The following is a 185,847-nucleotide window of genomic DNA, read 5'->3' as shown; positions in this document are numbered from 1 at the left end:
GTTAGTGGAGTCGATATAAACTTAAACTAACAAAGCAATTGCTAATATATCGAACAGCACGAGAGTTGTAATAAAATTTCTAGATCGAAATCCTTTTATGCTTACCTTATTTGAGATAAAAGCGGCGGATCCATCCAGATAAATATTATCACCGTCAAAATGAAGGAGTACACCTTCATGAACCCGTCCATCTACAGTAGAAACACGAACGAGGCGATTTATGCAACTATGGCAAAAATAATGCAGTTCATCCAAATCATTTGCCCTCCTCTCTTCACTTAATGGATATTGTATGGATTTTTTTCATAAACGTAAGGGGGATATGTCCAACTTTTGCAGTGATTGCCAATACATCAGCAATGGCGGAGTTTCGGTTGCCGAACCACAGTTTCCGTATGGAAATTGGTTTCTCATAAACCCAGAGATCCAGCACAGCCATCATGGACAACCGGGAGTGATTGTACTGATGCGGGTTTTGTATGATTTGTACTAATGAACTGACCGTATGATCATGGACAACCGGGAGTGATTGTACTGATGCGGGTTTTGTATGATTTGTACTAATGAACTGACCGTATGCTTATCCGTACCATACATTGACAGGGTGATAAATAAACACGATTACAAAAAGAGGAGGAGATTTAAATGGCTTACGGAGTTGGTGGTTTTGGCGGCTCTTGCGCAGGTTATGGTGGTATTGGCGGCTCTTGCGCAGGTTATGGTGGTGGGAGAACAGCTGCATTTGCGCTTGTGCTTTTCATCTTGTTGGTGATTATCCTTCGTAGTGGTATTGGAGGCTATTAATAAGTCGCTTTATTTCTGCATTACATGCCAAACTAGCGGTCAGTAATCGGTCCAAGCATGAAAAGAGCAGCAAGGTTATCCTTCCTGCTCTTTTTCGTGTTCCAGCAGTTGCCCTCCTCTTTTGAAAACTACTTAGATGATCAGATGCTCAAATAAATAAATGATCAAATGACGCGCAGGAAATTTTCCTGGCCTAAAAATAAAAAAGCCCACCACGTCCGAAGACGTGAGGAGCCAAAGATGCTGCTGCTTCATTATGTTGTTCCGATTAATTCGGAATTCCTATGAAATATGGAATTTCTTATCACATTGCTCACAAATGGATTCATGTTTCGGAAAGTGGTCACGGCTTTGAAATCCGTAAATCCCATATCATTAATCAGTTTTCCGAAAAATTCATCTGCGAACGAACTCGATATTGAAGTAACGCCAGCGAAATCAAATATGATCGGATTAGAAGCTGAGGCAGCTCGGATGACAGGGATGAAGTTTCTTTTTGCTTCCCGACCGCCTTCTCTGGTTGTTGTGAGTTCATTAAGCTCCACAAACCTGATCAGCATACTAACACCTCCTCACCATAGATCCCTATCGCCATTCATTATTGCATCAAATGATTCCGGTGTGTTTCCCCAAATGATCTCTGGATCAACAATTATATTGGTTCGGATCCTAAGATGAACAATGGTGCCAGTCCATTTGGGTGCGTCATCCACACGCTTTACTTTGCCAGTGACACGCAATTGTGCTTTGTCACTATTTATTCTAAGTGTACCACGATTTTCTTGGATAATACGTTTTGTATAAAATAATCCCGCACCTTTGTTTATTTCAGGATCTACCGTTACATCCTTCTCCACTGCGATGTCCAGAGCTTCTGTTGCTGATAGATCTTTATAGATTGCTCGACTTTTCAGTCGCTTCGGTATGCCCATGCCCCCATCAACAACTGTTACATCAATGCGATTTCGGCTAGGGAAATGTTGTGCCACCACAAAGCCATCAATTTTGGTTTCCGAGTGATTAAATACATTATCAATGATCTCTGCGATGCTCCAATCCAGAGCGGCAACGATACTCCCATCAATACCACCCCATTGTTGTTGGATGATCTTCGTCAGATCGGAAGTAATGGACATGTAGTTACTTTCCGTAATTCGCGTGATTGGTATGAAGCGACCGGATTCTTTACGCCTTGTGAAATGCTCTTGATAATGGAACCCTACTTCATCAAAGAAATTCATCCTTGATATATAATCGGCGTTTACTGACGAAAGATTAACGCAGAGAACGTCAACATCATGTCTAAGCCGAAGTTTCTCCACAAAAGCTGAGACTACCGCTAAAAGCAAAGGAGAAATAAAGATTTGATTTTGGAAGTCGAGCTGCACTGCCAACTTGGATTGGTCCGGATCCCTGTGCACTAATATGCCCTGCATTTGCCGCAATACTGAAGTTAATTCGTCTTCCTCAAGCTTTATTACGTACACGCCAGCCCCCCCAGTATTACCCAATTATATCATTCATGTAACATTTGTGAATGGTTAATTTTGTCAATAGGGAGTGGCGCATTTATATTATCATTCAATTATCAACGGCGTGGAGCTTTCCAGATATCGCCAAATAAAGAGTTTCAGTGTAAAATAATGGCGATCATGTGAGAGCAAATACCTCATCCGATGAGGATTTTCCAAGGGCGTGTTTTACTTGAAATGGAAAATTTTTATTTTGTCCATTGCCACTGTCTTCATCATCGGTTGTAGCAACAACCAATCTAAAGAGGACTCTGAGTTGGTATCAAAGCTGGATCAGGTAAACAAAGAAGTTGAGTCTCTAAAGGCTGAAAATGAAAAACTGAAAACAGAATTAGAAACACCTGGAACATCAGAAGATCTTTCTGTAGAACAGGAGCCAGGGACTGTTTATTATGCTAACTGTACCGAAGTGCGAGAGGCCGGCGCAGATCCTATTCACGAAGGTGAGCCCGGTTACAGTACAAAGTTAGACCGCGATCGAGATGGGGTTGCTTGTGAATAAGGATATAGTCGAGTGAACTCAGGAGGCGTTTAGTTTGAAGCGAATCATGGTTACTGCAATTATTTTAATACTATTCACAACAAACAGTGCGCTTGCGCACCCCGGCCGAACTGATGGCAGTGGTGGTCATACCTGCCGCACGAATTGTGAAAAATGGGGATTAGATCAAGGCGAATATCATTATCACAATGGAGGATCTACGAAAGCTCCAGCACCGGCTCCGAGTAAACCAAGCAGTAAATCTAGCGCTGTTCTAAAGGCTGATAAACTTAAACCGCCGGCAAAAGGAAAACTTTCAGTCTATTTCCTTAACGTTGGCCAAGGTGACGCTACATTTATCAAGACAGCTGCCGGCGATGACATCCTAATTGACGGTGGTAAGAATGAGGCCGGCAACATTGTGGTTAATTACTTGAAGCAACTAGGCGTGGATGATATCGAAGTTATGATTTCCACTCATCCGGATGCTGATCATGTTGGCGGATTAGACACCGTATTGAAAAGCTATAAAGTGGAATCTGTATACGCACCTAAGGTATCTCACACCACGGACACTTTTAAGGACTTCCTTCTCGCCGTAAAGAATGAGGGCCGTACAATTAAAGAAGCTAAAGCGAATGTTTCACTACAGTTGAAAGGCGTAACAGCCACGTTTGTCGCACCTGTTAAAACATACGGTGATGATCTTAACGAGTGGAGCGCCGTGCTGCACTTGACCTACGGCAAAAACTCATTTCTTTTTACTGGAGACGCTGAATACAAATCGGAAGGCGACATGATCGGGTCCAGCCAGATACTAAAGGCGGACGTTTTGAAGGTTGGCCATCACGGATCCAAATCTTCAACCAGCACGAAATTCCTTGAAGTTGTCGGTCCTAAGTACGCGGTAATCAGCGTCGGAAAGAATAGCTATGGGCATCCGACAAAAGAAATCTTAAATCTTCTCAAAAGCAAAAAAGTAACGACGTATCGAACTGATCTAAACGCCACTGTGACGGCTGTCAGTGATGGTAAAACAATTTCGTTTATAAAGGTGAAATGAATGGAACGTGGTGTGATTGATCGGTTTGAGGAAGAAATAGTAGTAATTGAAATCGGAGGAGTTACGAGGGACTATCCGCGGTCCTCGTTGCCCAAGGGTGCTAAAAGCGGCGACGCAGTTATTATTGAACAGGACCGGATCCGTATCGATAATAAGGAAACGAGCAAGCGGAAGAAAGAAATACAGGATTTAATGGATGAACTTTTTGAATAATTAAGTGCGAAAATCCCCACCTAGCCACAATGGCCAAGTGGGGATTTTTCGTGTATGTGCGGATTATTGATTGATCTGTGCTAATGGACTGACCGTATGCTTAACCATACATAAGATAACAAGGTGATGAAGGGACTGTCACAATAAAAAACCGGAGGTGATCTCTACGGGTTTTCTTCCTGGTGGTGTACCCTATGGAGTTGGCGGATATGGTGGTATCGGTGGCTCTTGCGCAGGTTATGGCGCTGGGAGAACAGCTGCATTCGCACTAGTGCTTTTCATTCTGTTGGTTATTATCCTACGAGCCGGATTTTAGTAAAAGTTGCTTTGTCCTCACACCATGGCTAATTGAGCATGGTTTTTTTTTACTTTCAATAAACTCTCATATCAATCTGTGTGGCTGCGCGGGGGTCCGCCTTATTTTTCAACCGTTACACTTCTCTCTGCTGTACACCAAATAACATTAGCCCCTAACCCTTCAGACACCGACCGGATGGGAACAAATGCACTTCCATTTATGATTGCAGTTTCCATGACCAGTTCTCCGTTTATAGTAGGCTTTTTGGCTGCATTGTCCCATCCGATAGCACCGCCGAGCTCTTCCCCTATGCAACGAATCGGAACAAATACAGCGCCATTGATCAACGTACCGTCAATTACCGACTTGCCATTTACTTTGATGCTAATGGCTATCGGCTTCGGCTTCATTACCGGTTGTTCAGTCGGCGGACGCAACCCGCTGCATAATTCTTCGATAGTGAGCCCAAAGCTCATCTGAATGTGAGGCATGTCCACGAAGCGATCCCAATCGCCTCCCCACTCAAAGCCAAGTGACTTGGCGATCTCAGCCACCTCGAACCAATCCTTATGGCCGTTATGATTTCCATCTCGCACCGTACTCCACGATACCGATTTACCGTCAGGCATAAGCAATACATAATCTGCAGCTAAGCCGTAATTGTGCATGGAACGTCCGGGGCGAGCATTGGAGACAACATCCTTCGGACGCACGACCTTGCCGTAGTTGTCCCTTCCCTTAGCAAATATGGCGGCCTGTTCGGAAAATGAACGAAAGCCGGACGTTATCAGAATCAAGATGCTTGCGGCATAGCACCGTATGATAAGTTCCCTAACTTTTTCTTTTACCACGGGGTGCATGCCTATAAGGCTAGCTTGAGACTTATTAAGTACCTGATCGACAGACAGCATGTTATTTGCCCTCCCGGTTTTTGCTGTATTGATATTGGCCGCTGGCGGTCAGTCCGAGGACCAGAATAGCAGTTATCGCATTCTGAACAGGAGCTGGCGACAACACAAAAATAGCCGCCATAGCGATGGCGACCAAAGGCAAGTATTTCGGCTCAAACAATTTGAAGGTCTTAACCACACCCACGCATGCGGCGATCACGCCGGCACATGCCATTATGTCTTGAGAGTCCATGTCTGTCATCCTCCCATGAATTAGTTCTTACCGGTAACGTTTTGCATTGAAAAAGCTCTTTCTGCTTTTGCTTTGATCTCAGAGGCAACGAAATTCAAGACTTTCTTAGGAATCCATCTACCCCAACCGGCACGGTAACTATTAGCAGTCATACTCACCCAGCTATGAAAAGCGAGAGCGAATGTAATTCCGTAATAAGCGATTCCTGGCTCATGGATACCGAAGACTTCCGCCGAGACTTTATCAAGCAGCCAACCAATGAACGGAATCCATAACATCAGGATCGTTCTTAGTACACCTGAATGGCCGTACTCGCTTTTGTACGTCCCGGTCTTTCTGGCCGCCTCGGTTCCGGAGATCCAGTCCGCTACAACGATCGAAAAGAATAGAGCGTATGCCCAAAAGTGACCGCTTCCAGATAGGCGCTCAGCTAACGGAGCAATAAATGCTCCGATTGTAGCTGCTTTACCGTTTGAGGGTTTTATCAGCGAATCAAGACTTACAATGGCCTTTAAATATCTTTGCACGTTCGCACCCCTCCATAGATCTATTCGGCAGGATCCCCGATCGACTGTTTGTTCGCTTCCTTCTGTTTGTTCTCGGCATCACTGATCGTCTTGCCCAGCCACAGTTCTACTTCTCTGAGAATGTCTAGTTGCTGCGGTCCATGAAAGATAGAGATGGCGATAATACATTCTTTAATCTCTTCTATCGGTTGATCAATGTTGACCGAAATGTCGAGCCTCTTCTTTATTTCTGCCATAGGCGATAACTCCTTCAAAATAAAATAAGCCCTCGAACGTATCGAGAGCTTTGCATGTTTATATTATGACATTATATGGCTTCGCATTTACTGCGGAATAAGGTAAGGAAAGTTTGCCTGACCTTAGCCCTATTCGTTTGAATCGATCACTCTATCGACGTACCCTTTTTTGCCGTCCATCTCAAAGAAGTCTCTTTCCATTTGTTTGGTACGCTCCCACGCCCTCCGTGAATCATCCTGGGGATTAGATTCTTTTGGTTCATACATGGAGAGCAGCATGACGATAGCTAAAGACAAAACGATAAACAGCGCTGCCACAATATGATAGCCATATAGAACGAAACCTTGTTTTTTCGTGGAAGACTTCGCTTGTAGTTGTTCTCTTTCCTTCTTCTCGCGCTCAAGCGCCGCTTTAATTTCTTCTTTGCTTAATGTCATGGTGTTTGTGCTTGAAGTTTTGCTTTTTGTGCTTCTAACTCCTTGATCCTGGCCTCGAGCTCGGCGATTGTATTTTGCGTTTCTCTCTTAGATTCATCCGAGATTGCGAAGCCGCCGTCAAGGAATCCTTTTAAGTTTTTTAACTGTATCTCGAGTCCTCTTATATCGAAGTCTATGCCTTCAACACTAACTCCAGTAGTAGCTGGATCGTTCAAATTAACACCTTCTTTTTTGGTGTAGATGACCGTCTGGTTTTCGAACTTCACATCATAGCCGATAGCATCGGCGATGGCTCGATTGGGAGTATACGTCGTGCCACTAGATGCGATAGCCTTTGAGTCTAACTCTTTACCGTCCACAATGACCACGTATTCCGCTTCAATCTTTTTCCCGATATTCGAAATTGGCCCTGCTAGAGCCTGCCCGGAGAACATCAATAAAGCACCTGATAAAAAGGAGATGACAATTTTCTTCATTATTCATTCCCCATTCCCTAATTTTGCCACTATTATAACACCTGCTCTTTAATTAGGGAATTGTTCAGGGAATGTTGACAGTGGCTAGTAGACTTCCGCTCATAGAATACAACTTAAGGTTGCGAGTCGACTGGTCGAAAGCCATATTGGTAGCGAAATTAGAATCTACGTAAGATGCGCTTACTTTGTTATCCAATGCTTGCTGCAGACTTTGTATGTTCCCCGCTCCATAAACCCTACTCCAATTTGGCACAACAACATTCCCGTTTGCGTTTAGTTCTATATCTGAGGAAGCTGATATAAATGCGGTGCCAAGACTGAACAGTGTAACTCCATTCCCGGAGGCTGAAAGGGAACCTTTCTGTCCGCCTCCAACAACTAACACATAGGCTGGTGATCCGTTGTAGTTAGGCACGATAATATTGTAATTACTGTTGTCCAGGTAAGCGCCGACCAGATTACCTGAACTCGACAACTCAACCCGTGTGCCACCATTTGCGGTTTTAATGGTGGCTCCAATCAATGTGCCACCGGTAATTGTTCCATAGGCCGTAATGTCGCCAGAGAACGATCCGCCAGTAGCGTGAATCATGCCTGTGATATCAGCTTCAGTGGCCACCAGTTCGCCGGCCATATTCACTCTAAACGGAGCACTCCCGAAGCTTTGATTGCCCAGGTAGATACCTTGCTGATCGGATTTGAACACATTACTTCCGGAGCCTATTTCGATGGTGATGAAGTTACCCAGTACGCCAACAACTTTCTCGGCAACAAGTCCTGCAGCTGTCAATGCTGCTTCTGCCGTTTGTCCGCCATCCAATGTAATATAGAGTCCGGCAGAAGATAAGACGACCTGATCATTTGGGTCTACCTTGCTCTGTAGTACAATTCCTCGCGGATCGTAGATAACTTCAGATTTAGAGTTATTGATATCGTGAACAGCTTGAGCTGCAAAGTTTTCAAACGCGGAGGTTCTGACTTTTCCGCCGCTTATGATGTCCGTGACGATCTGTTTAGCCTTGTCCAAGTCAGCAATGATGTCATCATAGTCCCGCAAAAAGTAGTTAGCTAGCGTGATGTCAGGCTGCTTCCCTGGATCGTAGGGGTATTCTTTGATTTCCATAACCCGAGCCGAGATGTCGTTGATCTGCATTTCGCTGTCAAACATACGGATGGTGTCGCCAAGGAATATCTCTGGTTCCTCGCGATCAATCTTATGAAGGTCGGCCACATTTAACGGCACCTCGATCGCCGGCACCTCTTGTTCACGCAATGCTTTTCTCGTTGATTTAAGCAGCTCCAGTGGATCTTCGATCTCTTGGTTAATGATCTCACCGTCGTAGTAGGAATTCGTCGTATTAGACCAATATCCCGCATATGGCGAAATAAGATAGTTGACCTTGATGATTCCGCCGACGATTGCTCCCGGAACAGCATTCAGCAGGTCGTATTCTTCCTGTGTTAAATTGGAAGCGTTCAACCCGATGAATGTAAGCCCATCTTTCATTTGGCTAAACATGCGAGTAACCAGCGCACGGGAGCTGTCTTTGAAATTTACATTAATAATGTTCTTCCGGATCCTCGCCTGGAATCCCCGATCCATTCCGATTTGCTTCTTCAGATGGATTACAAAGTTGTCAGGCTCTACTTCACAGCCATACTTCTCAACTACATAATTGAGAGCTTGGAGGCAATTGCCGCGTCCAAAATCTTTGATATCCTGCAGGTCGAATTTGTCATCGACGGAGAATGAGAACTTCCCATTCGTGGCAGCTGAGATCGAATTAAGTAGTGTAGCGATGTTTACTCCGAAAGCCTCTTCAATGTATGAAGCGTAGGGAAATTTGAAATCTGCCAGTTTGAACATGACGTGCATGCAGTCGAACTGGACCATTCGCTTTACGCCTTCACGTTTGCGAGATCGGTCATTGATGACGTAATACTGGCTACGGTCATCCTTTACATGGCCCTTGATCTGCGCGATGTTATAGTCATCGCTAGACATCGGCACAACGAACGATAGAGTATAGTCCGAATTCACTCGGCGTTGCCTCTCTATGTCCGTTGCGTCAGCAGCTGCGCCTAGCTGGTTCATGTTTTTGTCATATAACAGAAGGCGTTTCATGTCGACCACCCTCAATACAGGTATTTGTCACGATGTGTTACTCGAATTTGAATTGTCCTCCCGGATGATTGGTCCGTTATGGTTAGCTCATTCTGGCCAGGGTGTATGTCGAAGAAATCTCCGGTGTATCCGACAGGCTCACCATTCTTTGAAGCGCGAAGTTTCTTAGCATCGATCACCACTTTATCACCCGGCACAATGGGTGAACTAATTTGTATTTCCTCAACATGAAACCTGCTCATATTAGCTAATAACGTGCCACCCGCATCAAGAGCTGCGGACAGGATTCGCTCGCGTAGCAGCTCTCCACTGACAGAGCCGATGCCGTCAACTTGGGCCGCGAACAGGACACCTTGTATCAGGTCCCCTATTACTTCAGCTATTCCAGTCAGTTCTGAGGCCATAACTGTGTCACGGTTAAGAGATGCCGCCGCAGTTCCTTGTCCATCTAATGTTACGGATAGCAAAATTTCAACAGAAAACGGTCTATTGAACGGCGCACGATTAAATGCAGAACTTTGGTTAAACATTTATTTCACCGCCTCTGCGGGAGAGTGTTATACATAGCTCCGCGTTTGCGGAGTGCTTTTAGGCGCACTTGCATACAGCTTCTCTTCCAAGAAGTGCATTGGCGAGATCCGCTGGCGTACAATCACCATCTAACCGGTCCGGCAACAAATCGCGGCCTATCGACCCGTAACCCCGGTCGATAAGCTCCGAACAGATGACAGAATTGACCGAGTCCCATAGATTCTGTTTTTTGCTAAGGCCAATTAGGCGAAGAAAAAGCCCCGCGATTTGCTTGTAATCGTAGGGCTTGCCGATTTGGTTTATAAGATATTCCACCAGCCTTACCTTCTCATTGTCGTTCAAGCACAAATCCACACTGGGGCAATCATGATAGCGATTCTTGCTGATCTTCACTCGCTTCAGCGCGTCCGCTTCGATGATTTTTTTCTCGGTTAGATAGATAGCGCAATGACTGTATTCGGATCGAGTGAGCCACCTGATTAACCAGCTAAACGGCGACGACGACCGAACGAAAATGATATCCCCGATTTTCATAGCAATCACCAAGCTAAGGCGGCAACTTCTTCGATGGTAGTGCAATTCATAACTTGAGCTTCAAGATACATGAGCTGCCTTACCAGTCCTTCTTTATGTGTTCCGCCGTCTTTGATGACTTGAAGGAACTGGCTGCGTGTCAGTGTCACAAAACCCTGGCTGGTCTTCCAATCTATTGCATCCACAGTGGGGTCAATAACCAATAGTAATGCCTTTTCTTGAAGGTACGCTTGGTCGATGGGATCAAAACCAAAGTATAAGGTTATTCCAGTAGCATTCGATGAGAACCCAGCATATAGATGCTTGTCTCTTTCAGCAGCAAGCTCTTTAACTTTATCTTGCTTGGCCTCATCTAAACTCATCCCCATATACGGAGGATCGCCTTCGTAAACGATTTCCGTGCCCGCTGCTATGCAATCGGCGAAATATTGAGCTTCCTCTTTCGTCATAGACACAAACCCGCGTCTATATGGGTTGAACTCTTGGACAATATGAACATTGTCCGTTTCCGAATGTATAGAATACCCCCAACCGTCACCAACCGAATAAACATCAACGTTCATTTATTATCCCTCCTTTAGCTTAGAATCAATGATTTTGGCGTCGGCTTAAATGCTTTATTATTCTTAAAGAAACCGGTACCGGCCGCCAACTTTGTATAAACTGACCCGTCTTGCATACAGAGCACCCTTGTGACGTAATTGTTTGCCATTCCAATTGTTACGTTATACGCAGTATTTACGGTTCCGGTATATCTATCTATTACAAGTACGTCTGACGCGCCCGGTGTGGATAATCTATAAATGTACCTGCCGCCCGGAAAATACACTGAGCCTACTCCGCTAGTGCTACCGGGCATAGCGCTGTGAACGTTACGGGAAATGGAGTACGCATATACCGGGTTAGATGCCGAACCTCCGGATTGGTAATAAATTGTGTCGTCTCCGTCATATACCATATTTGCACCGCCGCTGACGCTCGGCGTCGGACCTTGTAAAGCGGTCCAAACGTTACCGGAAATGCTGTACTTAGTAAAAGATGTCCCTGTCAACCATGCGTAAATAGTATCCGACCCATCCCACAATAAATTACAACCGTTGTTTTGTGCCACTAGTAAATTAGCAAGCGCTGCGCTCCACGTATTCGCGGCAATTTCGTAACGATAAAACCCTTGATTGCTCGCTCCAACGTAATATATAAATCCGTCAGCATACTTTAGAGCAAGGCCATATGCGCCAACCGCCGGCAACGGTGCCAACGTAACCCAACCCGCATTTGGGTTTGTTACGTCATATCTGCGGAAAGAATTGACGCCTTCGTTCTTATCTGCATAATAGATAAACCGTGTTCCGTCTGTTGTCCAACCAAACTCCGCGTTTGCTCCCGGTGCGACGGGCATATAACCCGCTACTTTACTCGGGAAAGAAATATAATCATCCCCGACCCCGAGCCTTAAAATATCTCCACTAGCCATATATTAAACCTCCTTCAAATACAGTCCTTGATCATCAACATGTAGCGTATACTTTATTCCCGTTGATTCATTTGTTGCAAATCCCGATATTTCTTCAACATGTTTCCCATCAATAGAATCGGCATCTACACCGCTACCACTACCATCTACCGTTATAGCTTTGCTAGTACATCGGAAGCTGTGTACGTGTTCTGTACAAATTCTGTTGTAGCTATTTGTGTTGAGTTAGTTCCAACTGCGGCTGTCGGTGCTGTAGGCGTACCTGTAAACTCTGGAGATTCATTCGGCGATTTATCATTTTCTGCATCAGAAATTCTATTTTCGTGGTCAGCAATGTTCTGTCGAAGAGATTCATAATCCTTAGCTGTAAAGTTACGTGCCACTTTAGAGCCTACTCCCCATGCTATAGCCGCGCCTTCAACCCCCCTCATCACACCGGTGAGAGTATTCCCGGCCTTTCCGGTATAAAGTATAGTCTCCGCTGTTTCATCCGTTCCGATGGTGACCAGGTTCGGAGCATCCGGAACCCGGGAGGAGACCAGAAGTGGGACTGTATTCTGAACGGCGTCAATACCGGCAGATATCTCCGTCTGAGGGCTGTTTGCCAGCCCTGCATACATTGTTTGTTGCATTTATTAGCCTCCTTAGCTCAAGGTCAGGGTAAGTGAGTCCAGAAGTACGCGAGGTCGGTCGCCGGAAAGAATAGTTCTTGCAGCTGTCCATGGTCCGAAGTAGAGTAGATTCCCACCATTGGCAGCATCTCTAATGCCTAAGTGTGTTACAGTTCCCCAGTCTGCGCTGGCAATAGGAAACACAATTTCGGCGTTGTTTCGAATTGTCTCTTTGCCGTTTGCTACGGATGGCGCACTAAAGGTAATGGGCTGTCGGGCATAAGCACCACCCTCGACTTCAGCGCCTGTATCCACAACTGTGGGATCGGATGTGTATAGTGCAAGAAATACGGTGTTTGGTCTTGCATAGTCGATATTCCGGAAGACTTGGTTTAACAATGCAGTGGCCAAAAAATTACTGATATTCATTGTTTGTCACACTCCTATTCAAGTTGGTATTCGTTTTGAATTTTGAATCCATTGACCGCTTGATCGCCTTTATTCGTTAAAACAAAAGTCGGACTGGCGTTTAAGTCGCCGTCCGACTGGATAACTATCTTTTCAGGTGAATCAGTGATGGTTGTTTCAATTAATTGTTCATCCGCAGCTTCCGGAAACGGGTCGTACATTTTCATAGGCAGTGTGAACATCCCATCGAAAATGATCTTTTCAATCGGGAGGCTTCCCGCATAACGCATGCGATATCGTTTGCCGGGAATGTCGCTATAGGTGATGATCCTCTCACCCTTTTTGGCATCGAACACCCGAGACAATTGCCTAGCCTTAGCTTGGTAATCCATTGTCGGATCATCCGCCATCAAGATGCATTCGTGATTAATCACTCGCGAACCGTACTCCGAACCAAAGTCCATCTCTCCGTCCTGGCCGGCGATCTGCGCCGTGTAATCTCGTGTTTCTGGCAAGAGGTCGATATCTCGCTTCTTAATTCCGATCCCAAGCGACGAGAACGAAACGCCGTCAATCCATGCTTCGATCATCTTTGCTTCGCCCCCGTTCGGGATTGAATTCTGCGCACCATACTATCTCGCTCATTCCAGTAGGTTCGAACGTCTGCATTATCTGTGAGAATGGTGTCTCCGGAAGATATCTCCCAGTAGTGCTTGTTCACAATGGTTTGATTAGATCCGGAAGCCATGGCGAAATCAGGCTTGGAAACTCTCAGTTGCGGCATTCTGAAATTAAGCAGTTTGAATAGATTCGACTGCTGTGAAGGATTTAGATACATCTCCCCTACTTCAGCCATAACCGGAACCGTTTGCCCTAAGCTCGGGCCTTTTACCACTCCACCATCAGCGAAATGTTGCAGCTTACCGGTGTCTTGCTTAATGCCGTATTGATCGCGAATCTCTTTATTCCGAGCCTCTATCCTGGCCATTTCCTGCTTGTCGCCTTTGGCCTTTGCCGCATTCCACAGATCCTTATTGCCATTGTATTCTTCGAGATCTTTTTGCTCCGGAGTCAAAGACAAGTCGCTTATTTTACTCATTTTTGACTGATACTCTGTAATAAAGGCGTCAAGCAGCCTAAGTATCTCTGCATTTTTCTCCGATTCCTTAAGGATTTGGAGATTTTTTAACAGTTCAGCTTCCCCTTCGATATCACCTTTGTAATCTTTAAAGGCTTCCAGCAGATCATCAAAATGATTTTCCGCATCCGTAATATCTTGTTCAAAGGCTTTTAGCTTTTCAGTTTTCTCGTCCTCCAACCCTTTCTTGTCGGATTCGAGAGACCGCTTACGGAGAACGCGTTGATGCTCGAGCTCCATCTTCTCGATTTCTTCTTTTAGATGACGTCGTTCCTTGATACCCTCTGGACCAACAGCGGATTCGAGTAGTTGGAGGCGAGCACGTTTCTTGGCTAGCTGTGCCTCGTAATCGTCGTCTTCATTCGCCTCTTGCTCTTTTTGAATGAGCTCGTCGATCGCACGAATTTTAGCGTCCTGAGCTTCAACGTAGGCATCGCGTTCGTTCTCGATCTTTTTGATAGCGTCTTTTCGAAGCTTCTCAATGGCATCGGTTTGAACTGAAATGAGGTCCTCTATGCCGCTTTTCTCTTCCTCAATGAGTGCCATTTTAGCGGTGTGTACTTGTTCGTCGGCGCGCATTCTTTCCTCTGTCCCGACTCGGTAACGAGCCTGGACGCGCTCCCAAGCTGCCAGTTCTTCAGCGGCAGACAATTCGCCCATGGCTTTCTTGTGGGAGATCCACTTTTCCGATTGCGAGAAAGCTTCTTGATCTTTCCTCTGCTTGTCCTCAAGCAGTTTGTTTTGCAAGTCGTAGATTTTCTCTTCAACCTGCCACCTTAACTCCAGGCTTTTAGAGAATTTACCTTGAACGCTTTGCCATTCCTTTAGCTCTTGCTCTGTGGTCAGTTTGCCTATAGCCTTCAGGTGTTCAATACGCTTATGGAATGCTTCAAACGCCTTTTGCTGAGGATCATCCTTTGAACTTGATCCGCCTGATTTGGAACCATTTGGCACATTAGCTCCGTAAGTATCATCTTTGTAGAGACCCTCGAGCGCTTTTTTTTGTTTTCTCTCTAGCTTCACCTGCAGCTATGATGGCTGCGCGTAGTGCGTCATCCTCTGCCAGCCTACCCCCTAATGCATCAGGTGCATCACCCATGTTTCGGAGATAAGGAGGAACGACGGTTGGAACCTTCTCAGCCTCTATCATTGCTGATTTCAAATCCATGATTTTCTGGATCTCGATATCATAAGCGCCGATCCGATCTTCCATGCCTTTGAAAGCATCGCTGGTCATAGAGGACTGAGCCTGAGCGGACTTTACAGCCAACTCAATCTTTGCATTCTTGATGTCGTTGACCGCGCCTTTTTCAACGACCCAACCGTCCTTGGTTTTATGAATCTGACTAGCTAACTGCGGATAGTCATGGATCAGTTGAGCGACCTTCTGAGCATTAAGAGAATGGCCGGCTGCCATGTCTAAAGAGACTTGGTTAAGATCGGCTATAGCAGACTCAGCATCTTTAAGTTGAGTCTGTAGATCCTTTAGTTGATCAGCAGCATCTTGCGCCGCTTCTGCCGATTTTTTTGACGACCCCGCTAACTGATCTACCTTCTCGACTTCCATCTCTCCGAGTTGCACATTAACGCCGGCAAGTGCATCGGTTAATTTGTTGTTATCCGTAGTGAGGTCTTGGACCTTCTGCTGCGCCTTCTCCAGTTGGGCAGTCATTTGTACGCCGACTTCACCTGCAGTTATTCCGGATGTTATTTGCGCACCTAACAGTTCATCCTTAGCAGCCTCCAATTCTTTCAGTTTCTGTTTCTGCTGATCCTCTATTTCTTTTCTCTGGTCCAGGAGCACATTTTTTCTTGCTTCATTCTGTTTAGCGATTAACTCATCAAGAACGGCGATTTGTTTCTTTACTGCCTCGTCGGTGTAGTTAGCCGCCTGCAGGTGTGCTGCTCCTTCTTCACCGAGGGTAATAGTTAGCGCTTTTGAGATATCGTCTAGTTGCTTTTTGACCTTCGCTTCTTTGTCCGCCGATAGAGTGCCTTTTTCGAGCATACCCTGCAATGAGTTATGCGCATTAGCCAGTTTAGGTATAAGCTCTTGCTGCCTTTGATACTGGCTGATCATCTGCTGTGCAGCAGAATCCTCATCCTTTAGAGCTTGAATGTGGTCACGGTGAGCTTTTTCGGATGATCCCATATAAAGAAGTGAGGCTGCAATCGCCCCAGTTAGAAGGGTAATTCCTCCTGTCGCTAGAGCCGTCATCATCGCCGCATTTCTTGCGGCCGCTGCCTGAGCAGTCATGGCAATGGTCTCGGCATTCGTGACAACAGTGTTAATCCGCATCGCGACTGTGAGTGCTTCCTGTGCCGTCTTCCACATAACGAGCGGCTGTACAACGTTTTTATAAAGAACAATCAATCCTGCGATGCTCGCTGAAAGTGTGAAAATCTCTTTTGGAACTTTTGTGAAGCCGATGAGCAGTTGGTCCAAAATGTCCAGAGCATCTTTAATTGCCGAACGAAGTCCGTCATCTCCTGCTTGATTGAATATTTCGAGTAGAGATGCCTTGGTTTGTGCCGCCTTGCGCTGGATCGTGTCCATTTGGACTTTGAGATATTCCATGGTGCTGCCGGTAGAACCGATAGACGCCGCCGTGCCGAGCAGGATGTCTCCGGCATTCAGTGAAGCTGCAAGTTTCGCATATTGATAGACACCGCGTGAGATGTCGGCATATGACTGTGTCAGGTCGTAGTTTTTATCGGTCACTTTAACGGACAGGTCAAGCAAAATATCCTCTGCTTTTCTCCACTGCTCCGTGCCGTTTACAACCTCTTTTGTAGCGACGCCCAACCTCTCGATCTCACTGACTGCTTTGTCCGTCCGGATCGTACCGAAAACCGTCTTCCACATGTTCCCAAGGTTCGCGCCGCCGAGCGCGGTATTCCGAACGCCGGCAGAAATCAAACCGTTCATGAAGTCGAAAGATACGCCTGTCTCGTCGGCGATTTTACCTGTCCGTTCGAATGCAGCCGCAAGATCCTTGGCAGGCGCCATGGTGTCGTGCGCGACTTTCGACCAGCTATCCAGGACGCGATTACCCATTACCATCGCATCGTTAACATTATGAATCTGCACGCCATATTGAGCGAAAACAGATTCCATCCCCTTTGTTGCATCTTCCAACTCTACCAGATCAACCGTTGAAAGCTTTGTTGAAGCGCGTACCATTTCTTGTACGATGCCAACGTCTTTATACATCCGGCCCCATAAACGAGCGGATTCAGTTACGTCGGTGATCTCGGCTCCAAGATCATGGGCTGTGTGAATGAATTTCGTTGTCTCCGCATGTAAGCGCTCAGTGTTCATAACCATTTCAGTATGGCCTTTATTCCACGAAACGAAATAGTTCTCATTGGTCTGAACATAGCCGGCCATGTTAGCCTCGATGTCTACAAGACCAACCTTTAAAGCTTCCTGCGCCTCGTTAATGGCAGTGTATACGCCATGAAACACTGTAGCGTGAAGTGCGGCGCTCTTTACTTTATCCAGGAACGAATGGCTTTGAGATCCATCGAAATCCAGGGGCATGGCGCTTTGTCTCGACATGCGCTCCATCTGCGCTGCGTGCCGTTGTTGTTCCATCTCCAGCTTAATGTTACCGTTTCGCATCAACTGGAACTGGCGATCGATCTTAGCTTGCGCAAGGTTTTCCTGCGAGCTGGCAGCGGCGGTCTTTTGTGTCAGAGTCGCCATCCGTTGTTGATGTTCTTTTTCCTGCTGCTGGATTGCATCCTGCCGTTTCTTTTGAATCGCTTGCTGTGATTTAAGTTTGGAATCCACAACCTGATTCGTCAGATCCAACTGCTGTGTCTTCGCCTTATACAACTCAGCCTGCGCGGTCCGGGATGCGACAAGTGCTTTCGACTCTTCAAGTATCTTCTTCCGACGTTCATCCGCAGTTAATGTCAGCTTGTCAGCGGCTTTGCCCATCGTCTCATAACTTTTTGCAGTTACTGCGAGCTCAGCGTTAAGTCCTTTGAAAGATTCAGCGTTCTGTTTGGCTCCCTCATCGATAACACGGAATGCCGGCAGGATCTTCGATGTATCGAGGTTAATTCTCGCGCCAACTACGTCTTTGTTTTGCTCGTCTGCCAAAATAATTCACCCCTTTGATCAGGTCAGGAAAATTTTCCTCACCTCGTTTTCAGGCAAAATAAAAAGAGGCCGCGTGAGCCCCTGTAATTTCCGATATTTATCTAGCTTTATTGTAAATCTATTTATCTGCGTGTTTACTTCGGATTTTCTAGCCAATACAACAACTTTAAAATTATCCCAATCGGTTCCATTTATGGCGCAAGATGGAATAAAAAACCGCGTGACCAATACAATTTTAAAGTGTGCAAAAAGCTTAATGGAGGCTGTGGAACATGAGGATTAATGATTTTGCTCTGGCTGTAGGTAACGTAGTTCAAAAACAATACGATAAGGTGGTGAACCTAGCTACAAACATCAACGGCGGATGGGAAGTATGGATGCAGTGCGAAATATTCCTGAAACTGCATGAGAATAATAATAATATTGTTTTTGATCGTGAGGTGACTTACGATCAATCAACATTACGCGCGGATTTCACCTTTGTTCCGTTGAACGCTCCAGATACGAAAACATGGGTTGAATTAAAGGTTTTAAAGATGAGTAAAACTGATGTCGCTGTTGTTGAATTCATGAGGGATATTACCAAGGGGACTGAAGTGAAACGCTCTCTTAAGTCGACCCATTCAGCTACCGCCATGTTGGTAGTACCTGTAAAGGCTTGGGATGCGTTAAAACAAGTAAAGGAAACAATTGCTGACATTTCAAAGATAGGATTTATCTACGCTGATAAATCTTCACGCTCAGCAGCTAGATCTTTATCATCTAAATTTCCTCAGGAGTCCGAAGTCGACGGTAAAGCACTAGTATTATATTACACTATTCAGGATTCGCATTGATCTTTTGACAATTGTCATGATCAATTTTATAAGTTAAGGGGATGGACAATCATGCCAGGTCAAGAGTTGCAGTTATCAGGAGCAATTGTTGCATTTGCAGGAGCCGCTAAGGTTGCACAGAAACTGATGAGTGACGGTGAAGATCCAATGACCATTCGCGAATATACTTTTACAGCCAATTTGGCAACGGATATTACCATAAACAACCAATTAGATGTTGGTCTCAACATTTCGAGATTGACCCTCAAAGATAAACTAACCATTGATTATAAGGAGCATTGGGGACTAGAAGTGAAATGCACGATTGTGCCTAGCGCCTCGCTTGCTCAAACAGCACAAGGCGGTTAATAATTTACAATTAGACGTATTATTAGGAGTGGCCCTTATGACATCCTATGGATCTCGTAAAGACATGTTTTCATTGGAGAATGGTTGGATGACTTTGGATGATTTACTACAAGGGCTTGCCCGCTCGATTCAAACTGCCCAAGATAAACTTCATGAAGCCGGGGATTCGAAAACTCACTTGCAGATAAAGGATATTCGAATGGATATGCCGATGGAAGTTCATCATGAAGCAGAAACTAGCGAGACTCGGGTAAGACTGCCGAGTGTATCCTTGCAGATGAACGGCGATGTGAAGGAAGCGCATATATCAAGATTTCAGTTTACTCTTGGTCACGTGATTAAACATGAAGAATAAGTAAACAACAAAACCCTAAATCTTTTTAGAAGGAGAAGTCAGGGGCGGCTATAACCAAAAAAAGACGCGCCCAACACATAGTTGTGGCGCGTCTATTGTTTTGGAAAGAAACCTAGATCTGACAGATAAACGGCCTTTTTGGGCTTTTTCTTGATCTCTCCGCCATGCATAATAATATCCAGCTCCTCCCGTTCTCTCCGAGCTCTGTTTAAAGCCCGGATCTTCGGGATGGTCATGTTGTGCCATTCGCTATCAGAGATGCCACAAAGAACTGCAGTCGCCCACAGCTTCATAAAATCGGCACCTTGGTTTGTAGCTCCGCCATCCGAGTCTACTTCGTCTTCGTCTGGATCTTCGTCGTCCGGCGGGATTGATTCAATATAGAAATCGATCGAGGAGCGTATCCAACTCCTGGACGTTCGCGTTTTCGTATTCTTCGTCAGTAAGCCCTTCAACGAGTACCATACCAAAAGCTTCTCGGTAACTCGCTTCGATGGCCGGGAAGTCCACTTCTTCATCGCCAAGCTTTCGTTTTTCGCGGCCAACACAGAAGGCGAACCGGTAAGGGATATCTTTCATTTTTTGCCGTACTTCACGGATCACTTTAACGCTGCCAATTTTCACATGCTTTGTAAGCCCTTCGGCCAACGTTACTTCCGGGCCGATGTTCAGCGATTGATCAAGTGTTAGATCCACGTTCATTTCCTCCTTGGAATAAAAATCCCCCACCAATTAAGGCAGGGGATTTAGACGTGATTTTTAGATACCGAAAATCAGTTCAGCTGCGTATCCATTCGGATTGTCAGCGGTAATGCCAGGCTCCATGATTTCAACGCTCATGTTGTTCACGTTCGGTTTTTTACGCTCTTGCGAGATATCCAATGTACCACCGCCGAGAGCCTTCCAGATTGTAAGTTGGCAAGGAACCTCTTGGCCCGACTTATCGTCCAGCAATTTGAACCGGTGAACCAGCTTAAATGGCTTCGGACGGCGGGTACCGGAAAGGCCGGTTCTCGTGCCGTTCGTCTTGCTCCACTTGAAGATCACGATGATGTTCTTGTTGTTGTTTGAAGCTTCGGATGTGATCTTGCCGGCGACAGTAATTGCATATTGTGCGGCTGTCGGTGCGGCTGCTGCCCGTTCCAGTTTCGTCAGTTTGCCGTTTGCATCCTTCAGGTAAACCTCATCGCTGGTTTCAACGAATGTGCCGCCAAAGGTTGTCGGAGCTTTTACGGTGTAGCCATTCACCGGATCAAGAATGCCTTCTTCCGATTCGTCGAATTTCACTGCACCTTCGACCGTCTCAGCACCTTGCGACAGTTCTGCAAGCGCTGGAGAGAACCGAGGTACTTCGATGCTCACTTTGTCGGCCAGATCCTGAGCAGTGTAGTGGAACGCGTAACCGGAGTCACCGCCCATAACTTTCTGCCAGTCGAGCTGCGCTTGGAACGTTACTTTGTTAATTTTTTCGTCAATGAACTTCAGGTTCCCTTGCAAGTCGTGCGCCCAGAGCGTACCTACGCCATCAAAAACCAATGGATTCATAGATGTGTTTACCTCCTTTGAAATGAAAAAGAACTGGCCTTATGATTTGACCAGTTCCCATAGACGCGTATCAATTTCTTCAATTCTCCGGTATTGCTCGGTTTCGCGGAAATCCGGCTTATCCTTCACCTTTGCCCAGAGTTGCTTCTTCTCGACGACTAGCTTTTCGAACTCTTCCGATTGCTCGGGCGCATCAGATTTATCATTTGGCTTCATGTTCTCACCTCAATTCGTTCTCAGGTAATCGACATCGTAGATGGATTCATACCCTTTAACACCGGTAATGCCAGTGGCGAAGTCATCTTCGTAGGCTAAGACACAGAGGAATGAGCCAAAGTTCGTATCTCTGATCCGCTTGTCGTGGAAGAGTTTAAACGCTCTCTCGGCCATCTGCTTTGCTTGGTACGATGACTTGCCATAGAAGTCTAAACAGAACTTCCCCTCGAACACGAGCGGATTGCTGCCGAATCGTCCTGGCTTAACGTACATCAGCAGCATGGGTACTGTGTTGCCGCTAATTGCTTGCTCAGGCTCCATACCCTTAACCATTTTGACTGTAATACTCGCAGAAGGAGATGTAGGCGTGAGTCCCAATAGCGCCATAAACTCAGCATCAGCTTTCAACGTGTTGTAGATAGCGTCAATTAGTTTTAAGCTCAATCCTCATCACCTCGCCGTGAAGTATTTGTGGTATGGAAACTCCTCGATCACACTCGCAATGCCCTGCAGGATCCGGTTTCGATTCGACTGTAAAGCTACCCGTAGGAAGAACGTCGGCGGCGTAGGCCCGAACTTCGGATCAATGTCGCCACGCTCGGCCAGCTCCTCCAGATCCACGCCGGCATATCCGCCTCCAGAACGCCGAATCTTTCCATCAATGCTGCGGTAGTTTCCCTTTGGTCGACCGAGCACGACACGGCTGCTACGAGAGCGCAGGCGGTTCCAAGAATCCGAGTTGAAATACTTCACAAGCCCCGGATTCTCGTTTGTACCGGCCATTAGCGATCCCTTACCGAACTGCTCGAGCCACGCTTGCCAGTAATCCGCCATAACCTCGCCGCAGATCATCTTATTTGCAACAACGAACAGCTGCGCATTTAAATGATTCCTGACCTCAGGGTAATAACGGATATTCGACTTAGCCGTTTGCAACACAAGCGCCGTCAATCCTCGGATTTCCGTTTCCAACGCCCTCTCGAGCGCAGCAGTCGCTTTCGCTGTGTCATATCCGGACAGCACTTCGGTAATCATCGGGTATCCTCTGACAACTGAACCTGCAGCAGGCCGGGGTACTTCACATCATCGACAACATCGACCTGGTACGATCGTCCGTTGAGAATGATGCGGTCCGGTTTCAGCAGTAACTGGTCTTGTGGACGTTTAACGTCCGTGTTTGATTGCAGGATGAGGATATAGGCGGTGCTTGGGAGCAATCCGATATCCTCCTGCCGAAGCCTCGCTGTCACGTACTGAGCGTACGCCTTCACATTCGACTGAACAGCTGTAAACGATTCTCCGGTTGGGTTATCGTTCTCGTCGTACGTTTGGGCATAGCGCTGCACTTCGACTGATGCATTCGTCTTGATCAATGTGCAGGATTTATCAGATTCCGTCGTCGGCCGCACCGTTTGAACAAAGAATGTCTCAGAGGTTATAACGCGAGATCCAGGACGCACATTCGAATTCGGTGCAAAGACACCATTGAACAGGAACTCTCTGGAGGTAATGGATGTTGCCCGACTATCACGAGAGAGGATGACCTTGTCAGCTGCACCATCCACTAAGCAATCGGTATGTCGGTGAGAGAACTCGTTAAACATATCCTCACCTCATTGGTCGATTGACGTATTCGGACAACAGATCCGCGATCTCCGGCGTCACGAGGTTGTTACCGAAGTATTCAATGGAGAAATCGAAGTCCTTCTTAGACTTCACGTTGGAATTGTGATTACTGGCCAGAGCAGCTACCAGTAAACCACATGCTACCTTCACTTTGTCTGGAATTGGATTCCATCCACTCGTATAGGTGACTTCAAGCGCGTCGTACGGAGCTCCGAATGGAGAATACCCGCAAGTTAACGCTCCGATCTCCTTGTCCACGTCTACCGTGTTAAGGTCAGAAATCGCTGTAAATGTTGGCGGCCCGAAGAAGTTATCTCCAGTTATTCCGTATTTCGGACGACCTTTCAAAGCTGTGACTTCTACTACCGGGTAATAAGACAAATGCCCTCGCTGCATCTCTGTCAGCGGTACACGCTCGGTATAGGATTTCACAGTGATGTCTCGCTTACAGTGACCTTCGATGATCGCTGAAGCTCGGAGAATCAGGTTGTCGCTCGCTATTACGCCTGATGGGAAATAAGGTTTATCTCCATCATCAAGCGTTAAATACCGGGTCATTCAATATAACCGGCATTCTCCAGCTCATCGGCCAGATCGGGCGGCAGTTCCGCCTCGCCGTTCTTGAAGTTAACAATGCGGCCGCTTTTTAGATGGATTGAGTGGTTTCTCTCAACACCATCTTCCCAGCCTTTGAGTTTGACGCCTTTCAACGAAACGTTGACGACTGAATCGGCTGCTTTCACGACCGAAGCTTCGAACATTTTGACTGCGGCATTCACTGATTTAAGCGCCGCCTCATGTTGCTCGGGACCTGAGGATTCCGAGTCAACTACGACCTGCGCTGCTTCGATGGAGGACGATAGAGAATCAACATTTGCTTGCGGATACTGTCCTTCTTCATCACCGATAACCGCACCGTCCCTTAAGGCCACTGCCGCAGCAATCGCCACAATTAACTTTTCAAGCACTGACTTTGCCAATGGTTTTACCTCCTTTGGTTAACAGACGTTAAAAGGCGACCGTTATGGCCGCCTCAACATCTCAATTATTGATTAACCGATTTTCGCAAGCGTTGGACGAGTGATCTTGCCGTATGCATGCGCATAGGAAGCGCCTTTCGCCACTGGCGCACCATACTTAGCACCGATGAATTTCATTTGCAGATCGCTTGTGGTACCAAGTTCGAACACGAATGCATCTTTACGACCGACATAGTGATATTCGATCATTGGCTCGGTCACGATTGCAATGCCATAATCCGTTTTCGTTGCATCTGCGCCGTTAACCGTCGATTCCATGAAAGGCTCAGGAATAATCGGAATGAGACCGGCAGCCGTCATGATCGCCCTGACTTCGATACCTGCAATGGTCGTTTTCGAGAGGCTTGAGATTTGCGTGTTGTTGTTCGCAGCTACACGCTCTTCTTCCTCCATGTAGTAATGACCGATCGGATCGATATAGATTGCGGTCGGCAACAGTTCGAACTTCTCACTGGCAACCATAGCAGCCACTTGGGCACGGATTGCTGCGACGATGGACGAAGCATCAGCTACGGTAAACGTGTTTGTGATCTGCTTGCACAAACCGCGATACTGAAGCGTCGTAGGAGCAGAAAGGTTCGTATCGTTTCCTCTCCACAATGCCTTACCATGAGTCAACGTGATGCCGTTGATCATGTCGTTCAGGTCCTTCGCTTTCAGCTCAGGGAAGTTGTTTTGCTGCTTTGCCAACTCCAAATCATAGTGACCGAAGTTCACCTGATTGGTCAGCGCCTTCATTTTGAATGTACGGGGCACACGAGCATTCTGTGATGCAGCCGCAGAAGGGGCACGCGGATCTACGAACTCTCCGCCGTTCAATTCTGTTTGTTCGTAGTACGTGGAGAAGTCACCCGTTGCCGGCACGTAACTGATACGTGCATCCAGCACAGAATTCCGGCGCAAGGCGTCGGTGATTTCCTTTTGAAAGTCATCGGTGATGAGTGCGCCCGGGGCAATAATTTGCGAAGCGCCCGCGATATCGATCCATTGCGTTTGTCCAACTCGGCTCATTGATTGGAACACCGTCCTTTATTGTTTTAAGTGAGTTTTGTTGCATATAAGAAGCAGTAACCCATGTTGGATTACTGCTTCTGGCTAGATGTCACCAGTTCTTTGTGCTTCAATTTCAGAACCATCGACTGTTGAGCATCGAGGTTCATTTGGTCGACAGCGGCGCAGAAGGAAGAGTGATCATTCACATCTTTCTCTTCATACGTTTTACCGAACTTCGCCAGCAACTGAGCGCCGGTTACAGTCTTGCGCTCCGGTTCCGGAGGAGTGACGGCAGCGGCGGCTTTCAGATCGGCCACTTCTTTCTCCAAGGCAGTTGCCTTGTCTTGTGCAGCTTTCAGATCGGCTACAGCTTTGTCGTCCTCGGTCTTTTTCGTTTCGTCAGCTTTCGCAGCCTTGATCGACTCGACCTCTGTTTTGATGGTGCCCACCTCAGTCACAACGGTTTGTACGCTTGTAGACAGGGCGGTTACTCCATCCGTCAGTGCCTTCATGGAATCTTCCATGGCCTTAATTTGTTCTGGTGTCATCGTATCGACGACCTCCTCTTTAGGTTTTTTGTCTCTTGCCGCGAAACTCGTTGTCTTATAGGCAGCGGCTTCGGCGAAAAGAATCGCCGCACCGGTTCCGCAAAATTCGATCACGTCCAGGATGTTTTCATCATCCGAGGCGTTTTGTACCGAGCTTCCATTTCAAGCGAAGCGCCGAATTGATAATCCGACCAGTTGTATTCGGCGGCCAGTCCGTTATAGTAACGGATCGTCGCCACCACATCCGGGAAGTCTTTGCCGTAGATGTAGCCATCCACCCATGCAAAGCCATCCATCGATCGATATGCCTTCTCGATCACAGCGACCTTGAAGCGCGGATCGTGGTCAGCCATCCCATTGACGTAATCAATGTTCAGCGCCATGCCGACAAACGTTTGAAGGTTGGCGTCGCATACGGCAGACGAAATCCGAATCTTCTTTCCTCCAGCTCCTTGCGGAGAACCATCAGAAGGAACGTCGACCGCAAACAGGGCGCACTTGAACGGTACCTTGTTCGGATGACCTCCGGCGTCCGACAGTTTGAAATGTTGCACCCGGATCGTTTGATTGCTCATTTTCAAAGTCCTGAGCATGTTTGTTTCTCACCTCCTTAAAGGCGATGAATTTTGCCAACAGATGATGACTGATGGATTACTGTTTGTCTGGGCAACTGTCTGCCGGTTCAGCAGGCTTAACCACTGGGTTCAGATGGAACCCGAACTGCATCTTCGCTTCGTGCATGAAACCAAACGGTTCAGGAAACGGCTCCGAATTGATGAGACCGTCTTGTGTCATCATGCGGGAATTTGCCGACGTTTTTACCTCGAAACGGTTTGACTTGACCTGATAACCAAGTCCGGGTAGCTGGTTAACCGTCTGCTCGGCTGCGTCCATGATCTTCTTGATCGCCGCCTGGTGCTCCGGCGTGGCAACATCGCCAATAAATTTCAATTCAACCGAAATACTCATTGTTCTCACCACCCTCCGATATTGGAATGTTAAACGAGCATGTAACCAACGATCTGCACGCTCGGGTTTGCCTTCAGTCGAAAGTCATCATCGTAAGATTTGCTGATATATTCGATCTTTTCGGGCAGCTGCTGAGTGTTTGTGATTGTCTCGATCGCACCCGTTGGCAGCCTCACAGCGGTAACCAAAACTTCCGGAACTCGACCGCTACTTGCGAAATCATGAGCATCTAAGATAAACCGACTTTTTAACCGCTCGATCTTCATCACCACCCCTCCGGACAAAATAAAAACACCGTCATCTAACTGCCGGCGTTCGTTGTTGATCAATTATTATTTTCATCAATAGGAGCATTGGGATCTTTCGGAGCTGCGCTTTGAGCCTTCGCCTTTTCTTCATCGATCTCTTCCCTTGTTTTGTTGATGTCAATTACCGTGGCTTTACTTGGCATGAGGATTACTTCACCGTGCTTGTTCTTATGAGCCTTTTTGCCTTTGCTCTCCCGAACTTCATCGATTGTATCAACGCCGCGATCCAGGTAGATAGCATCAATGTCCGCTTTAATCTTCTGGTCCTTCAGCGAGGTGGCATACTTGAACTTAAATTGAATCGCGCTAACTAGTTTTAAATGGCCATCGATTATCTCGTTATTGATGTGTTCTGCGATGGTGTCGGCGATGGACTGGATGGTTGCGCTGGTATCATCATCTTCGCTATCGGCTGTGCTGCGGTTTACATCTTTCGTTTGCCCCAGCTTTTTAGGAGAGATACCGAACGCTACTGCGATCACTTCGATGAGGAACCTTTGCCACTCGATGAACAAAGCTTTGTCGTCGGTTGCACCGAGATCCAGTACACTCGGGTTTTCTCCGCCAATGATCGGCATCTGACCGAGCCCTTGCACCTCATTGTTCCAGTATGCTCGGTATGCTTTTACATGCGAATCTTGAGCACCTTTGCCGAGGTTTAGGATTTTGCGAATAAAGCTATTTCCCGCTTGTTTGCCTGCCGACTTATGCGCCGCTATGAAGCTATTCACCGATTCCCACACTGTTTCAAGTGGAGATAGCCCGAACGGCGTATTTGTTCGCGGATTCATCCGGATATACATCAGTTCGGAGTCTTTCAGGTCAATATACTGTCCGTTTATCCTCTGAGCATATCGGTTTGAATCTCGTTTACCGTCCCAGTTTGCATATAGCTCGATCGAGAAAGCATCTACCGGGAACAAGCGAAGCGGCCTCTGCGGATCGCCAGCTCTGACCAACTCACTCGCGCCGGCGCTGGCGACTAACATATCCTCTACAATCTGCTCCAGCCATAGCCGGAATGAGTCTGTTTGATTCGGCTTCCGTAGCACATTCTCAGCGGTTTTGCATGCCTCTTGCAGGCTTTCTTGCTGTGTCTCGTCGATCGCGGTAACCGACCATTCCAATTTTGCGATCTCTTCTTTAATGACGTTGATCGCCCGGCGTGGTATCGGCGATTCACTCAATGTTCGCAGGTTGGTTGGCGTTCGCTTCATAACCGGCGTATTATTGTTGCGTCCATACCAGAGGTAAGGATACATGTCTGTCTGCCGATCCGGTTCATTCTTCGTTCGCCCAGCTTCAAGCCAGCTGATTACCCATTGTCTTACACCCAAATGTATTCACCTCCTCGCCTTTGCTTGATAATCTTCGAACGCCCTCTGCGCTCGTGCTGCCTTGCTGATCGGCGCTCCGACTCTCAGGCACTCTCGGATGAATTCATGACTCACGTCTCGATGAGGAATGCCGCAAGTGTACAACCGCCAATGAACCAACTCATGCAGCAATGTACCCTTAACCGCTTCCTCTGTTCGTTCCGCATTTCTTTTGCGGCTCATTCCGATGATGGGTTCATGAGTGGACGGACTTCGAGCAATGAAGTGACCATTCCTGTTTGTCCACTTTCGGTTCGTCAATTCGATTTTCCCTGTGTAATCAACGCCCCAATGCTTATTTGCCAGTTCATTCGCACAGCGATATAGATCCTGTATTGTCGCGTCCATAGGAACACCCCAAACAAAAAAGCGCCGACAACTGTCAGCGCTCATTCTTATCCATGTATAGAATAACATTCGATAATTACGGAGTTACTGCGGATTTTTAACGATCATGTTCTTCTTGAGTAGGTGCTTTGTTACTCGTCCTTTGTGATCCTTTGATTCAAAATAGATAGAGGCACATTTACTCATTTCTTTAACCAGTTCTTCCCTTACATATGTTTCTACCCCAATTTGCAACATTGTTTTTGAAGGTAGGTTAATTATCTTCAATTCGTCAGAGGTTGAACCATATGATGTGTTTCTTGTTGTGCGCATATCATGAGGAGTTTTCTTGAATATCACATTTCGATACGAATCATAAAACACAACCTTTATATCTTGGAATCCTCTAGGTTCATCTGAGCTATTAAAAAAAGAAATCTCGAAAGAAATGTCGACATATTCCGCCTCGGCATAGTCAACCGTACCTTTAGGATACCCAGAGTCGAAACGGTAATTCTTAATATCAAAATCATCTACAGTTATATAAACCTTGCCTATCTTCTTCAAGATAAACGTTACAATCATAGTGACTGCAACGCCAAGGACTGCGCCAATAATTCCTTCATAATCTTTTAGTATTTTCGCTAACATTTTCGCCCACCTCGCTAATATTTTACATTAGAAAGGTAATTTTAGCCAAATGCAAATCCAGAGTCGGATTCTACATTCGCAAACGCCAAAACAAAAGCGTCGGCTCGGTCTGGCGAGGACAACCCGCGCTTCTTCATGTCTTCTTTACGCTCTAATTTTATTTTTCCATTGCTTCCCATTCTCCATTTGCGTGTTGTGAGTTGTGTAATGAGTTTATCATCGTCCGGAATTTGCAAGTCACCAGGCAAGCCAAGAATATAATTGCTCATGTTCTCGTCAAGCCTTTCTTTGATTTGGCCCCATAGTTCTGAGCCTTTGTTTCCATAGTATTCGTCATCACTTGCAGATCCGTTGTGAACGGGGATGATCTCATATCCAAGTCCCTTCTCTTCGTTCACTTCATCAAGCCTATCCGTTACACCGCCACCGAGCCCATCATCATCAATTCTAATTTGGACATGAGTAATTTCAGGGTATGCTGCTTTGCATCTCGCGGCCATGTTAAGGATCCAGCCGGCAGTCACCATCAGCCCTTCTTTGTGATGAAAATGCGAATCAATCGGCACCCCGTTTAACCGGGCATAGATCGCCGTTTCATCATCTCCGAACCTTGCTATGTCGGCGCCAAGATAAAGCGTTTCTCCCTTTGGAGTAACTGTCACATTCTCTTTTGCAAATAGCGCCATCTCCAGAGAGATGAAAGTATCCGATTCCCCGCGTGGAAACTCACCTTCTACCCGTACCCGCCATACATCGCTGCCTTCCCCGAACTTTCGTTTCAACATGGCAATGTTCTCTTTGCTCGTCCTCGGGCTGTTCAAACAGGAAACCTTGTGCGTCCGATAGTCTTCACGATCTTTATTGTGAGAATCAAAAAAGACCCCACTTGTTTTAGTAGGGTTCCCGCACATTAATAGCTTATTGTATTCACCAGATAACGTACCAAGGATGGCTTCCATAATGCGATCCTCAACACCAGATGCTTCATCGACAATGAACAGCATGTAGTCTTCGTGGAAGCCTTGCATGTTTTCAGGCTTTGTTGCTGTGCGAGCTGTGGCGAACCACCGCTCCTCGTACTTCCGCATGTATATCTTGGTTTTCGTCCATTTGAGGATGCGCTTAAGTATCGGGCTCTTCGATTGCCACTTACTAATCTCAGCCCAGAGTACATCAATCAGCTGCTGTCGAGTAGGAGCTGTACAAACCACGCGAGGAAACGGAAAACAGCAGAGGAACCATAATGCGATGGCCGCTTCTAACGCAGTTTTGCCGACTCCCTGCCCGGATCTGACCGATACGCGGTGATAGTTTGCCAGGTCATCCGAAACTTCTGCCTGCCATTCATCCGGATTGAACTGCAGTATTTCCTTAAAGAATGTCTTAGGACTCTTACGATATACCGGTATCCTCTTCTTGAATGCCGCTAATCGTTTCTTCATCCCCTCCGTCTTCTCCATCGTCCATCACCGCCTCGACCCAATCATCTATAATTTCTTCGTCCAGGTCGCCTTCGCCGGCAGCCTTGACCTTCTCGAATTCGAAACGCTCTTTATCCAGCTTCAGCTTCTCTTCCTCGATCATGCGTTTGTGCTTATCCGGCAGGAGATCAATGTATTTGGTCAGGGCATCCAAGGCTTTCATCTTATCGTGGAGCTTGATGCTAACTCCGTCTTTCCCTTGTTTGACCTCACTGATCACGGTTCCATCTACCTCGTCGCTGTTCTTAAAAGCGACAAAGTTGCGCTTATATGTCATCTGTTCACCCGTCATCGGATCCATCGCCGGACCTTCATCGGTGAACAGCGGCTCGTCCTTCTGCCCAAAGTCTAGCAGATCGGTAATGTCGGTGAAGGCGATCTTCATGTACTCCAGCAATACGCGCTGAACGTTCATCCCGATCTCTCCCAAAGCTGTCTCGCTATGCCTCTTGATCACATTTTGAATATCAACATTTTTCAATAGAGCGAATCCGATCTGATATGCAGTCTTCTTGCTGTATCCTGCTGCTATCGCCGCTCGCGTTGCATTGAAATCTCGGAGATATTCCATTACGAATATCCGCTGTTTCGGCGTTAATCCTTCGTCATCAGGTATTTCCGGTTCCGGCTCTTCCTCAACAACTGGTGGGCTCTCTTTCCTTTTGGAGCGTTCCATATTATTGGAGCGTTCCGTTTCTTTTTTCGGAGCGTTCCGTTCCGTTCTATTCGGTTTGGTGGACGCAGGTTTCCCCGGATTAAACTCTTTTATAAGCACCTTTCTCGGTTCAGACCCTACAGAGGGACTGACAAAACCACGCAGCTCCATGGCATGAATCAACCGCGCCGCACTGGTATAACCGATTCTCATTCTCCGTTGCAATAGAGATGTAGACGCTTGTTGCGCTTCAACGACAATAAGAACGGCATTCAGGAATAACTCATCCTGTTCGCCATCGTCTTCATCTTTTTGTTCTGGTTTTGGAGCGTTCCGGTCCTTTTTCTTGGAGCGTTCCTGCTCCACCGCTTCACCGGTCAGTAGGTTCTCCCACTTATCCTTTGCCTTCCAACCTCTTACCGTTCCATCCCCGACACCGAGCTGCGTGGCGATGTCAATGAGATTGATTTCGCCTTTAGAGGCTATGTAGATATCTTTTGCTTTGTCTCTATTCGGATCTCTCTGGCGTCCCATCTCTATTGATCACCCCCGACAGCTAAGGAAAATTTTCCTGACCTTGTTTTATTTCCAACATTCGCAATCCAAGAACGCCCAGCATGATGAAACACATGCCGATGCAAGCCACGAATATCTTGAAGGCTGCTCCTTCGGTATCGTCATTCATGGCCGTGTGTCTCCTTGGACATAAAAATAGGGAGATACGATGTTAGTCGCACTCCCTATTTTTCACCAATATATGTTAATAATTTTTTCTGTGTTATAGTAGTTTAGATATTTTTTTGTTTAGGGTGGTTATGAAATCGATACTATCAAAAGCTTATTGTCCGAAGAGATAGAATTACTTAGGCAAGCACTCGAGAAGAAAGTAAAAATACATAACTACAATTTTCAGCATCCGGAAGTGTTCGAGCTAGTAAAGCTCTTGATGTTATTATTGAACGTTATTCGAAATTAACCGCTTATTGTAATCAAAAGAAAAAGCACCCGTAGGTGCTTCAAAAAGTTAAGAGAAAAATGCACTAGCCGTTCTCTGATTCTCATCTTTTTCTTTTACAATAATATTCAACCGCGGTTTATTGTCATACACATCAAATTGTTTTGCAATAATCTGTACGATTGCAGAAGTTTGACTACTGCTTCCATTCTTTTTTGCATACATTATTTCTTCAGTATTAAGTAAAGCGTATACTTCGCCATCGCTCAATTCTCTGGTTAGATCGAAAGAGTTGTTCTTCTTACCATCTGTTCCAGTATAAATGAAGTTAACCTGCATTATAGCACCTCCCTTCGCCTATGTGTTTTCGACATAAGGAAGGAATTTCCTGTTTTACCGTCGAATTCTGATGGTGAGAGGAGGTGATATCATGGCTACCTATATCGTGAACACAAACACCAAGGAAGTTCACAAAACTGCAAAAGTTGAACCCCGGTGCAAAATCAATGAAATGAGCCCTTCTCATCGTATAAACACCGACAACGCAGCGCCTTATTTCGCCCAAGGTTACAACGGTTGTAAATGGTGTTATCCTGAACGTCACACAGGTTAAACGGGTAGAGGGGTTTCGGCCCCTCTATTTCCAATAATATTAAGTCCTTTCTCGAAAGGTAACCCATTTTCTTTATGCCAGTTTCGGCAGTCGTCTTCCGTAATGCAGCCTGATTTTAAAATCATTTGCCATGTATCGTTGTGCTCTCCATCTGCGTAATAATACGGATATGCTGTGTACCCGAGTTCTTTACCCTTAGCAACGCTGGACTGACTGATCAATGCGATTGGCGGAGATTCATGGCCCTTCCATTTGCCAAACCCATTTTCCCACTCCACTATTTGGCCGGACTTCCCATGCCCGCAGCAACATCCAAGTGTGACTACTCCTTGATCATTGAGATACTGTATTTCATCCGCAATACACGCATCAACCTTAACTCTCTTGTTGATTTGATTATGGTTAATCACATCCACCCATTTATAGACGCCATGTAAGCACATAACTAACACCTCATATCAAAGTATTCTCGCTCCAGGACTCATATATTACCCATTTTTATTTTCATTCCATATATGCTATGAAGAAGTAGGAGGTGTTACATGCCAGAGAAGTATACGTTGCGCGACGAGCCGGATAAAACGATGTTTGTCTTCCAAAGGTTAGGAAAGGTTTACGGCCACATAATCAAAAATCGAACAGACAAAGCACCGGCTAAGTTTATTTTCGAAACAGAGAAGTATAATTCCATCGATGAGCTCAAGGCTCAATACCCGGAGGAGGGAAATTAATGTTCAAGTCTGGTTATGTCCTCGATACACCGGAGAAGATAGCCGCTGCTATTCATAACCAAACACCAGTTGATGTCTGGCACCTCGGAGAGATCGTCGACTATGGCGGGAAGCTCCTGTCACAGTCGGATGCTGCAGTTAAATTCCAAGACGGTTCGTATTATCTTAAAGAGAACCACGAATTTAGGATCCGTTAATCCAGTAATGAACCAACTGCCCAGCAAGCAAACCCAGCTGCACGACAATACATAGAATTGCTATTCGTATCGGTTTAGGGATTGCCAACCATGTGCGCTTCATTATCAATCACCTTCGTTATCAACCTGAGATTCAGCCTCGGACTCAGTCATCTTGCAATCGGGACAGAATGATTCCCTGCAACATGGACATTGTTCCCAATAGGTTCCGCAAGTCGGACACTGATCCATTATTTATTCTCTCCTTTAACGCAATTTACTAGACTGCAAAATTGTTTTGTTTCCCTCCAGCTCCCCCAAATGCACCCTCTACATTTCTGCGGTTGTAGCACCGGCGGATCGCGCGGGATACTAACCTTAATCTTGTTCATATAATCAACTCCTGGGAGCCGCTCCGCACCGTCCCAAGTCACGGCAGGAGAGGTTGGTTAAACCTTGCGAAGCAGCTGAATAATGAGGAATAGCGATAGATGTTAAAAAACAAAATGGCCCGCACAATGGCGGACCGAGTTAGGAGTATATTAAAAGGTTAGGAATACCGTAAGGAGTCAATACATCGAAACCATCAACCGGCACTCGGAAAGGATGCTTCTCAGGCATCCCCAAAGCGCGAGGTCGTCCGGACAACCCGGTTGAAAGCTTCGATCTATTAGCGGGCCTTGCGTATTCGCTTGACACCCGCTCTCGATCTCCCTTGTAAACATACAGTTTGTACACAATAAGTTGTACAAGGGAATGGGTTATGTGAGGCCGACCATTTGCCCCACGTTGTTACATTTAAAGCATAAACCTTCTTTAGTCCGGTGTTACTGCGGATTTTGATATCAGGTATAATCCCATGTTGTTTAGCTTTTCTTCAGTGAGTGTGATTTCCTTGTCTGGTGACAATGCATGAACATTTAAGCCGAGCTCCCTTGCCATTGGTACGAACCATCCACGTTCAATCGCCTCTTTTGCGGTAACAACTATATTCATGCCCGGTTACCCTCCATTCGGAAGCCTCAGACCGATTTCTCCGTCCTTATTCCTTCCTCTTCCATAATCTATCACAACAAAATCCAACGTTCCATTAATCTTTAAGCTGCTTGCGATGCTGGCAATGGCGCGCCGGCGCTTCTCCGCAAAAGTTGTAGGCGAGATCGCGTGAATGTCCTTGCGATATCCTTTTTCTAAGTAGGATTGCGCCTTCAGATATTTCATTCCATCCAGGAACAACAGCTTGGCCGTCAATCCCTCGTGCGGATCCCGAATATTTGAGATGACCCCTCTTATGATATTCGTCAACGCCACATAGAATTTGTAATTCATCTGACGCTTTTCTTTGAAGATGACGGACACTGCTGTCACGTCAGAGGTTAACTCCTGCCCAGTTTCTCTCTTTCCGGCTGACCCTTCAGCGGTAAGCAGCTCGTAAGCGGATAATCCGTTCTCCAGTTCCCTCATGGCCATCTCATAGTTCTTGATGATGTCGATCATTTCTGTATACATATTAAGCAGCCACTTGGTTTTTCGGATGTCTTCTTCTGTTATGTCGTCGAAGAATGTGATCTGGATGATCTTCTGCGTATCGTCCCGGTCCTGCATCAAGTCGTCTTTCACTATGATTGCGCTCATTTACCCCACGCCCTCTGCTTATTTGCTTTTATCTTAGGGCAGTATCGTTACTGATTTACTACGGATTAAATGGAACAGTGATAGAAAATTCTGTAGCAAGCATACCGTCCATTATAACGCTAGATATCTGATCTCCAGCGAAGCTCTGCAATGATCGGATAATGATCTGATGCGTTGGAACGCTGTACCCAGGCTGAATCCTTTTCTGTCGGAAAATTGACAAAGATATGGTCGACCTCTTCGGTGGGGGGCTCGTTCTTTAACATGATTTTGTGCAATTGAGAGTTCAATGGTTCCATCAAAGGATCATCAATCCCCATATTAAAGTCCCCGGCTATGATTGCAGGCCGTTCAAGCTTATTTATCTCATCTAAAAGAACCGGGAACTGCTTAATCCGTTCCTCCGCATTTACCCCCAAATGGGTATTTAGTACGGTAACTGTTCCCGCGTCTATTTGCAATCTCGCCGTCTGGATGCTCCTTCGTTCTATGGACCCGCCAATATACTTTATTTCTTTGGAAATAATCGGATATCGGCTTAGAATTGCATTACCATATTGGACGATAAGGAGATTTACACTGGGGGAGAAGCAGGAATACATCCCAAGATGTTTAGCCAGCCTGTTCAATTGATGTTTAAAGCCGCTGCGAGGCAAAAAACGGTCAACCCCCTGTAAGACAACAACATCTGCATGTGCTCTCGCTATCTCTTCTGCTATGGGGTACAAGCTAGTTTTCCCATCCATGCCTTCTCCGTGATGTATATTGTAGGTCATCACTTTCATATAGATACTGGCGGCCATCGAGTTCACCACTTTCTGCTGATACGACGGCTCATACCGTCTAAAATAGCAAGTAACATAGTATAGACCAATCAATTTACATTTTATACAAAATGGTGTGTTTTTAGTCTTGGTTGTCCTTCCCGAATTTGTTTCCTAGAACGGTTTCGGATCAAGAAATTCATACAGCTATCACTTCAAACGATAAATTGGTTTGTTTTCAATCACCCGGATATTCGGCGTCCACGGCTCGCTTTCTGGAGTCGTATCAAGAGCATCCGACTGCCTGCATCCTTCATCCCTCCCAATTCCACAAACTGAGCTGCCCCTTCGCCGGGATCGGCTTCGACAATCGTGTTACAGCAGAAAGTTCCCACGCAAAGCGGCCGGGGCTATAGTCACCGAAGTGGTACTCGTTGCCCCGAACCGCAGAGACGGATACCGCTTGCTCGTCTCGCTCGACTCGTTCGAATCCGATCCAAGCCGGATCAGATAGGTCATACATAACGGGCCAGCACTCATGTAGACAACCAAGCGCCAATATCACCCCAGTCGGAAGGTTGGTCTCGTCGTATCCATGATTGGCGAGAACCGAACGGATTGGCTCACGCCGGCATGCCGCTTTGTCGATCTTCTTCCCTGCATGGATGGCGAGTACACCGCGATACTTTGTTGCCCATGACCGAGTTTCAAATTTCTTCTCACCAATGGCAATCAAAGTCGCCCATGGTTGAATGACTGTTATAACCTTCATCTATTTGCCCCCTTTACGCTGACTCCGTGTTTTCTGCTTCGACATCCAATCCCAACTGTTTTCTGCGTTCTCTCCACCACGGCCGGCTGTAATCGAAGCCAACGATCCGAGTGGCCAGATCATTACAAAACTTCTCTTCCGGAAGATTCTCATGGATCTCGTCCTGCAGGCTGATCGTTTCATCCGCAAAGTAGAAGTCCGATGCAGCTTGAGGGTTTCGAAAATTGAACCGTTCCATGATGAAATCGTCACGCTTATGACTGAAGTAATAGATCAGCAATTTCTCATCGTGTAAAGCCGTATGTGTCAGTTCATGAAAAGTGATCCAAAGCAAGCTTTCCAAAGTCTCGGATTCATCTACAAAAATATAGATTTGGTGCTCTTTCATCATGTTGAACGCTCTGAATGATCCATCTCCACGGTATGTCCAGCCCTCGTGTGTTTGTTCATGGATTTTGCGCTTCAGATGCGCGCCGGCATACACGATGGAAACTCTCTTATGGTCATATTCATAACTCTTCAACCATTTGAGGATCTGTGCCGTACCGACTTGGCACTCTCGGCATTCCAATGAGATCCCTTGCTCTAGCTCTTCAATCTTCAAAATGTCCATATCCATATGATCCTTTCGGTTTTACTGGATCGATGCCAGCAGAGACTACATCGGCCATCAATTTAGCGAATACACCAACCTCCCGATCATCCATGCCGTCTATGACGCGGATCTCTCCCACTTTCAATTTCCTGCCGGCAGCTGTGGAAAGAAGTTCGACGATCGGTCTAATGCGGTCCATACGTTGCTTATGCTCTTCTTCCGCTGTTAGCTCGGCGGATTGCTTGCGACCATGCTCTTCCCAATCTTGTTGATCGAACCAAAAATAACTGCCGTGTTTCTCCAGGTAAACTTGAATCCAGTGGTTCAGCTCGTCCATGTTCGTTTGAATGCGATCATGACATGGCCAGCACAAACGCAGTCCATTCGTCTTAACGCCTCTTCCGCCGCGAGCTGGAGCCCGAGGCACAACATGGTGTGTCGTAGTGTCAGGGTTCTTAAGACAGCTTTGGCATTTGCCGCCTGCTTCTGTAATCAACTCCTCGATAACTTTACGTGGGAATTCTCCGCGATCTTTAGTAGATGGCGTGGATTGGTGAGAAGCTAGGATGTTCTGCCGCCATGGCGCGATTTCTTTTTTTAGCTTTGTTACTGCGAGCTCTCAGACCTTGATACGGCTGTTTCTCTTGCTTTTGCGGTTTAGGGAACATCATACCTTCTCACCAACCTTTCTAATTTAGAAATCGAATAACTCCAATTGGACAACCTTCTGTATCCGTTTCTTTTCGTACTTCTTCCTACATATTGGTCCTAATCCGGTACGTTTTGACTCCGGATCTTTCAACCTGCGCCGGCATGCGAAGCACTTGTTGTAAAGAGGTTGTTTAGTTTGTTCCATTGAGCGCACCAACTTTTTCGATCAGACCCGCCTCTTCCAGGACCGTGTAATGCTTCGCTCTTTCAGCTACGGTGCAGTTAGTAGGTAGAATACTGAATGCGGTATAGAAGGCGACTGCCTCCCGGATCTCTGGCGGCTGGTTATCCAACTCTCCAAGGTTGATCGTTGCTTCTTTCATCTGAATCTCTCCCTTCTATTAGGTAAGGAAAATTTTCCTGCGCTTCATTTCATCATTTGATCATTTCTTCATTTGCTCATTTACGTATTTAGTTTTCAAAGAGTATCTATGTAAAGGTCAGCCATGCACGGCTAACTCGTGGCGGATTTCCGCGACCACTCCATCATCTCGACGGTGTGATTTCGTTCGCTTCCGCAGCGAACTCATCAGGCGGAGTGTTTAGTTTCTGAGCAACTTCATGCGCTTGCTGACTTGTATCACTCAACTCAGATCGCGTTTGCTCGACAAGTTTGAACTTCTCCGTATCCCAGACCCCCCAGTAACGGATGCCATCTAACCTGACTTGGGTTGCAGCGTATCTCATTATCCATATCCTCCTTAGCCCCCACTGTAGAGGTCGTGTGCTATTCTTCTCCGTTCCTTATGGCCAACACTCTTCTTGTCAATATTTCGACCATGTCCGTGTCGCCCTTTTCTTCGTTTACAGCAATCCTCTCTGCAAGCCACTCTAATTTGCGTTGTTGAGCTTCTAACACATCCATTCCCTCCCCCATAGAAGGGACCAGTTGGCCCCATGTGTTATTGCAGATAGTAGCGATCCTCATTTCCGTAATTCTTTACTTCGCGGTATTCCTTGCCGTTTATTTCATGGCTGTAATTAAAACCCTTCCACCTTATGAAGCATTTTTGACCATCTGTGTATACCGTGCGCTTCAGATCCTTCCTCCAGGGATTCATACCCGGCTGTTTGATCTCGGCTTTTTCGATTACAACCTTCAACTCGACTTTCACCACTGTCATTACCTCCAATACTTTATTTCGTTATTTCGCTATTTCATATCCTTATTATAATTCCGTTATTTCGTAACGTCAACATAAAATTACGTAATTGCGGAATATTTTTTCTTATGTTACAATTCGGGTAATTGGAGGTGACTGTATGATGGCAACCTTATATATTAAGGTTCAGGATTTGCTCGATGAACGCGGCTGGACACAGAAACATCTTGCGATTATGACTGGACTGCGAACAGCTGCAGTCAGTGAGATATGTAATAACATGCGAACGTCCATAAACAAGGAACACCTTGAAAAGATAGCTGAAGCTTTCGGTTTAAAGGATATTAATGAGTTGATGGAGTTAAGGTAGGAGCAAGAGGGATAAACCCTCTATGCTCCTTTTGTTTTGGTCTACGCCGATTTGATATCCACGTTCACGTTCAGCTCGATCGGTTCCAAGGTATAGGCATCGACTATGGGCATCTTTAAAGCCGCAGCTATAGAGATTTCAACGCCAGCTCCCGAAGATGTTTCCCAACCTTTCAGCAGCGCCAGCGTGTCCGCCTTCATCAATTCCGCAATGTCGTTTCGCATGCATGCCGACCACTCTTTTACCGGCTGATCAACCTCAGCCGGATTGATGACCTTGTGTCCGAGACCTCGCAGCTGCTGAGCAATCCGGTTGAATTCCGGGAAGTTCAGATTCTCGATTCCACTCATGGGGCCAGAGAGATAAATTACTTGGATATTTTTCACTTTTGCACGCTCCTACTCTTCAGCTTTTCAATAACCTTGTCCAAGTGCTTGCCGACCTCCACCTGGGCAATAGCCTTATCCTCTTCGCTTTCCGTTTTCTCACCCATGATGCCGGCGAACTGCGCTGTTTTGAAACCGAGGGCTTCCATCATCTGTTCGTCGCTACCATTACCGCACACGAGGTAGTAGCTAATAACTGAATCCTGCTGACCCATCCGGTGCGTACGGTCTTCGCATTGACTATGTATGCCCGGCGACCAATCCAACTCACCAAAGACATTGATATTCGCCCGGTGTTGTAATCCATCGATACCAGCTGCAGCTCTTAAAGAGATGATGATTAGGTTTGTTTCTCCGTTAATAAACTTCTGCTTGGCCTCTTCCTTTTGTTTTTGCGACTCGATACCGCTTACTCGAACAGGATTAAAACTGCTCAGTTCTTCCATCCAGATCTCATAGACCTCATGATGGTATCCATATAGGACGACTGCCTCGCCGGCTTCAAGAAGCATTTTCACGAAGGCTGCGACATAGGGAGCTTTTGAGATACCCGTCGCCTGCCTCATCCTTTCCCCGATCTCCTGTTTGGCGCGTCCCTTTTCGAAGCCTTCGATCTTGTCGTACCGATAAACCAACTCCATAACAGAGCGCATTTCTTTAATGAAGACTTTGTCGTCTGAGTCGATGTCTTGCACAATACGGCGCTTTGGAGGAAGTTCCGTAAGAACCTGCTCTTTGGTTCTCCGCAGCATAAGTCCCTCCCGCCTTAGATGATCGCCGAGCATTTCAGGATCCGCGACAACATCCTCGTTATATCCATAGCACCATTCCCGCGTAAAACTGCCCCAGTCTCCGAGACATTGATGCTGCAGGATGTTCATGATGTAATAAATTTCTCCGCCCTTGTTGTAGATCGGTGTTCCGGATAGTCCGATCGCATTGCCGGAGCTTTCGGCCAGTAGTGAAGCGGAACTGTATTTCTCTGTCCCTGGATGCCTGAGTTCTTGAATCTCATCGAACACAACGAATTCAAACTTGTACTCAGGAAGTGCCTGTTTCCATCCACGCAGCAACCCGTAATGGATGATATAAAATTGCGCTTCCGGCAATTCATATGGCGTTAACCCTTTTATGGTATGGACCATCTTGTTCTGATCCGGGAATAACGCGAACTCGCCGGGCAAAGGCTGCGGATGTATGAAATTCATAATCTGACTTCGCCATTGCGTTTGTACGCTGGTTGGAACCACGATGATGCCGGGGAACTTCGCCTGCGCCGCAATCCACGCCAATGCCTCAACGGTCTTTCCGAGCCCCATGTCATCGGCCAAGAGGGCAGGAGCGTTATTGTTTAGGAAGGCAACACCTTCCTTTTGAAATTCCGTCAGTTGGCCTTTGAAGATCAACTGCGATGGTTCTGCCTTTTGTGGGCCCCGTCGAATTTCTTCACGCCGGCGAATATATTCCACAGTCTCCCCGAACGCTGATTCCCATTGATGCCGATCGATGATCTGTAACGGATACCGCATCATCAGCCAATTCAGATCGCCGTTCGTCCGTTTATTGCTCTTAAATCTTGCAACCCCTCGGGTTCTTCCCTCAGCTCCGGGAAACAGTCGCTTCGCCACCTGACACACTGCAGGCTCTCCCTCGACCACCCAGAAACCTTCTTCATACCGAAGTGTTCCGTAATAATAATCACTTTCTCCGACTTCCCTTAGGAACTCCGGGAGCTCAGCCGCGCCCATTCACCACACCTCATTTACTGACAATGCCCCATAGTTTTCTTAATCCGATCGATAGAACTGGCTTACCGTTTATTTCTTCCGGAAGATCCATGTAACGCTCGATCACCAGAATTAAGCCGTTCACTGACTCGAATTGTGCATAGCGTTCGAGTTGCTTCAACACCTGCAGCTCGTTCGGCTTCCCTTTCTTCGCCTCTATGCCAATTCCGTTATCTGTAAGAAAGTCGATTCGATTCCTCGGGCCGAGGGGAACTTCGCTTTTAAACGAAATCCCCTCTTTCGCGAGTTCCCGAGCAATAATCTCATGCAGTTTGTATTCGCTGATGATGACATGACTTCGAATTCTTTTAAGAGCTGTAACCACTCTATCCATAATCAATGAACCAGTTGCCGGTCTGTAATTTCTTCTTCTGGACGTACCCACACATCCATATGAGAGAACATGAACGACACACCAACATTGGACAGAACAAGAGCCATTAGAATTACATTCGCCATTCCCTGAGCAGCATCTGGCGGAACCGCATTCCCTACATATTCCCGTGCTTTTGCGTCACTGCATCCTTCTATTTGAAATGGCCGTCCATCAGGCAAGTGACTTGGAAAACCTTGCAGAGCTCCGAGCTCATAAGTTGTAAGTGGTCGATGCCATGTTCCGTCCTCGGCAATAATGACCATGACACAGCGCTCGTTCTGCTCGGGTATTCTTGGATCCGCGATAGCTGCGCTTCCGGAATGAACGTCTCCGGAGCCGGTTACGGTTGTTGCAGGCTCGTCCCACTTTTGGACACCGTATGATCCGGATCGAGGTTTGCAACCTAGTCGCGGATCGGATACGGATTGCGCGCCGCTGCCAAGAGTGTCTTCACCAGTTATAGTGTGGGCCTGACCGTCCCAAGGACGAACCGAGTATCCGTTACTGCGTCTTTCACCGTTACGGTCATTTGCTCTTGGATCTGCGATAGCAATTGCCCCACTTCCGAATCTAGTGCCGGTTACACATGGCGCAGTTTCATCGATCTGGACGATTCGGTATACTCCTGGATGTCTGTTCTCTCTATCATTCAATCGCGGATCTCCGACACAGAGGGAGCCGTTATTCGGGCGCATCGCACCTGTGACGGTAGGAGCGCACTCATTGTATTTAGAGACACGATAGATCGAGACATGGGTGCCTCGCTTGAAATTAGTCCTTGGATCAGCTACCGCAGCGCAGCCACTGCTACCGTTCACCTTAGCTTGTCCGGTGACGGTATTTCCCGGCTCGTCCCAATCTTGCACTCCGTAAGAACCGCCGCCGCGAGGTTGGTATTCTAATCTGTATTTCTCAAACTCTACTTTTTCGAGATCTCGCCAGTCTCCTCCGGCAGGAATAAACGCAAGACGCTCCCACGTCTTTCTTTGCAACAATGGCACGCGGTGCATTGGACCTCCGCGCTCTTCATCTCCAGGTAACGGAAGATGGCCGATGACTTCACCGATCGTTTTAAGCGGCTTGATTTCCGGTTTATAGACGAATGACGGCATTTTCGTTTCTTGCCTTGCTATCAACAAATACCGTTTCCGATGCTGTCCGAGTCCGCCGATCTCTCCGCAATCATGACTTTCATCGTTGACCGCATAGCCGTACTTCTTTAGGACCGTTTTGATCTGGTTGAGAATCTTCTTCCCCCGTGTCATGATGCGCGGCACGTTTTCAAGCAGTAACAATGATGGGAGCTCCCCGCCATAATCGCGGCATGCTGCCAGTGAAATATCAATGCCCCGAATGGTTAGGAGATTCAAAGCCTGATACTTTTTGCTGCCTGCCGATTTCTCCGGGAGCAGTCCCGAGAAGCCTTTACATGGCGGTGAAGTAAATATCACATCAGGTACTTCCTCACCGAATGCCTGCCAAATGTCCCACGGCTCCGCTTCGTGCCAATCAGCTGCAGGTTCTTTATCGAAGAAGTCGGTGTATTGCTTTCGATCAAAGAGATCCATGCATACAGCCTTCTGGCCAGTGATCATTTCGTAATTCCGGCAAACGACCGGATCGGCATCAATGCTGCACAAGGATCTGAATTGCGCCAGCTTTCCCATGTGCTCGGCACGAGCCCCCTTAAATCCGAGGCTCCGCCGCCAATTCCACCAAACAAATATGCGACCGTATACTCAGTTTTCATCCGTTAGTCTCCGATCTCATGTGTTGGTAGGTACATTACGTCTTGATCGATATAGGCAGTGACTTGGTTCTCATCTTCTTCTGGAGATTGGTGTTCAGCGTTTTGGTTGTCGCTCATGCAGTATTCGCCCTTTCCCTTGCGATTGTTTAATCAGTTTGTTCATTGCTCGTTTGCGGTCAACCTTTTCCTTTTTAACGTCCTCGATCGGAACCCACTGGCCGCGATACTTGGTAATTACAAGTAACTGCAGGTCCGGGAACCTGGCTTTGAACAGCCGGCGCTTTACGCTGAAGGTGGATGTTTCCTTGCCCTTCACATCAACGATGATCTGCTGGCCGTCAGCGAAGGAGATCAAGAAGTCTGCAATATACGTGATCTTAGGCTTGTCCTGCAGCACGTAGCTTGGGTGGCATTTGATTTCCGTTATCGCGCCATCCTTTTGCATCCAGAGGAGCTCTTGGTAATAAGAGCCCTCCATGACGCTATCAAACTTTTCTCCTTCGACTTCGATTCCAAACCGTTTAATAGTTTCAACTTCGAATAGCGTGCCGTCCGCCGTAACAATTACTTTCTTGGCACCGTATTTGCTCATCCCTCACTCTCCGGTTCGATAAGGAAGAACCAGATGCAAGGCCAGTTCGTCCTTGCCCCGTACAATGATGGGGCTTGTCTTACCATTGAGGCTCATGGTCATTTGATTTGCATCTATGGCCTTTACTGCATCCGATAGGTATTTCTGATTAATTCCAAAACTGAACGACTCACCTGTAAAACCCTTGATGTCAACGAATTCTTGCACCCGTTTGGTCTCTTGCTCTGACACCATCATGAGTTCATTCTCATTGACAGTAACTTTCATAAGGTTTTGCTTACTCTCTTTTGCCACTATATTTATCCGGTCGAGTGCAGCGGCAAGTTCATGTCTATTTACTTCCAGTTGCGTTGCAAAAGTGGTAGGGATGATCTTGTCGGTATCAGGATAGCTTCCAACTAGTATTCTGGAGTAGAAAGTGAAATCAGCAGATTTAACCAACATTGCATCGTCAAAACTGATTTCGATATCTCCGTCTCCTAAGATTTTGGAAAGTTCCAAGAGTGTCTTTCCGGCCACAACACTGTGAAAATCTTCGCCGCTTATCTCAGACTGGATACGACCGAGACGATGACGGTCAGTCGCCGTTAGCGTTAACACGCCATCTTTTTGAGTAAACGAGATCCCCGTAAACATTGGCGTTTCTTCCTTAGTGCTGATGGCATACGCCGTTGTGGAGATCAGTTCTTTCAGGTCCTTTCCTTTCATGGAGACGCGTGTCCCGTTAACCATGGGGAATGTCGGGTATTCTTCCGGATCCAGAGTAGACAGAGCGAATTCTGACTTGCCAGCTTTAATCACCACTTTTCCGACTTCCGTCTGGATCGTTATGAAATCAGACAATTTATTTACAATCTCCGTTAACTTCTGCCCTGGAATGGCAGTGGCGCCGGATTGTTCAACAGTAAGGTCATCGCTTGGGATTAGCGATTGTATGAACGTTTCTGTGTTCCCAGCCGTGATTCGAAGTCCTTCAGGTACAGCTGCGAGAACTATGTGAGATAAAATTGGAATGCCGTCTTTACTTGGTAAAAATTTCGATGCGCTCTCCAGATGCCTCTTTAACGTGGATTGTTGAATGACTATTTTCACAAAATGACCTCCAAAAGATTCGGATAATTGCAGTTAATTACTTGCCGCATCTGCTTGCTTTGCCATAGCTGTGAGCTCAGCGATTACGAGGTTCTTTAGCCTTTTCTCGTAGCCTGCGGGGATGCGATATTTCAGCACATATCTCCTGACAAATCGATCAACACCCTCAAGCTTAGGTTTATAGATCCGGGTGAGATCTTTGATGCTTTGTTCCACTTCACCGATTTTTATCACTGCCATTTGCTAGATCCCCTTCCCGGATAATTTCAGCCACTAACTCTTTCACTTTCTGCTGGATAAAGAACGTATAGTTTGCGTGAGAGAAGCCTGCCGTCCCCATGTCGGCGCACATCTTTCTAGCCAGGTGATCTAGCTGTTCCAGTTTGTCTCGGATTAACCACTCATAGCTTTGATAGATATCCTCCATCTCGGAGTGATAATGCTTGTTACTCATGGCCGTTGACCTTTCTCAGCAGCTCGGCAATCTCGGTAGCATAAGGAGCCAGATACTTGCGCTTCATTTCATCGAACTCAACGTCATAATCAAATGCGCCGGTGGGTCCGATTATCGGCACAAACCTCAGTCCGCCAGAGTAAGCTTTCAGAAACGTTCCGACACTTCGTAGAGTCCATAACCGCCGCTGTAGTAGTTCAGCAGTTTCTTTGTTCTTAAGAGTGGGAATCGTCCTTAAGAGTTTTTTCCATAACGGCGAGTCAGGTAGTTCGGGCCGAGGATCTTCAAAGATGTACATCAATTCCTCTACTGGATCACTCACCCGGCTTCACGCCCCTGCCGTTTACTCCATTTGGCTTTTGTGTCGTTCAATTCTGTTTCGCCGAAGTCTTTTCCAGCTAAGTCGTAAGCTCTTTTCACTGCAACAATGTACTCTTCCTCTGTCATTTGCGGATCTTGATCGTTGTCTTTAACGACAGGCATTGAAGGTTTCCCTGACCTGGACCTCTGGTTCCCATTGCCATTCCGGATCTCCGGAGGAGCGCCCGGTGGAGGGATAGGATTTAGGGAGGCGACAGTTGTCTTACCTTCCTCGATCATGCCGTTAATGATTGTTACAAAATATGGGACATGCTTTTTCTCAGCCTTTTTGATGGCTTTTTCGATTACTCCCGTTTCAACTTGTCCGATGTAGGTGTAAATAGTTTCAAGTCCATCAATGCCTACTCCCTTAAGTCCGCATTCGATGGTAAGAAGCCTTAACCTATTTTTAATTTCATTCAAGTTTGCGGGCAGTTCCGTTAAGTTAGCTTCCTTTCCCTTCTCTTCATTTCTTTTCTCTTCTTTTAACTTCTCTTCTTTTAGGCGAGAATCAAAATCTGAATCAGCATCATCATGCTCAGAACCTTTCTCATAATCATTCCGAGAATGACTATTGGAATCTCTCTTGTCTATTATTGGATTAGGTATAACACTCTTTTGAGGCTTATCTACACGTTGAAACTTAAACCAATTAACAAGCCGGATGTACCTACTCTCGTCAACAATGTACTGTTCGATAGAACCAATTTTTTCGATATAATTCAGGTCGTCAGTAATGTCCTGAATGGTGAAATCCTCATATGAAAAGATAATTGACCGTATAAAGGCTGGATTCCCTCTCAGCTTCCCTTCATCATCAGCATTTGAAAATAGCCCAATGAGCAGCAGCCGCTGGCGGACTGTGAGTTTAGACACATCCTCGCTCTGCCAGAAGTTGGGGTCGATCATACGCCTACGTGCCATAAACCCACCCCAACTTATTGTTTTTTCTTCTGTTGCAATTTCTACAGGTAATCACAAGGTTGGGCAATTCATCGGTGCCGCCGCGACTCAATGGGATAACATGGTCGATCTCATGTTCGATCCATAACCATGCGCCCTTGCCTTTCGATCCCGTGAAGAGTCTCGATGCCCCGAATCTTCTACAATAAGTACAGTTTGCCGAACCGTCCCGCTCAACTATCGACTTTACAGTTTTGTTTGATATGGACTTTCGAGCCATACCACCTCACCCCGGATCATAAACATATCTTCTTCCTTGCCAGCCAATAACTGTCGGGATGTCATTTTTGAGCTTCATCACTTTCACTGAATTATCGATTAATGGTGACTCAAGTACGCGGATCGTTCGCGGTGTGTGCGGCTCCCAGTCAATTAGCCCATTCTCCTTCAATCGATCCAGATGGCCCATTACCGTGGAAGAGGAAGCCAACCCGACAGCGTTAGCGATTTCTCTTACAGTTGGAGAGTAGCCATTACCTTCAATATGAGAGGAAATGAATTCTAAGATCCGTTGCTGCCGACTCATTTGGTCACCTGTAGGAACGCGATTTTGATATTCCCTGCATAACGGTGGACACATTCCAAGTGATCACTAAAGATCCGCTGTATCAGCCAATCACGATAATCCATATTGTTGTTTCCCAAGATAACAGCCTGCTTCAAGGTTGGTTTTGTTCCTCGGACTCTGCTCAAGTCGGTTCCCCCTCGTAACCTTTTAAAATCCAAACCTTTCTCTTCTCCCGACCGAATTTCATAGCATCGGATACCTTGTCCAGAAACACGTCTACGTGATAACCATCGACCTTCCCGCCAGTGTCCTCAGCCCGGCAATATCCATAACCCTCTACAAACAAAGAGCTGCCAAGTGGGATGTACTCGGGATCGACCGCACAGACGCCTACCTTCGCTCTGGTACCGGTGTAAGTAATTCCATATCCTTTCATGCCCGGACGCTTACCTGTCGATTCTGGCCCAGCCGTATAAGCTGTGACGACCATCTCTATTGGCTCAGTCTGATTCACCTTTACATAAGCCGTTTTGGTGATAATCTCCGTTTCAACAATGGTTCTTATCTCCGGCTTTGGCTGCGGCTTCGACGGGTAGAATACATTGACGACAAGGGAAATTAGTATTGCTGCAATAATTAAATCCAGAGAATATTGATTTATCCATTTGAGAGCTTTCATGTCATACCTCCGTTTAAAAGAGTGTGATTTGTTTTTCTGCTGTATCCACCGACGCCGCCGCGGGGTTGATCCAGAGTACTTCGGTTCGTGTGCGACCAGCCTCGGCTTGCACTTTCCTTTCTTCCCGCATCCAATGCTTCAGCCGATTATCATACATCGGATGAGCATAACCCGAGAGCAAAACAGGACCGGGATGAGCGTCAAGCACCTCGAGCAATTGCTCGTGGTCGGTATCTTTCATTTCGTTTCGATACATCCTGTTATTCCGAGTTGAGAGTATATAGGGTGGGTCTGCATAGACCAGAACTTCTGGTCTCTTATATCGCTCTAATAATTTGATAGCCGGTTGCCATTCGATTTGGACATTGCGCAGCCGATCAGTCACCGTGAGGATCTTTCCCGGAAGCGCCTGCCAATCCTTTGCCGGGTGAGGGGCATTAAGGTTGATGATATGCCTCCACCCGGTTCTATCACTCGTCTTCCCACCTCGAGCCATCCAACAGCGAACAAGGAACCGCCGAGCTCGTTCTATGTCGCTGCCCTCAGAATCATATCCCTTGTAATATTCAGCTCGAGCATATGGAGTCCAGTGGATTAATCGCGCCAATTCTTCCGGTCTATCTCGGATGATTTGAAAGAGATTGGATACCTCTCCATCCAGGTCGTTTATGGTTTCCAAGATTGCCCGCGCCTTGTTAAACAGTACAGCCCCGCTACCGAAATAGGGTTCTAAGTATGTTGTGTGCGGCGGCATGTGACTGATAATCCACTCAGCCATGCTCCACTTGCTTCCTGGGTAATGCAATATACGTGGAGTTCTTTTCATGTTGTCTCCACCCGCGTAGCTCGGCTTTCAAGGAATGTTTGAAAATCCAATCGATGACCTCCTAGCCTGCCTTCTCAGCTTCCTTTGTTTTCGTGAAATAACCGTATCCAGCATCTTCAATGTGTTCAACTGAGTGACAGATCGGGCATACCGTTTGTGAATGATCTACTTCCTCGTAATCCTCAACGGCAAAGGTCACCACGCAATAGGTGCATTCATATAGGTGCATAAAATGCTCGGAATCCGATGCGGCCTTGTCCCTTTTGCTTTTTCTAAGTGGCCAATGTTCAGGATTCTTCTTTCGTTCTTTGCTGATGATGGACTGGCAAGAAGCGTTCGGAATCCCCAACTCTTTGGCTATCCCAGCCATCAGCATGCCGGACATGAACAACTGATGAAGCCGGTTCTTATCGACTGCCATAGCTACTCCTCCTCATCTGGTGTAATTGATTGACCCCTCTGCGAAATTTACTTTCATCTTTAGCCTTAAGCCGTGCAGTGTCTCGGTCATGGAGTCAAACTCGTTCCGCCACTTCTGCATCCGGCCATAAGATTCAGCTTCCATCTGACGGATCTTCGTGATTGCAAGCTCGGCGTTTTCCTTCTTAGGGCGATCCGCTTTAATGTAGGCTTTTGCGTACTCGGTATCACGATGAACGTGCATCCTCTTGTACAGCCGATCACACTCTGAGGACAAATCTCCGATCAACACGAGACACTTTGTCAATATTTCGATCTTTCTTAAAAGTGCTGCCGGATTATCCTCCTGAAGCTCGACGGCCAGTTCCTTGTATCGATCGATTTCCGATATGTACTGGTCAAGGTTCAATAGATTCACTCCCGGCATTCAGCTCCGCTATAAAACGGCTTGGCTCCATGATCTCCGTCTTTCCCCAGCTGACGGATTCCCTTGTGGAAGAGATAATGAGGTTTTGCTTTGCCCTCGTAACTGCCACATAAGCAAGCCGGCGTTCCTCTTCCATATCCCGAGTGTTTTTACTAGGGAAGATTCCCTCATTCATTCCGATCAGGAAAACAGTTGGAAATTCCAATCCTTTGCTGCCATGGATCGTCATGATCTTGACGGCATCCTTTGTATCCATCAGCTTTTCTTGGATATCCCGGATGCGCACCCACTTTAGGAATGTTGGAGCATCGCAATCTTCACCTATGGCCTGCTGCCGTTCCATCCAGTAGTAGATATATTGCTGGGCATCATCTAAATCCTGAATCCGGTTATGCAGATTCCGTTCCGAGTATCTCCCTCGCAGATCCAAGCACTCCGCCAACTCCGTGAATGAATGTAGGGCCGTGTCGGCGGATAGGACTCGATCGGACACTTCTGTAAAGAAACTCCGCGACATTGAGAAGTTCTCATGCTGTATCATCGCGTCCCTTAGCGTCAGAGAGTGATCAGTTGCGTATTTCTGCAACTCTTTCATTTGCATCTCCGCGATGATCGGCTCAGGGAAATTGATAGCCCGTTTAAAGTTCCTTTCATCTTTTGGATTAAAGATGCTAATGAGATAAGAGATTATAGAGCGAACGTCATTCTTCTTAAGTGGGTCATCCGATCCACTAAGAACAAGGCAAGGAATTCCCGCCGCCCTCAGTTTGTAATACATGAAGTCGATCTGAGCATTCGTCCGGGCCAGTATTGCGTAATCCGAGTAGCTCTCACCTAGCGCTTTTTGCTTTATCAATCCCGCAATAATTTCTGCCTCAGAATCCTGGCTGGATAGTTCAAACCGGTCGTATGGAAGGCCGTCTTTGTTTGCGATTAGCGTTTTTGCCGTTTGGTTCTCGTTGTGTTTGATAAGGTTGTTGGCCGCTTCGATGATCGGCTTTGTCGATCGATAGTTTTGTTCAAGCTTGATGACCTCGGTTCCGGCGAACTCGTTCGGGAATTGCAGGATGTTCTCAACCCTCGCTCCGCGCCAGCCGTAGATAGCCTGAAAGTCGTCTCCTATTACAAACAAGTTTTCAGGAGATAGGAGCTTAACGAACTGAAGTTGCTCCTTGTCCGTGTCCTGGAACTCGTCCACGAATACGTATTTCCATTGCCGGCGGTAATACTCAGCAACATCAGAATGCTTCACGAACAATTCGTTGACCTTGCGAATCAGGTGATCAAGGTCGACAGCGTTGTAACGCCTAAGCTGCCAACCGTATTCCCTGAGCACCGAGGCTTCTGGCTCCCTCGGATTTGTCCGGCCCATCTGTTCGATGACTTTATTAACAGATGTTTGGGAAGCGAGTCCGAGCGTTGCGAGAATGGATTTAATGATTTCTTCCCGATCCTCTTGAGAGTAGATGGTGAACTGTTTATCCAATCCGAGCCGATGACCCCACTCTTTCAGGATGCGAACGGCCAGTGCGTGGAAGGTGGAGCAGTTCAGTTTCTTTGCTTCCTTATCCCCGATCAGCGGGCCGAGACGATCTTTCATTTCCTTCGCCGCGGCGCGTGTGAATGTGATTGCGATCACGCTTGATGTTCCGACGCGGCAGTTAAGGTTCAGATGAGCCAGACGGTGGGTGAGGGTCCGGGTCTTGCCCGTCCCCGCCCCGGCCAACATAAGAATTCGTTTGGATTCGGATAAGACGGCCGCCGCTTGCTCGTTATTCAATCCGTCAGTCAGACTCGGCAATCTTTTCACCGTCCCTCAACGAATCCAGTTGTTCGTAGATATGACCGATGACCTTTGATTCCGGAAGCCACCAAAGTGAATCATCGTTCTCAATCAGGTCGTTGATCCAGAGATAGCCATCATCGAACTCATTTGCGGCCAGCAGAATACGACCGCCTTCGTACTGAACCGAACACACGATGATTTGTCCTTCATGATGGTATTCAATAACCGCCCCATCGTATATTTCACCGAATCCTTCCTCCGTTTCATGATCGTCGTGGATTTCGGTGAATTGTTTGAGTTCGACGTCAATAAATCCGAAAGTGTGAGTGTTTCCGTCCGATCCCTCGCAGAATACGAGTCCATGCTTCCAATCGACGGAATAGACGGCAAACATCTTTTTCAAACGAAGGTGCCACGCCCGAAACTTGATTTCACGCATGCACCGCTACCTCCGATACACCGAGACTCCAAACCTTCCAGCCATCGACGTCGGGCTCATCCACCACGCCGGCAATAAGGATGTTGTCCAGTTTGTGTGCCAATCCGTTCAGACCGTTCAGCAGCCCTCGGAAGTTCTTTTTGTCCAGGTTCTCGATATTGTCCAGCGCCAGTACCTTAAGCGGCGGGTTCGCCCGTTCAAGCAGCGTGACAAGGAATGCGGACAGGAACATCAACTGCTCACCAGTAGACAAAACGTCGAAGTTGGTTTCGTATCCGTTCTTCACCCATCCAAATTGGAACACTTCTTTGCCCGTTTCAGATTGAGTGGAGAAGAATACCGGATTTTCAATGCCCATCAGGCGGAGGTTCTCATTGATGGACTCTTCCACAGGCCCAAGGATGCCCTTGACCAACTCTCCTTGAATGCCCTTCGCCCCGAGCGCTGCCGACAGGTTCTTCGCCGCCGTGTGGTAGTATTGCGCTTTACTGGCGGAGATCATGGCCGTCTGCGAGTTAGAAAGCGTTATTTTGGCCTTCTCTTTCTCTTCAAGCACACGCTCCAGTTCGGCGATTTGGTTTTCCAAGGCGGTGTGTTGCGGCTCCAAGATATCAAGCGGAGCGAATGCCGGCGGCTTCTCAGCGGTGAGTCGGGTTAGCTCCTCATGTAGAGCGTTCACTTTGCCTTGCGCTTCTTGCTTGAATTGAAATTCGATTTGCTCAGCCTTGCGGACTGAGTCGATCTCCGCACGAATTCTCTCGTTGGATTTCGCTTCCTCAACAAATGCTTGATGCATCGCGCGCTTGGAATCCTCGACGATTTTCGTCTTTCCTTGAATCGATTGGATTTCCGTTTTTTGAGTCAGGGCACGGGCATTCAATTCGTCGATCTGTGCCTGCAATGTCGGGCCTTTCTCACTAACAAATCCGGTGAATTTCGAGAAATCCTTATCACAACCAATTTTGTGGTGGAGGACGCAAACGCCAGCGCCTTTATCTTGAATGTTCTTAAGAACGGTGTTCATGGTATTGAGTTCAAGATCCAATTTCGCCAGCTGTGCATTTGTTTGGTGCAATTCGGTTGTCTTTGTCGATTCCAAATGACGCAGTGTGTCGATGTCCTTTTGGATGCTCTCTGATTCTGCGGCAATGTCGGTCTGCTTGATCTTGGCTTGCAGAGTAGCAATTTCCGCTTCGTAGTCCCGCGCAGTGTTCGTGTTGATCATCGTGGTCAACTTTTCGATCTCGCTGCGAAGCTCGTCCATACGGCGGTTCTTCAAATCCCACTGCCGCTTGATTTCCTTGCCGGCCGTGATCTGCCCGTGAACGTCGGTATACTGCTTCCGGAGTGTTTGTATCTCTTCTTTCTTGGCGACGATATCCCGATCAGTTTCTTCCAAGCGGTTTTTCATATCAGCAAGCTCCCGGACAGCTCCGGTTGCATCAGCCTGCTTTTTATTCCAGTGTTTTTGCTGGCTTTCCACCCAAGAAAGCATCGACTGAAGCCCGGCTGTGAGATCGTATCCCTCCGGCCATTCCGCCAGCGCATCATTCATCAATTCGTGCGCGGATCGTACAGATCGGGATTTGTTTCCTTTATTCCCGGTGTGAGGAGAGTTTTGATAAGATGAGCGGTTACCTTGGGCTTGTCCCATTCATCATTCGAAATGGGAGATAACCCGTAGATGAATTTTCGCCGCTCTGCATCGGATTTATTGAGGAATTCTTGAAAGTCGAATACGACAGGGAAATTGCCAATTTCAGCCGTAACGCGGGCTTTCATCTGTGTCGCGTTCTTTTCGCCTTTATTTGGGGATACGGAAAGGGATTCGCTATAGCTAACTTCCTTGCTGCCGTCACCTTTCAGCTTTTCCGAACGAACGATGGAGCGGTCAAAAGTGAAGTTATCCAACTGCAGTCCGGCAGTCATTTCCTCTCCCGAACTAAGCTTGAAAGTCTCTTGATTCGTTTTTCCTTTGCCGGGGATATAGCCAAGCATCGCCAGTTGGACAGCCTGCAGCCTGGTAGACTTTCCGGAGCCGTTACGACCCACGAAAATATCAAGGCCGCTGAGTTCCTGTGTAAATGTGTTGCCCTTTATCTGTTTTGCGCGAATGGATTTGATCATTAGAATCGTGGTCCTCCTTCATGGGATAGTAAGCTGATTTCGCTTGTTTCTTCCTGTGTATCAATGAATGTATTGGATACGCTAGCACCTTCAACGTTGCCGGTTGCCAGCAATTCCCGTGAAAGTTCATGAAGCTGCTGATCAGAGAAATCCGACAGAAAATTTGCGACAAGGACACTGGCTACACCGAGCTGAGCCTTTACTTTCACTGGCGGCATGCAAGGATGCTTCTTTAATGAGGACTTCCATGCCAGCGTCGATGCCTCGCGCTCGCCGTAGTTCTTCCTCCGGATGAAGTTTGAAACGATCGGGATAATATCCGCGCATTCAGTCCTTGCGTAGATTCCCATGTTGCCGTGGAACGGTTCGAAGTACCCGGTTTTGCGCTCATCTTCATCCAACTGATCAAAGGTGCAGAGTCTGCCGGCATCCTTATTCAGAGCAATCGCAGCATTAAGCTCCATTAGAAACAGCAAGCGGATATCGTGCATGACCGTGGCCGCGCTAACAAATGGTTTACCGTCCAGTCCTCTGCCGACTGTTACGTGATATGCCCAAAACTTTTGAGGCGTGTTAGTCTTTTCGTCGTATTCGATATATGGATTTCCGACTTCTCGTCCGTCTGGAAGAATCATAGTTTTAGTTTCGATGCTGCGGATGCCGGCGACGATATTGATTGCCCGGTACCCTTCGGCGCTTATGATCCAATCCCCGTCGTCAGCCTGGAATAGATGACCCTCAGCTTGAGAAAGTCTGACTACGCCGGCAACCTGATCTGCCCTGAGGAAAAGCTGGCCATTTGGTACGTTCGCCGGGATCCAACCATGTGGATCTTGTACTTCAACCTTCTGCATTCACTTTCGCTCCAATTCGTGTTAGAATTAGCGCATATCAGTTCCGCCAAGAATGATATGTGCGCGAAAAGTCGACTCTTCCGGAGTTGGCTTTTCTTCTTTTCCAAGATGCTTTTCCGACAACTCCCGACCGGCGAGTAAATGAAATTCCCGTTTAGCGAGATTCATTTTTGCCCACAATATCAGCCACCGTTGAACATCGTATTTCCTTCCTTGTGCCACCATTTCGCGGGCCATATCGTAGCAAGCATCGGCATACATCTGCATTTCATTTCCGTCGAGTTGGATCGTCCCTTTTGAGTTTTCCAACGGTCTGAACCTCCTTCTTCCTCTCTACACGAGCGGCGTTGATGTAGAATTCCAGACGTTGCTTTGGAGTGAGGTACTGCTGAACGTTGATTCTCATATGCTCACCGCCCATATGAAGATGATGATGGCCATTAATGCGGGGAGAACCAGTAACACCGCTAAGTAATCTTCTAAAGTACCGCCGCTAAGCCACTCACGAATCTCCTGCAACCGCCCCGCCCCCGTTCTCCCTCTGAGGCTCATTCGGGAATCTACCTTTGATGTTCTTTGCGTAGAAGCTTCCGACAGATTTGGATGCCATCATTTCTTCGTATGTTTCAACTGGCACACCGTAATAGGAGTAGGTTGTGGTTTTTCCAAGAAACTGAATGATGAGAATGTTTTGAAAGTTGTTATAACCGACTGCTGCGATGTTGGATGATACGACTGGAGTGAGTTGCATTAGATGTAATCCTCCGGATCAAACGTCTCGATAAACATCAATGCTGCCACGTAATCCATTCGCTTGATGTGGATGTATTTGCTGGTTCCGAAGCGCTTTTTCAACTTGCTCCAGATCATTCGACGATACTTCCCGACAGCGATCTTGAATTTTTCGTCATCCTCTTTGTGACGGAACTTGGCGATTTCAATCGAACGATCAACAACAGCTTTATACACATCGTCCACTTCGCTTGGGAGCAGCCGGTTCGTGTCACGAAACTCTTTTTCGAACTGCGATATTTCATTCCGAGTATCGTGAACATCCTTCGCCAGGAAAACAATCTCTTCCCTTACTTCCTTAGTTTCATTGCTAACGGCAACAACCTGTTCAAGCATTGCTTTCATGGCTGCGAGTGTATCTTCCGAGTTCTGTATAGTCTTCTGAGCAAACTCGATAACATTTGAATCTTTCATACTTACACCTCCACGATATTAATTTTTGAATTCAGAACATCTCGTAGCGTCGCGCAGAATTCTTCGAGAGAGATAATGCTTTTTTCGAAATCCTTTTTCATGATGGGGTTGGTAGCAATTGCGCCTTGAAGAAAAATGGTCGGCGCTGCATCTTCAAGGAATTGTTTAATCTTGATCTGCATGTCGTAAATGCTGACTCGGCCCTCGATCTGCATCTTTTTCTCCTTGAATTCCAGGTCACTCAATTCTTTGTGCCTCTGATCTAACTCCTTCCGTTCATCCCGCATCTTCCGTACGTAGCCCTTTAGTTCTTCTATCTCGTCTTTAACTTTTTGAGGGACGATTTCTTTAACTTCCGGTTTTCGCGATTCAAGTTCACGGATCTGCCTGTCCTTTTCGCGGAGTTCTCGTTGCTTTTCGATCTCCATTTGCTCTTGGTGTTGCTCCAGTCGGTAAGAAACAGCCTCCTCCAGTTGATCCGCAGGAATAGCGTCCTTGAGCTGCTTTTCAAGTCGCCGCCTTTCCGCGTCGATTTGCTCAGCTCGCTCCTCGGCTTCACGCAATTCGGCCTTAACTTCTCGCAGTTCACGAACAGTCATCTCATCGATCATTTTGGTTTCGCCTGTAGACGGAATTGTGTGAGGCTGCTCTCTTTCTTCCGCCGGCATACTGGAGATTTCATATAAAGCGTTGATTCCCAAACCGAAACTCGGGATTCGATTTACTCCTACTGAAAACTCCTCATAAACCTTGATGAACTTGTTTGCGTGTTGTGGAGTAAAATCCACTTCATCCCTGCACCAACGCTCCCATTGACCATGAGCAAGATCGTTTTCTTTGACGTGCTTTAGTCGCTTTCCAATTTCAAACAATGACTGTCCGGCAACTTGTTTGTATGTATTGATCTCAGTTGTTATCTGAACCAGATCGTCAGACAAGGTAATTGCTGTTTCGCTCAATTGGATTCTCCTTTCCTGAGTTTTGATGACTCAATTAGTTGTAATAAGGCGTAAACGATGACCGCCGTCTTCTTTCCCGTCGAGTTAGAATTTCTCCGAAGTCCTCAAGGATAGCCGATGACACATAGGACAACCTGCTCTTGATCGCTTTACCCCGCCGTTTTCGCTTTTGCTTTGCATGATACGAATGCATCACTATGTAACTCATGGTGCGAACAGCTGCGCTGCGTTTCTTTTCCTTCTTAGTGATGCTTGCAGCTGACGGTGTATCCTGTAATTTAGAAGCCGGTGGTGCCGGTCTACGAAACCGGTTTCTGATCAAGGATCTTAACCATGCATAAAAGCTGAATTTCTGAACTGCTTGTGTCGACATATCCCTTTCTCCCTTCGCAATTTCGGGTTGATCCATTATTTGAAAATCTGAGCAAAGTGTCTGTCCAGAAACTCAGCCATCTTGACCGCCTGGAACGACCATGTTTGCCCTTTGGACTTTGGATAAAAAACGAATCCGCCTTGTTCTACGTCTAAAGTTTTTCGAAAGCGGGAAGGGTAAAGAATGTTCTCTTTAATCCACTCGCTTTTGCGGTTGATCCGTTGCTCCAAGTCTTTCATTGACCAATACACGCCGGACAGTTCTTGTTTTTTCAATTCCTCTAACTCCACCCTGCTGATCAGAACAGATCCAGCCGGAATAGGAATTGAGAGCTGTACGGTGAGTTGCTGCATTCTGTTTGTTCACTCCTTCCCATCGCCCACCCTAGAGGCATTGTGAGGCTCATTGTCTAATTAAATTAGACTCACTGTCAAAAAAAATTTCCTCCAACTCTCTTTTGACGACGCGCGAAAATTGCTTAGCAGTTCCAATAGTCATTTCCTCGGGGTTTCTCTCCCACTTCATGTAGGTCTGGACATGGACGCCAAGAGTATTGGCTACATCTTGTTGGGTCATTTCGGCCAACAGCCTCGCTTGCTTAATCGTCAATTTCACCGTTATTCAGCCTCCTTTCGACTCCATAATAATCTAATTAAATTAGAGTGTCAACACGATATTCTATTTTAATTTCACTTTTTATATTGAATAATTTCGATATTAGATATATAATCCAAAGCAAATAGAGTGTGAGGTGTGAAATGGGAATCAAGGAAAATATCAAAAGAATTAGGGATATGTATGGTTTAACACAACAAGACCTTGCCGACATCGCCGGCGTTACAAATAAAGCAGTATCTTCGTGGGAAAGTGGACTGGCCGAACCAAGAATGGGAGCAATCGAAAAAATGGCCGTCCGTTTTGGAATTAAGAAAAGCAACATCATAGAGGATGGGGGAATGGAAGAAATTCAAAAACCCACTACTCTGGCAGCTCATTTTGACGGAGAGGAATTTTCAGAGGAAGAAATGAAGGAGATTCTTAAATACGCCGAGTTTATCAAGTCACAACGAAAAGAAGGCTGATTATGCCACTGAAGAAAATGCTTGCTGAAGCAGAGTTTGCGAATGTTCCAGTGGTAGAACATCCCTTCAGCTCTCAACGTCTAAAAGGCTTATACGTGGATGGCGTAATCACAATTAACTCCTCCGTAGAACATACTACCGTCGAAAAAGCTTGTATCCTCGCCGAAGAATTGGGCCACCACTATACCACCATCGGGAACATCCTCAATCAAAATAATGTCGTCAACCGCAAGCAGGAACTCCGGGCAAGAAGCTGGGCTTACGAACGACTCGTCCCACTCAATGGGATCGTGGAGGCATCTTTGGCCGGTGTCAAAGGGAAACACGAGATCGCAGAATTCCTTGAAGTTACAGAGGACTTTTTAGTTGATGCCATAAATCGATATAAAGAAAAGTATGGTTTATACGTTATCGTTGATCGGTATGCAATTCATTTTGAGCCGCTATTTGTGCTGGAGATCTTTGAATAGCGCAAAATTCCCCTCTGCCGGCAGGCTAGCAACACTCATAAATAGGACATATGTTCGATGGGAGATGATGAAATGGCATCTTATCAAAAGCGCGGAAAGACATGGGAGTATTGTATTAGCCAGATGGTAAATGGCAAATCGAAACCGATCCGCAAAGGTGGATTCGCGACCAAAGGGGAAGCGAAAGCAGAAGCAACGGACATCGAGGCTGGCTTGCAGAAAGGTATCGTGCCGCATCTGAAACCTGAACCGTTCGACAAATACTTCGAGGAATGGCTCAAACTGTACAAGCCGCACATCGGTGGAAACACGAGGGAACGATACCTGAATACCCTAAATACGATCCGGGAGTATTTCCCTGGTGAAGCGATCCAGAACATCACCAAACGTAAATACCAGGCGTTTTTGAATTCCTACGGATCAACTAGAGCTAAAGGTACAGCAGGGAAACTTAACAGCCATATCCGTGCATGTGTACGTGATGCGATCGACGAGGGTATTATTAGAGTGGATTTCACACGTAAAGTAGTTTTGTCGGGTAGTGTTCCTGCAAAACGGCCTGAGGAGAAGCATCTAAATTATTTCGAAAGCAAACGACTGACCCAAGCTTTGGAGAAGCCTGTAGCTCTGTCCCATTACCTTATTCTGCTCGGGCTGACGTCCGGCCTACGTTTCGGCGAGCTTGTGGGACTTACACGGAAAGACTTTGATTTCAAGAAAAGCCAAATTAACATCGACAAAACATGGGGCTACACGAAGAAAATGCACCAAGGTTTCGGACCGACAAAGAATGAGCACTCAGTCCGAAAAATCAAGATGGATAAAACGACGATGAGCATTTTTAAGAACTACTTTGATTGCACTCCAGATAACATCCTCGGCTTGGTCTTTTATAGCCCGTCATCGAAGTACAAAGTGTTGTGCAACACGGCGGTGAATAAAGTGCTGAAGAAGATTCTTGGGAAACTCAACATCGACCCGATCAGCCCTCACGGACTTCGACACACGCATGCCAGTATTTTGTTGTATAAGAGAGCGTCAATCTATTATGTGTCCGAGCGGCTCGGTCATGGTGACATAGAGACTACATTGGCGTATTACGCCCACATCATTAAAGAGTTGAGAGAGCAAGACGAAACTATCTCAGCTAAAACGTTCGAGGAGTTGGTTGGATGATTTTACACATATTTTACACAAAGGATCACAGATATGTTGATTTATAACCGTTTTCGCGCTGATTTAGACGTCCTCCTGGGACGCCATTACTATGATTTCTTCCGTTAATCCCCGTTCTTATCAAGGGTTTGTCCTTGATCGGAACGGGGATTTTTTGTTTTTTCCTTGTCGCCATTGGGGTAATAAAGAACAACTCAAAAGGCAGACAAGGAGGCCTCGGTAATGACACGCAAACAAAAAGCGATCGGTTTCGGGAAGGCGATCTTCGCCCGTTTTCGCGACGATGACGTTCCTTCGCTTGGGGCGCAATTAACGTACTATTTGCTGCTGTCTTTTTTCCCTTTTCTCATTTTTCTCGTTAGTGTCGTCGGATGTCTGCAAATGAACTCGGATCGGGTGATCGGCGATCTCGTTATGCTGCTTCCTGCCGATACAGCCAAGAGTATCAGCACCGTGATCAACGAAGCGAGACAAAACCAGAGCGGCGCCCTGCTTTCCTTCGGGATGCTCGGAACGATCTGGCTGCTTCCAACGGAGTCAATGCCATTATTAAGGGGTTGAACAAAGCCTACGACGAGGAGGAGGACCGCCCTTTCTGGAAGGTGCGCGGCATCTCGATTATCGCTACTCTCGTGCTTGCGCTCGTTATTTGGGTCAGCATGCTTACGCTTGTATTCGGCAAAGTCATCGGAGAATATTTATTTCAATGGCTGCATTATCCGTCCGGTTTCCAATATATCTGGGGTATACTAAAAATTGCCGTTCCGGTTGCGGCGATGTTCGGCGTATTCTTGCTTCTTTACCGGCTGGCACCGAACCGTAAACTCGGATGGCGGGAGGTTATTCCGGGCTCCATCTTCACGACGCTCGGGTGGATCCTTTCTTCCGTACTGTTCTCCTTTTACGTGAATAATTTCAACAACTATACAAAAACTTATGGCAGCCTGGGCGGTATCATTGTGCTGCTGCTCTGGCTTTACCTGAGCTCCATCATCATAGTGCTCGGGGGCGAGATCAACGCCACCTTAGCATTCGACAAACAGGGCCAGCTCAAGAAAGCCTCAAAAACGTATGCCGTCCACATTCCCTGGATGAGAAAAAAAGCGCTCTAATGATGGCGGCACAACAAATCGGATCAGCGGAGGCCGGCAATGGGTGTTTGGTTGATATATGCGCTGCTCGCGGCAGTGACTGCGGCTTTTGTGGCGATATTCGGTAAAATCGGATTAAAGGAAATCGACGCCAACTCAGCCACCGCCATTCGTTCGGTGATCATGGCGCTATTCCTTCTCGGTGTAGTCGCCGTCCAAGGAAAAATGGGGCATTTGAGCGAGATCCTTGCGCAGAAACGGGCGATGACGTTCATCGTGCTGACCGGGGTCTCCGGCGCGCTTTCGTGGTTGTTTTATTTTCTGGCGCTTAAATACGGTAAGGTGTCGCAAGTAGCTCCGATTGATAAGCTGAGCGTCGTCATTGCGGTCGTTCTAGCTTTCTACTTTCTCGGTGAGAAAATTTCGTGGATTAACGGGATCGGCGTATTTTTGATTGCGGCCGGCGCAATCCTGGTGGCGATCAAATAAAAAAATGGGATGCGCGGGGGGCCGACCCCTGCTGGCATCCCAATTTTTATTTGGCCTCCGTGTTCAAGTGTCTGTCCAGTGCGTCTGAGATACCATCATACGCCAGTATTTCAGCTGCAAGTTCCGCTTGATCCTCGGCTGTGCCGATCGCGTTTCCGCTAATGTCTTCAAATGCGGTGTGCATACTGTTGTCGTACCAGTCCAATTCGTAGTCTGCGTTGTTGGCCAACACTTGAACCAGCGAATATCCGCCGCCCTCGGAGGCTCTGCTGAAATACGCCAGCAGCCGCGGATTTTGAGGATGAGCGGTCATGACTTCCACTTCCGCCAAAGCCTGCCCTCCGCGTTCCGCTACCTTTCGAAAATGTGCGCTTACAACACCAGCCATCGCTCTCATCTCCACCCGATCGTTTTAATGCAATATATTCATCTCTTCGATATGCTTTTTCGTTTCTGCGGTGCCCAGCTTGTGCAGCATGGTGTAAATTTTTTTAATATCCGCATCGTATTCCGTATGATCCGGTCTGTCGCTGACCGTCGGCCAGCCGCTGACGCTGAACGTCGAATCCTCATCAACGTCCGCCGTTCTTTCGAACAACTCTTGCAGGATACGCAGCTCTTGATCATTTGCCTCAATGGAAAACTCGAAAGCTGCTGCCTCTTTATCCTCTAGAACTTGCCTCGCGCCGACCGCTACATAATACGTCTTTCTATCATTGCCGGAAACATGAGTTTCGTTCATTTCGGCCTTAGGACTCCCTTCCGCACCGGATGCGCTCGATTGCTTTATTTTCCCGCCGGACATACATTTTATGCCCTTTTTCGCATATCCATCTTATGATTGGTCTTTACGTGCGAGGAGGCTTGAGAGACCATGTGTGGAATAACAGGATGGATTGACTGGAACAAGGATTTGACGAAACACGCGGATACGATCATGAAAATGACGGAAACGCTGGAGCTGAGAGGGCCCGACGCAGAAGGCACTTGGCTGTCGCGTCACTGTGCGTTCGGCCATCGCCGGTTGTCTGTCATGGATCCTGCGAACGGGGCTCAACCGATGATTCGTCCTGTCAAAACAGGTGAACGTCATGATTGTGTCATCGTCTATAACGGTGAAATTTACAATGCCCCTGAGCTTCGCAAAGAATTGGAAGGACTCGGCTACCGCTTTCGCACGACTTGCGATACGGAAGTTTTGCTGCAAGCTTATGTTGAATGGGGACCGGCCTGCGTCGACAAGCTGAACGGCATCTTCGCTTTTGCGGTATGGCAGACCGATGAGGAAAAACTGTTTATCGCCAGGGATCGGCTGGGCGTCAAGCCTCTCTTCTATCGGCGGGAGGAAGGCAGACTCCTCTTCGGCTCGGAGCCTAAAGCGATTCTAGGGCATCCGGAAGTCCCGTCCGAAGTGGATGCGGAGGGGCTGGCAGAATTGTTCATCATTGGCCCAGCGAGAACACCGGGTCACGGGGTTTGGCGGGATATGCACGAACTGAAGCCGGGCCACTGTCTGATGTACGACCGCGATGGAATGAAGATTTCCGCGTACTGGCAGCTTCAGAGCGGGGAACACGACCACGATGAACAACAAACGGCGGATCATATTCGCGCTTTGCTGATCGACACATTAAACCGGCAATTGATGTCCGACGTCCCGGTCTGTACGCTGCTTTCCGGAGGATTGGATTCCAGCGCGTTGACCGCCCTTGCTGTCAGTTACTACGAACAGACCGGACAAGGCAAGGTCGAAACCTTCTCGGTAGATTACGTCGATAACGATAAAAATTTTCTCGCCCACGACTTTCAGCCGAATTCCGATGCACCTTGGATTACGAGAATGAGCAGCCATTTGTCCACTGTCCACCATTCGGTACAATTTGACACTCCCGAGCTGGTCGACGCTTTGGAGGCTGCTGTTATTGCGAAAGATATGCCGGGAATGGCGGACATCGACGCATCCCTCTATCTGTTCTGCCGGGAAATTAAAAAGAAAGCTACCGTTGCGATTTCCGGCGAGGCTGCCGACGAGATATTCGGAGGTATCCGTGGTTCCATCGTGAAGAGGCGCTTAGTGCGGATACGTTCCCGTGGTCGCTCGCCGCCAATATGCGGGCCGGGCTGCTTTCGGCGGAGCTGCGTGACAAACTTCGTCCTCAGGAGTATTTGGCCGACCGCTACAGTCAGGCCATTGCGGAAGTGCCGGGATTGAAAGGCGAAGACGAGGCCCGGCGGCGGATGAGGATCATGTCATACTTGAACATTACTCGATTCATGCCTACTCTGCTTGACCGCAAAGACCGGATGAGTATGGCCGTAGGATTGGAGGTTCGTGTACCTTATTGCGATCACCGGCTGGTCGAATATGTATGGAATATTCCGTGGGAAATAAAAACGGCCGGCAACCGGGAAAAAGGGATTCTGCGGAAAGCGCTCGAAGGGATTCTGCCGTATGATGTGCTGTACCGGAAAAAGAGTCCTTATCCGAAGACTCATAATCCGAACTATTTGGCGTCTGTTCGGGACCGGCTGCTCCAGCGGCTGGACGATCCGGACAGTCCGCTGCTGCCGCTGGTTGATGCGAAGCGCATACGGGATCTGGCCGCCAGTACGAACGCCGGCTCCCACCTGCCTTGGTTCGGACAGCTGATGTCCGGCCCGCAATTATTTGCCTACTTGCTGCAAATGGACTTCTGGCTGCGCCAGTACAAGGTGAAGATTGTTTTGTGAAATAGAAAAGCGGTTGAACAGGCGTTTGTTTGCCGTGTCAGCCGCTTTTCGCTCAGGCGAGTTTGCCTGTTTAAGGCAGGTTGGTGGATTTACAGCATGGCGCGCAGGATGGGGAACGAAATGCTGTTCCAGCAGCTGTGCATGGAGAACATCGAAACGTTCCAGAAGTACGGTGTGAAGAGAATCGTGACCGCCGACCCGCACGCTTACAATACATTGAAGAATGAGTATCCCGAGTTCGGCCTGGAGGAGGTGGAAGTCCTTCACCACACCGAGCTGCTCGATCAGCTGATCAAGCAAGGGAAGCTGACGCCGAAGCATGCGGTTAACGAGCGTATTACTTATCATGATTCCTGCTATCTGGGTCGTTACAACAATGTATATGACCAGCCGCGCGATGTTTTGCGGGCCATTCAGGGCGTCGAGCTCGTCGAAATGGAACGCAGCCGTGAGAACGGGATGTGCTGCGGGGCCGGCGGCGGGATGATGTGGATGGAAGAAACGTCGGGCAAACGTGTCAACGTCGCCCGTACGGAGCAAGCGCTGCTCACGAATCCGACGATGATCAGCAGCGCATGTCCTTTCTGTCTCACCATGATGGAAGACGGCACCAAAATGAAAGAAGTCGACGACAGGGTAAAAGCGCGGGATATCGCGGAGATTCTCGAACAAGCGGTATTCGGCGATTCCAAATTATCTGAACAATTGACCGTACAGGAGGTATGAGGCAAATGGCAGCAAAAATCACCAAAGCCGCTGTAATCGGATCGGGGGTCATGGGCGCCAGCATCGCAGCCCATCTGGCCAACGTGGGTATTCCCAGCCTGCTGCTGGACATCGTTCCGGCAAGCTTGACGCCGGAAGAGACAGCGAAGGGACTTACTTTGGAGCATCCGGCGGTGCGCAATCGGCTCGCGACCGGAGCGCTCAGCAGATTGTCCAAGATCAAACCTGCTCCGCTTTATGACGAGGCCTTTGTCAGCCGGATCACGCCGGGCAATATCGAAGACGACCTCCACAAAATTAAAGATGTGGACTGGGTGATCGAGGTTGTCGTGGAGAACCTCCAAGTGAAACAAGAGCTTCACCGGAAAATCGAAAGTCATTGGAAGCCTGGCATTATCGTAACCTCGAATACATCCGGAATCTCGATCAATGCCATGGTCGAAGGCTGCGGAGAAGAGTTCAAGCGCCATTTTCTCGGTACGCACTTCTTCAACCCGCCTCGTTACATGAAATTGATGGAGATCATTCCGGGAGAAACGACAGATCCGGCGATCGTGAAGCAAATTGCCGAATTCAGTGAAAAGACGCTCGGCAAGGGCGTCGTAATCGCGAAGGACACGCCGAATTTCGTTGCCAACCGGATCGGTACGTATGGTCTTCTCGTTACGCTGCAGGCCATGGCGGCCAAAGGTTTCACCGTCGATGAGGTGGACGCGATAACGGGACCGGCGTTGGGGCGCCCGAGAAGCGCGACTTTCCGCACGCTGGATCTGGTCGGCCTCGATACTTTCGTGCATGTGGCGAATAACGTATTCGAGAAAGTGGAGGAGGGCGACGAGAAGGTTGTTTTTGAAGTTCCGCAAGTGATGAAGGACATGGTGTCCCGCGGGTGGATCGGCGAGAAATCCGGCCAAGGCTTCTATAAGAAAGTGAAAGGCGAGAAGGGCAGCGAGATCTTGTCTCTCGACCTTACGACAATGGAATACGTGAAGAGCAAGAAGCCTGCATCCGCTTCATTGGAGGCTGCGAAAGCCGCCAAAGGGGCGAAGGAAAAAACAAAAGCGCTGCTTGGCGCCAAGGACCGCTACTCGGAGCTTGCTTGGGATATTTTGAAGAAGGTGCTTGTATACTCGGCCGGCAAAGTCGGAGAGATTGCCGATTCGATACACGATATCGACCGCGCCATGAAATGGGGCTTTAACTGGGAGCTTGGACCGTTCGAGACGTGGGACGCCATTGGCCTGGTTAGAACCGCCGAACGGATGGAGTCCGAAGGAGAGACACTGCCGGATTGGGTGAAGGAATGGATTGCCGCGGGCAACCAATCTTTCTATCAAAAAACGAATGGAACGACTTTTTATCTTCACAAAGGACAATACACGGCAATTGAACAGCGTCCTGAAATCATCTCTTTGCGTAATCTGAAGGAACAGAATAAAGTCGTCCGCTCGAACAGCGGCGCAAGCCTGATTGATGTCGGCGACGGCGTCGTCTGCCTGGAGTTCCATTCGCCGAACAATGCGATCGGCGCTGATATTCTGACCATGATCCAGCAGAGCGTCGATGAGGTTCGCCAGAATTATGACGCATTGATCATCGCCAACGAAGGCCGGCACTTCTGCGTAGGAGCTAATCTCATGCTTCTGCTGATGGAAGCGCAGGACGGGGAGTGGGACGAGGTCGACAACATCATCCATATGTTCCAGCAATCCATGCTTAAGCTTAAACATTTCGAAAAGCCCGTTGTCGCCGCTCCTCACAGCATGACGTTAGGCGGAGGCGTTGAAGCGTGTATGCCGGCCGATCAGATCGTGGCGCACGCGGAGACGTATTACGGACTTGTAGAAGTTGGCGTCGGTTTAATACCGGCCGGCGGAGGATGTAAGGAAATTGCGCTCCGGGCAAGCCTCGCGAACCCGAATCCGGAAGTGGATTTGCAGCCGTATATCAACCAAATGTTCATGAATGTCGGTACTGCGAAGGTTTCAACAAGTGCGGAGGATGCGAGAAAGCTCGGTTACTTCCGGCCGCATGATCGTGTCGTCGCCAATCAGGATCACCTGGTGTATGAGGCCAAACAATCTGCGCTTGCCTTGGTTCGAGGCGGGTATCAACCGGCTCAGCAATCGAAAATCCGCGTCATCGGCGCAGACGGCAAAGCGGTATTGAAGCTTGGCGCTCAAGATATGAAATATGCAGGCTATATCAGCGATCACGATCTGTTGATTGCGAGTAAGCTGGCGCATGTCATGGCCGGAGGAGACTTGCCTGCCGGAACGATGGTTACCGAGCAATACATGCTGGATCTGGAGCGCGAGGCATTCCTCAGTCTCTGCGGCGAAGTCAAAACCCAGCAGCGTATGCAGCACATGCTTGCCAAAGGCAAAGCGCTGCGCAACTAAGCCAACTAATGAGAGGTGATCGAACATGAGAGAAGCAGTGATCGTTTCTATAGCACGTACCCCGGTCGGCCGGGCCAAGAAGGGAAGCTTCGTCCACACCCGGGCGGAGGATTTGGGAAAAACGGTGCTTGAGGCAGTGATCGATCGGGCTCCGGGTGTGAAGAAAGAGGACGTGGAGGATGTCATCATCGGATGCGCCATGCCGGAAGGGGAACAAGGTTTAAACTTCGCCAGAATCATGTCGATGTACGCCGGGTTTCCTTCCACTGTCCCTGCATTGACGGTTAACCGGTTCTGCTCATCCGGTCTGCAAGCGATCGCGTTCGCTGCGGAACGCATCATGGTTGGGGGCGCTGACGTTGTCATCGCAGGCGGTGTGGAAAGCATGAGCCACGTTCCGATGACGGGCTTCAAGCCTTCCCCGCATCCGACGATTGTCGACGAAATGCCGGACGTGTATATCGGAATGGGCCATACGGCTGAGAATGTGGCTGCGCGCTTCGGTGTTTCCCGCGAGGATCAGGACAGATTCGCGGCGTCCAGTCATGCCAAAGCCGCGAAAGCCATTGCGTCAGGGGCCTTCAACGATGAGACCGTACCTGTGAAGACGTCGCTGAGAGGATTCGGCGATAACGGTAAACCGTGGGAGAAACCTGTCACTGTCGAGACGGATGAAGGCGTAAGACCGGATACTTCGGTGGAAGGGCTTGGAAATCTGAAGCCTGCTTTCAAGATGGGCGGCACCGTCACGGCGGGCAACGCCTCGCAAATGAGCGACGGCGCGGCTGCAGCATTGGTTATGAGCAGGGAGAAAGCCGAAGAGCTGGGTCTCAAGCCGCTGGCAAGCTTTAAGTCGTTCGCGCTCGCAGGCGTCGATCCCGATATTATGGGCGTGGGCCCTGTGGAAGCGATCCCGAAAGCGCTGCAGCGCGCAGGACTTACGATTGAAGACGTGAAGCTGTTCGAAATTAACGAAGCGTTCGCTTCCCAGTGTCTGCACGTCATCCGGGAACTGAAGATTGACGAGAGCATCGTGAACGTGAACGGCGGCGCAATTGCCCTGGGCCATCCTCTCGGCTGTACGGGTACGAAGCTGACCGCCAGCCTGATCTATGAACTTCGCCGCCGCGGCGGCGGGCACGGTGTCGTCTCGATGTGCATCGGCGGCGGCATGGGCGCGGCAGGCGTATTCGAAGTTTATCCGGAATAATCGTGATTGATCATAAAAGGGAGAGATGAACATGACTGAAAAAACGTTAGATAAAGTGATCGGCGGAAGCTTCGTCATTGACGATCTGGACTTCAATTCTATCGTCACACCGGATGATTTAACCGAGGAGCAGCGCATGATCGCGGACACGACCCGCGAATTCGTGGAAGGTGAAGTGCTGCCGCACGACGAGGAGCTTGAAAAGCTGGACTATGACCTTACCGTGAAGCTGATGAGAAAAGCAGGGGAGCTTGGCCTGCTTGGCGCCGACGTACCGGAAGCTTTCGACGGACTCGGCCTCGATAAAGTAAGCTCCACCCTGATCAGTGAGAAGCTGGCGAAAGCATCTTCGTTCGCGCTTTCCATCGGTGCACATGTGGGTATCGGAACGTTGCCGATCGTCTACTTCGGTACGCCGGAACAAAAGAAAAAGTACTTGCCCGAGCTCGCGAGCGGTACGAAAATCGCGGCATATTGCTTGACGGAGCCTTCCTCCGGATCCGACGCCCTCGGCGCCAAAACGACCGCGGTGCTGACACCGGACGGCAAGCATTACGTGCTGAACGGCGCTAAACAGTTCATCACCAACGCCGGCTTCGCAGATATTTTCATCGTCTACGCGAAAGTGGACGGTAAAGAATTCAGCACCTTCATTGTTGAGAAAACAATGGAAGGCGTGAGCGTAGGTCCGGAAGAGAAAAAGATGGGCATCAAAGGCTCATCCACCCGTCCGCTCATTCTCGAGGATGTTAAGGTGCCGGTCGAGAACCTGCTGTGGGAAGTCGGCAAAGGCCACCTGATCGCGTTCAATATTCTGAACATCGGCCGTTTCAAGCTTGCCGTCGGATGTCTCGGCGGATCTAAAGAAACGGTTGAGCTGGCTGCCAAATACGCGAATGAGCGTACCCAGTTCGGCAAGCCGATTTCATCTTTCCCGCTGATCGGCAAGAAGCTCGCGGAAATGAATCTGCGCACTTACGTGCTGGAAAGCATGGTGTACCGCACAGCAGGATTGTTTGACGCAGGACTAAGCCACATTGACTATAACAGCCCTGAAGCCGGTGTCGAATCCGCCAAAGCCATTGCGGAATACGCGCTGGAATGCTCGATCAACAAAGTATTCGGTTCCGAAGTGCTGGATTTCGCAGCGGACGAAGGCGTACAAATTCACGGCGGATACGGCTTCATTCAGGAGTATAAAGTCGAACGGATTTACCGCGACTCGCGGATTAACCGCATTTTCGAAGGAACGAATGAAATTAACCGCCTGCTCATTCCGGGCACATTGCTTAAGCGCGCGATGAAAGGCGAGCTTCCGCTTATGCAGAAGGCCCAAGCGCTTCAGTCGGAGCTTCTCCAGCTCGTTCCGGGGCAGACGTTCGACGGCACGCTTGAGGAAGAAACGCACCTCGTGTCCATGGCCAAGAAAATTTTCCTCATGGTGGGCGGAACGGCCGTTCAGAAATACCAAGTGAAGCTTGAGCAGGAGCAGGAAGTGCTCAGCCATATGGCTGATATCATGATTCAACTCTATGCGATGGAAAGCGCGCTGCTCAGAACGAAGAAGCTGATGGCCAAGCAAGGAGAAGAAAAGTCGGCGAACGCGATCGAGATGACGACTGTTTTCGTGCATGAAGCGTTCGATGCGATCGAGTCATTCGCGAAAGAGGCTTTGTCTGCAATGGAGTCGGGAGACATCCTGCGCACGCAGCTGTCCGTTCTCAAAAAGCTCACCCGCCGCACGCCGGTGAATTCCGTACAGCTGAAACGACAGATCGCCGCACGGGTCATAAAGTCGGAAAAGTACGTGCATTAACCCTTATTCCAAGAAGAGGTGATGGGTCTTGGCACAGCATCCGTGGTTACTTCATTATCCCAAAGAAGTACCGCCGACTTACCCGTATCCTAAACATAATCTGGCGGAGTTTCTCATCCAGTCTGCGGCGAAATACCCGGCACGCACGGCGCTGCATTTTATGGGCAAGGAAATGACTTACTCCGAACTGCTGACCTGCTCGTACAGGTTCGCGAATGCGCTTCGGAAGTTAGGCGCAAAGAAAGGGGACAGGGTGGCGATTATGCTGCCCAACTGTCCCCAACTGGTGATCGCTTATTACGGTACGCTGCTTGCAGGCGGGATTGTCGTCATGACAAACCCGCTTTACATGCCGCGGGAGCTGGAGCACCAGCTGAAAGACTCGGGAGCTTCGATTGTCGTTACGCTCGATTTGCTGTTTCAGAGGGTGAAGGGTGTCGTTCCGGCTACGGAAGTGCGCCACGTCGTCGTTACTTCCATTAAGGATTACCTGCCATTCCCGAAAAACCTGCTGTATCCGCTGAAAGCGAAAAAAGACGGCTTGAAGCGGGAGGTCGAGTATGGGGACACCGTGCACGCGTTCGTGAAGCTGCTGAATGCTTCGCCAAGCACTTCGGTATATACCGAGGTGGACGCGGAAAATGATTTGGCCTTGCTGCAGTACACCGGAGGCACGACGGGCGTGTCCAAAGGGGTCATGCTGTCGCATCTCAACATCACGGCGAACACCGTACAGAATGGTCTATGGGCATATAAAAGAAGCGAATCGCAAGAACGTTATTTGGCAGCGCTTCCTTTTTTTCATGTGTTCGGGCTGACGGTGCTGATGAACCAAGCCGTCATGTTGGGCGGCTGCATGTATTTGATCCCGAAGTTTGAAGTGTCGCAAATTCTGCAAACGATTGACCGCTTTAAACCGACGGTGTTTCCGGGAGCTCCGACGATGTATATCGCTCTGATCAACCACCCGGACATCTTGAAATACGATCTGTCGTCGATCAATATCTGTGTCAGCGGTGCCGCTCCTCTGCCCCACGAAGTACAGAATAAATTCGAGGAGATAACCGGCGGACGCCTGATCGAAGGCTATGGTTTGACGGAATCGTCACCGGTTACTCATGCCAACAATATTTGGGAGAGCCGCAAGCTCGGCTCCATCGGCATCCCGTTCCCGGATACGTTCGCCAAAATTGTGGACCCGGACTCCGGCGATGAACTTCCTCAAGGCGAGATCGGCGAATTGGCCGTTCGCGGGCCTCAGGTGATGAAGGGTTACTGGAACAGGCCGGACGAGACGGCGAAGGTTCTGAAGGACGGCTGGCTGCGGACAGGCGATATGGCGCGTATGGATGAAGACGGATTCTTCTTTATCATGGATCGGATGAAGGATATGATCATTGCCGGCGGCTTTAACATTTTCCCTCGGGAAATCGAAGAGGTACTCTTCGAACACCCGGCCATTGAGGAAGCTGCTGCATTGGGCGTTCCGGACAAATACCGCGGCGAGACGGTTAAAGCTTATATTGTCTTGAAACAAGGGGAAACCTTGGATGCCAAGGATCTCGAGAAATGGTGCAGGGAACGGCTCGCCGCTTATAAGGTGCCTCATATCTATGAATTCCGCGAAAGCTTGCCCAAGACGATCGCCGGGAAAGTGCTGCGGAGGAAGCTGGTCGAGGAAGACTCGCAGCAGCAGGAGCAGGTCACCAAGTAATAAGCAGACGCGGTTGCAAGCCCGGAAGGAGAAACACGATGGACACTCAAGAACTGCAGCAAGGATTCGAGGATTTGATCGAAAGAGCGAAGCGAACTTTCTGGGGATATCTAGGATGCGAGCTTGTCGAGATCGAAAGGAATAAGGTAACCGTCGCGCTGGATGTGAAGGAGCATCACCTTAATCCGCTTGGGATTCTCCATGGCGGCGTTCACTGCGGTGTTCTGGATTCCGCCATGGGAATCGCCGCAATGGTCGCCCGTCCCAATGAGAACCTGGTCACTTCGAATTTGAACATCCATTTTACTTCGCCGGTTGGCGTCGGCAGAGTCAGTGCCGTGGCCGAGATTGTACACGTCTCAGGTAAGATGGTTACCGCTCAGGGAACGTTGACGGATGAGAACAACAACATATGCGCAATGGCCACCGCGTCGTTCCGGGTCATTGACAAGAAAAAATAATGGTTGGATTCGAGTGACACCTTCGGCTGAAGGTGTCTTTTCGTTATACAGGTATTATGTATGATGGCGCTTTGGCACAGTTTGCGTTAAAATAAGCTGTAACTAAAGGTAAGTACGATCTTTTTTTCCTACATAAAATCCTGTCAACAGCTTTCATGACGAAAGCTGTTTTTCATTTCATTGAATTTGAAAGCGCTTAACGTATATGATTAATACAGAATCCAATATCCAATAATAATGGGTAATGGAAATTAGTGAAGGAGGTTCAATCATGAGTGAGAGGCAACAACAAACCTCTTCCGAGGGAAGCGTAAAAGTTTCCGTTCAGCGTTTCGGAAGATTTCTCAGCGGCATGGTGATGCCTAATATCGGCGCTTTTATCGCTTGGGGACTTATTACAGCGATGTTCATACCGACCGGATGGTTTCCGAACAAAGAATTGGCTGAGCTTGTAGGCCCAATGATCACGTATCTCCTCCCGCTTCTGATCGGATACACCGGCGGGCATATGGTCCATGGTACTCGAGGCGGAGTGGTGGGCGCTGTAGGCACGATGGGCGTAATCGTCGGCGCGGATATTCCGATGTTCCTCGGTGCAATGATTGTTGGACCGGCATCCGCATGGATTCTGAAACAATTTGACAGATCCATCGAAGGCAAAGTGCGTTCCGGCTTTGAAATGCTGGTCAACAACTTCTCTGCAGGCATTATCGGCGGTGCGTTAGCCCTTCTGGCTTTCAAAGGAATCGGCCCGATCGTGCAAGCGATCAGCAAAGGGCTGGCTTCCGGCGTAGACTTCCTGATCGATAACGGACTGCTGCCGCTGGCCAATATTCTTATTGAGCCTGGTAAAGTCCTGTTCCTTAACAATGCCATTAACCATGGCGTATTAAGCCCGATTGCTTTGCAACAAGCAAAAGAAGTCGGTCAATCGGTGATCTTCCTGCTCGAAGCAAATCCGGGTCCGGGGCTGGGTATCCTTCTCGCGTACTGGCTGTTCGGGCGCGGATCAGTGAAACAATCGGCTCCCGGCGCAGTGATCATTCACTTCTTGGGCGGGATTCATGAGATTTACTTCCCTTATATTCTGATGAATCCGCGGTTGATTTTTGCAGCCATTACCGGTGGTGTAGTGGGAAGCTTCACGTTCAATGTGCTGGGCGCAGGGCTGGTGGCTACGCCTTCTCCGGGAAGCATCTTCGCACTGATCGCTATGGCTCCGAAAGGCGGACTGTTACCGGTGCTAGCCGGGGTATTAACCGCGGCTGCGGCATCCTTCCTGGTCGCCTCCGTAATGCTAAAGACGAGCCGCAAAACCGAAGACGAGGATCTCGAGACCGCAACGGAAAAAGTAAAACAAATGAAAGCCGAATCGAAAGGCGCGCCGGCTTCAGCAGCGGCAGGAGCCGTTAAAGCGAACGGCGATGTCAATAAAATCGTGTTTGCCTGCGACGCCGGTATGGGATCAAGCGCCATGGGCGCCTCCATTCTTAGAAAAAAACTGACGAAGGCAGGCATTGCGGTCACCGTGACGAATGCCGCGATCAGTGAAATTCCGTCGGATGCGGATATCGTTATCACGCAGAAGACACTGACCGACAGGGCAAGATTAAAAGCACCGAATGCGGAACACATTTCGATTGACGACTTTGTCAAAAGCCCGGAGTACGATGTGCTCGCCGAACGTCTGGGTAAATAGAGAATAGCAGAAGATGCAACGCTGACGGCTCGTTCGTCGGCGTTTCGTCCATTTTGTCAGGCGGAGGATGCCGGTATTGAGAGTGTCCAACAGACAGCGCCGCTTATTGGAAGTGCTGCTGAACCGGCAGGATGAAATCACCGCCGGCCAGATCGCGGAAGAGATACACACCAGCACCAGAACGGTTCATCGCGAGCTGCAGGAGCTTGAACCGCTGCTATCTTCTTATGGATTATCGCTGGTGAAGAAATCCGGAATCGGCATCATGATTGGCGGAAGTAAAGCGGATCTAGCCGGATTTAAACAATCGCTGAACGAATCGGAGACGGTTACCTACTCGCCGGAGGAGCGCAAAGTGCTCCTCATTTGCCGTCTGTTGGAGGAGGATGCACCGGTCAAGCTGTTTGCGCTTGCCCATTATTTGCATGCCGCTATCCCCACCGTAAGCCACGATTTCGATGAAATCGAGCCTCAGCTGTATCACAGCGGGTTGGCTTTGATCAGGAGACGCGGCTACGGCGTAGAGATTGAAGGTCCCGAATCTTCGAAACGCCGGTTTATAGCGCGTTTGGCGCAAGAGTTTCTGGACCATTCGGATCTTTTCGGTGCGACACACGGACAATCTTCAAAATGGCCCGTAACCCGGAAACTGCTGACAATGGTAGGTGTAGACAACTTTTTTGCCATTGAAAAAACGCTCTGGGATTGGGAGGACGAGTGGCCGAACCGTCTATCCGAGACAGCTTATACTCATCTGCTGATCCAACTGTCCGTAGCGATTTCGCGCATGCAGCGCGGACATTGGATCCTGAGTTCCGAGCAGCCGGCCGCAGCAGACAAGGAGCAGGATGACCCTCGCTTGAATCGGCTGGCTGCGCCATTCGGCCTCGAGCTGCCGGAGGGAGAAAAGGCATATTTGCTAAAGCTGCTCGACGGCGGTGAAGAGAAGGCGTCCGATGCTTCCGGCGTGCTGCTGGAAAAGTACGGCTTAATGCTTGCCGAGACAGCGGTTGATCTCATTCGTTCAGTAGATGAACATATGGACATTCCGTTCACGAAGGACCGCTCGCTGCTGGACGGCTTGATCCGGCATATGGGGCCGGCCTTGGAGCGGTTACGCAGAGGCGAAGTCATTCGTAATCCGCTTCTTCCGCAGATTAAAAAGGATTATGAATCTTTGTTCGCGGCAGTGCGGGCTGGTGTTGACCAAACCGTGCGGGACGCGGTCGTCCCGGATGAAGAGATCGGTTATATCGTGATGCATTTCGGCGCTTCCGTCGAGAGGTTGAACCTTTTTCCAAGAAGCATTAAAGCCTTGCTTGTGTGCACAAGCGGTATCGGCTCATCAAAACTGCTAGCGGTCCGCATCAACAAAGAAATTCCGCAAATCGATCTGATCGGGCATTACTCGTGGTATGAAGCGGCGCGCATTCCGGAGGAACGTTACGACCTGATCATTTCTACGGTAGATCTTCAGTTGGCCCCGGATCGTTATATCAAACTCAGTCCGCTGCTCACCCGTGAGGAGACTGAAAGACTCAAATCATACATTCGTAAAATAACGCTGAAAAAAGTACCTGCCGCGGAACCTGCCGCACCGGCGGATCATGGGCCATGGGACCGGATCAAGCTGATGCATGGATATGCTTTGGCTGCGATTCAACTGTTAGATCGGTTTGCCGTTTATCGGCTTGATATAGAGCCTGGCGAACGTCATTTGGAAAATGTGGTAACCGAGATGGTTGGCATTGTGTCGTCAACGGGCAACATAGTCGAAGAGGACACCGTCATCCGGCAACTGATCAATAGAGAAAAGCAGGGCAGCCAGATCATCCCGGATACACAGCTGGCGCTTTTTCATACACGAAGCGAATCGGTCCGGCAACCTGTTCTATGCTTATTCCGCCTGAATGTTCCTCTCCTGCTGGGAGAAGAACAAGCGGCCGCAGATGTGTCACACATTCTGCTTATGCTGGCCCCTGGGGAAATTGATAAACCGAGCTTGGAAGTGCTGAGCGAAGTGAGCGCAATGCTGCTGCAGCCTGAGATGGTGGAACTCCTCAAAGCCGCGGAGACGGAGAGGATCAAAGCTTTCATTTCCCGTGAGCTAGAAGCTTTTATAAAGTCTAAATTGGAATGGAGAGAACACTCATGAGCATACTGACCAAAGAAAAAGTGAAACTGAATGTGAAACCCGGCGATAAAACCGAAGCGATACGAATCGCAGGACAACTGTTGGTTGAAGCGGGACATGTGCCGGCGGAATATGTAGATAAAATGCTTGAACGGGAGAACACTTCCTCAACGTATCTGGGCGGCGGTCTCGCTATGCCTCATGGCACCAATGATTCAAAAAGTTTAATCCGTTCGACAGGAATGTCCGTTCTGACTGTCCCGGACGGTGTCGATTTTGACGGGGAAACGGCGAATTTGATTATCGGGCTTGCAGCGGTTGGAGACGAACATCTCGAGATTCTCTCGAGTGTCGCCGTTCTGGTCTCCGATGAAGACGATATGCAGCGGATCTTGCAGGCGAAATCCGAGGCGGAATTGATCGCGATCTTCGAAGAGGGGATGGAAGCATGAAGGCCGTTCACTTCGGAGCCGGGAATATCGGCAGAGGCTTCATCGGTCTGCTGCTCTCTAAATCCGGTTATCAGGTACAATTCGTGGATGTTAACGATCAGTTAGTTGACCTGCTTAAGCAGCGCGGAGAATATACAGTGACACTGGCCAATGAGCAAGGCGACACTATCGTAGTTGAGAATATCACTGCTATTAACGGCAAAGATCTGGACGCCGTGGCGAAGGCCGTTGCGGAAGCTGATTTGGTAACGACGGCAGTCGGCGTGAACATCTTGAAATTTATTGCCGAAGGTATCGCCAGAGGCATTAAGCTGCGGGTGGCGGATTCGGCCTATCCTCTTCATATCATTGCATGTGAAAATGCGATCGGCGGCAGCTCCCAGCTGAAGGAGCATGTTTACTCCCATTTATCGGAGGAGATCAGGCAGCGGGCGTCATCGAGCGTTGCGTTCCCGAATGCCGCGGTGGACCGGATCGTTCCTCTTCAGCAGCATGAAGACAAGCTTCACGTTACGGTAGAACCTTTCTTCGAATGGGTGGTGGACCGTTCCGCCATGCTGCCTGGGTTTCATGAGATCGAGGAAGTCGATTATGTCGACAACCTGCAGCCTTATATTGAACGGAAATTGTTCACCGTGAATACGGGTCATTGCACCGCGGCTTACCACGGATTTCTCAAAGGATATGGCACTATACAGGATGCGATGAAAGACAAGGCGCTGGCGGCTGAGGTCAGGGAAACACTTGGCGAGACGGGAGCGGCATTGGTCAGGGAGTACGACTTCAATCAGGCGGACCATAACCAATACATTGACACAATCATCGAGCGCTTCAGGAACCCGCATTTGACGGATGAAGTCGTCCGAGTCGGCCGCTCGCCGATCCGCAAGCTGTCTCCGAACGACAGGCTGGTGCGCCCTGCGCTTATGGCACACGCTCACGGCATGCAAGTACCGCACTTGGCCAGAGCGATGGCAGCCGCTTTGTTATTTGATTATCCCGAAGACCCGGAATCTGTAGAGTTGCAATCAACCATTAAGGAACATGGGGTCCAAGCGGCCATTACGAAATATACGGAGATACCGGAGACGCATCCCGTTCACGAGCTAGTCGTGGCGGCATACGAATCGTTGAAACACCGGGATTAACGGCAAAGGAAGTGTTGAAAGATGATGAATCAGTTGTTGAAAGGCATTGCAGCTTCGCCGGGGTTAGCTATTGCTAAAGCTTTTGTGCTTAAGTCCGAAGAATATACCCCTGTTCAAACCACTGTGGGCAATCCTGAACTCGAAGCGGAAAGGTTTATGAACGCGGTGAATCAAGCTCGTGCGGAGCTTGAGCAAATTCGGGCATCAACAGAGGAGAAACTTGGCGCGCATGAGGCGCAAATTTTCGAAGGCCATTTGTTAATCCTGGAGGATCCCGATCTGATTGACGTCATTGTGGACAGAATCAAGACGGAATCCGTGAACGCCGAGTTCGCGCTTTATGAGGTGTCGCAGTCTTTCATCGACATGCTTAATCAGATGGAGGATGAGCTGCTGCGGGGGCGTGCGGTCGACATTCAGGATGTGACCGGGCGTGTGATGAACAGGCTGCGGGGGACGGACAGCGGGAATTTGTCGCAAATGACGGAGCCGTGCATCATCATTGCCGAGGATTTGACGCCATCGGACACCGCGCAGTTAAATCTTCAAGCAGTCCAAGGTTTTATCACCGAAATCGGCAGCCGCACCTCGCACTCTGCCATTATGGCGAGATCATTGGATATCCCGGCAATTGTAGGAGCGGGAGCCGGTATCCGCAATATTCAGCCAGGCACCATGGTGGTGATGGATGCTTCCGAAGGAGTCATTGTGGTGGATCCCGGTGTTGACGAGCTTGCCGGCTACCAGGAGAAGAAACGAGAATATGACCGGCGCAAATCCGTGCTGGCACAGTGGGTAAATCGGACGACTGCTTCCAAAGACGGTAAGCTGGTTGAGTTGGCTGCGAACATCGGTAAACTGGAAGACGTGCAGAAGGCGCTGGATAACGGTGCGGAAGGCATCGGTTTGTTCCGGACCGAGTTTTTGTACATGGGCCGCAGCCAGCTTCCGACTGAAGATGAGCAGTTCAACAGTTATAAATATGTGCTTGAGAAAATGGAAGGAAAGCCCGTAGTCATCCGCACCTTGGATATCGGCGGGGATAAGGAGCTGCCCTACATGGATTTGCCGAAGGAAAGCAATCCGTTCCTGGGCCAAAGAGCGCTCCGGCTTTGTCTTGACCGCCCGGATCTTTTCCGTACGCAATTGCGTGCGCTGCTTCGTGCCAGCCGATATGGAAATCTGAAAATCATGTTCCCTATGATTGCCGTTCTGGATGAACTGCTGGAAGCTAAACGCATTCTGCAGGAAGAGAAACAGAAGCTGGCTGCGGAAGGCGTGGAGTTGGCTGAGCGTATCGAAGTCGGCATGATGATCGAAGTTCCTGCAGCGGCTATATCAGCTCACGTATTCGCCAAGGAAGTCGACTTTTTCAGCATCGGAACCAACGACCTCATTCAATATACGATGGCTGCCGATCGCATGAACGAAACGGTATCTTACCTTTACCAGCCATGCCATCCTTCGATTCTGCTGCTCATTCGTATGGTCATTGATGCTGCAAAGCAAGAAGGGAAATGGGTCGGCATGTGCGGTGAAATGGCAGGGGACGAAACCGCGATCCCGTTGCTGCTGGGCATGGGGCTCTACGAATTCAGCATGAGTGCAGGCTCGATCCTTCCGGCCCGGGAACTCATCGCTCGGCTTTCACAGTCCGAATGGTCCGGTCTAGCTGAGCAGGCGCTTACGATGCACGGACAGCAGGAAATTCAAGCCTTCGTTCAGAACAACAAGAAAGGAGAGCAATAACATGATTACGAAATCATTCACGATTATTAATCCGACGGGCTTTCACGTCCGTCCGACGAAAACTTTCGTCCAAACCGCCAGCCAGTTCCCTTGTAAGGTGAACGTCATCAACAAAGGTAAAAAGGTAAACGGCAAAAGCTCCTTGAGCATGCTCACCTTGGGCATCGCCACCGGCGATGAGGTCACATTGGAGATTGACGGCGAGCAAGAAGCGGAAGCTATGGAAGCGCTGGGCAAGCTGCTTGTAGAAGTCCACGAATAGTCAGTTCCATATAAAGCGAAGCCTTAGTCCACGTTGGACTAAGGTTTTTTTGCATTTACCCCTTGCCTGTAAGTTGGTAAAATATGTAACGTAGTACCACCATCTTAAGCGCAGAATAAATTCCTGAAAAGAGGTGATGTTTCCAATGATCATCGCCACATGGAACTGTAATATGGCATTTCGCAAAAAGGCATCCCACATGATGAACATAAAACCGGATATATTAGTGGTTCAGGAATGCGAGCATCCGGATCGGCTGACCTTTGAAAGTCCATTTTCTGAACCGTTGCACAAATTATGGTTTGGGGACAACCAAACAAAAGGGCTTGGCATTTTCGCTTACTCCGATTTTAGACTTGAACTTCATAACAGCTACGATGCCAATCATAGATACATCGTTCCCATCAAGGTCAGCGGCGCTGTCGATTTTAATCTGCTCGCTGTCTGGGCAATGGACGATAAGCTCAACCGGAGAAACAGATATGTCGGACAGGTCTGGAATGCGGTCAATCACTATTCGCATATCGGTGACAAAACCGTCATCGCCGGTGATTTTAACAGTAACGCTATTTGGGATAACGAGAGCTCGCTTCGGTCAGGCAACAATTTTTTTTACATCGCAAAACCGACAGGCCATACCACATCGACTACTGTTTCCTTTCAGAGGAATTTGTGAACATACTGGATGCAGTAACAATAGGAGAGTACGCAGATTGGATCAAATACAGCGACCATATGCCCGTTTATATTAAATTGCGCTGTTAAAGCGCCAGGCAGGTGTTAAATTGATAAACCGAGTCCTTACTTTTTTTAATTGCCATCGTTATTCTATGTGGTTGTAGAAGCGATTCTGTAGAAGATGCGTTCTATTCCAAGCATGAAGAGAATGAGATACTGCATATTCACCGGGATCATGGAGGTGCTGTCGTGTTCTATCAAGCCCCTTTCGACAATGGTACGGGCATCGGGGCTGCGATCATCGAGGGGGATGATCACAACGGTTGGGACTATTTAAAGTCCTCAGCAATATATATGCCAGGCTTCATGCTTAATAGTGACAGGGTTAATTATATTGAGGATCCTGCTGTACGTTTGTTTTACGGTGTTCTTGACGACCCAAGTGCGGAAAGAATCATTTTCGAAAATAAATACGACAAGCAGCAAGAGGCGCAGATTGTAGATACAAATTGGAAAAGGATATGGTTTGCTTATGTAGCCGTACCAAATGAGCTCAAATTTAAAATACTAGATAAAGACAGTAATATTTTATTTAAAGTGCCGGCCGCCGGCGGTTAAATGCTGAATGGCGCTGCCGGATGAATTAAGCCGCCAATTATAACTCGGAGTTGATTAATATGGCTAAAATCTGGTAGTTTTGAGGTAAATGACAAAACAAGGGAGAGGTTGACCGAAATGAGAACATTACATAAAGAAATTGTAGTATCAGAAAGTAAGGAGTTAATTTGGTATGCATGGACGATATCTGAGCGGGTAAGTCAATGGTTCGCACCGGCAGCCAACATAGATCCGCGAGTGGGAGGCGCATTTGAACTGTTTTTTATCCCAGGCAATAAAGAACAGATGAACACTAAAGGTTGTAAAATTACCTCTTTGTCACCGATGGAACAGCTATCTTTCACATGGAAGGGACCGGATGATTTTGCAGGTCTCATGAATTCATCAGACTCACTTACCGAGGTGCAAGTACGCTTTACGCAAGCGGGAGACAAAACGACAAATGTAACTATCGAGCATACGGGTTGGGGCACAGGCGAACAATGGGATAAAGCGTTTCAGTGGCACGAGATGGCATGGACGCAGGTATTAAACAGTTTAAAAACAGCTTTGGAATCAGGTGAGGGAGAATTGTGCTGTTCGCCAGGTCAATCTGCATCATAATTGCGCGATGTCTACCTATCTTTTTCTGCCGATGACAGAGGAATATGCCGCCTTGATCTCGCATTGGAAGTATGACGAACCATACTCAGTCTACAGTATGGATGGCAGTAAGGAATGTATCACTGAATTACTAAATTGTGAGTATTATTATGCTTTGCATGAGCAGAATGGGTTATTCGGCTACGTCTGCAAAGGCGAGTCAGCGCGTGTGCCGGGCGGATATGGCGCCGGTATCTATAACGACAGTATCTATGTGGATATTGGACTGGGCCTGAGACCGGACATCACAGGACAAGGCAAGGGGTTGGAATTTTTGATACTCTGTATGCATTTTTTACGAGAACAATTCAATATCCACCACTTTCGGTTGGTTGTGGCAAGCTTTAACGAACGTGCGATAAAAGTTTATGAACGTGCCGGTTTTGTGAAGGGAATTACTTTTCAGAGTAACGTAGATGGTCAGGACATGGATTTTACGGTAATGCGCTACACTTACTCGACAACATAGGAGACTCATATAAACCGCATTCTGGGTTTTGTCCTTGTTGAAATATATCCAACTTTAAATAAACCGGTGGAGCAACAGCTCCGCCGGTTTATTTCATTATTTGCCGTTATCGTAGTTAAGTAGAGTTGTATAATGCTCTGCTGGATTGCCCTATATTTCAGATAGCTTCTAAGATCTCGCTCAAATCTGGCCACTCACCACATCTGATTCTATCTACTGACACCATGATCGGCCATATAGATGGTTGCTGATTTATACTGCAGAAACCAAGGGATGAAGGGGGTAAATCAAAAAGTTCCGAGTTCGGCGAACGCTTGCTCTACCAAGGTGTAAAACTCATTTAGAAGGAGTGAAAAAATCAAATGAACTGGAAAAAATTCCGTATACAGATCTCATTCGGCATGGCACTGTTGATAACGCTTTCATTCGCATTGCCTGTACAGGCAGCAGGTCCAACAAGCACCGGCGAAAAAGTCGATCTCAAGTCCAACTCTCCGCAGATTATGGCCGTGAAGGTAGATCCAAAGGTACAGAAACAGTTCGAAACTGATCAATACGTCACTTTCCTTGTCAAAATGAAAGAGCAGGCGGATCCCCAAGTTGCTGCGCACAAAGCGCGGCAGCAAGCGACAGCCGACAAAGTTACACCTTCTGCGGCCAAGCTGGCTATGCGAAACTCCGTTGTGAGCACACTGCGCGAGACGGCCTCCCGTACCCAGTACAACCTGGAATTATATTTGAAGAAAGCGAAAGGCAAAGGAGAAGTAAAAGATTACAAGAGCTTTTTTATCGTTAACTCAATGGCGATTACGAGTACAAAAGAAGCGATGGAGCAAATCGCACAGCTCCCCGAGGTCGACAAAATTCTGCCTAACCAGGAACGCTTTCTCGACAAGGTGGAGAAAAGCCAGGCAAGCAGCTTCACGACGGCCGGTGCCCAACCGAGCAGTGTGGAATGGAACATCGCGCAAGTGCATGCTCCGGAGGTTTGGGCAATGGGAATTGACGGTACAGGCATAGTCGTTGCCAACTTGGACACAGGAGTGGAGTATTCTCACCCGGCCCTGAATCGCAAATGGCGGGGACTCGATGCGTTGGGCAATGTTTCACATCCCGAATTAAGCTGGTACGATGCGCATAGTCACTCGCCGCTGCCAGCGGATGGCCACGGCCACGGCACTCACACAATGGGTACGATGGTAGGCTCCGAAGCGGACGGCGTTAACCAGATCGGCGTTGCTCCAGGGGCTAAATGGATCGCTGTACGTATTTTCAACCCTAGTACGACAGATGCCATTATTCTGGATGCAGGACAATGGCTGCTTGCCCCGGTGGATTCCGAAGGGAATCTCCATCCTGAGCTGGCGCCTGATGTAGTGAATAATTCTTGGGGCGGCGGTCCAGGAATCGACGAGTGGTTCCGCCCAATCGTGCAGGCGTGGCGTGCCGCGCAGATTTTTCCTGAGTTTTCTGCGGGCAACGTCACCGCCACCAACCCCGGTGGACCAGGTTCCGTAGCGAACCCCGCCAACTATCCGGAATCGTTCTCCACCGGTGCGATCGATATTAACGGTAACTTGGCGAATTTCTCTCTCCAGGGACCATCTCCATACGGTGAGATGAAACCGGAAGTGTCGGCTCCGGGCGTAAATGTGCGCTCATCCGTTCCCGGCGGTTATGAAGGCGGCTGGAACGGCACTTCGATGGCTGGCCCGCATACCACAGCGACTGCAGCGCTCTTGCTTCAGGCCAACCATTCTCTAACGGTGGATCAATTGGAACAGATCATCACGACTACGGCGACTCCACGCACAGATGGCCAGTTTCCTGAAGCTCCGAACAACGGTTACGGGTATGGGCTCGTGAACGCCTTTAACGCCGTTGGTTCCGTTATAAGCGGAATCGGTACCGTCACCGGAAAAGTGACGACATCGGGTGACGACGATGAACCGCCGGTACTGGATCATACGCCGCTGGCCGTCGTATACACAGGCTTTGACGTACCGTTGACGGCTCATGTCACGGATAACGTCGGCGTCACCGCGGTCGAGGCGTTTGCCAAAATTGTCGGCACGGATCAATATGTATACCTGCCTATGGAACGCATTTCAGGTGATGCGAAAGACGGTATGTATCAAACATCGTTACCGGCATTTCTGCTTGATTCAGCCGGGTTGGAGTACTACATCCGGGTAAACGATTACGGCAACAACGGATTTGAATCCCCGAAATACCGAGTCATTGTCTCCAATGGTGTCCAGCCTGGTTATATGCAGGATTTTGAAACCAATTTCGACGGGTTCAGCACAGGCGGTGATCATAATACCTGGGAGTGGGGCATTCCGACAAGCGGACCGGGCTCCGCGGCATCGGGACAAAAGTTGGCAGGCACTAACTTGGATGGACCGTATGATCCTAACTCGAATGCTTACTTGCTGGCGCCTCCGATTGACCTGTCAGCCGGTACGCAAGGCGTCGCTTTGTCCTTCAAACATTGGTTTGATCTTGAAACTGGTTTTGATTCGGGCGTCGTTTACATCGCTTCGGAGGACAACAACTTCACTTTCGTTCCCAAAATGCAATTCACCGGCAGCAGCCAAGGCTGGAAGACGCAATTCATAGACTTGAACGAATACGCCGGCCAACGGATTTATGTGCTGTTCAATCTGTTTTCGGATGGTTCTGTCCAACGGGCGGGCTGGTACATCGACGATCTGACCGTTCTGGCTCCGGATTCAACTCCTCCGGCAGTTCCAGCCAATTTGACGGCTTCGTCGGATCCGACCGGCAACGTTGTGCTTGGCTGGTCGCCTTCTGCGGACGCAGACTTCAAACAATATGCGGTATATCGGTCCACACTGCCGGGTGCGGGCTATGACTTGCTTGGAACCACGACGGCAACGGTTTATACCGACAGTACTGTGGCAGACGGAACCACCTATTATTACACGGTAGCCGCGCAAGACTATAGCGGTAACGAAAGCGGCAAATCGAACGAAGTTTCCATTACGGTTCAACGCTCTATCCCGATCTTCAGCGATAACTTCGATGGAAGCACGGATAACGGTTGGATCCATCAGGGGACGAATGACGTATGGGAACGCGGCGCGCCGGCTTCGCCCGGACCGACAAATGCCGTAACGCCTCCGAATGTGTGGGGCACCGATCTCGACGGTAATTACCTGAGCGGCAGCAATTTTTCTCTCGAATCCCCGACCATTGATCTGACTGCGGCATCGACAGCCGTGCTTACATTCGATCACTGGTATAGTTTTGAAACCGGATGGGATTTCGGCCGCGTAGAAATAACCTCAAATGGCGGAAGCTCCTGGACGGAACTGGGCAAATTCTCACACGTCAGCAACGGAATGCAATGGACTCCCGTCTTCTTTGACCTAGCGCCTTATGCAGGGCAGCAGATTAAAGTTCGTTTCAGAGTGACATCCGACAACAGCGTTGTAAAAGCCGGATGGTACATCGACAACTTCCAGGTGCTGCCGACTACAGCGCCTGCGACAACACCCGATGTACTGCCTGATTTCGGCGAAACAGCAAAACCGAAACCCATCTACGGCGATCTACTGTTCAAATTAACGAAAACAGGTAAAGACAATTTCATAGAAAAGAAGCCGACAGGCGATGTTGTGCTGCAAAGTTTACCTGTTGGAGCGTCTGTGACGGTCGTTGAAACCGGTGTCTCCACTCAATCGGATATGTCTACCGGACAGTACAGCTTCATGCATGTCGCAGGCGATTACCACCTTAAGGCCGAAACATACGGCTACTATCCACAAACTGCGCCTGTAACGATCACTGACAACGCAGCAGTGACAGCCAATTTCAAACTGCAGCCGATCCCTCATGGTCGTGTTGCCGGCGTGGTCACAGACGAACGCTCGCATGAGCCTATTGCCAATGCCACAGTGTTTGTGATGGAAGATGCAAGGATAACTCCCGTGCGGACCGGCGCGGACGGAGCATTTACATTGGATGTGTTGGAAGGAACGTATACAGTGGCGGTTTCCGCGCCTGATTATTACAACAAATCGGTAACGGTGACGGTTCCTCCGAACGAAAGTGTGGAAGCGAATGTTGCCCTGAAACCCTTTGTTGGATTTGCGGGCGACATCGGGTATGACGACGGTACGGCGGAAAACGCTAGAGCATTCAATGCGGCAAACAATGCATGGGCGGTTAGAATGACTCCGCAAGCGGGAACCGCTCAGGTCACCGGCGCGTCGTTGCGTTTCTGGAATACGGAATGGCCGCAGCCGGGCGGAACAGCGTTCCAATATGCGGTATTTGACGCATCAGGCGCTGGCGGAGCACCCGGACGGATGCTGGCAGGTCCGTTCGACGGTACCGCTCTCCGCAACGGGCAGTGGACGTCCGTCAGCCTGGCGGATCCCGTTGTCGTACAAGGCGATTTCTACATCGTATACATTCAGACAGCCGCCTATCCGAATACACCCGGACTGGGGACGGACGAAGACGGAACCAACGCCGAACGCAGCTGGCAGAGAGTGGGCGGAGTGTGGGGCCAATCGCCGCTTGACGAAGGCAACTACATGATTCGCGCGATCGTTCGATATCCGGTGAACGCTCCGGTTATTGCATCGCCGGCTCCGAATTCATTTACGAACCAAACCTCCATAACCGTCACGGGCAGTTCCCCTGCAAACGGCGCGACCGTTAACATTTACAACGGAACGGAGTTGGCAGGCAGCGGCACGGTGGCTGAAGGACAGTTCAGCATTCCCGTATCACTACAGCCAGGGCAGAATCAACTGACTGCTGAAGCGGTAGTTAACGGCAAATCGACCGACCGGTCCGAGCCTGTGATTGTTACATTGGATCAAACAGTTCCAGAGTTGACGGTAACCGCTCCGGCGGATGGATTCAAAACAAATGTGGAAATGGTATACGTCGAAGGATCTGCAAGCGATGAGCACCTCGGAGAGATTACGGTTAACAATGAACAAGTGAATCTCAGAGCCGACGGCACGTTCTCTCATCGCATTCTCGTTAATGAAGGTGACAACTTCATTACCGTCACCGCCAAAGACCGTGCCGGAAATGAAACGACAGTCACCCGATCGGTTGTTGTGGTACTTGATCTGCCGGAAATCACCAACATCTCTCCTGCCAGCGATGTCCATATAACAGCAGGGGGTACGTTACAGGTTTCCTTTGATAGCGCACCCGGCTTGCATGGCTCGTTCAGGGTTGAGCTCCCGCTGGCTCCAAGCGCTGCCGGAAGCAATGAAGTGTTGATGACGGAAACGTCATCGGGTCACTACGAAGGAACTTATACGACACCGGAGTCTCTCGTTGTTAACGGCGGCGTCATCGTTATCCGGGTTCGGGATGACGCGGGTAACGAAGTGGAAGTGCAGGCGCCTGGCAAATTGTATGTATCAGGACAGCCGAAACCTCCATCTAACGCAGATCCGGTTGCAGTCATCACAGCTCCTGGTTCTGCAAAACCGAAGAAACCTGTGACATTCGACGGTTCTCTCTCAGGAGATGTGGATGGAACGATTGCCAGCTACGAGTGGAGATTTAGCGATGGAGGCACTGCTTCCGGAGCAAGCGTAAATCACACATTCTCGAGAGCCGGCTCCTACAGCGTGACCTTAACCGTGACGGACAACGCCGGCGCAACGAATTCCATCACGCATACGATTGTTGTAAAGTAAGTTCGATCTTATACCAGTAATAAACAATGCCGCCCGGCGATAGGGCGGCATTGTTTATTATTTTTGGCTCTGTTAACTCTGATTGTTGATTTCTGCCCAAAATAAAAACGCCCTTATTATTGGGTGTTTAATGCTGAACTATCGTTCCCCCGTTAGTGAGTATCTTTCAATCGAGTTCTTTCTTAAAAGACAAAATAAAAGCGGTTTCATTTTCATTAGTATCCAACAGTATATCACCATCATTTTTTTTGCATAATTTGTTTGCATATCGTTAAGCCCAGCCCAGTCCCTGATGATTTATTGGTTATAAATGGTGTGAATAATAAATCTTTTATCTCGTCAGGGATCTTTGGACCATTGTTAGATATATATAGATACACATTATCATCATCCTCTTTCATTGACAGTGTGATTTCTTTTTTTATGGGAAACTTCAAGTAACGCATCAGCTGCATTGTTTAATAAATTTGAAATTACTTGTTGTATGCCCTTCTTTTTGCACCCTGATAATTTTATCCTTTTTAAATTTTTTTTTTACAAACATAACATCTTCTTGTATTAATCGCGGATTTAACATGGATAGAACTGAATTAATAATTTGTATTAAAGAGATGTTTTCGTACGATTCATCATGTTTTACATTCCTGGAAAAACTGAGAAAACCCGTAATTTGCATATTAATAGTCTCAAATTCATCTTCAATAATTTTTAAATAATTAGCAATCTTTTGGTTCATTTCAGATGAAATGTTTTGTTTAATGAGTTTTAAAAATCCCTGAATGGAGGTAAGAGGATTTCTGATCTCATGAGCCATACTGGCTGCCATTTTGCCAATCAGAGTTAAGCGCTCACTATGTAGCTCGTTAATTTGCTTCTCTTTTTCCAATATAACATTCCGAGTCATGTTCCAATAATTTTCACGAGCATGCTTCTCAAATAAATCCATCCTATATATGTACTTTTTTTATAAGTTGATAGATGTCAATCTGATTCTCTATGGCAACCATTTCGACAGTTTCAAGAATAATTTTTCTCCAAATGTTTGTAGTAATTAGAATATATTCAATATAGTTATACCGATCCAGTGAAATTTTGGACCATTTGGGTATAGAATTAAAAATTGGATGGTCGTCCGCAAGGATTTCTAATTTCATTATATAATCTAAATAATTATCAATATTTTCATCTGAGTCTAGAGGCAGATCGGGATAAATTTCACGAACTTCCCGAGACCATCTTTTCGATAAGGTCGCTTTGTGGCTTAACATGATTGAAACATACTCATTATTCATTATTAAAGCCACCGCCTTATTACGGACTAATTCGACAAATATTAGCCGAATACCTTTAAATCATATATGTTAATAAAATAATTCATATTTGGTTTGTTTCGCATAACTGTCCTTTAATTCAAGAACATATATCGATAAAAGACAAGAAATTGTATCGGATCCTCTCTTACACACAACCGAACCGCTCTTCAACTCATCAGTGCAAATTACAGTCGACGGCCTTAACATCAAAAAGCTGCCGGAGCGAGTTTTGACCGGTCAGGTAGAGAGATTCCTCTTCCATCCGTCACAGACGGCACTTTCGCTACACCAGGAAGAATATTACAATAGAAATATTTAAATTACGGCAGCAGGTGGGTGAGCGACACAGCCCGCCGGTTCGAACACATATAAGTTGTCTCAAATATCAGGACAGCCTTGCGAACTAAAAGGAAGCGTATTGATGTAACTTTCCATGTAGGCCCAATCCGGCTCACCTTTCGAGGTCACAGGCAAGCGGATAACCGACTAAATAATCAACAACAAAGTTTAACAGAGCCTTATTTTTAAGAATATAATCGTCCTTCGAGTCCTACCCCGGCCGCAGGAATTCGCTGTATAATAACCTTTGGGTTGCGAAATTTCCAAATAAAGTGCATTCAGGGGGCGAATCATGAAAACAAATGTTCGGCCCAATGCGAAAGCGGGGAAGAGAGGCTACCCAAGTCAGTGGGAAGGCCCCGCAACAGGGTGGGATTCATACTTTTACAGTGATTTTGATGGTGTGGGTGAACTATACAATGAATTTGTCTCAAAGGGTGCATTAATTGCGTATGAGCCACAAATTGAAACGATGGGAGATAAGCAGTGGAAATTCACATTTTAACGACTTGACTGACACTATATATTGATGGTAAACTCAGTCCCATAACTAAATATTGTGAAGAAATCGGTGTTTCTAGCATTCGCATGCTAAGAGACTTAATAGGGAAGTTCGGTGTAAAACCGACGCGGTCCCGCCACTGTAATGGGGAACGTGATGCATTTGTCCACTGGCCGTCGGCCGGGAAGGCGCATCCACGTGAAGAACCTAAGCCAGGAGACCTGCCGTTTCTTGAACACTAATGACCTACGGGAGATAGGGAGGTGTTGAGATGGGGCGGCAGGGTTGCCACCCGTTAACCGAGTACAACTTGGCATTTCGACGTTTTCTATAAACGTTGGGATGCTTTTTTTATTGCGAAATGGAGGAAAAATGGAATGATAGTTGTCAAAAGAAACGGTCAAACGGAAGAAATGCAATTTGCGAAATTCAAGAAAGTGATCGACTATGCGATGGATGGCAGCGGACTGTCCGACATTGAGATGGAAGAAGCCCTGTTGCCGCAGCTGAAGGACAGAATGTCGACAAAGCAGATTCAGCGCATTCTGATCCAGACCGCCACCGAGAAAATTTCGGTGGAACAGCCGCAATGGGAGAAGGTAGCAGCGAAGCTGTATCTGTATGATCTGTACAAGGAGGCGGCGGTGAACCGCGGTTATGGGAGTAAATCGTTCGGGTACGGAAGCTTTTATGACCTCGTGCAGATGCTGACTCAGCTGGGCTTATACGGAGCATATGTGCGCAAAGCTTATAAGAAGTCGGAGATTGAAGAACTGGGCCGGTACATCAAGCCGGAAAGGGACGAGTTGTTCACCTATGTCGGAGTGAAGACGCTTGCCGAACGTTACTGCGTGCGGGGCTTCAACAAGGAGGTCTACGAGCTGCCGCAGGAGGCTTTCATGGGAGTTGCGATGGCCATTGCCGCGGCGGAGAAACCGGGGGACCGGGTGCGCTGGGCCAAAGAGTTCTATGATGTCATGTCTCTCCTGCAGATGACGGCGGCGACACCGACGATGTCGAATGCGCGAAAGCCGTATAACCAGATGTCGAGCTGCTTTATCGGCACAATGGATGATTCTCTCGAATCCATTTTTCACGTTGTGGATCAGTTCAGCCAGGTGAGCAAGTACGGCGGGGGAATGGGAATTTACATAGGTAAGGTGCGGGCCGCAAACTCGGATATACGAGGATTCAAAGGGACAAGCGGCGGCGTCATTCCGTGGGCTCGCATTATCAATGACACTGCGGTTGCTTGCAATCAGCTCGGTATGCGCAGCGGCGCGGTCAGTGTTACATTGGACATTTGGCATCGGGATATCTGGGAGTTTCTGAATTTGAAAACGAATAACGGGGATGAACGCCGTAAAGCACATGATATTTTTCCTGCGATATCCATACCGGACGTTTTTATGCGGCAGTTAAAGAAAGAAACACGTGTCAGGGACGGCAAGTTTTACTTGATGTGTCCGCATGAAATCCGCAGCGTGATGGGCTGGAGTCTGGAGGATTGCTACGATGAAACCGAGCAAGGGGAATTCACCCGGCGTTATTGGCAGTGCGTTGACCACCCCGATTTGAAGAAAGAAGAAGTGCTTGCTATAGATCTGTTGAAGGCGATCATCAAATCCGATACGGAAACCGGCACGCCCTTCCAGTTCTATCGCGATTCGGTTAACCGGATGAATCCGAACAAGCACGCAGGAATGATTTACTCCAGTAACTTGTGTATGGAAATCAATCAGAACATGTCCGCAAGCGGTCCGGTCGAAAGACGCATAAGCAAGGATCGGGACGGCAATGAGTATGTGGCGGAAACGAGAAGAAGCGGGGACTTTGTTGTCTGCAATCTCGGATCTCTGAATCTTGGACGGCTGCAAGACGAGCAAAGTATAGCCAAGGTTGTGCCGGTCGTTATTCGCATGCTCGACAACGTCATTACGGTTAACCATCTGCCGGTGAAGCAGGCGGAACAGACGAACAGCAACTATCGGTCAATCGGACTCGGCACCTTCGGTTACCATCATATGCTGGCCATACAGGGAATTCAGTGGGAATCCGAAGAGCATGTCGCATTCGCCGACCGGATTTACGAAGCGATCGCCTATCACGCCATAAAGGCGAGCTGCGATCTGGCGAGGGAGAAGGGGGCTTATCCGCTTTTCTCAGAGTCGGAATGGGCAACGGGCGCCTACTTTGAGCGGCGTGAGTATACGAGCGAGAGATGGAAAGCACTGGCTGCGGATGTCGCGGCGTGCGGGCTGCGGAACGCTTATCTGATGGCTGTAGCTCCGAACGGCTCCAGTTCGCAGTATGGCGGCTCCACGCAAAGCATCGATCCGATATATGCGAGATTTTATTTGGATGAAAAGAAAAACGCCGTAATCCCGATCATCGCGCCCGATTTGAATGCCGACACCTTCTGGCTGTATAAGGAGGCGCATCTGATCGACCAGAGTTGGAGCATCCGGGCATGCGCGGCCCGGCAGCGGCATATCGACCAGTCTCAAAGCTTCAATCTTTATATTACTCCGCAAACGAAAGCAGCCGACATTGCCCAATTTTATGTATCCGCATGGGAACAGGGTGTGAAGACGCTGTATTATACGCGCAGCCGAAGTGTGGAGGTAGAAGACTGTGCGGCTTGCTCCGCTTGACAGTATATTTCGTAGGAGGATAATCGCATGCAAACGCTGAATCCCAAAGCGCTCTTCAATCCCGACGCCGATACCCGTGAATCCGGCAGGACACTGATCGGCGGCGAGACGACCAATCTGATGATGTTAAGCAACAACAAGTACCGGTGGAGCTTTCCGCTATACAAAACGATGATGCAAAACTTTTGGATTCCCGAAGAAATTTCGCTGGGGCAGGACAAGCTTCATTACGATCGGCTGGAACCGGCCGAGAGGGAAACTTTCGACAAGGTCATCTCGTTTCTCGTGTTTCTCGATTCTCTGCAAACCGTCAATCTGCCGAACATTAACGAGTACGTCACACTGCCTGAAGTCAATCTGCTGCTGAATATCCAAACCTATCAGGAAGCTTTGCACTCTCAGAGCTACGGCTACATTTTGGAAAGCATCGTAGGCGCACAGCGGCAGCGGGAGATTTACGAAATAGCCATTAAGGATCCCTATCTGCTGCGGAGAAACCGTTATATCGCCGATTGCTATCAGGAATTTATCGATGAACAGACCGAGAAGGGCTTTGCCAAAGTCATGATGGCGAATTACATTCTGGAAGGCATTTATTTCTATGCGGGTTTCTCTTTCTTCTATAATCTTGCACGATTTGGAAAAATGACGGGAGTCGGTACGGAGATCAAATATATTAACCGCGATGAATTGACGCATCTTGCGCTGTTCCAGAATATGTTCCGGGAGCTTCGCAGTGAGTGTCCGGGCATATTCACACCTGCATTCGAAGAAGAGCTTCGGGATATGATGAGGCGGGCGGTTGCACATGAGATCGAATGGGGTGAATATGCTTTCGGCGACCGAATTCAAGGCTTGAATAGCGGCCTCATACGAGACTATATCCGCTATTTGTCAAATTTCAGGCTTGAAGCAATTGGACTGACGCCGCTGTATCCCGAGGAGGTGGAGGATCCGCTGCCGTTCATTCGCCAATTCACTCAATTTAATCAGACAAAGACGGACTTTTTTGAGGAAAAGGTTATCAATTATGCAAAGGGAGGATCCGATCTCGATCTGGATGCCCTTGATGATTTCGAACTTTGAAAATTAGCTGAAAAGAAGGAGGAGTGCGCTGATAAAAGCGACTCCTCCTTGTTTGTATAGCACGGTAGTTACTTCACTTGTTCGTTAACAGAGTGCTGACCGAGGTGTATATTCGAGGCAAGAAATTCAAGACGGTGCCGCTCTGTGGAAAGTCGATGGTTATGCCGTACACGGCGTCATCAACTTGCTTCACAATCAGTTGCCGGGTGCTGGTATCGCTGCTTGCAGTGAGCATCATCAGCGCTCCGCCAAGTGAAGGGCTAATTTCAGAGGGAGGGGTTTCCTGCACCTCTCCGATCGGGATGAGCTCTTTCTCCGCTGCTTGTTTGATCTCTTCCAACTTATAGCCTGCAGGCAGCTTTTCAATGGTGGCCCGATACCGGTCATCCGTTTCAAAAGTCATTGTTCGCGAGGCGTCGTCAAACGTTAATCCTTCCAGCACATACAAAGCATATTCGGGTAAGATCCTCAGGCCTCCTGAGTAAGTCCACGGGCCACCATCGGTTTCAACCGTGAAGTCCTTCTGCCGCGGAAGCAAATCAATCCCTGTCTTCGGCGGAGCGTCGCCGATCTTCTTGATCTTCTTGATCTTCTTCAAATATCGCTGGAAAATGCCGCCCTCAAGCGGTTCTTCTTCATACTCGATCCAGACTTTGTCGCCTTCATTGATTTCACGGAAATCCAGGTCGGGAGTTTCATACGTTTGAAATGCCGTTTCTTGCCCGTCGATGTTGATCGCCACAGTGTGGGCGTCAACGCCTGCTACATATTCACCGGTGCCTTGCTTGGTTATTCGCACCACAGGCGTCGAAGATGCCGGCGGTGCCGGGGTCGCCGGCTCCGTCTCCACGGCCGGAGATGAGCTGACCGACGGCAGCGGCGGCTGTTGCGCGGCCGGCTCGGTTTGATCCTGCATTGCGAATCCAATCACCAACGCCGCGCATACCGCAAGCGAAGAAATAGCGGCTAGCAGCACATTACGGGGAAAGCGCCGCCGTTCCTCCACGGCTTCCGCCGCCTGCTCAATCTTCAGTATTTTTTCCATAGTGAATGTCTTTGCCTTGATCGGATCTGATTTCAGCGCTTCATACCATTGCGGCTCACGCTCTTCCATGAATCCATTCCTCCTTCCAGGCTCCGTTTACTTTCTGACGCGCCCGCGATAATCTCGATTTAACCGTGCCTTCCGATACGCCGAGCAATTGCGCGATTTCTTTTTGCGACAGTTCATTCTTAGCATGCAGGACGAGAACTTCACGATATTTAACGGGTAGATTCATGACCAGCTGCCAGAGTTCGCTGGAAAGGGAATGCTGCACCGCTTCCTGCTCGGCGGACGGATGGGTTTCGCTGGGGGTTACCGATTCGGCCAAAACAATCTTACGCATGAAGGCACTCCTGCGGTAATTGATCGAAATATTGCGCGTGATGGCAAACAACCAAGTTCGCATGGAGGATTCGCCCCGAAAAGAAGCGATATTACGATACACTTTCAGAAACACGTCCTGCGAGATGTCATCCGCAAGGTCAGCTCTGTTGGTTAGCAAGAAAGCATAATTCCAGACTTCCTGGCCATATGTCAGCATTAATTCCCGAAAACTTTCGGCATCCAGACTTTCAGCCACTTTCCAATACTCCAGCTCCATCACGATCTCACCTCTATTAGTTAGACAATTCAAATCGGAAGTTCGTTCCAAACTGGCTGTATTTGTCAGCAGATTGTTTGTATACTTAATTCATTAGCTGAACATAGCAAGCTGTTCAAGAGAGGCTGATGAGACGGATGGCAATTTATTTCGCGCTTTTACGAGGCATTAACGTAGGTGGAAAGAACATCATTAAGATGGCTGAATTGAAGCGGATGTTTGAGGCTATGGGGCTGAGCCGGGTTCAAACCTATATCCAAAGCGGTAATGTTCTGTTCGAATCGAATGATGAGGAAGAACGTTTGCGTGAACGAATTGAGCATGAAATTCAGGCGGTATTTGGTTTCCCGGTAAAAGTTATTTTAAGAACAGCGGAAGAGCTGAAAAGAATTGCTGCCAGTTGCCCGTTCTCAGAGCAGGAAGTAGCCGAAGCGGAGGCATTCTCTGAAGGAGAGAAGCTGTACGTCGGCCTGTTACTTGAGAAGCCTTCCTCGGAAGGGATTGAACGGCTGAAGCCTTACCAAAGCGTAAACGATCAGTATCGGGTCGTTGGCAAAGAAGTGTTTCTTTTGTTCCGGGACAGCGTACGCAATTCCAAGCTTGCGGCCAACCTTGAGAAGTTAGGTGTACCGGTGACCGTACGTAACTGGAAAACGATGAACAAGCTCGTCGCCCTAGCTCATACTATAGAGGTTAAATGAAATTTGAAGCCGGCTCAAGTGAACCGGCTTCTTTTTGTTTGGAGAAAATGAATAACAATTTTACATTTCGTAGACATGACCATCTTTATCCATTACTATAATGTTATAAACGATACACAAATGTTCGTTTAAAACTCGCGATGGAGTTGAATTTCATGTCCGTTTCTCCACGTTTGAATCGAATGTTTAGCGCTCAGGGCAAATGCTTCGATGTAGCGATAGACCATGGCTTTTTTAATGAATTTACCTTTTTGGCTGGAATAGAAAACATGAAACAAGCAGTCGAGACCATCGTAGATGCGAACCCCGACTGTATTCAACTGAGTACCGGACAAGCCCGGCATTTGCAGTCCATGAAAGGAAAGCAGAAGCCGGGACTTGTGCTGCGGGCGGATGCCGCGAACATTTACGGCGCCGAGCTGCCGAAGTTTCTGTTCAGCGAGCTGATCGAGCGTGCGGTTGAGCAGGCGGTCGTTTGGGATGCAGTGGCTGTCTGTGTGAATCTACTGTCACTGCCGAATCAGCCCGAGCTTCATCATCAATGTGTGCGAAATATATCCCTTTTGAAAAAAGAATGCGAGAAGTACGGAATGCCGCTCATGGTCGAACCTTTGGTCATGCTTCCAAACGAACAAAAGGGCGGTTATATGGTGGATGGAGATATTCGTAAAATCATGCCGTTGGTGCGTCAAGGCGTTGAACTTGGTGCGGATGTGATCAAGGCGGATCCCTGTGACGACGTGTCCGAGTACCATCGGGTAATTGAAATCGCTTGCGGCATACCCGTACTCGTTCGCGGCGGCGGGCGTGCAAGCGATGAGGAAATTATGAGCCGTACCGTGCGGTTAATGGAGCAAGGCGCCTCGGGTATCGTCTATGGACGTAACGTGGTGCAGCACCCGAATCCCGCGGGTATGACCAAGGCGCTGATGGCCATTGTGCATCATGGAGCAACTGCCGAGCAGGGGTTGGCACTTCTGAAAGGGGACGGACGATGATGGTCAGCAGAGTCATTCGATTCGGCGTGATCGGCTGCGGTCTCATGGGCAAGGAGTTCGCCAGCGCCGCCGCTCGTTGGTGTCACCTGTCCGATGTCGACTTCGAGCCCCGCATCGTGGCGGTTTGCGATGCGAATCCCGACGCAACGGAGTGGTTCCGGGAGCGTGTGCCGACTGTTGAACGGACTTATTCGAATTATAAGGAATTACTCGCCGATCCGGCGGTGGAAGCTGTTTACTGCGCCGTTCCGCACCATTTGCATGCACAAATTTATGTGGACATCATTAATACGGGCAAGCATTTGCTTGGCGAGAAACCGTTCGGTATCGATCAAGAGGCGAATGGTTTGATTCAGCAAGCAATTCGTGAAAATCCCAGCGTCATCGTCCGATGTTCCTCCGAATTTCCGTTCTTCCCGGGAGCTCAGCAAATCATCCAATGGGTTCGGGAAAATCGCTTCGGCAAAATTATTGAAGTAGAGGCGGGTTTCTGGCATTCTAGCGATCTCGACCCGGTAAAGCCGATCAATTGGAAACGAAGGGCTGCAACGAATGGAGAGTACGGATGTATGGGAGATCTTGGCATGCATGTGCTGCATTTGCCGCTGCGTTTCGGATGGAAGCCGGCTAACGTTCGGGCGCTGCTGTCCAAAGTCGTAAATCAGCGTCCCGACGGAAAAGGCGGCATGGCTCCATGCGAAACATGGGATAATGCGATCCTTGCGTGCGAGGTCGAAACGGAAGTACAGAGCTTTCCTATGGTTCTGTCCACCAAGCGGATCGCTCCGGGTCACGCCAACACTTGGTTCATCAAGATTCAAGGCACGGAATTTTCAGCAGAATACTCGACGAAAAATCCGAAACAAGTCGCTTCGCTCCCTTATCGGCAGGGGCAGCCGCAAGCATGGCATATTGCTGATGTTCCGTACAAATCCGCTTACGATACGCTGACAGGCGGTATTTTCGAATTCGGCTTCTCGGACTCCATTCTCCAAATGTGGGCTGCATTTTGTGACGAGATTTCGCATGCCGGCCAAATGCGGCAGCCGTTCGGGTGTGCCACACCGGAAGAAGCGGCAGGCAGCCATCTCGTGTTTACAGCTGCTCTGGAATCTCAGCGCACCGGTGATACGGTTGAGGTGAATTGGAGGGATTAAGTTGGACCAACGACAGGCTTCGGACATCATTGTTGCAGGACATATTTGTCTGGATGTCATCCCCCTTATTCAGGAGAAACAAGGCGGCATGGACGCCCTTCTTATTCCGGGTAAGCTTGTCGACGTCGGACCTGCTTTGACCGCTACCGGAGGTGCTGTCTCGAACACAGGATTGGCGCTGCATCGTCTCGGTATAGCGACCAAGCTCATGGGCAAAGTTGGCGACGATTTATTCGGGCAGGCGATTATCGATGCTTTGGCTCGATACGGGGACAGCTTGGCCGACGGGATGATCAAGTCGCCCGGAGGGGTCAGCTCCTACTCGATCGTGATCAATCCGCCCAATGTGGATCGCATATTTTTGCATTGTACCGGAACGAATGACACGTTTGCCGCTGCTGAAGTAAATCCGGAAGCGTTGCATGGAGCGAAGATTTTTCACTTCGGTTATCCGCCGTTGATGCAGCTTATGTATGAGAAAGATGGAGAGGAGCTGCAGACTCTCTTATCTAGAGTCAAAGCGCAAGGTCTGACGGTATCGCTCGATATGGCCAGACCCGATCCGGAGTCGGTTGCGGGGAAGGCGGATTGGCGGCTCATTCTTTCGAAGGCGCTTCCGTTTGTTGATGTCTTCATGCCCAGCTTTGAGGAAATTCTGTATATGCTGCAGCGAGATACTTTCGATTCACTGGTACGGTCTTATCAGACGACTGAGCTTGTTCGTTTTGCCGACAGCGATTTGTTAAATTCGCTGTCCCAGGAACTTCTGGACATGGGAGCAGCGATCGTGGCTTTGAAGCTTGGCGAACATGGTTTGTACGTGAGAACGACTGCCGATCCCGGCCGCCTTGCGGCCATGGGATTTGGTGCGCCCCAGACGGCGGCACAAGCGGATTGGTTGGGCCGCGAACTGCTTATACCCTGTTACGAGGTGAAGGTGGCCGGCACCACCGGGGCAGGAGATTGCACGATTGCCGGGTTTCTCGCGGGCTTGCTTCGCGGGGTTCCGATTGAAGAAGTGCTTCACGCCGCGGTAGCGGTCGGAGCGTGCAATGTCGAGAAGGCGGATGCCACGAGCGGCGTTCCAAGCTGGGAAGAAGTACGAAGCCGAATGGCAAGCGGCTGGGCACAGAAGCCGATTGCTGCCCACTTTGCCGGCTGGGAGCATGACAGCAATACCGGAGTTTACTTTAGCGGGAGGAACCGCAATTGATGAGCGCATTATTGAATGAGAGGCAGCAACAGATTCTTGAGATGTTGAACACGGACGGCGAAGTGAAGGTAGCGGAGTTGAAGGAAACGTTATCTGTGACCGAAATGACGATCCGCCGCGATCTGGAGAAGCTTGAATCCGCAGGCATCGCCAAACGGACTTTCGGCGGCGCCATCCTGATCGGCAAAGATATTGCCATCCATGAGCGAACGGGTGTCATGACGGAAGAGAAAATACGCATCGGCAAAAAGGCTGCGGAGCTGATTCGGCCTGGGGAATCGATCTTTCTTGACGGGGGCACGACCACTTTTCAGGTGGCGCGTTACTTAAAGCCGGGTTCGGATGTGACCGTCGTGACCAATGCGCTCAATACAGCGGTCGAGCTTATGAGCAAGAAAATCCCCACCCTGGTAACCGGCGGCATGATTCTGGAGACGACGTCCTCTTTGGTGGGACCGATTGCTGCAGAAATGCTCTCGGGCATGGCCTTCGACCGGATCTTCCTCGGAGCGACGGGTGTGAACGAAGCGCATGGATTCAGCAACTCCAATGTGTATGAAGCGGAGATCAAGAAAATCGCCATGAAACAGTCCGCCGAAGTCAATGTGGTGCTGGATCACACGAAGTTTGGAGAGAAGGTGCTCGTCTCTTTCGCATCCCTCGCCAGTGTGCATAGAATCATTGCGGATGAAAAGCCGGACCCCGCATTGCTTCGCGCATTAAAAAAAGCCGGCGTAGAGATCCTACTCGGTTAGGAAGGAGGCTGAGTGTGATCCGAGGCTTTCTCTTCGAGCACCTGTTCAACTTTGGTGATATGCGTCTCCATCCGGACAGCCGCTTCAGACGGCTTCCGGTTTGCAATCGCCTGGTATATCGCATAATGCTCCTGCAGAAGCCGCTCCGTCGAAGACCGTTCCGCATAAATCCACAATGCTCGCATATCTTTCATACTGCCATGCAGCTTTTGCGAGAGTGTGCCCATCAGGTCGTTCAGCACGGGATTGTGCGTCGCAGCAGCAATCTGTTGATGGAAAAAGATATCCGCCTGCTCGTTAAACGACTCGTCGCCCAAATTTTTCTCCATGCTGTGCAGTGTTTCCGCCATCGAGGAAAGATCCATATCCGTCCGGTTCTGGGCGGCGAGAGATGCGCACCCCGTCTCCAGCACACGCCTCACTTCGAGAATATGACGGATCGAAGCTGCGCGGTGCACCCAGGATTCGGGGTCCGACAATGCCGGATGCAAAGGCTGCGAACCAGGCTCAGAACCTGTAATTACCGGCTTCACGAACGTTCCTCCGCCTTGTCTGACATCCAGCTTCCCCATTGCTTTTAGAGCGCTTAAAGCTTCACGAATCGTAGACCTCCCAACGCCGTATTGCGCGGCCAAATCGACAACCGATGCGAGGCGGTCTCCGGGCGCAAGCTTGCCTTCCTCCAACTGTTTGCTCAGATCATTCAATACCCATTCATGCTGCTTCAACGGGCGATCACTTGCTGTGCTCACTCTAGTCACATCCTTCAAAATTTCCACTTTGCTCCATTTACATATCAGAGTATACTAAAAGTTAACAAAAGTCATCAGATGACCTGATTAATATATTGCGATTATAGCAAATGAGGTGTGCAAATTGCTTCAAGAGGAAGCTAGACTCGAGCTGAAAGCTATTGTGGGCGATAAGTTGTTCAAAGACGACCCTGAATCGTTAGTTACACACTCCTATGATGGCACCCCGATGCTCCAAGCGTTACCCGATGCAGTCATCTATCCGGAAAATACGAATCAGGTGTCGGATATCATGAAGGTGCTTCACCGTTACCGTATCCCCGTAATAGGGCGGGGTTCCGGAACGAATTTGTCCGGCGGCACCGTACCTGTACAAGGCGGCGTCGTGATGGTCATGCACCGGATGAGTCGGATTCTTGAAGTGGATTTGGATAATCTCACTGCGACCGTGCAGCCCGGCCTAAATACGAAAGAGTTTATTACATACGTTGAAGGGCTTGGACTGTTCTATCCGCCGGACCCAAGCAGCATGGCGGTGTCCACGATCGGCGGCAATATTGCGGAATGTTCCGGCGGATTGCGCGGCTTGAAGTACGGCACGACCAAGGACTATGTGATCGGTCTGGAAGCGGTGCTCGCTAACGGCGACATTCTGCGCACAGGCGGCAAATCGATGAAAGATGTCGCGGGTTACGATCTGACCAAGCTGCTGGTCGGCTCGGAAGGAACGCTGGCGATCATTACGGAGGCGACATTAAAGCTGGTCCCGCCTCCTAAGTATAAGAAAACGATGCTTGCCATGTACAAAGATTTGTATGGTGCGGCGCGGACGGTTTCGAAGATCATTGAACAGCGAATCATCCCGGCAACGCTTGAGTTTCTCGATAACTCTACCATTCGGGTCGTAGACGATTTTGCAAAATTAGGCTTGCCGCTCGACATGGAAGCAATTCTGTTAATCGAGCAGGATGGAGAAGTAGAGAGTGTTGAACGGGACATCGCGAGCATCGAAGCGATTTGCCGTGCGGAGAATGCCGAGAGGGTGAGTATTGCGGAAAGTCAGGAGGAGGCGCTGAAACTTCTGACCGCTCGCCGCAGCGCTTTTACCGCTCTTGCCAGACTGCGGCCAACGACGATCCTGGAAGATGCCACCGTGCCCCGCTCCAAAATTGCCGACATGGTGTTGGAAATAAACAGGATTGCGCAGAAGCATCGGGTGCAGATCTGTACTTTCGGCCACGCCGGAGACGGCAACCTTCATCCTACGGCCACCACCGATGCCCGGGATGCCGAAGAGATTCATCGCGTGGAAGCCGCGTTCGAAGAGATTTTCGAAGCGGCCATCCGGCTTGGCGGCACCATTACCGGTGAGCATGGCGTCGGACTTGTGAAGTCTCCTTTTCTCGAATGGAAGGTAGGAAGCGTCGGCATTGAAGTGATGAAGTCCATTAAGCAAGCTTTCGATCCTCTGAATCTGCTGAATCCGGGGAAAGTTTTTGCCAAAGAATCGCGCAAAAGGGTGGTAATCAACCGTGGCTGAGCCTCTCACACAAACGACACTTAATCCGCTCGCCCAGAAGCTGCGTCTTCGTCTGGATGAAGATCAACTGACCAACTGCATGCGATGCGGGTTTTGCCTTCCGGCTTGTCCGACGTTCCGGGAAACGGGATTTGAGGCGGAATCGCCGCGCGGCCGGATTGCCTTAATGAAAGCGGCAGTGGACGGTATTCTTGCGCCGGATCAAGCGTTCGAGGAGCAGATGCATAATTGTCTGGGGTGCCGGGCCTGCGAACCGGTATGTCCGGCAGATGTCAAATACGGCCAACTGATCGAGCAGGCGCGGGATGCGATTGAGGATCATACGGTCAACCACCGTTGGTGGGTGAAGCTTAGCCGGCGAGCGGCGTTTAACTTCACGTTTCCCCACCAGAATCGGATGCAGTGGATCGGCCGCAGCTTGCGATTCTATCAAAAGTCAGGGTTAAGAAAAGTCGTTCGCGGCGCTGGCATAATGAAGCTTTTTCCGAAGTATATGAGGGAAATGGAGAAGATTCTTCCGGACGCTTCATCCCGCGGGGTGGTTGAGCAGATTGGCAGTCGTCATGCCGCAAAAGGTGAGAAAATCGCAACGGTCGGCCTTTTTCGGGGCTGCATCATGGATGTGCTGTTCACGGACACCAACATTCATACGGTGGAATTGCTGACCGAAGCCGGTTTCGAAGTGGTTATACCCGAGACGCAAAACTGCTGTGGAGCGCTTCATGCGCATAGCGGGGAAGCCGAAGGAGCCAGGTCGCTTGCACGCAGAAACATTCGAGTGTTCAAGGAAGCCGGTGTGGATTATATCGTTTCGAATGCGGGCGGCTGCGGGGCGATCTTAACGGAATACGATCATCTGCTGCATGAGGATGCCGAATGGGAGCAGGATGCGAAGTGGTTTGCCAAGCGCGTCATTGATGTGAGCGATTTGTTGGTGAGCCACGGAAGAGTTCCAAGCTTCGCGGAAAGCTCAGCCCTCCCGCTGCGTATTACGTATCAAGATTCGTGTCATTTGCGCAACGTTATGCGTTCTTCCAATGCTCCGCGTCAGCTGATGAGTCAAGTTAATGGCGTCGAGTTTGTGGAGATGAAGGAAGCGGACCGCTGCTGCGGCTCGGCTGGAATCTACAATCTGACGCGTCCGGAGATGGCAGGGCAGTTACTCGAGCACAAGATGGAAAACGCAAACGCCACTGATACCCATTATTTGCTGACCAGCAATCCCGGTTGTTTATTGCAGATGAAGCATGGGATCGAGCAGCATGGTCAGTCCGGACAAATGCAGGCTGTGCACGTGGTGGACTTTCTCTATGAACGAATGAAAAAGCAGAAGTAACCAGGCTAAGCGGAGTGCGCACCGGCAACAGTATGCACTCTGCTTTTTTATTTCATGGCTATGTTAAATCTTAATGTTGATATTTGACAAAAAGAAAGCCGCCATCTGAGAGGGCGGCTAATTAAACTAGCGTATCCGTTAGCGTAACAAAATAATTACGATTAAAGATAAAATGGTAGCCAAGACAGTCAAAACAAGCATTGTCGTTAAGTGTTTTCCCCATTTTCCTACAAAATTGTCTGACATACTCCGTCCTTTAGAAAGCTCTTTTTTGAATTCCTTCCTAAACAAATACAATTGAATTATGACTATTAGGCAAATGAACGTTGCAACAATGCTTAAGATGACACGGGATGATAAATCCATGTTTTAAAGTCACTTCTTTCAAAGATTTAATCGCTCGCCTTTTACATAATTCCCGTCTCCTTATTACACTAAACTGCCCGTTACTTCAATAAGAAAATCAACAACAAAGTTTAACAGAGCCTATTTCATAATGATTTCTTTTTGCCTATATACATTAAATGTGAGGACATACCGAGAACGGATTTGTCCTTCGCTGTTCTGATCAGTAACTCAGTCAACTTTTTATATTCTTCCTCACCCTGCTGCTCCCAATATTGTTTCTGTTCTTCCGAAAGTGAAACTCCTATGTTCGTGGACCCGATCAAATCGATCGTTGCGAATCCGTGACTTTCCATAAAAGGCTCTATTTCATCCACATCAAAAAAATACGCGCCTGTATACCTTCCTTTGTCGCTATGGTTGAATATACCTGTTCGTGAAAACTCGTCGATTGCGTTCAGATTGTCATGCGGCCGCCATTGCTTAGGGTGTTGCAGCGACGTCATAATCATGTTGATTCGGCTTCGAAAAGCCACATAAACGACACCCTCGCGTTTGGTGACACGATAAAGTTCCTGCACCGCGGCTTTTCTCTCTTCTTCTTGTAGTAAATGATAGAGAGGTCCCAGCATCAACGCAGCATCGAATTTTTCATCTGGTAAATCAGATAAATTTGCAGCGTTTAACACATGAAATCCGTCAAAGCATTCCGATAGATTCAGTTCGATGGATTTTTTTTTTGGCGATCTCGACTAGATTAGGAGTTAAGTCGGTTAGCGTTACTCGATATCCATGTTTGGCTAATTCCATCGAGTATTTACCTGGTCCTGCGCCGTTGTCCAAGATCGCACCATTGGGTGGCAAGTGAGTTGTGATGTAATGCCAGTTCACTGTGAATTCAAGCGGCTCCCGGCTTAATCTTCCCCATTCGTCAAAGCGTGAATAGTAATCTATAATATCGCTCACCAGGCTTTCACCTCCTTCGAAAAGTGATTTTTCCTATTCTACTTTATGTCCATTATCTGTAAAATACAATGGAAACGATTAACTGAGAACGGTGAAGGGGTGTCGGAGAATGGAATCTATCATTTTCAATCAAATCGAGTTTAGCAGAAAGCGTACTTTGGACGTGGTTTCGCCAGTGTCTGAGCAGCATGCGGACATCGTGCCGAAAGGATTCAACAACAGCATCCGCTGGAATCTGGGTCATATCCTCACCATTCAAGAGAGACTTGCCTTCGAATTAATCAGAGAACAGCCGGATCTGGATGCGAATTTAATGGGCTTTTTTATGAAAGACACCAAACCCTCCGATTGGCAAAGCGCCCCGCCGGATCTGCCGACATTATTCGAACTGTTGAAGGAACAACCTCGCAGGCTGCAGCAGCGTCTGCAAGGACGCTTGGCGGAGCCTTTGGTTACTCCGTTCAGAGGCGTGACCCGGCTTGATGAACTGCTCATTTTAACGATCGGCCATGAAGGCCTGCACACCGGATACATAATGGCGCAAAAAAGAGCCGTAGCCGCGCAGGTGCAATAAGAAAGCTCCAGAATGCTCCGAAAAATTAATGTTGTCGAATTGATGGGACAGCCTGTATTCAATTGACTCATTTTGTCATGTATAATGAGTGCTAACAGCATCAGGTGGAGGGTATCGAAATTGGCACAGTTATACTACAAATACGGCACGATGAACAGCGGCAAATCTTTTGAAATCATTAAAGTGGCTCACAACTACGAGGAACAGGGGAAGCCGGTATTGATTTTTTCCCCGTCTATTGATACAAGAGCAGGAACGAACAAGGTCGGGTCTCGCGCGGGCCTATCCCGTCCTTCCATTCCTGTCGATGATAAAACAAATCTGTATGATCTCGTACATAAGCATCTAGCGGACATGAAACCTAAACGCATATATTGTGTACTGGTGGACGAGGCTCAGTTCCTGAACAAAGAGCAAGTCATTCAACTTACGCAGATCGTGGATGAGTTGAATATTCCGGTTATGGCATTCGGACTGAAGAACGATTTCCAGAACCAGCTGTTCGAAGGCAGCTACAACCTGCTCATCCAAGCCGACAAGATCGAAGAAATCAAAACGATCTGCTGGTACTGCGACCGCAAAGCGACCATGGTCATTCGGTTCAGCAACGGTGTGCCGGTTAATGAGGGGCCGAAGATATTGATCGGCGGGAACGAGGATTATAAGCCGGTTTGCCGGAAGTGTTACAATAATGCGTTTAAGTCGAAATAAGGGTGATAGGAATGCGACTCCTTCTTATCGAAGACGAGCCGGATTCATTAATGGGTATGCATAATGCGGTAACGGCAATCAACCTGGACTTCACCGTCTCTACTGCCAATCATGCAGAAAAAGCATTAGAAATCATAACAGCAGAGCGTCCGGATTTGATTGTAACCGATATTATGCTGCCCGGCATGACCGGGCTGGATTTAATCGAAACTCTAAAATCCATAGATTATCAACCTAAAGTCATTGTGGTCAGCGGCTACAATGACTTTGAGTATGCTAGAAGAAGTATTCGGGTCGGCGCAGTCGATTACTTATTAAAACCATTCAGTACAGAAGAATTTATTGAAAAAGTGGAGAAGGTGCTTCTTCTTATCCAAGAAGAAAGAAAACACGATATACAATTCAAGCAGCAAACAACCTATGCTGAGATTGGTAATCGTACGATGCGGGACAGCTATTTGATTGATTTCTGCTTGAAGCGTACACCGCTTGAGGAACATCTATATCAGAGACTTTCATTATGGGAAATGGAGTGGCTTGCGAATGAATCTTATTGTGTGATCATACTGGACGCCAAAGGCTACCCAGACGGCAAGCCCCTTGGCCAAGATTCTTCATTGCAGACGTTTGCAATCGGTAATATTGTTCAAGAATTGATCACGGATCATACTTCTTCGATTCTATTCATAGATCCAAAAAACCGGTGGGTTATATTGACCAAGGAATTAGAGGTCGATGTACTGTCTCGCCGTATCATCGATGAAGTAAAAACATATCAAAAAATACAATTAGCTCTAGGTGTCAGCTCCAAGCGAGTCGTGTTTGAAGATATTTGCGCCGCATATCACGAAGCTCTAAAGGCATTCGTTATTCATTCGCTTTCTAATGAAAACGGTTTCTCCTCCATGTCCGATCATCATCATATTATGGCCACAACTGAATCCTCTTGGGCCCCGGCAGAGATGTCTTCTTTCATCTGCGAGAAAGAAAAACTGTTAATTGAAACGGGAGTCAGCGGCTTTATCCGTCAAACCCTCCTCTTCGACGGAACTGAAGGGCGAGAAGACATTATTCGGCACATTATGAACTACTTGGCGCAAGTTCATCTTGCGTTAAGCGAAATAAGGTCTGAAGAAATCCAAGAGATTCCTATGAGAGTTTGGGAAAAGCTTGACGAATGCAGAACGATTCAAGAATACGAAGCGGTCGTCAGTGCATACTTCATCGCGCTCAGCACGGAGATGCCGCCCTTAAAGATCGGAAACGCATTGATCGAGCGAGCTATGAAGATCATCGCGACTCGATATTCGGAGGAACTATCGCTTCAGCTTATTGCCGAGCAACTGGAAATCCACCCTGTATGGCTAAGTCAGCTGTTCAAAAAAGAAACCGGTCACACTTACATGGATTTTTTGACGGACCTCCGAATTGAACGTGCCAAAACGCACTTGAGAGAAACAAACCTTAAAATTTATGAAATCGCAGAACGGGTTGGCTATCACGATCTTCAGCATTTCGGTAACAAGTTCAAACAACGGACAGGGCAAACACCTAAAGAATATAGGTACGGAAAATGAGAATCAAATTATTTTCCAATCATAATCGGTTGTTCAACAAAATGTTTGTTCTTATGGCAATTTCCATATTTTTACCTGTCGCACTTTTGGGTTACTTATCATACGGCAAATCCAAGGAACAACTCGAGTCCGTCAGCTCACAATTTCTAGAGGACAATGTGCGGTTAAATGCTCAACAGATCAACAATTTTTTTGTCAATGTAGAAAAACAGTCGCAAAACATGATGGCCTCTCTTGAATTGCAGAAGGTACTTACTAAAAAACCGCCCAAGACTTATTCGGAGGAAGTAAGCTTCATTAACCGTATGATTGAAATCATTATTCAGCGTCAGGGTCCTTACGAGTTGTATGTAATCCCTAAAGATATGCGGAATTATCCCAATTATATGAAGCTTATTAACACGAATAAAATCGAATTAAGGCCCAAATTGTTCGAACTTGCCTTTCAGCAGCAAGGAAAAGGCGTATGGTTCCATGTATGGGACGAGAACACGAAGAAACCCGTTTTTATCTATATTAGGGCGGTGCGGTCCTCTTATTACTACGAGCCGATCGGTGTTATTGCATACCAGATACCGGATGACACTTTAAGGGAAGAGTTTGTTTTACCGTCGTCGTTTCATAATTATCAGATGATGATGGTAGACAGCGAAGATAAGATCATCTCCCATCCTAATGCAAATCTATATAATCAGAAGTACTCGACGACTGGTGGTTGGAGTACAGCTGACATGAAGCTGAATGAGCAGGGTTGGAAGCTTATCGCAGCAGTTCCGACCAAGGATTTAACAGGTAACATTGATCAGATTCAAAATTTTACCGTCTGGATTGTAATAGGAAGTTTGCTTTTTATCAGTTTATTTCTAAGCCTAATTGTAAGGAGCCTTACTTTACCAATCAAAAGATTGGTTACACACATGGTAAAAGTACGAACCGGAGCACTAGGTCATTTCGGGTATAACGACAGTCGTACGGATGAGATCGGACAACTGGTTCGGGGATATAATCAAATGATTTCGGGGATGTCCGATATGCTTGAGCGCACTAAAGAAATGGAAGCGGACAAACGCCGCCATGAGCTTGAAACGCTTAATCATCAAATCAACCCGCATTTTTTCTATAATACATTGGACGCGATTAAGTGGCGCGCTGAGTCTGCCAACCAGAATAATATCGCGTCTATGGTTACCAAGTTGGCCAATCTACTGCGTTTCAGTCTCAATAATGACAAAGAATGGACCACAGTTGAGAGGGAAATTGAGCACGCACGTAATTACCTGGAGATTGAGCTGCTAAGGAGCAACCGGGCATTTCAGATGTATTTTCAAGTCGATCCCGAGACGATCAAGCTTAAAGTGATTAAGCTGATTCTGCAGCCGATTATGGAGAATGCGGTTAAGCACGGTATCAACAAGCTTCCGGAGGGCAAAGGGAAAATTCGGCTAACCGTGAAGCGCAGTGATCTGGATATCATCTTCATTATTGAAGACAACGGACCCGGTTCATCTGAACCGATCGAATTGGAAGTGTACAATGACGGTGAAAGTGAACGGCAGCACGGAATCGGCCTAAGCAATGTAAACAAACGGCTGAAGCTCCATTTTGGCAATGACTACGGAATACATATCCAGAGTAATCCCGGGCAGGGATTTAGAGTACAACTTCGGCATCCTATCATTTCTGAAGTATAGTTGTGCATCACTCAGACCCCTGTAGTAACGGGGGTCTTTTTATAGTTAACTTAAAAATCCACGGTGAAACATTAAATTGCCCCTGTTCAATGTGCATTCCCCGAACTGTAGAATTGAAGGTGAATAGGAACAGTCATTTACTCAAGAAAGGGGAAGCCACTGTGGCAAAAATGAAATATGCATATAACACGTTGGTTTACGGCGACGAAGATATTGAAATAGGTATCAAAAGGCTAGCGGGTTACGGTTATGACGGAGTTGAATTTGTAGGCGATACAGCGAAGCATGATGCCGGCAGAGTAAAAGCAGCGCTGAATCAATACAACATCGGAGCTTCATCCATCTGTGCCATTTACAATAATGAGAGAGATTTGGTGTCGAGCAACAAGAGCATTCGACAAAATGCCGTGAATTATATTAAGGAATGTGTTGATTTTGCTAAAAGCATTGGAGCGCCAGGCATTTCAGTCACACCGACAGCGAATATGAAAATTAAACCCGAAACCGATTTAAAGACGGAATTGAAATGGGCTGCGGAAGGCATTCGAGAAGCAGGGCTCTATGCAGGCGAACATGGCATTCGCCTATGTGTAGAAGCATGGAATCGATATGAAACGTACTTAATTAATCGCTTAGAGCAATCATTAAGTCTTGTTACGGAAATAGATTTGCCGAACGTAGGATGTATGGGCGACAGTTATCACATGAACATTGAAGAAGCCGATATTGCACAGGCGTACCGCATGGTTGGCGACAAGCTTTTCTACGTGCATTTCGCAGACAGCAACCGAGCGGCTCCAGGTCGCGGGCACATCGATTTTAAACCGATCGCACAAGCGTTAGTGGATATCAAATACCAAGGCTTTATCTCTATGGAGATACTTCCTCCCTATGCTGACCCTTTCGGCGGAGCCAGACATGAAGAATTTTATGATCAGTACTCCAAGGAATCTATCGACTATTTAAAACAATTGTTCGACTCCATCGACTAAAGGAGGTATACAACAAGTGAAAACGATGCTGGCAGCTGTCCTTCATAAACCCGAGGATATGCGCCTGGAAGAAGTAGCAGTACCTGAAATATCGGAGAACGAAGTGTTGATCGCTGTGCAACGCTGCGGAATTTGCGGCACGGATCCACACATTTTCCGCGGGCATTTCCCAGTGCCTTTTCCGCTGATTCAAGGGCATGAATTTTCCGGAGAGGTTGTTCAAATCGGTAATGCGGTAACCTCCGTGCAGGTAGGCGACAAAGTAACCGCAGATATCAATATCAGTTGCGGCAAATGTTTCTATTGCCGAATGGGACAGAAGCTGTTCTGCAACGAGATTGTTCAACTTGGAGTTCATGTGAACGGAGCGTTCGCACAATACCTAAAAGCTCCGGAGATTAATATTTATAAGCTGCCTGATGACATGACTTGGGAAGAAGCCGCCTATATTGAGCCGCTTGCTTGTGTCATTCGCGGGCAGCAAAGAGCCAATATCACAATGGGAAGCACGGTGGCGATCATCGGTGCCGGACCTATGGGCTTGGTTCATGCGCAGTTGGCTAAGATGAACGGGGCTGCTTCAGTCATCATTTCGGAGATGAACTCTACACGGATCGCAAAGGCACGTTCTCTAGGAATCGATCATGTGATTGACGCCTCCTCTCATGATCCGGTGGAAGCTGTTCGTCAACTGACAGAAGGCCGAGGAGCTGACTACGTAATCGAAGCCGTCGGGGCCATTCCAACCTACCAGCAAGCGTTCCAGATGGTACGACGAGGCGGTGTCCTAGTAACGTATGGTGCAGCACCTGCGAACGCCACTATGGAAATCAAACCGTTTGAAATCTACAACAAAGAATTGACTATCGTCGGTTCTTACGCCGGAACTTACGACACTTGGGTAAGGGCGATCCAACTGATCTCGAGCAAACGCTTCAAACCGAATGACATCATCACCAAGACCATTCCGCTGCCCAAAGTCGTTGACGGAATTAATGAAGCGATTAGCAACAAAGATACGATCAAAATCATCGTAGATTCGACTCAATCGTAAACCACTATAGGGGGATTCCTACAAATGAAGAGAATTCAGGTTACGGTCATGGTTTTACTTGCAAGTCTGCTGATATTGAGCGCATGTAGTTCATCCAAGTCAGGGAACGGGGCATCATCGCCGGCTGCAAGCGGTTCGGCATCATCACCGGCTGCTGAGAGCACAAAATCCGGCGAGCAAGTGACTTTGAACGGAGTTTTCCTGGGAGCGACTTGGGGCCAAGCGACACAAGAACTGGCTAAGGAATACGAAAAGGAAACCGGAGTTAAAGTGAACATTGAACTGGTAGGACGCGATGTCATCTATCAAAAGCTCGCTCTCTCAATCGCCGGTCAAGCGAACTATGATCTGTTTAACGTAGACTACAACTGGGTGCCTGAATTCGCATCGAGAGACACTCTTTATCCGCTCGACGAACTCATTAAAAAATACAATGTCGATACCTCTCAATACCTGCCAAGGGCATTGGCGCTAACGCAATGGAACGGTAAAAACGGTTCATTCGGCGAAGGCGGAACCATCTACGGACTGCCGCAGACGATCCATCCGCATTTGCTGTGGTATCGCTCGGACTTGTTCAATGACGCCAAGAACAAAGCGGACTTTAAAGCGAAATACGGATACGATTTGATTCCCCCTACAAACATGAAACAATTCAAAGATGCGGCAGAGTTCTTTAACGGCAAAGAAGTTGACGGGCAAAAAATATACGGCTGGGCTGCTCAAGCTACAAAAGGCTTCGGCAACGTTCACACCTGGTTGACGTTTATGTATTCGAACGGAGCGGATGTTATCGATTGGAACAACATGACATCTTCACTTTCTACCCCAGAGGCAATCGATGCAACTAAATCTTGGGTAGACATGATGAAATTTACCCCTCCGGGAATTAACGATTACACATTTGCTGAGGTTGCATCTGATGCAGCCCAAGGCAAATTGGCTATGGCTCTTCACTGGTCCTGGTCCGCATTTGAAGTAGACGATCCGAAAACATCCAAAACAGTCGGCAAGTGGGACTTTGTTCAAGTACCTGCGATGAAAGAATCCATTCCGCATCTTGCCGGATGGTCGATCGCAATTCCAAAAACTACGAAGCAACCGGATGAAGCTTTTAAATTTATGGCCTGGTTGGAGAGCAAGCAGAACGACGTACGCCAAGCCCAGATGGGCGGCGGAGATCCAGTTCGTTCCGAGTCCTATACTGATACTGCACTTACAGGCATGAAAATTGAAGGCACTGATGTCGATAGATTCCGTCGTTACAAAGCATTGGAGGAAGCAATGAAAACGGCAAAAGCACGTCCTTTCTTCCCGCAAGAAGAGAAGTGGGAGACGGTCGTTTCCGATTACTTGAGCCAACTACAATTTAACCAAACATCCGTTGAAGAGGCTATGAAACAAGCAGATGACGCTGTTAACCAGATGCTGAAATAAATTAACCTACAAACGAAGTGGAGGGGGAGGGTTCTCCCCCTCAATTTTCGATCAGGGGAGTTCCCAAATGAAAAGCTTAAAATTGCAGCGGAGCGGGCCTTATCTGGTTATGGCGCCGGGGATCATACTGCTTTTGTTATTTGCCATTTATCCATTCGTGTTTCTATTAAAGATTAGCTTTCAAGAGTACAGCCCCATTAATGCGGTGAATCCCTTTGTGGGTTGGGACAATTACAAGGAATTGTTTCAGAGTAAAATTTTCTGGAATGCGCTATGGGTTACCGCGGTTTTTGTTTTTTGCACGGTTTTCCTAGAATTCGTCATAGGATTCGGTTTGGCGGTTATCTTGAACCGGCTAACCGTTGGGCAGCGGATTTATCAATCGATTATTCTGCTTCCGATCGCTATGGCGCCGACTGTCGTGGGCTTGATGTTCCGCTTCATGATGAATGAACAGTACGGTGTTCTTAATTATTTTGCCGAAATGTTCGGATTTTCAAGAACAGCTTGGCTGTCGGATCTCAACTACGCTTTGCCGGCTTTAGTCCTTACGGATGTATGGCAGTGGACTCCCTTCATGATGATTATTCTATTGGCCGGCTTAAAAGGGCTGCCGGATGAACCTTATGAGGCTGCTTTAATCGATGGGGCATCCTCATGGCAATCATTTCGTTACATCACCATTCCGCAGATGTCCAGAATTATATACATCGCCCTATTGCTGAGAACGATAGATGCATTCCGTATCTACGATACGATTTATATGATGACCAAAGGTGGACCGTTGACGAAAACCTCTACGCTAAGCTGGATCGTGTATGACCGGGGGATCAAGTTCCTTGATTTTGGATACGGTGCTGCCATCTGTGTGGTCATGCTGATCCTGGTTGTAAGCCTGATCACTTTCATCTTGAAGAAAATCGATTTGTTTGAAGTGGGGAATCGAACATGAACGCATCTAAGAACAAATCAATCGTCACGCTTCAATATGTCATTGTTCTCGTCGCTATGATCTGTTTTATTTTTCCAATCTTCTGGATGTTTGTTACCTCTCTGAAAAACCAGACGGATGCGTTCTCGACCATACCCAAATGGAGCTTTGCAGTTACTTGGGAGAATTACAGTACCGTACTCTTCGATCGAGGCTTTCTGACATACTTGATGAACAGCTTCATTGTATCAGCTGTCTCTACGGTGTTTGCAGTCATCTTGGGGATCGGGATTGCCTATCCTTTTGCTCGATACGGACTGAAGGGAACGGAAAACGTTCTGACCTGGATTTTGACTTTGCGTATTATTCCGCCCATTGTAACCATTCTTCCTATATATCTGCTTTTTTCAAAACTCGGGCTTTTGGATTCTTACACCGCACTAATTTTGATGTACACGTTTATGAATTTGCCTCTAACGACTTGGCTTTTATATGGCTTCTTTAAAGACGTGCCCGGTGAGATTGAAGAATCCGCATTAGTGGATGGGAACAATCGTTTCAGTGCGTTTTTCAGGGTGATTCTGCCGATTGTCGGACCCGGTCTTGTATCCGCGGGACTGCTTTCCTTTATATTTGCTTGGAACGAATTCTTATTCGCAAATATTCTTTCCGGTCCAAATGTAAGAACCGCGCCTGTCGGTCTTAACGAGTATGCTACACCGGTTAGTGTATTGTGGGGACAAATCGCTGCAGCAGGAACTATGATTATTATTCCGATCGCCATCATAACCCTGATCTTACAAAGGAAGATGGTTCGAGGATTGACAATGGGAGCAGTTAAAGGATAATGCGCTAAGGAGGAAACCGATGTTTAGGTATAGTGTGACCCAATGGATATTCGGAAACGAAGATGTAGAGTCCAGCTTCAAACGCTTGAAAAAATACGGTTACGACGGAATCGAACTGGGCGGGGAGCCTGGGTCCACGGACGTAACTGCGGTTCAGCAGCTAATGGATAAATACGAACTGGAATGCACATCGATTTGCGGAATCTATTCCGGTGAGAGGGACCTTTCCAGTTCAGATGAGTCGTTACGGCGCAAAGCGATTCAGTATGTTAAAGATTGCGTGGATATGGCGGTGACTGTCGGGGCATCACTGGTGATTGTGGTTCCCTCGCCAGTCGGCAAAAGCGGGCCGGACCGAACGATCCGGGAGTCTTGGGAGCATGCGGTAAGCAGCTTGAAAACAGCCGGACAGTATGCTGAGAGCAAGGGTATAATATTGGCTGTGGAAGCCTTGAACCGCTTCGAAACATTTCTGGTGAACAAACTGGCCAATGCCAAAAAGCTGGTTGAAGAGGTGAATGTTCCGAGCGTCAGAATCATGGCGGATTTGTTCCACATGAATATAGAGGAAAGAAGTCATGTTGAGGCGCTTCGCAACATTGCGCCGTATCTCGCGCACGTGCATATTGCCGATAACACGAGGGAAGCGGCCGGGTACGGCCAAACGAATTTCTCGGAAGTAATGGAAGCATTGTTAGAACTAGGTTATAAGGGGGCCATCACGATGGAGTTTATGCCTCCGGTGGCGAATCCTTATTTAAGTGCTCAGCAGAATGCGTCCACTGAATCGAGTGCTGTGTTTGATGAATATACGCATCAGTCGATCGATCATATTAAGACCATTGTGAAAAAATTGACCGAGTAACGTGAAAGGGCTTATTCAGAAGTCTTATGGCTTCGGAACAAGTCCTTTTTTTTGTTTATGATGATTGTGATGTTTGTCCGATGAAGGAGTATGCAGCAGCATCCGGGAATAATACATTGGATTGCTATAAGGAGGAGTATTTTATGGCTAACATTTTTAGCGGTTTATTCGGAAATTACTCGGAGGTTTCGATCCCGGATCTCATGAAGCAGTACCAAGGCTATCTTATGCCGGACGAAAAAATTCACATGGGGTTTAAACTTGTGCGAGATACGTTCATTGTCACAGATGAGCGCTTGATATTTATCGACCACCAGGGAGTTACCGGCAAGAAAACGAGAGTGGCTTCAATTTCCTTGGATTCTATCTATGAAGTAACAATGGAAACTGGAGGTACCGGCTTCGACGACAGTGAATTGACGATTCACTACATTACCTCTCCTTATCACAAGTCCACCGATCCGCGGGTCGCATCTTACAAGTTCGAGTTCGGTAAAAAGTTTAATCTTCAGCCTTTTTATGTAGCTTTAGTTACGCTTGCGCACCAGAACCATAAGCGGTTGAATGCATAGGTGTGTCTGTGGAAACCCAGCTGCTCTAAATGATCCTGCGTACCACTTACCCCAACACCCCACACTTTTTAAAGACATTTTTCCCAGAACTGTGTAAAATGAACTCGAGATATAGCGAAGGATTTAGCGTAACTGAGGGGGAGATACGAGGGCAGTGCGGAAACTGATTATTTACCTATTGTCTCTCAGCGTATTGATTCTTTTAGTTTTTGCAAGCGCTTATTCTATTAGAGTTTTGAACACCGATCTGAGCATACCGCACACCGCCGACACACCGGAATCCGACATTCGGCTTGTGCTTATTACGAGTGAACTCGACACGCCGTTCTGGGACAAAGTGAAAGAAGGCGCGTTAGCCGCGGCCCGCAGCAATGGCGCGAGCTTGGAAGTGTGGGGCAGCTACGGAAAGAACGAACAGGATTTTCTGAAGCAGATGGAAATCGCCATAACCTCCAAGGTAGACGGAATTATCGTGCAAGGTTTGGATACGGCGGAGTTCAAGCATCTGGCGATGTACAAAGCGACGGAGAAAGGGATCCCCATTATCACGGTGGCCAATGATGTGCCGATGAACGAAAGTCTTCGCAGAACCTATGTCGGCTCCAATCATTACGAGGCGGGACAGATGCTTGCGCGGCAGCTTTTGTCGGATATGGGCTTCTCAGGCAAGGTTGTCCTTATGGCCTCCAATCGGCAGGAAGAGTTTCAGCGCTCACGTCTGAAAGGGATCCTCGAAGTCTTGCAAATCTATCCGGAAATACATACGAAAATCGTAGGCTCAGGTACGACAAGAGAAGAAGTGGTGCAAGCTACGAATCAGGTGCTGAACGACGACCCGGAAGTGAAAGCGATCATTACAACGACGGCCCTTAATGCAAGCGCTATTATTCAGGAGATCGGCAAGCGGACGCTTGTAGAACCTTACTTCATCTACTCATTCGATGACAGTCCGGAAACGATGACCCTGCTGCAGCAAGGGAAGATTGACGCATTGATTACCCAGTCGCCGGAAGCGATGGGTGAAACAAGCGTGAAGTTGATGATGCAGTGGCTCCAAGGCAAGCAGCTGCCGCTCAATACCGACGGCTATTACACGGGCATTCGTGTGCGTAAGGCGGAGGTCCGCCAATGAACAGTATTCAAAAGAAAATCCTTTCCCTGTCGGCAATCGTACTGTTCATCATGGTGATCATCTGGGTTATTTTGACGTATTACAATCAACAGACACAGGCGCAATACAATCAAATCCTGCAACGGTATCTGCGAATGAATGAGATGACGACCATCAGCCAGCAGACGGTGACGTCTCTCAACAACTATCTGCAAGCGCCTTCTGTGGAGACGATAAACGAGTTAAATGAAAACAAAGCGAGAGCGCAAGAGGCCAAGCTTGAAATCGCACAGCTGAAAAATCGAGATAACAGCTTTACTCTCAGCAATTATATGAACATGGTCGACAGCTTGCTCGAGGCGACGGACTTGTCCCTCATGTTCTTGGAGCAGAAGAATAATGAAGCGGCGGTGACCCGTTTTGAGGAAGCGTCCCGCATTTCCAAATACATAGGCGAGACGACACTTACACTGATCGATAAAGAACTTAAAACCTACGACGAATTCTACCGCGGCATCATTCAGCAATCTGCGGAACTGAAAAAGCTCGGGTTTCTCATTCTAGGATTCGTATCCGTCATCCTGCTGTTATTCACTTATTGGTTCTCGCTGAGCATGACCCGGCCGATCCAGAAGCTGACTTTTGCCGCGAAGGAGCTGTCCAGGGGCCGGTTCGACCTGCAGATCGATATCCCGTCCAACGATGAAATTTCGTACCTAGCCAAGACTTTCGACCGGATGCGGATCAATATCAATAACCTGATCTCAGAGATTCAGAGTAAGGCACAGCTGGAGCGAGAGCTGCAAGAGAGCAGGCTGCTGCTGAAAGAGAGCCAGCTGCGCACTCTGCAAAGTCAGATTAATCCTCATTTTCTTTTTAACACTCTCGACACTTTATCGAAAAAAGCGTATTTGGAAGGCTCCCAGCAGACAAGCGATCTCATCGTAAGCGTGGCCAATCTCTTGCGGTACAACCTGAGAAATATGGATAAGCCGGTCACCCTGCAGGATGAGATGGAGCTGCTCCTCCAATATATTGACATTCAGAAAGCGAGATTTACCGACCGCCTTCGGTTCGTTCAAGAGGTGGATGAATCCTGCCTGAGCGTGCAAATCCCGAGCCTTACCCTTCAACCGATAATCGAGAATTCGGTGATCCATGCGGTGGAGCCTTCGGAAGAGGGGGGGACGATTATTTTCAGAGTGTATCAAAAAGAAGATCGCATCATGGTGGAAATAGAGGACGACGGTGAGGGCATCCCGCAAGACAAGGTTACGCAGATGGTCAACGACACAGCCGCTGTACCGGCGCAGGGAAAAGGGCTCTCCACGGGAATCGGGTTCAGCAACGTCGTCCGCCGCTTAAGGTTGTTCTACGGTTACGAGGATGTCATCGACATCGAAAGCAAGCCGGGCATCGGCACGAAAGTCATCCTGCAGCTTCCGCAAGTAAAGGTGGTCGAACAATCATGAAACTGCTGATCGTGGACGATGAACAAGTGGAAAGGGATGGGCTCGAGGCCATTCTGCGTGACGGCTATCCCGGTCTTACTATCCGCAAAGCGAGGAATGCGGCGAAAGCTATTGAGACGGTTCGGGAGTTCAGACCCGATCTGATTTTGATGGATATTAAAATGCCGGGTATGAACGGGCTTCAGGCGGTGGAAATCATTTGCGGCGATTATCCCGACACCCATTTCATTATGGTTACCGCATACGATACGTTCGACTTTGCCAGAAAAGCGCTGCAGCTGGGCGTGGAAGATTATTTGCTGAAGCCGAGTAAAGCAGCCGAAATCATAGAAACCGTGGCGAGAGTCCTCAGGCAAATTCAGCAGAAGCGCAGTGAGCTTGAAGAGAGAACCTTTGAGCAAGCTACGCTTAAGAAAGTAATGCCGGTGGTCGAAGCGGACGTTGTCACTCAGCTTTTGTTCGATCATGTGCATGACATTCATCTGGATGAGATGATGGGCTTGCTCGGCGGGGAAATGACCAGCGAGGCGTTCGTCATCTTGATGGTCATGGGGTCGTTCACCTCTTCGGAGCGGCTGTATTCTGAAATCCACGAGAAAATGCGGGAACTGCAGAGCGGCTGGGTCGGCGCAATGTCCGGCAGGCAAATTCCGATTATCGTGTTCCGTGAATCCGGGAAGTCCTATCGCTCTCAGGCGTCGACATTGGTCCGTCAGCTGTTGACGATACAGGAACGGGTACCGGGGAGTGAGACTTTTGTCGGAATTGGAAATCCTTATGAGGGTCTGGAGCAGATCAAGCTTTCGTATCAAGAGGCGCTTATTTCGACGGCCGACACTTCCCTGCCTGCCAAGCATCGATTCTATATGGACATGCATGCGCTGAACGAGCGAAAGAATAATTATCCGAATCAACAGGTGGAGAAGCAATTTGTCGATCAGATCCGATTAGGACAGTGGGACCGGGTGCGCGATACAGTTGCTGAGATCATAGATTGGCATGAAAAAAATAGAGAGAGCCTCGTGCATGCGCAGCAAAGAGTGATGGAGGCGCTTTGGATCATCTCCAGAGTGCTGCTCGAAATGGGAATGGAAGCGGACAAGCCTCTCTTCTCCTTCCAGGCGCACGATTATCGTCAATTAAAGACGGAGACGGAAAGCCTCTTGAGTAAACAAATCCATGCGGTTTCAACGCACAACGACCGGCTGCAGCCGGATGTCGTTCAACAGATCAAGCATTATATCATCGAGCATTCGCAGGAAGATATATCGCTTGAGATGATCGCGAAGAAAGTCGATCTAAGTCCTTACTACATAAGCAAGATGTTTAAGGAGCAGCTGGGCATCAACTATATCGATTTCCTTACCGAATGCCGGATCGAGAAGGCGAAGACCCTCATGAGTCATCCTGAAATGAGTCTGAAGGAAATCACTTTTGATGTCGGCTATAACGATCCGAATTATTTCAGCAAGGTGTTCAAGAGAATTTGCGGGGTGTCACCGACGGATTACCGCAAAACGATGCTGGCACAAAAATATAAGCAATAAGGAGAGGGCAGCGATGAAAGTCTCCACGAGGTTGATGCTTGGTTTTGGTGTCCTATGTTTGTTTCTCGTCTGTCTTGGAATGTTTTCTCTTATCACGATGAAGAATGTTAACTCGCAGACGGAGCGGATCATCACGAACTGGATGCCTGCGGTTTCCAAGGCCTATCAGATTAAACTGGAAGTCGACGAGATTTACCGGCTGCAGGGCAAATTCATTAATGACCCGAAGAACGCCAATATGGAGGAAGTCATTACCGGGAAGAAAGCCGGACTTAAATCACTAGTCGACGCTTACGTTGCTGAGTCCATATCGGCCAAGGGCAAAGATGTGGCGACACGATTCTTCATGGACTACGAAGGCGGTGAAGCGACCGACAAGGAGATTATGCAACAGGCCAAGTCGGGCAATGTGAAGGGCGCATTATTGCTGTATGACGGGAACGCTACGCGATTCTATGACGATATGAACAAAAGCTTAGACGAACTGATCGGCATCAGCGAGAAGGAAGCGGGTGAAGCAGGCACGGTGAATCGGCAGCAATACGATCAGGGATTCCGCATCATTGTGGCAGCAATGGGCCTGATTGTTCTCATTGCTATCGTGTTGTCCTTGTGGACGATACGGTCGATTCTCGCGCCGATCGGCAAAATTAATGCCATTCTGAAGGACTTGGCCGGGTCCAAAGGAGACTTGAGCCGGCGTATCCAGCTTCATTCCGGCGACGAAATGGAAGAGATGGCGACGAATGTGAATCAAGTATTGGAAACGGTCGAAAAAATGGTGACGCAGATCCGCGTTTCGACGGCAGAGGTCGCTGCTTCGTCGGTAACCATTGAGGAGAATTGCAGCCAACTGGCAGTCTCCACGGAGGAAATCTCGACGGCGGTCACCAACCTGAGCGGCAAATCGATGGAGCAGGCTGATCAGACGCACATGTCACGGCAGCTGCTTCAAGACTACTTAAGCAAGCTTGCCAGAATGGCGGAGAATGCCCAAGAGACGTATGAGTTGGCGCAAAATGCCAAAGAAAATACGGAGCGGGGCAATGAGCAAATGATGTCCATTCTTGAGCAAATGCAGGTGATTACGGAGCAGAACGATACGGCGAATGCCACATTGCTCAACTTCCGCAATATGCTCGAGCACATCGAGAAAGTAAATAAACTGATCAAATCGATTTCTGAAAAGACGAATATCCTCTCTTTGAACGCCGGAATCGAAGCGACGCGTGCGGGTGCGCACGGCAAAGGCTTCCTGGTAATCGCCGGGGAAGTGCGCAAGCTGTCTAACGATACGAACGAATCCGCCGAGAACATCATCAACTTGCTGGACGGGGTTAACGACGAAGTGGAGAAGCTCACCAAGCAGTTCATGGACAACACGAACAATATCAAATCCGGCAGCCAGCAAATCCGCCGCCTGACCGACATGTTCAATCTCATCACCGAGATGAACGGCACAGTCATGAGGAACGGAGCGCTCACGAAGGAAGAAGCCCAAGAGATGCTTGCGAGCGCTGAAGAAATCTCCCGGATATTCGACATGATCGGCGGCTTGTCCGAGGAGCAATCCGCGGTCAGCCAGCAAATCTCCGCTTCCGTGGAAGAGCAGCTGAGCAACACGCAAGTCATCGAATCGTTCACGAAGGAGCTGGCCAAGCAGTCGGATCAGCTCAAGCGGCTGGTAGAGCAATTCCATGTTTCCCATGTAAACGCTTAAAAAAGTACAGACGATCGCAAAAGATTACAGAAATTGTTCCTGAGACTCTTCCTTCAGACGTGATAAAGTTCAAATGTAAGCATTTACATTCGCTTTAAAAAGGGAGAGAATAACATGAAAAGAAGCTTTACGCGAAGCGGGGTTGCGGTACTGATTCTTGCGCTGACGGTTGTACTGGCGGCGTGCGGAGGCAATAACGGCAACAAGGCGCCGGCAGCTTCCGGCGGATCGGCTTCAAGCCCGGCTGCATCGGGAAGCGCCTCCGTCAAAGGTGACGGCGCAATCAAGATCGGTCTGTCACTCGATACGCTGCAAGAAGAGCGTTGGCAGAAGGATAGAGATTTGTTCAAAGCGGCTGCTGAAGCGCTTGGCGCAACAGTTGACGTTCAAGCGGCAAACAGCGACGATGCCAAGCAAATCGCTCAAGCTGAAAGCTTGATCAGCCAAGGCGTGGACATTCTGGTTGTCGTGCCTCACAATGCTGAAGCTACTGCAGCAATCGTGGAGAAGGCGCACGAGGCCGGCATCAAAGTCATTGCGTACGACCGTCTGATCAAAAACTCGGATGTCGATCTGTATATCTCCTTCGACAACGAGAGAGTCGGCGAAATGCAAGCGGAAGCAATCACGAAATTGGCTCCAAAAGGGAAATACGTATATATCGGCGGATCCGAAGCGGACAACAACGCCCACCTGTTCAAGAAAGGCGCGTTTAACGTTCTTCAGCCGCTGATCGACAAAGGCGACATCGAAGTGGTATTCGACCAGTTCACGAAAGAATGGAACCCGGCGAATGCACTCGCTAACATGGAGAACGCTTTGACGGCCAACAACAACAAGATCGATGCGGTCATCGCAGCGAACGACGGTACGGCCGGCGGTGTCATCCAGGCTCTTGCAGCTCAAGGTTTGGCCGGCAAAGTCCCGGTATCGGGCCAAGACGCGGAGCTGGCTGCGGCTCAACGAATCGTTGAGGGCACGCAATCCATGACGGTATACAAACCGATCAAAGCTCTGGCTGAGAAAGCCGCTGAACTCGCAGTTAAGATGGCGAAAGGCGAGGATGTCGCGCCGACAAGAAAGTGAACAACGGCAAGATCGACGTGCCTTCCGTGTTATTGGATCCGCAAGCGGTAGATAAATCGAACATCGATGCTACCATCATTGCAGACGGTTTCCATAAGAAGGAAGATGTTTACAAGAACGTGAAGAAATAAGCATTGAACGGGAAAGGGGAAGAAGTGAAACCACATTTCACATGCTTCCCCCTTTCACCATTGTGAGGTGAGAAGACCGATGACTGCGGCGTTAGAAATGAGAAACATCACAAAGGAATTTCCAGGGGTTAAAGCTTTGAACGACGTTTCCATCGTCGTCAAGAAAGGCGAAGTGCACGCCTTGTGCGGGGAGAACGGAGCGGGTAAATCAACGCTGATGAAGGTGCTCAGCGGTCTTTATCCCAGTGGAACCTACGACGGGCAAATTCTGATTAACGGTGAAGAGAAACATTTTCACACCATCAAAGAAGCGGAAGAAGCGGGAATCTCGATCATTTATCAGGAACTGGCGCTCGCCAAGGATTTATCGGTCGGTGAAAATCTATTCCTGGGCAAAGAACCGGCGAGATTCGGCATTATCAATTGGGAACACGTGTACAAGGAAAGCGAGAAATGGCTGAAGGAAGTCGGTCTGAATGTCAGTCCTGAGCAAGTGACGGGGATTCTGGGGATCGGCAAACAGCAGCAGGTGGAGATCGCGAAGGCGTTATCGAAGAATGCCAGTATCCTTATATTGGACGAACCTACGGCGGCTTTGACGGAGCAGGAAGTCGACATTCTGCTGGGGATTTTGAGAGAGTTCAAGAACCGCGGCGTGACCTGTATCTATATTTCTCACAAGTTGAATGAAGTGTTTGAGATCGCCGACTCGATTACGATATTGCGGGACGGCAGGACGGTTGGGACATATCCGGCCGCTGAAATTACGGAGAACCGAGTCATTTCTCTGATGGTCGGACGTGAGTTGACGGAGCGCTTTCCGCGGATCGACGTTAGTCCCGGCGAAGTGGTAATGAAGGTCAAGGACTATACGGTAATGAACCCGGACGTCCCCGGCAAAAAGGTCATCGACAACGTGTCGTTCGAAGTAAGAAAAGGAGAAATCCTCGGGATTGCAGGCCTGATGGGCGCCGGCCGTACGGAGCTGGTCATGAGTTTGTTCGGTTCCTATGAGGGACAGAGCCGGGGAACCGTCGAAATCGACGACAAACCCGTCAAGATCAAGAATACGGAGCAGGCGATCAAGGCGGGGCTCGCACTCGTTTCGGAGGATCGCAAGAAGTTCGGTCTTGTGCTCGGCATGGATATCAAAAGCAATGTGACGATGGCCAGTCTGAAAGCAGTCTCATCTGGCGGGGTCATTAATCATAACCAGGAAATCACAAGCGGTAATGAATACATTCGTTCCTTGAAAATAAAAGCAAATTCGGTGGAGACGATAACAGGCACGTTAAGCGGGGGAAATCAGCAGAAGGTCGTATTGGGCAAATGGCTGATGACCACACCGAAAATACTCATCTTGGATGAGCCGACTCGAGGCATCGATGTCGGGGCGAAGTTTGAAATCTATAACATTATGAACGAGTTGATTCAGCGGGGCGTAGCCGTCATCATGATCTCTTCCGAGCTTCCGGAGCTGCTGGGGATGAGCCACCGGATCATGGTCATATCGGAAGGAAGAAAGACGGCAGAGTTTACAGCTGAACAAGCGACACAAGAGTTAATTATGACGGCTGCTACAGGAGGAAAAGAAAAATGAGCCCAAACGGCGAAGTGGTGCTGGACCGGTCGGAAATGAAACGGACTTTGACCTGGTTTAAAATTGATGTACGAGCTTACACGATGATCGGCGCATTGCTGTCGATCTGGATCTTGTTCTCCCTCCTGCACGAAAGGTTCTTGTCCGCAACCAATCTATCCAATCTTTTTCTGCAAATGTCAGCGACGGCGATACTGGCAATCGGGATGGTTCTTGTTATCGTAGCAGGCCATATCGATTTATCTGTTGGCTCGCTGGTCGGATTTACCGGCGGCGCAGCGGCCATGCTGAACGTTTGGTACGATTGGAGCACCGTGCCGGTCGTGCTGGTGACGATTGCGCTCGGAGCGGCGATCGGTTTCGTGCAAGGATGGATCATTGCTTATCGAGCGGTGCCGGCCTTTATCGTCACGCTCGGCGGTATGCTGATGTTCCGGGGATTGCTGTTCGGTACATCGGGAAGCGTAACCATCGCGCCGCTATCCCCGTCTTTGAAGTCCTTGGGCCAAGCATACATTGCAGACACGATTGGGTGGATCTTTGGTATTGCCGCGCTCATCTTTGCCGCGTATCTGGTGCTGAGGAGACGTGCTGCACGCGCGCGCTATGGCTTTGATGTAGAGCCGATGTCGATCAGCATTCTTCGCATGGTTCTGATGGGGATGTTCATTCTCGGTTTTGTATATTTGATGAACAGCTACAAAGGCATTCCCGTACCGTTCATTATGGTCGTGGTGCTGGCATTCGTGTTTACCTTTATTGCAAGAAATACGACGTTCGGCCGTCAGATCTATGCGATCGGCGGCAATCCGGAAGCCGCGCGGCTGTCAGGGATCAATATCAAACGCCGGGTTCTCACCGTATTCGTCCTCTGTAACACGCTTGCGGCGGTAGCTGCGCTCGTATTAACGGCTCGTTTGAATGCGGCTACCATGAGCTCCGGACAGAACGCAGAATTGGACGCTATCGCCGCCTGCGTCATCGGCGGTACCAGCTTGATGGGCGGATCCGGTACAATCGTCGGCGCGATTATCGGAGCTTTGGTAATGGCCAGCCTCGATAACGGGATGAGCTTGATGAACATGGAGTCGTTCTGGCAATATATCGTCAAGGGCGCAATCCTGATTCTCGCTGTTTACGTGGATATTTACAGCAGACAGAGAAAGAAAGTCGCTTAAAAGCGAGTGCCGGCCGAAGAGGCTGGCTTTCGGTGAATAGCGGGCCGCAGGCCCGCTGATATGAACGAAACCTGTCAAATCGAAGCGCCTAAACAAGATGTTTTCCAGCCTAAACTAAGCCTGTCAAGCGATTTTCTTTACAGGCGACTTACCTTCAACCAATACTTTCTTATGCCTTCCGACTTTTCGTCGGAAGGCATACCATACGGCGAGTAACGGGGTGCAGGGGGCGTGCTCCCTGCGTCTTCCCCTTAAGGGGACGGAAGGGGGAATCATTTTTTAGCTCGAAGGCAAAAGCAATTCGCCGGTTGGCAATCTGATATACGTGGATTCTCACACATTTTACATACGTCTGAAGAGCTTGCCGCTAACTATTTTCGAGCGTACATTGAGCATTTGCTCAAGCGGGCCACGCGGATTATTCTCTTCACCTTGCTGATTTTGCCTCCGAGGTAAAAAATAATTCCTCCCAAGATCGCCTCCTTATATTCGTTTCTAGCTGTTCATTACGTTAGCTTTCAAAGTTGCTTATCCAGCGATCTTTTGCTGTTGTAATTTCTCCAATTCTTTTGCAATAGCCCATACAAATCCCGCAAGTTCTCTAGCGATGGCAGTCACTATGCAGCCTTTGTGTTTACCTTTGTACATCATGCTTTTGTATTTCCTGTGTAGCCGATTTTGCGCTGTCCATGCAACGGCTTGTATTTCAGCCGGAAGACCCGTCATACGCTCGGCCATCTTTCTTCGAATGGCTGGTGAGTAGCGATAACTCCATGCCGCTTCCACCAACACCCTACGAAGATGTGCGTTGCCCGCTTTCGTAATTCTTCCTTGCCACCGACTGTCTCCAGACGAATACTCGCTTGGTACAAGCCCGCAGTAACTCATGAAGGAAGTAGAGTACCCAAATCGAGAAATGCTCGCAACTTCAGTGGAGAGCGTTGCCGCAGTAACTAATGTGACACCACGCAATGCTTGGAAAGCTTGAATTAACGGCGCTTGCGTGCTGGTTACGGCTTGTTGCTCCATTTCTTGCTCGTAACGTTTAATGCGTTCCTTCGTCTCAAAAATGGACTGGCGATACTCTTGGAACGCTAGACGCTGGCAGTCATTTGCAAAGCGCAACGTGTCGAGCCATTCCTCATACTTGGAGCTCCCAGACTTTGAGCCCTTAGGATCTGAAAGTTGGAGCCTGAGAAGTAGCTTGCCTAGCCGTTGCATATGCCGACAAAGATCTTCTTTGGCATCCTCACGAGCGCGAACTAAGTCTCGCAGTGCTTCATCCTCCGGCGTCGGGACATAAACGGCAGTCAGTTCACCGGCACGATACAATTGCGCCAGCCTCAGTGCGTCTCGCTTATCTGTTTTAACGCGGTCTCCAGGTTTTTTAGGAATGAGCGACGGAGCAACGACGTTACAAAAGACGCCCAACTCAAGCAACCAACGATACAAAACATAACCCGTCGGACCAGCTTCATAACAAATATTAAGCTTTACATCCTCGCGACTCAGTTGCTGTACAAGCTTAGTTACTGCTGCTTTCGAGTGTTCAATGGCACCCCAATAGCGGGCTTCCTGCCTGCCTTCCTCTGCACATGCGACTGCAATCTTTGATTTAGACACGTCTAAACCTACATATTTCACGGCAATACTCATAATAAACCGACTCCTTATTGTTTATAGCTCTGACTTGGTTTTTGGTGCTTACAATCACCATGTTTACCAAGTTAACCTACGAAATAACAATTAGGCTGTCGGTTTCGTTCATTATAACTATTTGTCTGTATACGGACCCCGTGTTCGTATTAACGGACCTCAGGCCCGTTACCCGAATGATCAAGTATCGCTGCAGAGGCGCAAATGGTAAAATATAGTTATTAAAAACCCAAAGGAGATGTTGTATATGACGTTCGCACGACCACCCTGTTAAGCCTTAGAAGCAAATAGCTCACGAGCGCCTCCATGTTTGATTGGGATCCTGACAATCAGAGAATGGAGAGGAGCGTATTCATGAGCTATCGGTCAAACCTATGGAAGCTTTATGCCATTCGATTCTTCCACAACCTGATTCCGGCCTATGTCATTGAGAGGCTGTTCTGGGAAGAGCGGGGCATGACCATTCAGATGGTCGTTTATGCGGAAATCATTTATGCGGTGACGATCGTTCTGCTCGAGGTTCCGACAGGCATCCTTGCAGATAAGCGGGGCCGCAAGCAAATGATCGTGTTAAGCGCGCTGCTTGGCTGTTGTGAGTTTCTTATTTTAGTGTTCGCGACGGTGTTTTGGCACTTCGCGGCCGTCGTTTTTCTAGCGGGAATCGCCCGTTCGGCAAGCAGCGGAGCGGAAAATGCGCTGCTCTATGATTCATTGCTGTTGGTTGGCAGGGAGCAGCATTTTGAGAAACATCTGGGACGCTTGAACGTGTGTGATTTGACATCAGCCGTCCTTGCCGCACTTTGCGGGAGTCTGTTGGCCAGCCGCTTCGGATTTGAGCTGAATTACTGGATTTCCTTTGCCAGTATGTCCGTTTCGTTGCCGTTAGCGCTCATGCTGGTTGAACCTCCGGTGAAGAGCAGCTTGGATGAGCCGATACCGGTCAGACAGTACCTTAAGACTTCCGTGCTATTTTTCCACAGAAATCCAGGGGTTCGTATGGTGCTTCTTACCGGCATGATCATCGGTTCATGCTTGACGTTCATCGACGAGTTCTGGCAGATCTATTTGAACAGGTTGGAAATTCCGGTCGTCTACTTCGGGACGTATTCTGCAGGATTAATGCTTTTGAGAGTGCCGGGAAATTTGCTTGCGCACATCGTGAAAAACAGGCTCCGTTACAGGCCGTTGCTGCTGGGTGTGACCGTAGTCGTTGCGGCAGGGTACCTATGCATATCCGTATATATCGGTTATGCCGGGTTAGCCTCGATGCTCCTGATTTGTCTGATGTCGAGCATCGTTGAACCTGTTGCTGCGGGATATTTGCACCATAGAATCGACTCCTCCATGAGAGCGACCATCGATTCGTTTCAGTTGTTGGGCGAGAATATGCTGATGATTATTACAGGTTTGGGTTTCGGATATTTCTCATCCCAATATGATATTTTCGGCGGTTACGGTTTCCTTGCTTTGGTGTGCGGTGTGTTCCTGGTTTATTTTGCTGCCGGGTCCCGGAAGGTTTGATAGGATAATGGAGTGCCAACTGTCTGCAACTTGGCGCTCCATTGTTGTTTCAAGCTGTCTTCCTTAGAGGAGAACCGGGAAAATTGTCGAATAAGTTGAATCACTAACGCTGAGGAGCTGTAAAATGCTTTTTTGTATGGATCGCATTATGGGCAGTGGCTCTTTTCATGCTGTTGTCAGATCCGCGTTCCGCGGTCGCCCGGCGACTGAGCGCCTTAGCATTCAGCGGAGGGGCGGGAGCGCTGGCAGCAACGCTAGCCAGCACATTTATTCCTTATATAAATGCCAATTATCCCAATCTGCAGATAGAAGATACACTCTACCATGTACAAGCTACTTCTTCGCTTATCTCTTACTACGGGGTTCCTTATACTTTTCTGTTGTTTTCGTTGGCTTACCGGTCTGTTAGACTGTCAGGCAGCTGGAAATGGCTGCTGCCGTTGATATTGCTTCTCCCGATTGCGGGCTGCCTGATCCTTACGCCGCCTTATAATGAAATGTATCCGGTCAGTCATGACGTGGTGGTATGGTGGGCGGTTCCTTATTTCATGACCGGGACGGCGCTCGTTTTGTGGAGACGCCAGGATCGCTATTTTCTCTCTCCGACGCATTGGATTCTCTGTTTGGCCGTACTTCCTCCCGTTCTTTTTTGCATGCTGATGAGTTACGTCCTTCCGAGCTTCGGCGTTCTGCGGATGTGGATTTACAATACGCTCTTCGTCGGAATCGGCGTGGCGGTGTTCGTCATCGGCCTGTTCACTTATGGCTTTATGGGTGTGCGGGTGATGATCGAGCGCAGGAGACTGGACTCGACATTACGGGCCGTTACCTCGGGTACTGCCATTCTGAACCATGCGATTAAAAATGATGTCGGCAAAATGCGTCTCTTCGGCGAGAAAATCAAATCATACGCGGAAAACACCGGCCAGCCGGAATTGCTTGAGGATATTCGCATCGTGCTGAACGCCTCATTACATATCCAGGACATGATTTCACGCGTTCACCGTCGTACTGAAGACCTGGTGATTAAGCCTGGGCGTATTAATCTAGGGGAGCTCATTCATAGGTCGCTGACACCGCATAAGCCTATGATGGGTAACATTCAATTAATCGTTGACGTGCCGGCCGGATGGATCTGCACTGTGGATCCTGCTCAAGTCGGAGAAGCGGTTAACAACTTGGTGTCCAATGCGGTTGATGCGCTCGCAGGCGAAGGTGAGCTGTACGTTGCTTTGCGGGAAAGCAAGCGGGAGCTGACGATTGAGATTCGCGATACAGGGCCGGGGATGGACAAAGCGCAGATCGCTCTAGTTCTTCAGCCATTTTACACAACTAAGGGAGGCAATAACGGCAACTTTGGTTTGGGTCTGCCGTATGTCTACTATGTGATGAGAAAACATCGGGGCTCACTGCGCATTCACAGCAAAGCAGGCTTCGGCACTTCCGTTTATTTGACTTTCCCCAAGCGCAATGTGCAAGCGGAATATGTGAACATCGGCAGTGCTGCCAAAGGGGTAGATGCTTATGGAACCCATTAAAGTATGGATCGTCGAGGATGACCGAGACTGGCTTCGCGGACTCACCGCGTATCTGGGCAGCCAGGAAGGCATTGAGGTTGTTTTTACGGCGGACAAGCCGGACGATGTGAGGATCGCGCTCGCTGCAGAATCAGAAGATGCGGATGTCGTATTAATGGACATCATGCTGGGCGATGTTCCGGAGGGAATAGCACTCGCGGAGGAAGTGGCGGAGTGTACCGGCGCCCGAGTCATCATGCTCACATCCATGGAGGAGAAGGATCTCATCTTCCGCTCCTTTCAAGCGGGTGCCATCGACTATCAGATCAAATCGGATTTCGAATCCCTGCCCGATGCGATCAGAGCCGCCGCCCGGCGTGAATCGCCGATCAGCTCCGCGGCCGCCGAGCGGATGCGGGAAGAGTTCCGGCGCCTCAAGCGTATGGAACGTGAATTTCAGGTGAAGACGATGCAGGATCTAATCACACCTTCGGAGCTTCAACTGCTGAAGCTGATCGACAAAGGATACTCCCAATCCGAAATCGCAGGCAAGCTGGTCGTGTCGATACGAACGGTGAAAAACCATATCAACCATATTCTGAAGAAGCTGAAGTCCAAAGGCTCCAAAGAAGCGGCTCAGCAGGCGAAAGAGCTCGGACTTTTAGATAAAGATACGTGATGACAAGATGGTACCACATAAAGTTGGTACTATTTTTTTTTATGCCAATTTTCTACAATGAAGCTGTAACCGAAACCAACTCGAACGAAGGAAAGAGGGGTCGGAATGGCATTCGAACCTTTCACGGCGGCGCATGGAATGGGCATCGCGATGGCTGCCGCTATCGTGATCGCAATCATCGGCTTCCGGAGGAAATTGAGGGAGAACGCAGCCTGGAATCGAGCAGCTCGTTACGGGCTGGCCGCATTCCTGGTGAGCTGTGAAGCAGCGCTTTATATCTGGTACGCGATTACGGACAATTGGGGCTTGCACTCGCTGCCGTTCCAACTGTGCAGCATCATGATGTGGCTGTCGGCAGCGGTGCTGCTGAACCGGAGCCGAAGGTTGTACGAAGTCACGTTCTTCATCGGGATGCTGGGTGCCTTACAAGCGCTGTTGACCCCGAATTTGGATGCCGCGTTTCCACAGTTCCGCTTTTTTCACTTTTTCCTTGCTCATGGAGCAATCATAGGCGCCGGTGTTTTCCTGACTGCGGTTGAAGGTTACCGGCCCCGGGTGTCATCGGTGTTCAGAGCCATCGGTTGGCTGCACGTTCTTGCAGTACCGGCAGCTGTGACGAACTATTTTACCGGAAGTAACTTCATGTTCTTGGCGCGTAAACCGGCAACGGCCTCACTGCTGGATGTATTGGCTCCTTGGCCTTGGTATTTGCTTCAGCTGGAAATCGTGACGCTTGTCCTGTGCGGCTTGCTTCTCGGCATAGTGCTGGCTGCGGATCGGGTGTTCACTGCGAACAAAAGAAGTTCATCCCCTATGGAGGCTGATTGATCATGGATCAAATCATTCGTAAACACTGGACATCGCTGCTTGGCGTGTTATTCATCGTGGCAGCATTTGTGACATTATTCAAATACACAATCGATCAAGGCTGGATTAACGATTACATGAAGATCGGGTTCGGATTGCTGACGGGAACCGGATTGTGCGTCGCCGGATTGGCGTTAACACGACGGGCTATCAGCTTAGCAGCCGTTCAAATCATTCTCGGACTGGGCGCCTGCATCCTGTACGCAACGTTCTCTTTTGCGGGTATCTATTATGAGTTATGGAGCCCGATGACCGTGCTGATCGGCATGACGGCAGTCACGGCGGGGGCATCGGCATTCGCTTACCGGTTTGACTCCCGATTGCTGATGAACATCGCGCTGGCGGGAGGTTTGCTGTCACCGCTGCTTATGCAGCCTATAACGGACCAGGTGTTCACGCTGTTCCTGTATCTTCTCGTAATCAACTCAGCCTTCTTTTACCTGAGTATCGCCAAAAACTGGACCGAGTTGCGAATTCACGCTTTTATCGGAACATGGATCGTGTATGCGGTGTATTTCGTGCACTTTAACCCTCCGACGGAAGGGATTTGGAGTATGCCGTTCCGTTACGCGCTCGCTGCATTCGTCTTTTACCTGATCGGGTTCCTGTTGTCCTCTTGGAAAAGCAACCGCTGCTTCGACGGATGGAATTTGTACCTCAGCTTGGCCAACGGTGTACTGTTCGGGTGCTGGGCGGTGTTCATTCTGTACGGTGAATTGCATTATGCTTATGTGCTCACATTCATCGGATTGGTGTATCTGATTACCGGTGCAGTGATACGTCGTCTCATCGGTAAGATCGATGTGTCGTCGATGAGCCATGCCCTTGTCGGACTGCTGATGCTGCTGCTGGCAGCGACCCACGTGGGCAGCGGGATGGATGTTAAACCGCTGATCAACGTGTATGTATGGGGCGGTATTGCCGGCGTTCTGGCTGTAGTCGGTCAGGCACGGCGCTGGGTGAGTATGACTGTGACTTCTCTAGTCATCTGGTTTGCGGTCGGCTGTTACTGGTTCGCAGTCACATGGGACACACCGCGCGGCGAGTGGTTCGGCACTTTCATTCCGTTCCTCAATTGGGGCGCAATGGCATGGGTACTGCTCGCGGTCATCGGATTTTACTATTCGATCGAAGCAGCTAAAAGTAATGAATCGATGATGTCCCATACGCTGGCGATTCTTGCCCACTTGATCGTGGGAGGTCTGCTGACGGTTCAAATCATGAGCGTATTCGAAGAGTATTTCAGCGGTTCCTCCGGTCAACTGCTGCAGCTGACTTTGTCGGTATCCTGGGGGATTTACGCCTTGCTGCTGTTCTTATGGGGAGCCTACCGCCGGCAATCGCTGTTTCGTTGGTTCGGTACGGGCGTGCTGCTCTTGGTCGCCATCAAGGCGATGTTCCTGGATCTAAGCGGGGAGGTCGTGCTGTACAAAGTGCTCGTGCTGCTTGTCCTTGGCGGGATTTCGTTCCTCATTACTTGGGTGAATGGAAAATGGGCCGGGGAAAAGGCGGCGGATGTGAACGTGCAAGAGAGTCAGGATGGTGCTTAATGCCGGATTGGATTCGATCGGCGATTCAACTGGAAAACCTCCTGCTAATTCGCTCGTTCAGACCTTGGTTTTCCGGCAATAAATAGCTGCACTGAAGAAGAGACCTCCAGCTTCCCTAGCTGGAGGTCTCTTTGATGTTACAGTTTGAATCGTTCTATATGATCCCGTAAGTTCTCTTTCAACAAGATTTCCTTTTGCTTCGGGCCGATCAGGTCGAAATGGGGAAAGGGCGGGCGGTTATGAATATATTTGGGATTTAGTCCGTTAAGCCTGCACCACTCGGTTAATACTTTCAGGTCGGCACTGCCCACTTTGGTTACGGTTTTAACACCCGGAAACCGCGAATCCAGCCAGTAGTGGGTGAGATATGCGATTTCTCCCCTGCTGACGGCTGTTTTCCAACGATTCAATTCCACTCTCGTAATGCCGAATGCCAATATGCTCATCCTTTTCCGGATCAGGAATCCAAGGTTGTTGTGATTATTATAGCATGTTGAAGAGGGTTTGACGGTGGGGTGAAGGGCGCGGATAATAATAGCATGTAATGCCGACCGGCCGAGAGGAGTTTCTTATGTCTACCGAATTGATGCAATCACTGGCACGCGAGAAAATTGTGGCGATTATGCGGGGATACACATTAGAACAGACGGATGCTGCAGCAAAGGCGCTCGCTGATGGGGGGATCGTATTCCTGGAGGTAACGCTAAATACGGACGGAGCGCTAAGAACGATCTCACATTTACGGGAGAAATACGGCGGGAGAATGAGGATCGGAGCCGGTACGGTGCTGGATTTGGGGCAAGCCAAACAAGCGCTGGCAGCAGGGGCCGAATATCTGATTTCTCCTAACCTGGATGAAGAGGTAGTGGGTTACGGCATTCAGCAGGGCGTGGAGGTATGGCCTGGAGCAATGACCCCTACGGAAATCGTTCGAGCGTATAAAGCAGGCGCTTCGGCAGTCAAGCTGTTCCCGATGGCGGCTTTAGGATTCGATTACTTTAAAGAGATACGTGCGCCCTTGAACCGGATTCCGATGATCCCGACGGGCGGGGTAAATCTGCACAACATTCGTGCTTTTCTGGATGCAGGTGCCGTTGCGGTAGGTATAGGCGGCAGTCTGGTGGATCATCGCTGTGTGAAAGAAGGCAAGTATAGCGTTATTACGAATACGGCTCAATCATTTGTAGCGGAAGTTCAAGGAACCGTACAGGCCTAATTATAAAATGAACAAACCCCCGGATAACCTATCATCGGGGGTCAATCATGTTACACGACCAATCGATTAAAACTCTCGTCAAATTCCCGTCTTAAAGCCGCCTTTTCCTCCCCGTCCAAAAAAGATGCCTCCACGCCATTCAAAATTAACGCTGTAATTTCCGCCAAGCTGAATCCGAATTTGTCTGCGAGAACCTTGTATTCCTGTGTGATGTTCGTGCCGGACACGCCGGGGTTATCCGTATTGACGGTGAACAGGATCCCTTGCTCGAAATATTCCCGGATCGGATAACAGTCCCATCCTGTGACCGATCGCGTCTGAATATTGCTTGTCGGGCAGAGCTCAAGCGGAATTCGTTGTTCACGGATCATCTCCATGACCCGGACATTTTCCTTCAATCTCACACCATGCCCTATGCGGCGAGCTCCCAGGTTCACGACCGCTTCCTCGATATTATCGGGTCCTGCAGCCTCCCCGGCATGAATCGTGATCGGAATTCCGCGCTGCCGGGCGAGCCGGAATACTTGACGGAAGAGTTCTGCGGGATAGGAGGCTTCGTCGCCCGCCAAGTCAACGGCAACCAACCCTTTACCGTAAAAGGAAGCCGCCGACTCGACCACTTCCAGGTTCGCGCCGAACGAATGGTTCCTCATACATATCGCGATGACGCGCGCTTTGACACCGAACTGCTCTTCGCCTTTATTCAATCCTTGGATCACTGCGTTAATTGCTTCTTCTGTCGTTAATCCGTTATGGCGGTGTAATTGCGGCGCGAACCGGACTTCGATATATCGGATACGGTGAACCGAAGCCTCCGCAACGACCTCCCAAGCGACTTGTACCAATGCTTCTTTCGTTTGCAGGAAGGGAAGTACGAAGTCGAATTTGACGAGATAATCGGAAAGATTATTGCAGCCTCCATCAACTTGCAAATAAGTTAGAAGTCCGTTGGCCTCATATGTGGGGAGAGGAATTCCTTGCAATTCCGCCAGCGACAAAAGTGTGCGGGGTTTGACACAGCCGTCGAGATGGACATGCAGATCCACTTTCGGTAGCTCCTCTAATACATGTAAGGAAACGATAACCATCACCCTCTTCTGATATATATGTTAATTAATATAACATCAATGTGCAGAAAATTAAACCATTTTAGAAAAATGGTTATTTTGTGTAAACTATATTAACACAAAGTTAACTTTAGGGTTGTGGAAGGGCTCGCGTATGTCGGATTGAAAAGGCTGCTTTCAGGGTAAAATTCAACTTATGTGTGCGTGCCCCGAACCAAATATGACAACATATAAATTAAGCGAATTATATATTGTGTCATAAATGGGTTTGTGGTATACCATACTTATTAATGTGACAAACGATTTGAGGAGGACATGCAGAAATGAAGTTTTTCTTGGATACTGGGAATGTCGACGAAATCAAAAGAATCGTTAAGCTCGGTTTGGTGGATGGCGTTACGACGAACCCGTCTTTGATAGCGAAAGAAGGACGCGTTTTTAAAGATGTGATTAAAGAGATTACAAGCATCGTAAGCGGTCCTGTGAGTGCGGAGGTCGTGAGCCTCGACGTGAATGGAATGCTTAGTGAAGCTCATGAGATCGCGCAATGGGCGCCTAATGTCGTCATCAAGCTGCCGATGACGGAAGCTGGATTGGAAGCCACGCACCACCTCCATAAGGAAGGCATCAAAACGAACGTAACGTTGATTTTCAGCATCGCACAAGGGTTGATGGCAGCCAAAGCGGGTGCGAGTTATATCAGTCCTTTCGTAGGCCGGCTGGATGATATCGGGGCCGATGGTATGGCGCTTGTCAGCGGCTTGCGTCAAGTATTGGATCAATACGGCCTTGCATCCGAAATAATCGCAGCAAGCATTCGCCACATCGGCCATGTGGAGGAAGCCGCTCTGGCCGGGGCCCATATTGCCACCATCCCCGGTTCTCTGCTGCCTGCACTATGGAAGCATCCGCTGACGGATAGCGGCATCGATCGATTCCTCAAAGACTGGGAGAAAGTACCGAAGCTGTAAAGCAGCTCATTCAACTTTCGACCATCCCGAAGGAGGAAACGGGTATCGAACTCACCGCCAGACAACTGACGATCATTGACCTGATCAAAAAGCAAGGCCCGATCACCGGTGAACAAATCGCCGAAAACCTGGGCATCAGCCGTCCGACCATCCGGTCGGACTTGTCTGTTTTGGTCATGTTAGGGTATATAGACGCAAAACCGAAGGTCGGTTATTTCCTTGGGAAAGTGATGACATCCGAAGGACAGCTTAACGAGAAGCTTCTCAGTCTGAAGGTTAAAGATGTGATGTACCGGCCTGTTGTCATTGAAGAAAGTGCGACCGTCAACGATGCTGTTATCAGCTTGTTTGTGGAAAATGTCGGAATGCTTACAGTGACGGATGAGCAGGGAAGCTTGGTTGGACTGGTTTCCCTTAAGGATCTGCTGAAAGTCACTTTGGGCAATCCGAATGCCGCGTCCATACCGATCAGCATGGTAATGACGCGGGTTCCTAGAATCGTTACGATTACGCCGGAGGATTCCGTATTGGAAGCGGCGAAAAGAATGCTGCATCACCATGTCGGCGGGCTGCCCGTCGTTAAAATACAGGATGACGGAAATCGATATGAAGTCGTCGGGCGGATCACCAAGACAAGTTTGACGCAGGCTTGGGTGGATCTTACATCGGGTGCTATCGCTCAGTAGGGGGAAAAGGAATGCCGGAGGAACGACAGAAGGTTATTTTTGTATGCTCGGATGCAGTAGGGGAGACGGCGGAGGCGGTGGCCAAAGCGACCATTCGGCAATTCGCCACCGAGCAGGTTAAGCTTCGGAGGTACGGCAACATCAAGCACGAAGATGAAATCCGGTCTATTATCGCGGAGGCTGCGGCAGCCGGCGGATTCATCGCATACACGTTAGTTCAGCCGGAGCTTCGGGAGACGATGCGCGAAGAGACGATCCGCGCGGGCGTTCGCGCCGTGGACGTGATGGGGCCGATGATGCAGGCCTTTATCGACACATATAACGATTCCCCGAAGTACAAGCCCGGGCTGCTCCATGAAATGGACGAGAATTATTACCGTAAAATTGAAGCGATAGAGTTTGCGGTCAAATACGACGACGGCAAAGACGCGAAAGGTCTGCTTCAGGCACAAGTCGTATTGGTAGGCGTCTCTCGCACCTCGAAGACTCCTGTCAGCATCTATCTGGCTCACAAAGGCATCAAAACAGCGAACTATCCGCTCACCATCGAAGTCAAACCTCCGAAGGAATTATTCGAATTATCTAATCCGCTTGTTATCGGATTGACGATGCAGCCCGAGAGATTGCTCAGGATCCGGACGGAGCGGCTGAAAGCATTAGGCTTGCCGAGCCAAGCGCATTATGCTTCCTTGGAGCGGATTGAAAAAGAAATACGTTTCGCCGCGGAAATTATGGACCGATTGAATTGTCCCGTGATCGACATTTCGGAGAAAGCCATTGAAGAAACCGCCGGCCTCATAATGGAAATGTTGGCTCCATAACTTCTTAATAAACATGCAGTCCCGCACAGAATGAACCAGATTCTGCCGCGGGACTGTTTTTTGATAAAGCGCTATTGACACCGATTTATGTAAGCGGTACCATATTGGTAAGATTATGAAAAGGTTTTCAAAAAGAAAGGTCCACAACAAATGAAACCAACAATTAAAGATGTTGCCAAGCTGGCTAACGTCTCGATCAGCACGGTTTCCCGCGTAATGAATTCCCCCGATTCGGTAGTGGAGAGCAAGAAGGTCCGTGTTCTCGATGCCATCGACAAGCTGAAATACAAACCTAATGCATTGGCACGAGGATTAATTTACAAGAAAACCAACACCATTGGCGTTATCATCCCGGATATTCGGAATCCATATTATGCGGACATCATCCGCGGAATGGAGGATGCCTCGAAGAAGCTCGGATACAGCCTCATCATTTGCAACACCGACCGCGACAAGAAACGCTTATTTTCCTACCTGAACAATTTCTACGAGAAGCAGATTGACGGCATTCTGTACACCAGCGATCCCGTGTTTCCGGATTATTATCATGAATTGCAGCGCCTTCGCATGCCTATTGTCCTTGTGTCGACTCATTCGATGGAATACGATCTGCCATCTGTGAAAATCAACGACGAACAGGCGGCATATGACGCTGTTAAGTTTCTGATCGATTCGGGACACCGCAAGATCGGTATGATCGCTTTTGAGTTAACCGACGGGATTGCCGGATGGACCCGATACCACGGGTTCGTAAGGGCGCTGCGAGAGCATGATCTTGAAGAGTGTAAGGACAACGTCGTGTTTGTGGAAGGCTGGACTTACGAGACGCCGGACGCAGCAGCCTCCACCTTGTTATCGAAATGTCCGGATTTGAGCGCAGTATTCACAGTCTCCGACGAGCTTGCGATCGGTCTGCTCTGCTACTTGAACGAGCAAGGCATCAAGGTTCCGGAACAAATATCCGTCATCGGCTTCGATAACATCAGGCTTGCGAAGCTCACGGTACCCAAACTCACCACAGTCGCACAGCCCACGTACGAGATCGGCTACCGGTCAGTGGAAAAGCTCAATGCGATCATTGAACAACAAGAAGATCCGGTATTGCGAGAGTATCTGCCCCATGAAGTGATTGAAAGGGCATCAACCCGCAGGCTCAATCGTTAATTTGCGATCTGTGAAAAGCTTTTCATAGGCGATTGGTTGATGCAACGCGCGGGCGGCCCGGTAAGGCCGGTTACCGGCCTTGCAGCACAGAGTAGCAGGACGCTTTCGGCGTGTAAGGCCGGTTTGCTGCCTTAGAGCACAAAGTAGAAGGAAGCTTTAGGCGTGTAAGTCCGGTTGCCGGCCCTACAGCACAAACTGGCAAGCGGTTCCGCTCGTGTAAGACGGCTTAGCCGCCTTACAGCACAATTGACAAGCGGATCTGCTCGTGTAAGACGGTTTAGCCGCCTTGCAGCAGGAGCCGCCGGAGAAATATCTTCTGTAAGACGGCTTAGCCGCCTTACAGCCCGAGCAGTAACACAAAAGTGTGGATGTTCCAGTAAACCCACCATGCGATGCGCGCACAGAGAAACAGAAGAGTTGGCAAGCGGATCCGCTCGTGTAAGACGGTTTAACCGCCACGCGAGGCGGGACGACTTAGTACGGGTGTAACTTTACATTCATTAGAGGAGGTGAAGTTCGGGAATCATTTCGGAGTTATGTAAGCGGATGCATAGCAAGAGAGTGAGAAAACAACATTTTATCAAAGGGGCTGAATCGATTGAAAAAAATGAATAAAACGAGCAGTCTGGTTACGGTACTTATTCTGGTATTCGCCTTAATCATCTCCGCATGCGGTAAGAACAACGCCGAGAGCTCTCCTTCGAGCTCAAGCGAGCCTTCTCCAACTCCATCAGCGAGTGCCAGCACTCCTGCTCCGAGCAGCAGCGCACCGGCAAGCGGCAGCGCGTTGGAGGAAGCGCTGGCCGGCAAGTACAAAGGAACGACAGTAACGATGTTCGGTCCTTTCACCGATGCCGACCAAGTGAAATTCGAAGAAGCAATCAAAGACTTCGAACAGAAATCCGGAATCGATATTAAGTATGAAGGCTCCAAAGAGTTCGAAGCTACGGTATCCGTTCGCGTAGAAGGCGGCAACGCGCCGGACATCGCCGACTTCCCGCAGCCGGGCCTTCTGAACAACCTCGTTCAAAAAGGGAAAGTCATCGATGTCTCGAGCTTCATTAGCGCCGACAAAATGAAAGAAAAATACAATCAGAGCTGGCTCGACATGGCCTCGATGCAAGGTCCTAACGGCCCGATTATGGCCGGAGTCTGGGCTCGCAGCAGCGTGAAGAGCCTTGTGTGGTATCCGAAAAAAGCGTTCGAGGAAGCCGGCTACACCGTTCCGAAAACATGGGACGAAATGATGGCGCTGACCGAGCAAATCGCTAAAGACGGCGATCCGGCTTGGGCGATCGGAATCGAAAGTGGTACGGCAACCGGTTGGCCGGCTACCGACTGGATGGAAGATATCATGCTCCGTACGACGACTCCGGAAAACTACGACAAATGGGTAAAAGGCGAGCTTCCATTCACGGATCCGGTCGTCAAAAAAGCAGCCGAGAAGATGGCTGAAATTTGGTTGAACAAAGATTATGTATACGGCGGCACGAAATCCATCGTATCCACAGCATTTGGTGATACACCGAAGGTCATGTTCGAAAATCCTCCGAAAGCTTGGCTGCACCGTCAAGCAAGCTTCATCACCACATTCTTCCCGCAAGGATTGAAAGCAGGCGAAGATTACGATTGGTTCCCATTGCCGCCGATCGATCCGGCATACGGTCAACCGGCACTGGTTGCAGGCGACATCTATGCAATGTTTAACGACCGTCCTGAAGTACGGGCTGTAATGGAGTTCTTCACCACGGGCGAATCCATCAAAACTTGGATCCAGTCCGGCGGCGTAATCGCTCCTATGAACGATGCAGACCCGTCCTGGTACACGACAGATGTTGAGCGCCGCATGGCAGAATTGGTCAAGAATGCTACGACAATCCGTTTTGACGGTTCGGACCTGATGCCTGGCGCCGTTGGAGCCGGAACATTCTGGAAAGGTATGACGGACTACGTAAGCGGCACAGTTGACTTGGATACAGCGCTCGCTGAGATCCAAAAAGGTTGGCCGAAGTAAGAGATAACAGGGATGCGATTAGCAAACACGAAGACGGAGGGCAACCCGGGCAACGGCTGCTGCCCTCCGGTTTTTTTTATGGAAGGAGAGTGGGACACGATGATTGCCTCCGCTGCCAAACAGAGTACGGTCCTCAAAATACTATTTAGTATATTGGTGCCGGCGATTAACGTTGCGGGTCATACGGGGATCTTCATATTTCTTCGGGACAGCGAATTGAATTCCATTGTTTATGCCGTGCTCGCCATTCTATGGGGCGTATTCGGAGTGTATTTTATGTACTGGTCTTTGAACTGGGTTGTCGAACTATATTCGGATGTATGGAGGAGACGCATTCAGCCGTTTCTTTTCGTAGGTCCGGCATTTCTGCTCTTGAGCTGGCTGCTGCTCATTCCAACAGTCCGGACGCTCATTATGAGTTTTCAGAATGCAGCATCTACCGAATTCGTCGGATTCGCCAACTACGCCGCGGTTTTTACCGACCGGCTTCTTATCACGGCACTGCGCAATAACCTGCTTTGGGTAGTATTTGGAGCTACCGCCTGCATCGTGCTCGGCTTGTTGATCGCCGTTCTGGCTGATCGAAGCAGCTTCGAGCGAACCGCTAAAGTGATTATCTTTTTGCCGATGGCCATCTCTTTTGTCGCTGCCGGAGTAATCTGGAAATTTATTTACTATTATCAACCCGGAGACGAACAAGTCGGTCTGCTGAACGCCATTGTAGTTGCCTTGGGCGGAGAACCTCAAGCCTGGACAAGCATGACGCAGCCGTGGAATAACTTATTTCTGATCGCCATTCTGATTTGGATGCAAACCGGTTTTGCCATGGTTATATTTTCAGCCGCTCTCAAAGGGGTGCCGGACGATATTCTGGAGGCCGCCAGGGTCGATGGCGCGGGGGAAATTCGAATTTTCTTTCGCATTATCATCCCGTTCATCATGACCACCATTTTGTCCGTGTCGACAACGATCGTTGTATTTACGCTTAAAATTTTCGATGTTGTTATGATTATGACGGGCGGTCAGTATAACACGGATGTTGTGGCAACGCAGTTCTATCGTCAGCTTTTCATGTACCAGAACAATGGTTACGGATCCACGCTCGCTATGATTCTGCTCATCGCCGTCATTCCCGTCATCGTATTTAATTTGAGGCAGATTCGCAAACAGGGGGGATTTTGATGAGACGCAGATCAAGTAGAGCCGGATCCAAAACCGTTGTGAACGTTGTACTGGCCGTCATTTGTCTGATCTGGCTGATTCCCACCGTCGGATTGTTTGTCTCGTCCTTCCGGCCGGCTACAGAAATTCTCAAGACCGGCTGGTGGACGGTGCTGCCGCATAAGGAGAATGTGGCCAAGGACCAAATTCAGCTTCCGAAGGATACCGACCTGAGGCAGCCGATCGAAGTAAACGGTCAAACTTTCAGCGACGATCAACTTCGGGAGGGTGTGAAGTCTGCCGACGGTACGACATTCATGTGGCAGAACCGACGCGCACGGACCATTGATGTCCTTGAACCGGGATGGATAATGAATACGGAATTTACAGCTGAAAATTATAAGGGAGTCCTTACAGGTAAGACCTACGAAATCAAGGACACCGATGGCACGGTAAAAACCAAAAAAGGGAATGGAATGTCCCAGGCGTTCATAAACACGCTCGTCGTCTCCATTCCGGCCACGATCATCCCGATCCTCATCGCGACTTTTGCAGCGTACGCTTTCGCGTGGCTCCGTTTCCCGCTCCGGAAAACGATGTTCGTGATCGTGATCATGCTGCTGGTCGTTCCGCTTCAAATCGCTATGATTCCGATTTTGAGAGACTATACCGCGCTGGGTTTAAACGGAACCTTCCTCGGGATCTGGCTTGCTCATGCCGGATTCGGTCTGCCGCTCGCCACGTATTTTATGTACTCATACATCAGCCAGCTGCCGAGAGACCTGTTCGAGTCCGCTTTTATGGATGGGGCGTCCAACTTTACCATTTTCACACGGTTAATTCTTCCGTTATCGGTGCCGTCCATCGCGTCGATCAGCATCTTTCAGTTTCTCTGGGTATGGAACGACTACCTGGTGGCCCTTATCTTTATCGGTAACCAGCCGGATGTGCAGGTGCTGTCGATGAAAATCGCCGATATGGTGGGTACGCGGGGCAATGACTGGCATTTGCTGACCGCTGCCGCGTTCGTTTCGATGCTGATGCCGCTCGCCGTATTCTTCGGTTTGCAGAAATACTTTGTTCGCGGTCTATTGGGCGGTTCGGTTAAAGGATAAGCTATAAGAAAAAACGTGAAGAGGGATCAGGATGAAACCTTTTGTGGCACCGCCCTCGATTTACCCGCTCGACGAGTGGCAAGTAGTCGAGGAATCGTTCGAAGAGCAGCACCGGCAGCGGAACGAAACGATATTTACAGTAGGAAACGGCTACATCGGCATGCGGGGCGGCTTTGAGGAGAACGACGAGCAGCAGGTCCTGAACGGCGTGAACGGTACTTATCTCAACGGCTTCTATGACTCGGAGCCGATTGTATACCCGGAAGGGGCATATGGCTACGCCAAGCAGAGCCAAACGATGCTCAACGTGGCGAACACCCGAATCATTCGAATCGAAGTGGATGGCGAGCTGTTCAGTCTCCATACAGGCAAGGTGCTCGCCTATAATCGAGAGCTCGATATGCGCACGGGTGTGCTCACCCGTACAGTGGATTGGGAGTCCAAGACAGGCAAACAAGTCCGTATCGTTTTTCGCCGGTTCGTGTGCCTTGCACACAAGCACCTCGCAGCCATTCAATGCGAAATAACCGCCCTCAATTTCCAAGGCAGTGTGTCCATCACTTCGTCCATTAACGGCGAGGTAAAGAATCAGGCCGCTGCAGACGATCCGCGTGTAGGAGCAGGCTTCTCCGGGCAAGTACTGCGCACCGAGGAGGTACATACACAAGGGGAACGCACATGGATCCGGCAGCGCACGAAAAACACCGGCTTCGCTCTTGTCGCTGCCACTGCGCAGTCTGTCCTGTCCGATCGCAAATTCATGCCTATCGGCAGCACGGAAGGACAGAGCGCGTCCGTTGGCTACCAGGTTCCGGTCACTGCCGGTCAGCCGATCTATTTTACGAAATACATGGTTTATTTCAGCTCCAAGGACTGTCCTGAGCCGGAGCTTGCCGACCGTGCGATGCAGCTTCTGGATGAAGCGTTGGAGCAAGGGTACGACGCGCTGCTCGCGGAACAGAAAAATTTTCTCGACGACTTCTGGAGCCGGACGGATGTGAAAATTGAGGGCGACAAGGCGCTTCAACAAGGCATACGCTACAACATGTACCAGCTGCTTCAATCCACCGGGCGTGACGGTAAAACGAACATCGGAGCCAAAGGGCTGACCGGCGAAGGGTATGAGGGGCACTATTTCTGGGATACCGAAACTTTCGTGCTGCCGTTCTTTATCTATACGACACCGACAATTGCCAAGGATCTGCTGGCGTATCGTTACAACACGTTGGACAAAGCCCGCGAGCGAGCGGAGGTGATGTCTCAGAAAGGCGCGTTGTACCCATGGCGGACGATCAACGGGGAAGAGACCTCGGCTTTTTTCCCTGCGGGAACGGCGCAAGTTCACATCAATGCAGACATCATTAACGGATTAAAAAGATATTACGAGGCAACCGGGGACCATTCGTTCATGGCGAAACACGGCGCAGAAATGCTTTTTGAAACGGCGCGCTTCTGGGCGGATCTCGGTTATCACAATCCTGCACGCGACGGAAAATTCTGCATCACCGCCGTGACCGGTCCGGATGAATATACCGCCATTGTCGACAACAATGCATATACGAACGTGATGGCCAAAGACCATATGGAGTTTGCTTATCGGACCTCGGAATGGATGAAGCAGCATCATCCGAAGGAGTTTGCGGCTCTGGCCGCTGCGATCGTGTTGTCTGAAGAAGAGCCTGAAGCATGGCGGCGCGCAGCTGGTGAGATGTTCATCCCCCGGAACGAGGAGCTTGGCATTATCGAGCAAGATGACGGCTTCCTCATGAAAGAGAAGTGGGATTTTGAGAACACGCCTGATGACAAGTATCCGCTTTTGCTGCACTATCACCCTTTGGTGATCTACCGCCACCAGGTGTTGAAGCAAGCGGACGTCGTTCTTGCCTTGTTCCTGCAGGGGCACCGGTTCTCACTGGCGGATAAAATCCGGAATTACAATTATTACGAGGCTATCACGACCCATGATTCCTCGTTGTCCCCTTGTATTCACAGCATTGTGGCCGCCGAAATCGGCTTCGCGGACAAAGCGTACGATTACTTCATCCGAACGGTGCGCATGGACCTGGATGATATTAACGGCAATGTGGAGGACGGCCTGCACACAGCGTCGATGGCAGGCTCCTGGTTGTCGATTGTCAATGGCTTCGGGGGAATGAGGGATTACGAAGGCAAGCTTCATTTCAAACCGCTGCTGCCTAAGCATTGGGATAGCTATCAGTTCAAAATTTCTTACCGGGAACGGCTCATTGACATCCATGTTTCGCCAGACAACGTCACCTACCGGCTGTTGCGCGGCGCGCCATTGGAAATCCTGCACGGCCGCACAACGGTTCATCTGATACCGGGTGAATCTTCAGAGATTTCTACGAAAAAAAGGCTGGAGGCCGTCATTTTCGACTTGGACGGGGTCATAACTGATACAGCCGAGTATCATTACTTGGCGTGGAAAGAGCTGGCTGACGATTTGGGCGTGGTGTTCGATCGGGAAACGAATGAGCAGCTTAAAGGCATCGGACGCATGGAATCACTGGATATCCTGCTCGGGCCATCCGCCGCCAATTTCACGACAGAGCAGAAGCAGGTGCTTGCCGCCGAAAAAAACGAAAAATATAAAGCGTTGATTGAGCGAATTACTCCGAACGACCTGCTCCCGGGAATCCGGCCGTTACTGGAAGAGCTGCGAGCGAGCAACGTCAAGATGGCGGTCGCCTCCGCCAGTAAGAATGCGGTGACCGTTCTTAGAAAGCTAGAAATTGAGCCGTTTTTTGATGTCGTTGTGGATCCGAATTCGTTAGCCAAAGGGAAACCGGATCCGGAGATTTTCCTGGCTGCCGCCGAACAGCTCGATGTGGAACCGACAAACTGCATCGGCATCGAGGATGCCGCCGCAGGAATCGAAGCCATTAAAGCGGCGAATATGGATGCAATCGGCGTCGGCGATCCTAGGCTGCTGAGCAACGCGGATGTCGTCGTAGAAGATCCTTCGATCATTAATCTGGAAATGTTGGAGCAGCAGATGGCCAAATAACACCCGCCAAAAAGCCCGTGTCGACCAGGGGGTTCATGAGACCCCGCGGCCGGCTCGGGCTATTTTTACAATTGTTGTTCCGGGAACTATAATCAAGATATCCTATTTCGCCAGAGAATGAGCCAGAGGAGCTTAAACCATGATTACTCGCAAAGTCACTCCGTCGGAGAGCGGCAAAAGGCTGCACCGGTTCCTGCGCAACTTGATGCCTAACATCCCTCTGGGACAAATTTATAAAATGATCGACCAAGGCAAAGTAAAGGTCAATGGCAAACGCAAAAATCAAAATTATGAACTGGCTGCCGGTGACGAACTGATTCTCTATGTGGAAGAGGAAGCATATAAAGAAGCAAGCATCGGCCAGAAAAAGGTCAAGTATGTCGGGGTCAATGCGAACATTGACGTCGTCTTCGAAGATAACGAACTGCTCGTCGTACATAAGCCCGTCGGAATGCTTACTCACCCGGATCAACCGGATCAAAAAGACACGCTCGTCAACCGGGTTCACGCCTATCTGTACCGCAATGGTGAACTTGACAGTCCGATGTTCATGCCGGCTACCGCCAACCGGCTGGATCGCAACACAAGCGGTCTTGTGCTGGTGGGGAAAACGGCAGGCATGCTGCATCAACTCAATCAATGGATTCAGAAGCATGAGATGGAAAAATATTATGTGACGATAGTGGAAGGACAACTGGCGGGAGATGGGACTTTGTCCGCCGATCTCATCCGGGACGAAAAGAAAAACCGCACGCACGTTGTGAAAAATGCGGGGGATGCCGAGCGTCACGGCGGAGTGGAGCAAGCGAAGTCCGCTGTAACGAAATACCGGGTGCTGCAAACCGGCAGCTCATACTCATTGGTGGAAGTCGAGCTCGTCAGCGGCCGCACGCATCAGATTCGCACCCATTTTCAAAGCATCGGACATCCGCTGCTCGGGGATATCAAATACGGCGGGCACAGATTGGGTGAACTGAACCATCAGCTCCTTCACGCCTGGCGGATCGTCATGCCGGACGACCGCGAATTCCGTGCGCCGCTGCCGTCATTAATGCAGTCCACATTGGAACGCATCGGCTTGTCTTTGCCATAATCATAATCACCTGTAAAAAAGAGAGGGGAAATTAAGCGTGACTGGAATTGAGGAAGTAATACGCGGTCGTCGGAGCATTGGGAAAGTGAAGGACGACCCGGTACCGAAAGAGCTGGTGGAAAAGCTGCTTGACGCTGCAATATGGGCGCCTAACCATCATCATACGGAGCCATGGAAATTTATTGTGATGACTGGGGAAGGCAGACGAACATTAGGGCAAGTTTATGTGGAATGTGCGGCGGATGCGATCGCGGCATTGCCGGAATCGGAGCAGGAGGAACGCCGGCGCAAAGAAATGGCCAAAGCGTTCCGCTCGCCGGTGGTCATTGCGGCGGCCTGCGTGCCGTCGGATTCGCCGAAGGCCGTCTTGGCTGAGGAATTGGCCGCTGTGCACGCCGCCGTGCAGAATTTGCTGCTTACCGCACACGCAGAAGGGCTCGGAGGCGTATGGCGCACGGGTGTCCCTGCGTACGATCCCGCGATGAAGAAGGCGTTACAGTTGGAAGATCACGCGCAGGTCGTCGGCCTGATTTTTATCGGTTATCCCGACATGCAAGCTCCAACTGCCAAGCGTACCCCGGCGTCCGCAAAGACGGTGTGGATCGAACAATAAAACCAGTTCGCGGAGGTTTTGTGTATGTTCATTTCCGTTACAAGACTGCGGTTAAAAGGCAAACGCATGCTTCCTAAGTTTTTCTTGCACACAATGAAGTCCATACGCCAAGCGAAAAATGCAAACGGCTTGATCCATTCATCCTTCTATAAAGAAGACTGGACGACATTCTGGACACTCACCGTATGGGAGAACAAAGAGTGTATGACCGAATTTAGAAACAGAGGCAACCACCTTGAAGCTATGCGAATATCGCGGAAGATTGCCGATGATTTGGAGAAGATTAACTGGGAGTCTGACCGTATCCCCAGCTGGAGCGAAAGTAAGGAACGCCTCCACAAACACTACGGCAGAATAGAGAAGTTAGGTTGACTCTGGCATGGCCTGGAAATAACGAGAAAGTCTACCGCCTCCAGTTCACTCTAGCAGAGGAGCTGGAGGTTTTTCATATTGTGTATGTGCTCCCCTTTCACGATGATCCCGTCGGCTCGGGGGACAAGGTATGCAGTTTATACTCTTTTGTCGATATCCCGTCTACTCAGGGGACAAAGCAGGCAGTTCACACTCTTTTGTCGATATCCGATTCGCTAAGGGGACGCGGAGCTGGAGCATACAGGCCAGCTAGGCAGGTAAGGACAGACCTCAATTATCCTAACGGACGAGGTTTCAGGGTATAAAATCTATCCAGCCAGGCTTGAGCCCACTTTATATTGTCGTTTAGGCCGGGAGGAACGTATGAGGGTAGAGCCTGTTAACTGGGGGTATGTGATCGTTCGGGTAGTGGCGCAAGCCTGTAATAATTCCGAAAATACAGCTTGTTTGTGACGGTTCCAGATATAGCAATATTGGTCAAGGTATACCTGTAAGTGTTTTGGTCCAATACCCCGAAAAGTGTGTCCAAGAAAACTCTCAGCGTCAAGGCAAAGTCGGACTAACGCAAGGTTACGCTGCCGGCCGATTCTTCGCTTCACTATTCTCCGCACTTGCGCGGTCGGGTCAATATTTTCACGGATAAAGATTTCTTGATCTGGGCAATCATATCGGTTTTTTAATGGGACTTTGTTTTGTTTCTTTATTTTAATGCGGACGACCTTCCCTGTTGGTTCGCCCGAAGCTCCGATGATCAAAGGTTGTTCCTGTTTATGCCATTCCAAGGAAGGTACAGGACGGTCGCAATACACAGCGTCAGAGAGAGAAACGATACCACTCAACAGCTGGTCACGTTCTGTCAAGCTCATAGCATGGCGAATTTTATGACAGATCAACCATGCTGTCTTGTATGTAACACCGATAATTCGTGATAGCTGCAGTGCATTGATGCCAGCCGGCCGCGTATGAAGGTAGATCGCTTGAAACCAAAGCCGCAACTGCGTGCGGCTGCCCTCCATCAGAGTGCCCGAGATGAGTGAGGTTTGCGACTTGCAAGCTTGACACTCATAGAGCGGCAGTCTGCGAGTGGAGATGACATATGCGTATGGGTGCCGGCAGCGCGGACAGCAAAAACCGTTTGGCCATTTAGCCTGATACAACGCTAGAACACAATCTTTTTCCGTTGCAAACCTGCTGCAAAACGACTCAAAACTTACCGCATCCACCGACATGTTAACGTACCTCACACCCGAATGTATGTTCTCCTTATTTTACCAAACGTATGTTCCTATTTCAATCTAAATTTGTTAAAAATGTCTTGATTGGTGGCAGACAGCGGAAGGTCCTGAATGGAGGGGATATCGTCAAAAGGTGTGGTGGGAGATAGGCTCCTGAATGGAGGGGATATCGTGAAAAGGCGACAACTAACGTAATCCTTGAGTGGCTCCCGTTGGCCAAGCAAGGGTAAAAAAGCGGGCCTAAGGCCCGCTAAGGTCCAGTGATCACGACCCCAAATTGCTTTACAGAAAAAAAATTACCGCGAACGCACAGGTCTGTTAACAAGCATGTAGATGGCTTCAATAAACAATATGATGGCGGCCACCAAATGCAGAAGCCAGCCCACAAAAGGAATCACTCCAAGCAGCGCACTGGCGAGCCCGACAAGGTTGCCCGTGATGACCATCCGTTTGCTCATCAGCAGGAAAACAATAGCTGCCGCATGCAATATACCCGTAATAAGCAGCGGTGTCCAGCCATTCGCAAGGATAATTGCTCCCCCGAGAAGAGGAATGGCCAAGAAGCTTCAACGCCAAAAGACACCCATTTCAACAATTTATTCATCTGCTCACGCACCTCCGGTTAATAATGGCTGTATTGCAGCCAAGCGTCTGAATAAGGCTATTTGTAAAATACACAAGATAAGATGTCCCAAAACATGGGTTGCGAAAGGAGAAGCTGACGTTGGAAATTGAATTGTTGAAGGACCTGATCAAGGATGAGCGCGGCAATTATTATACGGTGGTTCACAGAGACGGCACAGAGATCACGCTGGTAAACGCTTTGGCGGAGCGTTCTTATGCTGAATTGTTGGAGTTTACTGACGAGTTCAAGAAGAAATACGCGGAGTACGAGCACCAGTTCATCGGCAAAATCGCAATGGATGTTCTGCGGCACGACATTGTATTTGCATTAAAAGAGGACGGGCATGGCCGAATCCATCCGCTTGACGCCGTGATGCAGCAATTTCGGGTTACTTTTGTGGATATGATCGAGTTTTACCGTAACCCCCAGGCTTGGCGGGGCTCTCACAAACCGGAATAACACCGGCGCTTCCGGTTAACAATAAATGGGAAACTTGAACAGGAAAAGAAGGGAAGAATCCGGTGGCTCATTTTGTGTATTTACGGAATGTGATCAAAGATAAGCATATTGCGTCGATCATGCCGACATCCGCATCCGGCGTAAGAAAAGTATGCAGCAAAATCGATTTTTCCAAAGACAATGTGTACGTCGAATATGGTCCGGCTACAGGTATTTTTACCAACTATATTCTGCAAAATATGACGCCGGGCTCCAATGTGATACTGATCGAGAGGAACCCTAATTTCGTCGATGTGTTACGTCAGACATTCAGCGACGACCGCGTACATATTTACCACGACAGCGCCGAGAAAGTCGCGGATATCGTTCTCCGTGTATCCGCAGACGGCGCCGATTACGTGTTGTCGGGAATCCCGTTTTCCTTTTTCAACGACCAAATGCGAAACGAAATCGTGCGCCAAACATACGGCATCCTGCGAGAAGGAGGCAAGTTCCTGCCCTACCAGACCTTCTACCAGAAAGACCGCCACCTCTATAATCATATAAGGAACATATTCGATACGGTTAACGATGAATATTTCCTGTGGAACGTACCGCCTATGCGTATTTATGAAGCCGTCAAATAACTGCGCGTCTCAACGTAACTTCTGAATAACTGTCCCATCTGGTTCTACCGCTGCATTAAACGATATTCGATTTAATTTCGCATATGTTTGTTTGTTGTAATTGTTGTCCATGAGCCGCGGCTGAGTGTTCACGATTCGAGCCGGCACAACTTTAGCGGCCGCGGTATTCCCGGACAAAGTAAGCTGCACGATCATAGAGGACTTGCTCATCTCCGCCTTCGACGTAAACACGAAATTGCCAAGCGAATAGAAGATGGGCTTGTTTTTGTACCATTCGATGCCGTGCAAAGAGTGGCTGTGCGCCCCGATCACCGCATCAACCCCGGCGTCGATAAACGCTCTTGCATATTTCCTGGCGTAAGCTTCGGGATAATCGGTTCTCTCTTTACTCCAGTGAATGTAAATGATCGTGTAATCCGATTGTTTCACTGCTTTCTTGATGTAAGTCATCATGGGTTCCATCGAATAACCTTGGGCGATGCCCGGCTTATTCTTTCCTGCATACCAGTTTGCATCCGGCAGCACCCTGCTGATTCCGAGAATGGCAACCTTATTGCCGCGGACCTCTTTAACAAAAGGCTGGAAAGCCTCATCCTGTTTGCTTCCGGCGCCTGTAAACCCGAGCTCGTATTTGCGGAGGTGGCTCATCGTATCCTCCAGAGCGGTGATTCCATAATCCAAAGTATGATTGTTAGCGAGGCTCACGCCATCAAAGCCAGCATTCACCAGGCTCTGAAGAGTTTCAGGGCGGGAACGGAACGTATATTGCTTCACCGCCGGCTTGCCCCGGGTGGAAACTGAGGTTTCCAAATTGCCGAAAGTAATATCCGCATTCTGAAGCACGCTTGATGTTCCTTTGAAGGGGTAGTCGACGCCATTTTTCCTGATGTATGAATCTACTTCGTTATCCAGCAGTATATCCCCGACAAAATTGATCGTTACCGGTTGTTGTTTCGGTTCTGTAGTGGGGCTTTCGGCGGCGATGACTGTCGGGAAAGCGACAAGCAGAGCTATGAACATTACATAAACGACCCTCATGTGTTCACCTCTTTTTGGTAAAATTTACATAATTTTTACTATACCACAAAAATCTCTCTTTCTATTAAACAGATAAAGACCCCGCGGGCTGAGCCGCGAGGTCCTCTTACAGTGGGAAGCATCAATCAGCAATACACTTCCAACACATATTTCTTATGCCGCTAACCGTTTCTGGGGTAACAATTGCCTTAAAAATTTCAATCTTCTATTGCGTTTTAGAACTAACATGGTAGACCAACCTTTCGGATCCCTTAATCCCAATTACATGGATCATGTTCTTCCGCTGTTTGATGCTTCCCACTTAGTTATACTATACCCTCTTCCGATAGATTAGAATCTCTTACTGGCTTAATTTACTACGTTTATTTCGGCTTGCGGAGCCTGTTTTTGGGTTAATAAAAGAGCTAAGCCACAAATCTTATGAACTCAAGGGGGAAATGATAGATATGTCAGCTGAAAATGCAAAGAAATTGAAGCCGGTGCCGGATAAAGGGATAAAAGGTAAAACGGGAGCGGAGGCGGAAGGACATCTTGCGCGCGACGTTGAGATAGAAAATGTAGTCAAGACTTCCGGCGATCCGGAGTCTAAACAAGACGAATAACGATTCGAAGCACCTTGGAATCTGTAATGATTTCAAGGTGCTTTTTTTGTACGTCTCTGAAAATTTGATAACTAGGTGCATCTATGCTTGAATTGTACTGTAAATCTACTTGAGGAGGTCACAGAATGACAGATTCAGTAAATCGGCTGAAAGACAGCACCACGCTTCACAATGGCGTAAAAATGCCCAGGTTCGGGTTGGGTGTATGGCGGGTGAGTGAAGGTGATGAAGTCTTTTTATCGGTCAAGCATGCTCTCCAGACAGGCTATGTAATATCGATACCGCTGCGGCCTACAAGAATGAAGAAGGTGTAGGAAAAGCGATCAAGGAATCCGCATACCGCGCAATGAATTGTTCATTACGACAAAGGTATGGAATGCGGATCAAGGTTATGAATCTACATTAGCTGCGTTTGAACAAAGCATTCAGAAGCTGGGTCTGGAATATTTGGACCTGTACTTAATTCATTGGCCGGTAGCGGGAAAGTTCACCGAGACATGGAGAGCGATGGAGAAGCTTTATCAGGACGGCCGGGTTCGGGCAATCGGCGTCAGCAATTTCCAAATTCATCATCTTCAAAAAGTGATGGAGAACAGCAGCGTCAAGCCTATGGTCAATCAGGTGGAATTCCACCCGCTGCTTACGCAGAAAGATTTACTCGCCTTCTGTCGGAAGAACCAGATTCAGCTTGAGGCCTGGAGTCCGCTGATGCAGGGCAATCTGGATGTGCCGCTGTTACACGATCTGAGCAGCAAATACGGCAAGTCACCCGCACAAATCGTGCTTCGTTGGGACCTGCAGCATCAAGTCGTCACCATTCCGAAGTCAGTGACCAAACATCGGATCGAGGAAAACGCCAATATTTTTGATTTCGAGCTGTCGCAAGAGGATATGAATCGCATAGATTCCCTGAATCAAAACAAGCGCTTCGGCCCGGATCCGGACAATTTTAATTTTTAAATAGGGGCAAGATCTTCCGGTTTTCCATCCTCTGTGATCGGGTAAAGTTATCCTATCCGACTATGGGTGATGCTAGAGCATCCGATCAAGAGGAGGAATTGCCATGCCATGGAGAAAAGGGGACTATCCCCCTTCAATGAAAAATCTCGAGCCCAGGGTCCGCGAAAAAGCCGTTGAAATCGCGAACGCCTTGCTCGAAGACGGTTCTGAAGAAGGCAGAGCGATAGCGATCGCTACGGATAAGGCCAAGGAATGGGCAGAGAATCATCCGGAAACAGAATCTAAGCGGTCGTCCAAGAAAGAGGATGACTCGAACGCTGAGCGTGATCGGTATTTCAAAGACCGCGCCGGCACGGAAGACGCAAGATTTCATGTCGTACCTGATGATAACGACGGTTGGGCCGTTAAAGCCGAGGGCGAGGATAAGCCTGAATATACAACGAATTCCAAGTCCAAAGCCGTGAAGGAAGCCAAGAGAATGGCGGAGGAAGCGGGCACGATGGCCATCATCCACGCGGAAGACGGCAAGATCGAGGAACAGCATAATTATCAGTAATTGGAATAGTCCGGTCAAAGGCTTGCTGCCTTTTTCCGGGCTATTCTTTTATAAAAATACAGTTATATCATGACGGGAACTGACAGCATTTTTGATAATATTTTGGTAAAGTATCCGTTACTAACGCGTGATCCGCGCGAATTGAAACGGAGGCACAACCATGGACCGGACAAGCATTTCAATCCACGAACTGGCCAAACAGCTGAATATTCCCCTTGCAACTATGCGCAGATACATAAGGCAACACGGGCATCTGTTAGATCTGGAAAAGGACGATAAAAATTATACGATTGGAGAAGATTCGATCAGTACCTTGGCGCAAATCCGTGAGGCCTATGCACAGGGTCTAACCGTTGAAGAAGTGCAGAGGCGGTTCTCTCCAACAGGCTTTGCGCCGAGTGCGGCGACCGGTGGAACAAGGGGTGACAGCCTGTATGCCGAAGTCATGCGAGCGATATCCGACCTGGAGCAGCTCATGATCGAACGTTTCGAACAACACAATCAGCTGCTGAACACATTGGCCGAAACTGCAGCTGCGCGTCTGTCCGACATTACACGACACGATCATGACTTGCAGCGGCTTGAACGGATCGAGCGAGTTAATGATCGTCTGGCCGAGTGGCGCATTGAACGAGCGCTGCAGAAGGAAGCATTGGAGAAATGGGCAGCGCTTCCGGAGGCTCAGCGTCTCGTCAAGAAAGGGATGTTTAATAAAGAAGAGGACAGGGAGGAAAAGGAGCGTTTCGTGCGTGACTATGTGGATAAATATTTTGAAACGGAGCTGCGCCGCGCTTATGGTTTGTGATTGAAGCTGCCGGATCCGCGTGGTCCGAATGGTCAGAGACAATAACGGGCTCCGTTTTGAGGTGCAAAGTAAGATTTCAAACGCAAAATGGCATTCAAATTGCAACCAATTTGTATGCCATTTTTTATTGATATATCAAGGGTTTCGGCTTTTATGCTCCCTAATTGGTCACCCGTAATCCCTTACTTCGCAGCCACGTTCAAGTTTATCGACTTTGGTTACGTGTTTCGAAATAGCGATTGTTAGATATCAAGTTTGCGGGTACCGATCCATTTCACCATTTCAGGATCGTTATGTGAAAAGAACAGGCTCTTTTTCGTATCTAACGTAGCAATCGACTCCATATCCTCATGGCTTAATTCAAAGTCAAAGATATTGAAGTTTTCGATAATTCTTTCTTTGCGAACAGACTTTGGAATCACAACGACTTCTCTTTGTGTCAACCAACGTAAAACCACCTGAGCGACGGATTTATTATGCTTTTCAGCGATGGCAACCAACACCTCATTCTGGAACAAGTCATTTTTTCCTTCAGCAAAAGGGGCCCAGGATTCGATCTGTACATTGTTCTCTTTCATGAATTTTGCACTTTCGATTTGCTGGTTGAAAGGGTGCGTTTCAACCTGGTTTACGGCAGGAACTACTTCATTATGAATGATCAAATCGGTCAAACGATCCATCTGGAAGTTACTAACGCCAATTGCCCTGACCTTTCCTTCACGATACAATTCCTCCATCGCTCGCCAAGAGCCATACACATCGCCAAATGGCTGATGAATTAAATACAAATCCAAATAATCCAATTGCAATCTTTCCAGTGATTTTTCAAATGCTTTCTTTGTGGGCTCATAACCCGCATCCTGAACCCAAAGTTTCGTAGTGACAAATAATTCCTCTCTTGCCACGCCACTCCGTTTGATTGCTTTGCCAACCGCTTCTTCATTTTGATAAGAAGCAGCGGTATCAATCAGACGATAGCCTGCGATAATGGCTTCATAAACGCTTTTTTCACATTCATTTGCATCTGGAATCTGAAAAACACCAAAACCGAGTAAAGGCATCTCAACACCATTATTCAAAATTACTTTTTGCATATAAAAATCCTCCAGTATCTCTAAGATTTTGTTAACGACAGCTTCAACATCTTTATTATGTACCAGATCAATAAAAGACGGTTATCCCATTCGCGCCAAATGATTGCCTAATCCTCTCATTGTCACTTACTATAAAAGTGTAGATTGCCCTATAATTGAAAAAGATAAACCGATAAAGGAGGAGCGTATGACTGAAGAAGAACAAAAGCAACAGAATGAGCTCGCCAAACTGATTGAGCGTCATTCGCGTCAGGATGGAATTAACGACACTGCTATCCCAGCTTTATTTTTTATTCGCCACTCTAAGGTGACCGAGCCAGCCCGCGGAGTTTACAAGTCTTCCTTCTGTTTCATAGCTCAAGGTTTGAAAGAGGTATTGTTGGCAGATGAACGTTATCAGTATGGCCCTGCCGACTACCTTCTTTCATCGATAAATTTACCAGTCATCGGTCAGGTCATTAAAGCTTCTTCTGATGCTCCGTATTTGAGTTTCACACTTGAATTTACGAAGAATCAAATTTTGGAGGTTTTGAAGGACTCTGGAATTAAAACCACTCCACAAGAAAATGCAAAGCGAGCTATGTTTGTCGGTCAGATGGAGTTATCTATGCTGGACGCGATAATCAGGTTAGCTCGTTTGCTGGACAAACCCAAAGACATACCGTTTTTAGCTCCTATCTATATAAAGGAAATTCTGTACAAGCTTCTGCAAGGGCAGTTTGGTGTAACGCTGGCACAAATTGCAATGGAAGGAAGCAGTGCCTATGGAATCAGGGAGGCTACCGAACATATTATCAATAACTCTGATAAGCCATTGCGGATTGAAGATCTTGCGGAAATAGCCAGCATGAGTATATCTTCCTTTCACAGACACTTTAAAGAGGTAACCGCTATGAGCCCTATTCAGTTTCAAAAACAACTGAGACTGCATGAAGCACGGCGTCTGTTATTATCCGAGTCAACAGATGCCGCTGATGTCGCATTCCGAGTAGGCTATGAAAGTCCATCGCAATTCAGCCGTGAATATTCTCGCATGTTTGGTTTCCCACCTAGACAAGATATTAAGCGTCTAAAGGAGATGTATTGACCATGAATCGTCTGCACAACGAGGGGTTCAAGTAGCTCAATAAAAACAAGGAGAAGCCGCCTTAGGCAAACTGCTCCTTGCTTCATATCTTATTAAGCTATTCTGCCATTTTTTCGGCCGCCATTTCTTAACGGAACCCATCCGACTAAGGATGGGCTTCTTTTTTTAGTTCTTATCCGCGTATACTGCCATTGCATCCCGCATATATTTTGCCAGACCGTCGCCGTACTTGTCGATGTTTTTGGTGAACCGTTCATCATCCACGTACAGTTGCCCTAAACCTTTGAATGCTTCCAGCGAATAAACGCCCATTCTGTTCAGGAGCGTATACCACTCACCGATTGCCGCTTGCGCCTCTTCCGATTCAGGGGAACCGTTACGGACAGCCGCGATTTTCTGATAGATCGCACCAATTTCTTGTGACATTGCTGCTTGTTCTTCTTTAGACATGCTGCCCAGTTTAGCGTTTGACTTATCGACCGCTTGATCTCCCCAACGTTCACGAGCTTCCTGCTCGTACGGGTTATGGCTGAAATCAAAGCCTTCGAATTTCTCTTTGTTTGACATTTCAATCTCTCCTTTCGTGTGCCGTATCGTCTTATCAATCGTCTCAATCATTTTATCGAGGCGGCCTCGTTTCTCTAGCAGCATCTTCCGATGCAGTTCCAACGTTTCCTGGCGGTCGAATGACGGATCGTTGATAAGCTCTTTAATCCTTCTTAAAGGCAGGCCGAGTTCTCTAAAAAACAGGATCTGCTGAAGCATCCCGAGATTGGCGTCGGAGTAAAGGCGGTAACCGGAGTCGGTGATCTCATCGGGCGTCAACAGCCCGATCTCATCGTAGTGATGAAGCGTGCGCACGCTTATGCCGACTAAATCGGCTACTTCTTTCACTCTCATCTGTCAGGGCCTCCTTCTAATACTGATCATAAAGTATCACGCAACGTGAGAGTCAACACTTATTATGGATTTTTTTAGGAGGAACGGATAGGCAATGTGTCCAAGATAACAAAAATGGACAGCCATAAGGCTGCCCGTTTGTTTTAGTGATTACCCTATATGCTGCTTAAGATCACGGATGAAATGATTCCTATAACGCCGATCCATAACAACCAAGAGCGAAAAACTTTTTTTTATTCCTTTATCTTGCCTGGCCAAGATTTCTGTGTTGTCGTCTAAGGGCAGTCCGTCAGCACCTCTTATGACCCTTGGTCCAAGCAACGTTGCTGCGAAGAAAGCCAATACAATGAGTCCCAAAGAGATGAAAAACAATAGATCAGACAGTTCTCTCATATGATCACGTCCTCCCTAAGTACATCTAGAAACCTAACTGTTAAATTCACCATACACGCACGATAATCCTTCATCGTCATTTGGGCGCAAACAAGCTGCGTATCGCATATACTGCATATATTCAAAATCATGAAGCTGGAGGTTGCTATGAGATATACGGTGCAATATATACCTCTTAGCAAGATCAAACCCGGAGTTTCCGTGAAAATAACGCAGCGTCTCAAGGAGCTTCGCAAAGCCGCTCAGGATTGTCTCCATTTGATGATTGTCCGCAAGAGCAGAAAAGAAGGCGGTTACGTTATTGTAAGCGGGAACAACCATTTTGAATATCTCAAAAAACATACGAAGAAGAACGTTGCGCCATGTCTGGTGGACGAAAGTAAAGTTTCATCCGGCCTTGCTTCGCTCCTGCACCGGATCCGAAAACGAAAATTGCCTTATGCCGTCCCGTACCTGAAACGAGAGCGGGTAGCCGCGAGCAGCTGGTCCATCATTAGAGCGTTCTTGAAGCAGGATTCTCGATTCAGACATTTATCCCGACGACAGCAAATCAGAGTGCTTCGGCTTGCGCTTCAATATAAGAAAACGACACTATTGTCCATGAAAGCGAAGGTTGATGAATTACTTACAAATAGCCAGTGATTCAAGATCCTGTGGAGCGGTAATGCCTCACACCGACGTGCCATATCGCAAGACAGGGGAGGATGAATATTGCTCCGGCAAGGGGAGCCAGCATGTAACCGATGCTGCTCCCATTTGTTTTGTCCAGGATAAACAGCAAAGGCAGATAGTTGACGCACCCGAACGGAATGATAAAAGTGAAGAACACTTTCACCCATTTTTCATAAATCTGAAGAGGGTATTGCGCCATCTCCCTACCGCCGTCGGTAAAGATGTTGGCTACTTCAAGCCCCTGCACGGTCCAGAAACACATCGTCGCGGCGAGAATAAAGATGCCCGAGAAAATCAAAACCCCGCAGCCGATCATGAGCAAGAGTGTGACCGCTTTTGCAATATTCCAATCCACTGAAATGTGTGTAACAGCCCAAATGAGTACAAAAATTCCTTGAACCAATCGGCCGACGCGAGTGAATTCAAATTTGGATCCCAGCACCTGGAGCACCGTGCTCCTCGGACGGACGAGAATCCGATCGAAGTCTCCCCCGATCACGAGCGATGAAAATGCATCGAACCCGCGTGCCAAGCATTCTCCTAAAGAAAAAGCGACATGAATAATGCCGAAGCATAGCGCCACTTCATAGAAAGTCCAGCCTTCGATCTGACCGAAGCGTTGAAAAAGAAAATACATTCCGGCAAACACGGCGAACGGAACCAAAAATTGACCTGCCGTGAGAAGCCAGAAGGAAGTCCTGTACTGAAGCTGCGATTTAAATAAGATGGTCAGATATTTCCAATAAAGAACCATCCGCTCATCCTCCTTGTACGACGACTTGCCGCAGTGCTTTGTTCATCAGCATTTTGCCGAGGGTAACGAGTACAACGAGCCAAACCAGCTGAACCAGAATACCCCATGCCGCATCGTGTGCCGGGATCTGTCCCGAGTACACGCGAAAAGGAAAATCAGCCGTCCATCGAAACGGCAAAGAATAGGCGATCTTCTGCAGCCACTCGGGCATCAACGGAACCGGAATGATCAACCCAGCCATGAACTCCCCGAAGGCGCCGATCATCAGCGTTGAGCCGACCGGAGACATTGTCCAGAATACGGAAATATAGATGAACATGGAGATGGACACAAGGAGCAGCAGTCCCATGCAGAGCGTCACCGCGAACAGCGCAAATGAGACAAAACTAGGCGGATTTTCCATTCGATAGGGCTGCGGGAGAGCAAATGCCGCAATCAGAATCGGGAAGCAGCGGAGCAGTGCGCTGGCGAGCCGCGTTGCGAGCAGTTTGACATACCAGTATTCATAAATCGCACAAGGGCGGCATAATTCATAAGCGATATTACCGGTCGTGATCAGCTGGAAAATCTCCGCATCTCGAAACCAGAGAACAATGAACGTAATAAAAGCTTGTTGAAGCCACACATACGATACAAGTTGATCAAGCGAGATGGACGTCATCCGGAGGGGATCATTTTGGCTGAAAAACGCCTTGTAAATCATGATAATGATGAACCCCCAGAAAAATTGGGTTGCAATGCCGGCGAAAGCGGCGGATCGGTACTGCAAGCCGTTAATGAATCGCAGCTTCCCAACGGATATATACGCCCTCATATCTGATACTCCCTATACATTTGCACAACCGCTTCATCCATCGTTTTTTCTCCGAATTGTCCCCGAAACTTTTCCAATCCGCCGTCATACAGAAGTCTTCCCTTGCCGATCATGAGGATCCTGTCAGCAAGGGCTTCGATGTCATTCATATCGTGCGTGGTAAGAATGACGGTTACACCTTTTTCTTTATTGATGTCCTTGATGAATTGTCGAACAGCCAGTTTGCTGACGGCATCCAGGCCGATCGTCGGTTCGTCCAGGAAAAGAATTCGCGGTCCGTGAAGCAGCGAGGCGGCGATTTCACAACGCATTCTTTGCCCGAGACTTAGTTGTCGGACAGGCGTATGGAGCAGAGCACCCAGGTCAAGCGTTTCCGTCAGCAACTCCAAGTTGGCCTTGTACTCTGTGCCTGATATTTTGTAAATATCCTTAAGAAGCTCGAAAGAATCGATCACCGGAACATCCCACCACAGTTGGGAACGTTGGCCGAACACCACCCCAATGTTTCGCACATACGCTACTCTGTCCTTCCAAGGCGTATAGCCCATGATCGAACAAGCTCCGCTATCCGGCACCATAATTCCGCTCATTACTTTAATTGTGGTCGATTTTCCGGCACCGTTCGGACCGATATAGCCAACGATTTCTCCGGGGGTTATGCGGAAAGAAATACCTTCCAACGCATTCACATGAGAATATTCGCGCACAAAAAGCGCTTTCATAGCTTGACGCAAGCCGGCGGACCGCTTGGCAATCTTGAAAGATTTGCTTATTTCATTTAGTTGAATCAAATGCTTCCCTCCTATCGGTAGAAATTGGAAGGATAAGATAATATCATGGGTATATCCCGCACGTCAAGAAAGGTATCGATTACCTGATTATGGTAGTATTTATCTGAAAAGACAGGAGGGATTGTTGTGACAAACGAACAGCCGAAGGCCGAAGAAGTTGGAAGCGACCTTCCTAAAGAATTGCTCCGTCGAGCCCTTGCCGACAAGGGGTTATCGTTTGCAGATGGCTCAGAAAATACGGAAGACATGAAAGCAAAAGGAGAATTATGAAAAAAATTATTTTCACCGGAGGTGGCTCGGCCGGCCACGTGACGGTGAATATTGCGTTAATTCCTCGTTTCCTTCAAGATGGCTGGTCAGTCGAATACATGGGCTCGGAAAGCGGCATAGAAAAACAGCTCGTTTCATCCATTCCCGGTGTGAGATACCATGGTGTTGCAACAGGCAAGCTAAGAAGATACTTTGACTGGCAGAATATCAAAGATCCGTTCAAAATCGTTAAAGGAATTCTTCAGGCTTATCGTTTGATAAAGCAACAGAAACCGAATGTTTTATTTTCAAAAGGGGGATTCGTTTCGGTCCCTGTCGTCATTGGGGCTTGGCTCAATAAAGTCCCTGTAATTCTTCATGAGTCAGACGTTACACCAGGATTGGCTAATAGATTGTGTATTCCTTTTGCTGCAGCCGTTTGTACTACCTTCCCTGACACAGAAAAATTTTTACCAAAGGAAAAAAGTCATTATGTCGGACCTATTGTTCGTCAGGACTTAAAGCGAGGGAGTGCTGAACGGGGTAGACAGTACTGCCAATTCACCGATAAAAAACCTATTCTACTGATCATGGGCGGCAGCCTAGGTTCCCGAAAAATAAATGAAACGATACGAGCAGGATTAAATCAACTGATTCAAAGATTTCAAGTTGTTCATCTTTGTGGTAAAGAGCAAATAGATTCTACTATTCAATGTCCGGAATATAAACAATACGAATACCTGAACGAAGAGCTTGCTGATGTAATGGCGATGACTGACATAGTTATCTCTAGGGCAGGCGCTAATTCTATTTTCGAGTTCTTAATTTTGCATAAGCCGATGCTACTTATTCCTTTGACAAAGGAACAGAGTCGTGGCGACCAAATATTGAATGCTGCTTCCTTCAAAAAATCAGGTTTCTCCGAAGTGCTTTACGAAGAACATCTTACAGTTGAAACAATGATAAGCGACATTATTCGTGTATATGACCATCGCGAGGTTTACAAACAAAATATGGAGAAATTTATACAAAACGATGCCTTGTCCTTTGTTTTTGATTTAATCAAACAAACGGCAAAATAAATGATCTAGCATCCGCGGTCTACAGTGCAATAAAAACGACGGAGGCGGAAAATAATGTTTTTATTTGGTTGTCTGCTATTTGTTGTTATTATGACTCTTGTACTTAGAGGTTGTGGCGTACCGTATTCTTTCTCTAAAGGAATCGCGATAGTCACGGGATTCTCCATAGTGTCTGCTTTATGTCTGGCACAGAACTACACTCAAAGCTTAATCCCCGAAGCTAACGACGGTATTGAAATCTCGAACCGAATTGCGTATTGGATTATAGGTGATGACGGCTGGTCGACAGACAGGTTTAAGAAGTCATTCGATCAATCCATTTACTTCACGTTATTCTTAATTGTCGTTTGCCCATTTATTGTTCTGATTGAGTCGAAAGTTACAAAGAGAAGCTCTTGAAGATGGAACTACTTTTGAAATTGGAGCTGTATTTATGAGAAAAATTTCGGCGGTATTGGCGGTATTATTGATATCCATTTCTATTATCGGTTGCGGCCATCGGCCTAATGTAGAAAATCACTCTGCAGAACCGGTAAACATGACGTCGAATGAATCAGCACCACAAGAAAAGAAAATGATCAAATGGACGAAAAAAGAAATATCTGAAAAAACCGGCTATCCCCTGCATTCAGGTGAACAATTTCGGCGCTATCTTCCACCGGGGTTCGTCTATGGACCTGCTTCCTCTGAAGAAACTGTTTATGCCGCGCAGTCGAGACCGGCTTCAGAGCAAGGTGTTTATTTACAGGCCTTTCCGGTCGACAAACACATTCGGGTGACGTTATCCGAGGTAGACAATAGTTTGAGAAAGACGGATGAAATAACCGTAAAAGAGTATCTGAAAGATACAAGGAATGAAAAAGACATCATCCACAAAATACCGATTAGGATGGCTGTATTTTTACCGGAGAAGAAAGATGTATTGTACACGTTGGTCACCGAGCTGGTTGAGGAAAATGGAAAAGTTTCCGATTCCATCATAAGTATTATCTATGTGCCAGGTGACGAGATCAATGCTTCAGTTTCTACAGATAAGGAAGTTTATAGCTGGAACGAGACGATGAACTTGAAACTGACCAACAATGGACCGACTTGGTTATCATTCGGAGTCATGTACCTTTTGGAAAAAGAGGACAATGGCGTTTGGACTCCAATTAATAGCGATTGGGTTTGGACATTAGAAGGCTATAGTGTGAGTCCGGAGAGCGATTTTAGTCAAGCTATCACGCTTGATATGCTTAAGCCAGGAAAGTACAGGATTTCTAAGCATGTCGAAATTACTGAAGGAGATTATGGTGTGGAATTAAGCGATACCTTTGAAATCAAATGAAGAAAGTGAAAGGCTAGACTAGGAGGGATTTATTTAATGTGGTTTTTATTGAGCATTTTTCTTCTAGCTGTAGGATTGTTCATGTTTTTTAAGCCTTTACTAATTTGGATGATTACCGAAAGCTGGAAATCTAACGACGCCACAGAACCATCCGATCTCTATATTTGGTCAACTCGCATTGGTGGAGTTTTGTTTACTCTTGTTGGTATAGGGGGTATTTTTGTTTTTACAATATTGTAGCGATTGCTGATCCTTATGTAGACTAGTGAGGATCATGTTCAAATAACAAGGGCTATCCCCAAGCTGTTTTGCAGCTTAGGGATAGCCCTTTGCTGTAGCGGGCGTGCATCCGGATTTGACAAAACAAATGAAACCATTTAATATTTAAACAGTTGAAATATTAAGTTATAAAATAATGTACTCTGTAAGGAGATTAAAGAATGGATTTACTTACCCAGAGGTTTCTTGATGCTCTACAGGCGTTCAGGCGCAGCTTTGAGTCGGAACTTCTGCAGAAGCTGAGCGCTCAGATCACGGGACCGCAGATGTTCCTGTTATATTTCATTGACCGGCAAGGACCCTGCAAATTAACGCAGTTGGCCGAGAAAATGGAAGTGAAACCGAGTGCGATTACGGTGATGATCGATCGTTTGGAGAAATCCGGCTTCGTAACACGCACTCATGGTACGGCAGATCGAAGATCCGTATTCGTGGAAGCGACATCTCTCGGTAAACAGGTATTGGATGAAGCGATCCGGGAACGTAATGAAATCGTAGGCGAGTATTTGACCCGGCTTGAACCGGACGAAATCCGCACCGTGACCGCGCTGCTTGAGAAGATGATGAAGATCGACCCGCCGAAAAACTGAATTTCCAACGGACGCGAGGTGGTGGCATGGATAAGGACGAACAATGGATCAGACTGCTTCCACTGATGAAGTCAGTCGTCAAAGAAATGAGGAACGAATGGTACAGGCAGGTCGATGACAGCTTGAGCAACACGCAGTTTCATTTGTTGGCTAAGTTGAACCGGCATGGTCCCATGAAGGCAACCGATCTTGCAGACGTTCTGATGATTACGAACAGCACGCTGACTGCGCTGGCCGATAAAATGTGCGAAAGACAGCTTGTCGCCAGGGAACGCAGCGCGTGTGACCGAAGAGTGGTTTATCTGGAAATTACCGATAAAGGCCGGAAACTTGTAGAAGGCCACAAAGACGTCGAGCGTTCGGCATTCAAAAAATACTTCGATCGGCTTTCCCCGGAGGATCTGAACCATCTGGAAGAGATTTTTGTTAAGCTGCATGCAAAAGATTAAAGAGACATAGGAGAGAGAAACTTTGGAAGACTTATCACATAAACGCAAAATTACGATCATGATCGCCATTATTTCTGCGATGTTCTTCGCTGCGATCAACCAAACCATCGTCAGTACAGCAATGCCAAGAATCATCGCCATACTCGGCGGCATGGAATATTACACGTGGGTCATCACCATCTATATGCTTACCTCGACGATAGCAACGGTCCTCGTGGGCAAGCTTTCCGACATTTATGGACGGAAACCGTTTATACTTGCCGGTATTATATTTTTCATCATAGGGGCATTTCTAACGGGATTCTCGACCGACATCTTTCAGTTGATCGCTTACCGCGGCATACAAGGGATTGGTGCCGGCATCATCATGGCCTCGGCTTTTACGGCGGTCGGGGATCTGTTTGCACCCCGGGAGCGGGGCAAATGGACGGGCATCATGATGGCCGTTTTCGGTTTTTCAAGTGTGCTTGGTCCGACACTGGGCGGTTGGTTGATAGATAACATGGATTGGCAATGGCTTTTCTGGATTTTCCTTCCGCTCGGCGTTGTCGCTTTCATCCTGATCCTGACACTTTTCCCTAAAGTGGAACGCAAAGCGGGCGAGAAGATCGACTATTCCGGTTCTCTGTTTCTAAGCTTAACCATAACCGCGCTGCTGCTCGGCTTCTCGTGGGCAGGTACGAAATATGACTGGGGTTCGGTGCAAGTCATCGGATTGTTTGCGGCGGCCGCCGTTTGTCTGGTCATCTTCCTGTTCATTGAGACCAAAGCGACAAGCCCCGTGCTTCCGCTCGCCTTGTTTCGCAACGATATCGTCACTTTGTCCAATATCATCGGGTTTATTATGAACGCAGGGATGATGGGTGCGCTGATCTACCTGCCCTTCTTTGTCCAGGGCGTGGAGGGGATTTCCCCAACGTACTCGGGTTATGTGACCATGCCGATGTCGATCGCCATGGTTATCGTCAGCACCGTCATCGGCAGGTGGATCACCAAGACGGGCAAGTACAAACGATACGCAGTACTGGGCATGCCGGTTATGATCTGCGGCATGCTGATTATGGCTTATATGAACAGCGTACCGCTGGCGGTCGTGGCCATGATCGTATTCGGAATCGGCCTCGGCATGGGCATGCCGGTCTTCTCGCTGACGGTGCAAAACGCAGTGAGCCCTGCGCAGCTTGGTGTAGCAACGTCGTCGTCCCAATTGTTCCGAAACCTCGGGGGCACAATCGGGATCGCCGTCATGGGCACGATCATGCAATCCAGCTTGCGAACCAACATGGAGGATGCAGCGAAGGAAGCGGCGGCTACCGGACAAGGATTCGATTTCTCCAAATTAGACCCCGCCACAGCCAAACAGCTCGCCGATTTCCAGAATCCGGAGATGCTTCTGGATCAGCCCAAGCTGGAACAACTGCAACAGACGCTTCCGAAAGACATTCAGCCGGTTATCACGCAAATGGTAGAGACGCTTCGCAATGCGCTGAGCGATTCGCTCACCACCGTCTTTCTCGCCGGTACCGCACTGGTTTTCGTCGCGCTGATCCTGGTTTTCTTCCTCCGGGAAATTCCGCTTCGCACTTCCAATAAGATGTCGCAGGAAGAGAAGCAAGTCGGCAGCGCGGCCGCTATTGACGGCTGAACCAATGGAACTAGCTTGACCGGGCTCTGACTGGAAATCGTTCAAAAATGCAGCTTGCCTGAGTTTAAGGCAAGCTGCATTTTTCATTTTTCCAGTTGCTTACTTCGGAGTTTTCAGTTTGAAGCCGTTCATACAGGCATCCCAAGCGTGGTTAAATCCCCTCCAGTCTTCTCCCTTCGGCAGCAGCACCGAGCAAATTCCGTCCAGCCCCCAATCCTCGTAAATTACGTCTGTACGATCCTCCTGGTGGTTATTCACGATAAGCAACTGGAATTTACCACGCATCAGCGACTTTAATGCTGCGTGCAGCTCCAGTGCTTCTTTTTTTTCGTTTGGGTTCTTATAAATAGAATGGGTTGACCTTGAATGGTTTTCATAAATCGCTCTACACGTCGATTGAGCGTCTGTTTAAACGCGGGATACGCTTCCCACCATCTTTCCGCAGTGAGGTATAGAGGAAAATCATGAAAAGATACGATGTGATTTGCGCTGTCTCTTACAACATAGCACTCATTGGTTCTGCCAATCAGCTCGAGCTGGCTAAGTTCCATAAATCAGTTGAAACGTTGATTGATCAAGCGAACCAATCCGTTGTTCGAATCGGAAACAAACCAGTCTAAGGGGCCTGCATATTTTCGTAACGGTTGCTTCGGCGGTATGGAAAACTTTATATCATTGTAGGTGGAACTAATGTTATGACTAGGAAAAAATTTATAGATACAGATAGGAAAGAAGAAATTGAAGAGTACCTAAAACGAGTAAATCATGACAATCCGTCGCCGCAGCTCATGTGTTTGAACATGCGATCCACGCATCCACGTATGCGGTGAAGTCAGTCGCTTATGCCAGTGACTTTGATGCTATCGCTATTGCGAATGAACGATCTTGGCAGTATCAACATCTACTAGACTTGTCCGCTTGAACTGTTAATATTTATTAATTTTGCATTGAGCGGGAATCGGTTACAATTATTTAGACTTTCATATCAGACAGGAGAAATGTGCATGAAGAAGTTTTATAGTACGTTGGCGTTACTATCGTTGTCGCTTTGTCTGGCAATTCCCGCATTCGCGGCTGAGGAACCTATCGAAAGGTATTCGCCGTATGATATTGAGGGCCACTGGGCCCAAGCTGAAATAGAGAATTTCGTTAAAGCCGACCTGATCCGAGGTAACTTGGACGCAGAGGGTTATACTGACATTCGCCCCGATGACAAAATGACCCGTGCGGAATTTGCCGTCATGCTCGTTAACATTGCCGGTCTTTCCTCAGATGAAGCCGGTAAAGAGTTTAAGGATGTTAAAAAGGGTGTTTGGTACTCGAACTCCATCCGTATCGCAAGTGCTCTCGGTATTGTGAACGGCGTGTCTCCAACGGAGTTTGGAGTAACCAAGATTGTCACCCGTGCTGAAATGGCAACGATGATTGTCCGCGCCTATGAGGCGAAAGCTTCTATTGATTTTAAAACCGGCGCGACGAAGTTCAAAGATGTGCCGTCGAACTATTTCGCTGCACCTTATATTGAGAAAGCAAGTGCGACGGGACTCATCGGCGGAACCTCTGCCACGACTTTCTCTCCTAAGTCGGAAGCAACTCGTGCCCAGGTAATCGTCGTACTTAACCGTGCTGTGATGTTGGAGAAGAAGAATCTACCGGCCGAAGCCGAACTCGTCGGCATAGTCCAAGCGGCTAACAAGGAAATTATGGATCAAATGAATGCCGGCAAGATTGATCAGATCAACTGGGACAAGTACTACACCGGATTCGAAAAAGTAGACTCTCTTGAATCCATCAGTCAATATCAAGAAGTGATTGCACAAGGTGCAACCATCAAATATGAGATCGTTGCTGAAGAGAATCTCAAGGTCGTTAAAAGTTCAGATCGATTTGCTGTAGTTCAATCTACAGGGGGCAAGATCAGAGTCACTGCCACCAACGGAGACCGTAACATGACGGACGTGATGGACGCTGACGGCTCTTACTACTTGATGAAAACGACTGACGGTACATGGAAAATGTACATGAGTAAATAACTAGTGAACGGAAGGACCGCATCCTTTAAAGGACTGCGGTCTATTTTTGTATTTTTTAAAAAATTCCTTGACAGGAATATTCCTTTTAAGTTATATTTGCCATGAGGAAAATCAATTCTAAGGAGGGAGGAGAGCATCAATGAACCAGGAGGTCACCACATTTATCGAATGCCTTAATCACCCGTGGCAGGTAAACGTTTCCAATCAACATCGCCTGATGGTCCGTGAATCCATTCCGGAAGTCGAAGAACGGATTCAGTACAAGAAGCCGCATTTCCTGAAGAATGGGCATTACGCAGCGGTGATTTCCCCTTCTAAGGATGCCATAGCGTTTATGGTTATGAATGCTGATGGTGTTGAATTTCCGAAGGGTTTTGAAGGTCCTGCCGAGTGGAAATGACTCAAAATCCGTGAAGGGGATTCGCCCGATTATGAAATGCTTGCCGGGCTTCTAGTAAAGGCATCCGGTTCTCTATAACGCAAAGATCGGAGGGGCAGATATGAATACTACAACTTTGAGTGCGCTCGCCGAGCCCAACCGATTACACATGGTCGAACTGCTTCGTGACGGTCCACTTACCGTAGGAGAAATCGCTGACCGGCTCCATGTCCGGCAACCGCAGGTTTCCAAACATTTGAAAGTTCTTAATGATGCGCAAATCGTTGAAGTACGCCCCGAAGCAAACCGCCGGATCTACAACCTGCGGCCCGAGCCTCTCCAAGAATTGGACTCCTGGCTGGCAACGTTCCGCAGTCTGTGGGAAGACCGATTGGATCGGCTGGAGGAATATTTGAATGAACTCCAAAAAGAAGCAAAGAAGTAACTTCTCCTCACAGCTGACGAACACACGGCCTTTGAAGGAATGCGGCCGCATGTACAGCAAGGTTTGGGTGGTACCTTCGATCAACTCGCCGATTACCTGGCAAGCCAGAAATAATTCGCAACAGCTATGGAGAGCACCCTTAGACGGCAGCCGCCGATTCTTCGGGGTGCTTTTTATGTTAACAGTATGTCAGCGGGCGGCTGAGCAACCTTTTCCTTGAAATTAACCAATGGAGAATAGACAATGAGACAAAGAATTGCTCTAATCATATTGTTGCTAGTAATTTGGGTTGTTATAGGTTATTTTTTCGACAAAATATGAATATGACAGAGACTGTGGAGTGAGTTGGGCTGGATATTAAACGAGATGATTTAACTGGAACTGCAGTGGCTGCATTAATCGGGGAACATCTACAGAGTATGGCAACTCATTCCCCGCCGGAAAGCGTACACGCCTTAAATCTTGAAGGATTGAAAAAACCGGAAATCACATTCTGGAGTGCATGGGAACAAGATGAAATAGTTGGCTGCGGGGCAATGAAGGAACTTGATGGTCAACATGGAGAGATAAAATCAATGCGGACTTCTTCATCACATTTAAGGAAGGGTGTTGCCAAGCGAATGCTTGAACACATTATTGAAGAAGCCAAGCGACGTGGCTATCAGCGTCTAAGTTTGGAAACGGGCTCAATGGATGCTTTCGAACCGGCTAGAAGACTATATGCAAGTTTTGGGTTTCAGTATTGTGAACCGTTTTCGGATTACATTGAGGATCCAAATAGTGTGTTTATGACAATGGAATTATGAGTTCAGTTGACGAAGATAGTTCAATATCAAGCAAAAGCCGCCATGCTGGCGGCTTTTATTACACTAATGGGCCGGTATGTGGTAGAAATCGGTAACTTTACATCAGTATGATGCGTTTATGTAGGTGTGGATCTTTGAATGTACGAGAGGGGCATATGGGTATGATGAAAAAGTTTGTCTATTTGATATTGTTAATAGCCGTATGTATCTCTGGTTGTACGTCGAGGTCCGAACCCAATGCCGCTTCAGCGGACTCAGTTAATCTCCGCGGCGTGGCCGACATTCAAGATCCCAAAGTTAAGCATTGCCCCGACGCTGAGATTGATTATATTGACGCTTTAATGTGGAATGACATCCAGTACCGCCATATTGGAGAAACAGATTCGATTTTCACCTCACAGGATGTTTCAAAGCTCGTTAAGGGTAAGGAACTTGGCGAGATCGGCTACACTTTAGCCGATAACGCATGCATGGGCTATAAAATGAAGAGCGGGGATGCAACCTTCTTGCCTAAAGGAACGAAAGTATATGAAGTTGTGGGTTATAAATCGACTTTTCGGCTTCTCGCTGGAGAGAAGCTATATCAATCGGATGGGAACCCAAAAGCTCATACCGTTTCCGACGTATATGATATTGAGGGAAGAGTATCCAAAATAAGCTTCGAGAGCACGTACGACGGGCATCATCTTTCGTATTTTACTGAAGAAGCGGTAAGTGAGTTCATCGAAGAATACCTTGCGTTGGAATATGTGGGTTTCGATGAAATATACAAAAAAGGAAAAGGACTCGGTGACACAGGGAGGCAGTTTCTCCGCATTCATTTAGACGATGGCACATCGTTCCGCATTAGCTACTGGACAGAGGAGAATCTCATAAGCCCTGGTGCAGCGGGAACGGATAAATTAAAAACAATCACTATCTTGTACATGATTGGACCTTTTATCGGCATCCATTAGTAATGGACATATCTAATATATCTGATAACTGGAAAACAACAACAGTATCAAACATAGAGGACATTAAGTTTATTTACAATGAGTTACGGTTAGGCAAGAAGGCGTTAGGAAACACAAGTGTTTCTGAATCAGGCAAGCATTTTGCTATAACAATAAGAAGTAAAGCAAACACAGGGAGTAATACTCTTATTGATCAATTTAATGGTTACATTGATGGAATCGTACATATTAACAATGGGGAGAAAATCTACATTACTGATCGTCTAAATAAATACATTGAGGAAGTTTTTCAAAATAGCAATCCATAAGAAACGGAACATGTTCATTTGTGACAGAATAAGCTTGTACAATTCTAAAACGAGATCGAAAGGATGATATCAAATGGGAACTTTGAAGCCTTATCTTATATCCGAGGATGCGAGGTCTCAAGCTGAGTTCTACATACAATCGCTCGGAGGAGAGGTCGTTTCCGTGCTGACTCATGAAGAGGCAACGGGTGTACAAAATGAGCTTAAGGATAAAGTCATGCATATGTGTATAGCAGTTGCTGGAGAAAATAATATTTTTATGGCTGATGCAGTTGAGCCGCCTACTCAAGGATCAGGGATCTCACTGAGTATTGCATACAACACAGAAGCTGAAGCTAGAGAAGCGTTCGAGAAGCTTGCGGCAGGCGGTAATGTGAAATTTCCTTTTGAATTTCAGCCATTTGGCATATTCTACGGCGAATTAACAGATAAATTCGGGGTAAGCTGGATGCTCACCTCCGAGCCGCAAGCGGGCCAGTCCTGATTAAATCACCTACATTACTGGATAACCACAAGGCTGCCGTGACGAACGGTGGCCTTTGTTGTGCAGGAATATTCATTAAGCCATCGAATAACGCTGTAAACGGTTTGTTAAACGAACAGAACAGAGGTGGCTATTTTGCCAAAGTTGTTAAGTGATTTTGTGTCTTTTATTGTCGGAGTTGTATTCATGCTTCTCCCCGAACTTCATGATGTATTGATTGTTAACATTCTTGGCATTGATTCTTTTCTGAAAAGCATATTGAACACAGCTGGACTAATAATTCTGGTGATCTTTGGTTTCAAAATCATTAAAAAGACTCTAAAGGATTAAATTAGTGCCGAGTGGCTATGCAGGGGGGCTAAATCCATGGAACATGAAAAAGAAATACAAGAGCTTAAAGAGCGATTGGCCAGTGTTGAGAGACAACTTCAACGTAAATCACAAACCTCGGGACTTTTAAATTTTATATTAGGATTTTTTATTGTGCTTATACTCTTATCGATTTCCATTGGAGTAGTTCAATTTATAACGTAATATGTGGCAACACCTTATAAGAGGGTGATTTATGAATGCAGAGACAATTCAAGATCAGCTTGATTGTGCTGTCTACTTCTCTTTTTCTAGCCATTGTCTTATTTTTTCTGGTCGATCTATTTACCTTACGATATAGAGGAGAAGGACACGGTATTTCAGGCAATGGAAACTTGGGAATACTGTTCATTTATCCTGCGATCCCCGTTTATTTATTTATGTTGGTCTTCGTTTATAAAGTCGGTGGATCATATTTTCGTCATCGAAAAAACATTGCCGTATTGCCAGTGATTTTGCTGCTTTTGCTCTTCTTTTCCATCTACGGCGAGTACTATCTAGTCCATTCACTCTTCCGTGGCTTGCTGAAAAGACAGGATTTCTGTTTGAATGTGTGAGGAAAGAGTTTTCCTTTGAGAATAATCGATGGACTGACTTGTTAATATATTATAAGAACCGAGATTAAAGGGAGATAGTGGACTCTAAGCAATCCACTTAGGACTCCTCATATATTCTTTTGAAAATGGTGGCAAGTGATATCCATTCTTTTATTGAGATAAAATCTATGGGCATCATGTCGGTGAACGCCTGAGTCCAAGTGAAATTGCTGATAATTAATTGTAAAACTTAATAAAGGAGGAAGTTTAATGGATAATATACAAGAAGTGTTGGAGGGGTATTTTAAGTGTTGGAATGAAGCATTTATAAGCAAAAATGGTGATGAAATTAGGAATTTCATGTCTAAAAATTTCGTTGGATATTGGGCTCATTCCAATATTGATAAACCTGAACAATATGATTATAACTATGATATTAACAATGTTTTAAAACAATATGATGATGCCGAAAAAAGTTTTGAACCAGTTTCTATTACTAAACGAAAGGATGGAGAGGATTTTTTAGTAGTAGGGACAGAAACGAACAAGATAAATAATATACCTCATACTGCGAAATGTATGTTTGTTTGGCGAAGAGAAAGTGGAGAGTGGAAATTACTTAGAGAATATATTGAATTAGAAAAATGAAACTTATTAAACGATATTCCAATACCTGCGAAAGCCGCCGCCAATTGCTTAATTAAAAATATTATCCTTTACTTGGGAGTAACTATGACACGAAATCGTGGCTTTCCACAGTTTGAAATCCTTCAGATAGCAGAAGATGATATTGGTGCGTATGCAAAATTAAAAGCAATCTTTGCTGATGGAGACATAGTTATTCGTTGGGGGTTAGACAGTTTCACATACGGAACTTAAAACGGGCAGTGCCTACGCGTTATACAGGGTATCTTGAATGCATATTAGGTAAGCAAACTAAACAGCTTGAATTTAGCTGTACTGAACTGTTTGCAGGTAATATCGAATGGATACGAACAATGAAAGGAATCTCAGAACTCGAAGCAATCAAATGGAACTATTAGTGCGCTTCTTTCGCACTGTCTACTCAAAGGGGATAATATTAAATTTCGGCAGCATGTTCACCTAACGGGCAGATTCATTTAGTAAAAATAAGATGAACTGTACCATAAGTAACGGAAAGTTTTTTTTCGTGTTCCTATTTCATTTTTTCACGCATACCTAGTTACAAAATCCCTAAAATTTCCATAAACCCACCAATTGCAGGGTAGAATTTTATCGATGTTCCGTTGTATAGTGGAGAAAGATGTAGGTCTTTCTATTCTGAAGTGGGAGAGGAATCGTTAGATGAATCAGAGATATCGCAAACGGAACACGCCTGCTTTCACGGCGGCATCGTATTTTGCATTGAGCGCAGGTCTCTTTTTATTCTGTCTGGGAGTGTACAACGCCGACTGGGAATTGAATGTGAAAGGGTATTATCTGCTTTGCATGGTGTTGATTACGATTACCTGCATCGTTGTGCAGAAGGTCGTTCGAGACAATACTGAGGATAAAGACATTCGCTTGGAAAACCCGAAACACCGGATGAGGAACACAGGAGCTTTCACAGGTATGGCTTTTGCAGGTTTGATTATCGGGTTTGCGATGTTCTTTATTGGCCTTTACAACGCACCGTTTGAATTGAATGTAAAGGGATATTACATAGCTGTTATTCTGTTGATATCATATAGCGCCATTGGCGTTCAGAAAGTGACGAGAGATAACGCAGAAGACAACGAGATTCTTGCCGAGCAAGATGCCAGATGGAACATTCAGGGGTAAGATGGGTCGTTCAAATGATATGAGGAAGTCCATCCTGTAATGGATGGACTTTTTTCATTAAACTTGCCGATACTGACAGCGCGGTGAACCGTCGCCATCGCAGCCTGCTTTTTTTGTTAGGCAACGGGCAAATTGAAAGAAAGGACTTTCATCCCCAATGAAGAATAACAACAAACAAAGCGGGTACAGGAGGTCTCTATAAGACTTATGAACTCAATCATATTAACTGGCGAGAGAGTGACACTGAGAAATATCACAACTGAAGATCTTCACACTTTATGGGCGTTCATCTATGGTGAAGAGTTTCCCGAGTGGAAAAACTGGGACGCCCCTTATTTTCCATTAAATTTTCAGACATACGAACAATTAAGCGAACAAATGAAGACTTTACTGCAAGCTGCATATTGGAACGGAGGATATGGCACGGAAGCGTTAAGGTTATGGATAGACTACTTATTGTCTTCTTTGCCTTTAGTTCGCATAGGGTTAACCACGTGGTCTGGCAATCCAAGAATGGTTCGTTGTGCAGAGAAGTTAGGAATGAAGATGGAAGGTTGTATACGTAAGTGCCGTCTTTATAAAGGAAATTATTATGATTCCATTCGGATGGGAATGCTTCGTGAGGAATGGACTACATAACAAGGTTGCAAGACTTTCTACACCTATACAAGGACCGTATATGGGAAGAGAATTTCGGCTACCTGGACCGATCAGACATCCGTTAGGGGTGAGACTTGTCACGCTCTCTAATACTGGTCTTATGGCCATGGGTTATCACACAGACATTTTTGCTCATGGTTATCTAAATATAATCTTCCCTGTAATTTATCCTTTTCTAACAGCGTGTATTGGATTTTTATTAATTGTTGTTTTTGTGATTATGCTCGTATTTCGGTTCAAAAGCAGCAAAGGTGCTCATTAAATTAACGGGGTACGATAGCACAATGACACCAGGTTGCGACAGAATCGGCAGCCTGTTCGACTTATAAAGTTGAGCTAGGAGTGTGTTTCAGAAACAATGGAAATCCGTCTTAATGACTGGATACTCGAAGTCGACTTCGACCGAACATCTAAATTTTATAATGACATGGATGACGAAATACAATGTGATTGTTTAAGCTGTCAGAATTATCGGCTGTATCTCAAGAAGAATAATGGGGTGCGGTCATTTTTCCAGCAACTCGGAATCGATCCATTTAAAGATGGTGATTACACTTCATATGGTGTTCCTGAAAATGGACGACTTCTTTATTTAGGTGTGTATCATATTGTTGGCGTGATTGTGAGTGGTCCGACTGTAATTACTGATATGTGGAGTAATGTGAATTTAACTAAGGTTGAAGATTTTAATATAGGCTTTAGTTATGAATTAAGATGCGTAGATCCAGATTTTCCTGAACCCATTATTCAACTGGAATTTGAAGCGAACCTTCCATGGTTGTTAGACAAAGAATGGGCGGAGTGAAAGTTGTTTGTTACGCTCCCTCATTTGAATTCCTCACGCAAGCTCGTGTATTCGCAGGATTTCATCCCCTTTAGATTGGGATGATGGAATGCAGAGAGCAAGGATAGCTAGGTTTAGCCGATGAGGGCATGCGGGAACAGAGGTGGGGGTAGATCCACCCAGTTTGTTCCATATGCTGCACGTATTCTCCACGCTGCCCTTAGCGATTTTCACTCCCATGTCTCAACGGGTCTTAGCCCTTTCATTCCTTCGTTACACCTATCTAAGGGGTGGAGGTCGGTCTTTCTAACGGAACGGGTCATAGCCCTTTTGCGTAACATATCCCGATACTCCGTGCTTTCTTTGTCATCCTGCGAATACGCCAACTTGCGTGAGGCGTGTTTTTGTTTTTAAGCTGCTAGTGCAAACACTTTATCCGGTTTGTAAGTTTCCTCGCTACGTGCCAAACCGACTAAAAGTCGGGCCAACTTTCCGCATAATTTCATAATTGATTTCATTCTTTTAAGCTTTTTAACCTGAACGTTATGTTGATGCAAAGCTTTGAATTCTTTGTTGGTCATAACCATGCACATCGTCATTAGGTAGAGGAAGTGCCGTAGACGTGGGCGGCCTCGTTTACTCAACGTCATCTGGCCTTTCCATTTCCCAGAGCTTGCCTCGGTCAAATTCAGGCCTGCGTGACGTAGTAGTGAGTTCCCGTGGGCATAACCGCTGAGATCACCGGACTCCCCTAAAACGCCAGCTAAAGCGGTCGCACTTACGCCAGTAATGGCAAGGATTTTACCCGCATAGGGGATTCATTCAAGTACGGTTTTGGCTTCAGCTTCGATTCTCTGCAGTTGAGTACTCGCTAAGTCAGCAAGATCGATGAGCAACTTAGCCCTACGCACACCAGAGTGACGTTTCATGGACTTTTTCCACCCCGCAATTACATCGGCAGGCTCTAATTTACATAGATCGGCGGGAAGTGGAAACAGCCGAAGAGTTGTCAATGCACCTTTGCAAGTTAAGATTTTGAAGACCTGTCTAAGTTCAGGGAACACAATGTCGACCCAACGGTGGATCTGATTCACTGCGCTTACGAGCCGTTTAACAACGGTCTCTCGGTTTGCCATGATTACTCGCAGTTCTTCGTATTCTGTGGAATGGAAACGGACAGGGGAGTAGTAGCCATTTTTCACCATGTCTGCAATGACAAGCGCATCCTTTTTGTCACTTTTAGATCGTGTATTGTCGCGGTTTTCTTTGTTCTTTTTGACAAGGTGAGGATTAACAAGTACCGCTGCAATCTCCTTGTCCTTAAGCCAATGGGCAAGGGCGAGCCAATAGTGTCCTGTCGGCTCCATACCGACGATTATGTTGGTTAGCTTGTACGAAGCTAGTAAGTTCCGGATCCAGCGATCGAGAGATTGGAAGCCGGCTTCGTCGTTACTAAATTCCAGTGGATTACCCAGGGCAATGCCGCGAAAGTTTACAGCTCTAGCAACGTGGGTTTCCTGAGCTATATCTACACCAACAACAAGGTGATTACCAGTGATGTTCTCAATGAGTTGATTTTGCTTATCTTGTGCCTTAAACTTCATATTAGAGTGACCTCCTGATGTGGGATTTTTTAAGGGCTGTAGACCCGTTTCGTACTCCCATCGTACAGAGGCACTCTTTTTTTATTCAAACTCCAATATATTCGTTCCACAGGAATTCTAACGGGTACGATAGTGGAAAAACGGTTTGTTTCGGTAACGATTTATGTACTCAACGCGGGTAGTTTATTTCAATATGGATGTTTAATGATTGGGGGGAGAATATGATGTTTGTTAAAATTTATCAGTACCACATCCAAAAAGATAAGGTAGATGAGTATTTAGCCATTCAAGACAAAGCCTCAGAAATTTATGGTCGGTATTTAGATTTTCATACAATGTATCTAAATAGCAAAGATGATGATACAAAATGGATAGAAATAACAAGGTATAAAGATGAAGATGAATATAACAAAAGTATGAACATTATAAACGAACAAAAAGATATACAAGGCCTATTTGAAGCATTCCAATCACTTTTATTAACTGAGAAGAGTGAGATTAGTGAAGAAGACTTCATAGAAAAGAAAGAGAAACGTAACCTTTTGGTACAATCTTCTTTAAGTAACGGAGAGTGATAGTGGAATAGCGGTTGCTTCTGCAAAGCATCTTCTTCAATAACATCAACGAAGGCTGCCGAACTAAGCGATCGGTGGCCTTCTCCGCTAACGGGGCAGGATAGTGAAATGATACAATTGATGCTAAATAAGGGTGATTTTATACTTAGGAGAGATATGGGGTGATTTTATTATTTGATTGGTCTGTCTATTGGCGTCGTATTTTTTTATTTTGTTTTTGGCAATTGCGAAGACAGTTCGTGAGAATGTGAAATATCATTATAAGAGAGGATTGAAGGCGAATGTTAGATGTATTGAAGAAACAATACGGCTTCATTCAATCCGCAAGACAAACTTTGTTTGAATTTTTGAAAGAAATTCCCTTTCAAGAGTTACACAATACGGTGCCCAACTTCGGGAAAGCAAGTATAATCAGAACCCATATTCACGTTGCTGATTGCTATCGGTACTGGCTTGGATCATTTGCATTTAAACAAAAACGAGCTGATTTTTCGTTCGCTTCTGAGTACGATATTGAGCATTCAGATGTTGATAAAGTTCAGTCCAGATTTGAGTTAGTAGACGAGGTAGTACAAAGGTTTTTAGATGAATTCAATGCTCGGTGGTTTGAAAACATCGCAAATGAGGTGAAGTGGCAGGAGGAACACTGGAGTACAACTCCGCTATGGTTGTTGACCCACACCGAGACGCATGAGTTTCATCATAAGGGACAAATCGTATCAATGGCTCGGCACCTGGGTTACAGTCCTCCTAATACAGATATTTAAGACGTGGAGTAACGGTTGCTGTGGCAGCCGTTTTTGTTTTCTCAGTTGGACGGTATGAATTGTGAAAACTTAAAAATTATTTACCAATTGGGTTAATTGTTGTAAGTTTATTTCAATGCACAAAAGTGCCTCTAAGCTAGATCCACAAACGTCGTTTTGTCGTTCAGAAGAGCAAATATCCAATGAAGAAGCTTATTTGCACAAGCGATAATCGCAACTTTGTGTCCTTTGCCCTCGGCTTTCTTCTTATCGTAGAATGCCTTGAGCTTTTTGTTTGCTGAAAGCCTGAGGCCGCAGCGAACCGCTAGGAAGAGTGCGAGTCGCAAACGCTTGGAACCGCGTTTGGAGATGCGATTCCGGGTTGCCGTAAACTTCCCGGACGAGAAGACGCTGGGATACAGGCCGTCGAACGCCACCAGCTTTTTTGCATTGCCAAACCGCTCGATTTCGCCGACTTCGGATAAAATTGTGCCGCAATTTTATTGCCAATGCCGGGAATGGAGCGTAAGAGATCAAAAGCAGCAATGCCTTCAGCAAGAGCATCTCTCTGAGCTTCCAGATTGGATAGGTGCTCTTGGTACTGAAGGAGCGACTGAACAAGGATCTCCAGATTGACAAAGTGACTGGTCATGGTGACATGCTTAAACGGGATTTCGCTCGGCCGCTGCGATTAGTTTTTCTGCGCGTTCTTCCGCCCAGCGCTCGGAGCGCGCACGAGGAGTAAGCGCCTTAATCGCTTTGACAAGCTCTGTTTTGCTTGTCCGCAGCACCTTCACGGATGTCGGGAACTGAAGGAGAAGACGCAGCGAAACAGAAAGATCTGGTGACCTCATAATACGAACGGGTACGATAGTTCAACGTTCAGCCTCATTTTTCAGTAAATCATAGATGCACAGTCGGAAACAGTGTGACAATCGATAGGCTTCGGCATATGCCGAGGCTCTTTTTGTTTTTTTGCCTCGGGGACTAGCAGCATAACTAGGATTACATGAGGATGTGTCCAGTGTTTTTTGCGTGTGATCCGACCAGTAGGATTAAAGTGTTTTCAGTAAGTCTTTCCTCTTCGGTGAGCAACTTTCGAATGTATATTTTACACGATGAAGAAAAACAACTAACGAATGGGCACCTGTTGTAAAACTTGAAAGTTTGATGAAGGGGACTTAACATGGCCGTCGATTTTAAAGCTTGGGACAGACAGTTCATTGGCGGAGAATGGCGTACCGGTAACAGTCAGAGGCAATATACAAACCGGAATCCGTTCGACGAATCGGAATTGGTAACGATCCAATTAGCTTCAAAAGAGGATATTGATGAGGCATATCGCGCGGCTGCAAAAGCGCAGGTCGAATGGTGGGACGCCAACCCGTTTACACGCTCTGCCGTCATGATGAAGGCAGCAGAGGTTGCAGAGAAGTGGCGTGAAGACCTGATTCAAATACTTACTACCGAGACAGGAAGTTCGCATTTGAAGGCGGAAACGGAGGTCGATATGTTTATCGGAGACATTCGCTATTATGCTTCATTTCCAATGAACATGACAGGGGAAATTCGGCCTTCGGTCATACCTGGTAAAGAGAATCGCGTATATCGTTTACCTGTCGGGGTTGTAGGGGTGATCAGCCCATTCAATTTTCCGCTTTTTCTCTCGATACGAGCCATCGCACCGGCACTTGCCGCCGGTAACGGGGTAGTAGTAAAACCGGACAATAAGACCATGATTTCTGGCGGGCTGGTTATTGCAAAAGTCTTCGAAGAGGCAGGTGTTCCAAAGGGATTGCTTAATGTCACTGTGGCGAGCAGCGCTGAAATCGGTGATATTTTTGTCGAGCATCCTTTGCCAAAGGTGATTTCCTTCACAGGATCTACCGAGGTGGGCCGGCACATTGGCGAATTATGCGGCAGACATCTCAAACGCACAGCGCTCGAGCTGGGGGGCAACAATGTGATGCTTGTGCTCGAGGACGCGGACGTCGAATTAGCCGCCAGTGCAGCCGTATTCGGCAAATTCCTGCATCAAGGCCAAATTTGTATGTCTCTGAACCGGATTATCGTACACCGCAAGCTTTACGATGAATTTGTAACCAAGTTTGCTGAAAAAGTGGAAAAGCTGAAGGTGGGCAACCCCTCCAATAAAGAGGTGTTTATTGGGCCGTTAATCGCTCACTCAGAGGTCGAAAGACTTCAAAAATTAATCGATGAGTCAATTTCACAAGGGGCACGGGTGGTCAAACGCGGAAGCGTGAAAGGAAATGTGATGGAGCCGGTAATTCTGGCAGATGTGACGAACCGTATGGCCATTGCCCAAACAGAGGCGTTCGGCCCTGTTGCCGCAATTCTGCCTGTAGAAAGCGAAGAAGAAGCCATCCGTTTGGCCAACGAAAGCGAATACGGATTAAGTGGATCTGTCTATACTCGGAATTTGGAGCATGGTGTGGAAGTCTCGTTACAAATTGAGACAGGGATGGTACATGTGAACGACCAAAGCGTCAATGCCGAGCCGACAGTGCCATTCGGAGGAGTGAAGGCATCCGGAGTAGGCCGGTACGGCGGGGAATGGTCATTGGACGAGTTTACGTCCGTCCGGTGGGTATCGGTACAGAAGCGACCACGAGTATTTCCATTTTAATGTTTAAAATCCAAGGACATAAATGTGCAGCATCAAAGCCGCGCGTTTGCGGCTTTTCTGGCACCCCTCTTTTTGTGCATGATCACGCTTTTGCTTTAAAAGAAACCGCTGAAAATGCTCAATCAGAGTAACTGCTACGTACAAAATACTGAGTTTCCTAAATGGAGGAATTATTGTGCAAACCAAGGCTGCTGTAGTCTTTCGAGAAGGGGACCCCTTTCAAATAACCGATATCACCGTCGATGAACCTCAGACGGGCGAAGTATTGGTTCGCATCGTGGCATCGGGAATTTGTCACACCGATTTTTTCGCCCAAAATCAATCTTACCCGGTTCCTCTTCCCGCCGTTTTGGGACATGAAGGATCCGGCGTCGTCGAGAAGGTGGGCCCGGGCGTCAAAAACATCGAACCCGGCGATCATGTCGTTTTATCTTATAGTTCCTGCGGTGTTTGCCGCAACTGTTTAAGCGGAAAAGCGTATGCCTGCTTGGAGTTCTACGATCTCAATTTCGGAGGCCGCATGGCCGACGGGACTTGCCGTTTGCATAACGACCATCAGCCGCTGTCTAACTTTTTCGGACAGTCCAGTTTCGCGCATTATTCGGTGACAAGCGCACGCAACGTTGTCAAAGTGCCTAAAGACGTTCCGCTTGAAATGCTCGGCCCGCTCGGCTGCGGCATTCAGACAGGCAGCGGTGCCGTGCTGAACAAGCTGAAACCCGATCCAGGATCAAGCATCGTTATATTCGGAATCGGTGCGGTAGGCTTGAGCGCGGTGATGGCGGCCAACGTCGCTCATTGCGGGGTCATTATTGCGGTCGATATTCAGGAAAACCGTCTTGAACTGTCCAAGGAATTGGGCGCTACGCATACGATCAACGCTAAGGAAGGCAATGTGGTGGAGAGGATTAAGAGTATTACGGGGGGAGGCGTGGATCATGCCGTTGAGGCCAGCGGCCGTCCGGAAAACACGCGATACGCAATAGACAGTCTTCAATTATTGGGAGTCGCGGTACAAGTCGGCGGTTCGAAGCTGGGCACTG

At 48.1% G+C, this 185,847-nt stretch carries 210 protein-coding genes, 9 pseudogenes and 1 riboswitch (1 of these 220 cut by a window edge); of the genes and pseudogenes, 113 read left to right on the top strand and 106 right to left on the bottom strand.

Annotated features, from left to right (window positions below):
- Nucleotides 1-21 precede the first annotated feature (21 nt).
- A complete protein-coding gene (locus SD71_RS23705) occupies nucleotides 22-255 on the bottom strand; it encodes a hypothetical protein (RefSeq protein WP_152619488.1) in 234 nt (77 codons plus the stop codon).
- Nucleotides 256-645: 390 nt separating this feature from the next.
- Between SD71_RS23705 and SD71_RS23700 the strand changes: the two genes are divergently transcribed.
- Complete coding sequence (locus SD71_RS23700) at nucleotides 646-804, top strand: sporulation protein YjcZ (protein ID WP_152619487.1); 159 nt, start codon at nucleotides 646-648, stop codon at nucleotides 802-804.
- A 254-nt stretch (nucleotides 805-1,058) separates the two neighbouring features.
- Here the strand turns inward: SD71_RS23700 and SD71_RS22415 are convergent, their stop codons facing one another.
- Nucleotides 1,059-1,364: an STAS-like domain-containing protein gene (locus SD71_RS22415; RefSeq protein WP_052476328.1), complete on the bottom strand. Its 306-nt coding sequence runs from the start codon at nucleotides 1,362-1,364 to the stop codon at nucleotides 1,059-1,061.
- Nucleotides 1,365-1,376: 12 nt separating this feature from the next.
- Nucleotides 1,377-2,291, bottom strand: a complete 915-nt coding sequence (locus SD71_RS16350) for an ATP-binding protein (protein WP_041065343.1) — start codon at nucleotides 2,289-2,291, stop codon at nucleotides 1,377-1,379.
- A 217-nt stretch (nucleotides 2,292-2,508) separates the two neighbouring features.
- On the opposite strand from SD71_RS16350, the gene SD71_RS26005 reads away from it, so the two are divergent.
- From SD71_RS26005 to SD71_RS16335, 3 genes are read left to right on the top strand one after another with little or no spacing between them, the layout of a single operon-like run.
- A complete protein-coding gene (locus SD71_RS26005) occupies nucleotides 2,509-2,838 on the top strand; it encodes an excalibur calcium-binding domain-containing protein (RefSeq protein ID WP_326998766.1) in 330 nt (109 codons plus the stop codon).
- Nucleotides 2,839-2,872: 34 nt separating this feature from the next.
- A complete protein-coding gene (locus SD71_RS16340) occupies nucleotides 2,873-3,880 on the top strand; it encodes an MBL fold metallo-hydrolase (protein WP_235427177.1) in 1,008 nt (335 codons plus the stop codon).
- Nucleotides 3,881-4,093 carry a DUF3006 domain-containing protein gene (locus SD71_RS16335; RefSeq protein WP_041065337.1) on the top strand — a complete coding sequence of 71 codons (213 nt, stop codon included), beginning with the start codon at nucleotides 3,881-3,883 and terminating at the stop codon, nucleotides 4,091-4,093. It abuts the gene before it with no gap.
- Nucleotides 4,094-4,510: 417 nt separating this feature from the next.
- Here SD71_RS16335 and SD71_RS16330 read toward each other — a convergent pair whose 3' ends face one another.
- From SD71_RS16330 to SD71_RS16255, 16 genes are all read right to left on the bottom strand, one after another.
- The gene (locus SD71_RS16330) at nucleotides 4,511-5,302 is read right to left on the bottom strand and encodes a M15 family metallopeptidase (RefSeq protein ID WP_052476327.1); all 792 of its coding nucleotides are present in this window, start codon (nucleotides 5,300-5,302) and stop codon (nucleotides 4,511-4,513) included.
- 1 nt (nucleotide 5,303) lies between these two features.
- Nucleotides 5,304-5,534 (bottom strand): hypothetical protein, encoded by a 231-nt coding sequence (locus SD71_RS16325; RefSeq protein WP_041065334.1) that lies wholly within the window; start codon nucleotides 5,532-5,534, stop codon nucleotides 5,304-5,306.
- Nucleotides 5,535-5,554: 20 nt separating this feature from the next.
- Nucleotides 5,555-6,061, bottom strand: coding sequence for a phage holin family protein (locus tag SD71_RS16320; protein WP_041065331.1), 507 nt, complete (start codon nucleotides 6,059-6,061; stop codon nucleotides 5,555-5,557).
- 20 nt (nucleotides 6,062-6,081) lie between these two features.
- The gene (locus SD71_RS16315; protein WP_041065328.1) at nucleotides 6,082-6,297 is read right to left on the bottom strand and encodes a hypothetical protein; all 216 of its coding nucleotides are present in this window, start codon (nucleotides 6,295-6,297) and stop codon (nucleotides 6,082-6,084) included.
- A 129-nt stretch (nucleotides 6,298-6,426) separates the two neighbouring features.
- Complete coding sequence (locus tag SD71_RS16310; RefSeq protein ID WP_041065325.1) at nucleotides 6,427-6,735, bottom strand: hypothetical protein; 309 nt, start codon at nucleotides 6,733-6,735, stop codon at nucleotides 6,427-6,429.
- Nucleotides 6,732-7,211 (bottom strand): hypothetical protein, encoded by a 480-nt coding sequence (locus SD71_RS16305; protein WP_041065322.1) that lies wholly within the window; start codon nucleotides 7,209-7,211, stop codon nucleotides 6,732-6,734. The genes SD71_RS16310 and SD71_RS16305 overlap by 4 nt, the downstream gene beginning before the upstream one ends.
- 64 nt (nucleotides 7,212-7,275) lie before the next feature.
- Entirely contained in the window at nucleotides 7,276-9,336 is a 2,061-nt protein-coding gene (locus SD71_RS16300; protein WP_041065319.1) for a phage tail protein, read from the bottom strand.
- A gap of 11 nt (nucleotides 9,337-9,347) precedes the next feature.
- Nucleotides 9,348-9,866: a phage distal tail protein gene (locus tag SD71_RS22410; protein WP_052476326.1), complete on the bottom strand. Its 519-nt coding sequence runs from the start codon at nucleotides 9,864-9,866 to the stop codon at nucleotides 9,348-9,350.
- Nucleotides 9,867-9,924: 58 nt separating this feature from the next.
- Nucleotides 9,925-10,401: a C40 family peptidase gene (locus SD71_RS16290; protein ID WP_152619486.1), complete on the bottom strand. Its 477-nt coding sequence runs from the start codon at nucleotides 10,399-10,401 to the stop codon at nucleotides 9,925-9,927.
- A gap of 5 nt (nucleotides 10,402-10,406) precedes the next feature.
- Nucleotides 10,407-10,964 (bottom strand): DUF4376 domain-containing protein, encoded by a 558-nt coding sequence (locus SD71_RS16285; RefSeq protein WP_041065313.1) that lies wholly within the window; start codon nucleotides 10,962-10,964, stop codon nucleotides 10,407-10,409.
- Between the two features lie 14 nt (nucleotides 10,965-10,978).
- The gene (locus SD71_RS16280) at nucleotides 10,979-11,875 is read right to left on the bottom strand and encodes a Kelch repeat-containing protein (RefSeq protein WP_041065310.1); all 897 of its coding nucleotides are present in this window, start codon (nucleotides 11,873-11,875) and stop codon (nucleotides 10,979-10,981) included.
- 152 nt (nucleotides 11,876-12,027) lie between these two features.
- Complete coding sequence (locus SD71_RS24465; protein WP_041065307.1) at nucleotides 12,028-12,507, bottom strand: hypothetical protein; 480 nt, start codon at nucleotides 12,505-12,507, stop codon at nucleotides 12,028-12,030.
- 12 nt (nucleotides 12,508-12,519) lie between these two features.
- A complete protein-coding gene (locus tag SD71_RS16270; protein ID WP_041065304.1) occupies nucleotides 12,520-12,915 on the bottom strand; it encodes a phage tail fiber protein in 396 nt (131 codons plus the stop codon).
- Nucleotides 12,916-12,929: 14 nt separating this feature from the next.
- Complete coding sequence (locus SD71_RS16265) at nucleotides 12,930-13,484, bottom strand: phage tail domain-containing protein (RefSeq protein ID WP_041065301.1); 555 nt, start codon at nucleotides 13,482-13,484, stop codon at nucleotides 12,930-12,932.
- Nucleotides 13,481-15,055, bottom strand: coding sequence for a coiled-coil domain-containing protein (locus tag SD71_RS16260; RefSeq protein ID WP_041065298.1), 1,575 nt, complete (start codon nucleotides 15,053-15,055; stop codon nucleotides 13,481-13,483). Before SD71_RS16260 ends, SD71_RS16265 begins: the two co-directional genes overlap by 4 nt.
- Nucleotides 15,003-17,978 (bottom strand): phage tail tape measure protein, encoded by a 2,976-nt coding sequence (locus SD71_RS16255; RefSeq protein WP_235427175.1) that lies wholly within the window; start codon nucleotides 17,976-17,978, stop codon nucleotides 15,003-15,005. The genes SD71_RS16260 and SD71_RS16255 overlap by 53 nt, the downstream gene beginning before the upstream one ends.
- A 437-nt stretch (nucleotides 17,979-18,415) precedes the next feature.
- On the opposite strand from SD71_RS16255, the gene SD71_RS16250 reads away from it, so the two are divergent.
- From SD71_RS16250 to SD71_RS16240, 3 genes are read left to right on the top strand one after another with little or no spacing between them, the layout of a single operon-like run.
- Nucleotides 18,416-18,979, top strand: coding sequence for a hypothetical protein (locus SD71_RS16250; RefSeq protein WP_041065295.1), 564 nt, complete (start codon nucleotides 18,416-18,418; stop codon nucleotides 18,977-18,979).
- A 51-nt stretch (nucleotides 18,980-19,030) separates the two neighbouring features.
- Nucleotides 19,031-19,327 (top strand): hypothetical protein, encoded by a 297-nt coding sequence (locus tag SD71_RS16245; RefSeq protein WP_041065292.1) that lies wholly within the window; start codon nucleotides 19,031-19,033, stop codon nucleotides 19,325-19,327.
- Nucleotides 19,328-19,364: 37 nt separating this feature from the next.
- Nucleotides 19,365-19,682, top strand: coding sequence for a hypothetical protein (locus SD71_RS16240; protein WP_041065289.1), 318 nt, complete (start codon nucleotides 19,365-19,367; stop codon nucleotides 19,680-19,682).
- A 92-nt stretch (nucleotides 19,683-19,774) separates the two neighbouring features.
- On the opposite strand, the gene SD71_RS24240 is transcribed toward SD71_RS16240, so the two are convergent.
- The 21 genes from SD71_RS24240 to SD71_RS16150 form a co-directional block, all read right to left on the bottom strand.
- Nucleotides 19,775-19,975, bottom strand: a complete 201-nt coding sequence (locus tag SD71_RS24240) for a hypothetical protein (protein ID WP_041065286.1) — start codon at nucleotides 19,973-19,975, stop codon at nucleotides 19,775-19,777.
- An 82-nt stretch (nucleotides 19,976-20,057) separates the two neighbouring features.
- Entirely contained in the window at nucleotides 20,058-20,384 is a 327-nt protein-coding gene (locus SD71_RS16230) for a hypothetical protein (protein ID WP_041065284.1), read from the bottom strand.
- A gap of 57 nt (nucleotides 20,385-20,441) precedes the next feature.
- Nucleotides 20,442-21,227 (bottom strand): hypothetical protein, encoded by a 786-nt coding sequence (locus SD71_RS16225; protein ID WP_041065281.1) that lies wholly within the window; start codon nucleotides 21,225-21,227, stop codon nucleotides 20,442-20,444.
- A 39-nt stretch (nucleotides 21,228-21,266) separates the two neighbouring features.
- Nucleotides 21,267-21,443 (bottom strand): hypothetical protein, encoded by a 177-nt coding sequence (locus SD71_RS24055; RefSeq protein WP_161793408.1) that lies wholly within the window; start codon nucleotides 21,441-21,443, stop codon nucleotides 21,267-21,269.
- A gap of 9 nt (nucleotides 21,444-21,452) precedes the next feature.
- Nucleotides 21,453-21,887, bottom strand: coding sequence for a hypothetical protein (locus tag SD71_RS16220; protein ID WP_041065278.1), 435 nt, complete (start codon nucleotides 21,885-21,887; stop codon nucleotides 21,453-21,455).
- Nucleotides 21,888-21,893: 6 nt separating this feature from the next.
- Nucleotides 21,894-22,478 carry a hypothetical protein gene (locus SD71_RS16215; protein ID WP_235427174.1) on the bottom strand — a complete coding sequence of 195 codons (585 nt, stop codon included), beginning with the start codon at nucleotides 22,476-22,478 and terminating at the stop codon, nucleotides 21,894-21,896.
- A complete protein-coding gene (locus SD71_RS16210) occupies nucleotides 22,475-23,047 on the bottom strand; it encodes a hypothetical protein (RefSeq protein WP_041065276.1) in 573 nt (190 codons plus the stop codon). The genes SD71_RS16215 and SD71_RS16210 overlap by 4 nt, the downstream gene beginning before the upstream one ends.
- Before the next feature lie 4 nt (nucleotides 23,048-23,051).
- On the bottom strand, nucleotides 23,052-23,627 hold the full coding sequence (locus SD71_RS16205) for a hypothetical protein (RefSeq protein ID WP_041065274.1): 576 nt from the start codon (nucleotides 23,625-23,627) through the stop codon (nucleotides 23,052-23,054).
- Nucleotides 23,624-24,049 (bottom strand): hypothetical protein, encoded by a 426-nt coding sequence (locus SD71_RS16200; protein ID WP_041065271.1) that lies wholly within the window; start codon nucleotides 24,047-24,049, stop codon nucleotides 23,624-23,626. The genes SD71_RS16205 and SD71_RS16200 overlap by 4 nt, the downstream gene beginning before the upstream one ends.
- Before the next feature lie 72 nt (nucleotides 24,050-24,121).
- Nucleotides 24,122-25,120, bottom strand: coding sequence for a hypothetical protein (locus SD71_RS16195; RefSeq protein ID WP_041065268.1), 999 nt, complete (start codon nucleotides 25,118-25,120; stop codon nucleotides 24,122-24,124).
- Between the two features lie 71 nt (nucleotides 25,121-25,191).
- A complete protein-coding gene (locus SD71_RS25115; protein ID WP_235427173.1) occupies nucleotides 25,192-25,650 on the bottom strand; it encodes a hypothetical protein in 459 nt (152 codons plus the stop codon).
- A 110-nt stretch (nucleotides 25,651-25,760) separates the two neighbouring features.
- Nucleotides 25,761-26,243, bottom strand: coding sequence for a hypothetical protein (locus tag SD71_RS25110; protein ID WP_235427171.1), 483 nt, complete (start codon nucleotides 26,241-26,243; stop codon nucleotides 25,761-25,763).
- A 58-nt stretch (nucleotides 26,244-26,301) separates the two neighbouring features.
- Nucleotides 26,302-26,619, bottom strand: a complete 318-nt coding sequence (locus SD71_RS16185) for a hypothetical protein (RefSeq protein WP_041065265.1) — start codon at nucleotides 26,617-26,619, stop codon at nucleotides 26,302-26,304.
- 29 nt (nucleotides 26,620-26,648) lie between these two features.
- The gene (locus tag SD71_RS16180; protein WP_235427170.1) at nucleotides 26,649-26,948 is read right to left on the bottom strand and encodes a hypothetical protein; all 300 of its coding nucleotides are present in this window, start codon (nucleotides 26,946-26,948) and stop codon (nucleotides 26,649-26,651) included.
- Nucleotides 26,945-28,264 carry a phage portal protein gene (locus SD71_RS16175; protein WP_041065259.1) on the bottom strand — a complete coding sequence of 440 codons (1,320 nt, stop codon included), beginning with the start codon at nucleotides 28,262-28,264 and terminating at the stop codon, nucleotides 26,945-26,947. Before SD71_RS16175 ends, SD71_RS16180 begins: the two co-directional genes overlap by 4 nt.
- Before the next feature lie 6 nt (nucleotides 28,265-28,270).
- Nucleotides 28,271-28,651, bottom strand: coding sequence for a hypothetical protein (locus tag SD71_RS16170; RefSeq protein WP_041065256.1), 381 nt, complete (start codon nucleotides 28,649-28,651; stop codon nucleotides 28,271-28,273).
- An 84-nt stretch (nucleotides 28,652-28,735) separates the two neighbouring features.
- Nucleotides 28,736-29,281: a hypothetical protein gene (locus SD71_RS16165; RefSeq protein ID WP_041065253.1), complete on the bottom strand. Its 546-nt coding sequence runs from the start codon at nucleotides 29,279-29,281 to the stop codon at nucleotides 28,736-28,738.
- Between the two features lie 41 nt (nucleotides 29,282-29,322).
- Nucleotides 29,323-30,741 carry a DEAD/DEAH box helicase family protein gene (locus SD71_RS16160; protein ID WP_082034288.1) on the bottom strand — a complete coding sequence of 473 codons (1,419 nt, stop codon included), beginning with the start codon at nucleotides 30,739-30,741 and terminating at the stop codon, nucleotides 29,323-29,325.
- Nucleotides 30,674-31,951, bottom strand: a complete 1,278-nt coding sequence (locus SD71_RS26000) for a terminase small subunit (protein WP_041065250.1) — start codon at nucleotides 31,949-31,951, stop codon at nucleotides 30,674-30,676. The genes SD71_RS16160 and SD71_RS26000 overlap by 68 nt, the downstream gene beginning before the upstream one ends.
- A 22-nt stretch (nucleotides 31,952-31,973) precedes the next feature.
- A complete protein-coding gene (locus tag SD71_RS25660; RefSeq protein ID WP_268747761.1) occupies nucleotides 31,974-32,102 on the bottom strand; it encodes a hypothetical protein in 129 nt (42 codons plus the stop codon).
- Between the two features lie 339 nt (nucleotides 32,103-32,441).
- Nucleotides 32,442-32,711 carry a hypothetical protein gene (locus SD71_RS16150; RefSeq protein ID WP_041065247.1) on the bottom strand — a complete coding sequence of 90 codons (270 nt, stop codon included), beginning with the start codon at nucleotides 32,709-32,711 and terminating at the stop codon, nucleotides 32,442-32,444.
- A gap of 91 nt (nucleotides 32,712-32,802) precedes the next feature.
- On the opposite strand from SD71_RS16150, the gene SD71_RS16145 reads away from it, so the two are divergent.
- Nucleotides 32,803-32,985 (top strand): hypothetical protein, encoded by a 183-nt coding sequence (locus tag SD71_RS16145; RefSeq protein WP_041065244.1) that lies wholly within the window; start codon nucleotides 32,803-32,805, stop codon nucleotides 32,983-32,985.
- Here SD71_RS16145 and SD71_RS16140 read toward each other — a convergent pair.
- A complete protein-coding gene (locus SD71_RS16140; protein ID WP_152619485.1) occupies nucleotides 32,982-33,401 on the bottom strand; it encodes a hypothetical protein in 420 nt (139 codons plus the stop codon). The genes SD71_RS16145 and SD71_RS16140 overlap by 4 nt on opposite strands.
- Before the next feature lie 126 nt (nucleotides 33,402-33,527).
- On the opposite strand from SD71_RS16140, the gene SD71_RS16135 reads away from it, so the two are divergent.
- Together SD71_RS16135 and SD71_RS16130 are read left to right on the top strand one after the other, a co-directional pair.
- The gene (locus SD71_RS16135) at nucleotides 33,528-33,716 is read left to right on the top strand and encodes a hypothetical protein (protein ID WP_041065238.1); all 189 of its coding nucleotides are present in this window, start codon (nucleotides 33,528-33,530) and stop codon (nucleotides 33,714-33,716) included.
- On the top strand, nucleotides 33,716-33,913 hold the full coding sequence (locus SD71_RS16130) for a hypothetical protein (RefSeq protein WP_041065235.1): 198 nt from the start codon (nucleotides 33,716-33,718) through the stop codon (nucleotides 33,911-33,913). The genes SD71_RS16135 and SD71_RS16130 overlap by 1 nt, the downstream gene beginning before the upstream one ends.
- Nucleotides 33,914-34,708: 795 nt before the next feature.
- Here SD71_RS16130 and SD71_RS16125 read toward each other — a convergent pair.
- The 10 genes from SD71_RS16125 to SD71_RS16085 form a co-directional block, all read right to left on the bottom strand.
- Nucleotides 34,709-34,888: a hypothetical protein gene (locus SD71_RS16125; protein ID WP_041065232.1), complete on the bottom strand. Its 180-nt coding sequence runs from the start codon at nucleotides 34,886-34,888 to the stop codon at nucleotides 34,709-34,711.
- Nucleotides 34,889-34,894: 6 nt separating this feature from the next.
- Complete coding sequence (locus SD71_RS16120; protein WP_041065229.1) at nucleotides 34,895-35,527, bottom strand: hypothetical protein; 633 nt, start codon at nucleotides 35,525-35,527, stop codon at nucleotides 34,895-34,897.
- 119 nt (nucleotides 35,528-35,646) lie between these two features.
- Nucleotides 35,647-36,330: an endonuclease/exonuclease/phosphatase family protein gene (locus tag SD71_RS16115; protein ID WP_052476323.1), complete on the bottom strand. Its 684-nt coding sequence runs from the start codon at nucleotides 36,328-36,330 to the stop codon at nucleotides 35,647-35,649.
- 274 nt (nucleotides 36,331-36,604) lie between these two features.
- Entirely contained in the window at nucleotides 36,605-37,063 is a 459-nt protein-coding gene (locus SD71_RS16110) for an ASCH domain-containing protein (protein WP_041065226.1), read from the bottom strand.
- 13 nt (nucleotides 37,064-37,076) lie between these two features.
- Entirely contained in the window at nucleotides 37,077-37,676 is a 600-nt protein-coding gene (locus SD71_RS16105) for a hypothetical protein (RefSeq protein WP_041065224.1), read from the bottom strand.
- Entirely contained in the window at nucleotides 37,657-37,995 is a 339-nt protein-coding gene (locus tag SD71_RS25090; RefSeq protein ID WP_235427181.1) for a hypothetical protein, read from the bottom strand. The genes SD71_RS16105 and SD71_RS25090 overlap by 20 nt, the downstream gene beginning before the upstream one ends.
- A gap of 357 nt (nucleotides 37,996-38,352) precedes the next feature.
- Nucleotides 38,353-38,514, bottom strand: coding sequence for a DUF6011 domain-containing protein (locus SD71_RS26300; protein ID WP_407637554.1), 162 nt, complete (start codon nucleotides 38,512-38,514; stop codon nucleotides 38,353-38,355).
- The gene (locus SD71_RS16095) at nucleotides 38,501-38,692 is read right to left on the bottom strand and encodes a hypothetical protein (RefSeq protein WP_041065222.1); all 192 of its coding nucleotides are present in this window, start codon (nucleotides 38,690-38,692) and stop codon (nucleotides 38,501-38,503) included. Before SD71_RS16095 ends, SD71_RS26300 begins: the two co-directional genes overlap by 14 nt.
- A gap of 163 nt (nucleotides 38,693-38,855) precedes the next feature.
- Nucleotides 38,856-39,056: a hypothetical protein gene (locus SD71_RS16090; protein WP_041065219.1), complete on the bottom strand. Its 201-nt coding sequence runs from the start codon at nucleotides 39,054-39,056 to the stop codon at nucleotides 38,856-38,858.
- Nucleotides 39,057-39,271: 215 nt separating this feature from the next.
- Nucleotides 39,272-39,487, bottom strand: a complete 216-nt coding sequence (locus tag SD71_RS16085; protein WP_041065215.1) for a hypothetical protein — start codon at nucleotides 39,485-39,487, stop codon at nucleotides 39,272-39,274.
- 145 nt (nucleotides 39,488-39,632) lie between these two features.
- Here SD71_RS16085 and SD71_RS16080 point away from each other — a divergent pair, with 145 nt between their 5' ends.
- On the top strand, nucleotides 39,633-39,842 hold the full coding sequence (locus SD71_RS16080) for a helix-turn-helix domain-containing protein (protein ID WP_235427169.1): 210 nt from the start codon (nucleotides 39,633-39,635) through the stop codon (nucleotides 39,840-39,842).
- A gap of 41 nt (nucleotides 39,843-39,883) precedes the next feature.
- Here the strand turns inward: SD71_RS16080 and SD71_RS16075 are convergent, their stop codons facing one another.
- The 29 genes from SD71_RS16075 to SD71_RS15945 all read right to left on the bottom strand — a co-directional run bounded on the left by SD71_RS16075 (nucleotide 39,884) and on the right by SD71_RS15945 (nucleotide 58,821).
- Nucleotides 39,884-40,228 carry a DUF4406 domain-containing protein gene (locus SD71_RS16075; protein WP_200889616.1) on the bottom strand — a complete coding sequence of 115 codons (345 nt, stop codon included), beginning with the start codon at nucleotides 40,226-40,228 and terminating at the stop codon, nucleotides 39,884-39,886.
- Nucleotides 40,225-41,976, bottom strand: a complete 1,752-nt coding sequence (locus SD71_RS16070; RefSeq protein WP_041065212.1) for a DEAD/DEAH box helicase — start codon at nucleotides 41,974-41,976, stop codon at nucleotides 40,225-40,227. The genes SD71_RS16075 and SD71_RS16070 overlap by 4 nt, the downstream gene beginning before the upstream one ends.
- Before the next feature lie 10 nt (nucleotides 41,977-41,986).
- Nucleotides 41,987-42,349: a hypothetical protein gene (locus SD71_RS16065; protein WP_041065208.1), complete on the bottom strand. Its 363-nt coding sequence runs from the start codon at nucleotides 42,347-42,349 to the stop codon at nucleotides 41,987-41,989.
- Between the two features lie 2 nt (nucleotides 42,350-42,351).
- Entirely contained in the window at nucleotides 42,352-43,959 is a 1,608-nt protein-coding gene (locus SD71_RS16060) for a DNA cytosine methyltransferase (RefSeq protein ID WP_200889615.1), read from the bottom strand.
- A 23-nt stretch (nucleotides 43,960-43,982) separates the two neighbouring features.
- Nucleotides 43,983-44,141 (bottom strand): hypothetical protein, encoded by a 159-nt coding sequence (locus SD71_RS24460; protein ID WP_200889614.1) that lies wholly within the window; start codon nucleotides 44,139-44,141, stop codon nucleotides 43,983-43,985.
- Between the two features lie 94 nt (nucleotides 44,142-44,235).
- Nucleotides 44,236-44,733 (bottom strand): DUF1064 domain-containing protein, encoded by a 498-nt coding sequence (locus SD71_RS16055; RefSeq protein WP_041065204.1) that lies wholly within the window; start codon nucleotides 44,731-44,733, stop codon nucleotides 44,236-44,238.
- A 3-nt stretch (nucleotides 44,734-44,736) separates the two neighbouring features.
- Entirely contained in the window at nucleotides 44,737-45,825 is a 1,089-nt protein-coding gene (dnaN, locus tag SD71_RS16050) for a DNA polymerase III subunit beta (RefSeq protein WP_041065201.1), read from the bottom strand.
- 33 nt (nucleotides 45,826-45,858) lie between these two features.
- The gene (locus tag SD71_RS16045) at nucleotides 45,859-46,065 is read right to left on the bottom strand and encodes a hypothetical protein (protein ID WP_041065198.1); all 207 of its coding nucleotides are present in this window, start codon (nucleotides 46,063-46,065) and stop codon (nucleotides 45,859-45,861) included.
- Nucleotides 46,043-46,279, bottom strand: coding sequence for a hypothetical protein (locus SD71_RS16040; RefSeq protein ID WP_041065195.1), 237 nt, complete (start codon nucleotides 46,277-46,279; stop codon nucleotides 46,043-46,045). Before SD71_RS16040 ends, SD71_RS16045 begins: the two co-directional genes overlap by 23 nt.
- Nucleotides 46,272-46,601: a hypothetical protein gene (locus tag SD71_RS16035; protein ID WP_052476321.1), complete on the bottom strand. Its 330-nt coding sequence runs from the start codon at nucleotides 46,599-46,601 to the stop codon at nucleotides 46,272-46,274. The genes SD71_RS16040 and SD71_RS16035 overlap by 8 nt, the downstream gene beginning before the upstream one ends.
- On the bottom strand, nucleotides 46,598-47,563 hold the full coding sequence (locus SD71_RS22405; RefSeq protein WP_052476320.1) for a hypothetical protein: 966 nt from the start codon (nucleotides 47,561-47,563) through the stop codon (nucleotides 46,598-46,600). Before SD71_RS22405 ends, SD71_RS16035 begins: the two co-directional genes overlap by 4 nt.
- On the bottom strand, nucleotides 47,553-47,822 hold the full coding sequence (locus tag SD71_RS23210) for an HNH endonuclease (RefSeq protein WP_041065193.1): 270 nt from the start codon (nucleotides 47,820-47,822) through the stop codon (nucleotides 47,553-47,555). Before SD71_RS23210 ends, SD71_RS22405 begins: the two co-directional genes overlap by 11 nt.
- 6 nt (nucleotides 47,823-47,828) lie before the next feature.
- A complete protein-coding gene (locus SD71_RS16020; protein ID WP_052476319.1) occupies nucleotides 47,829-48,128 on the bottom strand; it encodes a LexA family protein in 300 nt (99 codons plus the stop codon).
- Nucleotides 48,125-48,295, bottom strand: coding sequence for a DUF6906 family protein (locus SD71_RS26295; protein ID WP_407637553.1), 171 nt, complete (start codon nucleotides 48,293-48,295; stop codon nucleotides 48,125-48,127). The genes SD71_RS16020 and SD71_RS26295 overlap by 4 nt, the downstream gene beginning before the upstream one ends.
- Nucleotides 48,292-48,789, bottom strand: a complete 498-nt coding sequence (locus tag SD71_RS22400) for a 3D domain-containing protein (protein WP_052476318.1) — start codon at nucleotides 48,787-48,789, stop codon at nucleotides 48,292-48,294. Before SD71_RS22400 ends, SD71_RS26295 begins: the two co-directional genes overlap by 4 nt.
- Before the next feature lie 13 nt (nucleotides 48,790-48,802).
- A complete protein-coding gene (locus tag SD71_RS16010) occupies nucleotides 48,803-49,615 on the bottom strand; it encodes a DNA adenine methylase (protein WP_041065190.1) in 813 nt (270 codons plus the stop codon).
- Nucleotides 49,616-49,676: 61 nt separating this feature from the next.
- Entirely contained in the window at nucleotides 49,677-50,036 is a 360-nt protein-coding gene (locus SD71_RS16005) for a hypothetical protein (protein ID WP_041065188.1), read from the bottom strand.
- Nucleotides 50,037-50,048: 12 nt separating this feature from the next.
- Complete coding sequence (locus tag SD71_RS16000; protein WP_052476317.1) at nucleotides 50,049-50,444, bottom strand: hypothetical protein; 396 nt, start codon at nucleotides 50,442-50,444, stop codon at nucleotides 50,049-50,051.
- Nucleotides 50,434-52,272, bottom strand: coding sequence for an ATP-dependent helicase (locus tag SD71_RS15995; RefSeq protein ID WP_082034286.1), 1,839 nt, complete (start codon nucleotides 52,270-52,272; stop codon nucleotides 50,434-50,436). Before SD71_RS15995 ends, SD71_RS16000 begins: the two co-directional genes overlap by 11 nt.
- On the bottom strand, nucleotides 52,247-52,687 hold the full coding sequence (locus SD71_RS15990) for a YopX family protein (RefSeq protein WP_041065182.1): 441 nt from the start codon (nucleotides 52,685-52,687) through the stop codon (nucleotides 52,247-52,249). The genes SD71_RS15995 and SD71_RS15990 overlap by 26 nt, the downstream gene beginning before the upstream one ends.
- Nucleotides 52,680-54,242 carry a coiled-coil domain-containing protein gene (locus tag SD71_RS15985; RefSeq protein WP_041065178.1) on the bottom strand — a complete coding sequence of 521 codons (1,563 nt, stop codon included), beginning with the start codon at nucleotides 54,240-54,242 and terminating at the stop codon, nucleotides 52,680-52,682. Before SD71_RS15985 ends, SD71_RS15990 begins: the two co-directional genes overlap by 8 nt.
- Complete coding sequence (locus SD71_RS15980) at nucleotides 54,242-54,814, bottom strand: ATP-binding protein (protein ID WP_041065175.1); 573 nt, start codon at nucleotides 54,812-54,814, stop codon at nucleotides 54,242-54,244. The genes SD71_RS15985 and SD71_RS15980 overlap by 1 nt, the downstream gene beginning before the upstream one ends.
- The gene (locus tag SD71_RS15975; RefSeq protein WP_041065172.1) at nucleotides 54,814-55,668 is read right to left on the bottom strand and encodes a hypothetical protein; all 855 of its coding nucleotides are present in this window, start codon (nucleotides 55,666-55,668) and stop codon (nucleotides 54,814-54,816) included. Before SD71_RS15975 ends, SD71_RS15980 begins: the two co-directional genes overlap by 1 nt.
- 27 nt (nucleotides 55,669-55,695) lie before the next feature.
- Nucleotides 55,696-55,977, bottom strand: a complete 282-nt coding sequence (locus SD71_RS15970; RefSeq protein ID WP_041065169.1) for a hypothetical protein — start codon at nucleotides 55,975-55,977, stop codon at nucleotides 55,696-55,698.
- A 193-nt stretch (nucleotides 55,978-56,170) separates the two neighbouring features.
- Entirely contained in the window at nucleotides 56,171-56,419 is a 249-nt protein-coding gene (locus SD71_RS15965; RefSeq protein ID WP_052476315.1) for a KTSC domain-containing protein, read from the bottom strand.
- Nucleotides 56,419-56,874: an ORF6C domain-containing protein gene (locus tag SD71_RS15960; protein ID WP_052476314.1), complete on the bottom strand. Its 456-nt coding sequence runs from the start codon at nucleotides 56,872-56,874 to the stop codon at nucleotides 56,419-56,421. The genes SD71_RS15965 and SD71_RS15960 overlap by 1 nt, the downstream gene beginning before the upstream one ends.
- A gap of 2 nt (nucleotides 56,875-56,876) precedes the next feature.
- A complete protein-coding gene (locus SD71_RS22395; protein ID WP_052476313.1) occupies nucleotides 56,877-57,833 on the bottom strand; it encodes a DUF3102 domain-containing protein in 957 nt (318 codons plus the stop codon).
- Nucleotides 57,834-58,241: 408 nt separating this feature from the next.
- Complete coding sequence (locus tag SD71_RS15950; RefSeq protein WP_041065165.1) at nucleotides 58,242-58,559, bottom strand: DUF771 domain-containing protein; 318 nt, start codon at nucleotides 58,557-58,559, stop codon at nucleotides 58,242-58,244.
- Nucleotides 58,560-58,608: 49 nt separating this feature from the next.
- Complete coding sequence (locus SD71_RS15945; protein ID WP_041065162.1) at nucleotides 58,609-58,821, bottom strand: helix-turn-helix transcriptional regulator; 213 nt, start codon at nucleotides 58,819-58,821, stop codon at nucleotides 58,609-58,611.
- 143 nt (nucleotides 58,822-58,964) lie between these two features.
- On the opposite strand from SD71_RS15945, the gene SD71_RS23205 reads away from it, so the two are divergent.
- The 5 genes and pseudogenes from SD71_RS23205 to SD71_RS15920 all read left to right on the top strand — a co-directional run bounded on the left by SD71_RS23205 (nucleotide 58,965) and on the right by SD71_RS15920 (nucleotide 62,514).
- Complete coding sequence (locus tag SD71_RS23205; RefSeq protein WP_082034284.1) at nucleotides 58,965-59,288, top strand: helix-turn-helix transcriptional regulator; 324 nt, start codon at nucleotides 58,965-58,967, stop codon at nucleotides 59,286-59,288.
- Between the two features lie 2 nt (nucleotides 59,289-59,290).
- Nucleotides 59,291-59,758, top strand: a complete 468-nt coding sequence (locus SD71_RS15935; RefSeq protein WP_041065159.1) for an ImmA/IrrE family metallo-endopeptidase — start codon at nucleotides 59,291-59,293, stop codon at nucleotides 59,756-59,758.
- 72 nt (nucleotides 59,759-59,830) lie between these two features.
- A complete protein-coding gene (locus SD71_RS15930) occupies nucleotides 59,831-60,934 on the top strand; it encodes a tyrosine-type recombinase/integrase (protein WP_041065156.1) in 1,104 nt (367 codons plus the stop codon).
- 222 nt (nucleotides 60,935-61,156) lie between these two features.
- Nucleotides 61,157-62,046 (top strand): annotated as a pseudogene (locus SD71_RS25995) (YihY/virulence factor BrkB family protein).
- A gap of 39 nt (nucleotides 62,047-62,085) precedes the next feature.
- The gene (locus tag SD71_RS15920) at nucleotides 62,086-62,514 is read left to right on the top strand and encodes an EamA family transporter (protein WP_041065153.1); all 429 of its coding nucleotides are present in this window, start codon (nucleotides 62,086-62,088) and stop codon (nucleotides 62,512-62,514) included.
- A 46-nt stretch (nucleotides 62,515-62,560) separates the two neighbouring features.
- Here SD71_RS15920 and SD71_RS15915 read toward each other — a convergent pair whose 3' ends face one another.
- Both SD71_RS15915 and SD71_RS15910 read right to left on the bottom strand, forming a co-directional pair.
- Nucleotides 62,561-62,902, bottom strand: a complete 342-nt coding sequence (locus tag SD71_RS15915) for a hypothetical protein (RefSeq protein ID WP_052476311.1) — start codon at nucleotides 62,900-62,902, stop codon at nucleotides 62,561-62,563.
- A gap of 24 nt (nucleotides 62,903-62,926) precedes the next feature.
- Nucleotides 62,927-63,256: a hypothetical protein gene (locus tag SD71_RS15910; protein WP_041065434.1), complete on the bottom strand. Its 330-nt coding sequence runs from the start codon at nucleotides 63,254-63,256 to the stop codon at nucleotides 62,927-62,929.
- A gap of 132 nt (nucleotides 63,257-63,388) precedes the next feature.
- Here SD71_RS15910 and asnB point away from each other — a divergent pair.
- The 18 genes and pseudogenes from asnB (at nucleotide 63,389) to SD71_RS15820 (ending at nucleotide 89,123) form a co-directional block, all read left to right on the top strand.
- A pseudogene (gene asnB / locus SD71_RS15905) lies at nucleotides 63,389-65,244 on the top strand (asparagine synthase (glutamine-hydrolyzing)).
- Between the two features lie 102 nt (nucleotides 65,245-65,346).
- Nucleotides 65,347-65,970 (top strand): annotated as a pseudogene (locus SD71_RS15900) ((Fe-S)-binding protein); the annotation flags it as partial.
- Between the two features lie 5 nt (nucleotides 65,971-65,975).
- The gene (locus SD71_RS15895; RefSeq protein WP_041061545.1) at nucleotides 65,976-68,372 is read left to right on the top strand and encodes a 3-hydroxyacyl-CoA dehydrogenase/enoyl-CoA hydratase family protein; all 2,397 of its coding nucleotides are present in this window, start codon (nucleotides 65,976-65,978) and stop codon (nucleotides 68,370-68,372) included.
- A gap of 25 nt (nucleotides 68,373-68,397) precedes the next feature.
- Nucleotides 68,398-69,582, top strand: a complete 1,185-nt coding sequence (locus tag SD71_RS15890) for an acetyl-CoA C-acyltransferase (protein ID WP_041061543.1) — start codon at nucleotides 68,398-68,400, stop codon at nucleotides 69,580-69,582.
- Between the two features lie 31 nt (nucleotides 69,583-69,613).
- Nucleotides 69,614-71,398 carry an acyl-CoA dehydrogenase family protein gene (locus tag SD71_RS15885; protein ID WP_041061540.1) on the top strand — a complete coding sequence of 595 codons (1,785 nt, stop codon included), beginning with the start codon at nucleotides 69,614-69,616 and terminating at the stop codon, nucleotides 71,396-71,398.
- A 28-nt stretch (nucleotides 71,399-71,426) separates the two neighbouring features.
- Entirely contained in the window at nucleotides 71,427-73,112 is a 1,686-nt protein-coding gene (locus SD71_RS15880) for an AMP-binding protein (protein WP_041061538.1), read from the top strand.
- Nucleotides 73,113-73,150: 38 nt separating this feature from the next.
- On the top strand, nucleotides 73,151-73,573 hold the full coding sequence (locus SD71_RS15875) for a PaaI family thioesterase (RefSeq protein WP_041061535.1): 423 nt from the start codon (nucleotides 73,151-73,153) through the stop codon (nucleotides 73,571-73,573).
- 271 nt (nucleotides 73,574-73,844) lie between these two features.
- Nucleotides 73,845-75,272 carry a PTS mannitol transporter subunit IICB gene (locus SD71_RS15870; protein ID WP_041061532.1) on the top strand — a complete coding sequence of 476 codons (1,428 nt, stop codon included), beginning with the start codon at nucleotides 73,845-73,847 and terminating at the stop codon, nucleotides 75,270-75,272.
- An 82-nt stretch (nucleotides 75,273-75,354) separates the two neighbouring features.
- Nucleotides 75,355-77,427, top strand: a complete 2,073-nt coding sequence (locus SD71_RS15865; protein WP_235427030.1) for a BglG family transcription antiterminator — start codon at nucleotides 75,355-75,357, stop codon at nucleotides 77,425-77,427.
- Entirely contained in the window at nucleotides 77,424-77,858 is a 435-nt protein-coding gene (locus SD71_RS15860; RefSeq protein WP_041061526.1) for a PTS sugar transporter subunit IIA, read from the top strand. The genes SD71_RS15865 and SD71_RS15860 overlap by 4 nt, the downstream gene beginning before the upstream one ends.
- The gene (locus tag SD71_RS15855; protein WP_041061522.1) at nucleotides 77,855-79,006 is read left to right on the top strand and encodes a mannitol-1-phosphate 5-dehydrogenase; all 1,152 of its coding nucleotides are present in this window, start codon (nucleotides 77,855-77,857) and stop codon (nucleotides 79,004-79,006) included. Before SD71_RS15860 ends, SD71_RS15855 begins: the two co-directional genes overlap by 4 nt.
- Before the next feature lie 24 nt (nucleotides 79,007-79,030).
- On the top strand, nucleotides 79,031-80,755 hold the full coding sequence (gene ptsP / locus SD71_RS15850) for a phosphoenolpyruvate--protein phosphotransferase (protein ID WP_041061620.1): 1,725 nt from the start codon (nucleotides 79,031-79,033) through the stop codon (nucleotides 80,753-80,755).
- A gap of 1 nt (nucleotide 80,756) precedes the next feature.
- Nucleotides 80,757-81,017, top strand: a complete 261-nt coding sequence (locus tag SD71_RS15845; RefSeq protein WP_041061519.1) for an HPr family phosphocarrier protein — start codon at nucleotides 80,757-80,759, stop codon at nucleotides 81,015-81,017.
- 136 nt (nucleotides 81,018-81,153) lie between these two features.
- Nucleotides 81,154-81,693 carry an endonuclease/exonuclease/phosphatase family protein gene (locus tag SD71_RS15840; protein ID WP_326998714.1) on the top strand — a complete coding sequence of 180 codons (540 nt, stop codon included), beginning with the start codon at nucleotides 81,154-81,156 and terminating at the stop codon, nucleotides 81,691-81,693.
- A gap of 251 nt (nucleotides 81,694-81,944) precedes the next feature.
- Entirely contained in the window at nucleotides 81,945-82,313 is a 369-nt protein-coding gene (locus SD71_RS15835) for a hypothetical protein (RefSeq protein WP_041065147.1), read from the top strand.
- Between the two features lie 117 nt (nucleotides 82,314-82,430).
- A complete protein-coding gene (locus tag SD71_RS15830) occupies nucleotides 82,431-82,916 on the top strand; it encodes an SRPBCC family protein (protein WP_041061513.1) in 486 nt (161 codons plus the stop codon).
- A gap of 7 nt (nucleotides 82,917-82,923) precedes the next feature.
- Nucleotides 82,924-83,424, top strand: coding sequence for a GNAT family N-acetyltransferase (locus SD71_RS15825; RefSeq protein WP_041061510.1), 501 nt, complete (start codon nucleotides 82,924-82,926; stop codon nucleotides 83,422-83,424).
- 362 nt (nucleotides 83,425-83,786) lie between these two features.
- The gene (locus SD71_RS15820; protein ID WP_041061507.1) at nucleotides 83,787-89,123 is read left to right on the top strand and encodes a S8 family serine peptidase; all 5,337 of its coding nucleotides are present in this window, start codon (nucleotides 83,787-83,789) and stop codon (nucleotides 89,121-89,123) included.
- Between the two features lie 239 nt (nucleotides 89,124-89,362).
- On the opposite strand, the gene SD71_RS26290 is transcribed toward SD71_RS15820, so the two are convergent.
- The 3 genes from SD71_RS26290 to SD71_RS15810 are packed head-to-tail and all read right to left on the bottom strand — an operon-like array spanning nucleotide 89,363 to nucleotide 90,415.
- Nucleotides 89,363-89,569 (bottom strand): ATP-binding protein, encoded by a 207-nt coding sequence (locus SD71_RS26290; RefSeq protein WP_407637552.1) that lies wholly within the window; start codon nucleotides 89,567-89,569, stop codon nucleotides 89,363-89,365.
- Nucleotides 89,569-90,069 carry a histidine kinase dimerization/phospho-acceptor domain-containing protein gene (locus SD71_RS22385; RefSeq protein WP_052476309.1) on the bottom strand — a complete coding sequence of 167 codons (501 nt, stop codon included), beginning with the start codon at nucleotides 90,067-90,069 and terminating at the stop codon, nucleotides 89,569-89,571. The genes SD71_RS26290 and SD71_RS22385 overlap by 1 nt, the downstream gene beginning before the upstream one ends.
- Nucleotide 90,070: 1 nt before the next feature.
- Entirely contained in the window at nucleotides 90,071-90,415 is a 345-nt protein-coding gene (locus SD71_RS15810; RefSeq protein WP_041065144.1) for a hypothetical protein, read from the bottom strand.
- Nucleotides 90,416-91,067: 652 nt separating this feature from the next.
- Between SD71_RS15810 and SD71_RS15805 the strand changes: the two genes are divergently transcribed.
- The 3 genes from SD71_RS15805 (at nucleotide 91,068) to SD71_RS15795 (ending at nucleotide 95,017) form a co-directional block, all read left to right on the top strand.
- Entirely contained in the window at nucleotides 91,068-91,280 is a 213-nt protein-coding gene (locus tag SD71_RS15805; RefSeq protein ID WP_041061499.1) for a hypothetical protein, read from the top strand.
- 47 nt (nucleotides 91,281-91,327) lie between these two features.
- Nucleotides 91,328-91,520, top strand: a riboswitch (cobalamin riboswitch).
- 134 nt (nucleotides 91,521-91,654) lie between these two features.
- Nucleotides 91,655-93,931 (top strand): ribonucleoside-diphosphate reductase subunit alpha, encoded by a 2,277-nt coding sequence (locus SD71_RS15800; RefSeq protein WP_041061496.1) that lies wholly within the window; start codon nucleotides 91,655-91,657, stop codon nucleotides 93,929-93,931.
- 27 nt (nucleotides 93,932-93,958) lie between these two features.
- Nucleotides 93,959-95,017, top strand: a complete 1,059-nt coding sequence (locus SD71_RS15795; protein WP_041061491.1) for a ribonucleotide-diphosphate reductase subunit beta — start codon at nucleotides 93,959-93,961, stop codon at nucleotides 95,015-95,017.
- Nucleotides 95,018-95,090: 73 nt separating this feature from the next.
- On the opposite strand, the gene SD71_RS15790 is transcribed toward SD71_RS15795, so the two are convergent.
- Together SD71_RS15790 and SD71_RS15785 are read right to left on the bottom strand one after the other, a co-directional pair.
- On the bottom strand, nucleotides 95,091-96,131 hold the full coding sequence (locus SD71_RS15790) for a hypothetical protein (protein WP_041061488.1): 1,041 nt from the start codon (nucleotides 96,129-96,131) through the stop codon (nucleotides 95,091-95,093).
- Entirely contained in the window at nucleotides 96,118-96,663 is a 546-nt protein-coding gene (locus SD71_RS15785; RefSeq protein WP_041061486.1) for an RNA polymerase sigma factor, read from the bottom strand. The genes SD71_RS15790 and SD71_RS15785 overlap by 14 nt, the downstream gene beginning before the upstream one ends.
- A gap of 137 nt (nucleotides 96,664-96,800) precedes the next feature.
- On the opposite strand from SD71_RS15785, the gene SD71_RS15780 reads away from it, so the two are divergent.
- The 5 genes from SD71_RS15780 to SD71_RS15760 all read left to right on the top strand — a co-directional run bounded on the left by SD71_RS15780 (nucleotide 96,801) and on the right by SD71_RS15760 (nucleotide 101,487).
- Nucleotides 96,801-97,364, top strand: a complete 564-nt coding sequence (locus tag SD71_RS15780) for a DUF1697 domain-containing protein (RefSeq protein WP_041061483.1) — start codon at nucleotides 96,801-96,803, stop codon at nucleotides 97,362-97,364.
- A 140-nt stretch (nucleotides 97,365-97,504) separates the two neighbouring features.
- The gene (locus tag SD71_RS15775; RefSeq protein ID WP_326998713.1) at nucleotides 97,505-98,362 is read left to right on the top strand and encodes a class I fructose-bisphosphate aldolase; all 858 of its coding nucleotides are present in this window, start codon (nucleotides 97,505-97,507) and stop codon (nucleotides 98,360-98,362) included.
- Complete coding sequence (locus tag SD71_RS15770; protein WP_235427160.1) at nucleotides 98,359-99,519, top strand: Gfo/Idh/MocA family protein; 1,161 nt, start codon at nucleotides 98,359-98,361, stop codon at nucleotides 99,517-99,519. Before SD71_RS15775 ends, SD71_RS15770 begins: the two co-directional genes overlap by 4 nt.
- 1 nt (nucleotide 99,520) lies before the next feature.
- Entirely contained in the window at nucleotides 99,521-100,732 is a 1,212-nt protein-coding gene (locus SD71_RS15765; protein ID WP_235427159.1) for a carbohydrate kinase family protein, read from the top strand.
- On the top strand, nucleotides 100,732-101,487 hold the full coding sequence (locus SD71_RS15760; protein ID WP_041065141.1) for a DeoR/GlpR family DNA-binding transcription regulator: 756 nt from the start codon (nucleotides 100,732-100,734) through the stop codon (nucleotides 101,485-101,487). The genes SD71_RS15765 and SD71_RS15760 overlap by 1 nt, the downstream gene beginning before the upstream one ends.
- Here SD71_RS15760 and SD71_RS15755 read toward each other — a convergent pair.
- Nucleotides 101,484-102,239, bottom strand: a complete 756-nt coding sequence (locus SD71_RS15755; protein ID WP_041065138.1) for a FadR/GntR family transcriptional regulator — start codon at nucleotides 102,237-102,239, stop codon at nucleotides 101,484-101,486. The two genes, SD71_RS15760 and SD71_RS15755, sit on opposite strands and share 4 nt — an antisense overlap.
- A 124-nt stretch (nucleotides 102,240-102,363) precedes the next feature.
- Between SD71_RS15755 and SD71_RS15750 the strand changes: the two genes are divergently transcribed.
- Nucleotides 102,364-103,779: an FAD-linked oxidase C-terminal domain-containing protein gene (locus tag SD71_RS15750; protein ID WP_041065135.1), complete on the top strand. Its 1,416-nt coding sequence runs from the start codon at nucleotides 102,364-102,366 to the stop codon at nucleotides 103,777-103,779.
- Entirely contained in the window at nucleotides 103,772-105,115 is a 1,344-nt protein-coding gene (locus SD71_RS15745; protein WP_041065132.1) for a (Fe-S)-binding protein, read from the top strand. Before SD71_RS15750 ends, SD71_RS15745 begins: the two co-directional genes overlap by 8 nt.
- Before the next feature lie 491 nt (nucleotides 105,116-105,606).
- Here the strand turns inward: SD71_RS15745 and SD71_RS15740 are convergent, their stop codons facing one another.
- A complete protein-coding gene (locus tag SD71_RS15740; RefSeq protein ID WP_268747760.1) occupies nucleotides 105,607-106,149 on the bottom strand; it encodes a class I SAM-dependent methyltransferase in 543 nt (180 codons plus the stop codon).
- 10 nt (nucleotides 106,150-106,159) lie between these two features.
- Nucleotides 106,160-106,426 carry a class I SAM-dependent methyltransferase gene (locus tag SD71_RS25655; RefSeq protein WP_268747759.1) on the bottom strand — a complete coding sequence of 89 codons (267 nt, stop codon included), beginning with the start codon at nucleotides 106,424-106,426 and terminating at the stop codon, nucleotides 106,160-106,162.
- Between the two features lie 109 nt (nucleotides 106,427-106,535).
- Here SD71_RS25655 and SD71_RS15735 point away from each other — a divergent pair, with 109 nt between their 5' ends.
- The 18 genes and pseudogenes from SD71_RS15735 (at nucleotide 106,536) to SD71_RS15650 (ending at nucleotide 127,523) form a co-directional block, all read left to right on the top strand.
- Nucleotides 106,536-107,000 (top strand): DinB family protein, encoded by a 465-nt coding sequence (locus SD71_RS15735; protein ID WP_041065129.1) that lies wholly within the window; start codon nucleotides 106,536-106,538, stop codon nucleotides 106,998-107,000.
- A gap of 120 nt (nucleotides 107,001-107,120) precedes the next feature.
- Nucleotides 107,121-107,711, top strand: a complete 591-nt coding sequence (locus tag SD71_RS15730; protein ID WP_041065127.1) for a thymidine kinase — start codon at nucleotides 107,121-107,123, stop codon at nucleotides 107,709-107,711.
- An 11-nt stretch (nucleotides 107,712-107,722) separates the two neighbouring features.
- Nucleotides 107,723-109,288 carry a response regulator gene (locus SD71_RS15725; protein WP_041065124.1) on the top strand — a complete coding sequence of 522 codons (1,566 nt, stop codon included), beginning with the start codon at nucleotides 107,723-107,725 and terminating at the stop codon, nucleotides 109,286-109,288.
- 53 nt (nucleotides 109,289-109,341) lie between these two features.
- Complete coding sequence (locus tag SD71_RS15720; protein WP_161793406.1) at nucleotides 109,342-110,979, top strand: cache domain-containing sensor histidine kinase; 1,638 nt, start codon at nucleotides 109,342-109,344, stop codon at nucleotides 110,977-110,979.
- Between the two features lie 170 nt (nucleotides 110,980-111,149).
- On the top strand, nucleotides 111,150-111,971 hold the full coding sequence (locus SD71_RS15715) for a sugar phosphate isomerase/epimerase family protein (protein ID WP_052476330.1): 822 nt from the start codon (nucleotides 111,150-111,152) through the stop codon (nucleotides 111,969-111,971).
- Nucleotides 111,972-111,996: 25 nt separating this feature from the next.
- Nucleotides 111,997-113,025, top strand: coding sequence for a zinc-dependent alcohol dehydrogenase family protein (locus SD71_RS15710; RefSeq protein WP_041065425.1), 1,029 nt, complete (start codon nucleotides 111,997-111,999; stop codon nucleotides 113,023-113,025).
- Nucleotides 113,026-113,049: 24 nt separating this feature from the next.
- Complete coding sequence (locus SD71_RS15705; protein WP_041065115.1) at nucleotides 113,050-114,462, top strand: ABC transporter substrate-binding protein; 1,413 nt, start codon at nucleotides 113,050-113,052, stop codon at nucleotides 114,460-114,462.
- Between the two features lie 67 nt (nucleotides 114,463-114,529).
- Complete coding sequence (locus SD71_RS15700; RefSeq protein WP_041065112.1) at nucleotides 114,530-115,414, top strand: carbohydrate ABC transporter permease; 885 nt, start codon at nucleotides 114,530-114,532, stop codon at nucleotides 115,412-115,414.
- On the top strand, nucleotides 115,411-116,241 hold the full coding sequence (locus tag SD71_RS15695; RefSeq protein WP_041065109.1) for a carbohydrate ABC transporter permease: 831 nt from the start codon (nucleotides 115,411-115,413) through the stop codon (nucleotides 116,239-116,241). Before SD71_RS15700 ends, SD71_RS15695 begins: the two co-directional genes overlap by 4 nt.
- Before the next feature lie 19 nt (nucleotides 116,242-116,260).
- The gene (locus tag SD71_RS15690) at nucleotides 116,261-117,106 is read left to right on the top strand and encodes a sugar phosphate isomerase/epimerase family protein (protein WP_052476307.1); all 846 of its coding nucleotides are present in this window, start codon (nucleotides 116,261-116,263) and stop codon (nucleotides 117,104-117,106) included.
- A 143-nt stretch (nucleotides 117,107-117,249) separates the two neighbouring features.
- Nucleotides 117,250-117,678: a PH domain-containing protein gene (locus tag SD71_RS15685; RefSeq protein ID WP_041065105.1), complete on the top strand. Its 429-nt coding sequence runs from the start codon at nucleotides 117,250-117,252 to the stop codon at nucleotides 117,676-117,678.
- Between the two features lie 154 nt (nucleotides 117,679-117,832).
- Nucleotides 117,833-118,810 (top strand): substrate-binding domain-containing protein, encoded by a 978-nt coding sequence (locus SD71_RS15680; RefSeq protein ID WP_041065102.1) that lies wholly within the window; start codon nucleotides 117,833-117,835, stop codon nucleotides 118,808-118,810.
- On the top strand, nucleotides 118,807-120,261 hold the full coding sequence (locus SD71_RS15675; RefSeq protein ID WP_041065099.1) for a sensor histidine kinase: 1,455 nt from the start codon (nucleotides 118,807-118,809) through the stop codon (nucleotides 120,259-120,261). Before SD71_RS15680 ends, SD71_RS15675 begins: the two co-directional genes overlap by 4 nt.
- Complete coding sequence (locus SD71_RS15670; protein WP_235427158.1) at nucleotides 120,258-121,808, top strand: response regulator; 1,551 nt, start codon at nucleotides 120,258-120,260, stop codon at nucleotides 121,806-121,808. Before SD71_RS15675 ends, SD71_RS15670 begins: the two co-directional genes overlap by 4 nt.
- Nucleotides 121,809-121,821: 13 nt before the next feature.
- Nucleotides 121,822-123,528 (top strand): methyl-accepting chemotaxis protein, encoded by a 1,707-nt coding sequence (locus SD71_RS15665; RefSeq protein ID WP_041065091.1) that lies wholly within the window; start codon nucleotides 121,822-121,824, stop codon nucleotides 123,526-123,528.
- 114 nt (nucleotides 123,529-123,642) lie between these two features.
- A pseudogene (gene xylF / locus SD71_RS15660) lies at nucleotides 123,643-124,745 on the top strand (D-xylose ABC transporter substrate-binding protein).
- Nucleotides 124,746-124,824: 79 nt separating this feature from the next.
- Nucleotides 124,825-126,345 (top strand): xylose ABC transporter ATP-binding protein, encoded by a 1,521-nt coding sequence (locus SD71_RS15655; RefSeq protein ID WP_041065088.1) that lies wholly within the window; start codon nucleotides 124,825-124,827, stop codon nucleotides 126,343-126,345.
- Entirely contained in the window at nucleotides 126,342-127,523 is a 1,182-nt protein-coding gene (locus SD71_RS15650; protein ID WP_041065085.1) for a sugar ABC transporter permease, read from the top strand. The genes SD71_RS15655 and SD71_RS15650 overlap by 4 nt, the downstream gene beginning before the upstream one ends.
- A gap of 528 nt (nucleotides 127,524-128,051) precedes the next feature.
- Here the strand turns inward: SD71_RS15650 and SD71_RS15645 are convergent.
- The gene (locus SD71_RS15645) at nucleotides 128,052-129,179 is read right to left on the bottom strand and encodes an IS110 family RNA-guided transposase (protein WP_041065079.1); all 1,128 of its coding nucleotides are present in this window, start codon (nucleotides 129,177-129,179) and stop codon (nucleotides 128,052-128,054) included.
- Nucleotides 129,180-129,533: 354 nt separating this feature from the next.
- On the opposite strand from SD71_RS15645, the gene SD71_RS15640 reads away from it, so the two are divergent.
- The 5 genes from SD71_RS15640 to SD71_RS15620 all read left to right on the top strand — a co-directional run bounded on the left by SD71_RS15640 (nucleotide 129,534) and on the right by SD71_RS15620 (nucleotide 135,313).
- The gene (locus tag SD71_RS15640) at nucleotides 129,534-130,700 is read left to right on the top strand and encodes an MFS transporter (RefSeq protein ID WP_041065076.1); all 1,167 of its coding nucleotides are present in this window, start codon (nucleotides 129,534-129,536) and stop codon (nucleotides 130,698-130,700) included.
- 167 nt (nucleotides 130,701-130,867) lie between these two features.
- Nucleotides 130,868-132,238, top strand: a complete 1,371-nt coding sequence (locus SD71_RS15635) for a sensor histidine kinase (RefSeq protein WP_052476306.1) — start codon at nucleotides 130,868-130,870, stop codon at nucleotides 132,236-132,238.
- Entirely contained in the window at nucleotides 132,225-132,896 is a 672-nt protein-coding gene (locus SD71_RS15630) for a response regulator transcription factor (RefSeq protein ID WP_152619483.1), read from the top strand. Before SD71_RS15635 ends, SD71_RS15630 begins: the two co-directional genes overlap by 14 nt.
- Nucleotides 132,897-133,001: 105 nt before the next feature.
- Nucleotides 133,002-133,724, top strand: coding sequence for a YwaF family protein (locus SD71_RS15625; RefSeq protein WP_052476305.1), 723 nt, complete (start codon nucleotides 133,002-133,004; stop codon nucleotides 133,722-133,724).
- Nucleotides 133,725-133,726: 2 nt separating this feature from the next.
- The gene (locus tag SD71_RS15620; RefSeq protein ID WP_041065070.1) at nucleotides 133,727-135,313 is read left to right on the top strand and encodes a DUF2339 domain-containing protein; all 1,587 of its coding nucleotides are present in this window, start codon (nucleotides 133,727-133,729) and stop codon (nucleotides 135,311-135,313) included.
- Nucleotides 135,314-135,450: 137 nt separating this feature from the next.
- Here SD71_RS15620 and SD71_RS15615 read toward each other — a convergent pair whose 3' ends face one another.
- Nucleotides 135,451-135,750 (bottom strand): hypothetical protein, encoded by a 300-nt coding sequence (locus SD71_RS15615; protein ID WP_041065068.1) that lies wholly within the window; start codon nucleotides 135,748-135,750, stop codon nucleotides 135,451-135,453.
- A 134-nt stretch (nucleotides 135,751-135,884) separates the two neighbouring features.
- Between SD71_RS15615 and SD71_RS15610 the strand changes: the two genes are divergently transcribed.
- Nucleotides 135,885-136,529, top strand: coding sequence for a bifunctional 4-hydroxy-2-oxoglutarate aldolase/2-dehydro-3-deoxy-phosphogluconate aldolase (locus SD71_RS15610; protein WP_041065066.1), 645 nt, complete (start codon nucleotides 135,885-135,887; stop codon nucleotides 136,527-136,529).
- A gap of 50 nt (nucleotides 136,530-136,579) precedes the next feature.
- Here SD71_RS15610 and add read toward each other — a convergent pair whose 3' ends face one another.
- Complete coding sequence (gene add / locus SD71_RS15605) at nucleotides 136,580-137,575, bottom strand: adenosine deaminase (RefSeq protein ID WP_235427156.1); 996 nt, start codon at nucleotides 137,573-137,575, stop codon at nucleotides 136,580-136,582.
- Between the two features lie 344 nt (nucleotides 137,576-137,919).
- Between add and fsa the strand changes: the two genes are divergently transcribed.
- The 11 genes from fsa to SD71_RS15550 all read left to right on the top strand — a co-directional run bounded on the left by fsa (nucleotide 137,920) and on the right by SD71_RS15550 (nucleotide 150,634).
- Complete coding sequence (gene fsa / locus SD71_RS15600; RefSeq protein WP_041065062.1) at nucleotides 137,920-138,567, top strand: fructose-6-phosphate aldolase; 648 nt, start codon at nucleotides 137,920-137,922, stop codon at nucleotides 138,565-138,567.
- Between the two features lie 8 nt (nucleotides 138,568-138,575).
- Complete coding sequence (locus SD71_RS15595; protein ID WP_326998768.1) at nucleotides 138,576-139,253, top strand: helix-turn-helix transcriptional regulator; 678 nt, start codon at nucleotides 138,576-138,578, stop codon at nucleotides 139,251-139,253.
- Between the two features lie 11 nt (nucleotides 139,254-139,264).
- The gene (locus SD71_RS15590) at nucleotides 139,265-140,074 is read left to right on the top strand and encodes a pyruvate, water dikinase regulatory protein (protein ID WP_041065056.1); all 810 of its coding nucleotides are present in this window, start codon (nucleotides 139,265-139,267) and stop codon (nucleotides 140,072-140,074) included.
- 150 nt (nucleotides 140,075-140,224) lie between these two features.
- Nucleotides 140,225-141,238, top strand: a complete 1,014-nt coding sequence (locus SD71_RS15585) for a LacI family DNA-binding transcriptional regulator (protein ID WP_041065053.1) — start codon at nucleotides 140,225-140,227, stop codon at nucleotides 141,236-141,238.
- 607 nt (nucleotides 141,239-141,845) lie between these two features.
- Nucleotides 141,846-143,252, top strand: a complete 1,407-nt coding sequence (locus SD71_RS15580) for an ABC transporter substrate-binding protein (RefSeq protein WP_041065413.1) — start codon at nucleotides 141,846-141,848, stop codon at nucleotides 143,250-143,252.
- Nucleotides 143,253-143,264: 12 nt separating this feature from the next.
- Nucleotides 143,265-144,434 carry a carbohydrate ABC transporter permease gene (locus SD71_RS15575; RefSeq protein ID WP_235427155.1) on the top strand — a complete coding sequence of 390 codons (1,170 nt, stop codon included), beginning with the start codon at nucleotides 143,265-143,267 and terminating at the stop codon, nucleotides 144,432-144,434.
- A complete protein-coding gene (locus SD71_RS15570) occupies nucleotides 144,434-145,528 on the top strand; it encodes a carbohydrate ABC transporter permease (RefSeq protein WP_041065050.1) in 1,095 nt (364 codons plus the stop codon). Before SD71_RS15575 ends, SD71_RS15570 begins: the two co-directional genes overlap by 1 nt.
- Nucleotides 145,529-145,559: 31 nt before the next feature.
- Nucleotides 145,560-148,556, top strand: a complete 2,997-nt coding sequence (gene pgmB, locus SD71_RS15565) for a beta-phosphoglucomutase (protein ID WP_041065046.1) — start codon at nucleotides 145,560-145,562, stop codon at nucleotides 148,554-148,556.
- Nucleotides 148,557-148,695: 139 nt separating this feature from the next.
- Nucleotides 148,696-149,649: an RluA family pseudouridine synthase gene (locus tag SD71_RS15560; protein ID WP_052476304.1), complete on the top strand. Its 954-nt coding sequence runs from the start codon at nucleotides 148,696-148,698 to the stop codon at nucleotides 149,647-149,649.
- A gap of 37 nt (nucleotides 149,650-149,686) precedes the next feature.
- Nucleotides 149,687-150,262, top strand: coding sequence for a nitroreductase family protein (locus tag SD71_RS15555; RefSeq protein ID WP_041065043.1), 576 nt, complete (start codon nucleotides 149,687-149,689; stop codon nucleotides 150,260-150,262).
- 24 nt (nucleotides 150,263-150,286) lie between these two features.
- Entirely contained in the window at nucleotides 150,287-150,634 is a 348-nt protein-coding gene (locus SD71_RS15550; RefSeq protein WP_041065040.1) for a DUF3291 domain-containing protein, read from the top strand.
- A gap of 308 nt (nucleotides 150,635-150,942) precedes the next feature.
- On the opposite strand, the gene SD71_RS15540 is transcribed toward SD71_RS15550, so the two are convergent.
- Both SD71_RS15540 and SD71_RS15535 read right to left on the bottom strand, forming a co-directional pair.
- Nucleotides 150,943-151,863 (bottom strand): transposase, encoded by a 921-nt coding sequence (locus SD71_RS15540; protein WP_082034282.1) that lies wholly within the window; start codon nucleotides 151,861-151,863, stop codon nucleotides 150,943-150,945.
- Between the two features lie 302 nt (nucleotides 151,864-152,165).
- A complete protein-coding gene (locus SD71_RS15535; protein WP_235427154.1) occupies nucleotides 152,166-152,429 on the bottom strand; it encodes a hypothetical protein in 264 nt (87 codons plus the stop codon).
- A gap of 164 nt (nucleotides 152,430-152,593) precedes the next feature.
- Here SD71_RS15535 and SD71_RS15530 point away from each other — a divergent pair, with 164 nt between their 5' ends.
- On the top strand, nucleotides 152,594-152,953 hold the full coding sequence (locus SD71_RS15530) for a hypothetical protein (RefSeq protein ID WP_041065036.1): 360 nt from the start codon (nucleotides 152,594-152,596) through the stop codon (nucleotides 152,951-152,953).
- A gap of 62 nt (nucleotides 152,954-153,015) precedes the next feature.
- Entirely contained in the window at nucleotides 153,016-153,579 is a 564-nt protein-coding gene (locus SD71_RS15525) for a class I SAM-dependent methyltransferase (RefSeq protein ID WP_052476302.1), read from the top strand.
- A gap of 9 nt (nucleotides 153,580-153,588) precedes the next feature.
- Here the strand turns inward: SD71_RS15525 and SD71_RS15520 are convergent, their stop codons facing one another.
- Nucleotides 153,589-154,617: a CapA family protein gene (locus SD71_RS15520; RefSeq protein ID WP_041065033.1), complete on the bottom strand. Its 1,029-nt coding sequence runs from the start codon at nucleotides 154,615-154,617 to the stop codon at nucleotides 153,589-153,591.
- 446 nt (nucleotides 154,618-155,063) lie between these two features.
- Here SD71_RS15520 and SD71_RS24050 point away from each other — a divergent pair, with 446 nt between their 5' ends.
- The 4 genes and pseudogenes from SD71_RS24050 to SD71_RS15505 all read left to right on the top strand — a co-directional run bounded on the left by SD71_RS24050 (nucleotide 155,064) and on the right by SD71_RS15505 (nucleotide 157,540).
- Nucleotides 155,064-155,219, top strand: a complete 156-nt coding sequence (locus SD71_RS24050; RefSeq protein ID WP_161793405.1) for a hypothetical protein — start codon at nucleotides 155,064-155,066, stop codon at nucleotides 155,217-155,219.
- A 125-nt stretch (nucleotides 155,220-155,344) separates the two neighbouring features.
- Nucleotides 155,345-156,179 (top strand): annotated as a pseudogene (locus SD71_RS15515) (aldo/keto reductase).
- A gap of 103 nt (nucleotides 156,180-156,282) precedes the next feature.
- Nucleotides 156,283-156,735, top strand: coding sequence for a DUF2188 domain-containing protein (locus SD71_RS15510; RefSeq protein WP_041065030.1), 453 nt, complete (start codon nucleotides 156,283-156,285; stop codon nucleotides 156,733-156,735).
- Between the two features lie 160 nt (nucleotides 156,736-156,895).
- Nucleotides 156,896-157,540 (top strand): MerR family transcriptional regulator, encoded by a 645-nt coding sequence (locus SD71_RS15505; RefSeq protein ID WP_041065027.1) that lies wholly within the window; start codon nucleotides 156,896-156,898, stop codon nucleotides 157,538-157,540.
- 242 nt (nucleotides 157,541-157,782) lie between these two features.
- Here SD71_RS15505 and SD71_RS15500 read toward each other — a convergent pair whose 3' ends face one another.
- Complete coding sequence (locus SD71_RS15500) at nucleotides 157,783-158,634, bottom strand: aldo/keto reductase (protein WP_041065024.1); 852 nt, start codon at nucleotides 158,632-158,634, stop codon at nucleotides 157,783-157,785.
- Between the two features lie 187 nt (nucleotides 158,635-158,821).
- On the opposite strand from SD71_RS15500, the gene SD71_RS15495 reads away from it, so the two are divergent.
- Nucleotides 158,822-159,721, top strand: a complete 900-nt coding sequence (locus tag SD71_RS15495) for an AraC family transcriptional regulator (RefSeq protein WP_041065021.1) — start codon at nucleotides 158,822-158,824, stop codon at nucleotides 159,719-159,721.
- Nucleotides 159,722-159,886: 165 nt separating this feature from the next.
- On the opposite strand, the gene SD71_RS15490 is transcribed toward SD71_RS15495, so the two are convergent.
- Both SD71_RS15490 and SD71_RS15485 read right to left on the bottom strand, forming a co-directional pair.
- Nucleotides 159,887-160,621 carry a MerR family transcriptional regulator gene (locus SD71_RS15490; protein WP_041065018.1) on the bottom strand — a complete coding sequence of 245 codons (735 nt, stop codon included), beginning with the start codon at nucleotides 160,619-160,621 and terminating at the stop codon, nucleotides 159,887-159,889.
- Nucleotides 160,622-160,771: 150 nt separating this feature from the next.
- Nucleotides 160,772-161,014 carry a hypothetical protein gene (locus SD71_RS15485; protein ID WP_041065016.1) on the bottom strand — a complete coding sequence of 81 codons (243 nt, stop codon included), beginning with the start codon at nucleotides 161,012-161,014 and terminating at the stop codon, nucleotides 160,772-160,774.
- 147 nt (nucleotides 161,015-161,161) lie between these two features.
- Here SD71_RS15485 and SD71_RS15480 point away from each other — a divergent pair, with 147 nt between their 5' ends.
- Nucleotides 161,162-161,656 (top strand): hypothetical protein, encoded by a 495-nt coding sequence (locus tag SD71_RS15480; RefSeq protein ID WP_041065014.1) that lies wholly within the window; start codon nucleotides 161,162-161,164, stop codon nucleotides 161,654-161,656.
- 1 nt (nucleotide 161,657) lies between these two features.
- Here SD71_RS15480 and SD71_RS15475 read toward each other — a convergent pair whose 3' ends face one another.
- Genes SD71_RS15475 through SD71_RS15465 form a run of 3 tightly spaced genes read right to left on the bottom strand, consistent with a single transcriptional unit; the run spans nucleotide 161,658 to nucleotide 164,045 of the window.
- Complete coding sequence (locus SD71_RS15475; protein WP_041065012.1) at nucleotides 161,658-162,440, bottom strand: ABC transporter permease; 783 nt, start codon at nucleotides 162,438-162,440, stop codon at nucleotides 161,658-161,660.
- A gap of 4 nt (nucleotides 162,441-162,444) precedes the next feature.
- Complete coding sequence (locus SD71_RS15470) at nucleotides 162,445-163,254, bottom strand: ABC transporter permease (RefSeq protein ID WP_041065009.1); 810 nt, start codon at nucleotides 163,252-163,254, stop codon at nucleotides 162,445-162,447.
- On the bottom strand, nucleotides 163,251-164,045 hold the full coding sequence (locus SD71_RS15465; RefSeq protein WP_235427152.1) for an ABC transporter ATP-binding protein: 795 nt from the start codon (nucleotides 164,043-164,045) through the stop codon (nucleotides 163,251-163,253). Before SD71_RS15465 ends, SD71_RS15470 begins: the two co-directional genes overlap by 4 nt.
- A gap of 126 nt (nucleotides 164,046-164,171) precedes the next feature.
- Here SD71_RS15465 and SD71_RS24045 point away from each other — a divergent pair, with 126 nt between their 5' ends.
- The 7 genes from SD71_RS24045 (at nucleotide 164,172) to SD71_RS15430 (ending at nucleotide 169,669) form a co-directional block, all read left to right on the top strand.
- Entirely contained in the window at nucleotides 164,172-164,315 is a 144-nt protein-coding gene (locus tag SD71_RS24045) for a hypothetical protein (protein WP_161793404.1), read from the top strand.
- Complete coding sequence (locus SD71_RS15460; RefSeq protein ID WP_041065006.1) at nucleotides 164,309-165,376, top strand: undecaprenyldiphospho-muramoylpentapeptide beta-N-acetylglucosaminyltransferase; 1,068 nt, start codon at nucleotides 164,309-164,311, stop codon at nucleotides 165,374-165,376. The genes SD71_RS24045 and SD71_RS15460 overlap by 7 nt, the downstream gene beginning before the upstream one ends.
- 433 nt (nucleotides 165,377-165,809) lie before the next feature.
- Entirely contained in the window at nucleotides 165,810-166,706 is an 897-nt protein-coding gene (locus SD71_RS15450) for an immunoglobulin-like domain-containing protein (protein WP_041065004.1), read from the top strand.
- Between the two features lie 36 nt (nucleotides 166,707-166,742).
- Nucleotides 166,743-166,946: a DUF6199 family natural product biosynthesis protein gene (locus SD71_RS25990; RefSeq protein WP_041065001.1), complete on the top strand. Its 204-nt coding sequence runs from the start codon at nucleotides 166,743-166,745 to the stop codon at nucleotides 166,944-166,946.
- A 200-nt stretch (nucleotides 166,947-167,146) separates the two neighbouring features.
- Nucleotides 167,147-167,575 carry a MarR family winged helix-turn-helix transcriptional regulator gene (locus SD71_RS15440; protein ID WP_041064998.1) on the top strand — a complete coding sequence of 143 codons (429 nt, stop codon included), beginning with the start codon at nucleotides 167,147-167,149 and terminating at the stop codon, nucleotides 167,573-167,575.
- 26 nt (nucleotides 167,576-167,601) lie between these two features.
- Nucleotides 167,602-168,024: a MarR family winged helix-turn-helix transcriptional regulator gene (locus SD71_RS15435; RefSeq protein WP_041064996.1), complete on the top strand. Its 423-nt coding sequence runs from the start codon at nucleotides 167,602-167,604 to the stop codon at nucleotides 168,022-168,024.
- Nucleotides 168,025-168,046: 22 nt separating this feature from the next.
- Nucleotides 168,047-169,669: an MDR family MFS transporter gene (locus tag SD71_RS15430; RefSeq protein WP_041064993.1), complete on the top strand. Its 1,623-nt coding sequence runs from the start codon at nucleotides 168,047-168,049 to the stop codon at nucleotides 169,667-169,669.
- 99 nt (nucleotides 169,670-169,768) lie between these two features.
- On the opposite strand, the gene SD71_RS15425 is transcribed toward SD71_RS15430, so the two are convergent.
- Nucleotides 169,769-169,954 carry a hypothetical protein gene (locus SD71_RS15425; protein WP_041064991.1) on the bottom strand — a complete coding sequence of 62 codons (186 nt, stop codon included), beginning with the start codon at nucleotides 169,952-169,954 and terminating at the stop codon, nucleotides 169,769-169,771.
- A gap of 8 nt (nucleotides 169,955-169,962) precedes the next feature.
- Nucleotides 169,963-170,148, bottom strand: a complete 186-nt coding sequence (locus SD71_RS26285) for a DUF1796 family putative cysteine peptidase (protein ID WP_407637555.1) — start codon at nucleotides 170,146-170,148, stop codon at nucleotides 169,963-169,965.
- Here SD71_RS26285 and SD71_RS25070 point away from each other — a divergent pair.
- The 15 genes and pseudogenes from SD71_RS25070 to SD71_RS15355 all read left to right on the top strand — a co-directional run bounded on the left by SD71_RS25070 (nucleotide 170,134) and on the right by SD71_RS15355 (nucleotide 179,253).
- Complete coding sequence (locus tag SD71_RS25070; protein WP_235427151.1) at nucleotides 170,134-170,289, top strand: hypothetical protein; 156 nt, start codon at nucleotides 170,134-170,136, stop codon at nucleotides 170,287-170,289. The genes SD71_RS26285 and SD71_RS25070 overlap by 15 nt on opposite strands.
- Nucleotides 170,290-170,450: 161 nt before the next feature.
- A pseudogene (locus SD71_RS26280) lies at nucleotides 170,451-170,591 on the top strand (putative immunity protein); the annotation flags it as partial.
- An 82-nt stretch (nucleotides 170,592-170,673) separates the two neighbouring features.
- Nucleotides 170,674-171,702, top strand: a complete 1,029-nt coding sequence (locus tag SD71_RS15420; protein WP_041064988.1) for an S-layer homology domain-containing protein — start codon at nucleotides 170,674-170,676, stop codon at nucleotides 171,700-171,702.
- A 139-nt stretch (nucleotides 171,703-171,841) separates the two neighbouring features.
- A pseudogene (locus tag SD71_RS15415) lies at nucleotides 171,842-172,180 on the top strand (DUF1801 domain-containing protein).
- Nucleotides 172,181-172,202: 22 nt separating this feature from the next.
- On the top strand, nucleotides 172,203-172,526 hold the full coding sequence (locus tag SD71_RS15410) for an ArsR/SmtB family transcription factor (RefSeq protein ID WP_041064985.1): 324 nt from the start codon (nucleotides 172,203-172,205) through the stop codon (nucleotides 172,524-172,526).
- A 350-nt stretch (nucleotides 172,527-172,876) separates the two neighbouring features.
- Nucleotides 172,877-173,332: a GNAT family N-acetyltransferase gene (locus tag SD71_RS15400; protein WP_041064978.1), complete on the top strand. Its 456-nt coding sequence runs from the start codon at nucleotides 172,877-172,879 to the stop codon at nucleotides 173,330-173,332.
- A 161-nt stretch (nucleotides 173,333-173,493) separates the two neighbouring features.
- Entirely contained in the window at nucleotides 173,494-174,288 is a 795-nt protein-coding gene (locus tag SD71_RS15395; protein WP_052476300.1) for a hypothetical protein, read from the top strand.
- 381 nt (nucleotides 174,289-174,669) lie between these two features.
- Nucleotides 174,670-175,080, top strand: coding sequence for a VOC family protein (locus SD71_RS15385; protein WP_041064973.1), 411 nt, complete (start codon nucleotides 174,670-174,672; stop codon nucleotides 175,078-175,080).
- Nucleotides 175,081-175,446: 366 nt separating this feature from the next.
- The gene (locus SD71_RS24040; protein WP_161793403.1) at nucleotides 175,447-175,614 is read left to right on the top strand and encodes a hypothetical protein; all 168 of its coding nucleotides are present in this window, start codon (nucleotides 175,447-175,449) and stop codon (nucleotides 175,612-175,614) included.
- 35 nt (nucleotides 175,615-175,649) lie between these two features.
- Nucleotides 175,650-176,006, top strand: coding sequence for a hypothetical protein (locus SD71_RS23685; RefSeq protein ID WP_041064968.1), 357 nt, complete (start codon nucleotides 175,650-175,652; stop codon nucleotides 176,004-176,006).
- Between the two features lie 249 nt (nucleotides 176,007-176,255).
- Entirely contained in the window at nucleotides 176,256-176,633 is a 378-nt protein-coding gene (locus tag SD71_RS15370) for a nuclear transport factor 2 family protein (protein ID WP_041064966.1), read from the top strand.
- Between the two features lie 678 nt (nucleotides 176,634-177,311).
- Nucleotides 177,312-177,494: pseudogene (locus tag SD71_RS25985) on the top strand (YiaA/YiaB family inner membrane protein); the annotation flags it as partial.
- A 57-nt stretch (nucleotides 177,495-177,551) separates the two neighbouring features.
- Nucleotides 177,552-177,788, top strand: a complete 237-nt coding sequence (locus tag SD71_RS25980) for a YiaA/YiaB family inner membrane protein (protein WP_326998767.1) — start codon at nucleotides 177,552-177,554, stop codon at nucleotides 177,786-177,788.
- 207 nt (nucleotides 177,789-177,995) lie between these two features.
- Nucleotides 177,996-178,427: a GNAT family N-acetyltransferase gene (locus SD71_RS15360; protein WP_041064959.1), complete on the top strand. Its 432-nt coding sequence runs from the start codon at nucleotides 177,996-177,998 to the stop codon at nucleotides 178,425-178,427.
- A gap of 379 nt (nucleotides 178,428-178,806) precedes the next feature.
- Nucleotides 178,807-179,253, top strand: coding sequence for a hypothetical protein (locus SD71_RS15355; protein ID WP_041064956.1), 447 nt, complete (start codon nucleotides 178,807-178,809; stop codon nucleotides 179,251-179,253).
- A gap of 389 nt (nucleotides 179,254-179,642) precedes the next feature.
- Here the strand turns inward: SD71_RS15355 and SD71_RS15350 are convergent.
- Nucleotides 179,643-180,836: pseudogene (locus SD71_RS15350) on the bottom strand (IS110 family RNA-guided transposase).
- 221 nt (nucleotides 180,837-181,057) lie between these two features.
- On the opposite strand from SD71_RS15350, the gene SD71_RS15345 reads away from it, so the two are divergent.
- Both SD71_RS15345 and SD71_RS15340 read left to right on the top strand, forming a co-directional pair.
- On the top strand, nucleotides 181,058-181,411 hold the full coding sequence (locus SD71_RS15345) for a hypothetical protein (RefSeq protein ID WP_235427149.1): 354 nt from the start codon (nucleotides 181,058-181,060) through the stop codon (nucleotides 181,409-181,411).
- Between the two features lie 281 nt (nucleotides 181,412-181,692).
- A complete protein-coding gene (locus SD71_RS15340; protein ID WP_041064953.1) occupies nucleotides 181,693-182,178 on the top strand; it encodes a DinB family protein in 486 nt (161 codons plus the stop codon).
- A gap of 131 nt (nucleotides 182,179-182,309) precedes the next feature.
- On the opposite strand, the gene SD71_RS15335 is transcribed toward SD71_RS15340, so the two are convergent.
- A complete protein-coding gene (locus SD71_RS15335) occupies nucleotides 182,310-182,645 on the bottom strand; it encodes a transposase (protein WP_082034279.1) in 336 nt (111 codons plus the stop codon).
- Between the two features lie 698 nt (nucleotides 182,646-183,343).
- Between SD71_RS15335 and SD71_RS15325 the strand changes: the two genes are divergently transcribed.
- Nucleotides 183,344-184,804: an aldehyde dehydrogenase family protein gene (locus tag SD71_RS15325; protein WP_041064949.1), complete on the top strand. Its 1,461-nt coding sequence runs from the start codon at nucleotides 183,344-183,346 to the stop codon at nucleotides 184,802-184,804.
- A 175-nt stretch (nucleotides 184,805-184,979) separates the two neighbouring features.
- Nucleotides 184,980-185,847, top strand: the 5' portion of a protein-coding gene (locus SD71_RS15320) for an NAD(P)-dependent alcohol dehydrogenase (protein ID WP_326998764.1). 17 nt of this gene lie beyond the right edge of the window; only the first 868 of its 885 coding nucleotides appear in the window; its start codon is at nucleotides 184,980-184,982; the stop codon falls past the right edge of the window.

Source organism: Cohnella kolymensis (genome assembly GCF_000829465.1).
Taxonomy (GTDB): domain Bacteria; phylum Bacillota; class Bacilli; order Paenibacillales; family Paenibacillaceae; genus Cohnella; species Cohnella kolymensis.
The sequence above is the reverse complement of the archived record's forward strand: the minus strand, read 5'-3'. Positions and strand labels throughout refer to the sequence as shown.

Bases quoted from the DNA above. Each gene is read 5' to 3' on its own strand.
- SD71_RS15395 (WP_052476300.1), top strand. From the start codon at position 173,494: ATGATGAAAAAGTTTGTCTATTTGATATTGTTAATAGCCGTATGTATC.
- SD71_RS15990 (WP_041065182.1), bottom strand. From the start codon at position 52,687: ATGCGTGAAATCAAGTTTCGGGCGTGGCACCTTCGTTTGAAAAAGATG.
- SD71_RS16205 (WP_041065274.1), bottom strand. From the start codon at position 23,627: ATGACCCGGTATTTAACGCTTGATGATGGAGATAAACCTTATTTCCCA.
- SD71_RS16300 (WP_041065319.1), bottom strand. From the start codon at position 9,336: ATGAAACGCCTTCTGTTATATGACAAAAACATGAACCAGCTAGGCGCA.
- SD71_RS15655 (WP_041065088.1), top strand. From the start codon at position 124,825: ATGACTGCGGCGTTAGAAATGAGAAACATCACAAAGGAATTTCCAGGG.
- SD71_RS26290 (WP_407637552.1), bottom strand. From the start codon at position 89,569: ATGCGTTACTTGAAGTTTCCCATAAAAAAAGAAATCACACTGTCAATG.
- SD71_RS16250 (WP_041065295.1), top strand. From the start codon at position 18,416: ATGAGGATTAATGATTTTGCTCTGGCTGTAGGTAACGTAGTTCAAAAA.
- SD71_RS15870 (WP_041061532.1), top strand. From the start codon at position 73,845: ATGAGTGAGAGGCAACAACAAACCTCTTCCGAGGGAAGCGTAAAAGTT.
- SD71_RS15965 (WP_052476315.1), bottom strand. From the start codon at position 56,419: ATGCAACTCACTCCAGTCGTATCATCCAACATCGCAGCAGTCGGTTAT.
- SD71_RS15980 (WP_041065175.1), bottom strand. From the start codon at position 54,814: ATGATCAAATCCATTCGCGCAAAACAGATAAAGGGCAACACATTTACA.
- SD71_RS15840 (WP_326998714.1), top strand. From the start codon at position 81,154: ATGTTTCCAATGATCATCGCCACATGGAACTGTAATATGGCATTTCGC.
- SD71_RS15800 (WP_041061496.1), top strand. From the start codon at position 91,655: ATGATAGTTGTCAAAAGAAACGGTCAAACGGAAGAAATGCAATTTGCG.
- SD71_RS15580 (WP_041065413.1), top strand. From the start codon at position 141,846: ATGAATAAAACGAGCAGTCTGGTTACGGTACTTATTCTGGTATTCGCC.
- SD71_RS25070 (WP_235427151.1), top strand. From the start codon at position 170,134: ATGAAAAGATACGATGTGATTTGCGCTGTCTCTTACAACATAGCACTC.
- SD71_RS24040 (WP_161793403.1), top strand. From the start codon at position 175,447: ATGGAACATGAAAAAGAAATACAAGAGCTTAAAGAGCGATTGGCCAGT.
- SD71_RS16315 (WP_041065328.1), bottom strand. From the start codon at position 6,297: ATGGCAGAAATAAAGAAGAGGCTCGACATTTCGGTCAACATTGATCAA.
- SD71_RS16150 (WP_041065247.1), bottom strand. From the start codon at position 32,711: ATGCAGGTTAACTTCATTTATACTGGAACAGATGGTAAGAAGAACAAC.
- SD71_RS15630 (WP_152619483.1), top strand. From the start codon at position 132,225: ATGGAACCCATTAAAGTATGGATCGTCGAGGATGACCGAGACTGGCTT.
- SD71_RS22400 (WP_052476318.1), bottom strand. From the start codon at position 48,789: ATGAAAGCTCTCAAATGGATAAATCAATATTCTCTGGATTTAATTATT.
- SD71_RS15960 (WP_052476314.1), bottom strand. From the start codon at position 56,874: ATGAAAGATTCAAATGTTATCGAGTTTGCTCAGAAGACTATACAGAAC.
- SD71_RS15790 (WP_041061488.1), bottom strand. From the start codon at position 96,131: ATGGAAGAGCGTGAGCCGCAATGGTATGAAGCGCTGAAATCAGATCCG.
- SD71_RS16330 (WP_052476327.1), bottom strand. From the start codon at position 5,302: ATGCTGTCTGTCGATCAGGTACTTAATAAGTCTCAAGCTAGCCTTATA.
- SD71_RS15505 (WP_041065027.1), top strand. From the start codon at position 156,896: ATGGACCGGACAAGCATTTCAATCCACGAACTGGCCAAACAGCTGAAT.
- SD71_RS15935 (WP_041065159.1), top strand. From the start codon at position 59,291: ATGCCACTGAAGAAAATGCTTGCTGAAGCAGAGTTTGCGAATGTTCCA.
- SD71_RS15340 (WP_041064953.1), top strand. From the start codon at position 181,693: ATGTTAGATGTATTGAAGAAACAATACGGCTTCATTCAATCCGCAAGA.
- SD71_RS25990 (WP_041065001.1), top strand. From the start codon at position 166,743: ATGTGGTTTTTATTGAGCATTTTTCTTCTAGCTGTAGGATTGTTCATG.
- SD71_RS15620 (WP_041065070.1), top strand. From the start codon at position 133,727: ATGGATCAAATCATTCGTAAACACTGGACATCGCTGCTTGGCGTGTTA.
- SD71_RS15760 (WP_041065141.1), top strand. From the start codon at position 100,732: ATGAGCGCATTATTGAATGAGAGGCAGCAACAGATTCTTGAGATGTTG.
- SD71_RS15795 (WP_041061491.1), top strand. From the start codon at position 93,959: ATGCAAACGCTGAATCCCAAAGCGCTCTTCAATCCCGACGCCGATACC.
- SD71_RS16110 (WP_041065226.1), bottom strand. From the start codon at position 37,063: ATGAAGGTTATAACAGTCATTCAACCATGGGCGACTTTGATTGCCATT.
- SD71_RS16325 (WP_041065334.1), bottom strand. From the start codon at position 5,534: ATGGACTCTCAAGACATAATGGCATGTGCCGGCGTGATCGCCGCATGC.
- SD71_RS15485 (WP_041065016.1), bottom strand. From the start codon at position 161,014: ATGAGAGAACTGTCTGATCTATTGTTTTTCATCTCTTTGGGACTCATT.
- SD71_RS16045 (WP_041065198.1), bottom strand. From the start codon at position 46,065: ATGGCAGTGATAAAAATCGGTGAAGTGGAACAAAGCATCAAAGATCTC.
- SD71_RS15675 (WP_041065099.1), top strand. From the start codon at position 118,807: ATGAACAGTATTCAAAAGAAAATCCTTTCCCTGTCGGCAATCGTACTG.
- SD71_RS15355 (WP_041064956.1), top strand. From the start codon at position 178,807: ATGGAAATCCGTCTTAATGACTGGATACTCGAAGTCGACTTCGACCGA.
- SD71_RS16065 (WP_041065208.1), bottom strand. From the start codon at position 42,349: ATGGATAGAGTGGTTACAGCTCTTAAAAGAATTCGAAGTCATGTCATC.
- SD71_RS15775 (WP_326998713.1), top strand. From the start codon at position 97,505: ATGGAGTTGAATTTCATGTCCGTTTCTCCACGTTTGAATCGAATGTTT.
- SD71_RS15700 (WP_041065112.1), top strand. From the start codon at position 114,530: ATGAAAAGCTTAAAATTGCAGCGGAGCGGGCCTTATCTGGTTATGGCG.
- SD71_RS15805 (WP_041061499.1), top strand. From the start codon at position 91,068: ATGAAAACAAATGTTCGGCCCAATGCGAAAGCGGGGAAGAGAGGCTAC.
- SD71_RS15710 (WP_041065425.1), top strand. From the start codon at position 111,997: ATGCTGGCAGCTGTCCTTCATAAACCCGAGGATATGCGCCTGGAAGAA.
- SD71_RS15855 (WP_041061522.1), top strand. From the start codon at position 77,855: ATGAAGGCCGTTCACTTCGGAGCCGGGAATATCGGCAGAGGCTTCATC.
- SD71_RS15725 (WP_041065124.1), top strand. From the start codon at position 107,723: ATGCGACTCCTTCTTATCGAAGACGAGCCGGATTCATTAATGGGTATG.
- SD71_RS24240 (WP_041065286.1), bottom strand. From the start codon at position 19,975: ATGAAGCTGTGGGCGACTGCAGTTCTTTGTGGCATCTCTGATAGCGAA.
- SD71_RS15425 (WP_041064991.1), bottom strand. From the start codon at position 169,954: ATGCGTGGTAAATTCCAGTTGCTTATCGTGAATAACCACCAGGAGGAT.
- SD71_RS15860 (WP_041061526.1), top strand. From the start codon at position 77,424: ATGAGCATACTGACCAAAGAAAAAGTGAAACTGAATGTGAAACCCGGC.
- SD71_RS15690 (WP_052476307.1), top strand. From the start codon at position 116,261: ATGTTTAGGTATAGTGTGACCCAATGGATATTCGGAAACGAAGATGTA.
- SD71_RS16245 (WP_041065292.1), top strand. From the start codon at position 19,031: ATGCCAGGTCAAGAGTTGCAGTTATCAGGAGCAATTGTTGCATTTGCA.
- SD71_RS16255 (WP_235427175.1), bottom strand. From the start codon at position 17,978: ATGGGCAAAGCCGCTGACAAGCTGACATTAACTGCGGATGAACGTCGG.
- SD71_RS15495 (WP_041065021.1), top strand. From the start codon at position 158,822: ATGACTGAAGAAGAACAAAAGCAACAGAATGAGCTCGCCAAACTGATT.
- SD71_RS15930 (WP_041065156.1), top strand. From the start codon at position 59,831: ATGGCATCTTATCAAAAGCGCGGAAAGACATGGGAGTATTGTATTAGC.
- SD71_RS15670 (WP_235427158.1), top strand. From the start codon at position 120,258: ATGAAACTGCTGATCGTGGACGATGAACAAGTGGAAAGGGATGGGCTC.
- SD71_RS23205 (WP_082034284.1), top strand. From the start codon at position 58,965: ATGGGAATCAAGGAAAATATCAAAAGAATTAGGGATATGTATGGTTTA.
- SD71_RS16135 (WP_041065238.1), top strand. From the start codon at position 33,528: ATGCCAGAGAAGTATACGTTGCGCGACGAGCCGGATAAAACGATGTTT.
- SD71_RS15665 (WP_041065091.1), top strand. From the start codon at position 121,822: ATGAAAGTCTCCACGAGGTTGATGCTTGGTTTTGGTGTCCTATGTTTG.
- SD71_RS16070 (WP_041065212.1), bottom strand. From the start codon at position 41,976: ATGGGCGCGGCTGAGCTCCCGGAGTTCCTAAGGGAAGTCGGAGAAAGT.
- SD71_RS15550 (WP_041065040.1), top strand. From the start codon at position 150,287: ATGTTCATTTCCGTTACAAGACTGCGGTTAAAAGGCAAACGCATGCTT.
- SD71_RS16165 (WP_041065253.1), bottom strand. From the start codon at position 29,281: ATGTTAGCGAAAATACTAAAAGATTATGAAGGAATTATTGGCGCAGTC.
- SD71_RS23685 (WP_041064968.1), top strand. From the start codon at position 175,650: ATGCAGAGACAATTCAAGATCAGCTTGATTGTGCTGTCTACTTCTCTT.
- SD71_RS15480 (WP_041065014.1), top strand. From the start codon at position 161,162: ATGAGATATACGGTGCAATATATACCTCTTAGCAAGATCAAACCCGGA.
- SD71_RS15890 (WP_041061543.1), top strand. From the start codon at position 68,398: ATGAGAGAAGCAGTGATCGTTTCTATAGCACGTACCCCGGTCGGCCGG.
- SD71_RS16095 (WP_041065222.1), bottom strand. From the start codon at position 38,692: ATGAAAGAAGCAACGATCAACCTTGGAGAGTTGGATAACCAGCCGCCA.
- SD71_RS26000 (WP_041065250.1), bottom strand. From the start codon at position 31,951: ATGGGACGCCAGAGAGATCCGAATAGAGACAAAGCAAAAGATATCTAC.
- SD71_RS15715 (WP_052476330.1), top strand. From the start codon at position 111,150: ATGAAATATGCATATAACACGTTGGTTTACGGCGACGAAGATATTGAA.
- SD71_RS15640 (WP_041065076.1), top strand. From the start codon at position 129,534: ATGAGCTATCGGTCAAACCTATGGAAGCTTTATGCCATTCGATTCTTC.
- SD71_RS16240 (WP_041065289.1), top strand. From the start codon at position 19,365: ATGACATCCTATGGATCTCGTAAAGACATGTTTTCATTGGAGAATGGT.
- SD71_RS16285 (WP_041065313.1), bottom strand. From the start codon at position 10,964: ATGAACGTTGATGTTTATTCGGTTGGTGACGGTTGGGGGTATTCTATA.
- pgmB (WP_041065046.1), top strand. From the start codon at position 145,560: ATGAAACCTTTTGTGGCACCGCCCTCGATTTACCCGCTCGACGAGTGG.
- SD71_RS16125 (WP_041065232.1), bottom strand. From the start codon at position 34,888: ATGAATATAGTTGTTACCGCAAAAGAGGCGATTGAACGTGGATGGTTC.
- SD71_RS16280 (WP_041065310.1), bottom strand. From the start codon at position 11,875: ATGGCTAGTGGAGATATTTTAAGGCTCGGGGTCGGGGATGATTATATT.
- SD71_RS16130 (WP_041065235.1), top strand. From the start codon at position 33,716: ATGTTCAAGTCTGGTTATGTCCTCGATACACCGGAGAAGATAGCCGCT.
- SD71_RS16185 (WP_041065265.1), bottom strand. From the start codon at position 26,619: ATGAGTATTTCGGTTGAATTGAAATTTATTGGCGATGTTGCCACGCCG.
- SD71_RS16060 (WP_200889615.1), bottom strand. From the start codon at position 43,959: ATGGATCTCTTTGATCGAAAGCAATACACCGACTTCTTCGATAAAGAA.
- SD71_RS15810 (WP_041065144.1), bottom strand. From the start codon at position 90,415: ATGAATAATGAGTATGTTTCAATCATGTTAAGCCACAAAGCGACCTTA.
- SD71_RS15875 (WP_041061535.1), top strand. From the start codon at position 73,151: ATGGACACTCAAGAACTGCAGCAAGGATTCGAGGATTTGATCGAAAGA.
- SD71_RS25115 (WP_235427173.1), bottom strand. From the start codon at position 25,650: ATGACACCAGAACAAATTAAGGCCATGGAAGATTCCATGAAGGCACTG.
- SD71_RS15385 (WP_041064973.1), top strand. From the start codon at position 174,670: ATGGGAACTTTGAAGCCTTATCTTATATCCGAGGATGCGAGGTCTCAA.
- SD71_RS16305 (WP_041065322.1), bottom strand. From the start codon at position 7,211: ATGAAGAAAATTGTCATCTCCTTTTTATCAGGTGCTTTATTGATGTTC.
- SD71_RS16265 (WP_041065301.1), bottom strand. From the start codon at position 13,484: ATGATCGAAGCATGGATTGACGGCGTTTCGTTCTCGTCGCTTGGGATC.
- SD71_RS23700 (WP_152619487.1), top strand. From the start codon at position 646: ATGGCTTACGGAGTTGGTGGTTTTGGCGGCTCTTGCGCAGGTTATGGT.
- SD71_RS16080 (WP_235427169.1), top strand. From the start codon at position 39,633: ATGATGGCAACCTTATATATTAAGGTTCAGGATTTGCTCGATGAACGC.
- SD71_RS15590 (WP_041065056.1), top strand. From the start codon at position 139,265: ATGCCGGAGGAACGACAGAAGGTTATTTTTGTATGCTCGGATGCAGTA.
- SD71_RS15470 (WP_041065009.1), bottom strand. From the start codon at position 163,254: ATGAGGGCGTATATATCCGTTGGGAAGCTGCGATTCATTAACGGCTTG.
- SD71_RS25660 (WP_268747761.1), bottom strand. From the start codon at position 32,102: ATGAATGACGATACCGAAGGAGCAGCCTTCAAGATATTCGTGGCTTGC.
- SD71_RS15785 (WP_041061486.1), bottom strand. From the start codon at position 96,663: ATGGAGCTGGAGTATTGGAAAGTGGCTGAAAGTCTGGATGCCGAAAGT.
- SD71_RS15650 (WP_041065085.1), top strand. From the start codon at position 126,342: ATGAGCCCAAACGGCGAAGTGGTGCTGGACCGGTCGGAAATGAAACGG.
- SD71_RS24460 (WP_200889614.1), bottom strand. From the start codon at position 44,141: ATGAAAACTGAGTATACGGTCGCATATTTGTTTGGTGGAATTGGCGGC.
- SD71_RS15830 (WP_041061513.1), top strand. From the start codon at position 82,431: ATGAGAACATTACATAAAGAAATTGTAGTATCAGAAAGTAAGGAGTTA.
- SD71_RS15475 (WP_041065012.1), bottom strand. From the start codon at position 162,440: ATGGTTCTTTATTGGAAATATCTGACCATCTTATTTAAATCGCAGCTT.
- SD71_RS15435 (WP_041064996.1), top strand. From the start codon at position 167,602: ATGGATAAGGACGAACAATGGATCAGACTGCTTCCACTGATGAAGTCA.
- SD71_RS15500 (WP_041065024.1), bottom strand. From the start codon at position 158,634: ATGCAAAAAGTAATTTTGAATAATGGTGTTGAGATGCCTTTACTCGGT.
- SD71_RS15610 (WP_041065066.1), top strand. From the start codon at position 135,885: ATGTCTACCGAATTGATGCAATCACTGGCACGCGAGAAAATTGTGGCG.
- SD71_RS25090 (WP_235427181.1), bottom strand. From the start codon at position 37,995: ATGGACGAGCTGAACCACTGGATTCAAGTTTACCTGGAGAAACACGGC.
- SD71_RS16230 (WP_041065284.1), bottom strand. From the start codon at position 20,384: ATGAACGTGGATCTAACACTTGATCAATCGCTGAACATCGGCCCGGAA.
- SD71_RS16010 (WP_041065190.1), bottom strand. From the start codon at position 49,615: ATGAAAAGAACTCCACGTATATTGCATTACCCAGGAAGCAAGTGGAGC.
- SD71_RS15915 (WP_052476311.1), bottom strand. From the start codon at position 62,902: ATGGCTGGTGTTGTAAGCGCACATTTTCGAAAGGTAGCGGAACGCGGA.
- SD71_RS15575 (WP_235427155.1), top strand. From the start codon at position 143,265: ATGCGATTAGCAAACACGAAGACGGAGGGCAACCCGGGCAACGGCTGC.
- SD71_RS16145 (WP_041065244.1), top strand. From the start codon at position 32,803: ATGGCTACCTATATCGTGAACACAAACACCAAGGAAGTTCACAAAACT.
- SD71_RS15360 (WP_041064959.1), top strand. From the start codon at position 177,996: ATGAACTCAATCATATTAACTGGCGAGAGAGTGACACTGAGAAATATC.
- SD71_RS15825 (WP_041061510.1), top strand. From the start codon at position 82,924: ATGTCTACCTATCTTTTTCTGCCGATGACAGAGGAATATGCCGCCTTG.
- SD71_RS15705 (WP_041065115.1), top strand. From the start codon at position 113,050: ATGAAGAGAATTCAGGTTACGGTCATGGTTTTACTTGCAAGTCTGCTG.
- SD71_RS15885 (WP_041061540.1), top strand. From the start codon at position 69,614: ATGACTGAAAAAACGTTAGATAAAGTGATCGGCGGAAGCTTCGTCATT.
- SD71_RS26300 (WP_407637554.1), bottom strand. From the start codon at position 38,514: ATGGAACAAACTAAACAACCTCTTTACAACAAGTGCTTCGCATGCCGG.
- SD71_RS15625 (WP_052476305.1), top strand. From the start codon at position 133,002: ATGGCATTCGAACCTTTCACGGCGGCGCATGGAATGGGCATCGCGATG.
- SD71_RS22405 (WP_052476320.1), bottom strand. From the start codon at position 47,563: ATGGCACGTAGGCGTATGATCGACCCCAACTTCTGGCAGAGCGAGGAT.
- SD71_RS15695 (WP_041065109.1), top strand. From the start codon at position 115,411: ATGAACGCATCTAAGAACAAATCAATCGTCACGCTTCAATATGTCATT.
- SD71_RS16225 (WP_041065281.1), bottom strand. From the start codon at position 21,227: ATGAATCCATTGGTTTTTGATGGCGTAGGTACGCTCTGGGCGCACGAC.
- SD71_RS22385 (WP_052476309.1), bottom strand. From the start codon at position 90,069: ATGGATTTATTTGAGAAGCATGCTCGTGAAAATTATTGGAACATGACT.
- SD71_RS16335 (WP_041065337.1), top strand. From the start codon at position 3,881: ATGGAACGTGGTGTGATTGATCGGTTTGAGGAAGAAATAGTAGTAATT.
- SD71_RS15975 (WP_041065172.1), bottom strand. From the start codon at position 55,668: ATGCAGAAGGTTGAAGTACAAGATCCACATGGTTGGATCCCGGCGAAC.
- SD71_RS16105 (WP_041065224.1), bottom strand. From the start codon at position 37,676: ATGGACATTTTGAAGATTGAAGAGCTAGAGCAAGGGATCTCATTGGAA.
- SD71_RS15895 (WP_041061545.1), top strand. From the start codon at position 65,976: ATGGCAGCAAAAATCACCAAAGCCGCTGTAATCGGATCGGGGGTCATG.
- SD71_RS15510 (WP_041065030.1), top strand. From the start codon at position 156,283: ATGCCATGGAGAAAAGGGGACTATCCCCCTTCAATGAAAAATCTCGAG.
- SD71_RS15950 (WP_041065165.1), bottom strand. From the start codon at position 58,559: ATGCAGCAACTCACCGTACAGCTCTCAATTCCTATTCCGGCTGGATCT.
- SD71_RS16020 (WP_052476319.1), bottom strand. From the start codon at position 48,128: ATGAGTCGGCAGCAACGGATCTTAGAATTCATTTCCTCTCATATTGAA.
- SD71_RS25980 (WP_326998767.1), top strand. From the start codon at position 177,552: ATGAGGAACACAGGAGCTTTCACAGGTATGGCTTTTGCAGGTTTGATT.
- SD71_RS15440 (WP_041064998.1), top strand. From the start codon at position 167,147: ATGGATTTACTTACCCAGAGGTTTCTTGATGCTCTACAGGCGTTCAGG.
- SD71_RS16055 (WP_041065204.1), bottom strand. From the start codon at position 44,733: ATGAGCAAATACGGTGCCAAGAAAGTAATTGTTACGGCGGACGGCACG.
- SD71_RS15490 (WP_041065018.1), bottom strand. From the start codon at position 160,621: ATGAGAGTGAAAGAAGTAGCCGATTTAGTCGGCATAAGCGTGCGCACG.
- SD71_RS16170 (WP_041065256.1), bottom strand. From the start codon at position 28,651: ATGGACGCGACAATACAGGATCTATATCGCTGTGCGAATGAACTGGCA.
- SD71_RS15820 (WP_041061507.1), top strand. From the start codon at position 83,787: ATGAACTGGAAAAAATTCCGTATACAGATCTCATTCGGCATGGCACTG.
- SD71_RS16120 (WP_041065229.1), bottom strand. From the start codon at position 35,527: ATGAGCGCAATCATAGTGAAAGACGACTTGATGCAGGACCGGGACGAT.
- SD71_RS15735 (WP_041065129.1), top strand. From the start codon at position 106,536: ATGGAATCTATCATTTTCAATCAAATCGAGTTTAGCAGAAAGCGTACT.
- SD71_RS25110 (WP_235427171.1), bottom strand. From the start codon at position 26,243: ATGCTCAGGACTTTGAAAATGAGCAATCAAACGATCCGGGTGCAACAT.
- SD71_RS15780 (WP_041061483.1), top strand. From the start codon at position 96,801: ATGGCAATTTATTTCGCGCTTTTACGAGGCATTAACGTAGGTGGAAAG.
- SD71_RS15410 (WP_041064985.1), top strand. From the start codon at position 172,203: ATGAATACTACAACTTTGAGTGCGCTCGCCGAGCCCAACCGATTACAC.
- SD71_RS15420 (WP_041064988.1), top strand. From the start codon at position 170,674: ATGAAGAAGTTTTATAGTACGTTGGCGTTACTATCGTTGTCGCTTTGT.
- SD71_RS16310 (WP_041065325.1), bottom strand. From the start codon at position 6,735: ATGACATTAAGCAAAGAAGAAATTAAAGCGGCGCTTGAGCGCGAGAAG.
- SD71_RS15685 (WP_041065105.1), top strand. From the start codon at position 117,250: ATGGCTAACATTTTTAGCGGTTTATTCGGAAATTACTCGGAGGTTTCG.
- SD71_RS16115 (WP_052476323.1), bottom strand. From the start codon at position 36,330: ATGGCCGCCAGTATCTATATGAAAGTGATGACCTACAATATACATCAC.
- SD71_RS15370 (WP_041064966.1), top strand. From the start codon at position 176,256: ATGGATAATATACAAGAAGTGTTGGAGGGGTATTTTAAGTGTTGGAAT.
- SD71_RS15720 (WP_161793406.1), top strand. From the start codon at position 109,342: ATGGCAATTTCCATATTTTTACCTGTCGCACTTTTGGGTTACTTATCA.
- SD71_RS16290 (WP_152619486.1), bottom strand. From the start codon at position 10,401: ATGAAAATCGGGGATATCATTTTCGTTCGGTCGTCGTCGCCGTTTAGC.
- SD71_RS15585 (WP_041065053.1), top strand. From the start codon at position 140,225: ATGAAACCAACAATTAAAGATGTTGCCAAGCTGGCTAACGTCTCGATC.
- SD71_RS15770 (WP_235427160.1), top strand. From the start codon at position 98,359: ATGATGGTCAGCAGAGTCATTCGATTCGGCGTGATCGGCTGCGGTCTC.
- SD71_RS15520 (WP_041065033.1), bottom strand. From the start codon at position 154,617: ATGAGGGTCGTTTATGTAATGTTCATAGCTCTGCTTGTCGCTTTCCCG.
- SD71_RS16195 (WP_041065268.1), bottom strand. From the start codon at position 25,120: ATGAGCCGAGTTGGACAAACGCAATGGATCGATATCGCGGGCGCTTCG.
- ptsP (WP_041061620.1), top strand. From the start codon at position 79,031: ATGAATCAGTTGTTGAAAGGCATTGCAGCTTCGCCGGGGTTAGCTATT.
- SD71_RS16210 (WP_041065276.1), bottom strand. From the start codon at position 23,047: ATGTTTAACGAGTTCTCTCACCGACATACCGATTGCTTAGTGGATGGT.
- SD71_RS15345 (WP_235427149.1), top strand. From the start codon at position 181,058: ATGATGTTTGTTAAAATTTATCAGTACCACATCCAAAAAGATAAGGTA.
- SD71_RS15645 (WP_041065079.1), bottom strand. From the start codon at position 129,179: ATGAGTATTGCCGTGAAATATGTAGGTTTAGACGTGTCTAAATCAAAG.
- SD71_RS16270 (WP_041065304.1), bottom strand. From the start codon at position 12,915: ATGAATATCAGTAATTTTTTGGCCACTGCATTGTTAAACCAAGTCTTC.
- SD71_RS22410 (WP_052476326.1), bottom strand. From the start codon at position 9,866: ATGTTTAACCAAAGTTCTGCATTTAATCGTGCGCCGTTCAATAGACCG.
- SD71_RS15450 (WP_041065004.1), top strand. From the start codon at position 165,810: ATGAGAAAAATTTCGGCGGTATTGGCGGTATTATTGATATCCATTTCT.
- SD71_RS15910 (WP_041065434.1), bottom strand. From the start codon at position 63,256: ATGAACGAAACTCATGTTTCCGGCAATGATAGAAAGACGTATTATGTA.
- SD71_RS22415 (WP_052476328.1), bottom strand. From the start codon at position 1,364: ATGCTGATCAGGTTTGTGGAGCTTAATGAACTCACAACAACCAGAGAA.
- SD71_RS24055 (WP_161793408.1), bottom strand. From the start codon at position 21,443: ATGAAGCCAAATGATAAATCTGATGCGCCCGAGCAATCGGAAGAGTTC.
- SD71_RS15560 (WP_052476304.1), top strand. From the start codon at position 148,696: ATGATTACTCGCAAAGTCACTCCGTCGGAGAGCGGCAAAAGGCTGCAC.
- SD71_RS15635 (WP_052476306.1), top strand. From the start codon at position 130,868: ATGCTGTTGTCAGATCCGCGTTCCGCGGTCGCCCGGCGACTGAGCGCC.
- SD71_RS23210 (WP_041065193.1), bottom strand. From the start codon at position 47,822: ATGGCTCGAAAGTCCATATCAAACAAAACTGTAAAGTCGATAGTTGAG.
- fsa (WP_041065062.1), top strand. From the start codon at position 137,920: ATGAAGTTTTTCTTGGATACTGGGAATGTCGACGAAATCAAAAGAATC.
- SD71_RS24465 (WP_041065307.1), bottom strand. From the start codon at position 12,507: ATGCAACAAACAATGTATGCAGGGCTGGCAAACAGCCCTCAGACGGAG.
- SD71_RS15845 (WP_041061519.1), top strand. From the start codon at position 80,757: ATGATTACGAAATCATTCACGATTATTAATCCGACGGGCTTTCACGTC.
- SD71_RS16215 (WP_235427174.1), bottom strand. From the start codon at position 22,478: ATGATTACCGAAGTGCTGTCCGGATATGACACAGCGAAAGCGACTGCT.
- SD71_RS16160 (WP_082034288.1), bottom strand. From the start codon at position 30,741: ATGGAGAAGACGGAGGGGATGAAGAAACGATTAGCGGCATTCAAGAAG.
- SD71_RS16005 (WP_041065188.1), bottom strand. From the start codon at position 50,036: ATGGCAGTCGATAAGAACCGGCTTCATCAGTTGTTCATGTCCGGCATG.
- SD71_RS15985 (WP_041065178.1), bottom strand. From the start codon at position 54,242: ATGAATGATGCGCTGGCGGAATGGCCGGAGGGATACGATCTCACAGCC.
- SD71_RS16090 (WP_041065219.1), bottom strand. From the start codon at position 39,056: ATGAGATACGCTGCAACCCAAGTCAGGTTAGATGGCATCCGTTACTGG.
- SD71_RS15570 (WP_041065050.1), top strand. From the start codon at position 144,434: ATGAGACGCAGATCAAGTAGAGCCGGATCCAAAACCGTTGTGAACGTT.
- SD71_RS24050 (WP_161793405.1), top strand. From the start codon at position 155,064: ATGTCAGCTGAAAATGCAAAGAAATTGAAGCCGGTGCCGGATAAAGGG.
- SD71_RS16040 (WP_041065195.1), bottom strand. From the start codon at position 46,279: ATGAGTAACAAGCATTATCACTCCGAGATGGAGGATATCTATCAAAGC.
- SD71_RS15325 (WP_041064949.1), top strand. From the start codon at position 183,344: ATGGCCGTCGATTTTAAAGCTTGGGACAGACAGTTCATTGGCGGAGAA.
- SD71_RS15540 (WP_082034282.1), bottom strand. From the start codon at position 151,863: ATGTCGGTGGATGCGGTAAGTTTTGAGTCGTTTTGCAGCAGGTTTGCA.
- SD71_RS15920 (WP_041065153.1), top strand. From the start codon at position 62,086: ATGGGTGTTTGGTTGATATATGCGCTGCTCGCGGCAGTGACTGCGGCT.